The organism is Halobacteriovorax sp. DPLXC-1 (assembly GCF_036903125.1).
In the GTDB taxonomy this organism is placed as follows: domain Bacteria; phylum Bdellovibrionota; class Bacteriovoracia; order Bacteriovoracales; family Bacteriovoracaceae; genus Halobacteriovorax_A; species Halobacteriovorax_A vibrionivorans.
In genome coordinates, this window is sequence record NZ_JAYMCO010000003.1 from 346,029 (window position 1) to 576,714 (window position 230,686).

A 230,686-nucleotide genomic window follows, 5' to 3' on the forward strand; every position below is an offset into this window, starting at 1 on the left:
TAAATCTTCATATTTACACCTAAGTAACTGAAATCTTGAAATTCTTAGGCCATTTCAGAACCTCACCGAACAGCCACTTATAATAAGAGAAAGTTAAACTTAACTAGTGAGGGCTATTTTGAGGGGTAATAAGAAAAGGCCACATTCACATTTATATTTGTTGAAGACGTTGGTCTTTATACTTGGGATTTCATTTATCACATCTTCTTGTGTGCCAGAAAGTCTTGATGACTTAGTTGATGTGCCTGGGGCAGATCTACCAACTTTACCAAACCTAGATGTTGCCTGCTATCAGGATATTTATGCACCTAAAGAAGAGGATATAACGAGAAATATTGATATTCTTATCATTCCAGATACATCTGGTTCTATTATCGAAGAAAGGGCCGACATTGCTGAGGGATTCGATGCCTTCTTAGATGTAATACCTGCTGCTGCGGATATTAATATTGCAGTTATGCTAGGACACGGTTCAACCTCATCTCATTTTGGAAAACTTTATACAAAAGGTACTGAGCCAACGATTCTATCTAATCGTTCTTTAACAATTGAAGAGATCAAGACTCATTTAAAAACAAAGATGCAAAATCCAGCTGGAGATTATGCAACCGATGGTGGTGAAGCTGGTTTAGCTTCTCTTAATCGTGCTCTTGATGCCGACTATTTTGCAGCAATTCAGGAACAAGGATTCTTTAGGCCAGATGCCGCACTTGTTATTGCCTTTGTTGCTGATGAACAAGATATTTGTGCGATTTATCCAGATGGTGTAACTCCTGTCGCTGACCCACAAGGGGGAGAGGATCGTTCACGTTTAGTCGAATGTTTTGATGGTGAAACTCAAGTTGTAACGCCAAAGAGTGTTTATGATAAATTAAGTGCTCTTTATAATGACCGCCCACTTGTTACTGGTGGAGTAATTTATAATAATGCTTCAACAATGCCATTTGGTGGAGAAAACGAAATTGGTTATGGTTATAAAGAGTTTGTTGAATTCGGTGGTGGCTTCACTGTTGATATGGCAACAGGTGATTATGGTGATGGACTATCAAAGTTAGGTACACTTGCCATGACTCGTATTGATCCTATTAATGACTTTAATTTAAAAGTATCAAATATTGATACAAATACAATTCGTACATTTGTTGATGGTGGAGAGGTTCAGTATTCATATGATGCAGAAACTAATATTGTTTCTTTAAATGATGAGAGAGGACCTTTTTCTACAGCGGCAGTACAATATTGTGAAAAGCCTCTTGTAACAAAACAAGTAATTCAAATCGTGGCCGGTGGTAACCACTCTTGTGCATTATTAGCTTCTGGTGAAGTTAAATGCTGGGGAGATAATACTTATGGCCAATTAGGGCAAGGTAATACAGAAAGAATTGGTGATGATGAATCAATTGATTCGATTGCTCCAATTGATTTAAGTGGAGAAAAAGCTCTTCAGGTCATTGCTGGTAACCTTCACACTTGTGTCTTAACAGAGTCAAATAAAGTTAAGTGTTTTGGAGATAGTGCCTATGGGCAGCTAGGGATGAGCTCTACTGAAAAGTTAGGCGATGATGAGCCTCTATCTTCTTATGGTTATACTGATATTGGTGGAATTGTTAGAAAGCTATATGGTGGAACTTATCATAATTGTGCTCTTCTAACGACTGGTGACGTTCGTTGTTGGGGAATGAATACATTTGGCCAACTTGGGACAGGTGACACTGAAGCAATCGGAGATGATGAACCTGTATCTACAGGTAGTCTAGTCGACTTAGGTGGTAAGGCCATTCAAATGGATATTTCATCGATGAGTTTCCATGCATGTGCAATTCTATCTGGTGGAACATTAAAATGTTGGGGACGTAATTCTCACGGACAACTTGGTCTTGGCCATTTAAATAATGTCTTAACGCCAGTTGAGCCAACATATACTCCAAAAGGAGTTATCGCTGTAACAACGGGAGGGATTCACTCTTGTGCTCTACAGTCTGATTCAACAGTATTTTGTTTTGGTAATAATAACTTTGGACAACTTGGTTCAAATCCTGGTGAGTCAATTGGTGACGATGAGACAACAGAGTCTCATTCAGCTCTTGATTTAGGTTTTGAAGCCGCTTCAGTTGTTGCTTCAAATACATCAACATGTGCTATCTCTAAATCTGGAGAAGCTAAGTGTTGGGGTAGTGGTGCAATGGGGAAACTTGGACAACAAGACACTTCTAATATTGTAGATGGACTTGCCCAATTGCCGGCCATTGATCTAGGACTAAGTGTTTCTCAAGTATCTGGTGGTTTCCATCATCACTGTTTCTTATCAACAGATGAAGGTCTTGTGAAATGTATTGGTTATGGGGCCCATGGTCAGCTAGGTAATGCTAATACTGATGATATTGGGGATAATGAGTCTCCAGCTTCAATTAGCTTTCTTAGTCTCTTTGATATTTAATCCAATCATTAAGATTAAAAGTAATAAGGCACCGAGGATCGTTTGATTCTTCGGTGTCATGTCTTCTCTTACGGCACACCCTGGTTCAATTCCTGAAGAAAGTGTTTCTAAACTTGTTGCTCCGTGAGTAATGATTGTAGGACTTGGTGAATATGAGCCACCGACTCCCGTTATTGTTCCATCGAGATCATCGAGTCGAATAATTCCATCTCCACCATCTCCACCTGCTCCGGCAAGGGCACCTCCTGCGGCACCACCTGTTCCACCATTGGCAAGTAGGGCAGAGTTTAGTTCAATATTTAAAGATGATTGTAAGAAGATGACTCCACCTGCTCCTGCACCTGAGCCACCAGATTGGCCGTTTGCTGAACTTGTTCCTGGTTGACCATTTCCACCTCTTACATCAATTTGTGCATTGATATAAATATCACCGCCGGCAGCAAGATGAAGTGCACCACCTCCTGCACCACCCGGTGTTCCACCTGGTTCAGTAAAAGTACCACTACTTTCACAACCATCTCCACCGTTTCCTCCACCGGAGCCACCTCGAATCTGTGTCTCAAGTGAAAGGGCCGAGTCATAAGTTGTGGTTGTTGATCCAGGGGCACTCATTGTATCAAGCCCATCTGTTGGCCCTGATGCCTGACCTACGCCACCATTTCCACCGAGGTTAACGTGAGAGCCTCCGGCACCACCACTTCCTCCGATATCAGCAAAACTAAAACCACCACATACCGCATTTGTAGCATCGCCACCTTCAGCTCCAGCAACAACTCCGCCACCAGCGGCTGCACCACCAGCTGTACCTAAGAGAGTTATTGTATGATCAATGGTCGCATCACCTTGAACCTTAATAATTAGTGGGTTTCCATCAGAGACTGTAATAGCTCCAGTTGTTACTAGAGAGGTACAATTGAATGCTGTTCCCGATACAGTTGATGTAACACTAATTGCACCACCAAGGGAGCAAGCTCCATCAGAACCATCACCAATATCAATTGCGGCGTAAGTACTTGATGAAATTAGTAAGAATATAGGTAGAATAAATCTCTTCACTGAAGAAATTTTAACATATCTTAAGGATTGCTTTAACTGGGAAGGATTGTGTTAGTAATTGCCTTGATAGAAGTTAAAACGGATATTTTCTACTTGTTTACGGCCTTGGTCGTAAGAGAAGAAGCTCTGTTTTTTCACTTGAGAGCGAACTTCAATGCGCTTCTTTGCTCCATTGGCGATAAATTCAAGATGAACATTATCATTAGTAACTTTTAGGTATTCACTATTTCTTTCAATTTTAAAATCACCGATCTTACGGATAACTTTTTCAATAATATCCATATTTTCTTTAGCGCTGGCCCCTATCATTTTGAACGGCATAATATAATTTGGAGACGAGTCTTTTTCTAAAGAAGAGAGGCAATTTTCAATGGCCGGACAAGTGAAGTTGTCGATACTTGATGACTCTTGAATAATGAATTCTTTTGCACATGAAACTAATAGCAATAAAGTCATCAAGTATTTCATTAGACCAGTCCTTCTTTTTTTATCTTAACTAGAACATATGGTTGAACAATTAAATATTTAAACTCTGTATTATTCTTTTCCCAAAGTTCAATTTGCTCGTCAGTTGGGCGATACATTTGGCCATCTGCTAACCACTTTTTAATATACTCAACTTGATCAGATGCCATTGTGTATCCGACAGCTGGTAGTTCAAGTTCATCATTAATCATAAAGAGGGCCTCTCTTTCATGGTGAGGTTTTAAGATGTCCCATCTTGCGTCATCAATTTCACTTGTCAGTCTTTCTAATAAGTTTTGATTATTCTCATCGCTCATAATGATCTCATTGAATCCTTATCTTCTTTTATTATTGCTAGTAACTTTTCTTCAGTATCAATATAATTAGAAGTATGCACTTTCTTAGCAGCATCGATTAACTCATCTGAAATATCTTCTTGGTCGAGTTCCTTCTTAATTAAAGTAAAATATTCGCGCTCATTCTGATTCTTTCTTTCTTCTTTCTTACGATAGTAAGGTGTAAGTATGAATAAGAAGGCCAAAATGGCGATCATTGACCAAACAATATGATATATCTTCAACTTTTCTCCTCTAGTGTTTTGATGCAAAGTAGATGTACGCCCTTAAATATACTATGTTAGAATTGCCTTGTGAATGATTTAAAAAAACTCATTATATTGTCACAAAATGGTGATCAGGAGGCTTACCGCATCTTTCTTGAGGCCATTTCACATATTGTGAAAAAGATCGTCTCAGTGAAAGTTTTTAACGAGTCTCATCGAGATGATATATGCCAAGAAATATTAATGAGTATTCATCATTCACTACCGACGTACTCACCTGAACGACCGGTAACGCCATGGGTAAATTGTATCATTGAACGAAGAATTATTGACTACATCCGTAAGTACTCAAAATTAAAAGAAAGAGAAGAAGAGTTTCAGGAAGATGTCACAAATCCTCAAGATCTTACGAATACAGGAATAGATAGTATTGAAAAATTGATTATTAACGAACAATTATCAGTACTCATAAACAAGTATTTAACTGAGGAGTTGAAACGGCCATTGCTCATGGCCAAAATTGAGGGCCATCAAACAAAAGAGGTGGCCGAAACTTTAGGGATCACTGAGTCAGCTGCTAGAACGAGAATATCTCGCGCTATGGCAAAACTTAAGAAAGTCGTAAAGTAGAAGTGGGAATATTATGAATGATAATAAATTAATAAATTCATTAGTTGATGACTTGAAGCCAATTAAACCACTACCGGCTCCATGGATTCGCACTCTTGTTTGGATGGGATCACAAATTATTATTAGTGTCGTAGCGATTTATCTAAGTTCTCCAATTCAGCTAAAGTACATTTCAAATATACAATTTCTTTTGCAGGTCATCGTTGCCAATATTGCTCTACTTGTAGGGGGCTATCTCGTTTTTGCTAATTCGATACCTGGGCTATTAAGTGAAAAAAAGAACCTTATTTCATTTATCCCGTTCTTACTTTTATTTTTATTACTGGGGATAAATTACTTTTTTCCAACAAACTTTCCAGTAGAGGAACATCATCGTCCACATTGTTTACTGGAGCTTAGTATTTTAATGGTAATAGGATTTGCGCAGAATTATTATATGCTTAAGAAAGGCTTTATTGCTTTTGAGCGCTCAATGCTAACACTGAGCTTTCTAACAAGTGCTATGATTCCAATTATCATACTTTATTTTGCATGCTCATTTTCAACTGAACACCTCTTAGTATCACATTATCTACCGGTTGCAGTGATAACAGGAGTTGGAGTTTTATTTTTTAAATTTAAGAATAAAAAAATGTAACAAAACAATAAATAATTTCGAACAAGGAATAGAGAATATAATTTTATATTCTAATAAGGAGAAAAAAATGAATTCAAAAAAATCACTACTAATGGGTGCTGCTGTTGCTGGTCTTATGATTTCTTGTACTGGAACAGAAAAGAAGATGCCTGAGGTATCTGCTAACGAAGTAATGTGTTACGGGGTTAACTCTTGTAAAGGCCAAGGGGCTTGTCACGGAAAAGTTGATGCATGTAATGGGAAGAATGGATGTCAAGCTGAGACTAAGTGTGGTGGTCAAAACTCTTGTAAAGGTAAAGGTTTAATTAAACTGACTAAAGAAGAGTGTGAAGCTAAAGGTGGAAAAGTAGCTCAAAGATAAGCTAAGGTTATATTATGCATAAATATGGTGTCGGTCTTAGACATACTCATTTTCCATTCTTAGAAAAAGAAGAGAACTTGAACCACTCCGAAGTAGAGTGGTTCGAGGCCTTATTGGAAAATTATATGGAAACAAAAGGTCGCCCATATAAGATGCTTGAAAAAGTGAGAGCGGATTATCCCATTGCATTTCATGGGGTCTCTCTTTCAATTGCCGCAGATGAAGACTTAAACCTTGATTATATGAAAAAGGCCAAAGAGCTCTATGACCAATTTGAGCCCTTTGTCACAAGTGATCATATGTGCTGGACTGGGCATGCACATTCAAATCTTCATAACTTACTACCGTTTTCATATACTCAAGATAATCTCGATCGCATTGCCCATAAGGTGATGAAGGCCCAGGACTTCTATGGAAGAGAGATGACGTTTGAGAATCTTTCGGCGTATTTTACTCTTAAAAATTCAACGATGACTGAAGCCGAGTTTTTAAATAATCTTGCTAATAAGACAGGTTGTAAAATACTCTTAGACTTCAATAACGTTTACGTGAATGCCATTAACCAAAAGTTTGAAGCGCAAGATTTTTTCGAGACGATTGAATTGAAGAATGTTTCCCAAATTCATCTGGCCGGCTTTTCTGATTTAGGCACTCATCTCTTTGATACTCACTCTCATCCAGTACATCAAGATGTATGGAAGTTATTTAAAAAGTATTGTCATAAATTTAATGTACCAATCCTTTTGGAGTGGGATGAAGATATCCCTGATTTTCCAATTCTTGAAAAAGAGCTTTTAAAGTCAAAGGAGATTTATGAACAACAGTAAATTTCAAAATGACTTTTTAAAAGGTGTTATTACAAAGGATATTTCAAAAGATATTCTCGATGAGATGATACCAATAGGAGAGTTATCGAGTTCTCAAGTGATGGAAGTCTATCAAAATGATTATCGTGCTCGCTTACAGGAAGTCCTAGGTGATAATTACGAAGCTTGTTGGTTTGTTTTAGGTGACGAAGACTTTCTAAGTTATTCATATGAATACGTGGAGGCAAATCCTTCAAGTTTTACCAATCTTCTTCATTATGGGGATGACTTTCCTGAATTTCTCGCAAAGAAGGCCAATGATGTTAGTTTTATAAAGGATCTCGCTGAATTTGAACGTGCCTTTTGGCATCTCTTTCATCAAAGAGATTGCTTACTAAGTTTTGATCCTCAAAAATATGGAGAGGCCATCTTTGAACAAAAATTAAAGCTAGTTCCTAATTCATATTTCTTATTTGAAAGTGATGTTGAACTTTCACAGCTTTGGCAAATGCGAAAAGGTGACGTTGATAAATCATTCAATGAAATTCAAAATAAAGAATACACTCTTTTATATAAGAATCATGAGCGTGTCCAAATTCAAATTTTATCAGAAGGACTTTACTTATTACTTAGAAACCTTGAAAAGTCTCAAACAATATTAGAGGCAGTTGAAGGTATTGAAGAAGAGAAGTTAAGTGATCCAGCGATATGGTCAATTTTCTTTGGCTTCATTTCCTATATTAGTAAGATCGAATTGAAATAAATCATTAGCAATATTTATACAATCCTCAGTTACTGGAGATGAGATTATGACTTCTTCTTTTGTGAAGGGATGGATAAATCTTAGCTGATAAGAATGGAGAAATATTCGATAGAATTTATAATCCTTTCTGAAGATATTATTAATCGAAGAATGTCCGTATTTCGTATCACCTACAAGATTGTGCATTCTTCTTGAAAAATGTTTTCGAATCTGATGCTGGCGACCTGTGAATATCTCAATATCAACTAAGCTATACTCATCATTTGATGTAAGAGTTTTAAATGAAGTCTTGGCCTCTTGTAGTCCCTTGTCTGTTTTAATGGGGAAGTCATAGACACCTTCAGTCTCAGTAACTCCCTTTACCATTGCAATATAGTGTTTTGAAACATTCTCACTATTCCATTGTTCTTTCATCAGCCGAGTCGCTTCCTTACTCTTTGCAAAGAGAACGACTCCAGATACTGGCTTGTCGAGTCTGTGAATTGGAAAGAGGTAGAGATCGGTCTGCTTCTTGAGTGATCTAAGAAGGCTGCGACGATCCTGGCTTCTCGCCTTAAAAGGATGTACTAGCAGATCACTTGGTTTCGTGGCCGCAATATAGTGCTCATCTTCAAATAGAACTTGGATTTTCTTTTTCACCAAATGTTTATACCAGACTTTAACTAGCTAAGTATACGGATTTAAAAGGATATTATAAGAAATATAAGGTTTTGGCCAAGATGTGACCGATAAGTAAGTTATGAAAATTGTGTCTCTAACGTCATTCTTATTACTTTTTGGCCTGTCTACATTTGCGAATGAGTCTGGTGTTATTTATCGCCATGAAAAGATACAAATTGAATATGATCGAAATGAAGATAAGTTCATCTTTAAAAATGGAAATTTTTTAAAGGAATACCCACGTTTTCGCTATCGCGATATGATTTTGGAAAAATTCATTCAAGTTCCAAGTGAGGATCGCCAGAAGCTTGAAGAGCGACTTAAGCTGATTAAGAATACATATCGAATGGGGGATGCTGCTCCTGAGGAAGTTCTCTCGTCAGCTCTTTCGGATTTTGAAACCATTAATAATGCTAAAGATTACGATTGTGGAGATTCAAGAATCTCAATCAATGAAGAGAGTCCAGACTTTGTTGTTGATATGGAAATTCCAAAGATTGAATTAAAGAAAGATAGTTTTCTAGGTCTTGGAGAGCTTCAATCTGCAGAATTTGAGTTAAACACTAGTAATGATAATCCTCTGCATGGTGCACTAATGTTTGTTGGTGTAACTGAGTATGAAAAGAGGGATACGTTTGAAGGAGATGACCGAGGCTTAACCTTTGGAGCAAAACCTTCGGCCAGGTTCAAATATGAAAATGGAGAGTTGTCTATTAGTTACAGTTCTAAAGTCTATACAAAGCTAGTTTCTAAGCCTTGTGGAATAGTTGAAATTGGTGGACTGATGTATCAAAGACATTGTTATCAGAATGAGGACGGTACTTGGAATCAAGAAGCTTTGAATCGAGATGATTTAGATATCAAGGTTTATCGTCGCATTGGTGATGATAAATCTACTTTTGTTGAAGTTGGTGTTGGTATTACAACATTTGATGATAAAGGTCTTGCAGCATCGACTCAAAGAGGATGGCATGAGTTAACTCAAGAAAATGGGACTGTTCAATATGAGAATGTTGAGCATATGGAACGAGTGATGTCTCCTAAAGCAAATATAAGAATAGGTAAAATCATCGATCTAACAGACCCTGATAACAAAGTCTCCCTTTCTTCAGAGGTTTATACCGGAGGGCAAGTCTCTTATATCGGTGGAAATGAGAACTTCATTTCAATCGGTGGAGATTTAAAAATTAAAATCAACAATGATGACAAGTCGAAGTTTCCAATTGTTGAGACGCGCTTTTATTACGATGCTCAAATAACTCAATTGAATGAAGTTAATGAAAACTATGGAGTTGAAGCGAGAGCAAATCTCTATGAAAGAGATAAGTCGAGAGTGTTTTTAAAAGTTGGAATGGGTGTTGAAGATGATTATTATAATCGTTTATATGAACTTTATGGACAATCTTTTGTCGACGATCGTTTAGACCTTCAGCATTACTTGGGAATCGGCTTTGAACAAAGGTTCTAGGGATCTCTCCCTAAAACCTTGCTTATATTTTTACTTACTTTCTTGATATAAGTGAACATCTCTTTGAGGAAATGGTATTGAAATTCCTTCGCTATCAAAAGTTAATTTAACTTGTTCGTGTAGCTCAAAGTGAACAGTCCAATAATCAGCTGATTTAACCCAAGGTCTAACCGCAAAGTTAATAGAGCTATCTGCAAGTGCTAGGACAGCAACTACTGGTGCAGGATCATCTAGAGTTAGAGGGTGATCATTAACTAATTTATTAAGTATTTCCTTGGCCTTCTTAATGTCGTCATCATAGCCAATCCCAAAAACAAGATCCACTCTTCGCACATCTTCAGCAGAGTAGTTAACAATACTTCCTGATGATAGGCCACCATTTGGAAGGATTACTCGCTTATTATCTGGTGTGTTTAGGCTTGTGCAAAATAATCCAATCTCTCTAACTTTTCCCGAATAACCTTGGCCTTCGATAAAGTCACCAACTCTAAAAGGCTTAAAGAAAAGGATAAGAACGCCACCAGCAAGATTTCCTAGAGCATCTTTAAGAGACATACCAACTGCAAGACCAGCGGCACCGAGTAGAGCAACAAAGCTTGTCGTCTTAATACCAACCATACCTACGACTGAGATTAAAAGACCTACCTTTAAGGTAATGCTAATGATTGTTACGATAAACTTTCTAATTGAAACATCAACTTTCTTTTTAGTTAAAACCTTTTGGAAAAATTTCTCAATATAGCTTATAAGTTTTAAACCAACGACAAGTACAATGATGACCTTAACAAGGATAAACCCATATTCGGCCATTAGCTTTGTTACCTTTCCAATATTTGCTTCATTTAATAATTCGTTCATCATCTCTCCTAGAACTTTGCAATCAGACTAAGTGTTGTCTTATAGTCATGCTGATCGCGACCTTCTACTGGCTCATTCTCATATTCCCATAGTACAGCTGATTTTAATGTAAATGTTTTATTGATTAGTGTTAGTAGTGATGGTTCCATTTTTACAATATAGTTTTCACTATTTTCTAAACTTGGAATATATTCTACCCAGTACTTTGCTTCAATTCCTTTCGTGTAGATATAGCTAACTTCAGAATAGAAACGCAGTTTATGCTCATGATTATCTGGTTCGTCTTGAACAAAGTTTTCGCGAGTATAACGATAACCTGCTTCAATTAAGACCTTTAGTTTCTCTTCATCGACTAATTTATATTGAAGACCAATATCGATGTTATTTCTGGCCCAAAAACCTTTGAATTGATCAGACTCAAAAAAGTCTGCAACAAAGATATCAAGGCGAGAATTTAGGTCGTGATCAAATCTTAAAAGAGCGGTCCAATTATCATCATCTAAAACACCATCGGATTCTCCACGTGAGTATGATCCATTAAGTGTGAACTTATTCTTTGGCCATTTATAAGAATTTCGAGTGGCAAATTCATAAGTCTTATTATTTGTATTTCCACCTGAAGTGATAAATGTCAGCTCATCTTCCGAAGTGAATTGCGCAAATGCGCTCGAAGATAAGATTGTAGAAATTAGAAAAGCGTAAACTATTTTAAACATGTAAAATCCTTTATTTATGTAAGTATTCTATATTTATTTTTATAATCATTGGTCTTAAAACTGTCTAATATAATTAACTCAAATTTACTTTGACCTAAGCCTATACAATGTGATGCAGGGTAGTTAATGAGTTAACTTTGTTTTTAACTTCCAAAATACGATGAAAACTGCCAAGTATCTCTGTGTTTAGATAACCATTATTTGTCAGTGATAATTGCCTTGATGAAATATCAGATAGTTAAATAGTTAACTAAAAAAGTCTATTAAATGGATCAAACATGAGGGCAAAATGGGTCTTCATTTGTAGTAAATGCTTTAACCAATTAAAATCAAATTAGTTGATAAGACGGAGATAGTTTTAATGGAGTTGATCGAGCCATTTTTGAATGCCTTGCTAGAAGTATTTAAGAAGCAGTTAAATATTCCTCTACTAGCTGGAGAGGTAAATCCAAATATTGAGTTTTCTGAGGCATTGGAAATTGTAGGTCTTATTACGATAAAGAGCGAAAGGATAACAGGGGAATTAGCAATCTGCTTTCCTAAAAACAGCTACCTAGCAATTTATAACCATATGTTCTCTGAACAAAGAAGCGAGATTTCAGATGATATCTGTGATTCTGCTGGTGAGTTCGTAAATATGGTATTAGGACAAGCTAAGGCCGATATCAATAAGATCACAGGCTTAACAGTTGAAAGAGCAACTCCTGAAGTCATATGTGGTGAAAAGGTTGATGAAAGTCGAATTACAGGGCCTCGTACAGTGACGATTCCATTTCAATTACCTGGCGAAATGAATGAGAAGAAATTCTATATGAGTCTTACCATTGATGAGTAATTACTTTCTTTGAATTAAATAAAGTCCATCTCTTATTGGAAGCATTGTTTTAAAAAGATCATCTCGAGATTCAACGTAGTCATTGAACTCAGCGATTGCATTTACTGACTTGTCCTCACTTGGCATATCATCAGTTGCAACACGTCCTGCTCGTAAAACATTATCAACCACGATAACGCCCTTTGTAGAAAGTAGCTTAAGGGCAAATTCAAGATAATTCTTATAACTGCCTTTATCTGCATCGATAAAAACTAAATCAAAGCTTTGATCAGTTAAACTTTCTAGTACCTGGTTTGCATCACCAAATAAAGCTTCAATTTTTTTACCATGTGGACTTTTATCCCAATAAGATTTTGCAAAAGTATTTATTTTTTTATTCTTATCAATAGTTATCACTTTACCGTCTTCTGGTAAGAACTCGGCCATCGATAGAGCTGAATAACCAGTAAAAGTGCCAATATCAAGAATGTTCTTATATTCATTAAGGTTAATGAAGAAGCCCAAAAGTGAAGCAACTAATTCACCAGAGATCATGTGGCCAAGAGGATGCTTATCCTTTGTATAATCTCCAAGTTGAACACATAGCTCACTTGGAGTATTTGATTTTTTTAAGCAATATTCTTCAACTAATTCTAAATTTTCCATTGAAACTCGATTAATTTATTACCACTGATCTCATCGCACACGCTTGTTAATTCTTTTGAGAGAAATAACATTGAGATATAGGCATTGTATTTAATGATATATTTAAATCCAGGTGAAAGGTAGCGATCAAGACTCTCTTTGAGCTCCAAACACTTAGGTATTTGTGTCATATAAGACTTTTCAAACTTAAGTTGCTTTTGCCCTTTTTGTCTAGAGTAATCAGCACTATAAAAACACTCACCATCACTAGATTCAACATCAAGAATAATTCTTCTCGTTGAGTCTGATATACCTAATTTAGTAAATTGGACCTCTAAGTCCTGAACTTCATAAGGAGCCTCTACCTTATCTCGAAAACTCTTGCAGGCAAAAGTCGTAAAATCAGTAACAAACTTCATATCGTTTGCACTTGGGGCCAAATCTGAGGCACTGACAGAGCATAGAGTTATGGCCAGGAATAAAAAAGAGAGTAGGGATTTTAAAAGCGTCATTTTGTTTGCCTTATTGTTCAATTGTTTGTTAGTTCAAACAATTAATACGCCCTCAAAATCAATCGGTAAAGTGAGTGTGAAAATATTAATAATTAACAAAATAACCCGATGTTTTTACTAAAGTTTTATGCCAATAAACCGATAAGATGCTTTGATGGAGCAGTTTTTAAATAATTTCCTTTTGGGGTCTTCAATTCTTTTACTACTAAGCGTGGTTTTGAGTAAGTCCTCAAGTCGATTTGGTCTACCTGTTCTAATTCTCTTTCTTATTATCGGAATGCTTGCTGGTTCAGATGGAATCGGAGGCATCAACTTTAGCAATTTTGAACTAACTCATTCATTAAGTCTTGTTGCTCTTTGTTTAATAATTTTCACTGGTGGATTTGAAACTCCATTTAATAAAATAAAGCGCGACTTTGGTCGCGGTGTGGCCTTGTCGTCTCTTGGGGTTGTCTTTACAACACTCTTAGTTGGTGGCTTCACTCATCTTATCACTGATATTGGAATATTAGAGTCGCTTCTTATCGGTGCCATTCTATCAGCAACCGATGCAGCTGCAGTCTTTTCAGCTTTTAAAGATCCAAATACCCAAGTAGGTGATGTTAAAAATATTTTAAGATTTGAATCAGGAAGTAACGACCCGATGGCCTACTTTCTTGTTTCCGTTCTGCTGGGCTTTATTGAGCAGGGGATTGGAGATGTAAAGGATACCGCCTTTCTACTTATTTCAAATCCGGCCATTGGACTTGCTGGTGGATGGGTTATTGCTCGTGCATTTATTCTAATTAATAATGTAATAAAACTAGACTACAATGGCCTATACCCTCCATTAACAATAGCTGCTCTCTTCTTGGGTTATTCTGTAACCACAAAGCTAGGTGGAAATGGTTTCTTGGCCGTCTATGTATTTGGGATGATTATTGGAAACAAGAAGATCCTACATAAAAACTTGCTAACACTCTTCTTTGATGGAATGACTTGGCTGTCACAAATCGGACTATTTGTTATGCTTGGACTTCTCGTATTTCCAAGCCGACTACCAAGTATTGCTCCAACTGGTTTGTTAATTGCTGTCTTCCTAACTTTTGCGGCCAGGCCGATTAGTGTATTTCTTTGTCTTGTAAAAAGTCGCTTTAACTTAAATGAAAAGATCTTTGTTTCATGGGCAGGACTTAAGGGTGCAACGCCAATTGTTTTTGCAAGCTTTGCGGCAACTCACATGGGGGAGCGTGCTCACACTATTTTTGATATTGTTTTCTTCGTTGTTATTATTTCTGCCTTAATTCAAGGCTCAACGTTGAAGATAATGGCAAGAAAGCTTGGGCTTATCGTTGAGCAAGAAGATGAAGCGAATTTCCCTGTGGACTTAGAGCTACTTGAGCAAACAAAGCACGGTATCGTTCAACTTGAAATTAGAGAGACTGACTTTGCTGTTGATAATCGTGTTGTTGATCTTGGTCTACCAACTGGCTCTGTTGTGCTCTTCATTAAGAGGCATGGCGCTTTTATTATTCCAGATGGTGCCACTGTATTTGAAAAAGGGGATAAAATTCTTTTAGTAACTAAACTAAAAGAGGAATTAGAAAAAGCTCAAGAGTGTTTTATAAAAAAAAAGATTGAAGATTTGATTGAAGAAGTTGATGATACGGAGGAATTAAAAGTGGCCTAAACTTAGTTAAGTCACGAACTAAAGGATATTTGTGGAAGGAAGAGATCTTACACAAGGATCTGTCATCAAATCTTTATTTAAGTTGTCAGTTCCAATTGTTATGGCAAATTTTTTACAAACGGCCTATCAGTTGACTGATACATTTTGGGTGGGTCGCTTAGGGACAAATGCTATAGCCTCACTTTCACTTTCATTTCCAATTTTATTTCTATTAATTTCTATGGGAGCAGGCTTTGCTGTTAGTGGAACGATTTTAGTTGCTCAGTACACAGGCCAAAGAAATACACCGATGGTTTCTAAGGTATGTCTTCATACCTTAATTATAATACTCGCCACATCAGCTCTACTTGCTGGGATTGCTTATGCAGTTATCCCTTATGTTATTGAGGCAATGACACCAACGGTAGAGATTCAAAAGATTACAACATCATATCTTAGAATATCATTCATAGGTCTTATATTTAGTTATCTTTATATGATGTTCCAGTCTCTTTATCGTGGTGTTGGAGATGTGAAGACTCCTTTTTATATTGTTCTCTTCTCTGTCATCTTAAACTTTATAATCGATCCGATTTTAATTATGGGATGGGGCCCAGTTCCTGCATATGGTGTTGATGGAGCTGCTTTTGCAACTATTTGCACGCAGGGGCTTTCTGCTATTATCGCCTTATATCTTTTAGCAAAAGGAAAAGGTGGAATAAAAATTAATTTTAAAAAAATTGATTTTGATTTCACTCTTGCTAAGAAAATTATTAATCTAGGTTTCCCTGCTTCTGCTGAACAATCTTCACGTGCACTGGCCATGACAATTATGACTTTCCTTATCGCTACTTTTGGAGATGTCGTTCTCGCTGCATATGGAATTGGAATTCGTGTATTAACTTTAATGATTATTCCTAGTCTTGGCTTTGCCATGGCAACATCAACTTTAGTAGGACAAAATATTGGAGCAGGAAAGATAGAGAGAACAAAAGAAGTTACCAGTAAAGCATTATGGGTCATCTTTATTGTTCTAACCATTGCTGGAATTGGATTCTTTATCTTTGCAGAGCAAACATTGCAAATCTTTGTCCCTGGAGAATTTGCCGTCATTAAAGAAGGCGCAGTATTTATTCGCGTTATAGCTCTAACTTTTGGACTCATTGGTGTTCAACAAGTATGTTCCGGTGCCATGAGAGGTGGGGGAAGTCCAATGATCTCGATGATGGTGGCCATCATTTCATTATGGGTAATCAGATTTCCTGTTGCTTATCTTCTTTCAAAACATACTCAATTAGCTCAAGTTGGAATCTATTTCTCATTTGTCGTTGGAAATATTCTTGGTGCGGCAATGGCAATTACAATTATTAAGAAGAATAGATGGATAAAGAACCTAACAGATGTCTTTACACCTCAAGAAAATAAGGTGATGGAAGAGGTCATTAAAGACGATATAGGCTATGAGTAGTCCTTTAAACGTCAACATTCTTTATTAAGTTTCGATCATTTCCTCCGATAAGGAATCTAGGGGGAGATGTGAGGTTATTCTTATTTTCATTGTTATTCATGCAATTATCGATACTTGCAGAAGAGGTTATTCCAACTTCTTACGAGTCAGATCCAGAAATTAGCACTGAATGTGCCCCAAAAGATGTCTTACCAGAGATTCAAATTATTCTTGATGCAATTGATGATGTTTTTGAAGTCACAGATAATATTTATCGTGGAGAAGAATGTAATTTCTTTGAGGACTTTAGAGATCAAGGTGTTCCTGAAGATGCACTAAAGCAGGCTCTACTTTATTATCGAGATCATAAAAATACTTTTAAAAATAAGAATTATATTTCAATTGCAGACTATTCACAAAGCTCTACTCAAAAGCGCTTCTTTCTGTTGAATATGAAAACAGGAGAAGTGGAATATAAGAAAGTTTCTCATGGTAGTGGCTCACTTGGTGGCGTGAAGTATAGTGACGCTACAATCAAAGATGGAAAAGTCATAAAGTCTTCTAATCATAATGGGATGATGAGACGTTGTCGTATCCCTCAAAATTCGCGAACAAGACAAAAGCATGACCAATGGGCAATGACACGTCCAGGCTTCTTTAAAACTGCAAACTTCTATATGTCTGCTTCTCATGACGAAAGGGTTAAGGGTCAAAGAGGTTGGCCAACTTTTAGTGTGAATGGGCGAAACTATAATGGCATGAGAATGGAAGGACTTGTTGATGGAGTTAATGATAAGGCCATGTCACAAGGTGTTGTTATGCATGAAGCTTATTATAATCGAGGAAAGGTTATGGGGCGAAGCTTTGGATGTCCTGCCTTTGTTCCAGGTGAAGGTCGTGATGTAATGGAGAAAATTAGTAATGGCTCCCTCTATTACTCATACGTACCAATAGAGGGATGCCGTGAAGATCATAAGAAAGTTCTGGCCGAAGTTGAAGGCTGGCAACAGATGTGTAATTAGCCTTTATTAACGTCCAAAGAATTTCCAAACTCAAGTGTTCTAATAGGAAATGGGATGGTAATTCCATTTTCATCATAAAACTTCTTAATCGTTTTTACAGCTTCATGACGTGCCTGAAAATATGCATTTCCATTATTGTAGTGAACCCAAACTCTAGCACTTAAATTAATTGAACTATCGCCAAATTCTTCAAAGAAGACTTCAACCGGAATATCATCAATACGGCCATTGATTGAAGATAGGGCATCTTTTGTAACTCGCTCAACCTTATCTAAATCATCGCGATATGAAACACCAACAGCTAGATCAACTCGTCTTCTTGGTGTACTTGTGTAATTGATAAAAGGCTTGGTGAACATATCCTTATTAGGAATAAAAACCTCAAGGCCCTGGAAAGTTGTTACACATGTAATTCTAAATTCTATATTTGTAACTTGTCCGATAATAGTATCGATTTCAATGATATCTCCTAATTGGTAAGGTTCGCGGTAAGCGATAAGAAGACCTGCTACGAAGTTTGCAGCAATTTCTTGAAAGGCAAAACCAAGAGCAATACCAATAACCCCAGCACCGGCAAGAATTGAAGTAACAGTCTTTTCAAGCCCCATTATTTCAAGAGCTGTAAAGACACCAATTAAAATGACAACGATATTTACAATTGAACTTACTAAGTTATTTACTGACCTCTTATAAGAAATTTTTGGAAGTACTTTATTAACTCCCTTTCGAATCACTCCCCCTAGATAGAAGAAGAAAATAAGAACGACAAAGGCAACAACAAGATTGGGAATGTTTTTGATAACGGCTTCATACCAAAGAGAAAGCTTCTCTGTTAGAAGTGAAATCATTTTTTCGTGATTAAACAAATTAAACTCCATTTTAATTTATATCTTAATGATAACGATAAAATTATGAAAAATAAAAAATCATTCTCATAATTTAATTATTTAATAAAAATTTGAGAAAGTTTCTTTTTATAAATATTAGAAATAACGCGCGGTATCCTAAACGGTAGAAACTCAATGATCAGCTTTTTGAGAAACTCGAGATAATTAGCATTGCGATACCATGAAAGACTTGAAAGTGAGTCGATCATTGGCCTATAGCCTTCGTTAATGAGCTCTTCAATACACTTTGAGTTATTAAGACGATTATACTTACTAAGATCCAGAGATAGGATGATATCTGCATCTTGAATTTGTTCTCTTGTTCTTAAGTCAATTGCAATATCCATAGCATTGCTAATTATGGCAAATGTATCATCTGGTTCTTGGTATTTTTGTACACCATTTAAATCAACCGCAACGATAATTCCAGCACCCATTTTATAAAGAGGTGAGACGGGAACATTCTCCGTGATTCCTCCATCGACGAGGGTTCTTCCTTCTATTACTTGAGGAATGAAGGCCCCTGGCACACATACTGAAGCACAAATTGCATCGGCTAAATTTCCTCTGTGAAAGATGACTTGCTCTCCTGTTGAAATATCAGTTGTACAAATTGCAAGAGGGATCTGTGCATCTTCAATATTTACATCTCCCAGGTCCTTGATGATCATTTCCCTGATTGACTTTGTACTAAAGAAGCCTTTCTTTGGAATAGTCCAGCTTATTGAATCTTTATAATTTAGTTTCTTTGCAAGCTCTTGGAAGTCTTCATAATTCTTTCCAAACGCATAGTAGGAAGCGACAATTGCGCCAACACTTGTACCAGATACGTACGATATCTTGATATTTTTTTCTTCAAAAGCTTTAAGTACACCAATGTGGGCAATTCCTTTAGCAGCTCCACCGCCAAAGGCCACACCAATTTTAGTATTTAGAAAGTTCCATCTCATAGTCTAATCTTAACGGAATATGAGGAACATCTCTACATAAAATACCAATTCCTTTTTCTTGAAGAGAGCTAGCCTTTTTGTCGAGATATCTTGCAAAGCTTAATGCTGAGATATTCATCTTAAGATAATTCTTTAGAAGCTTTTGAGGTGACTTAAGGCCAAGGCTTTTGGCATGTTCTATATAGTAAGGAGTTAGATATGATGTACGCCCAAGAGATTCAAGGACGTGTTTAAAGAGGCAATTATATGGCCCATATTTGATCTCATTTGAGAGTTCTTCTTCGATAAAGTCAGTAATATGGTGAAATCTGTCTTCATTTAGCATCTCTTTTAGAGTCTTTTTAAGGTCTTTTGCTCCTATGCTATCAACTTCATTGTACATAAGAGTTGGAGGAGCTTGTTTACCTCGATAGGTTGGTGACTTACTCATTTCAATGAAATCAAGACAGAGAATTGGAATGCCTGCTTCACGATAGGGCCTAAGTTTCTTATTTAGGCTTTTTGAATAAAAGTGGGCGATTTTTTCAGCAAATATTAATTTATTTGAAATGGACTTACTTTTATTATTTGATATTGATGCATAGAGGCCTCTACGCTGGCGATTTTGTTCAATAGCTTCTTTTAAGTGTTCACTAAAACATTCTGATGCAAAAATTATTTGTCCTGAAATAATTGTGAAAAATAAGAGAATTTTACGCATCTTATACATGTATTATGTTTAGCATTGCTTAATGCTAGCGTCCATCAAGCCTAGAAGTTTTTCAGGGTGCAGTGCGGGGGGACTGGAGGCCCTTCTCATTGTATAATTTGTGTAAATTCAGGAGTTTAACATGAAATATATCAAGCAAGAGGAATGTTATTTAATTCGTTTATATAAAGACGAAGATTTATTTTCTGCTCTCGAAGAGTTTGCAGTGGCCGAAGAGCTGTCAGCGGGAATGCTCAAAGGTATTGGGGCATTAAAAGAAGTTGAGTTAGGTTTTTATCACCTTGAGACAAAAACGTACGACAGAAAAGAATTCAATGGAGACTTCGAATTATTAAGTTTGGATGGAAACTTATCATATCTTGATGGAAGGCCATTCTTTCATATTCACACAGTATTAGGTGATGAGGACTTCTCTTGTAAAGGTGGCCATTTATTTAGAGCAAAGGTTGCAGTTACTACTGAAATTTATTTCTTTCCAATAACACAAAGAATAGAAAGAAAAATGGATGAAGAGATAGGCTTAAATTTACTTTCTCTACCAGATGCATTTTCACGCTGTGGAATTAAGGGATAGAAATTAGGACTGAGAAGCTGTTATTTGAGCCACTTGGTAAAGCGGGCGTGATTACTTAGTTGTTTATTCTCTCTTTTAATTTTGAGTCTAACTCTTTGTTCAAGACTTAGTTCACTATAGATTGGCATATCAAGTATTCGACTTTTTGTGCCAATCTCTAAAGTTTCTAAGTCAATATACATAAGTTGATTATTCGTTACAAAAAAGTAATTTAATTCCCAGTTCCAATAATAGCCATATTGAAGAACAAATTCATTAAGACGTTGTTGTAGTTTTTTTGCCTGGCCCGAAATTTCCTTATCGATTTTTTCTTCAACAAGTCTTGTTAATTTTCCGTTTGGAATATCAAAGAGCATTAGAGATTGCGTTTCTTTTAGAAAGGTCGGGAGTTCAGGAAAATCACAGGAGAAATTTCTAAGCATTTCATGAGACTTTTTTTCAATTTCATTTTTTAAAAGAACCATGTAGTTCTCTTTCTTATGCTTCATAAAAAAGAAGTAATAACTACGATCATCAATGTATAAGGATACTTGATCAAAGCCTAGCTCTGATTTGATTAATTCTCTTTCGTTCACAGATATGTCCTCACTCTATAATAGAGTATAACACATATCTACTTTGTGGGATGGGCCTTTCTAGTAGAGAGACCAAGGATTTTATAAGCTGGGCATACTCCTAAAACCCCTGTTATGAGAGGAATTAGACCAATATAGCCCCAGTTACTCTTGGGACCGACAAAAACTAGCGATAATAAGACTAAACCAGCTACGATGCGAAGAATGCGATCTGCATTTCCTTCATTAGTTTTCATTTTAGGCTCCTTTGAAATATTTCTTATTATGAAATCTTTATTTCATATTAATATTAATAAGGTTTAAAATTTCTTGATCTTTCTATGCTCTCATCCACCCCGTTAGAGAAAGTCTTGGCATATGAGCAGTCAGAACTTCATGGGGTAAGTCTTCAGAGATAAAAATCAAAAGTCGACCTTCTTTTGGCCGAATTGTATCAAGAACATTTTCGTGATGATTAAAATCATAGAGAACAACCTCTCCACCATCTCCATCATTCATATCATTTAGATAGAGAATAACACTTAGACGCCTCAAACCTCTTCCTCGATGCTGATCAACATGCTTCTTATAGAAGGCACCAGTATCGTAGAAGGCAAAGTGGCCCTCATAATTTCTAATCCCGAGATAGAAGAGAGGGTTTAAATAATCTTTTAATTGGTTAAGAAAGCTAAAATATTCTTTCAAGGCATTAGTCTGCTCATTTGTATCAGAAGAGATCCATGAGATTTTATCTCTTCGGATATGCTGATCAAGTCGTTTTGTGAGTTGTCTGCCAACTCTTGCTTGATCAAATTCACCAACTTCAAAACGACTAAGTGCTTCATCTTTTAAAGCACGCACTAGTTCGTTATTAATGAGTGTATCACTCACATAGTATCGATTCTTTGCTAGAGAATCGACAAGCCTATCAAGCTCTTTCATTTTAAATGTTCTCACAAGGCGCTTTATCAAAAAAGGCACCGAAAAAAGTGGCAGGAAGGATGGCCACTAAAACTGGATCAGAAAACTGATAAGAAGATTTATGCTGGAAACCTATCTAAGTCAATAAAAATGTAATAGCATTAAATAAAATAGGATCGATTATGATAAAAGCACTTTCTCACTTAGTGATAACATCATCAGATGTTATTAATATTTCAAGGTTTTTTACGGCCGTCTTCGAAGTTGAGGCCCATTTTGCAAATGAAGACTTCGCTGACTTTGTTCTACCAGACAAGAGTCGCGTGGCCTTTTTTAGGCCAGTGGGCAAGGCCAAAGACTATTTTGAACTCATTGATAATCCCGCTCAAGTCTCTTACGGAGTTACGGTTGAGAATGTGGACCAATTCTATGAGCAGCTTATGAACTTAAAGTCTGAGTTTAGCTTTGAAGTAAGTGGGGAGCCAAAGGATCATCCTTGGGGAGAAAAGAGCTTCCTACTCATTGATCCGGACAAAAATCGCTGGGAAATTACCCAATCTCCTAGTAAAGACGGGCACTTAGTGAATCTGGACTAAAGAACTCAACCAATTGTGTCGATAAAGTAATTATGCTTAATATGAAATTTGCGACACCATTATTCTTGTTAATATTGTTCACTGCCTTTATTGGATCATTCATGCAATATGATGATGCCGATGAAGTAGCAACCTCCCGTGGGCCAGCTTCGACAACCTTGGGCCAAGAAGGGCCATTGATGTATGAGTGTGATATCTAATTATTATATGTCTTTCATATTTTTAATATAATTGTGATTTTGTTTAGTCTTGGATAAAAATGCCTCGAATTAAAAATTACGAGGTTGAAAATGTTGAAAGCGAAAAGTGTTGTTGTTCTATTATTAATGATTGTTTCAAGTGTCGCTGCTGGTCAGGTTGTGGCATGTCCTGAGTTAAATAATGTGGATCTGGCCTCAAGCTATGATCGTGATGAGTATATAGAAGTTCATTCTGAGAGTTTACCAAAATTAACAAAAGAAGAGTTCTCAAAGTATCCAGCATTTAAAGAATTTGATTATGAATATTGTGCAGATGCACTAGTTCTTAAGCAATTAGAGGCAACTCAAACAGGAAATATCTATACAATAGTTATCTCTATGGAAGACCATTGCGATGGTGGGAATTCATATGGAAATATTCTCGACGAAAGTGGAGAAATTGTTCTTGGAAGTATCGGAGACTCTTTTATCTCATGTTTCTAGCAGTTACGCTTCCAAGGCCTTAAGCTTTTGGGACTTTCACTATTAGGGTTGTATTTTTAGCGTGTGTATCGAGGGTTAATTCTCCTTGGTTTTTTTCTAGAATACTCTTTGATATTGATAGTCCCAATCCTGTTCCTTTACCAACTTCCTTAGTTGTATAAAAGGGATCAAATATCTTCTCATGATGTTCTTGTGAGATACCATTTCCAGAATCTGTTAATTTAATAACCAGCATTTTTCCTTCTTCAAAAGCTTCTATTCGAATCCATGAATCTTCCTGTCCTTCAATGGCATCATAGGAATTACTTAGTAAGTTTAGAAATACTTGTGATAGCTGAACTCGATCAACCTTTACAAGAGTATCAAATTTTTCATCATCAAGACTAAGCTTTAAATCAATGCCATGGGCCTTAAACCTTTCACTACAGATTGAAAGAGCATCTTGAAGAATATCTCGAATTGGCACTTCTATTAATTTTTCTCCATTAGAAGAGTCTCTTGAAACAACCCTCAAACTTGTGACAATTTGAGTAATTCTTTTCACTGTATCTGAGATTCGATCAAGATTCTTTTTTAATTCCTCATCACTTAAAGAATTACTTTGCATTTCTTTTTTTAGCTTAAAGACACTTCCGGAAATAATCGTAAGAGGATTGTTAATTTCATGGGCAATCCCACCGGCCATTTCACCAATTGCATTAAGTCTTGAGCTATAGATTAAGCTTTGTTGCGCATCTTCAAGATCTTTCAGGGTTTCAAATAGTTCCTGGGACTTATGTTGTTCTCGGCGATAACTTCGATCAACAAGTTTTAATATTTGATGAAGAAGAAAACTTAGCATTCCCATGACCCAAACATGAAGAGCTATTTCAGTTACTGGTTTATCAGGAATCAGAATAAGTGAAGCAATTACATAACTTAGGATGCCATAAATAGTCGTGTAAATACTGAATAGGTAGCCACGTGAAATTTCAAAGAAGATCGAGCTACTTGAAACAATCATGATTAAATATAGAAACCAAAATGGTGAAAAGGGCTCTTTTACCAAGACTAGACTTAAAGGACATAGAAAGGTTAGCGTCGTAAAGTGCCTAAAGACTTCTACTAATTGGGATTTACTCGTTCTTATACTGATTAGAGATAGAACAAGGTTGTAAATGAGAAAGAATAAGATGAATAGCGGACCGATTAGATCGAGACCATTAGTAAGATTATAGATAAAAATTGAAAATGATAAAATGGCCGTAAATGAACCTAGGCATAGGTCCATAATTCGAAGGACTTCTTTAATACTAGAAGTCGCAGTTTTTATATTATCGGCCATCTTGAGTCCTAATAGTAAGCTTTTCTTCATTTTATAATTATTGTTTTAGGTAAGACAAATTAATTAATATAACAAACTATAACTTTATCTTAGGCCATATGTTATTGACTTATTAAACTGATATTTATCACTAGCTTTTCTTTGGTCTTATATAATGAGATATGCGAAAATTTTTAGATATTAATCGGAGGATGTCTTGAAAAAGGTTTATATCGCATTAGTTATAATCGTTCTTATTGCAGTGGCCATCGGTGCTAGAGTCTTTTATTTCAAAAAAAACTTTGAATTAATTTCTCCTAAAAAGGGTGATGTGGTTGAGGCGATATATGGACTTGGTAGAGTGGAGTCAGATCAGGAATTTAACGTAAAGATTGGAGTGTTATCAATAGTTGAAAAGCTATACGTTAAAGAGGGGCAACGCGTAAAGAAGGGAGATCGCCTTATAAGCTTTGAAGGTCGGGTCCTTTTTAAAGCTCCTTTTGATGGAACAGTTACTCTTGTTGCAAATAAAGAAAGAGAAATTGTACTTCCTCAATTTACAGTTCTTACACTTAAAAATTTAAATCAAAAATACGTAGAAGTATCACTTGAGCAAGATGCTGCCTTAAGAGTTTTACCAAAACAAAGAGCAAGACTTGTTTTTGAAAGTCAGTCTCAGCTTAAGTATGAAGGCTATGTGAAAACAATCTATCCTAGAGAGGGAGAGTTTATAACACGTATTGAAGTTGAAGGCCTTGAAAAGAGTATTCTACCTGGGATGACAGCAGATGTTGTTATTGAAGTAGGAAAGAAAAAGGATGTACTCCTCATTCCAGTTAAGGCCATAAGCGATGGAAAAGTTCTTCGCATGAGAAATAAGAAACGAGAAAAAGTGGATGTCACAACTGGAAATAGTGATGGCATGTGGGTTGAGGTCGTCTCAGGTGATATCAATTTAGATGATCTTATTTTCATAAAGAGGTAGTGATGCTCTTTCTTGCGATGAAACAACTTTTTTCAAAGAAGAAGCAAACGTTTCTAATTCTATTAGGAATAAGTTTTGGAACCATGCTCTATGTTTCAATCTCTGGAATACAACTAGGGTTTCGCAAATATATTATTAATTCTCTACTAAATAATACGGCTCATATTCTCATCTCGGGAAGAGAGGATATTATCGATCGTAAACTTGTGGATGAATGGTTTTATGCTAATCAAACGGTGAGCTGGATTACTCCTCCTTATGGAAAACGAAGCGAAGCAAAATTAGAAAATTATCAAGGTTGGGCAAATCGTCTTTCAAACCATCCTGAAGTTTATGACTATTGCCCGCGATTAAATATCCAGGTCATGATTAAAAGAGGAGACCTTACTCATAATTTGGCCCTTGTTGGGACTGAGGCAAAACGTCAAATTAGAGTAAGTAAAATAGCTGATTATATGAGAGAGGGAGACTTCTCCTCTTTATCCAGTGGTGGGAATAAGATTATTCTTGGCGTAAAGGCCGCTGAAGAAATAGGTGTACGTGTCGGACAATTTGTAGAAGTGGTTACAGGATCTCTGGATCAGAGAAGTTCGTTTAAGGTTGTAGGGCTTCTTTCATTTGGAGATGAAAATGTTGATAAGTCTATTGCTTTTGCTCATATAGAAGATGTTCAAAAGTTAAATAAAACTCCTGGTCGTATCTCTGAGGTCGCAGTGGCCCTCTTTAATATGGATAAGTCTGGAGAGTTGGCCGATCAATGGTCTCTATTAAGTCATGATAAAGTTGAGGACTGGCGAGAAGCAAATCCCATGTTTATGGAGATGATCATGATGCAGGATATGGTTCGCTATTTTATTACGATAGCAGTACTTATCGTTGCTGCTTTTGGTGTTTATAACGTACTAACAATTATGATTAACCAAAAGAGAAAAGAGATCGCAATATTACGTTCTATCGGCTATGCACCTAAGAAAATTTTAGAGCTCATCATGTACCAAGGAATCTTCTTAGGAATAAGTGGTGGAATTTTGGGAATGATTTTAGGTTATGTTGTCAGTAGATTAGTTGAAAGTATTGAACTTAATATTGATATTGGTGGAAATAATCATTTATTAATTGATTATGCACCATCGACATATGCTATCTCATTTTTTGCGGCCCTTATCGCTTCTTTGATAGCAAGTTTTTTACCGGCCTTGTCCGCAAGCCGTATGACTCCAATTGATATCATTAGGGGAGAGTGATGATTCGAGCAGACAATATTGTTAAAGAGTTTGGTGAACCTCCACAACGCATCCTCCATGATATTAGCATGGAGATTAAAGATGGAGAGTTTGTTTCAATTGCAGGCCGTTCTGGAAGTGGAAAATCGACATTATTATATATTATAAGCTCACTAGATGACCCAACCTCAGGACATATTTATATTGATAATAAGAATGTAACTCATATGAGTGTTGATTCTGTTCATGAATTTAGAAGTCGACATATTGGTTTCATTTTTCAATTTCACTATCTATTGCCGGAGTTGACTGCTTTAGAAAATATCCTACTACCTCCCCGAAATTTAGGTTTATTAAAAGAGTATCAAAAACGAGCGAGGTTTCTTTTAGAGCAATTAAATATTGGCTATGTCGCAAAAAAATTGCCGAGTCAAATGTCTGGAGGGGAACAACAAAGGGTTGCAATCGCAAGGGCATTAATCATGGAGCCTCGCTATATCTTTGCAGATGAGCCTACTGGAAATCTCGATTCCACTAATGCAGAAGTGGTAATGAATATTTTAAAAGAAACTAATGAGCAAAAGGGAACAACTATTGCTTTGGTAACCCATGATCGCGGCTTTTCTAAAATGGCCGAACGAGAAATCTTTCTAGTTGATGGCCATGTCTCAGAAACTTATACTGGTGCATAATCAAGTTGTTATTCCAAGTGAGAAACTATCTTTTAAATTATCTAAGTAGCCAGAATTTCATGAGATAATTGGGTGTTTAAAGATTTTTCATGGCCTAAAGAAGTTACAGGATTGGATATAATTATTCATAATCTTGATAATATTAGGTCATGAAAAATCTATCCCCGAAACTAAAGAAAACTATTTTAACAGGAGTTCTACTCCTTTCACAAATCAACTATGCTGCGACTTTTATTAAGGCCGAAGAAACTGCTTTCAAGTATATCAAGGCCACTGAAATCGTAAACGATCGCTATATCTTTGAAGAATGTCATGGAAATAGGGAAGAGCTAAAATGTCGAAATCTATTTTCTGATTATCGTACCTTTGCAAGAAGTGACATTAAGAAAATGGCCGATATGAATGGCCGCCACGCTCTTTATGCTGCCGGTGCTGACGTCGCTATTTTAGCTGTTTCAGCTTATCTAGGGTTAATTATCGGAGCAAAAGCAACAGCTGCTTACTATATTGGAACAGGTGTTAGTCTTGATGGAGGTGTCGCTGCTGCTGGAGGATTCTTCTTTGGTGCGCCGACTGGAACAGCTGCTGGTTCTGCAATGGCCGCAGGCCTCGATGAATTAGATCCATTTGTTCATAGAGATATGTCTATTGCATTAGAACAAGTTATCGGAGTTGCTGATGAAGATGATCTTGATGATGTAGAAGCGCAAAGAAGAAAAGAAGGAATGATTGTTGAAATTGAAGATATTAATTTTGATCAATTAAAGAATAAAATAAAAGGTCAGCTAGAAGATCTTGATTAAAAAAAGGCCTCGTTTGAGGCCTTTTCTTTTATCTTTACTCAGTTTCAACTGCTGGAAAGTATACGTCTTGTTCCCCAATTTTATGATTTTCAGGGAATTCTTTTGCAAGCTCATCAATTGAATAAACACTTTCAGGAAGGTTTAGGGACTTTCTTAATTTCTCCATTGTCTCAGGTGCAAATGGTGAGAGCATAATAAGAATATTTCTTAGGATATAAAAGCTTGAATAAAGAGCATCAGTACGCTCTTTCTCATCAAAGCGATCATCGTGAGGTTTATACTGATTAAATAGTCCGTTAATAATACGAGCATAATTCTCTAGTGCACCAAGGGCCTTTGGGTATTCTCCCTTTGTCATAAACTTCGTATATTGTTGAACGATCTTAAGAGTCTCTTTTTCTGTCTTACCAATAAGCTCTCCCTTAGGAACCACGCCACCAAATTGCTTGTGACAAGCTGAGATTGGTTTTTCAAAAGAGGCATTCATTGGACCTGCAAGGAATGCATTCTTGGCATTGAAAACTTCAAAATCAAAGTTAGAAGCTTTCTCTGAAAGACTTAGAGTTGAAAGGAAGTAGCGAACTTGGTCTGCCGAGTATCCCATCTCATCAATTAATTGATCACCAGTATAGAAGTTTCCTTTCGACTTACTCATTTTTTCACCATTAATTTGTAGGTGAAAATTAGAGAAGATATCTGTTTGTTGAAATTCTCCTTTAATCGCTTGTCTCATTGGGTTTTCTTGAGCACCAAACCACATCGCTCCTTGCATGAGAACATAGAAGAAAACATTATCAGTTCCAAGGAATTGATAAATATTGGCATCAGGGTCTGTCCAAAAATCCTTATAAGTTTGCGGATCGAGTCCTTTTTTCTTAAGAGCTACTTTTGTAAAAGAAATCGGCGCAATTAAAGACTCTGGCCAAACGTAGAGAGTTTTTCCTTCCATCCCTTCATCAAGGTCAGTTGGAACAGGGATCCCCCATGAAACATCACGAGTAATCGCTCTATGTGCCCAAGCATCATTAAGTTCACACTCAATACCTTTATCAGTTAATTGTTTCTTACCTGTTTCAAGGTCAGCTAGGTTTTCAAATTGAACAACAACTTTCTTTCCTGGAGCGTAACGGCTCTTGTGCTTTGGAAGATCTCCCTTAATTTCTTTGTAATCTGCTTCTGATTTATTTGAAAAGATCACACTTGGATAAACTGTTCCAAATACTTCTTGAAGAACTGGTTTTCTCCATGTCTTTTGCTTTGTATCTAACCATTCAATAAGTTGGTCAGTCACTTTCCACATATTTAAATACCAGTGATCAGTTTCTTTAAGAACAGGAGTTGCATCACTTACTGTTGAAACAGGGTTCTTTAACTCATGTGGATCATAATTTTTACCACAAACATCACATTCGTCACTATATGCTTTTGTATTTGAACATTCACTATTTGGACATTCACCTTGGACGTAGCGATCAGGAAGGAACATATTTAATTCAGGATCAAACCATTGCTCACTTGTCTTCTTATCAAGCATCCCATTACCATGCATCTTTCTTAAAAAGTCTTGGCATAGTTCTTTATGGGCCTCGTAATTTTCTTCACGAGATGTTCCTGTATATGTATCAAGTCCAATAGAATAGCGCTCCATTGTTTTGGACTGCTTAGCATGAACTTCACCAATAAATTCTTGTGTTGTTTTTCCTAGCTTCTTTGCTGCTACTTCACTTGTTGATCCATGATCATCAGTACCGCAAACAAAGAGAACATTGTCTTGACCGATAAGAAGTTTTGTCCACCTTGCATAAATATCAGCTGGAACGTGTGCACCTGCTAAGTGACCAATATGAACTGGCCCGTTTGCGTATGGCATACCTGCAGTTACGACTGCCTTCTTAGGTCTTTCGACGCGAGATAAAATTGTCGGAATGTCCTGTTTTGGACGCATGTTTTTCTTTTGATTCTTGTCATTTGTCATGACAAATAATTTAACATTTGGAGCCTAGCATCGTCTATACAAAAGCTCCCTCGAGATTGAGGAGGGCCTCTTTCACTTGAGCTCCTCCAGCATAGCCTGAAAGTTCACCGGACTTATTTATGACGCGGTGACAAGGGATCAGGATGCATAGTGGATTTTTTCCGTTAGCACTTCCTACAGCTTGGACGGCATCGGGTGAGCCGACTTTTTGGGCAATATCTGAATAGGTCGTAGTCTTGCCATAGGGAATATTTAGAAGCTCGGACCAGACTTTCTTTTGAAAAGAAGTTCCTCTTGTTAGAGTTATTGGCAGCGTGAATCTCTTGCGGCTACCTGCAAGATACTCTTCAATTTCGCCTTCTGCATCGTGGAGATATTTGATAATTCGCTGATCATCATCTAGATGTGGAGGGTCGAGTTCTTGGTCTTCCCAGCCCATATAGGAAATTCCATTTGGATTTGCACAAATATAGATTGTTCCAAATTTCGAGTGATATTCTATTTGTCTTTCAGTGAAGCTTCCTATCATAGAGAAGATTATAGCATTCTTAAATCTTAAGAAGAACTTATGTTTTGCCAAGTTTGAGTGAAGAAGGAAGATGAATATTAGAAATAATTTAAATATGATCCAATTGTATTATTTTTGCGTATATAGTTTTATAGGTTAAAGTTTAATTATTATTTATACACTGGAGTTATAATGAAAAGATTTATTCAGATACCTTTACTAACCTTAATGATGTTCTTTAGCGCTCAGGCCAAGGATGTTGAGCTAGGTCAAAAAGTTCCTGACTTCACAGTTAAAAATCATAAAGGGAAAGACTTTACTATGGCCTCACGTAAAGGCAAGTGGACAGTTCTTTACTTTTATCCAAAAGCTGGAACACCTGGATGTACTAAACAGGCTTGTGCCTTTCGCGATAGTATTAAATCTATTCGAAAGCTAGGAGCCGAAGTCTACGGTATAAGCGTTGATTCGGTAAAGGATCAAGCGGAGTTTCATGAAGAGCATGCCCTTACTTTTGATTTACTTTCTGATGAAAGTGGAGAAGTAACTAAGAAGTTTGGTGCAAAGATGGCCGTCTTTAATATGTCAAAAAGATGGACCTTTATCATTGATCCTAATTTAAAAATTGTGGCACTTGATCGCGATGTTGATCCAATGCTAGATGCTGACAAGGTGAGTAAAAATCTTGCAAAATTACAAAGCCAAAGCGGAAAATAAATCCTCGATAAATCAAATACAGTAATTTAGAACTAGTTCTAAGTTACTGTATTTATAAGCTCTCTTCATATCAATTGAATAACTTAACTTTTCTTATAGTTAGAATCTATCATTAAATAGACAAAATAGAATGTATTTAAAAAGACCCGTTCGCAATAATAGTTTCAACGAAATTATGGTTTTTTATTTTTCAAAGGAGCTTTAAGCATGAAAAGAAAACTTCCTTTGCTGATTGCCACTTTCGCACTACTGAGTTGTGCATCAAACTCAGGGGACGGGATGCAACAGCAATTTGCAAAAGGTGAAGCAAAACCAAATTCATTTTGGTGGCCAAACCGAATCGATCTCTCTCCACTGAGACAACACTCACCAGAGTCTAGTCCTTTAGGAAGTAACTTCAACTATGCAAAAGAGTTTAAGAAATTAGATCTTTCTGCAGTAAAAAAAGACATCAGAAAAACATTAACGACATCACAAGATTGGTGGCCAGCTGATTATGGTCACTATGGGCCTTTCTTTATTCGTATGGCATGGCACAGTGTTGGTACATACAGAAGTCACGATGGTCGCGGTGGCGGCGGCGGTGGTCAACAACGTTTTGAACCACTTAATAGCTGGCCAGATAACGTATCTCTAGACAAGGCAAGAAGACTGCTTTGGCCAATTAAAAAGAAATATGGAAATAAAATCTCATGGGCCGATTTAATGGTTCTAGCAGGTAACGTTTCACTTGAAGATATGGGATTCAAAACAATTGGATTCGCCGGTGGACGTACTGATGATTGGGAAGCTGACCTTGTTTACTGGGGACCAGAGACTCAATGGCTTGCTGGAGACAAGAGATATAAAGGTGATCGCAAGTTAGAAAAACCACTTGCAGCAGTTCAAATGGGTCTAATCTATGTAAACCCTGAAGGACCAAATGGTAAGCCTGATCCACTACTTGCGGCAAAGGATATCCGTGAAACATTTGGAAGAATGGGAATGGATGATGAAGAAACAGTTGCTCTTATCGCCGGTGGACACACTTTTGGTAAGGCACACGGTGCTCATAAACCACAAGACTGCTTAGGGCCAGATCCAGCAGCAGCACCAATTGAAAACCAAGGTTTTGGTTGGAAGAATAAATGTGGAAAAGGACACTCTGAAGATACAATTACTTCGGGTCTTGAAGGTGCATGGAATGCAACTCCAACTCAGTGGACAACAGGTTATCTCGATAATCTATGGGCATTTGAGTGGAAGCTGACGAAATCTCCAGCAGGAGCACATCAGTGGATTCCAACTGATGAAGGTGCAGCAGATATGGTTCCAGATGCACATATCAAAGGTAAGCGTCATGCTCCAATTATGTTCACTACAGATATCGCACTTAAGAAAGATCCAGCTTATGCAAAAATTTCTAAAAGCTTCTTAGATGATCCAAAGAAGTTTGAGTTTGCATTTGCAAAGGCTTGGTTCAAACTTACTCACCGTGATATGGGGCCAAAGGCTCGCTATATTGGTAAGGAAGTTCCTAAGATGTCATTTCAGTGGCAAGATCCAACTCCAAAAGGAAAGAAGATCTCAAGTGCAACAGCTAATAGTATAAAGAAAGCTGCTCTAAAGTCGGGATTAAGTGTATCTGAGCTTGTAAAAGTTGCTTGGGCCTCAGCTTCAACTTTCCGCTCTACAGATATGCGAGGTGGTGCAAATGGTGCACGAATTGCTCTTGCTCCTCAAAAAAGTTGGGAAGTAAATAATCCTAAACTTCTTGAAAAAGCACTTCCTAAGCTTGAAAAGATTAGTAAAAGATATGGAGCTTCTCTGGCAGATACTATTGTGCTTGGTGGTGCAGCAGCTATTGAAAAAGCAGCTCGTGATGCTGGTGTAAAAGTAAAAGTTCCTTTCAAGTCTGGAAGAGGGGATGCGACTCAAGAACAGACTGATATTACATCTTTTAAATTCCTTGAGCCAAAAGCAGATGCTTTCCGTAACTACTACACTGAAGAGTCAGGAAGAACTCCAATATATATGTTAATCGATAAAGCAAATATGCTTGGTCTAACTGTTCCTGAGATGACAGTTCTAGTCGGCGGGATGAGGGTTCTGGATGCAAATACTGACGGTTCAAAGCATGGAGTTTTCACGAAACGTCCAGGAAGATTATCAAATGATTTCTTTGTAAATCTTCTAACAATGGATAATAAGTGGGTTAAGTCGAGTATGCCTGGAATTTATGAAGGTCGTGATCGTAAGACAAACGAACTTAAATACACAGCAACTCCTGTTGACTTAGTCTTTGGTTCTCATGCAGAGCTAAGAGCTGTTGCAGAAGTTTACGCTTCTAACGATGGTAAACGAAAGTTTGTAAAAGACTTCGTAAAGGCTTGGACAAAAGTCATGCAAGCAGACCGTTTCGATCTAAAATATAATTAAAATAAAATGGCCCAAGTTTAACTTGGGCCTTCTTTTTTATAATCCGTGATATTTACTCATCCAATATATTAATGTCATTGCATAGCCTGGATCTTCATCTCGGCCAGAGCCTTGATTAAAGTAGCCAATTTGGTTTGGGTCTCTTTGCCACATGAATGAACCTGTTAAGTGGCGATGGCGAACATCGAGAGGGTCTGCAGATACTTTCATAAATCCACTGCCACCAAATTCTGGATATTCTAAGATATCAATCTTATCAAGAGGAGGTCTTGTAATAATAATGTCGCGAGGAGATCGCTCTAAAAAGCGAAGAAGGTTCCCTTGAATTCTTTCGATATTTTCTTCAGAAACACCACTTGGGTTAAATGAGTATTCAATTAAATTAAAAAATGAATTGTCGTGGTTTCCAATACTATGCTTAATCGTTTTATAAGTCTCAAGCATGTCGTTTCTTCTTTCCGTGTCCTTTTCAAGTCTAAAGTAATTATAGAAGTGCATATGAAGAAGATTAAATTTGTAATACTTATTAATATTGTCTTTGGCCGTTAAATTATGAAAGAGATAAAGTGACTTCGTAATATCTTTGTATTTTTCAAGCTCATCTTTATAACGACCTGGAAACATATGCTCACCAATGAGTAGCATATTAATTTGTTGCTCGCCATTTCCAAACCATACTGTTGGCACTATTACTTCTTCAGGTGTTATGCTAATTTCACGATCTTCTGAAATCTTCCAATTGTTTTTGATAATATAATCAAGCATCATCTTATATAGATGAGCAGCTTTTTTCTTAATCTGTGGATCATCAATGACGTCATAAGTAATAGAGAGGCCAAAGATAACTCCCGTGTATTGATCTCGAGTGATGCCTTTCTTCTCGTGAAGACTAATCCACTTTTCACCTTTGTAATCGACGATATCATAGTCGTAAGGTTTTTTTTGCTTCAATAATGATTGACCAGCAGGACTATTGACGGGCTGGGCGGACCTTGAAAGAAGTCCGCTAAAGCCATTTACTCCAAGTAGGTTCTCAATTCCACCAAGTGATCGTTTAATATTATTCATTGCCTTGGGACTTTGATTGACGGCGAAGCGAAAAGCTTGAGAAGCAAGATAAGCACCATTCCAAATTGCACAATCTCCATAAGTACCAAAGCCTATGACTTTACCTCTCGTTCCAATTCCATTAGGGCCGTAAGCATCAAACCAAGATATTGGATCTTTAGTATCATAGATTAGATTTAAAACAGTTCCATTTTGAAAGTGGTATTTACTAATTTTATCTTCGATATTCTCAATTGTTGTAGCAAGGTCTTCATATGTGTAATTAGGAGAAAACTTTAAATGGGAAGGAGTCGCTCTTCGAAATCTTTCATCAAATTCGAATTGTTGTCTAAGTTGAATTGCTCCTTGTGCTAATAGCTCTTCAAAAGACCTTGTGATCTTATTTCTAAAGACGTCAGATGCAGCTTTAAGTAGACCACTTAAGATGATATTTGAGGCTTTGGCCTGAATGATAATCTTCTTATCAATTGCTTTAACTGAAGTTACATTAATAATATTGTTTTCATCAAGATAGTAATCAAGCTGATATTTAAAACTTAACTCTTTTAAGTTTAACTTGATAACTTTAGTCATTCTAAGAAGCTTTGTCTTATAACGAATTTTTGCCCTTAGATACAGATTCCATCTTTTCTTTGTTGGTATTCCGGCAATAATTCTATTAGGACTAAATTCAACAATTTCTAAAGGATGATTTAAGATATTTGTTGTAACAATTTTTGCATTAAGAATCTTAAAGTCACGATTAATTTCAAAATTACTAAAGCGTGACTCAATTTCACTGTTTAGGTTCTTAATTATCTGTCCTTGAAATCCTTGGAAAAGATTTTTTAAGTCTCTGTTTAAAGGATCTTTTGGAGCTGAGTAGGTATTAGTAATAGTACATACTAATAGAAGTGCCATAAGGATAAATTTCTTCATACTTTCCTTTTATGTAAGTTTGATTATTACATACTAAATATTAAAAAAATGATCCCTAAGTGGTTTAAAGCTTAGCGAAATTAAAACAAACTTCCAAATCTTTGCCCGACAAAAACTCTTATATATTGTTTAAACTTTATGAAATGTAAGAAATAAGGAAGAAATTAGTGAATGACCAATCGTGTAGAAAGGGGATTGGCCATTTTGACATCAGTTACATCACAGTTGATTAATCTTTTGAATAAGTTTCAACAAACTTCTTTATATGATCAATATTCTCAAGAATATACTTAGCTTTTGTTAGGCCAAAACTAACAACAGTACCATATTTCTCAAGTTCATTACCTTCTTCATCAACTTTGTAGATCTTTAAAATCTTATTTCCCTTAAATTCCTCAACAGTTACGTTATGTGGTGCTAATTCATCGCTCATATTTGTCTCCTTAAGAAAAAAATTATCTTTATCTATGTTAAAATAATTCGAAAAGAAAGAGAATGTGAAATTAGAAAAATAATTATTAACCTAAACGATTAGGAGTGATTAATGAATGAAGTAACAAAGTTACTTAAAGTTGCAGATGAAGAACTTAAGTATATTAGTCTTAAGGATCTATGTGAGAAGCACAATGTTGATTTAAATAAACTACCGCATACTGTAAAAATTCTTTTAGAAAATATTGCAAGAAGAGTTGATGGGAAAGATGTTAAGGACTCTGATGTTGAGGCCCTTGCTACATGGCCAAATGATAAGGATTCTTCGTTAGCATTTATGCCTGCAAGAGTTTTAATGCAAGACTTCACTGGTGTACCAGCTGTCGTTGACCTTGCTGCAATGAGAAGTGCAATGGCTAGAAATGGAGGAGATCCAAAGGCCGTTAATCCATATGTTGGAGTTGATCTTGTAATTGATCACTCAGTTCAAGTTGATAACTTTGGCCATGCTGATTCATATGAAAAAAACTTAGAATTAGAATATGAAAGAAATGCAGAACGCTACGCCCTTTTAAATTGGGCACAGCAGGCTTTCAAAGATTTTCGAGTTGTGCCTCCTGGAATGGGGATTTGTCACCAAGTTAACCTTGAGCACCTTGGTCATGTTGTTCAAAAGAAAAATGGATGGGCACTACCAGACACTCTTGTTGGTACAGACTCTCACACGCCAATGATTAATGGACTTGGTGTTCTTGGCTGGGGTGTTGGTGGAATCGAAGCTGAAGCAGCAATGCTTGGTCAGCCAATGTTCTTACCAAAGCCAATTGTTATTGGTGTTAGAACAATCGGTAGCTTACCAACAGGAGCAACAGCAACAGACCTTGTTCTAACTCTTACTGAAAAACTAAGAGCTCATGGTGTTGTTGGTAAGTTTGTTGAATTCTTTGGTGATGGGCTATCTAGTTTAAGTATTGCCGATCGCGCTACACTTTCAAATATGTCGCCAGAGTTTGGTGCTACAGCAACGCTTTTTCCAGTGGATCAAGTCACACTTGAATATCTTAGAATGACTGGGCGTGGAGAGAAGGTTGAGCTTGTTGAAAAGTACACAAAAGAGCAGGGACTATTTAGAGAAGATGGTGATGTGGAGCCAAAGTTTAGTGAAATCCTTGACCTTGATTTAAGTAAAGTTGTTCCAAGTCTTGCTGGCCCTAAGCTTCCTCAACAGCGAGTGAATCTTTCTGATGCTAGAAAATCATTTGATGATAATTTCAAAGTTAATAAAAACGAAGGCAAGACAATTAAGCACGGTGATGTTGCAATTGCTGCAATTACAAGTTGTACAAATACTTCTAACCCGTCTGTCATGTTGGCCGCAGGCCTTGTCGCAAAAAAGGCAGTTGAAGCAGGGTTAAAGACAAAGCCTTGGGTTAAGACTTCTCTTGCACCAGGTTCTCGAGTTGTTACAAATTATTTGAAGAAGTCAGGCCTTCTTCCTTATCTTGAAAAGCTGGGATTTAATCTTGTGGGTTATGGATGTACAACTTGTATTGGTAACTCTGGGCCACTTCCAGAAGATGTTTCAAAAGATATTAGCGATAATGATTTAGCAGTTGTATCTGTTTTATCAGGGAATCGAAACTTCGAAGGGCGAGTCCATAGTCAAATTAAGGCCAGCTACTTAGCTTCTCCACCTCTTTGTGTGGCATACGCTTTATCTGGTACTTTCTTATGCGATCTTTCTAAAGAAGCAATTGGACAAGATGAGAATGGAAAAGATATTTTTCTTAAAGATATTTGGCCAACACCTGAAGAAGTACATGAATTAATCTCTTCTTCTGTATCAACTGAGCAATATGAGTATGAATACGGCAGAATCTTTGCAGGAGATGATAAGTGGAAGAGTATGGCCTCTCCAAAAGGTGATCTCTTTGAATGGGATAAAGATTCAACTTATGTGCGTGAGCCTAGCTTCTTTGTTGACCTTCCAAAAGATCCTGCCCCTCTTAAAGATATTGAAGGAGCAAAGATCATGTGTCTTTTAGGGGATTCGATTACAACGGATCATATTTCACCAGCTGGCTCAATTGGAAAAGATTCGCCAGCAGGCCAATACTTAATTGAACAAGGTGTAAAACAGAAGGACTTTAATAGCTTTGGTTCTCGTCGTGGAAACCATGAAGTCATGGTTCGCGGAACTTTTGGAAATATTAGGCTTAAAAATCAAATGGCCCCTGGAACAGAAGGGCCTTGGACAACTCATCTTCCTAGTCGAAAGCAGATGAGTATTTATGATGCTTCACTTAAATATCAAAATGAAAACGTACCTCTTATCGTTGTGGCCGGCAGTGCATATGGTTCTGGAAGTTCAAGAGACTGGGCGGCCAAAGGAACTAATCTGCTAGGGATCAAGGCCGTTTTAGCTGAAAGTTATGAACGTATCCATCGTAGTAACCTTGTTTGTATGGGTGTTCTTCCTCTTCAATTTAAAGAAGGAGAGAGTATTGAATCCCATAAAATAACAGGTCTTGAAACTTTTAATATCATCGGTGTCGACGGTGGTGTAAAGCCAGGACAAGACTTAAATGTTGAGATGATACGCGAAGATGGAAGTGTTGTTGAGTTTGCAGTTACTTTAAGAATTGATGCTGCAGCAGAAGTAGACTACTACGAACACGGTGGAATCCTACAAATGGTTTTAAGAGAGATGCAAAGTTAAAAATCAGCGTAAAATGTGATGAAAAATCTACATTATAGATAAAGGATTTGTGAATCTTAACTATTTTAGTGATAATAATAGTTCATATGCGCAAAAACACTTTTTTATATACAGCAATCATATCAGCAGGTCTTCATGGCCTGCTGCTTTTTGCATCTTCTACTCAAAGTAAAGAAGATAGCGCAAATCTTCATTATTCAAAGAATCAATCTCAAAGAATTCAAGTTAAGCGTATAGTTAAAATAAAGAATAGTCTTGAACAAAAGGTAGAAGAGAAAGTTGTAAAGAAGGCCAAGAAAGTTGTTTCTAAAAAAAGGAAGGTTGTAAAAGAGCATAGTCTTGAAAATGCACCTAATCCAAAAAAAGTCGTTAACAGTGGACAAGAAACGCAAAAGGCAAGATATCTAAAGAGAGTCAGAGATGAAATTCTTGCAAGAAAGCGCTATCCTAAAATTGCAAAAATGCTTAAAAAACAAGGTGTTGTGGATATATACTTTGAAGTCTCATACCCAAAGAATCTTTCAAATATTCGAATTAAAAAAGGTAGCGGCCATGCCATCTTAGATAAGTCGGCCCTTGAAACCATAGAAGACTTAAACGAGCTGCCTGAAATGCCTGACTTTTTGAAGTCTGAAGTTCTTAAAATTGCGATCCCAATTAAATACGAATTATTGTAAAATCAATATATTGTAATATCTAGCAAGTGCTTGAAAACCATTCCAAAAATTGGTTCATTTATGGTAGTTTGCTTCCATGATAAAAAAGTTTGATGGCCAATACACTCCTGTATTTTCAATAGTTTTATTAGGCCTTCTCACAAATTCACCTATTCTTGCACAAGACGTAAATCGTCTTGAGTCGATTTATATTACCGATGAAATTGAAAGTGCCCAAGAAGTTCAATCTAAAACTCTAGGCTTACAAGATGAAGTGAGCTCTGATGATTTAGAAGAAGAGGTTGCACAAAGTTTAGATGATGTCTTAAAGAAAACAGCAAGTGCCACAACAAAAGGTGGACCGCGCTCAATCGGTGAGACTCCTCAAATTAGAGGGCTTGAAGCAAATAAGATATTTGTTAATGTGGACGGTGTCAGTCAAACCTTCTTCTTTTCAAACCACAATTATTCACATCTTGCTATTGATCCAGACAGTATTAAAAAAGTAGATATCTTCAAGTCGAATACAGATTATTCTCAAGGGATTAGCCTTGGTGGAGGAATGTCTTTTGTCACAAAGGATGGGCGAGACTATTTGGCCAGAGGGGAGAAAGCTGGAAGTATTTTAAAGTACTCATATGAAGAAGCCTCTAATTTAAATGGGCAGGCCATTAAGACATTTGGTCTTATTGATAAGGGAGACTATCTCTTAAGTGCCAATGTAAAAGATGCAAAAGATATCAAATTAAGTGATGGAACGACGCTTAGAAATTCAGAGTTTGAAAGTTTAAATTTCTTGTCTAAGTTTTCTTTTGATTTAGGAAAGGCAAGGAGATTAAAAGTATCTGGAGAGCTCTATGAGCTAGAGGATGATTCGCCTCTAAATGCAACTCTAGATCCACCAAGCTCCCTTACAAGTCTACAGGGTAAGACAAATATCAAAAGGCATGCTGCAACTCTAAATTATATATCTACTGATATAAATGGATTAGTTTATTATTCTGAGCAATTCAATAAACAAGAGCGTGATAGTGATAATCGCACTGAAGAAAGAAATATCGAAACGATTGGAGCAAGAGCAAAGAAGAAGTTTAAAATCAATGATGAACTTTCTTTCTTTATTGGCTCTGATGCAACGATTGATAATGTGACTGGTAAGAGCTCAAATGAGAATGTCTCAGATTATCCAGATGGACAAATAACAGAACTTGCTGCCTTTGGAGAAGTTAATTATAAAGTTGGTGGGGTGACAATTGCTCCTGGGATTCGTTTCAGTGACTATGAGCTAGAGTCTAAGAAATTTGATTATCGTGATGTTAAAGATAGTAATCTATCATCAAAAGTTTTAATTAATTATGAAGTAGGTGGATTGAATCTCTTTAGTAGTCTTTCTCAAGGTTTTAATAGTCCTGATGTTCAAGAGGTTTATGCTACAGGGCTTCATCGTCCAGGAGATGGTTTCTTTATCTCTGATAATTACTTTGTTTCCAATTTAAACCTAAAACCTGAAACATCTGAAACAATAGAGCTTGGTGTCGAATTTAAAAAACAATTATTTTCAGATTATGATTTACTCACTTTTAAGGCGAGTGGCTATAAATCTGTTGCGAAAGATTATATTGATCAAGAGATCACTGATTACGCAATTGTGGACGGTAAAAACGGAACAACGCAATTTGTAAATCGTGATCGAGTTTCATTGTATGGGCAAGAAGTGGAAATCGGTTATCTCTATGACCAATTAGAGGTTCGTGCAAATTACTCAAGAAATGTCGGTTGGGATGAGTCCAGAGAGATTTGGCTTTCAAATATGCCGGCCAATACATATTCATTTGGTATTAATTATCATCTTGATCAATATGGAATTAAAGTTGGATACGATGCTGTAATGGCAATGAGACAAGATCGAGTTAATCCAAATACTCTTGAGCGTACAACTGAGACAGCAGGCTATACACTTCATAATATCTTTGCCTCGAAAGAGTTTAGAAAAGGTGCCCTTGAAGGGATGACGCTAACAACAAGACTTGATAACTTAACTGATAAGTCATATCGTAGACATGGCTCTTATATTCCTGAAGTAGGACAAAATTTTAAATTAAGTATTCAATATAAGATAAAACATTTTTAACAATTCGGAGTTTTTATGAAAACACTTTTGGCCTTATTACTTACGGCATCTAGCTTTGCAATGATTCCACAGGGGACTTATCTTCTTGATCGTATTGAATGTACGACAGGTGAGACTCTTAAACTTGGAGGTGCATTCATGAGATACAATGTAACTCTTAAAGTTGAAGAAGAAAAAGCTGAAATGACTGCAATTGCTAAGAGTGCAAAGTGGGCACCATATCTTCTAAACTGTACTCAAATCAATTCAGGAGATTTTAAATATGTTGGGCCAGGTCAGTACCAAGGTGGACTTGAAATGTCTTACGTAGATTGTAACCTTGGAATATGGGAAGGAATACTTAAAAAGCAACACTTTGGTGTAGAATCTAATGGCTCAATCTTTGATTACGAGTACAACGATGGAAAGCTTGTTCTAAGTGTAAAAGACACTTTTACAAATTATAAGACATGTCGCGAAGCTGGTGGATCACCAATATACTACTACAATAAAAAATAAAAATTTTATATAAAGCGTGACTTTCGTCACGCTTTTCTTTTTCTAAATAACATCCTTAAAACGAGAGTCATTAGAGTCGATATCAGTATCCACTAACTCAAGCTTCTTCTTTGGTTGAGTATAGGCATATTGGTTATTACTTCTTCCATATTGCTGTTTCTGCGCTGTTTCCTTGGTGCTGTGCCCAAAAACGATGGTTTGGATTTCTTCTACAATACGAGAAAGGTCATTGGATTGACTTTTAAGTTCAGCAGCTTTTGAAGATGATGTATGTGCAATTGTAGTATTCTGTTGAGTTACAACATCGAGTTGCTGAATTGCTGTCGTAATCTCGTTTACACCGGCCGATTGCTCAGAAGAAGATGCTGCAATTTCTTCAACTGATTGGTTAACCATTGTAAAGCTTTCTAGAATTTCTGAAAGAACTTCATCACATACTTTTATCTCTTTAAGACTCTCATTAACAGAGTCTTTCCCTTTTTCTATCGAAGAGGCCATTTTCTCTTTTGAGCTTTCAACAGTAGAGTTTACTTGTTCAATACTCTTTGAGAGCATCTCTGTAATCTCAAGGGCCGCTTGCCCACTCATAGAGGCCAGTCCACCAATCTCTTCTGCTACAACAGCAAAGCCCTTTCCATGCTCACCTGCTCGAGCAGCCTCTACAGATGCATTAAAAGATAATAATTTTGTTTGGAAAACAATATCATTAATAACTTTTGTCTTCTCTGAGATTTCATCAATAATCTTAGTCATATTTTCGATCTCGACATTATTTTCTTCGACATTCTTTACTAATTCATCGTTATTTCTATGAATATCTTCGATCTTATCTCGAACGCTACTTACATAACGTTTCCCTTCTTCTGCTTTTGCCTTACTATCGTTTGATAGTTGTTGAGTTGAATTTGAATTATTTGAATTCTTTTCAATCATCGCCGAAATCTCAGTTACTGAGGCCGAAGTTTCTTGAAGACTTGCCGCTTGTTGCTCAGTAGCTGCAGAGAGACTTGTTGAACTCTGTGAGAGAGCATTTGCAGAACTTAGAACATTCTCAGAACCACTTCTAAGACTTTCTGAAAGTTGAATCAGTGTCGAAGCGATTCCTTTTGCAAATGTCAGTGCTAAGATGAAAATAAGTATCGTTGATATAATAATAAGTGAGAAGATAACTTTCTCTACCGCATATAGAGATGCGAGAGCTTCATCTTCATCCATTTCACTTAGAATGTACCATTCTAGAGATTCAATATTAAGTGGGCGGTATGCACTTAGAACACTGATGTCACGGTAGTCTTTAAATATATCAAAGCCACTTTTTCCTGCTACAACATCATTGGCCCCTTTTGAGTTAATTTCTACACCTAATGCTGAGGTTTTCTTAGACTTCATATAATTTATATTTTCTTCACTAACACCTAAATTTGTCATTAAGCTAAAGAATAAACTAGGTGACTCAACCATTGTGCGTGAGATACTTCTCATGACTTTGTCTTTGCCTATAATATAAGTCTCTCCTGAATCTCCTTGACCCTGTTGCTTCCACTTCTTCCTACTTGTGAGGATTGCATTTACTTTTTCAACAGGTACTTGAAAAATAAGAGCTGCAATAATTTCACCATTACTATAAATTGGTGCAGAAATGAATTGAGCAGGCGATTCATAGCTTGGATAATATTTTTGTATCTCAGTAAAATGAACTTCTTTATCTGATTTTGCATTAACGGCCTTTCTGTAAGCTTCACCAATACCTAGATTAGAAAAAGCACCATCTTTTAAGCTTGTTGCAAAGTCAATTTCCTTAAATACTGAATAAACAACATTTCCACTCTTAGCGTCGGCAATAAAGATATCGTAGTAACCAAACTTATTTAAATAAGTTTGAAAGGACTTATGATACTTTGCATGAGCTTTCGAATAAGATGTTCCATCATTTAATTTATGAAGTTGGTCTTTAGAACCTAGAGGATGTTTGTTACTGCTGATGAATGCATCTTGCATAAGAAGTTTGTTCTTATCTAATGAGTTAACAAAATCACTCGTACGATTAAAGCTTTTGCCTATATTTGTATCATTGAACTTCTTTCCAAAATCGTTTGTATAGAAGCTTGTAAGTTTTGATTTAGCTTGATTTAAATCTTTCTTACTTTCAATTTCATATGAAGAGAATGCTGAAACAAATCGGTTGGATGCTTCAATTGTCGAATTATTATGGGCAAGGGCCGAAACTTGATTGGCCATAGTTTTATACAACTCTTCTAGTTGAAAACCCTTAGATTCTCTAATTGCAAGTAGCTTCTTTTGTGCTTCTTCTGTGAGAGCATCTGTTACTTGACCAATTACAACAAAGGTAATGATAAGAGAAGGAAGTACACCAGCAGCTAAAAAGCCAATCACTAGTTTCTTCTTTAATGAAAAGTTTTTAAAGTTCATCGACATAGGCCTCTTTAAAATATGTATAAATTGTTAATGTGAAATTACCTATCGACAGTGATAACTATCTACTTAAAACTTTTTTGGGTTTTTCATTAACAAAGAAACTCATTTTATTTAAGAGCACCTAATTGAAACAATAGATTTAGTTTCGTTGGAAAATTTATTTAAGGATGAGTCATATCATGGGGCTTAACAAGCTTCTCAAACTCTTCACTTGAAAGAATTTCAAGCTCAATTGCAGACTCTTTTAAAGTAATTCCTTTATGATGAGCATTCTTAGCTATTTTGGCTGCGTTATCATAGCCAATATGTTGATTGAGTGCTGTAACGAGCATTAGAGAATTATTTAGATGTTTTTCTATATTGTCTTTATTTGGCTCGATTCCAATAATACAGTTATCGTTAAAAGATTCCATTGAATCAGCAAGAAGATTTAGGGAATGAAGAAAATTATGAATCATGACTGGTTTATAGACATTGAGTTCAAAGTTTCCTTGAGATCCAGCAAAGCCAATGGCCGCATCATTTCCTAGTACTTGGACACATACCATCGTTATTGCCTCGCATTGAGTAGGGTTCACTTTTCCTGGCATAATTGATGAGCCCGGCTCATTTGCAGGAATAGATATTTCTCCAATTCCACAGCGTGGTCCACTTGCAAGCCAACGTATATCATTGGCAATTTTCATAAGAGCTGTCGCAAGTCTTTTCATTGCACCAGATCCTGCAACAATTGCATCATGTGCTGCTAGTGATTCGAATTTATTAGCAGCCGTAATAAACTTCTTACCTGAAATTTCTGAAATCTTTTTAGCGACTAAGTCTGCATAGTCTGGGTGAGTGTTTAGACCTGTTCCTACAGCTGTTCCACCAAGAGCCAATTCTCTTAAGTTATTTAGAGTGTATAAAATGTCTTTCTTTGCACTTTTAAGTTGTGCTGTATAACCAGAGAACTCCTGACCTAAAGTTAGGGGAGTTGCATCCATTAGGTGAGTTCTTCCAATCTTAACAATATCTTGAAAGTCTTTTGTTTTCTCATCAAATGATGAAATAAGTCTTTCGAGACTAGGAATAAGCTTATCTTCAATTTGCTCAACAGCGGCAATATGCATAGCTGTTGGAAATGTGTCATTTGAAGACTGTGATTTATTAACGTCATCATTTGGGTGGATAGGTGATTTACTTCCCATCTCTCCACCTGCTAATTCAATTGCGCGGTTTGAAATAACTTCATTGGCGTTCATATTTGTTTGAGTTCCAGAGCCTGTTTGCCAAACGACAAGAGGGAAGTGCTCATCTAATTTGCCAGCAATTACTTCATCAGCGGCTTGAATGATTAGATCGACCTTATCTTTAGATATCTTCTTAAGCTCTAGATTGGCCAGGGCCGCACCTTTTTTTAGAATACCTAAGGCACGGATCATTTCTCGAGGGAAATGGTCTGAGCCAATTTTGAAATTTTGAAGTGAGCGTTGGGTTTGAGCACCCCAGTAGTGATTAGTTTGAACTTTAATTTCACCATTACTATCTGTCTCAATTCGATAATCCATAAGCATCCTTTTCGTCTTTTTTGGATTATCTCATGCTAAGAAATAGAAATCATCTTAAATATACTACTGTATTATAGTCGAGTTTAAGCACTTCGCTTCTTCTCATCTAAGATTCGATCAAGCCCATCAAAAACACCTTCACTTGCTCTTTCCATCTCATTAATGCCATCTGTAATATGCTCAATATTTTCTTTTACATTACTTAGATAGTCGAAGATATGCTTTGTGCCATTGTGGACGTGGGCATGGTCACTTTCGATGTGAGAAAAACAACTCAGGTGTGAGAAGCTCTCTTGACCTTCTCCTTGGTAATACCACTTACCAAGACGACAGTTATGGTGGTCAACAAAGTCGAATGTAGGCCTCTCTTCAATAATTGAAATATAAGTATTAATTTTCCAAATGACATGATCTAGTTTTGCTAAGCTCATAAAGATCTCATCATTAGTTGCACTAATATCATTAAGTGCATTTTTATTTTTCACCGTTGTATCTGCAATAGTAGTATTGAAATTATCAATTCGAGTATTAATATCTTTTGTTTTTCTCAAGGACTCTTGTGCTGACTCTTGAAGTGTTTTAGATATTGTTGTGAAGTAATCAGTTTTCTCTTTAATATGATTGAGTAAGTCTGTCGTAGAAGTTGCAAGTTTTTGGACTTCCTCTGCAACAACAGCAAATCCTTTTCCTGCTTCTCCTGCTCTGGCCGCTTCAACGGAAGCATTAAATGAGAGCATCTTTGATTGAAAAGCTATTGTAGAAATTCCTTCAATCGCTTCTAATATTGCATTTACCCCTTCTTCAATATTAGTTGAGGACTTTGAAGTATATTCCATATTACTTTCTAGGCTCATAATATCATCTAAGATCTCTTTAGAGTCTTGGCGGATTTCATCCATTGAAGAGTCAACCTCATTGAGCTTTTCTAGCGCTTGATAACTATTTTCAACAGAGTCACCCATATTCCCTTGAATGTTAGTTAGACCTTCTTTTAACTTGTAATTTTCATTTTCAAGAAGCGCTATCTTTCTCTTTAGAAAGTCATTTTCAACTTCTAATGTGTTTACACGTTCAAGGTTTTCTTGAAGGGTTCTCTCTTGAACAATTTGTTCCTGAATAAGAGTTTTAACCTTCTCATTTTCAACTTTCTTTGAGTGTTGCTTTCTAAATTTTAGTATTCCCATAAACCTCTTTTCGGCTACTGTTGGGTCTACATTAAGAAAAAAGATATGATTTTTATCAAGAAATAAAGGAATGCTATTTAACTAACATCCCTTCTAAATATATTTATTAGTCTTTAATACTGATGATACTGAAATTTATTAGTTCTTACTGATTGATTTTAGAATTCTTTTCTCAAGTGCTGGTTTTGTTAATCCAGTTCTTCGTGCAATTTTTGTTGCCTGATCAAGGCTTAGGCCTTCTTCTAAATGTAGGTGAGTGAGGTACCATGCAGAAACTCTATTTCCACTTGAGCAGTGAATATATATTTTCTTATTTGGATTATCCTTTATAAGCTTAGAAACCATTTTTAAGGATCTCATATTGATTTCTTTCTTATTATTAAAGAAAGGAACGTTGTAATATCTCAGGTTTAATTCTGAAACATACTTTGCTTCATTGTAGTCTTTAAACTCATTTGGGTTTCTTAAGTTTACAACTATTTCATATCCTTCTTTTTTTACATTATTAAGGTCTTCTTTTGTTGGCTGTGCTGCAATTGCAAGATTATCTACATAGACAGTATTTTGAATGACTTGGCTATCGCGAACTTCTTTTGATAACTGAGCTGAGCCTGAGTCAAAATTTGAGCAAGCTGTGAGAAATAGAGCAAATGTTAATATGATAATTCTTTTCATTGAAATCCACCTTTATATAATTCTAACTTAGATCATATTACGTATAATGCGGAAATAATTTGATAGAAATCAAATATTCTTTGATATTTCATCGTCTAAGGTATTAATAAAAGGATATTCTTTCTTATAATCTTCGGAAAAAGTTTCTGATTGCCACTCGTTGTATTTTATTTAAAAATTTATTATGAAAAGAAAAACACAGCCAATTCTAAACCCAAATGTCTTAAAATTAAAAGAATCCGCAACTCTTGCAATTAATATGCGTGCCAGAAAGGCCAAAGCAGATGGCCTTGATATTTGTCATCTTGGATTTGGCCAATCACCGTTTCATGTTCATGAAAAAATACAATCTGAACTCGCTAATAACTCACATCAAAAAGATTATCTACCAACCAGAGGTCTACCTAAGCTTTGTGAATCAATTGCAAATTACTATAACCAAAAATTTGAATACAACTTGGATGAAAATAGAATTTTAGTAGGGCCAGGGAGTAAGGAGCTAATCTTTCAAGCATTATATGTTTTAGAAGGTCCTGTAATCGTACCTGCCCCTTCATGGGTTAGCTATGGTCCACAATTAAATATCAAAGGTCGAGAAATTGACCCTGTGATTACGAGTGTCGATAATTCGTATAAATTAACGGCAAGTGAACTTGAAGAAGCATGTCAGAGACATATTGATGAAAAACAAAAAATTCTGATCTTTAATAGTCCTAGTAATCCAACTGGGGCCGTTTATAACAAAGAAGAGATTGAAGAGTTAACAAGAGTTTGTCGTAAGCATAATGTTATTGTTATTGCTGATGAAATCTATTCATTAATTAATTTCTCAGGAAGTAAGTTTGCAAGCTTTCATCAAATATATCCTGAAGGAACACTAATCTCTAGCGGATTATCTAAATCTCACGCTGCCGGTGGCTATCGACTAGGGTTCTTATATGCACCTGAGGGAATGGAAAGTGTAATTAAATGCTTAAGTGCAATGATTAGTGAAACATTTAGTGCCGTATCAGCTCCAATTCAGTATGCTGCTGTAAAGGCTTATTCAATAGATAATGATATTGATAATTATATAAGAACTTGTACTAGGGTTCATGAAGTTTGTGGAAACTACCTTCATGATCGTTTCAAAAATATGGGACTATCTTGTTCTCATCCAAAAGGTGCTTTTTACTTATTTCCAGACTTTGGAAGTTTTAAAGAGAAATTAAAAAGTAAGAATATCCACAACGATGTGGAATTATCAGAATTTATTTTTGAGAACTATAATGTTGCACTTTTGCCTGGTAGTGATTTTTACTTCCCTAAGGATGCGATGGCCGTAAGAGTCGCTAGCGTAGATTATGAAGGTGAGAATGTTTATAAAGAAGCAAGTCTTAAAGATTCAGATAGCCTAGATTATTCTTTTGTTGAAGCGAATTGTCCTCAACTTAAAAAAGCATGTGATCGACTAGAGGAATTTCTAAATACTCTATAAAGCTATGATAGAATGGTTAGTAGAGTTTAAATAATTCAGCATGGAGAGTAAAATTGAAAATTGTCGTTACAGGCGGACCAGGTGGTGGAAAAACTACGGCCTTAGATCTATTTAAAAGAGAGTTAGTCACTGCAAAACTTGCGATTGTTCCAGAGGCTGCTTCTTCGATTTTTCAATCTGGTGTTGAAAGAGATAAACGTCCTGAAGTTGTTAAAGATATTCAAAAAATGATTTACGATTATCAAGTCAACTTAGAGGCAATTTATGAAAAGCAAAAGAAAGACCATATTCTTTTGTGTGATAGGGGAACTCTTGATGGGCTCGCTTATTGGCCTGCTGGTGGAGACGAGTTCTTTGATAAAGTTAAATCAAATTATCATGACGAATTAGAACGATATGATGCTGTCATCTTTTTTGAAACAGGGGCATGTTCTGGTGGGGATATTACTTCAAATAATATTTACCGCAATGAAACGAATAATCAAGCTATCGAGTTAGACCGTAAATTAAAAGAAGTATGGTCAGCTCATCCTAATTTCTATGTTGTATCTAGTAGGGATTCATTTATGCAAAAGATAAATGAAGGGATTGAGATTCTAAAACACGTCGTAAAATAATAAGACTTTATTTATAAAATAGTCTCAACGTAATTTCAGTTGGTTATATTGTGTCCGGTAAAACTTTTGTCGTTTTGGTGCCGTAATTCGGTACTTTTGTATTGTTTCTTATTTAATGGTTCGGTATTGTGTATCTTACTTTTATCGGTTTAACAGATAGAGGAGATAACCATGAGAGATGAAATATTTATTGCTTTAAAAGAAGTTATTAAAAGTCGTGGAATGAATTATAAAGAACTTGCCCTTGAGCTTAATATGTCTGAGTCTGGACTAAAGAAGTTAATGGCATCAAAAGACTGTTCAATGAGTAAATTAGATCAAATCTGCGATATACTTGGGATGAGTTTTTCTGATCTCGTTGCTATTTCAAAAGATATTTCTGATGCAAATTTAGTCTTAAATAAGAAGCAAGAAGAGTTATTCTTAAAGCATCCAACACATTATCATTTTTTTACAGAGTTAATGGCAAATAATTATGAGTGGCAAAAGCTTATGAGCATATTTCAATTATCAGAGAAAGATTGTCATTCAATTCTAAGAGCTCTTGATAAAGTCGATTTAATTGAATTTGGATCAGGTAATAGGGTTAGGCCTTTATTTAAGGGAACTGATATTAGTATTTCGGCGCAACTTGGAGAAAAGGTTTCCTTCAGTATCGATCGTGCCTTCTTTGATCATGCACAAAGTGAATTTAAAGCAAAGAAGAGAACTTCTCACGGCGGGCGAGGAACACTTTATCTAAAGAAAGAAACTCTAAAAGAGATGCTTGATGCTTTCAATGAAGTGTCACACGAGTTTGCAAAAAGATCAAAAAGAGAAGAATTACTTTATGGGCGAGATGCTCTTGAGGAAGTGACACACTTAACATACGTTGCCTGTGGATTTAGGCCATTTGACCATACCTTTGATAGTAAATAATATATTGGTGAATCAAATACAGAAGAGAAGATAATGAATAGAGCATTAAAAAAAGCCTACTTTGTTGAAATAAATAAAGCAAAAGATCTTTATAATAAGAGGTTTTACGACCAATCTTTTAAAAACTTAGAAAGGGCCCATATATTGGGACAACAATCACTTCTTCCTCACCTTGAAACTCATTGGTGGATGTTTAAGATAGGGGTTAAGCAAAGTAATAATAAGGAAATATTTGGTCAAGCTTTAAGAATATTTGCATGTTTTCCTGGATATATTCTTGGATGGGTTCCAAAGGGCAATACTGGTGGCGCCAATATTAGTGCGGTTAAGCCGATGCCAATTCCAGAAGAGTTTTCTGATTTACTTAAAAGCTACTCTGTTTGGAGAGATGTCGCTATTAGGCTCACTATATTTATTAGTATTTTGAGCGCATACTTCTTAGTGAAATAATTTAGGCCCTATATTGAGTATTCAAAATTTTGACTTTCAATTGAATTAATACTTTTAAATGTCGTCTGAGCAATATTTGTTAGGGCCTCGTGAGTTAAAAAAGCTTGATGTGACGTAATAAGGGTATTTGGAAAAGTCATTAATCTTGCAAGATCATCATCTTGTAAAACATCCATTGAATGATCATCAAAGAATAGTTTTTCTTCTTCCTCGTAAACATCTAGGCCTGCGGCCAAGACCTTCTTTTCTTTTAAGGCCTTTATTAATGCTTTTGTATCAACCAATCCGCCTCGGCTTGTATTAATGAATACGACACCATTTTGCATCTTAGAGATACTAGAGTCATCGATAAGATGGTATGTATTATTGTTTAGAGGAATATGAAGTGAAATGATTTTTGAAGAAGCTAGAAGTGCATCGAATTCAACATAGCGAACTCCCAGTTCTTCTAATTCACTGTCTTTACTCAAGTCAAATGCTAAAACCTTACAGCCAAATCCTAGAGCAATCTTAGAAAATGCTTTTCCTATTTTTCCTGTTCCAATAACACCAATAGTTTTTTGATATAAGTCAAAACCAACTAGGCCATCGAGATTAAAGTTATTTTCCCTAACTCGATTATAGGCTTTATGAGTCTTTCTATTCAGAGTTAAAATCATGGCCATTGTATGTTCGGCGATGGCCTGTGGTGAATATTCCGGAACTCTCGTTACAGGAATTCCTTTTGACTTTGCGTGACTAAGATCAACATTATTAAAACCTGCACATCTTAGAGCGATAAGTTTAATTCCAAAATCACTTAGTTGATCGATTACATCTTTATTCACTTTATCATTTGTAAATACACTAACGACGTCATGACCTTTTACAAGAGTGACCGTATCAGAATTTAGTGGGCCACTAATAAAAGTAATAATGTGCTCATTTGCATAATGTAGTAAGTATTCTTTTTCAAAATTGTGGGCACTAAAAACAATTATTTTCATAATGATCTCATCGTTGGTGGTACTCTAAATACTATCATTTGAAATTAATATTGTGCAAACTCAAAGCTTTTCATATTCTTTAATACCTGAGTAATTAATAATCAATTTACTCAAAGCGACATTACTTAATAGAGAATATTTACATTATGTTTTTTTTAAATTGAGCATATAGCTGTTATAATCTTTAAATGACACATGTCTAAGTTAAATATGGTAGCGCTGCTTAAAAAGGAGTAAAAAATAAAAATAAGAAAACTAAAGCTAGGAAGTATGCGAAAAGACTTTTATTTTCATCTTCTCAACACAAGTTGGTTGAAGCTGGTTCTTATTGTTTTTATTCTTTATTTTATCGGAAACGTTTTCTTTGGACTGCTCTTTACCCTTATCCCAAACTCAATTGGTGGACAAACACCTAGTTTTGAAAAGGCTTTTCACTTCAGTGTTCAAACCATGTCCACAATTGGTTATGGGGCCTTAAGTCCTACTGGTACACTTGCAAATTTCCTCGTCTTAGTAGAGTCATTTATTGGAATAATTGCAGTTGCAGTTATGACTGGTATTGTCTTTGCAAAACTTAGTCGCCCAAAAGCGCGAATTCGCTTCTCAAAGAATGTTCTTATTACAAAGCATGATGGAATTAGATCTGTGTGTTTAAGAATTGGGAATACAAGAGGTAATGATATTGTTGAAGCAAAGGTTCACCTTTCTGCTCTCTTTAATGAAGTCACATCTGAAGGTGAGAAGGTTAGGCGTATCTACAATTTAGATCTTAAGCGTGATTATAGTCCTTTCTTTCGATTAAGCTGGCTCATTATTCATCCCATTAGTGAAACAAGCCCTTTATTTGATTACGAGAATTCAGAGCATAAGCTAGTTGGACTCATGCTAACAGTAACAGGACATGACGGAACATATTCAACCACTGTTTATGATCAGCATCTCTATAGTAGAGAGGATATCGTAAAAGATAAGTACTTTGTGGATATTATGAAAGAAGTGACGACAAATACTTACAGAATTGAATACGAAAAATTTGATACATTAAAAGATTGATCTCTTTGCTTATTTTAAATACGCCAATAATTAGAAGGAAGAATTGAAGTGGTTGGAATTGTTTTTGCCTTGGCCATCATAACGGCAATATGGGGGGATCAAATCCATCCTCCAAAAAAACTCATTGAAAGTGTTGAGTATTCACTTGATTTTGCATCACTTAATCACACACTAGAGGTTGCGGATGAAGTTATCGAATACCAACCAACAGGCCTTTCGTATTCTTCGATTCGTCTTTCTCATAAAGACTTCACAATCGGTGTTAGTTTACAAAATCCAATTAGCGAAGAAGATAAAACGAAGTCAAAAGGTGAATCAAATGCCACAGATATCCAATTATCTTCGACATGGGGAAGGGTTTACTATGAACTCTTCTATCAAGATTACAAAGGCTATAAGATAGAAGGCTCAGACGACGGTATAAGGTCAAATATTTCGAGCTTAAATTATGGTGTGACAGCAGTTTATTTCTTTAATAAGTCCTTTCGGCCTGCAACTCTATTTGGCCATACTGAGAAAAACCGCTCTCCTCAAAAGTCATCAATTATTGAAGTTAATATCTCTGATGTTAAATTTGAAAGTAATGAAAGTTTAATACCTACTGAGCTTCAACCCAAATTTAATGGTTTTGGGGAAGTAACAAGAGTCGACGCTACTCAGTACGCACTCTCTTATGGTTATACGAGACAATTTCAACTATCTAACTTCTATCTTCTATTGAAAGGAACAATTGGTTTAAATATCTCTGATCTGAAATTTAAAAACTCCAATCTAAAAGATGATGTCACAATTGGTACGGCCATTGGAATTGGTGGTGATATTGGTTATGAGTTCGATCAATCTCTTTTTGGAATTATGATAAATAGTAAAAGGTTATCTAATACGTCCGACTATAATACTTATTCCCAAATTAGATCCTTCGGTTCTTTGTATTATCGATTCTTCTTTTAATAAATATTTGACTTAAATCAAATATTTTTAATCCAGACTTTGTTATAATGAAAATAAGGAGTATGAAATGAAAAAGATAATTCTTTGTGATTCATGTGGTGCAATTAATCGAATTGATAATGACAAACTTCAATCATCTGGTGCCGTTTGTGGAAAGTGTTCAAAAGATTTAAATACCAGTGCAAAGGTTATAAGTATCTCCTTTGAAAAACTAGAAAAAATTATCAAACATGCACAACTACCTGTCTTTGTGGATGCCTATGCTGACTGGTGTGGCCCATGTAAAATGTATGGCCCAATTTTCTCTGAATTTGCTCAAAGCAATTGGCGCTCAGGGGAGTTCTATAAAATTGATACCGAAAAGAATCCAATGATTTCGGTTAAGTTTGGTATTCGAGGAATACCTACAACTCTTCTCTTTAAAAATGGAAAATTAGCTCACTCTCAAAGTGGAGTATTGCAGGCCCCTCACTTGAATCAAATGTTATCGATGTAGGTGTATTAGTTGCTTTCTGAAAATGTATTTGAGATTGCAGGGTTGGTTCTCCGGCCTTCCGTCGTGATGTGTACTTATTAATGTAGATTGGAGTTTTTGCGGGGAACCCTCTCTCCCTCGCATCGTGCTCGGTCGTCAGGGTTGCACGGCTTCAATTAGCATACTGCTTTTCTTTGAAGAAAATTATCAATTCAGGAAATGTTTGTGAGATTGCAGAGTTGGTTCTCCTGACCTCCCGTCGTGGTCGGTCATGAGTTGTTCAGCATCAAATTGCCATACTGGCATTTGCTGCTTCCAAAAAAAAGCCGAGTGGGTTAACTCGGCTTTAATATCTTAGACTCCGAAGAGTTTAAAACTTGAATGTTACGAAATGAAAAAAATGGCGGGAGCGAAAAGACACGATACCAATACCGAATATCAGTAAGTTATATACTTATATTCTATTTGTGAATGCGAAAAGGATTTGAGAAAATTTATTTGTTAAATATTATTAAGGAGTAAGAGATTTGAAGAGACAAGATAGTATATCTCATAATTGGCAGAGCTACTTAAAGGAAACTCTTGATTCTGTTGATATGCCTCATAATATTTTTTGGGATTTAGTATCTGAAATTACAGACGATTGGTCCTTTATTATTAAGTTAGGTTCAGTGATAGAAGTTATCTTACAAAAATATCTCTCTAAAAGTCTACCAGAAGGAATGGAGAAAACTATTGATGACTTTGGATTTGCTAAAAAATTGGAGGTTGCCAAGGACTTAAAAATGATTAGTAATGATCAATACCATCTTTTTAGATGGATTAAAAACCAAAGAAATTCTGCTGCTCATAATTTTTCATATAGCTTTGAAAATTATTTGGCTCAAGAAAGTAATAAAGGTTATAAGAATAATCAAGAAACATTTTACAAACTTTTTAGAAATACATTTTCTAAAGAATGGCTTAAGAATATTGGAGTACCATTTGTTGATGAAAAGAAGTTCCTTTTAGAAAATCCACGAATTACAGTTTTCTTTTCAGTATTGCAACCAATTGCACTTATTCATGTTGAATTTGAGCATAAGAAAATTGTTGAAGATCATATCAGCTTAAAAGAAAAGTATGACTACTTATTAAGTACTTTAAAAGAGATGTTTTCAAATTGATTTATTTTAAACATTATTTATTTGTGACTATCAATTTTGCTCGTCTTTTCTCATCATAAATTCTAAATATACGACTTAGAAAACGATATATTTGTTCTTCTCTTTTCCCAAATTTATAGACAATTTTAGTACTATTATTCCAGGATACAGTTTCAAGCATATTACTAGCTAAGTGGCTGAGAATTATATTATTTTCTTTTATAGATAGATCGATTTTAGTATCGATTAGATTTAGATTGTCTTCTGAGTTTATTTTTATTCTAGAAATCGGTACATTCAAAATTCCTTTATCATCTAGCGATGTAACTAAAAATTCGTCATCTATGTGATTTGCTGGAGCTATTTCTGGTAGTGTATAGCCACAAGCCCAAATCCAATCTAGAGGGCAATCAATATTTAAAGAAATGTCTCTTTGAAATGGTGATGGTATGCAATTAAAGCACTGGATTGTTTGAAAGAAGTATGGAACATTTTGAATATCTAGCTCCTTATGAGCATTAAGATAGCTATATATGACATTGGCCTCAATATCTGATATTCCTCTTCTAAGCTTAATTACGGTCGTTTCATTATTGATAATTCTTAGTTGTTCTTGTGTAAAATTGTAGATTCTTTTTATTTCATTCGTTGCTTCTTTGATCTCGAGAGTCGTAAATCTTTCAAAAAATTGTGGGATAATTACTAGGTCATTATACCCCGGTAGTCTATGTATATTTAATGCTTTTTTTATAAGGTAACTTAATATATGCCTCTCTTCACTTTCTCTTCCATGGCCATTGTTTATAAAACCATCAAATCTATGTTCATTATATGAACCACCACAAATGAGAGCTTTGAGTAAGTCGTTTCTTATGTTAGTACTTTTTAAATTTTTAAATTCTTCTAAACTTGGCATAATATACACTCCTTTCTGTAGTATCGGATAAATTACAAAAAACTGGGCCTTTTTCCCAAGGTCTGGTCATATTTTAAATACGAATATCGTATGGAGGAAATATGGCCGAAAAGAAATTAGACCTCGTAGACAAGCTACTCATAGGCTTGGATGATTCAATTAAAGCTTCAGATGATTTAATCGGTTTATATGACATAGACCTGAAGAAGGTAGAAGACTGTGGGATGAGATGGTCGACAAAGGGATAACTCTACTAGGTGGAACACCTTCGTGCCGTATCAGAATGATTAAACCTTGGAGCTGGGAATTTATCGTAGACCCACTTGTTGACGATGATTTTAATCCATTATGGGTCGAAGCCAAGGAGGACATAGAGCTTATATATGGAGGTGATAAGCTAATGATGGTTCTACTTGTCTTTGCTGCTGAGAATGGTGATCAAACTGAAATCTTCGAAGTCATATGTTCAATATCATGTATAATTAAGCTATCATAAGAATATAAAGAGGATAAATGGTAAAGAAGTGGATTAATGGCTTATTCGGTCTTTGTTTTATTTTTATTGGTCTGACCAATTTGAATCAATTTTTGACATATGGATGGATTGATTCATATCGAGACGCCAGAATTAGTGGAAATTCTGCATACGTGATTATCATAATTCATATTTGGCTTGGCATACTCTCTCTAATGTCTGTCTTTAGAGATTATAATGCTATTAGAAGACTTGGCTTTAAGCCAATAAACTCAGAGGATAGATTAAATCCAAATGAATCATTTAGGCGTGACTTTGAAAAGTTTACTCTAACTTTTTATTCATGGAGAGATGTTAAATTTGTCGGCCACAGTGTGGATTATGGATACCGTGGTTTATATATGGCCATGGATTATATTGGTGAAAAGCCTTCTGAGTTTGAATTGATCAATGATCTCTTCGATAAGTATGATGAAGAGGAAAATGCAATTATCTTTTTTAAGGAAGGATGGAATATTGATGAAAAAGACCTTCCTCGATTGATTCGAAAAATATATAAGCGTTTAGGAATTCATTCCTCTACGTTCGGTTTAAAGTTTTTTAGAAGTTCGGATACACCGCAAAGACATTATAGAAACACTAAATTAGATTATGGAAAACATTTAAAAAATAATAAGATCACAAACTTTGCCGAGTCTTTATTTAAAGTGGCTCCTCAAGTGGTCCTTGTTGCTTTTATTAACCTGTTTTTTGAAAATGAATTTGGCCGTATGGTAGGTATACCTTCAAGTGGAGTTAATGACTTAATTGCTACAATATTGACTTTCATTATAGCTGGTAATCAGTTCTCAAAAGCAAAGTATTGGTCTTTAGACAAGGGGATTTCTAAAAAGAAGCTCTTTCATATATTCCAAGAAGAAAAAGTATATGCGATTTTGGGAGTGGTATTCATTCTTATAGGGATAAGTAAGCTTGTTCTTTTAGCTAAGTCTAGTTAGTTGATATAAAAATGTGCTTGAGATTGCAGGGTTGGTTCACCTGACCTCCCTTCCGGGTCGGTCATGCGTTGTTCGTCGTCATTTTGCCATCGTGGCAAATGACGCCTCCAAAAAAAAAGCCGAGTGGGTTAACTCGGCTTTAATATCTTAGACTCCGAAGAGTTTAAAACTTGAATGTTACGAAATGAAAATGGCGGGAGCGAAGGGACTCGAACCCTCGGCCTTCTGCGTGACAGGCAGACGTTATAACCAACTTAACTACGCCCCCGCATTTCGTAAGAATTAATATAGGGATTTGGATCACATTCGTCAATAGAAAAAATAAAAAATTGTTCATCTTTTTTCGTCTCATCTATAAAATTTGTCTATCAACTGCCCAAAATTACGCAACTACGCAGGACGAACAGTGTTTGCTCTGCTATGATATGCTCAATAAAAGAAGGTAATTATGGGTTTTTTAACATCACTTTGGAATTATATATTAGTATCAGCGCCATTTCTTATGTTTGGGCTTCTGGCCGCTGGAATCATTAAGGCCTTTATTTCTGTTGATCGCATCAAGAAGGCCATGGGTGGAAAAGGAATATGGGGAGCTTTTAAGGCCTCTGTACTAGGAATCCCGCTTCCTCTATGTAGTTGTGCCGTAATCCCTACCGCTGCTACTTTAAAGAAGCAGGGAGCATCAAATTCTGCGACATCTGCCTTTCTTATTTCAACTCCTGAATCAGGTGTCGATTCAATTGCCATGACTTATGGAATGATGGATCTTCCAATGACAATAATTAGGCCCGTTGCCGCATTCTTTTCTGCAATGGTGGCCGGTGTTCTTCAACTTGTCTTTAAAACAGATAAATTCGTTAAAAATGAAGAGCCTGAAGTTAAGAGCTGTTGCGGAAGTAAGAAGAAGGAAGTGGCCAGTGAGAGCTTTTCAAAGAAATTAAAGGACTCTTTTAAATTTGGTTACTTTGAGCTTGTTGACGATATGGCCGTCTGGCTTGCATTTGGAATCTTGGCCGGAGCCTTTATCGACTTCGCGCTTCCTGCAAACTTCTTTGATGGACTTCACGGTTGGGCCGGAAGAGGTGCAATTCTATTAGTTGGTATTCCTCTTTATATTTGTGCATCTGCAACGACTCCAATTGCCGCATCACTTGTGATGAAGGGAATGAGTCCTGGAATGGCATTACTTTTCCTACTTGTAGGACCTGCAACTAATATCTCAAATATTCTTGTCATAGGTAAGTATATTGGAAAAAGAGGAGTGGTAATCAATGTTGTAGCAATTGCTGTTGTCGCATTAGTATTTTCATTTCTAACAGATTATCTATATCAAGCCTTCACTTGGCCATTAGACTTCAAAGTTGCTCATCATGACCACGAAGTATCAAGTTGGTGGGAGATTTCTCTTGCTGTCGTTTTTACTTTGTTGATTTTGAGATCTTTATTATTAGTAGAATTACCAAGAAGATATAAGCTTTATAAAGCTAATAAGAAACAATCAAGTAGCTGTTGTGGATAAGCAGCTACTTGATTAGATAAGATTATTTGTGTCTCTTTTCAATTCCATCTTTTGATTTGTAAACCATACTTCCAACTGCATTGATAATCGCAGAAGAGCGTTTACCAAAAGCAACACCTTGGATATTAGCTTCAAAATTTTCTATATCAAAGATTTCCATCTTTTCTGAATCGTTCCAATCTCTTTTAAAGCGCTTTTCAAAACTTAGTACTTCACCTTTATCAAAGATTTGAGCACCAAACTCTCTAAAAGATCCTTGAAGAGTATCTGGATTAATATTTGAAGATCCACCTAGAACTGTAATCCCGTCGACTGAAGTGATCTTACGATGGTTTTCTTGGTGATATTCTTTTGTTGTACCATCTGGGAAATTTGCTGTAATACCATATGTTTTACGAGCACGAACTTCAATACCTGCATCAACAAGCCTCTTAACAAAGAGAGTATTTGGTAGCCCATTCATTCCAAAGTTTCCATTGTGGTCAATTACAAGTTTGATATCAAGTAGTGGATTCTGTCTTTTTGCCTTTATCAGTGCATCGATAACATATGAATCATACAGAAATAGCTGCTCCATGAAGATATTCTTTTCTGCTTTTGAAATCATATCAATTAAGATATTTCGAACATTTTTGATTGTTCCATCGACATCGGCTTCAGCTAGGCGAATAACAGAGTCTCCTTTCACTTCGTATTTGTCTTTTGTGATACTCATATCCTTTAGAATCTGGTCTTTTTTTGCAAGATAAGCGCGATTATCAAAGCCTTGTTCTTTATAATAAAAGCCAAGTAATTCCTTCGGGTCTTCAGTTAAGGCCGCTTCTAGATCTCGATAATATGATGCTTGAACTAGTCCGGCGGCTGCACCTGTGACATAAATGGCATCATCGTAGTAATAACCACCACTGTGGTCAGTCCAGTTCTTTGAACCAAAGTATGCTTGTGCATTTTCAGTATTTCCATCAACCACAATTACTTTTGAGTGGTCAATTTTTGATTCAAAATACGTACTACCTGACTCAAAGTATTGAATCGCTTCCTTTGTTTTTGGAATTAATTTCGTAATCCCAAAAGGAATCCCTGGAGGGTGACGTTGAATATTTGCCTGAAGAAGTGAAACATTATTTTTTAGCTCATCCTCTGTTTCAATACGCTTTTTAATATATTCAAATATAGGCATCATCTCATCAAGCATATTGTAATTTGTTGCATAGTCGTGGAGAAGAACAACCTTAAAGTTAGGATTCTTCTTAAGCTTCTCTTTTGTCTGGTCAAGAAGATACTCTGAAAGAGTCGCACCTAGTGTTCCACCAAATAAGAAGATATCGATAAATACTGAATGCTCAGCACTATCAATCATATCGCGAATCTTAATATAAATTGGATCTTCTTGAAAAATGATATTTCCTGTTGGATCCTCTCCTGTTGGCATCTTGATATAATCAGAATCAAAATCTAGCTTTCCACCAGCAAAGATAACTCGTTGATTTAGCCAGTCAATTCTTTCTAGAGATCGATCATTTTCTGAAACAATTTCAGTTTTATTAGAAGGAACAAATCCCAGGGCCGAAAGCGAGTATGTATTGATATCCTTAAAATGTTCATTGAAGTCAATATTGATAATTTCATTATTAGAAAGTTCTTCAATGACATCTTTTGATGTGGCAATTTTTAAAGAGTGTATTTTTAAAGTTGAAAAATAATTAGAAATAGAATTTGATGTAATACCATCTCTTGTTATTTTCTCTAATAGCTTCGCTGCTTGGGCCTTATCTTTTTCACTTGTTAGTGGATTATCAATATAATCTCTAAGAATAAAGAGCTTGTAGGCCATATAGTAGTGAATAACTTCTGCAAGGTTCTTCTCATTAGGATTGACTTTAGCCCAATAAGTAACTGGCATCGCAATCTTATTTGGAAGAATCTCATCGGCTTTTTTCATGAACTTTACCGCCGATTTCTCTTTTAGCCCCTTGAGGTCTTTGAGCGCATCAAAGAAGCTTGGTGGATGAGAGTATTCTCTTTGTCCATAGAGAGAATCGTAGCTTTCAAGCATTAGCTTTTGAGATTCAATGCGATCTTTAATATTGAATTGACCAGCAAATGATTGCATCGCAAGAGCTGAAAGAATTGTACTCGTTAGAATCTTTTTCATATTCACAACCTAGTTATTGATAAATTTGCTTAAATTTAAATTCTTAATAATAAATTCTGTATTATCCTCAAGGAACGTCTTTTTAATCGCATGACGTAGCTTCATTCGTTGATCAAAATCACGAGGGTTTGCTGTTACACGACTCTTACTTGTGAATTTCTTCTCTTGATGATCGTAAACAAGTTTTTTGATCTGTCCCTTGAAGTTGGTTTTAATAGGGCCACTTGAGAAATCACCTTTGAAATTGAATTCTGATGTTTTAATATCGTTCTTCTTTTTAAAGAAGGTGAATAGTCTCTTAAAGAAGCTATCGTATTTCTTATCAAGAGAGACAATCTCACCAAAGTGAATAATTGTTTTCGTTTTCTTTGGGATAATATTTTTCAAATTGTATTCGTAAATCGTGTCAACTGTGACAACTTGAGGCATATCATTTTTTGCGTTGAAGTCTTGTTCCGTAATATTTAGGTACTTCGACTTGAATGAATCCACTTTTAAATCTGTTGGAGAATTAACTCGAAAGTACTTTCTTAAACGAAGAAATCCTTTTACACCATTCTTCTTAGGATTTGGGATTGGTTGTGAAATCTTCCAATCTGTATCAATAACTTCAGCTGCAAGGGTAATTGCACCACCTAGGTATTGATAATCTTCATTAGATACTGGAATAGGTGTTTCAATAATAGCGTTTGAAAAGTTTGCATTATATTTCTTATATTCTTTATAAAGGCTTCCAGTGGAGTCAATATTTACTAGTTGGTTTGTTTGTAATTCGTCTTTATAAGTAGCGGAGTCTTTTTCATAAGGAGTAAACATAATATCAAATTCAAAGTTTGAATCGATAAGCTTCACTACTTTTATAGTATAAACAAATGTATTTAAAAACTCTTTTGTCAGCTCAGGAAGAACTTCTGTTTTAAGTGTCTTTCCTTCATCATTTCCTTTTTTAATGAGTCTCTCAAAGCCCTTTGTTAAACCTTCTGAAATGGCCTCTTTCCCATTTTCAGTAAAGTATTTAGCACCTTTATCAGACCAGAAGTCTACGCTCATCTTATAATCAACGGTTCCATTAAAGTCATCGTATATAACATAGTCTTCTAATGGATAGAGTACTTCGTATTCTTTATAGTCACCGGGAGCCTTTTGTGAGGCTGGTGTTCGAGGTTGATGAATTTTCTCTTTTGAATAGACGCTATCAAATTGCGACGTTGATAAGAATTGATAGGCGACAAATGCATTAACACTGAGTACACCCACTAGTGCAATAATATTTTGCTTCTTACTTTGACTCATATTTATCTCTCTTAGTTTTATATAACCCTGCTTTCTTGTCGGTTATTAAGAAAAATAACTTTAGCCAGCAATGCTAAACACTTAAAAATACTTGTTTGACTTAGAAGCGCAGTAGAAACCGAGTTTTTAGCTTCTAAAAAATGGCCAACGAATTTTACTGAATCAGCAGAAAACAAATTACCTTTAATTAAGTTTAGATTTTTTACAGAAATAGCTATCGTTATTTACAACCAAAAAAACATGGAGGAAAAAATGAAAAAGATTATTCTAAGTTTACTTTTAGCTTCTGGTCTAACTTTTAATGCATCTGCAGCTGTAGGGATGTTAACAGGGAATGCTTATTTAGCATATACTGGTTTAGTTGCAATGAAAGTTAGTACAGGTTACTCAATTAAAGCAATCTTCTCAGGTGATACAAAAGATTGGGCTAAAGCAGCTAAAATTGGACTTGCTGGATTAATCGTTCTTGATGATGAAGGACTTGCAGAATTTGGTCCAGTTAATGGAACACTAAAAGGTGTGACAGCTGACCAAATCGCTATCTACAACTCTGAAGTTGAAGAGGCGAACCTAATTCTTGAAGAAGTCGTGACTCAAATTGATCGTGAAACTTCAGTTTCTGAAGCAAAAGCAATCTGGGCACGTTATGAAGATTCAGTATCTCCAGAAACACTAGATGTTATGAGAGCGATTGTTTCTGAATAATTAAGCAATCAAAAAATGAGGGCCCGGTTTCGGGCCCTTTTACTTATAAATTCTCTTCAAAAACTAATTGTTTTATATCTTTGATTTGATCAACGTAGAGTTTTCCAAATAAATGATCGATCTCGTGTTGAAAGACTGTGGCCAAAAATCCTTGTGCTTCAATCACAACTTCTTTGGCATTTTCATCAAGAAAAGATACGCGAATATGATTTGGTCTTTCTACAAAACCCCTAAGACCTGGCACAGATAGACAACCTTCCCAATATCCATCTTCTTCTTGAGTTAAAAATTCAATTTTTGGATTAAAGATTATCATTCGTTGACTAGCTTGGGCCTCTTCATAGCGAGACTCCTCCGGGACATCAATAATTGTAACTCTTTTTGAGACTCCAATTTGAGGTGCCGCAATTCCAATTCCACCAGCAGCTTTCATTGAATCTTGCATATCTTGAATGAGCTCTTTTGTTTCAGGAGCTAAAATTTCTTCTTTTGTGAACTCTTGTGTGATCTCTCTTAATACTGGATCACCCATTGTTCTAATCTTTTGTACTGTCATGAAAAATCCTTCGATTTACTTTCACCAATGATTCTATCATAATTCTATTATGAAAATCTTATTTGTTTGTCTTGGAAATATCTGTCGATCACCTGCTGCCGATGGTGTGCTTGTTCATAAAGTACGAGAACAGGGGCTTGAGTCTGTAATTGAAGTGGATTCAGCAGGAACAAGTGCCTATCACGCAGGAGAAGCAGCCGATAAAAGAATGCGAGAGCATGCTTTTCGTCGCGGTTATTTACTTACGAGTACTGCCCGTGGATTTAATAAGGATGATTTTGAAAAATTTGATTTGATCCTTGCGATGGATAAGTCAAATTATCGCAATATTTTAGAGTTAAATCCAAATCAAGAGCAAAAGAAGAAAGTTGAGTTATTCTGTGATTATTGCACGGGAGAGTATGCCTCTTATGAAGAGGTTCCAGATCCGTACTATGGTGGAGCACGAGGTTTCGAAGAAGTTTTAAACTTAGTGGAAAATGGAGTCGAGGAGATCCTTAGACGCTATGGCAATTAAGAAAGATAATTACATTACACCTAAAGGTTTGAAGAAACTTGAGGATGAGCATGAGCATTTAACAAAGGTAGAACGTCCTGAAGTGACGGCCACTGTAAAATGGGCCGCTTCACTTGGTGATCGATCTGAGAATGCAGATTATCAATATGGAAAAAAAAGACTTCGTGAGATTGATCGAAGACTTCGTTTTCTCAATACGAGAATTAATGCGGCCAATGTCGTTGATCCAACTGAAATAAAAGCTGAAAAAGTACAATTTGGTGCGACCGTGACCTTAGAGGATGAGCAGGGGAGCGAGCGAAATTATTCAATCGTTGGAGTCGATGAAGTTGATACAACTCGTGGACTTGTGAGTTGGAAGTCTCCAATTGCAAGAGCAATGCTTGGAAAAGAAGAAGGGGATGATGTCATTGTTCAGGCTCCTGAAGAAGATTTTGAATACACAATTATGGAAATTAAATATATTGATATCGAGGTGTAATATGATTATTGAATGTCCAGTATCGCTAGGTGAGCTTGTGGATAAGATGACAATCCTAAAGATTAAAACAGAAAGAATTGAAGATCCGGAGCGTGTGAAACTAGCACAACATGAATATGATCAATTGGCCAAACGATTAAATGAGCTCAACTTAGAAGGTCTCGATAAGTATATGAGTGAGCTTAAAGAGATAAATGAAAAGCTTTGGGTGATTGAAGATGATATCCGAATTAAAGAAAAAGAGGGTGATTTTGGTGAAGGCTTTATTTCTCTGGCACGTAGTGTCTATGTGACAAATGATTTGAGATTTAAGGTTAAAAATTCAATCAATATGAGTTACAATTCTGGCATTAAAGAAGTAAAGTCTTACAAGTAATTTTTAAAATAAAAAAGAGAAGAGAGAATGAGTAAAATTCCAACGAATTTAAAGTACGAATTGTATGAAAAGTCAGTTCAGAATCATGAAGCTGATATTGAATTTATTAACAAAGAATATAAGAAAGTTTTTGGTCGCGAGCCAAAGACACTTCGTGAAGACTTTGGTGGAACAGCTGCAATGGCCTGTGACTGGGTTAAAGAAGGTAAGGATCGTCAAGCTTGGGGAATTGATCTTGATGAAGAACCACAAGCCTATGGTATCGAAAATCATTACTCTCGATTAACTGAAGAAGAAAAAACACGTATGCACTATATTCGTGGAAATGTTCTTGATGATTATGACTTTACTGCAGATGTTACTGTTGCATTTAACTTCTCATATTTCATTTTTAAAGAAAGAAATGTTCTTTTAAATTATTTTAAGCAAGTAAAAAAGAATATGGGTCCTGAGAGTATCTTTATGGTTGATATCTTCGGTGGAGAAGAATGTCGCCAAGAACTAGAAGAAGAGACTGAACACGAAGACCATACTTACTTCTGGGATTGCGATAGCTACAATCCTCTTACAGAAGAAGTACAATATTATATTCATTTTAAAACTCATCACGATAATAAGCTTTACCGTGAAGCTTTCTCTTATAATTGGAGACATTGGTCAGTTGGTGAAATTAAAGACATTATGAAGGATGCTGGTTTCGAGAACGTTGTAACTTACTGGGAAGGTGAGGACGACGACGGAACAGGGGACGGAAACTTCTACCAATCAAATGATGAAGAAAATTGTGAGTCTTGGGTGACTTATATCATGGCCTACTAAGTATTTTTAAGTACTTAGGTCATGTAAATTCGATCATTTATTCAAAAAACCTAATTTATTCACATACTTAATGTTAGAAGCTACTGTTTATTATTTTATTAAATAAGGCAGTAGCTTGTGAAAAAACTCGTATCATACTTCGTTGATAATAGCTTCTTAGTAAATCTTTTAAGTGTCATGATGATTCTATTTGGAATTATTTCATTAAGTCATATGAAAAGAGATCTTATTTCTAATTGGGCATCCAAGAGGATTCAAATTACTGCAACTCTTGTTGGAGCAGGGCCATCTCAAGTTGAAAAGTTTCTCACTTATCCAATTGAGCGTGCCATTAAAGGTAGTGCTGGAATCGATAAGATCTGGTCGAATTCACAACAAGGCTACATGAGAATAAACGTTAATGTAAAAGATGATTACGAAGATATCTCAGAGTTAGAATCAAGAATCAAAGATGCAATCGAAAATATACGTGGAGATCTTCCAAGTGAGACGGAAGATATTGTTGTACGCCACCTTAAACAGACTGAATCTTGGTTTAATTATTATGCAATTGAAAACTTTGATGAACAAAATGATACTCACCAAAAATGGATGCTTAAAATTAAGGAGCAGCTTGAAAGAGTAAATGGAGTCTCAAGAGTTGATAATTACAACGCTGAAAAGAATTTATATATTCAATTAAATGAAGAAAAACTTGCTCGTTATCGTCTTTCTCCTGCTGATATCTATAGAAAGATCAATGATACTTTTAGAATTTATCCACTTGGTTCAATTACTAAGGGAAGTGACACATATTCTGTAGAGATCGAAAATAATGAATATGATCTAGAGGCCCTAAATAATATTATTATTCGATCAAATAATTCTAGCCACACCCTTAGGCTAAAAGATATTGCTTCTCTTGAGTACAGACTACCAAAGAAGACGAGAGAGTATTATACAAATGGAAAGCGTTCAAGCAGCTTTAATATCTTCAAAGATACTGAAGCAGACTCTATTACACTTAAGAATGTATTAGAAAAAGAAGTTGCTCAAATTAATGAAAATGCTCCAGAAGGGTTACATGTCATTAGTGTAGAGGATGGCCCTGCATTTATTGAGAGACAAATTAATGCTCTTCAATCAAATGCATTTTTAGGAATTATCCTCGTTGTTATCACTCTCTTTTTATTCCTAGGATTAAAAACGTCTCTAATGACTTCTTTAGGAATGCCTTTGGCGTATTTCTTCACTTTTACAGTTCTTGATACTTTTGGAATTTCAATTGATCTAATTTCTGTTGTTGGTCTACTTCTTGTTATCGGAATTATTGTTGATGATGCAATTATTATTGCTGAACAATATATGCAAAACTTAGAAAAGGGCGCCTCTTCACGAGATGCTGCTATTGGAGCAGTACTTTCTACTTGGAAGCCTATTTGTGGAACAGTTGCAACGACACTCATCGCATTTACTCCTATCCTTGTAGGAAAAGATTCGATGTCAAATATCTTACTGGCCATTCCTGTCGTTGTGTTTGCAGCACTTCTTTTAAGTTTATTTGAAAGTTTCTTTATTCTTCCAAATCACTTACATCACTTTGTTTCAAAGGCCAATATTCATCATGAGTCTAGCGTTTTTCAACGCTTTAAAAGAGGATATGTGAAGCTACTGGAGTTCTCTTTAAAGTGGCGCTATATCGTTCTGGCTTCATTTGTGGTTATCATGATCGCTTCGATGATTTTTGCTAGTAAGAATATCAACTTTAACTTCAACCTAAGTATCTCTTCAGAGTCTGTTGAGTTTATTGGAGAGTTAAAAGAGACGAAGGGGCTTAAGGATACTTATAAGCAACTAGCTCCAGTCGAGAAGATCATGGAAGGTATTGATAAGGATAAATATAAGAATTATCAAATTACAGTAGGTCAGAATTATACAAATGGTAAAAAACAAGTTGGCCCGCAATACTTTAGCTACCGTTTATCTTTTTCTCAGCTAGATGATAATGTGGAAGCTAATAAGAAGGATGTCGAAGCCTATTTAAAAGATAAGCTTGATAAGCTTCAAAAGACAGGTGTCTTTAGCCGATTAGAAGTGAAGATAGCTAAGGGTGGAAATGATGAAAGTCGTGAAAACCTAGTTGAGGTAACAATTCGTTCACAAACTCCATTTAACGTGGAGAAAGTAACTACTGATACAAAGAAGACAATTGAAGATCTAAAAATTGAGGGGATAAAGTCAGTCGATCTAGACGACTCTCTATTTAAAGATGCATGGATATTTACACCAAAGAAGAATGAAATCCAATCAAGGGGCCTAACTCTAGCTCAGGTTTCAAATCAACTAGTGCAATTCATTAATAAGAATGAGGTCTATGAGTATGCAGTAGGTAATCGTAAGATTAAATTCTACACATATGTAAAAGACGGTGATGAATTGAATTTTGAAGACCTTGGAAAACTACCGGTTGTTCTTTCTAATGGAAATATCATTAGAGCTTCTCAGCTTGGATCTTGGAAGAAGGAGAAGAGGCAGTCAGTGATTAAGCACTCAAATCTTATGAGAAGAGTTGTTGTTGATCTTCCTTTTGACAAAGAAGTGATTAAAAAAGAAGTCTTAATTAACAAAGTGAAGCTTGTTACAGATGAGCTTTCAAAGAAATATCCTGATTTAACATTTAACGCTCAGGATGCTGATGAGCAGTCTCGTAAGAATAAGGCATCCATGGCCAAAAAGTTTGCTTTTGCACTACTTGGTATCTTCTTCATTTTAGCAATTGTTCTTAGAAGTATTATGCAACCGATCCTAATCTGTACTGCAATTCCATTTGGTGTAATTGGTGTTATCTGGGCATTCTACCTACAGGGATTAGATATTAGCTTAATGGCCATTATTGGAATTATCGGTATGGCCGGTGTTGTTGTAAACGATAGTCTTCTTCTTGTGGTAACGATAAATGAGAATCGTAAGGACTGGTTTAGCTTTCACCGCCCTGAAATTATTGATGGGGCAGCAAGCCGTCTAAGACCTATTATTCTAACTAGTATTACAACTCTAGGTGGTGTTTTTCCAATGGCCTATGCAATTGGTGGAGATGCTGGCTTCACTAAGAGTCTGGCCATGAGTATGGGATGGGGTCTACTCTTTGCGACGGTTCTAACTCTTGTCGTTTTACCGTGTATGCTTCTAGTGCAGAGAGACTTTATGGTTTTCTTTAGCCGTAAGATTCTAAGAAGAAGAGATTCTTATATGGATGATACGATTGAAGTTGAAGAGGATATTGTTCTTGTAAATCAAAACTTAGAGGAAGAAAGCGTTATTCATTAGAATAACTCTTTCTCCGCCTCGCGGGCCTTTTGTTCTTCGATACCTTTGATCATCTTCTCTCTTTTTAGGATACGATCAATTCGGTAGAGAATCGTCTTTTCAAGGATTCCATCAGATCTTACAACCCTCCAACCTTGAAGAAAGTCTTTTTCAATCATTTGGCGACGATAGATTGAGACTTTAGAAACCTCACTCTTTCCTCGATATCCCTTAATGACATTGATAACGAGTTTAAATTGAGCGGCCTTAACCATCTCTTTTGATCCAAATGCATCCGAGAAATTAACCTGACTCGTGTTATTTATCCAACGTGTCTTAATTGTCCCAGCTTCTTGGTTTTTTACTGAAATATCATATTGTTGCATAATTTCTAAGACGGCCTGCCAAGTCTGATTGAAATTGGCCTTATAGGTCTTAGCTGGCATTTCTGATTCTTCAACTAATTGTTCAAATTGTTCATATGAACTACAACTAAAAAGTAGGGTAAAGATGACGATTAATTTTAACATTTTCATATATTTATAATAACATAGTCATACACTCGATCGAGAATGAAAATTTGGTACACAATGAGGTTATAATGGACCATTTTAGTCAAATGAAGGAAGTATTGAAACTTGAAGCAGACTCAATAAACCGAGTTATCGGCTTATTAGATGAGCAAATGTGCAACAAGTTAACAAATGTTTTTGAGTTCCTTCACGCTAAAGGGGGCCAAATGGTTCTTTGTGGTGTTGGGAAGTCTGGCCTAATTGGTGAAAAGCTTTCTTCAACATTTAGCTCTCTGGGGCTGCGTTCAATTTTCCTTCACCCAACTGAGGCCCTTCACGGGGATCTTGGAAGAACAAGTGAGAATGATGCCATTATTTTCTTATCAAAGTCGGGAACAACTAGTGAGATCATGAAGCTTATGCCTTTTCTTCGTATTCACAAAGACCATAGAATTGCTCTTGTTGGAGACTTATCAAAAGCAATTGCAAAGGAATGTGGAATTGCATTTGATTGCTCTGTTGAAAGGGAAGCTTGTATAAATGACCTTGCTCCAACCACTTCTTCAACTGTTGCTCTTGCTATGGGAGATGCTATTGCAGTTGCCTATGAGAAATTTGTAGGGCTTTCAAAGGAAGGCTTTGCAATTAATCACCCTGGTGGAAAACTAGGTAAGTCATTAACGATGAAAGTTCGCGATCTCATGTGGCCATTGAAAGAAAGTCCTATTCTAACTTCAGATAAGCTATTAAAAGATGCTGTTCTAGAGATGACTAATAAGCCTCTAGGTGCTCTTGCAGTAATGGATAATAATAAATTCAGTGGAATACTTGTTGAAGGTGATATTCGCCGATCTATTGCAAAAGAAGAGAATGCTCTTGAAAAACCACTTTCTGAAATCATGACAAAAGAGCCAAAGTATATCACTTCTAATGAGCTTGCGATGGATGCTTTAAAACTTATGGAGCAAAATAAAATTTACGTTCTACCAGTTATTACTGATGGTAAATTTGAAGGCTTCATCCGCATGCACGATCTTTTAAAAGAAGGCTTTTAGAATTTAAAGTCCATATTTCTTTGTTCGAAATTCTTTGTGCGAATTAACTCACTTCCGTCCTGGAGAATTACTGATGAGATTCCAGTATTCGTTGCGCGAATGATTGGAAGTCCAAATTCCACCGCACGCCACTTTGCAAGAAATAGGTGTTGTTCCTGTTCTGAGTAAGGCCCGTACCATGAGTCATTGGTTACATTAACAATGAAGTCGACTTTTTCTCCGCGCTCTTTTACTGCGTTTAAATACTTTGAGACATAACGAGGAAAGAGTACTTCATAGCAGATTAGAGAAATGAATCCCTTATCTTTCACTTTAAAATTTGTAAAAGATTTACCTTTAGCAAAAAGTGAAACATTAGTGAGGTATGGTGCCACATACTTATTTAATGGGCCAAATGGAAGACCTTCACCAAATGGAATAAGAACCTGTTTGTGGTAGGCTTGCTCAATATCGCCATCTTTTGATGCCAAGATTGTAGCATTGTATGTATTTTCTAAAACATCTGGCTTTGTGGATGCGAGATCATAAGTCCCAATAAAGTACTTTGAATTTGAATTTATAAAGAGCTCACTTAGTTCAGCATTCACTTTCTTATTTAATTTTGTAAAAACAAATCTTGGATATGAAGTCTCAGGCCAAATGACTAAGTCCATTTTATCAATGCCATCATTTAAACTCATCGACTTATAGATATTAACTACCTCTGAAGCGGCAAGACGAACTCCTTGCTCTGACTTAAGTTTTAGATCATTTCCTATATTTCCTTGAACAACACGAATATTAAGTTCATTGTTAAGCTCATTTTTAATCGGCCCCATTAGAAAATTGGCCGATAAGAGAACAAGGATGGCCACGGCCGCAAAGGATGGAAGACGCCTCTTTTTTGAAAAACTAAAAATAAGATGTCCGATATAAAGAGTCAGAAAGCTATAAAAAGGCTGACCTAAATACTTTGCTGGTTTTAAATAAGGTGAAATCTTAAGCCAAGGATGCCCAAAGAGCGCAGGGAATTGCTGTGGTGTAAATATCTCAAGTATCACAAATACTAGGCAGTAGAAGATGCCACCGATTAAACTTTCCAGCTTAATACGATCTCTTAAAAAGTAGAAGATGATTAAGAAGAGATAGAATTGTGGTGCAATCACTAAAGAGAAGAGCTGCCATACTAGAAAGTTAAATGGGAAAAATAGTCCACCAAATTCATTTAAAGTGAACATTAACCAATAGTAGCCTGCTAAATTATAACCCCAACAAAATAAGAAGATATTGAGGAGATTGAATTTGAAGCGTCTTTCTTTATCTAGGCCATAGAAGATGATGGCCGCACTAATGAATATGGTTGGAAAAATTGTGAATTCACCAATAAAGGGAAAGTTTAAAGCATAAATAATTCCTGCAAGAACATGCAGTACGGGCAGAGCAAATTTGTGCTTAAGAATTCCAATCATACTCTATTGTTATATATGATTTAACATTTGCCAATACTAACCTTATGAAATTACAATATTCTTATGGATACAGAATTTCTAAACGACGTACAAAAACATCAACATCTCTTCAAGGACGAAGTACTTGCACAGGAAGTGCATCTTATAACTTGCCCTAAGTGCAATAGCGATAATATTAAAAATGATCGCTGCCAAATGTGTGATTATGATTTATCTTTTAATCCCCTTGGCTCACCTTTAGGGGAGAAGAGCTTTTACACTTTTCGTGAAAAGTACTGGCAAACTCTTAGTCCTCTAGAAATGGAGAACCCACAAATCTTTAAAGGTGATGTGAAGTTCAAGAAGTTTTTAGTAAAAGTACGTCGTCGCTATAATAATCTCTTAGACTATTTCTACAGTGAAGCATCAAAATCAGATGAGCTGCGCCCTCTTTATCTTCAAGAGCTCGCAGATATTGTCATTGAGATGATGAACTCTGGAGTTAGTGAGCAAGAGATTTGGCATCCATACGCTCAAAGAGGTATTGAAGAATTCTCTTTATACGAGCGAATTAAGGCCGCAATAGGAGAGTCTAAAGACCAAAGTACTAAGGAACAATACGAGAACTTCTTTAATCATAAAATGATGGGAGTTTTTAAGGTTTCTTATGTGCTTTATGGAATGCTTGTGGCGGTATTTGTGATAAGTATGACCCTTGCGCTTACGTCCTATTTTAGGGCCATCTAGTATTTGAAAATTATTTTCTGATAATTACTTTTGGAGTGTTTGCAACATCTCTTCTACTTGCTCTTGTTTTTGCAAGCTGACCGTTTGTTTTATCATTAAGCTTTGTTGCTAAATCAATTGCAGCTGTCGCATCTAGACGTCCTGAAGACTTAACCTTTCCATTAAAAGTAATCTCTTTCTTAGCAGTGATTGAGATGATCTTCTTAATTTGCTTAGCAGTAAGTCCTGGGTAGCCAGCTTTAAGCATTGCTGCAACACCTGAAACAAATGCAGTCGCTTGAGATGTTCCTGTTAGTAGACCATTTCTCTGAGTTGGAATAGCAGAGTTGATCTTATAACCTGGAGCCGATACATCAACAGTCTCAACACCCCAGTTAGAAGAGTTAAGGATTTGCATTGATTGGTTATGTGCAGTTACAGTAATAATATTTGAAAGCTTATAACTTGCTGGGTAGTAAGCAGACTTTGAGTTATCAATATTCTCTTGCTCATTACCAGCAGCAGCTACTACGATAATACCTTTTCTTTCTGCCTTTTTAAGAATTTCTAATTCTTCTAAATCTGGCTCTGGTCCACCACCTGAGTAGTTAATAATATCAACACCAAGATCTACAGCATAACGAAGGGCCTTGATCGTTGAATTTAAGTTGTCTTTCCCAGAAGCATTTCTGTTGTAATACTTAAGAGGAAGAATCTTAACGTTTGGAAAAACAGACTTGATAATACCTGAAACGTGAGTTCCGTGACGGTTCTTATCATATGGAGTCTTTACATTCTTTGCACCTTTAGAAAAGTCTAATCCAAAGTTTGAAAGACCTGCTTGTCCTTTTGGTACATATAAGTTGTCTTTAAGGAATGGGTGAGTTGGATCAATTCCTGTATCGATAACAGCAACAACAACATCTTGTTTTGCTTGTAACTTCTTCAGTGCACCTGGAAGATTAATAGAACCTTTATCAAAAGAGTTCTTTACACCCCAGCTTGAAAAACGTGAGTGAAGTACATCAGTTTTTGTCGTTGTGCTTTGATATTCTTTTTTGAAAACACGTGCTCTTAACTGATCAAGAGTTAGCTTCTTTCCAGAATCTTGTGCAAAAGTTGAAGATGCAACTAATGTTGAAATAAGTAGGAATGATTTTAGGTTTAATTTAAGTTTCAAGAGTGCTCCTTATGTCTAAACTCAAACTCACTATATATAATGCAGGCTTGATGCCAACACTAATATAGTGATTCTACCTACTTAAGTTGTTCACCTATAGTCAGTATGGATAGTTTATAGATAGGTGTCAAAATCTTATACACTTTTGTTTTAGTGGTGTCCTAAAAGAAGGCCAAAAAGCCACCGTGTTCATCGCTCTACTATAGTAAGTCACCGAAATTATTATACCAAAATTTGGCATCTCATGTGCTTATTTATGAACGTAGAAGAAGTTACCATGGAGGGTAGTTTAGTGAAAACAATATGGACATTATCAATTAGCATTTTCTTATTTGCTTACATTATGATTGTCGCGCCAATTAACAACACAGTCTCATCTCCCACTAGTCCAAAAGTGAATGAGATCATTAAAACCAATCAGAAAATCAAAAAGATATTGAGGAAGGATATTTCTAAATTTGTCTATATCAAGAAAGAGAAGTTTCATGTAGATGAAAGTATTGCTTTCTAAGAGTAGGAGACAGGAAAAACAAAAGCCTGCGTATGCAGGCTTTTATTACTAACATTTGGAATATGTAAAAAGTCTTAACCGACTCTTCGCATGTGTTGTTCTTCACGCTCTCTTTCTTCAGCGTGAGTGATACATAATTCGGCCCATGGCTGGTTCTCAAGCCTTTTAGCACCGATTGGCTCATCACAGTCTTCACAGTGACCATAAGTCCCGTCTTCCACGCGATGAAGGGCCTCTTCAATTAAACGAAGCTTGTGCATAGCACGGGCTCTCATATTGAATGTAACCTGTTGATTAATAACTGCGTTGGCAACGTCTCCCTCATCAGGTAGGTCATCCGTTGACATCTTTAAATCTTCTGTACTCGTCAGAATACCACCGTTAAGAATTTCCGCCTTAGCCGCTAGTAGTTTCTTTTTGAAATGTTCCAATTTTTCAGCTTCCATTTAGTCCTCCTCCTTAACGAAGTAAAACAAGCAAAGATTTTCTAATTGCCTTCCTATTAATTTTACCCTTGATTTTATTTAGCTCAAAAGTAATTTTTATTATGGGCAATAGTTGCTTTTAATTTATATTAAATAGTTGCCTCAAAACCTCTGTCTTTTTCCGATAAAATCTAGTGAGACAAAAGCTTTGGCTGTCTATTGTAGGCTTACATCGTCATGCGGTGGGAATTATTTAGTAAATTTTCCTTAAGCTAATGAAATCGGTAAGTTCTGCCGGATAAAAAAAGAGGACGCTGAACGCGTCCTCGCTATTTCTGCCAATTAATTTTGTCATTATAATTTTAACGATCCTTAATATCTTCTGCTATAAGTGCTCTATTGAGTGAAATGGTTCCTGCCGTCTGATTCACATTGAAATACTTGTCATATGAAAATGTAAAGATATCACTTAGGTTATAGGCTCCGCTATTACTTAAAATCGCATTATTAATACTTGCGGTATTCGTGTAGCCAGCTGATTCGATAAATAGATAGTTATTTTTGATAAATGATGATGTGCCACCAGCTTCCTTATGAATAGCTGACGGATTTAGTGTCACATCAGTTGGCCCAATATAGAGCACATTTTCATAAATTAAATTAAATGAATTCACCCCTCCATTACTTGCAATAAAGCCGTATGTGTTGGAACCCGGGGTTTGAAAGCTGTTATTAATTAACTGAAGGTTTTTGAAGTTAAAGTTTAAACTTGCAGCTGAATTGTTGTACATTACACCAATTAGATTACCTGATACAGGTGCATTTGAAGTGTCTATTGTATTATTTGTAATACTAATGTTTTCGAAGGCATTGAACTCAGACAGCGTCGTGTAGTTACCTATAAACATCGTACCTGTATCACATTGAGTACCATTTGTGATCGTATTTGAATCTATTGATATATTATGAATCATTGGACGATCATTTCCTCCATTACTATTCATATTTGAAACATCGAGTGTTCCAATTAAAAGACCTGCAAAACCGAATCCATCACAAGCGAAGTTCATACTTCCTTGTTTAATATTCAGGTTTCTAATCTCACCTGAAGTCACCTTAGAAAAGATTCCCAAGTTTGAAGCAAAATAACTAGCATAATTATTTGTAAAGTTACTAATTGTGTATCCATTGCCATCAAATGATCCTCTAAACTCTTGATCAAGAGGTGAGAGTTGTAAATGTTGAGAATTCATGTTGATATCACTAATCATTTTCCAACTTAGGTTTGGTGCCACTGGGTTATTTGCAAGTAATTCTAGGTTACTTGATTGAGAAAGCTTAAATGGCTTACTTCTTGTTCCAATTGCTATACCTTCCGAATAGAAGTTATCCATTAATTGTTTTAAAATAAGATCACCACTGGCATTGAAGAAATCATTTGTTGAAAAGTCTGTAATGTAGCTATTGTCTATTTCAGCATTGGAATTATCTAGTGTTTGTAGGGGTGAAGTCGTTAAGATATTTGTAAGGACAGTGGAGTCATTACAATGTGGACAAACAATATTGTTAAAGTGGTAGACTGAAGCATCTGCAGACTGAGTAATCGAATTATCGATATATTCAATTGCACTATCAGCTTGTAAAAATGTCTCACTTCCTGATGTTGAATCTGTGTCAATAAATGACTTAAAAATATACTGTGAATCAGTTATCTCATAACTTGCTTCTGCTGGAGTTAGGTCTTCAGTGTGGAATGCAATACCAATAAAAGGACTTGCTCCTGCTTTCTCACTTGCTGACTCTAAGTAGGTTTTTGACGTTCCTAAGTTTAAAAAATTGTGAATACGTATCTTTCCGACTTCATTTGAAGTACATCCTACACAGCCTATACTTCCTCCTGAGGCCACTAAATTAACTCCTGAAACTTTTCCTAATGACTTAATATAGCCTTTGTTGACACTGCTTTCTAGCGTAAGGCTTTGGCGTTGACTTGGTGTCGCAAAATTAGAGTCAGTGGCCCCTATTATTCCGCCAACAAATTGTCCTCCAGTTACATCCGTTGAGTTGATTGAGTTCCTGATACTTAATTCAAAGTATTGTGAAGCATTATCGTATTCATAGTTTCCTGCATAGCCAATGAGGCCTCCAGCATTTTTATGTTTTGATATAATGGCACCATCAGCGTGAACATTATGGAGTTCTAGAGAAGCAGAATTATAGGCCCATCCTATAAGAGAGCCAACCCCTTCTTGAGCAGCGATGGCCTTTGTTGAGTTAATACTTACATTTGCACTAGAATCATTTAATCTAAAATAACCATATTCGTTATTTGTTCCATTTGCTATTTTTCCTATAAAGCCACCGATATTTTTTGTGTTATTTCCAGTGTAATTGAAGTTAATATCACTTCCATGTAGTTTGAAGTTTACACCTTTTGATACAAGGCCAATAAACCCACTCAAAGAATTAGCAGGTTCTAAATTATTGGCAATGGTTATGTCTCCATTTATTCTTTCTATTCTTATTTCAACTAGATCAGTATCAGCTGTATTTTCACTATGGATACTTCCAATTAGTCCTCCAATTGAAAGATCGTAATTTGGGGTTATTCCTTCGCAATTTAATTTGAAGTTTTCAAATTTTAAATTTTCAAACTCAAGTCTTTGTCCTGTTGTTCCTGGATTATAAGTATTAAAGAAGCCACCACAACCAGAGGAATATGTAAGAGAAGCTACAAGGGTTAAGTCGTTTGAGGTATTATTTGTCATTTCACCAACTACTTTAATTTGCTCTATTCCTATATTTCCAAATGCCTCTTTTGCTAAAATTGGTCCATTAATGATTGAACTTACATTTATGTTTACATCTCTAATTGATGCATCAACACCTGCAGCACCAAAACCTGAGAATAGACTTGCAGTCATCCCTTTAAAGTGAGGAAGATTGTTCATCTTGATAGTATAGTCACCAATTATTTTACCTTTAAACGTTACACCACTATCAAATGGGGTAGGATTGGCTCCAAGAAAATCAATCGTTCGCCCAATCACTATTGTACTTGTATCATTGTTTGGAATTGTATTGAATTGTGCTGTTGTACATATAACATTTTGTCCTGAAGCATCCCAAGTCCCTATTACATTAGGTCCAATTGAAGCAATTGGAACGGCACAAGAATCAGCACCAACTAAGAGGTTACTTCCTGTTACTGGAAAATCAACATCTTGAGGAGCATCTTTATAGAAGGTTGCAAAATTACTCGTAGAATGAGCTAATGATTTAGGAAAGACCACTGAATAACTATTATCAATATCCGTACAACCTGTTCCTACATATGAACGAATTCTTGTTGGGCTATTAAATTTCAATGTTTGGTAATTTATGAATGGTTTTCTGTTTGCAGTTGAAAAAGCATCTTGGTAGGAAGCATTGTCAATACAAGCTGACTTTAGTGTCAGTCCAGGAATCGGTAATCCATCAGCATCTAATGATAGGTATTCAATTTCATAAGAGTTTGCTACTCCGACGCTCTCTTTACAATCTTTTCTTCTTCCTTCATTAGGATGTTGAACAATACCGTGACAAAACTCAATATTTAACCGACTCGAAGGAGAGTCAGAGTATATTGAACTTAAAAAAGGCTCGTTAGCGCACTTGGTACCACTTAATGATAATGTAACAGCTGTACTATCAGATCCTATTTGTGTATGAACCAAATCACAATATGTTGTTCCTTCCATACCTGGTCCAGCAACTCCGGGAGTAAGAGCACCATTATGCCAGCCAATGGCCATGATTTCATAATCCCCAAAAGGAAGCTCAGTTGTAATTTCTTGAGTATTGTCTGGTGAGATTGCAAGTTGAAACTTCTCTGGACCTAATTTGTTTCTACCAATAATTAGTGCACCACCATTAAAGTTTTCACTTAAGGCCGTGATATTGAACGCACCATTTACAAATTTAAAAGTTGTATTCGATGTCTTTGATCCACAAGATGTAAAAAGAAGAGTCGAAAGAAAAACTAATCCTAAAGCTTTAATGAATTTACGGTGCATACGTTCCCCAAAACAATATTATCCATTAACCTTATCGGTTCTCTTTATCTTAAAGTTTATTTTCTCAATAACTAAATCGAACATGATTTCAGTTGCTTAGCTTGAGCTAGGGATTGAAAGTGGCAATAATCTGTGTAGAATAATTTATTATGGAGTGGATGTGTATGGATAAATCATAGTAAACCCAAAAACATCGTATATTTCAAAATCTCCATCAACCATGATATTAGATCCAGTCACTTCTACATTACATAGACTTTGATTAGGGCAGCCTGCACCGTTACTGATTACAATTCCCGCACCACTATTGATATAAAATGTTCTATCGATATCAGAGTTATTATATATAGATAGATTATTTGAGCTTGCTCCAGAATTTAAAAATGAGACACCTGAAACATCAATAGCAGAAGTTATTTGATTTGCAATATCGAAAGTTGTGGAGAACCTAACTTCTGGAGTTGTATATGTTGTCCCATCTGTATAAGATGCATCAATGACAAACTCAAGATTTTGATTGAAGGTATATAGGTTAACCGTTCCATCGAAGTACAGAGTTCCATTAGAGGCCGAAAATGTTAAACTTGCTCCTGCTAAATAAGAGCTATCTGTACATGGAATGAGGTTCGAATCATCATCTCCAGCATTCTTATACTGACAATTATAAGTTAATCCAAAGCCTTGGTATGTGTCATTACCACTACTGTAAGGGCCATCGATATTAATAGAATGAACATTATTCCTTTCAATCATTGTGTTTGAAAGCGGAGCATTCGTTAGCTCAAATGGTGTTGGTGGCATTCTATAAATAAAAGAAGTTCCATCATTCCAATGCTTCGTTTGTGCTCCGGTCGCATCGAGTTCACCGATACTATTAATTGTTGTTACTGAATTATTAAATCCTGCTGTACAATTCATTGTAGGGTCTTCATATCCTTCAAAACGTATCGGTAAGTAAAATCCACCGGTAAGCCTTAAAGGTAATGTGATCCCTGTTGTTGAATCAATTTCCAGTTTTGCGTAGTTCGATCCGTCTAGTAAGTTTCCAATAGTAGAACTGTAGCAAGTATTCATTTCATTCGTGAATCTTGCTTGTGAAAGAATAGATTGCTTGTTGATTGGTCCTTCATAGAAAGGAATTCCAAATTTTAATGATAGGCTTGTATTATTATAATTTAAGTATTCACCAGCATTACAACTTTGTGTTTCACAAATTGAGGCATACTTAACTGTTTGAAGACCATCAATAAACTCTTCACAAGGATGACCTGAGTCAACAACGAGATCCGTGTTGACGTCGACACGGCTAAGGCTGAACTCTAATTTATCTTGATCAGGAAATGAAACATTTTTATTAACTGAACAGTAGAGGTTACCTTCCATCATCTCGCCTGCAACAGGAGCACCATCCCAACCAAGAATCATAATTTTCCAAATACCGTTATCAAATGTGTGATCAAAAGATGCTGAATTAAGTGGAACAGTATAGAGAAGAGGTGGCTTGTCGCTTGGTCCACCAACTGCGATCATTACAGCACCATTTTCAAATAGTCCTGCCACTTGTGAGAATGAGCCTTGTAGTTTTACTGCTACATTTGAAGTTTTAGCTCCACATGAAGTGAAGGCCAAAAGTAAGATCAAAATTAAAAAATTTAGATACTTTTTCATAGCTATGTCCCACAAATTAATACTAATATTCATCGTCTTAACTAATAATAAACTTTAGTTAGTCTATTTTAAAAAGTTACGTGATTTCAGTTCTTTATGTACTTGGGGAAGTCTAGTTATGCCAACATTTAGACGTATTTCACAAAAGACTTAGGACTTAGGACAAATGAGCCATCTTTTTCTTTTTCACGAATGAATTTTCGAAGCTCATCTTGGGCCTTATTAATTGCCGAGGCCGGCTTTGGTTGGTCGTACTTTTCAAGGAATTCTTCACGAACACCATCTGTTACTTCAGATAATAATTCGTTAATAAGCTCTTTTGAAGACATGCGAAGGGCACATGCCATTAGATCTAAACTAAATTCTAAGAAGAACTCGCGTTTCATATCAATTGTCATATAGCGAAGACGATCGATGTCTTCAACGGATTCATTGATATTGGCCGCAAGCTGTGGATTTTTACTGTAAATAACAGCAAGTTGCTTTTCATAGTCGTCTGGATTTAATCCGTTAAAAAACTTGGTATCAAATCCTTTAAGCTTATTTTGTCTCTTCTTAACTAGAGATCCAATAGAGTCATAGGTTACAGACTCAAGTGTTTGAGTAAATTCAAGTCCAATGCGTAAGAGGTGATTTTGTAATCCTTCTCCCTTTACATGGTAGCGATTAACAGAGGCGACTTTGGCCTCATGCTTTGTTGGAAGTTCTTGGTCTGTGATTGATCGAATATAAATCTTTGTCCCAAGTTGGTACTTATCTTTCTTTTTAGCATCAATGACAAAGGCCAGTCCTCTAAGAGAGATATCGATAATAATATCATTAATAATCTCTTCACTATCTTCAAGAGTGTAAGAGATATTCTTATAGTCAGGGTACTTGTAATTGAAGCGCTCGACACTTCGACGATCGCGACAACGTATTTCACTTGGCGTTTTAAATGAGATACCACCATTTTCTAATTTAAAAATATCTTTTTTAAAAATTAAGTCACCAGCTGGATAGTGGAAGAAGATTGGTGATAAAGGCGCAATACGAGTGTAGAGAGGAGCTGTTTCAGCAGTAAGCTTAATTGAGCACTTCTCACTTGTTACACCAGTGAACTTTGCTTGATAATCTTCTCTGACATCGTCATTGCTTTGCCAGAAGTTGATTGTAACACCTTCTTCGTAAAGGGAAGTAAGCCTCTTTAAAATATAATCTTGATCAAATGATGACCATAACTTCATCTATACTTCCTTACTATTGTTTCTTATTTAAATCACGCCAGCTTCGCCCTTTTCTATTTGCGCGATTCTTTTGCCAGAAGTTTACGGCCTCTCGATGTTGCTTATACGTCTCAGAAAAAACGTGAGTTCCATCATTTTTAGAAACAAAGTATAGATAGCGATGAGTCTTTGGATTAAGTGCCGCTTTTAAGGCCGCATAACCTGGATTAGCAATTGGGCCAACAGGAAGGCCTGAGATTTTATAAGTATTATAAGGAGTTTTCTGTCTTAAGTGTTTCTTTCTAATATTTCCGTTATAGCTTTCCCAGATTCCATAAATTGTTGTTGGATCTGATTGAAGACGCATTCTCTTTTTTAGACGATTGTGGAAAACACCAGAAATTGTAGGTCTCTCAAACTTAGCACCAGTTTCTTTTTCTACCATCGATGCAAGAGTTACAATTTGATGCTTCGTTAAATTAACTTTTGAAAAGTCTAAGTCTTTAATCTTATCTTTAAAGTTACTATACATACTTTCAATAATTGCCTTTGGCTCCATCTTCTCATGAAATTGATAAGTATCAGGATATAGATAACCTTCCATACGATTTGCAGGAATCCCAAATGCTTGTGTTAATTTCTTATCTTTTGCGGCCTTAATAAAAGCCTTTTCATCAACGATTTTTTCATCTGCTAAAACTTTGGCAATCTGAAAAAGGTTATATCCTTCAGGAATCGTGACTTTTACAGTTAAGCTTTTACCACTTATTAAAAGTTTTAGAAGTTCACTCATTGTAATCCCTTCTGGGATGACGTAGCGACCTGCTTTAAAGTCTGTTAGATGCCCTTCAAATTTCACGTAACGGTGAAATAGGCGAGGAGAATAGATCAATTTATCTTGGGCCAAACGGTAATTGATTGTACCAAATGTATCACCGCTATTTATTTGAAATTCTGTCTGTGGGCCAGAATATCCCCAATGATAAATATTGTAATAAGTGTGTGCCACTAAAAGTGTAATTGCGAACGCTGGTGCCAGCACCAAAAATATAAATAAATGTTTCTTTGTCATAACAATAGGATATCTCATTTTTGGACTTTGTGAAATTATCTTCTTTGAATTTTAACTACGGATAAAATCTTCAAGAATGATAACAGCACTTAGCTCATCAATTTTTGTTGGATCGTATTGAAAATTGAACTCTGGAGAATTTTCCATGCGCTCTTTGGCGGACTTAGTCGTGAGAGTTTCGTCTTGCTGATAGAATTTTATCGTAGGAAATTTCTCAACTAATGCGTTAAATAATGCCTTGTGCTCTTTTGTCTTGTCACTTTCGTTACCATCGACGTAGTAGGGAATTCCCATGACAATAACTTCAACCACTAGGTCTTCAATGATAGCTTCAAGCTCTTTATAAAAGTGGGCCAAACCCTTGTTAATGATACGACCTGCTCCAATTGGAAATGGCTCTCGTCCGGGACAAAAGAAGCCAAGGCCAATAACTTTTTCTCCATAATCGATGGAAAGAATATTGAGGCCTTTTAGTTCATTAAATTTTGGATAGCTTGAAAATTCATTCATATTAGGTATTTATGCGCTTTTTGCTGCTTAAAGTCAACGCCAATGTTAGCTTGACTAGCAAGGGGTGACAGTTTATGATGAATTTATCTACTAAAATCATTACCAATGAAATTAATCTACATCGTCCATGTCTAAATGGGCCGACTTACTAGAGGCAATTCTAACTAATATTCAGATATTCAAATTCATATATTTTCAGGAGTAAAACTTTTTATGCATTTAAGTGAATTGAGAGAAAAGAAAATTGAGGACTTAAACAAGCTTGCCGAAAAAGCTAAAATTGAAAACTCGGCAGGTATGAAGAAGCATGAGCTAATCTTTGCTATTCTTAAGGCCCACGCAAAAGATAAACAAGAGATTTTCGGAAACGGTGTTTTAGAAATTCTTCCAGACGGATTCGGATTCTTAAGGTCTCCTGGATATAACTACCTACCAGGTGCCGATGATATTTACGTATCTCCAAGCCAGATTAGAAAATTCTCTCTTAAAAAAGGTGACTCTGTTGAGGGACAAATTCGTCCACCAAAAGATAATGAAAGATACTTTGCACTTCTTAAAGTAAGTACGATTAACGATCAAGATCCAAAAGCTCACAAGAAGACAGTTCTTTTCGATAACTTAACGCCTCTTTATCCTGAAAAGAAAATTAACCTTGAATATAATCCAACAAATTATTCAACTCGTATGATTGATATGTTTGTTCCTCAAGGTTTTGGACAACGTTGTCTAATCGTTGCTCCACCAAAAGCAGGTAAGACTCACTTACTTCAAGATGTTGCCAATGCAATTACTGAAAATCATCCGGAAGCCGTACTAATCGTTCTTCTAATTGATGAAAGACCAGAAGAAGTAACAGATATGAAGAGAAACGTTGATGCTGAGGTTGTATCAAGTACATTTGATGAACCAGCAAATCGTCACGTACAAGTTGCAGAGATGGTTCTTGAGAAATCAAAGCGTCTAACAGAAGCTGGAAAAGACGTTGTTATTCTACTCGATTCAATTACTCGTCTTGCCCGTGCATATAATACTGTTGTTCCACCATCTGGAAAGATTCTTTCTGGTGGGGTTGACTCAAATGCCCTACACAGACCAAAGAGATTCTTCGGTGCTGCTAGAAATATTGAAAACGGTGGATCACTTACAATCATCGCTACTGCACTTGTTGATACAGGTTCAAGAATGGATGAAGTTATCTTTGAGGAATTCAAAGGTACTGGTAACTCTGAAATTCAACTTGATAGAAAGCTACTTGAAAAGCGTATCTTCCCAGCTCTTGATATCAATAGATCATCGACTCGTAAGGAAGACCTTCTTATGGAGCCACTAGATCTTCAAAGAACATATGTTCTAAGAAAAGTACTTCACCCAATGAGTACAATTGATGCAATGGAGTTCATGCTTCAGAGACTGACGAAGACTAAGACAAATAACGAATTCATGGAGTCTATGAATAGTTAATTGAAGTAAAAAGGATTTTAAATGAGTATGTTTGATAAGCTTGATTCAGTAGTACAACGTTTCGAAGTACTAACTGAAAAAATGGCAGACCCTACATTATATGAAAGACAAACTGAATTTAAGCAAATCTCTGAAGAGAGATCAAACTTAGAGGACGTTGTTGTTGCTTATAAGAAATATAAGCAAATAAAAGAGGATATTGCCGAAGCAAAAGAGATGCTTAAGGAAAGTGATCCTGATATGAAAGAGATGGCAAAAGAAGTTCTCGATGAGAACGAGCCATTGATTCCAGATTTAGAGGAGGAGTTAAAACTTCTTCTACTTCCAAAAGATCCTTTAGATAATAAAAACTGTATGGTTGAGATTCGTGCCGGTGCCGGAGGGGACGAGGCCTCGATTTTCTCAGCTGACGTTTTAAGAATGTACCAAAACTATGCTCGTGCACTTGGATGGAAAGTTGAAATCGAATCACTTTCTGAAAATGACGAAGGGATTAAAGAAGTTATCTTCTCAATCTCAGGAGAGAAAGTTTACTCAAAAATGAAATATGAATCAGGGGTTCACAGAGTTCAACGTGTTCCAAAGACTGAATCACAAGGTCGCGTTCACACATCAACTATCACAGTTGCAGTAATGCCTGAAACAGATGATCTTGAGTGGGAACTTGATATGAATGATGTTCGTGTTGAAGTTATGCGTGCATCTGGTTCAGGTGGACAGCACGTTAACACAACAGATTCAGCGGTTCGTATGACTCACATTCCGACGGGAATTGCGGTTTATAACCAAGATCAAAAGTCACAACTTAAGAATAAAGAGAAGGCAAAGAAGATTCTTGCCGCTCGTATCTTCGATAAGATGCTTCAAGAGAAGAATGCTGAAGAAGCTGCGGAAAGAAAGGGACTAATTGGAACGGGAGATCGTTCTGAGAGAATTAGAACTTATAACTTTCCACAAGGGCGTCTAACAGATCACCGTATTGGTCTAACACTTTATTCTCTTGATAAGATTATTGAAGGAGATCTTGCTCCTGTTATTGATGCACTTATTGCTCATAATCAAGCAGAACTTCTTAAAGGCCAAGAGGAATAAAGGAGAGTTGTGTGAGCTTCACCACTCTCGGCGACTACATCAGCTCTTTCTATAATGAGAATAAGCAATTCTTAGAGGCGAACTACCCTGGAATAAGCTTAGGAAGATTAAAGCTAGAGCTGAAAAACTTTTGTCGTATTCTCGATTCACAATTTGATGACATCTACATTTCTGAAAATAAGGGTGTCATTGAAGAATTTCTAAAAAAAGTTAAGCAGGGAATCCCCCTCGAATATATTAGCAATCGATCATTCTTCTATCGCTCCTCATTCTACATAAATGAAAATGTTCTCATTCCACGCAGTGAAACTGAGATCATGGTGGAGTGGACGGCCGAATACATTAGAAAGAATAGATTAGATCATATAAAGATTGCGGATATTGGTACCGGAAGTGGTGCCATCGCGCTAAGTCTTGCAGGGGAGATTGGTGAAATTGATGCCGAGATCATTGCAAGTGATATTAGTGAGAAGGCTTTGGATGTTGCTCGTGCAAATAAATTCTTTCATCGCTACCGTTATCCAAAAACAGTAAAATTAAAATTTCAACAATCAGATCGTATGGAAAATATTCCAGGAGATCTGGATATCATTATTACGAACCCTCCTTATATCAAAGAAAATGCTGACTTAAGTGAAGTACATGGACAAGTTCATTCATTTGAACCTCACTTGGCCCTTTACTTAAAAGATCAGGATTACGATAATTGGTTTAAAACTTTCTTTGATCAGGCACAGAAAAAGCTTAAAAATGGCGGGCTGTTCATTATGGAAGGTAGTGAATTGCATCTGGAAAGATTAAAAGATATCTTAGGGGAATATAACTTTGGCGAACTTGAGTTAATCAAGGACTATACTGATCGCTATCGTTTTTTAAAAGGAAGAAAGAATGGATAAAATCATAGTTAAAGGCCCAGCGAGACTGTCTGGAGAGGTTGAGATATCTCCTGCTAAGAATGCATACCTACCAATTTTAGCGGCAATTCTTTTAACGGATAAGAAAGTGACTCTCACAAATCTTCCAAAGCTTCGTGACATTAATACAATGCTTAAGCTTCTTGAGATGATGGGAGTTGAATGTAATAGAGATGGTAAGAATGTTACTTTTGATGCTTCTTCACTAAGCTCACATGAGGCCACTTATGAGCTCGTAAAAACAATGCGTGCTTCTATCTTTGTTCTAGGTCCTCTTCTTTCACGCCTTGGAAAGGCAAAGGTTTCTCTTCCAGGTGGTTGTGCTATTGGGACACGTCCTATTGATATTCACTTAGACAATCTTGAGAAGATGAATGTGAAGATCGAAATGAAAAATGGTTTTGTCTTTGCTGAAACTGATCATCTAACAGGTGCACTTGTTAAGTTAAAATTCCCATCAGTAGGTGCCACTGAGAATCTTATGATGGCCGGTGTTTTTGCTGACGGACAAACTATTATTGAAAACGCAGCAATGGAGCCAGAGATTGATGATCTGGCAAATTTCCTAAACTCTCTAGGTGCAAAAGTCTCTGGGATTGGAACGTCTCGCCTTGTTATTGATGGAGTGAAGGAATTAAACGGCGGAACTTATCAAGCAATAGGTGACCGTATTGAAGCGGCAACTTATATTATTGGTGGATTAATGACTAAGTCTGAGATGACTGTAAAAAACTTTAATCCAAAACACCTTTTTAATGTTCTTGAAAACCTTCAGGGGATGGGAGCTAAGCTAGAAATTGGTGACAACTACGTTAAGACATATCCTTCATCTCTTAAAGGATCAAAAGTTATAACTGAGCCATTTCCAGGTTTCCCAACAGATGTACAAGCACAGATGGTTGCTCTTCTAACTGTTGTTGAAGGGAACTCTCTTGTGACTGAAAATATTTTTGAAAACCGTTTCATGCACGTACCTGAGTTAACACGTCTTGGTGCAAGTATTGAGCAATTGGGAAGTTCGGTCTTTATTGAAGGTGGACGTCCTCTAACGGCAGCTCCTGTGATGTGTACCGATCTAAGAGCATCAGCTGCTCTTGTTCTTGCTGCTCTTTGTGCTTATGGTGAAACGAAGATTGATCGCGTCTACCACTTACAACGTGGTTATGAAGATTTACCAGAGAAGCTTCAAAAACTTGGGGCCCATGTCGAATTAGTAAACGAATAGGGAGATAGTTATGGATGATTGCTTATTTTGTAAAATTCTAAAAGGTGAAATACCTTCTGATAAAGTATTTGAAAATGATCAGGTTATTGGATTTAAAGATATTCAACCTCTTGCAAAAGAGCATTATCTCTTCATTCATCGCAACCACTCTAAGAATGTAAATGAGATGAATCGCGATGATATGGCCCAGGTATTTGATGCTATTAAAGAGTTTACTCAATCAAATGAGCTCGAAAACAATGGCTTCCGAGTCGTTTCAAATATTAATCAACACGGTTGCCAGAGTGTTTTTCATACACACTTTCATGTACTTGGCGGGGAACAGCTTAAAGGCTTTGGTTCATAGTATTTCAAGTTTAAAAAATATCATTTCAATTTAGAAAAAAAGACTCCTTTGAGAAAAATGTCGCTAAAACGGCCATAAATCAAAGGAGTTTTATATGCGTCTACTATTATTAATAGCACTTATTTCACTAGTATCTTGTGGTAATGAAAATCAAACAAAAGAAGAGAAGTTAACTTATCAGCGTCAAAGTCTTGCTGAGTCGAGTATTCAATGCGTGGGTATTAAGACTGATATTATTGAAGAAAAAATCACATGTCCTACATCTCTAATTAATGAAGAAGCACAATTTCTATTTTCTATTGATGAAGAATTAATTGAGCAAGATAAGTTAAAAAGACATGCTGTTGTCGAGCTAGAAGTTGTTACTCAAAGGCCAATTCAAGCGTATTTTTATCTCGTTTCTAAGTATGGCAAGAGGCTTTCTGAAGATATGCTTTACAATGGTTTCAATTCTATTAAATTTAAGGAACTTAGAATTGGAGACTTTAGTGCACACGACGTTTACCTAAAGATCTCAAACTATCACACAGGAGGAACTCCTGTGGCCGTTGCAAGAATTGAAGATAAGGGATGTGACACCGGACTCTTTAACGTAGAAGATATTAACCTTGATGATCTTCGTGGCCAATGCCCAAATCTAAAATTTATTCCAAACTTTAAAGCAGAAGTTGAATCTCCAAAATTCTATGAAGGTACTAAGAAGTTTCCTAAGATGAAGCGAGTAGATTACAAAGTATATCAAATAACATCAAAGTATCGTTTGTTTGATCACATGACGACTCAACAGGTTCCTGTTGAAAAGCTGTACGAACTTAAAAAAACAGAGTTTGGATTTGAGCTTGAGCAAATAGAAGATCGTCTATGTTTCACTGAAGGATTTTATGATCATAAAGTTTATGAAGAAAAGGGAATCTATCTTCCTTTTGGAACGGTTTATGAGAAGGTAAATCGAGGCCTTGAAAATAGTGAAGCAAGTAAACTTTGTAAAAACTGTGGCCTAGGAGTAAATGATCGATCTTTTAGCATGTCTGAAAACCTTGGTGTGAAGAAGTGTTATCCCGTTGAACCAAAATTAGTAGGAACAATCCTAATTAAGGAATAAGGAGAGAGTAATGAAAAAGTTATTAGTATTGGCAACAGTTTTATTTGTATCTTGTAACTCATCAGACAAGGAGAAAATAAATAAAAGTGTTAAATTAGCTTCAAATGAAATGCGACCAACATTCTCGATTGAATGTGAGAGTTTCAGAACTAACTTGGTCTCTAGTGAGAATAAAGTAACTTGTGAAGAAAGTGGCTCAACTAATAGACCAATGTATTTAAGAAATATTAACTCTCAAAAGAGTCTTTCTCTTTATGATCTTACAAATGAAAATGAGATTGAACTAGAAGTTTCATTAGATGAGAAAGTAGTTGAAGCGACTTTTATTCTTGTCTCAAAAAATGGTAAAGAGTTATCAAATCAAGCTTACTATCATCAAAATGACAGAAAAATCTTCTTCTATGAAGTAGAAGAAGATGCATTCATTAATCATAAAGTACATCTTAAGACGTTAAGATTAAGGCTTAAGAATGACGAGATAGTAACTTATAATAATGAAGTTGATAATGGATGTGTAACTGGGAAAATTAGTTTAGATGAATTTAAAAGCCTTGTACAACCAGAGCAATGCAAGGGGCTTAAATCACAGACTATTTATACTGGTGCAGTTGTTAAAAGGCCCATTTTTCACGATATAAAAGTATCCGACGTTGGATACCGAAAAGTACCTCAGATAATTATCTCTAAGCCTGTACCTCGAAATTGGAAACCATATCGTGTAATCGAAGTACAACATCAATATACAGTAAGATATTTTGACTACTTTGAGGAGTCAGTTGAGAAATTTAACGATTTTTTTAGGCGTGACGATTTTGGAAATTTAGAAATTACAAAGTCTAAGGAGTGCTTAGTTAGAGGAGTCGTTGAGTATAGAGACTGGAATCTTAGAACTCGAAGATGGGATGTATTAAATGATGAAACTGTTTACAAACATGTATATGGTGAAATCGAAATTCAGGGAGAAGTCTTAGATGCTGTTGAGGATTATAAGAGACAAGAGTGTTTTGATTTAAAACCAAAACCTGTCGGTTATGTGTTAATTCAGGAATAAAAAAAAGCCTCCATTTCGGAGGCTTTTTTATTATGCTTTTGTAATTGTCATTTTTAGATTCTCATCATCAACTTTAAACTCATGTTCAAGAGCATCGCTACTAGCATTAAGGCTATTTGCTAGTGTTTCTTTTGTGATGTAGTCAGTGTGAGTTTCAATTGCTTTTGCTAGTAGATCTGTTGCATTAAAGTTTACTTCAATACGATCTTCAACATTAAATCCAGAGTCTTTTCTTGTTCTTTGAATTCTATTGATAACTTCACGAGCAAGACCTTCTAGAATTAATTCTTCATTTAGGTTTGTGTCGATATCAATTGAAATATAACGATTAGATAGGGCCTGTGTTCCTTCTTTGGCCTCTCTAAAAATTAGGATGTCTGAAGGAGCAAATGTTTCACCTGCAAGCTCAAGGCTTCCTTTTTCTTCAAGCTCATTAAGTTCTGCTGCGCCAAGTTTTGAAATCATTCCCATAAACTTACCAAATTCTTTTCCTAGGCGTTTACCTAGAACTGGAGAGTTTGGTTTTGCGTATAGCTTGATATAATTATCTTCATCAGTTGTGTACTCAACGCTCTTAACATTAAGTTCTGATTGAATATATCCTTCAAGTTTCTTGATCTCATCTAGAAGAGCTTGGTCTTTGTGAATAACACTTAGACGAGCAAGTGGCGTCTTAACCTTAATTTGAACTTGGTTACGCTTTTGACGTCCAAGAAGGATAATCTGTTGCATTCTATCAACGGCATCTTCAAGAACTGAGTTCTTAAGCTCAGTATTTGCAACAGGGTAGTCGCATAAGTGAACTGATAAGTTCTTCTCACTTGAATCAAATTTCTTAAGCTCACTAAAGATATGCTCAGATAAGAATGGTGCAAATGGTGCCATAGCAATCGTAACTTCTTTTAGTGTTGTAAAAAGAGTTGTGTAAGCTTGCTTCTTATCACTTGTTAAGCCTTCTCCCCAGAAACGAGAACGATTCAGGCGGATATACCAATTTGTTAAATCTTCAATGAAGTTAAAAAGCGCAGGAACAACATTGTAAAGTTGGTACTGTGCCATCTCTGCTTCAATATTTTCTTTAAGAGTTTGTAGTTTTGAGATAACCCAATTATCAGTAATATTCTCACCACTTTCAGCGTGCTCATTAAAATTCCATCCATCAATTGATGCGTATGTTTGGAAGAATTTAAAAGAGTTTAACCAAGGTAGTAGGGCACGGCGAACCATGTCTTTTACACCAGCGTCAGTGAAGCGTTGTTCTTCACCTTTAACAAGACCAGAGTTAATTAGGTATAGTCTTAGAGCGTCTGATCCGAATTCTTCCATTAGCTCATCAGGAGCTGTGAAGTTTCTTAGAGACTTACTCATCTTCTTACCATCTTCAGCAAGAACTAAGCCGTTAACGATAACGTTCTTAAAAGCTGGTTTATCAAATAGGGCAGTTGAAAGGATTGTTAGTGTATAGAACCAACCACGTGTTTGGTCTAAACCTTCAGCAATAAATTCTGCTGGGAATCCGTTTTCAAAGATTTCCTTATTTTCAAATGGGTAGTGAAGTTGCGCGTATGGCATTGAACCAGATTCAAACCAACAGTCAAAGACATCTGGGATACGCTTATACGTTCCTTCTTCTCCTTCGATTTTAAAAGTTACTTCATCTGTGTACTCACGGTGAAGATCTGTAAGTTCAACCCCTGAAAGCTCTTTTAGTTCTTCAATTGAACCAAGACATTTCATATTTCCAGTTTCATCATTGATCCAAACTGGAAGTGGAGTTCCCCAAACACGTGTACGAGAAACGGCCCAGTCTCGAGCATTCTCAAGCCACTTACCAAAACGACCTGCTTTGATATGACCTGGTACCCAGTGAATTTCTTTGTTATTAGCAACAAGCTTATCAACGATTTCTTCTACTTTTACATACCACTGAGGGATTGTACGATAGATTAGTGGCGTTCCTGAGCGGTAGCAGAATGGGTAAGGGTGCACGAGGTTTCCGTGATCGTATAATTTTGTATTTTCTTTAAGGTCTTTAATGATTTGTTTATCAGCATCTTTTACGTATTGACCTGCATAAGCAGAAACTTCTTTTGTAAATTGACCAGCATCATCGATAGGACAAACTTCGGCCTTCATTCCAGCTTCTTTACAGACTCTATTATCATCTTCACCAAATGCTGGTGCTTGGTGAACAATACCTGTACCACTATCTGTCGTTACATAGTCATCGTTAAAGATTGTAAAAGCGCCTTCTTCTTTTAGATCAGCAAAGAAATCAAAGAGTGGCTCATAACGAAGTCCAAGAAGTTCACTTCCCTTAAATGATTCACCGATTACTTCAAGGTTGCGCTTCTTTGTATATGCTTCAAGTCTTGCTTCAGCAAAGATGATTGTTACACCACGATCATTATCTTTTACGCGAACATAATCGATATCAGGACCCACACAAAGAGCAAGGTTTGATGGAAGTGTCCATGGAGTTGTTGTCCATGCGGCCACGTAATCAGCACCAGCTTTTTTTGGATCGTCTAATTTGAAAAGAACAGTGATGGCCGGATCTTGAACGTCACGGTAATCAAGACCTGCTTCAAAGTTTGAAAGCCCTGTTCCAAGACCAGTTGAGTAAGGAACTACTTTTGTTCCCTTGTAAACCATGTCCTTATCCCAAAGAGATTTAAATACCCACCAACATGATTCCATGAAAGTTGGGTCCATTGTCTTATAGTCATTGTCGAAGTCGACCCAACGTCCAAGGCGAGTAACAGTTTTACGCCATTCAGTTGTGTAGCGATCAACAATTGAGCGACACTCTTGGTTATAACCAGCAACACCAAGTTTCTCTAATGCTTCGTGTGCAGTCATTTCTAATTTCTTATTAATTTCTTGCTCAATTGGAAGGCCGTGCGTATCCCATCCAAATCTTCTTTGAACGTAGCGACCTTTCATTGTCCAATATCTTGGAACGATATCTTTTAGTGTTCCAGCAAGTAGGTGACCGTGGTGAGGAAGACCTGTGGCAAATGGAGGGCCATCGTAGAAAATATATGGCTCTTTTTCCTTTGTTTGCTCAAGTGATTTTTGGAAAATATCGTTTTCTTCCCAAAATTTTAAGACTTCATGTTCTGTGTTAACAAAAGAAAATTGTCCGTTATCCTGACTCATCGTATCAACCTTGTCTGTTAAAGTTTCTGTGTAAATTAATATTTGGCCCAAAATTTAGCACGAAACCTATGATTTTGACAGTTTAGATCGGGCATAAAGTGCCGAAAAAGTCTCAATTTCTTCTTCATTTATGGCCAGGACCAGCTTTTGTCGATGAAGTTTATGATGCTACGTGTTTTATTACTACTCACAATTTACTTTGCGGCCTTCGCAAACCCTGAACTTAAGTTTAAGGATGATCGAAAATCTCTAATTAAATGGGATAAGTTAGAGGCCAAAGACTGGCTCAGTTATGAAAGCTGGAAGGAAGATTTACGCTTTAAAGAAAGCTATCCTCTTTGGCGTGATCTGGCCAAGATGTCTGGTCTAAGAGAAGAGATGGGAAGAGTTATTAAATGTGTAGGCCAATGTACATTATTTCGCGATCTCGGTGAGAATAAAGTTGGTTACCGCTCACTCATTAAAGAAAACGATGATATTGAAACTGGTGTGGATAGTTATCTTTGGTTAATGCTCTTTGATGGAACCCTGATTCGTATGGCGCCAGAGAGCTCGGTTTCTTTTAAAGAAATTAATGTCTTAGAAAAAGAGGTCTTCTTTTACCTAAGAGCAAATGTTGGAAATATGCTTCTAATCTCTCGCTCAGAAGAAGAATTGAAAATGAGTAAAAAGAGAGACACTGATGCTGTCTTTCATCCTCTTCCAATTAATCGAACAAATCCAATTGTTTTTGATAAGAATGTATCTCTAAATGAGTACCTATTTGAAGATGATATTCGTTATCGATCTCGTACAAAATTTATAAATGATTTAATTAAAAAAAATAATAAGAAGGTAATGAGAAAGAGTCGATTCTTTATTCAATCGCCTCTCTTTTCATTTGAAGCATATTCTCCTTCTTTTGAAACCTATGTCTCAATTGGTAATGATAGCTATCTTAAGTTTCGAGATGAAGAGCAATTAGGTTATTCTTATAAGAATGAGACAAATCCAAAAGTTAACTTAAGAGGATATGCAAACGAAGAATTTGAGCAATTAAGTAAAGGGACGTGGTATCGTTTTTCTTTTATAAATCGAAACTACTTTATTGTGGAACCAAATGATGTTCTCTTACAAAATGAATTAATGACGAAGAGAATTAATGGTATTTACTATACTCGAGAGATCTTCTTAGAGAGATACGGACAAGTTCTATTTGAGAAATTAGATGAAGTTGGTTATGCAAGGGCCTACGGCATGAGACTGTGGGAAGAGGGTGAACTTGATAATCGTATAAAGTTTCTCTGGAAACATTCAAGACAAATTGAAACCACAAACTTGGCCATTGCTGATCGCTATCGAAAGCAAGTTCTTGCACGAGTTGGCCGACGAGATAAAGATGTCCTTAGGAAAGACTTTTACACTAAGGCACAGGAAAGTTATTATAGAGCAGGGGCAATGGAGAACTCTCGAAGTTATTTTCCAGAGCTTAATTCTGAAAAACTTGATTTATGGAAAAAACTAAATGGCATCAACACTAAAATTTATCCTGGCATCAGGGAGTCCTCGCAGAAAGGAACTTCTATCTTGGATGAAAGTACCAATTGAAATAAAACCTTCTGACGTCGAAGAAATTACTACGAGACAACATCCTAGAGAAATCGTTGAAGAGCTGGCCGAGCTTAAAGGAAGAGATATCGTTTCTCTTACGAAAGACTCGACTCCAAACCACTTTATTGTGGCCTCTGATACTTTGGTTGCAATTGGGGATAAGGTCTTAGGAAAGCCAAAAGATAAGGCCGATGCAAGGGCCATGTTAAATGAGCTTTCCGGTAAAGAGCACGAAGTATACACGGCCGTTTATATGGCATGCGGTGGTAAAGAGAGAACTTTTTCAAAAGTATCTGAAGTTAAGTTCACAGATATTTCTCCTGAAATTTTAGACCTCTATCTGGAAGGTGAAGAGGCGATGGATAAGGCCGGTGCCTATGGAATTCAAGGCCAGGGTCTTTTATTTGTGGAAAACTTAAGTGGCTCATATTCTAACGTTGTGGGATTTCCACTTTCTGATTTTATTGATGAAATGAAGAGCTTTCTGTCTGATCTAGGCTACGACAGCTCTAAGTGGAGAGAAGTATTTCAATAAGTGACTATCTAACACAGTTAGGAATTCATCATCAGGTATTGCGCGATGCAGTTGATCTCATTATTGAGATTGATATTTGGGCCAAGCCTGGAGCAAAAGTAGAAAAGCTCGCTATTGCTGATACTGGACATCTCATCGTTAGCACTCAGTCGCCACCTGAAGATGGTAAGGCCAATGCAGGAATTATGAAATTAGTTGCTAAGAAATTTGGTGTCTCTAAAGGAAGCATAGAATTAACGAGTGGCCAACAATCTAAGTTTAAAAAAATGGCCATAACCTTTGTCTTTGCGCATAATAAAGATAGTAATTATTTTTTGGAAAAAATTAAAAAGGCATTAGCTTGAAGTATATAACTTACGCTTTAACATTTATTCTTATTTCAAAGATGGCCGTTGCTCAGCCTCAAGCAAAGACTGACAAAGAGGTTAGTAAAGAGATGTATGATAAGTTGGAAAAGGTTAAAAGTTTTCCACCAGATGACTACGTAACTAAGACGCAGGAATTGAGAAAAGAAATCGATCGCTACATTGAGCTTAAAAAAGGTGTTTGTACTGGGGATTTTTCAACGTTTGTTCTAACGCAAAAAGATCTTGAAGAAAGTCGTAGGAAGCTTACCAGAGTGGAAAAGGACTTGTGCTTCCGCGAGTTGAGAGCATTTCAGGTTACCTACTTAAACAACCTCTTTATTGCAAAGAAGAACTACCTCAACTTTCTTCACGACCAAAGACTTAAGAAACTGGATGAAATTCGCGACGAGTCTTTGCGTAGCTTGAAATCTACTTACGACAAGCAACTTATTTCACCTAAATCAAAGAAGAGATAGACTTTCTATCCTTCTGATTCTTCAGTTTTCTTGCTTCCACCTAAAACAGCACGTGTAGGTCTAAGACTCTTTACTCTTAAAAGAGACTTTCTAGGCTTTAGACTAGCAGACTTACGAATAGTTCTTAGTCTGTTTAGACCAGTTGGGTTTAGGTTTGGCGTCAATTTTTCGTTAGATGTTCCTTGTGATGACATCTCCATCTCCTTGTTAATAGTTACCGAAAAAGGTTTTCAAAATACTTACCTTAATCGATACCTAAGTGGAGAGAAAAAGCTCACTAACTCAGAATCGGATTAGGTAAGTAGTTCATCTACTCGTAGAAAAACTACTCTCAATGGTCACTCCGTGACAAAGTTTAAATCCTTAAATATATACTCGGAATAACTGCAAAAAACATTTAGTCCGAATGATATTTTCTAATCATATCATGGGCTTACAAATGGTGCAATACGGCCAGTAGTGGATGACTCGAGCGTCAAGAAAAAGGTAATAACTGCTTGTAATTACTAATTATATAAGGCAAATTACTACTATAGTTTTTATAAGGATGGCCAAAAATGTGCAAAGAAAAATTGGCATTGCTAATTCTACTTTTTACTGTAGTTTCTTGTTCAACTATTAAGAAGGCAGCGACTTCGCAAATGGGGGAGATGATTTTTGAATCTTCAGATGCTGTTTTAGTGGAAAATGACTGGAATTTGTTTGAAGAAACAATCAGTGGAAATATCAAAGTTCTAGAAACGCTCTATGCTACAGATCGCTCAAATGTCGACTTCATTGTTACTCTGATTAAAGGCTACACTGGCAAGGCCTTTGCTATTGATGAAACATACTATCTTAAAGATCAGCTACAAGAAAAGATGAATTCTGTTCATCGTTCTCGTGCGCTATCAAATTATACTCGTGCCCTTAGTTATTCAGCTCTATTTTTTAAAGAAAGAGATTTTGAAAACTTTGACTTCACAAAATATATCTCAAGCCCTGATGAATTTTATAAATTACTTGAAGATAAATTAAGTGATAGTGCTTCTGATGTTGAAGGTGTCTTCTACACAGCTCAGGCCTTGGCCTCAATTATTAATCTTCAAAGAGATAATATGAGAACTGTTGCTTATCTTCCACTGGCCAAGGTGATGTATGACTGGTCTTGTGAGAAGAATCCAAAACTTGGTTACGGTGCTTGTGATATCTTTTCAGCTTCTTATGTTGCATCTAGGCCACGTGGACTTGGTGGTAATCCAATGGAAGGGAAGGCCTTATTTGAGAAAGCAATTGCAAAGTGGCCAGATAATATGATGGTACGTTTAGCATTTATTCAATTCTATGCAGTTCCTATGTATGAGAAGAATGTTTATCTCAATCAGAAATTAGAAATAGAAAAATATACACGTGAAAATTTAGAATCAAAGTATTGGAGCGGTGGAAAACTAGAAGCTCCTGAAATTAATTATAATAATCTATTTAATCTCATCGCTAATAAAAGACTTGAGATTATTGAAAGTTTAGAAAAAGAAATTTTTTAATAGGTAAGATCATATGAAAAATATTTTAAAAATTGCACTTACACTACTTGTTACATTTAACCTTTATGCACTAACTCTAAAAGTTGGTGTCTTAACACCTGAGGGAACTAATTGGGCCAAGAATCTAAAAAAGATGGCCAAGGCTATTAAGAAAGAAACTGGTGGAAAGGTAAAAGTTAAATTCTACTTTGGTGGTTCTCAAGGTGATGAGCCAGATGTTTTAAGAAAGATTCGCGTTGGACAATTACATGGTGGAGTTTTTACTGCAAAGACTCTAGGGGATATTAACGGTGATATCCGTGTCTTAGAATTACCATTTACTTTCTATCACGATAGAGACCGCGTATTAAAAGCAATTGATGACTTAACTCCATATCTAAATAAAAGCGTTGAAGCTAAGAACTTTGTTAACTTAGGCTTTTTCGATATCGGTATGGTGTACTTTGTTTCTAAAAATAAAATTGCTTCTCTTGATAATCTTCAAGGAGTAAAGATTTGGTCTTGGGAAGGAGATCCTCTTGTTGAAACGATCTTAGAAGAAATGAAATTAGTTTCAGTACCACTTCCTCTTCCTGATGTATTATCTTCACTTTCAACTGGAATCATTGAAGCGGCTTATGCTCCACCTCTAGCGATTCTTTCGATGCAGTGGAATACAAAGGTTCAGTATTTAATTGATTTTCCTCTTTCAACTTCTGTGGGGGCTTTTTTAATTAGTAACAAAGCATTTAAAAGAATTTCTCCTGAGAATCAAAAGATTGTGAAGGAAGTTTCAAAGAGATATATCGATCAAGTTAAAGCAACAAATGAAAAAGATAATCAGGACTCACTTGATCTTATGAAGCAGTCTGGTGTTGAATTTGTTAAGCTAAGTGATAAGGATATTGATCTCGCTGTAAAGGTTAGAGAAGCTACAATTAAAAAATTAAAAGGAAAGCTGTTTTCTGCAAAGGCCTATGAGCTGCTAGAAAAGAGTTTAGAAAAGAGTAAAAAGAAGAATTAAGTTGTGATTAGAAAAGTCGAAAAACTCACCGATGATTTTATCAGTACTGGCCTTGTTATTGTCGTCGTAACAATCTTAGGCTTTAGTGTCGCCTCAATTATTTTGAGATGGTTCAATCTTTCTTTTTCTTGGATTGATCCATTAGTTCGACACCTCGTTTTTGTCTTGGCATTCTTTGGTGCTGCTATGGCAAGTGGAAAGTCTCGCCATATCGCTATTGAGATTCTTCCTAAGTTCTTAGAAAACTCAGGATATAAAAAATCACTCTTTGTTTTAAATAAATTTATCAGTCTCTGTACAATTGTTGGGGCCACTTGGCTTTTTGCTTCAGGTGTACAATTTTATAATGTTGAAAAAGAATATGGACGCCTTTCATCACTGGGAGTTCATACATCTGTTTTAGTCGGTATTATTCCAGCAGGGTTTGCGCTAATCTTTTGGCGCTCACTTCTAGCATTCTTAGACTTTAGGGAAGAAGAGCATGAGCTTAATAACAATTAGTATAGCCGCATTAATTTTGGCGCTAATTGGTGTGCCTCTTTTTATCGTCTTAGGATGTGTCGCCTTAGCGGCCTTCTTTCATAATGGGATTGATCCATCGGCAGTTTCTGTTGAGATCTATCGACTTGCTTCTGCTCCAACTATTTTAACAATTCCATTATTTACATTTGCAGGATACTTACTTGCAGAATCAAATGCACCAAAGAGATTATTTCGCTTTACCAATGCCATGCTTTCTTGGATGCCTGGTGGAGTTGCCATTGTTGGCCTTTGTCTTTGTGCCTTCTTTACTGCATTTACAGGAGCTAGTGGTGTAACGATCGTTGCTCTTGGTGGCCTAATCTATCCAATTCTTATGGGCCGTGGACATAGTGACAAGTTCACAATGGGCTTTATTACGACCTCAGGCTCTCTTGGTTTACTCTTTCCTCCTTCACTGCCAATTATTCTCTACGGAATTGTTGCTGGTGTTGATATTGATCAACTCTTTAAAGCGGGAATTGTTCCTGGTGTCCTATTGATTGTGGGCCTTGCCATTTATTCAATTCTTAAGTCTGGGAAAAATAATGAAAGAGGTAAGTTTGAGTTAAGTGAGGCCATTGCAAGTTTTAAAGGGGCCTTCTTTGAGTTGTTACTACCTATTGCAGTTCTTGTGGGAATTTATGGTGGCTTTGTTACTGTAACAGAAGCTGCTGCATTTACGGCCTTCTATATTCTAATCATTGAATGCTTTGTTTATAAGGATTTAAGTCTTACTAAGGATGTTCCTGGTATTATCAAAGACTCCATGACTATGGTTGGGGCCATTCTTATTATTCTTTGTTGCGCTCTTGGACTAACAAACTTTCTCGTTGATGAAGAAGTTCCAAATCAATTATTTACGGCCTTTAGTGGAGTTCTAACTAATAAATACGCCTTTCTTTTATTCTTGAACGTTTTCTTACTTATTGTAGGAAGTTTAATGGATATTTTTAGTGCGATAATTGTGGTTGTTCCACTAATTCTTCCATTGGCCCAGCAATTTGATATACATCCAATTCATTTGGCCATTGTCTTTCTCACTAATTTAGAAATCGGTTATATAACGCCTCCAGTGGGAATTAATCTCTTTATTAGCTCCATTCGCTTTAAGAGACCAATTACTGAACTATATCGCTCGGCCTTGCCGTTTCTCTTTATTCTACTAATTTGTTTGGCCATTATTACCTATGTGCCGGCCATCAGTCTTCTTTGGGTACAATAAAGAGGATGTTTATTTTTAAATACTTACAACTATTTTTACTCATCCTTATTCTTCATCCCACAAGTGCGCTTTCACTTGTACAGGAAGATGGAGTTAAAGGTGAGTGGGACTTTGAGCATTATGATGGGCCACTTGATCCAAGATTGATTATCGATCATCAAAATGAAAAACAAGAGTTCTATGATGAATACACTGGACGTAATTACTTTGATGTACTTCTCGTTCCAGAATTAACGGATCTCTCACAAGACTTTAATCGCTATATCTATCCAAACTTCTCTTGCTCTAAGTATGAACTTAAAGAGAATTTGGCCTATATGCGCTACTTAATTCGCTTAACTTCAATTGCTAGTCTTTACGAGTTTTATCGACAAACAAGTATCGCCCTATATCAATATGGTGATGAGAAGAGCTGCCAGATTGATTACGAAACAATTTTTAAGCAGTGTAAGCCTAAGTCAAAAGATATGAAGCTCTTTATTGGGCGTGTTTCAGACTTCTTTCCAGATATCGTAGACTGGGGGAAATATCCAATCAAGCTTAAGACTGATCGAAGATTTAGTCTTGAAACTTACCATCCTGATCTTGTAAAGATTCTTAGATTAGATTTCGGTGGAGATGAGAAGAGTCATCTTATAAAAGCATGTCAATTTGCCAAAAATGAAATTCAAAGTCTTTGTAGTGAAAATGATGAATACATGGCAGCTGCACAGATTAAAGAGATTCGAAATGAGATTCTTAAGTCATCAGCCTTTAAAATTCTTAATCGCAGTGGGAAGGGGCAAGCCTGTTTCACTCGCTATGAAGAAATGGCCAAAGACATGGAAGAGATTGATGATAAGAGTAAGAGGATTATTAAGACGGCCCTTACTTCAAAGGGTGAGCTTAAGGTCTTTTGGTTTGGTGCTTTAAAAGAATTTGATGATCAGGGAATAACTCTTGTTGAACAAAAGAAGCCTGAGCCAGTTAAGAAGGTAAAAAAGGTCGAAGAGAAAAAGCCTGAGCCGGTTAAAACAGTTGATATTAAAAGCATTAAAATTATCAGAAAGCCAAAGCCTCAACCAAAGAAGCCAGAGCCTAAGCCAGTGGAGAAGGTCTCTGCTTTTGAAAAGGCCCTTAGAAACTTTGAGAAATCAAAAGAAAAAACAGTTGTTGATATGACGAGCTTTAAAACTGATTATAAGTTCTCAAAGAAGACGCTTGAAAAGTTCAATGGGTCTTTAAGAAGCTTTCAAACTCGCAAGCAGCTATCAAAGATGAAAAGGGTTGATAACCTTGGTTCAGTAGCGGCGCCAATGAGTTTAACTTTTATTAAGTATCTTATTGATTATAATCTTCATCAGGGTCTATACAATATGACGGGAATTCTTAGTAATGACTTCTATGTTATTAATGATCTAGAGAATAAGAGTCGTCCAGTGAAGATTAAATTAGATAATAATAAGGATACTGGGTTTAAGTGGAAGATCTGGGTTACTGATTTAGAGTAGTCGCTTAATTTTACTTCGTAAAATTGTCGCTTAGGCTTTCCCTGTGCTCCTGAGTCGAACCGTCGTGCATAAATGCACTCCTCTCGAAAAATTTTCTAGCTAAAGTGTAGGGGAGCTAACACCGCTTCATATCTTAGCTTCGCTAAGATGCCGCGGATGTTTGGAAGATCTGGGTTACTGATTCAGAATAAGGTACGTCGTTACTTTTGGCATTTTCAATAGTTTACACATCAAAATATCCCCAATAATAGATTTATGATCACCTAAGATACTGCATATTTAGTTCATCCTAATAAGGTCGTTTATTATCAATTAGCAGATGCTAATATAGTTTGTTTAAATCAATGTTTTGAAGAGAGTAATGGAACCTAACTTATTGGAAGTGCCAAAAGTAACGACGTACCTTAATTGCTTAATTTTACTTCGTAAAATTGTCGCTTGGGCTTTCCCATTGGCCTTGAGACAACAGTCCACTCTCGGCTCCTGCCTTCGTGGACATACCGTTCATCCTGAACATAAAAGCCGGGCTTGAACCCGGCTTGTTGAAATAATTTTTTAGCTAAAGTCTAGTGGCCTAGCACCGCGTCCCATAGATTGCCTTTGGGCAATCAATGCCGCGGCTAGTGCTTTCTAGAAAGTCTTTTTAGTCTCTTCTCGTATGCAGACTTAACTGATAGAGCTAGGAAGAAACCAGCATTTTCACCGTTTTCATCTTGTCCAAATAGAGAGATATTTCCAACTCTTTTGTCACCAGCTTTAAAAGACTTAGTCCAAGCAAATCCGTATAGGTTGAAGTTATGTAGTGGTACCCAAATACCAAAAACTTTTGGCCCAACGTAGAATGCCATATTCTTAATTTTTTCTACAGTGAATGCTACTGCTGGAAGAGCACCAGCTGCTACACCAGGAATCATACGTCCACCAGGAAGAGTCTTTGGATCAAGACGCTTTACATCTGATGAGAAAATATCATCTAGTGATACTGTAAAAGTTAGAACTGAACCTGGACCTTCTAGGTTAGGGTTAAGTCCGATAAATGATTTCTTGTATTTTGGAACTTTGTAAGTTGCTCCAGCAACAATAGATACATCTTCTAAAACCATTGAAACAATAACATTGTCTTCTAGTAGGTTAACGTTTGGCCCATCAACTCCTGGGATTTCAACGTTTCCTTCTCCACATGAAACAGAGAAGAAAGAGAAGCTTAGTAGTGCTAAGACTGTCAGTAGTCTTTTTCTTAATGTGATTTCCATATCGATACCTCACTTTTGGAAAATTTCTCTCATATGCCTTTCTATCGACAAAAGTGAAGTAGTTCTTAATTTTTTTTGGGAAAAAAATAACCCCCAGTTACCTGGGGGCATTTTTTACTATGTGAATCGTTTTGGTCGACTATTAGTAACGATCGGCCATTCTTTCTAGGTATCTTTCCTCTGAACGAGAAACTGTTAGTGCTAGGAAGAAACCACCGTTTTCTCCGTTTGCATCTTCACCAACAAGTGAAAGGTTACCAACTCTCTTACTATCCGTGTAGAAACGAGTTGTAAGCATTGCACCTGACATATTAAGACCATTTACTGGAACCCAAACACCAAAGATTTGTGGCCCAATGTAGAAAGCGATGTTCTTAATACTTGGTACTGAGAAAGCTACTGCTGGAAGAGCACCACCAGAAACACCTGGGATAGCACGTCCACCTGGTAGAGTAAGTGGATCTAGACGATCAGCTTTTCCACCAAAAATATCATCAAGTGAAACAGAGAATGCTAGAAGCGTTCCGTTTGACTGAAGATCTGGAGCGATCTCAACGTAAGAGTTTGTGTAGTTAGGGATGTTGAATCTTGCACCACCCTCAACTTGCACATTTTCTAAAACGATATCAATTAGGATATCATCCTGAAGTAAAACTACTGTCGGTCCATCAACACCTGGAATGTCCAAGTTCTTTGAACTGTCCCCTGAACCACATGACGTCGTTAGTAGCGACAGGGTAACAAGTGCAGAAGTGATTAAAAGTTTTGACTGCTTAAATACTAGTGAATTTTTCATAATTACCTCAAATGACTTTCTATTAGATTTTGATTTCCCTTTTTTAATAGAAGTCTCTTTGAAGGCTTGTGCTCTTTTACAACTTATTGAACTCAACTGACGTACGACAAAGACCACAAATCGTTCTCTCTTCGATTTATTTCGATAAAAGCCATTATGAAGAATTCAAGAATTTAAACAACATGATGTGTACCTCGATTAACGAAATTCAAAAAAAATGTAAATTTTTTGAAAAATGTTTCAGTAATTTCAGTTACTTAGTGAGGACTCGTTGAATTTTTTTTGGCCTTATTCACTATGGAGCTTGTTGAGGTGGAGCAAGGCGAATTTTGCCGACAAATTTAGGCACCGGCATTATAAGTTACTGAAAGTACATCTAAAAACAGAGTCGTGCTTTTTTCCACCTAAAAAAGAGTTAAGGACTTCTGTACAATGAAATTGTGAGATTATTAGCAGATCGACCACATTTACCAGCTAACCAAGCTAAGAAAGCAAGAAGAGACTATGCAACAGATAGTTCGACTTCTTCATTTTCACCGATGCCTAATTCTAATGGGGCAAAGATTGTTAGAAGACCTAAGCCAAATGATCTTAGTCGTAGTCAGATACACGCAAAAATTAAGAATCATAAATTAGAAAAAGAGCAGGCCTTCCAAACTAAGCTTGATGCAGCTTCAGCAAAGAAGAAAGCGGAAGCTTTAAAAGAGGCGACAACTGCAAAAGTTGAAGTTACTCCTGAAGGGGAGCCTTTTGGTGATGTAAAAAAGAATGATCCAAAAGATCCTGGTACTAAGGAAAAATTAAAAGATGCTTTAACTGCCGGTGCATTTAACTTTTCTGCAAAAGAAAGAGAAGTTCTGGGAAAAATCCTTAAAGATCAATAAGCACTAAACACTTAGTCTTCTGATTCAATCATTAAATCAATTTTTTGAATTACTTCTGGAATCGTCTTCTCTAGTGTTCCATCAATAATCGTTGCTGCTGAGTGATTGTGACCGCCGCCACCAAGTGCTTGAGCAATGATTCCAACATCAACAGTTTGATTTACACTTCGAAATGAGATTTTAACTTTGTCGTCAATTTCACGAAACATACAGGCCACTTCAATCCCTTCAAGAATTAGAAGGTGATTAATGAAACCATGTGTATCTTCTGCTTCACAATTATGATTTTCAATATCATTTTCAGTCATAGAAATCCATGCAACAAGTCCGCTCTTACTTAGTTGGCAAGAAGAGAGTACTTGGCCTAAAAGCTTAATATACTCAACTTGTTTAATCCCGTTGATTTGATTAAAAGCTTGTGGAGGAGAAATACCTGTATCTAATAATTTTGAAGCAATCTTGTGTGTATTGGCCGTTACTGTTGGGTAACGAAATGAGCTGGTATCGATAATAATTGAAGTATAAAGGGCCAAGGCCATCTTCTCATCAAATTTAACACCAAGGGCCTCAATTAATTCACCTACTAATTCACCTGTTGCTGCTTTGGTTGAGTCCACACAGTGAATTGCTGCAAGCTCTTTTGGGCAAGGGTGGTGATCAATAAAGAGTAGCTCACTTGATTTTAAAACTAGCTCTTGAACATTCTTACCAATACGAGGAAGTGCATTGGTATCAGTTACAATGAATAAATCTATTTTTTTAAAATGATCTTTTGAATCTTCGTAATTTGAAATAACCCCATCTGGATCAAGGTAGCGATAGCGATCAAATAACTTTTCCTCGTTAATACATATGGCATTCTTCCCGAGTTTTCTAAGGGCCATACATAAGGCAATCTCACTTCCAATACCATCGGCATCTGGAAAGATGTGAGTTGTGATAACAATATTATTTGCTTTTTCAACTAAGTTTTTGAAACGCTCTACATTCTTGGTCATATATTTCCTAATCGGAAGATTCGCAAACCTTCTCAAAGGTTTGATGATTAAATTTTAAGACTTTTCTTATTGTTTCATTTTTTGTTAGGATTTTAAAGAAGCTTTTAAAAAATGAAGGTTTAAAGAAGGATTTTTACTGTGGATCAAGGAATGGATAATAGCCTGGTGAAATTGTCGGCCATTAGAAAGACATTTCCTGGCAAGGAAGTCCTTAAAGGCGTGGACCTAACTATCGGTCGCCAAGGGGTTTTAGGCTTTTTAGGACCAAATGGTGCAGGAAAGTCGACCCTGATGAAGATAATCTTAGAAGAGCAAGAATATACAGCAGGTGAGTTAATAAAAAGTGAAGACCTAACAATTGGTTATTTACCTGAGGAACCATCGCTGTATCGTCACATGACAGTTGCTCCGTTTTTAAAGTTTGTTCAAGAGATTTACGCAACATCTCAGAATGCTTATTCAATTCAAGAGATTATCGAAAAATGTGGACTCTCTGATGTTTCTCACCAGCGTATTGAAAATCTATCAAAGGGATATAAACAAAAAGTAGGGATTGCAGCAGCAATCTGTCATAACCCAAAACTTCTTGTTTTAGATGAGCCATTAGTTGGCCTTGATCCAAATGCGATTATTCAAATTAAAGAAGTGATTAAAGATCTCTCAAAAGATCACACAATATTTATTTCTTCTCACCAATTAAGTGATCTGGCTTCAATTTGTGATGATATCGCCATCTTAAATGAGGGACATATTATTGCTCATGGACCAATTGATGAAATTGAAAAAACTCTTGAGATTAAACAAGAGGTAGAAGTTGAATTTGAAAATATTGATACAAGTAAGCTTAATGGGCTAAAAGAGCTTGGTGTTAATTTCACAATATCTGGTGATATTTATACTTTTTCTAAAGAGAGTTCTAAAGAAAAGTCAGATGGGGACTTACGAGTCATTCTTTCGAAATACTTTGCACAAAATGATCTATCTATTCTTTCACAGCAGAATAAGAAAGTTGGCCTTGAGGATATCTTTAAGAAGCTAACGGCAAAGCCAGGAGGGAAGGCATGAGTTTGAAAAAAACAATACCGCTCCTAAGAGGAATTTCAATTGTCTATAAGAAAGAAGTTGTGGAGAGTTTTTCATCTCCAATTATTTATATCTTTGCGGCCATCTCAAACTTTATAATGTCTGCAATTTTCTATAATAATTTACAAATGGCACCACAGTTAACAAATAAGACTGTCGTGGACTTTGTTATTGCACCAACATTTTCGGCGCTAAATTTTATTCTACTTTTCTTTGCTCCTATGATTACAATGGGTGCCTTTGTTAAAGAAAAGAGAGAGAATACTTTCTCTCTTTTAAAGCTTTCAAACTTAAGTGATGAGTCGATCTTTTTTGCAAAGTACTTAAGTGCCCTTACTAAGCTTGTTTTCATTACTTTGCCAATCTTCATAATCCCGCTATTTTTAGCACCAAAGGGGTTTGATGACTTTGCAATATTATTTACAAATATGATTGGAATCTATGGGCTGGGGATGTGCTACTTGGCCATCGGTCTTAATGCTTCATTATTAAGTCGCTCATATATTGCTTCAATTGTTCTATCTTTTGGGGCGCTATTTTCATTTCTTATTGTCTATGCCAGCTCAAATGTTATTCAAAATGAGATGGTTCAGGCCATTATGAGATACTTCAGTTTTAGTTCTCATATTTTCTATTTCTCACGTGGGGCAATAACAAGCTTTGATCTACTTTACTTAGCTTCATTTATTGGCTTCTTTAGTTTTGTGGGCATTCGCAATATGGGGGTTAGAAAATGAAAAAAATTACTCTTAGCCTTTGCGCCGTTTTCTATTTAATTGCATGCTTTCTCTTCTTAGTTATTCCTGAGCATGCTTTCTTAGTGGGAGCTACTTTTATCATTGCTCTTGCAATGACGATTCTAACTTTTTACTTTTATTTAACTGAGATAAGAAATTTTGTTAAGAGTACTTTTGGAAGAAATTTACTTTCTAACTTTACCGCCTTTTTCTTACTCTTTTGCACCCTTGCTGTTTTAAATTTTATCGTTTTTAAAAAAGGTGGAATTTGGGACTTAAGTCAAAGAAAGCTTAATACGTTATCAGACTTAACGGTCAAAACAGTTGATAAATTTGATGAAAAAGTTGAGATGGTTGTTTTCTCAAATAAAGAATCAAAGAACGCTATTCTTTCACTCTTAGAATTATATAAGAATGAAAATACTTCACTTGTTACAAGCTATTATGATCCTGAGTTAAGGCCAGATATGATTGCTCAATACGGGGTGACGGTTTCGCCTTCTATTGTTCTTGTAAAAGGGGAGAAGAAGGTTATTGTAACTCGTATTCTTGAGCTTGGAATTACTAATGGGTTAATTCGTCTGCAACGAGAAGAAGATCCGACAATTTGTTTTAATTATCATCCTAAGTTTCAAGATAGTACTGATAATGGCTTTACAGGACTTATTCATGTTCTTAAGCAATCAGCTTATAAATTAAATGTAATTGACCTTTTACAGGCCAAGGCCATACCTGAAACTTGTAATGTCTTTTCTATTCTTGAGCCAACTAATGATTTCTCAAAAGAGCAAGTTGAAAAGCTTAGTTCATATTATGAAAATGGTGGACGCATCTTTGGTGCCTTTATGCCAAACTTTCGCGGAGAAAAACTTACAAATCTTAAAAAGTTTTTTGAGGATAATGGCCTAATTATTCATAACGATGTGGTTATTGATCCGGCCAATTCTCTTGAATCCTCAAAGGGGACAGCACCCATTATTACAAGCTTTGATAAATTACATATAAATCAAGATTTTAGAGAGCGCGTCTTTCTTCCTCTTGCTAGCTCTGTTAGTGCTGCAAAAGACTTTGTTAAAAACTTTCACTCTCTTGCAAGTTCTTCTCCTAAGAGTTGGGCCGAACAAAAGTTAATCTCAGTTATTGCAGGTGATGTTAAAAAAGATAGTGCCGATATTGCAGGCCCAATTGATATGGCCGCAGCTATTACACGTGAAGATGCGCCAGCTCTAATGGCCATTGGAAATACATCTTTTATTTCAAATAAGTTCTTTAGTTATCAATCAAATTTTAAATTTATATCAAATCTCTATCATTGGATGACGGGACAAGGACAACTTGCTTCCATGAATTCAGTGGTCTTTAAAGAGAAGCCACTTCTAGTATCAGTCATAGAGAAGCAAATGATTTTTTATTTTTCAATTGTGATCCTTCCACTGATCTTTTTGATTGTGGCCCTCGTTCTTTATCAACGTAGGAAGTTTGCTGCATAATGAAAAATGTCTATCTACTAATCATTTTGATTCTTACAATAACGGCCGCTTATTTTACGGTTGAAAGAGATGAGCAGGATCAGGCACAAGAGATTAAGCAAAAACGAGAGATACTTGCCTTATCAAGTTACGGGCAAGTGACAGGAATTAAAATTTCTGGTGCAAGTATTGATCTTAAGAAAACGAAAGATGAGAATCTAAAATTATTCTATGAGGAATTGCAAAAGCTTAAGGTTGATCGAATCTTAAATAATGAAGAAGTAAAAGAGGAACTTCTTTCTTTGGAGAATCCTCCAAAATTAAAATTTATTTTTGAAAATGGTAAAGAGGTCTCATTTATCCTTGGGCAAAAGATAGCCATTAGTCAGCAATTTTATATGTTAGTTGAATCAGATAAGAAGAAGCATTGGCTTATTGCTCGCTTTGAGACTGCCTTTCCAGCTGATATGAAGGATAAGGATCGACTTCGCTCAAGCATTCCGTATCAAAAATTTCGTGAAGTTCTCCAAACGCCAGAATCATTCTTTTATAGTGAACTAAAAGAGTAGGTCATTGTTCTATTTTCATTTATTTGGAATTCAATTAAAATAAAAACGTGATTAGCATTTATCAGCAATATATTAAGTACCTCCTTTATCCAAAACTTGTTAATTCAAATATAGCAAGCCACAGGGAAGAGCTCGAAAAGATTCGCGAAGCGCGTCTCTTTGAAATCGTAAAAGATGAGAGTCGACGAGGAGTACAATTAAAGTTTACTGATTTTACATTGGCCTCTTGGCCATTTGTTCTAATCTATGGCCTCTATTCACTGGTACAAATTCATATCGGTATTCTCTTATCTGCGCAAATGGCAAAGGAAGGCTTTCTTCCTGCAATTTTCTCATCAAGTGAATTTCAACAAAAGGCTTTCTTATTTTCGACACTATTTAAAGTTGTCTTCTTCCCACTTTCTGCCTGGGTTTTTGTTAAATTCTGGCGAGTGGTGATTTCTCTTTTTGCGGGACTCTTTGATAAGGATCTTGAGGGAGTTAATCTTGAAGATACGATTGCTGCGTCGCTCGTAGGGAATTTCTTTTTAATCATTCCAATCTTTGGGGACTTTTTAAAATTTGTTTCTCAAGTGGTCTACTTGTATTTTGGACTGCGTTATAATCTGAGGTTTTCTTTTGTGCAAAGCTTCTTTATTCTCTTATCCCCATTAATACTGATCGTAGGGCTTTTCCTCGTGATGCTAATGTACATCAGTCTCATCATAAGCTTTATTTAGGCTCACTGCACTCGTTGCGTTGCTTTCAATTTTTGATAGAAGATGTAAGTGGCCTAAAAACCCTTAGGCCGTCATAATAAATCCTAGAGACACAACACAAAAAAATCTGACATTAATAGGAGTTTAAGTCAATGTACGCAAGCCACGCACACCAAACCGGCGGCATTGAGGTCGTATGCGGACCAATGTTTTCTGGGAAGACGGAAGAGTTAATCCGTCGAGTAACTCGAGCACAAATTGCTCGTCAAAAAGTTCAAATTTTCAAACCTGTTATTGATGACCGTTATCACAAGACAAATGTCGTAAGTCATTCTTCACGTCATGTGGAAGCAGAACCGGTTAAGGATGCAGTTGAAATCTTACAGAAGGTTTATGATTCAACTCGTATCGTGGCAATTGATGAGGTTCAATTCTTCGATAACACAATTATCAAAGTCGTTTCTAAACTTGCTCGTCGCGGAATTCGCGTTATTTGTGCAGGCCTAGATCAAGACTTTAAATCAAAAGCTTTTGGTCCAATGCCAGAGCTTCTATGTATCGCAGACGATGTCATGAAGATTCAGGCCATCTGTACTGTTTGTGGTGCACCAGCTTCGAAAACATATCGACTACCAAGTGAGAATAAGAAAACTGTTCTTGTGGGAGAGGCCGATTTATATGAAGCAAGATGTCGTGCTCACTATGATTATTTAGATGAAGATCAAGATGTTAAGGCATTTTCAATTTCACTTGGAGGCTTAAAAGAGGTAAACTCTAAGAGCGAGGTGAAATTGGAAAATGAAAACACAATCTAAAATATCAAAACTTAAAGACGTACACTACGAATCTAACGATTTTAAAATAAGTCAAATCGAACACAAATATGGAGAGAATGTTTACATTCTCTCCAATCCTTTGGCAGAAAGCTTATTAGCGCGCTTTTCAAATGAAGGCGTCATTCAGCCAGAACTCAATCACTTAATACAAAAGCTATACTTTATTCTTCTTGAAGCAGTACTTGGAAATTCATTTCCTAAGGAAGTTATTGAAGTTCGCTCTCGTATGGCAGGGCTTACAGATAAGGCCGTTTTTGATCAAGAGGTCATAAAGAAAGAGCAACCTGTTGTTTGTGTGGATCTTGCGCGCGCAGGAACTTTCCCAAGTCACGTTTGCTTTGAAAATCTAAACTATTTCTTAAACTCTTCTTTAATCCGTCAGGATCATTTCTATGTTAATCGTAAGGTAGATGAAAATGAACAAGTGATTGGAGTGGATGTTAGTGGATCAAAGATTGGTGGCGGCCAAGAGGGTGCTATTGTCATTCTTCCTGATCCAATGGGGGCAACTGGTGGTTCCATGTCTTTTGCGGTTGGACACTACAAAGATCAAGTTAAGGGCAAGGCCTTAAAATATATTTCGATTAATCTCATTGTAACGCCTGAGTATATTAAGCGTATGCAAAAGGATCATCCTGATGTGGAGATCTATGCGCTAAGGCTTGATCGAGGACTTTCTCCGGAGCACGTTTTAAAAACAGTTCCTGGAACTCTTTGGGATGAGGAAGTTGGTTTAACTGGAAAACAATACATCGTACCAGGAGCAGGTGGTGTCGGTGAAATCTTAAATAACTCATTTGTATAGTAAGGAAAGTTTATGGCCATTGAAACTTATATTTCTCAAGAGAAAATTGAATCACGTATTAAAGAATTAGCTAGGCAAATTGATCAAGACTTCGGTGGAGAAGAGGTTGTGGTCGTTGGTGTGTTAAATGGTGCATTTATTTTCGTGGCCGATCTTATTCGTCAGATGAAGTCTCCTGTTTATTTCGACTTTATTGGAGCTAGCTCTTATAAGGGAACAGAAAGTACAGGAAAGATTACAATCACTAAAGATATTAAAGTTGATATTAAAGGCAAGAACGTTGTTCTTGTTGAAGATATTGTGGATACAGGACTTACAATTAGTGAGTTAAACGTTCTACTAAAAGAAAGAGAACCAAAATCAATTAAACTTGCAACATTACTGCATAAGCCTGCAAAGACTGCACATCCAGTTTCGATTGATTATCTTGGTTTTGAAATTGAAGATAAATTTGTTATTGGCTACGGCCTAGACTTTGACGGACGCTATAGAGAGCTGCCGTATATTGGAATTTATAATGGTTAAAAGTGCTTCAAATGAAGGATCTGTAAGAGTTGATCTCTTAGGGGGAACTCTCGATATTGTTCCTATCAATCAGGTTCTTAGAAATACAATTACACTAAACTTGGCAACATCACTTAAGGCCAAGGTTATTATTGAAGAAATTGACTATGAAGGTGTTGAGTTTGTTTCAATTGATTATGAATCAACAACTCGCCATTCTAGTGTCGATTTCACAAATGAAGATTTTGAAGGTGAGACCTTTGGGCCACTTTCATTTCTTGCTCAAATTCTTCACCACTTTCAGCTAACGAGTGGAATACGTCTTACGACTGAATCCGGATCGCCTCCTGGTGCTGGCCTTGGTGGCTCTTCATCAATGGGTGTGACTGTCTATAAAGCGCTATGTGATTTTACTGATCGCGAATTTGATCGCCAAACGGCCATCAATACTGTTCAAAATATTGAATCGAAGATCTTAAATAAGGGCCCTTGTGGTTACCAAGATTATTATCCCGCTCTTTACGGAGGGGTTCTTGCTCTAAAGGCAACTGATAGTGCTATTGCAGTTGAACAACTTTATAGTGACTCTTTTAAAAATTTCTTAGAGTCTCATTTAACTTTAGTTTATTCTGGAAAGCTGAGGCTTTCAGCAATTAATAATTGGCAAGTTTACAAAGACTTCTTTGATCATGAAAATGGTGTAAGAGAAGGGCTTGCAACAATTCGTGACTTAACATTCTCTGCTTATCGCGCAATTAAAGATGGGCAATTTGATGACTTTCTTGGACTTCTTTGTCGTGAAGGTGCACAAAGAGAAAAGTTATTTTCAGGAATTGTTACTGATGACATGAGAGCTCTCTATTCAAAACTTAGAGAAAGTGGGCATGTTATTGGTATGAAGGTTTGTGGAGCTGGTGGAGGCGGATGTTTCATTCTTGCTCACGGCCCACAACATAAAGAAGCTGTATTAAAGGAGATTACACGCTCAAAGATGAAGGTCTTAGAGTTTAGTGTTGAAGCGCCACTATGAACTTAACTTTTAATCGCGTCGCCGGACTTTCAATGAAGGGAGGAAGAAGAGATAATTTCTTTTTCTGCCTACTTGATCACCATAAAGAAAGCGGACGTTGGTTTCTTAAGTCTATTCTGGATGTAAAAGATGAAGATGAATACTCTGATGGAGATGATATTCTCAATCAGTGGATTGATAAATACGATTTGAAACACGTCATTGTGGATTTCCCTCTTTCTCGCCCGGCCTGTCATGAGTGTAATCTAAAGTGCCCAGGTGTTGCCAAGTGTCCAGTGGGGCATGTGGAGAAGGTCAGAGAAGATATTACGGCCATCTTAGAAATTGATCGAAAGATGGAAGAAGAAAATCCAAAAGAGTATGAGAGAAGAAGAAATTTTGAAGATCTCACTCATTTTGATCGCGATACTTTTTCTAAAGAGTCTCAGGACTTTATGTTATCAAAGTCATTTAAGAGAAGATTGAAAAAAGGTTTTGTTCCTTATTGGAATCGCTCACTTGATTTTTGGATTTGGTGCTCATATCACGATCAACTCTTAGAACTCTTTAATACAACTTTTGATTCATTTGGAAATACATCACTCATGATGCTTTCGCGCTTTTCTTATATGAAAAGACATTTCCCTCAGGAGTGTTTCTTCTATGAAGGGCATGTAAACCTCATTCTCTTAGAATTATTAAAGAGTCGTATCATTCTAAAAAAGAATATCTTAAATCTCACAGATCTTGATCTTGGAATTGAGGCCCGTCTTGATATTGTGAAAAAGATAGAAAATAAGCTAGGGATCTTTATCTATGATAATGATTTAGAGATCATTGTAAAAAATGTTCGTGCCTTTGATTCATTCTTACTTGCTGTATGTGGACTTCAAAAGGCCAAAGGCCAGGCACGCAGTATGCCTGATTGGACTCTTCCTCATTTAACAAATTTTATTCTTCCTTCATTTGTCTCTGGTACTTAAAGCCAAATGCATTAAAGAGAAGAATGATTCCAGGAATCATAAACATCAATACTAGGGGATTTGAAAAATCCCATAAGGCCACAATTGGCATCAGCACACCTGCCGTCCAACAATAGAATTTTAGGTAGCCGTCAGCAAATTTCTTATCATAGAAACGAAAGAGGTATATGAAGAGATGAATGATGAGATAGATACAAATAAGAGTTATGGCCGATTGAATCATCAGATCCACAATTTGTTTTTGAAAGACAGGGTCTTTCATCATTGATGCACTGGCCTTATCTACTTGTTCCATCATTTTTGCTGTGGTGCTTAAATAATCCTCATACAGCTTAGGATCTGTATAGAGAATATAGATATAGGCAGCAACAAAGATGTCGGCAATAAAGCACGACGAAATATTTAGGAATTTGAAATTCTTTTTGCTAAACTGAAGATAAATGCGTTTTAAATCTAACATATGTTAATTATTGGAAATAATTTATGGTTTTACAAGTTGTGTTATTAGTTCTTGCTATTGTTATGCTTTATTATGGGGCCGAGTTTGCTCTTGAGTCTGCAGAGAAAATTGGTCTTGCTCTAGGACTATCTCCTTTAGTTATTGGACTTTTAATCGTAGGATTTGGAACATCGCTTCCAGAATTCTTCGTCTCTCAGCTAGCAAGCTATCGCGGTGATCCAGGGATTGCTCTGGGAAATATTGTGGGCTCAAATATTGCCAACCTCTTTTTGATCCTAGGGGTCTCGGGACTTCTTGGAAGACTCTTTTTGACGTCAGCAGATATTAAGAGACAATTAATTCTTCATTTAATCCTTACTGCAATCTTAGGTGTTGTACTCTTACAAGAGCAAATCTACTGGTGGGGAAGTGCTCTTCTTCTTGGCTTCATGGCCTTCTACCTCTTTGACACATTTAGAGAGATGAAAAAAGAGCGCGCCCATATGGCCGACCCTGAAAAACCAAGTCATAAAGAAGATGAAATTAAAATGAAAGAGATTCTTCACCTTCTTGCTGGCTTTGCCCTTTTATATGGTGGGGGAGAGTTACTAGTTAAGAGTGGAACTGGACTTGCCTTGGCATTTGGCATTTCAAGTTATGTTATCTCTGCTATTTTTGTGGCCTTTGGAACTTCATTTCCTGAACTTGTTACGGCAATCATGACAGTAAAGAAGGGAAAGAACTCCGATATCATCACAGGAAATATCATCGGTTCAAATATTTTCAACGTGGCCTTCGTTCTTGGAAGTTTGGTCTTTTATAAAATTAAAATTTCAGAAAATTTCATGCCCGAGGTTTGTGCTCTAGTATTTGCAGCACTTTTCTTAATTGCAATCTCTTATATGAAGAGAGCATTTTATCGTATTGCGGGGAGTATTTTCTTGGCCTGCTATATTGGAATGGTGCTTTACTGGGTGAGATAAAAGCATAAAGTTCCATCTAGGGAAAAAATTGGGCAAGTGTTAAAATATCTTCTATGAGTTTTAACGTCTTAATTGCGGAACCAGATTTTGAATTAAGTGATATATACGTCTTAGGTATCGAGAACACGTTCCAAGATTCCAATATCACGCGAGTTGCTAGTTTTAAGGATCTTAAGGCCAAGCTCAATGCGTCTGGTAATTATCATCTTATTATTTCAGAGTACTTTCGCGATGGGGACGAGGATATTTTCTCTTTTCTCGATAGTAAGTCGTTAAATATTCCAACTCTAACGATTACATCATTCACTGAAGCAGAGTTTATAAACTTTGAACGTGATATTACTTATCACTTAAAAAGAGCGCATCTTCCAAAACCATTTTCTTATGTCTCATTTGAAAATATCGTCACGGAATTGAGTGGACCTTCAAGTTTTGTTCAATCTCGAACAGCTTATAAGAAAATCAATACAGAGTACTTCCTTAGAGGAACCATTGCTCTTTGCGATACCTATGTAAAACTTAGTGATTCAAAATTTGTTAAGGTCATCAAAAGGGGAGATACTTTTACAATCTCTCAAATTGAAAGTTATCTTGATCGCGATATTAATTATCTCTATATCAATAAAGATGATCTGGATGAATTTGTCGTTAATGCAGGTGAAGTTTCATTTCTAAAATACGATCCATCAACGCCAGCTGAACATCTGGATATTGCTCAAAAGTCGATTATGACTCTAAAGAGACTCGTTGGAAATTATGGAATTAGTGAAGGTTCCATGGCCGTGGTGGATAGTTATGTTTCAAATCTTAAAAAACTATCCCAAGGTAGTGTGAAGCTAAAGAATCTCTTGGCAGAAAGAGAGCAGATGACAAATTACCTCTATGACCACTGCTACCTAACAAGTATCTTAGGTGTTGAAATTCTAAAGCAGCTGGCCTGGGGAAAGAAAGATAATATTGAAACGATTATTCTGACTTCTGTTTACCACGATCTTCTCTTAGAAGATGAGTCACTTGCTCGCATCTCTTCTCAAGGAGAGCTTCTTAAGGCCGAGCTAAGTGATTATGATAAGAATATTGTTCTAAGTCACGGGCGTCTGATATCTGAAACTCTTGAAAAAGAGGGGATAAATGACCAGAATCTTTACGAAATCCTCGTCAATCACCACGAAAAACCTGATGGAAATGGCTTTCCCCGTGGGCTATATGCTAAACAAATTAAGCCCTTAACAGCAGTTTTTATTGTGGCCCATGAGCTAGCTAAGAAGATGGAAGAGTATCACTACGATCTTGAGTATAGTGAAGACATCGCAAAGCATATGCAGGCCAACTTTTCCAAAGATCACTTTGAAAAAATTGTCAAAATTGTCGATAAAATTCTCAAATAGTGATAGGGTGCACCTAAATAAATCAATAACTTAAAAAACGGTAATAAGCTGTGAGTCAAAAGTATATTTTAGGCATTGAAACAAGTTGTGACGACACATCAGTGGCGGTTCTTAAAGGTGATCCAACTTCTGGGCAGGCCCCTGAAGTTTTGGCATTTGAGTTATTTTCACAAGAGCAAATGCTTGCCCAATGGGGTGGAGTTGTTCCTGAAATTGCTTCTCGAAATCACCTCGATAAATTGGCCCCGCTCTTAGATGTAACCATTAAAAAAGCAGGTGTGACACTTTCAGATATTGATCTTGTTGGTGTGACGACTTTCCCAGGACTCCTTGGTCCACTTTTAACGGGACTAAATGCGGCCAAGACGATTTCTCTTTTAAAGAAAGTGGATATCTTTGCGGTAAACCACCTCTTTGCTCATCTTGAAGCAGTTCATCTCACTCATGAAGTGACTTATCCATATATCGGACTTCTTGTAAGTGGAGGCCACAGTCTCTACACTCTTGTTCGCGCAAGTGATGATGTGGAAGTTCTTGGCTCAACAATTGATGATGCCGCAGGTGAGGCCTATGACAAAGGCGGAAAGCTAATGGGACTTGGTTATCCTGCTGGCCGAATTATTGATGATCTAGCAAAAGAAGGTGATATCAATCGTTTTGAATTCCCTGTGGGGCTTAAGACTTCAAAAGATTGTAACCTAAGTTTTTCAGGTGTGAAGACGGCCCTGAGAACCTTTCTAGAGAAGAACCCAGATTATTATGTGAAGTCTCCTGAAGATATTAATCAGGATACAAAAGATATTTGTGCTTCTTATCAGCACGCTATTGTGTCGGCCCTAAAGCTTAAGCTTCGCTATGCAATTGAGAAAGCTGGAGAGTTGGGACATAAGAATCTCCCTGTTGTTGTGGGAGGCGGTGTCGCTTGTAATAGCTATCTAAGAAAAGTTTTAAAAGAGAAGTATAAGAACGTATTCTTTGTTGAACCTAAATATTGTACAGATAATGGTGCCATGATTGCTAATTATGCCCTAAGAAATTATGAGAGTCGTATTAAGTATCCTGCTACACTTAGCATTGATGCACGTTCTCGATTTATTAATAAGAAAGAACATAGGAAGACTTAGTGGAAGATAGCAAGAAACTACCTTGGGCCAATAAAGATCTAGGACAACACTTCTTAAATAATCAGAATATTATTTCTAAGATAACAGATGACTTTGCTGAAGTTGCCGAAAGTATTATTGAAGTAGGACCAGGCCCTGGAATTCTTACTAAGAACCTTGCTGCTCATAACCAAGATATTCACGTTGTTGAAAAAGATGAGCGCATGATTGAATACCTTGCACCAATTGTAAAAGCTGATCATATCAACTTTACGGATGCATTGGCCTTTGATTTTGAGGCCTTCATTAATGAGAAGGGACTTGGTGATAAGACATGGCTTGTTTCAAACTTGCCTTATAATATTTCAACGCCGCTACTTCTTAAATTTCTTCAAACACCATCAATTAAATATATGACATTGATGTTTCAACGAGAAGTTGCCGATAAGGTCTTTGCCTTTGCTTCAAAGAAGAATTTCATGGGCTCTCTAATGGCCTTATCACAAACATATTTTAAAACATCGCTTCTAGTTAAGGCGCCTCCGGGAGCTTTCACGCCACCACCAAAAGTGGACTCGGCCGTTATTAGCTTTGAGAGAATAGACAATCCTGTGATTGCTCTGGACGAATTTACAAAATTTGAGAAATTCTTAAGAGCAGTGTTTCAATTTAAGAGAAAGCAGCTAGGAAAGGTTCTAAAGAGCTATACTTCTGTTGAAAAAATTCAAGCGGGCCTAGCACATATCAATCAACCTTTGACAGTTAGGGCAGAAGCGCTAAAATTAGAAGACCTGCAAAATCTATATAAATTTTTAAATGAGTAAATATGGGAAAGAAAATAATAGCCAAAAATAAGAGAGCAAAGTTCGATTATCAATTACTTGAACTTTACGAAGCTGGAATGGTTCTCGCTGGAACAGAGGTGAAGTCATTGCGTGCTGGAAAAGTCTCAATTGGTGAGGCCCATATTACAATTGATAAAAATGGCGAAGTTTGGGCCAATAATATCAAGATTCCTGAATATGAATTTGGAAATCAATTCAATCATGAAGAGGCGAGAAAGAGAAAGCTTCTTCTCCATGAAAAAGAGATCGCTGAAATCGCTCACCGTGCAAAGGCCGAGCGCTTAACGATTGTTCCAACGATTATCTATTTTAAGGGTTCTCGCGTGAAGTTAGAAATTGCCTTAGCTAAAGGTAAGAAGCTCCACGACAAGCGATCTGATCAGCAGAAAAAAGATGTTGAAAGAAAGTTAAGAAGAGGTGACTACAACTAAGCTCTTAGTGCACCATCTTCTTGTACATTTTTTCAAAGTAATCTTCATCAACACCTGAATAAACTCCATCGCGATCTTTCTTATACCACTCTGGTGATTGGTCACTTGTGTGACACTCAAGGCATTTATTCTTTATTGAAGCTTTTGTGTGGGCCAATTTTTGCTCATCATTTTCAATAGCAAATGGGTGATCAGTAACAACCTCATGACAATTTAAACACTGAACATTGGCATAGCTATGCTCAACCTTATGCTTCTCATCAAGCTTATCCCATTCAACACGAAGAGCTGATACTTTCTTATCAGAGAGCTTACGAATTGATTTAACATCCTTGAAGGCCTTTGAAACATCTTGCCAATACTTATTCTTATGGCCGCTAAAGCCTTTATCTGTTGTCTTTAAGTCTTTGAAGTGAACAATATCGTTGTGATTGATATAACCACCTTCTTCATTCATTCCAACAGAGTGGCACTTCATACAAGAGGTCTTATTTTCTTCTCCTGCAATCATAAGCGTTGCAAAAGAAACTGAGTGAGGAGTCTTTGCCCAGTGTTCTCCTTGGGCCTCGTGACATTCAAGACAGCTCTTAGCATCTGGAATCTTTTTGATTTCATTACCGCCTGAGTACATCATCTTTTGTTCCTCATCACGAATCTGATCTAATTTCTTCTTTGATTCATTGATATAGGCCGTAAATGGGTTATTTGGAATTTTCTCTCCTAATTGCTCACGCATTTCGTGGTATGAAAATTCTTTTTCTAGCTTCTCTTTTCCACTTGAGATGGCAATCTCTCCTATGTAGTGGTTCTTTGAGAGAACTTGAACGATTTGAGTATCACCAACATCAATTGAATAATTAGTAAAACTTTGTGAGTGAGAACCAATAATCCAATCGATCATAGGAAATTTCTTAGCAAAGCCTTTATCGTAATCAAGTCCTGCGTGAGACATAACCACAAGCTGTGTTAGTGGGTTTTTCTCGTCGTATCCAGCTTCTTTAAGCTTCTTTAGGGTTTCAGGAAAACTTGCTTCAGGTCTTTTAAAATAACCTTGTAATGGGCCTTGAATAGTACTTGGTTCAACAATTCCTGTTAAATAGACTGTCTTCTTTCCAAATACAATCTTAGTAAACTCTTGATGAGGGAAGTCCTTCTTTTTTTCATCACTTAAGTTTGAAACAAGGGGAGTGAAGCTAACTTCACTTAGAACTTCTTTATAAAATCCAACACCAGCAGCAAGATCCTGATCTCCAGGAAGAGTGTATTTTAGGCCAAGTTTATCGAGTCCTTTAGCAACATCCTTTGCTGCTTGCATTTGTGATTTTGCAATATGAGTTGGAACGATTGAAGAAGGAAAGAGCATATCTCCTGTATCAACATAGAGAAATTGTTTTTCTTTTTTTAGCTCGTGCATAAAGCCTGCTACTTGTGGAAGTCCTCCCAGAGGGAATTGACGGCATCCACAAGGATGTGTTTCACCTGAGATTGAATGAGAGAAGAGGATGGAAAACTTAGGGCCTTCAATCTTTAGCTCTGAGTTTGCTTTATCCATGTCGATAATACTTTGGCACGAAAGTGCTAAAGTTAAAGTAAGTAATCCAAATATTCTCTTCATTGAGTGACCTTTCTTATTTTAATCTTGCTAGTAATTTCTTTGCTGCAGGAACGTGGCGACTTTTAGGAAATGACTTAAGCATCTCTTGAAGAATCGCTATGGCCTGATCTTTTTGTCCTTTCTTTTCAAAAGAGCGGGCAAGGTAAACTAATCCATTAGCGTTATAAGGTGATTTTGGTTTTTTCGTATATAAAGACGAGAAGTAAGTGATGGCATCATCATATCTCTTTTGAATATAAGCTACCATTCCAAGGTTGTGGTTGATACGATCTCTGCTTTTGCCTTTGATCTTTCCGGCTTTATAAAGCTCTTCTAGGATAGGGCGTGCTTGAGAATACTTACCCTTTCCATAGAGATACATGGCCTCGTTATAAGGAGAGCGCTTCTTTGCAGCTGCTTTTGCTCTTCTTTGCTTATCTTTTTTTTTTAGCAGAGCAATAACTTCTTTAATATACTTATCTTGCTCTTCAATTTTTGCAGAAAGCTTTGTTACTTCATCAGTTAGGGAAGTGTTTTGTTCTTCGAGCTTATTAATTTTATTTTGTAGCTCTTCAACCTTTTGGTCTTTACCATTGGTATACTCTTCCATTTGTCCTTGGAAAGCGGCGATAGAAGACTCTAGCTCTTGCATCTTAGAGATGGCATCTGCATTAAGTCTTTGACTCTGCTGCATTTGAACCGACATTGTATTGATTTTCTTTTCGCGCTCAATTTGTTCCTGTGTCTTACAAGAAGTCATTGATCCCATTAAAGTTATTAATGTGATAGTCGATAGTAGGGAAGTTTTCTTCATGAGAAATTCTCCAGAATATGATTAGATGCTATCGAGAGTTTTTTTACGATAGGCTTTGAATTCGGCCTTTTCAGAAAATTGTTTTGATAAAATGGCGTATTTCTTAGCTTTATTAAAAAACTTTCTCTTGTAGCTTGATTTAGCTTTTAAGTAGTAGAATTCGGCTTTTCGATAGAGGTTAGGGGCGAGTGTTTGGCCACCAGCTTCCTTTGCCGCAAGGAAAGCAACCTGTGCATAAGTCATTTCTAACTTAGGGCGTACGGTCGTTAGACCGCAACTACCCAGAGTTAGAAGTAAAAGTAAAAATGTAATTTTAGACTTTAATACTTTCATTTATTCTTCAAATTACTTAGAAACAACAACGAAGTTTCCTCTTCTGTTTTGTGACCAAGACTCTTCAGAGTGACCAAAAGCGATTGGTCTTTCTTTTCCGTAAGAAGTCGTAGAGATTCTTGAAGCATCAACACCAAGAGCTACTAGGTAGTTCTTAATTGCACGTGCACGGTTTTCACCAAGTGCCATGTTGTACTCACGTCCACCTCTTTCATCACAGTGACCTTCAACTTGTACTTCAACATCAGTGTTCTCTTTTAAAAATTCAGCGTTAGCTTCAAGAGTCGACTTAGTAGACGAGTTTAGGTTTGAAGAATTAAATGCAAAATAAACAGTTCTTAGAGCACCTGCTTTACCAGAGTCTGAATCACCGTTTAACTCAAGTGATGAGTTTGCGTACTCTACTGATTCAACAGAAGATGAATCATTTTTCTTAGCGTCTGAACCACATGAAGTCATAACTAGTGCAGAACCTAAAAGTAATAACGTAAAAAGTTTTTTCATTTGTTCCCCCTTTCCATATATAGAGATTATTCTTGTTAATGAAAAAATTAGATATACCCATAAAGTATATAATAAATTTAGGTGTTTAGATACCGGCAGAAAAGGAATTAAATCCTGATAAAAGTGCTCAGCTTCATGAAAACCTATAGTTGATATGATTATTTATCGGGATTTCACTATTTATCTAAACACGTTTTTTCGCAACTTTTTGCCAAAATTTTATGGGTTAACAGTTAAAAAAAAGTAAAGTTTCTCAATCTCTATTTACAATGTGAAACGATCAAAATAATGTTTATTTGAGGTTATTGAAAAGTCCTTATCTTGTGTGTAAAAGCCTGGCCGCCGTCTTTTCCTGTCTCTGCTTAAGTTGCGGCCAGGCATTTTCTCTAAACTCAATTCTTAATATTCCACTAACATTGCAAATAGTTCTTCAATAATCCTTCATAGTTACAGGGCCTATTTTTAATAACTTGTAGGACCACTTTGTCCCTTCTGACACCAGAATCCATGAAGTCTTTACAAGGTTAGGTGTTATATTCTGAAACTTTCTTACATTTAAGGTATTTTCACAATGTTTTCTATGGGCCGTCTCCACAAAGGAAAATCAGGGTTATAGAACTAATTTAACGAAACATGATCTAAAGGAGAGGGATTCATGAAGAGATCGACTAAAAGTTTAGTTTTATTATCGCTATTGGCATTAAGCGCCAACGTTCACGCACAGTTACCTGATGAAATCGATTATCCGACGTACCTATCAAAGTACTCTCAAGCAAAGTCCGATTCTGATAGTGCTCGTATGAGTGCCAATCAGCTTAAGAGCATGCTTCAGCAAATCGCTGCAGACTTAGAAGCAAATGGTTCTGCAATAGCAATCTCTAAATCAGAAATTGATGAGGCCGTAGCTATCATCAGTCAATTGAGTACAGAGAATATGGATCTCGACAATACAATTGCCATGCTAACGGAAGAAAACCTTGGCCTTGGTGATGAACTACAAAGACTTGCTCGCGCTATCTCTGAATTATCAAGTGAGCAAAGAGAAATCCAAGATGATCTAGTCGGTCCTCAAAGAAATGCACATAATCTTCGTTCTGCCCTTGATTCAGTAACAAAGAATCTTCACCAAAATGGTGATCGTCTACAAAAGGCGCAAAAGAAGTTAGATCGTAATCGTGATAAAATTAAAAATCTTGAAGGAAATATCAAAACGGCAATCGATGAGAGTGATCGCCTAAATCTTAAGCTTCCTAAGATTCAAAATAATATCAAACAAAAGAAAGAAGACCTTGATAAGGCCACATCAAAAATTTCTCAATTAGAGAATCAAGTGACTAAGTTTCAGGCCGAGCTTGTCAGTGCAAACCAAGAGGTTAGTGCGGCCAAGGCAAAGGTTGATCAATTAGAAAGTAAAATCTCAAAGCAAGAGGCCAAGGTAGCTCCTCTTGTTGAAAAGAAGAATAGACTAAACGCTCTGGCCATTAAGGCGCAATCAACAGTATCTTCTAAGAAGAGTGAATTAAATAAGGCAAAGAATGAGCTTTCATCAGCTAAATCAAAGCTTTCTTCTCTTAAAAGTGAAAAGCAACAACTTGCAGCTCAAAAGAATGCATTAGAAGAGAAGAAAACTAAGTTTGAAGAAAAGCTTGCCCAAGTTGAAGCAACTCTTAAAGAGCTAATGGCAAATCGTGATCGTGGAAATGCTAATAAGATTAAAAACCTTAGAGAGCAAAGAAAACTTCTAAGACAAAAAATTGCAGAAGTAACACCACGTCTTAATAAAGTTGAAGCAGATTTAAATAAAACTTCAGCTGAACTAGCTCAAGCAAAGAAGGTTATTGCTGGTGGAGATACAAAAGTTTCTAATCTCGAGCAAGAAGTCGCAGCTGCTGAACTTCAAGTTAAGAAGCTCTTAGCTGATATCTCAGCGGTAGAAAATGAAATCGCACAGGCCGTTCCTCAACTTGCAAGACTTAAGAATCGCCTAGCGAGTGCTAAGACTGAATTAAGAAGTGCTCAAAGTGCACAAGCAAGTGCAAAGTCTAAGCTTGATCAGAAGCAGACGGCCCTTGCTCAAGTGAAAAAAGATATCAAGAGAATCGAAGGAGATATCGCTTCACTTAAAGATCAAAAACAAAAAGCGCAAGAGAGAATCACTATCATTGCAAGTGATCTAAAGCGTATGAGACGTGAACTAAACCAAGAAAAGAATGACTTCGATGCAAATCGCCGTGTGGTTGGAACACTTCGAAATACACAAAATGCTCTTAAGTCAGAGCGCGATTCATATCAAAGAAGACTTTCAATTGTTGAAGATGAAATCCGCCACCTACGTGGAGAGCTTGATAAGGTTCAAGCACAGCTTCTAACTCTTGAAGATGAGCACAAGCAAAGAGATCAGCAATACGTTTCAAACGTACAAACGATCCAAAGCTCACAAGATCGTATGCAGAGTAACTCTTATACAATCTCTTCTAAGCAATCTCAGATTGCACAAAATGAAAATCGCATCCAAGAGCTTGAGTCTCAAAGAAGCGCACTTTTAGAAGATCAACTTGTAAAAGAAGGTCAATTTGCACAAGCTGATGCTGTGGCAAGTGATTTAGAATCAATCACTCAAGAAACTTATGAGGAGTATGAAGATCGTAAAGAATTATATGCTGATTACAAGAGTGAGGCACAGCAAATGGGTGCTTCTCAAGGTCAAGCGGCCGGTGCAACTGCTGGTGAATACGCTGGATCTGCTGATGTAAAAGAAGATGCTTCTTTATACGGATCTAAGAATGGAACAACTCTTGGTGAGTTAAGAGGATATCTAGCTGGACTTGTTGACGGTAAAGAGCAAGGACTTGAGGCTGGTTATGACGAAGGTGTTAACTCTCAGGCCAGTTATGATGAAGGTTACGCAAAAGGTTATGAGCAAGGACTACAAACAGCTGTCGCTCTAGCTAAGAAAGAAAATTTCCCACAAGGGTATGCACAAGTTAAAGAAGAGAAATTTTCAACACTACCAACTAATAAAGTTGTTCTTGAAAATAGTGTAAACGGAAGCTTATTTATGGAGAAGGCATTTGCCTTTGCCTCAACTGCGGCCCAAACACTTACAGAGAGCTTTGGAATTGAGACACCTGATTATGTTTCAACTGAAGCCTTTGCACCAGTAAGAATCAAGTCAAAGGTTGATGTTGAAATCGCTCGCGTTGAAAAAGAGATTGCTCGTCATGAAGATAATGATCAAGTTTCTAAGGCCAAGCCTCAATATGTTTACACTGCGCCAACTCGTATCGACGTTGATGAGGATTTCAAAAATTGTTTTGATGTCTACAAAGGTGTTTCTGATTTTAAAGAAGCTTGTGGTGATTCTTATGAGTCTGCTTATAAGTCTCAATTTGTTAGAGATCACAAAGACACTTTCTTTGCTGCTTATGAAGCATTATTTGAAGAAGCAAGTGTTGAAGCTGCAAGCGGTGACTTCTCAGGTGAGACAAGAAAAGCTTTTGATAAAGCATATAAGACGGCCTTTGCTGAAGCTCGCTTAGAAGGTGAGGGAGTTGCTTACCAAAATGGTGCAACTGATGGTGAAGAAGCTGGATTTGATGAGAATATTGCAGCTAAGCGTTCTGAGCAACTTGCCAAAGGTAAGAGTGAAGCAGCTAACTTATTTGCAAGTAGCGGTGTTGTTCGCCTTAATAAGTACGCACAAACAAGTGTAAAAACTGAAGATCCAAAAGGTCTTACTCAGGATGGAAAATTCTCAGTAGGTCTTGGACTAGTAAACTTTGGTAAGCTTGCAACAAACCGAGGAGCAGTGTCGGCAAAGGTTATCGCAGCATCATCAAATGTTTCGGTTTCAAATACTCGTGCTAACTTAAGAGTTCTACCGGCATCATCTCAAATTGACTTAAGTGATGTTATCCAAGCGAAGGTTACAAATAACGCTCGCCCAGGATCTGAAGTTAAGATGCAAATTGAGCTGACTTACCCAGGTGACGCTTTACGTGGAAGCTATACTGAAGTTGCAACATTTGTTTCAAATGTCATGGTTAATCCTGAGGTACAAGTTGGATTAGAATTTGATGATAAAGTAAAAGATCGCAAGTGTTTCCTAGGTTTATTTAACTGTAAGTTTAGAAGCCACGATGTGAAAGTTAAGCTAACTGGTCTACGTGACTTTGTTCCTGGAAGCTATGATGTTGCAATCAGTGTTTTAGAGGGTGGAAAGTTCATCAATCTTAAGAAAGCTCAAACTCAAGTTGCTGCTCCAGGTAAAGGAGTTGTGGCCACAGGAGCTCTAACTTATAAGTTTAAGAAGAAAACAAAAGACGATAAACTCAAGTTTAAAGTCGATGTTTCTTACAAAGGCGAATTACTTCAGTCCAAAGTATTCGATGTAAGAGCAAAATAGAAAAAAAGCCTCCGCAAGGGGGCTTTTTTTTTGCTAGTATGCCACTATGAAAAATCTATTCTTAGGGACACTTACATTATTGAGCCTTGCGGCAAATGCTAACCAATGTGCAAATCTTGAAGAGATTGCCAACACTTTCAAAAAAGATCTAAAGGCAGAACTTGCAAATACAATTTATCCACAGGATAAGGCCGGGCAAGAAGAGTTTCGCGCAAAAGTTGGAGCAAAACTCAACTATCTTAAAGGCTTAAAACACTCAATTGAAGTTTGCTATGAAGACTATGGCAAGCCAAAGTTTTATAGCTGTCAGATGTCATCCGATCTTTTAAAAGAAGAACACCATGATAATCTGAGAACGTCTTATTCATCATCAATTTCGATTGATTACGAATGTAAGGCGGAACTTTTTCTTGGCCTAACCATTACAAGAAATACGAATAGTGGAAAAATCGTTTATATGGAAGCGGCGGATAATTATGTTTTAAACACGCTTTATAAGTGCTCTGGAAGTTATACAAATGATGAATACTCTTTTAGAAAAGTACTTGTCTCTCCCGATAGTGTTTTCATCATGGATCAGTATTTAATTTATCGCACTGATGTAAAGGTCATTGCTAAGAAGTATCACAATAAGAATGACTTTAGAGTTGAGTATACAGATTCTGAAGTGATCTTTCACTATGGGGATGCTTTTGTTGCTATCTCAAAAGCAAATGGTGAGGCCACGCGTTCTAACTTCATCTCAATGGATGAGTTAACGGAAGGCACTTGTCAGACTCGCTTTGATGCTGAAAAGAATATTATCTATCCGCGCACAAATATTGATGAGAAGCGTTGGGGCTTTGAATTAGAATATGTCACGCACTAAAAAAGTTCTCATCACAGGCTTTGAACCATTTGATGGAGGGGAGATAAACCCCTCTGAAATTCTCGTTGAAAAATTCGATAGTGAAATTCCAGGACTTGAGATCCACAAGCTTATCCTGCCTGTGGTTTTTAAGAAGTCCCTTGCAATCCTAAAGAAAGAGGCCTTCTTTTTAAATCCAGACTTTATTATTTGCTTAGGATTAAATGCGAAGGTGAGTGAGATTAATTTGGAGGCGATCGCTCATAATCTTGATGATGCTCGCACTGATGATAATGAGGGCAATCGCCCACAAGAAGAAGTCATCTTTGAAGATGGCCCTGAGACTTTAGATTCCACGCTACCTCTTAGGGAGATGGAAGATGCCATCCTAGCAGCGCAGATTCCTGTTGCCATCTCTCGCGACTGTGGCCGCTTTGTTTGCAATCACGTCTTCTATGGAATTCGCCGTATCATTGATATGAAGAAGATGCGGGCCAAGGCCGGCTTTGTGCACCTTCCGCCATTTGAAAAGCTGAACGTCGCCCAGCAGAGCAGTGCGCTTGAAGTAATGCTTTCTGCGCTAAAATAGAAGGGCGCAACTTTCGCTGCGCCCCCGAACTTAGAGTTTACCTAGTAAAATCAAGACTTTAATAAGTAAAACAGCTAGTTCTAAAATTGGTAAAATCTCTTCCATGAAACCTCCGTTGGAGTCCTCTTCATTGAGGAAGAGAAATGGAAGATCTCACCAAAATATGCTAAAATAAATTTGATCTTGTGCCTCCGAGCCCAAGTTCTAAAATTGGTAAAAAGAAGCACCCCGTTTTATACGGGGTCTTTTTATATGGGGCCATGCAAGTCATCTTCTGAACCGATTTCTTTCCACTTTTGAAATGCTGTGCTATACTGCCGCTTACGAATATTTGTTCCAATATCCGTGTCAAAATCTAATGGGGGTGCCCTGGTTTCGACGGGATGGCTGACAGGTATCCGGGCGTGTCCAGGCTGGTGTCCATGGTCCTGGTAAAAAGGAGACCGACGTTTAATTGCAGACGATTATGCAATGCCAATGGCTGCCTAATTATTTTTAGGATCTAGTCTTGTGAGGCGCTACTGCCAAGAAACAGAATGTAGCGACCCAGTTGAATCTGCTGGCTAACTAGGTTCCGAGGCTGCCGGGGCATCTCGTTAATCTGTCACCGGGGTTCGCCGAGGTCACCTATCTCGGACAGTCTTGTCTTCTGACGATAAATGAAGACTACGCACGTAGGCCGCTATCAAGACGTCATTTCGGACGTGGGTTCGATTCCCACCACCTCCACCACGATCTTCTAACTATTTAATATTATTCAGCTTTTCGTGGTGGTTGCCTTGTCGTGTGGCAACGGTTATTTAAGGTATGTCTTGATTAAATGTAATCCAAATCCTGATATCAATAGAACGAACACGGCTCTAATTGATATCGAAATCATGGCTTTTACGAAGTCGTCATAGTTCAAACCATTATCTGAAATACTTTTAAAATGCTTTTTTACATATAGAACTTCCTTTAAGTACTTAGGAAGCTTTGGAATATCTGTAAGAAAGAAGGGTTTTAATTCTCCATGAAGCAAAGCGAAAGGTAGTGTAAAGAATAAACATATAAATGAGATGCCTATAATTAAGGCAGAAGTAACTGTGGGGATTAAGAATGTTATTTCTAGTATTAAAGTTAATTCTTTCACTTTTCAAACTTTGGGTACTTATGTCCTTATTATTCATTAAAGAAAATATTAATTATTAAATTATACAACCGACTTATAGATAAGAGTAGAGCAATCGTTTTAGTAAGTATATGCTGATTAATTAATTCGAAAATAGTGTTATGTGAGAAGTCATAAACTCGAAACACTGAACTATCAACTTTCAGTTTATTTATTTCAACTTTGACTGAGAGGAAGCTCGATGCTTCTTCGATACTTAATAATGCTTTTACTTGTAATTGTGACATTTAAGTCCTCCTTTATATCGTGGCCAACATCATTGTTGGCTCGTTTATAAAGGTATGACTTAATTAATTGTTCTATAACGGGAGAAACGTGTAAGAGTTTTTTTACACGATTCCTGTGGCCCTTTCTTTAATAATTTCGGTAAGTTGCTTGATGCAGGTTTTTTTGTAGTGATTAAGCTTATTTTCTAAATTTGCTTTATTATCGTAGCTCCATTCGAGCTTTTTTTGGAATAATTGGTCAAAGAAGTACTCATGTGTAATGGCCATATAATCAATATAAGTCGCCCAATAGTTTCTATATTGTTCTTTGAATCGGTCTTTTAAAAACAAATAGAATCTATATTCGAATACGTGTTTGTGCTTATAATTGATTAAATAGAAATGTGATTGCTCTACACCATCTTTGATTCCATCATAGTCATAGCCTGTAGGTGTGCCTGAAATAAGTTGTTCAATAATAGCTTCTTCAATATTTACAGCTCTCATTCGTTCTACCGCATCTTGCGATAGATACTCTTTCATATCTCTTGTCGAAGGATTCTTCATCATTGGTCTACGAAACTTTTGTTTTGAATATAACTTGTTGCTGTATAGTAAGAATATTGATGACCTAAAATATCTTTGAACGTTCTCTGAGAACTTTTTGTCTTTACCAATTAGCCTTTCAACTTTTTCTTCGTACTCCTCTAATTTCTCAAGATTAGGGAGAAATGTTTGAAGGTAGTCATACAGTTCTTGAGAGTTAATAAGAGTGACTATTTCTTCTTGTGTAAAGCCGTCAGAAAATAAGTTTCTAATAGAGCTTGGTGGAATATATAGATTCCCTTTTTTATTAATAAAATCATTAAAAATCATACTATTATTATCGATATTCATTTTTTAACCTTTCGTTTCGTCTAACTTAAAATACAGGAATAAGAACCACAATAATGTTCTCCTAATTGAGTATTATTTACTTTAGCTCATAAGTTGCTGTAATAACATATCTCTGTGTGAGATAATTATTATCTCTGTTGGAGATATACTCCTTGACTTAGATATCTCTGTGTGAGATAATTGTTTTGTAGAAATGAAAGGGACTGTGCCATGATGTAGTTTGGACACAAGACTTTTATAGCCTTTGTGTTCGGAACGTATTTTCGCGTTCGTATTCTTTTCTCCGCGGGTAAAGCATCCCGTCACCTAGTGACACTTATATAATACTTACCTGCACGAGAAGGGCGCAGTACTTGTCCTTGGCTGACAAGTACTGCTTATTAGAGAGCATTACGAAAAGCCTGTTTTATCCCTACTCCTTAAGCTTGGCATGTCACTCGTGCAATTACGCCAATGTGACAATTTAAGGAGAATTTGATGAATTCGAATGAAGTAAATCAGAACGAAAGTTCTACAAAACAGGTTGGGCTAAAAAGCTTTAAGTCAAAATTAGGAAATGGAATTGCAGTTTTAAAATTGCTTTTAAGATTCCTGTCTTTAGTACACAAGTTTTTTAAGTGTATAAAGGTCTTAATTAGTATTTTAAGCGACTGGTTCTAGTAATGCTCTCTTTATATAAAAAAGGAGAACAATTATGATTGGGCAAATTTTACGTTACATAAGAAACTTTCATAAAGTATCACTAACTGAACTTTCTGAGGAATTTGAAATTTCTCAAGGTTATTTATCTGATATTGAAAGAGGAGTAAAAAAACCTTCTCTTGAAATAATCGATCTATACTCAACGAAATTTAATATTCCATCTTCTGGTATATTATTTTTCAGTGAGAATTCTGATGATCCAAAACAGTTAAAAAAACTTCGTACTTTTATCGGTAAAAGGGCTTTAGATATTTTAGACTATGTAAATCATCATAGGTAAGTGAGATAGTTGATCGTGTTTCGAGACATCAAAAGTTCAAAGCTATATGGCTTAAAAAGTAAACGAAGACTATGTGAGTTTATTTTAGGTATTGAATATTCATTAAATGACTTAAGAGTATTGATGTCAGATAGCTCTTATATTGTTAGAGATCAAATTGTAAATGGAAAGCCTAGAGAAATTCAAGAGCCCAATAAGCGTTTGAAGCCAATTCATAACAAAGTGAAGAAGCTTCTTGCACAAGTCCTTACTCCCAGCTATTTATATTCAAGTAAACGATTTTGCAGTTATAAAGATAATGCAACATCTCATAATGCAAATGATAATTGCCTTACTGTAGATATCTTCTCTTTTTATCAAAATACCCAACAGTGTTATCTAAAATCATCTTTAATTCACTTCTTTAAAATGTCTGGTGATGTTGCTGACGTTTTGGCTAATATTTTATGCTATAATGGCCATATTCCGACAGGGAGTCCTTCTAGTCAAATAGCTGCATATTGGGCATATAAACATACTTTTGATAAAATTAATTCATTAAGTGTCGCTAGAAATATTACATTTTCTCTATATGTAGATGATATGACTTTTTCAAGCTCTGAAAAGATAGATGATGACTTCTATCGAAAGGTTAGTGGTTTACTAAAGACTGTCGGACTAAGTATTAAAAATACAAAGACTAAAGCTTTTGGAAAGTATGAAGATAAACATATCACAGGAATTGTTTTACCTAGTGGAAGCAATATACCAAGGGTTGCTAATTGTAAGAGAAAATCTCTATTTGAACAATTGAACTCTGATGTATTATTTCTAAAGGATATGAGAAGTATTGCTGGACGAGTTAATCAAATTAACTATGTTGAAAATGACTTATTTTGTCCAAACTTAAAGTCTAAAGTAAAGAAGCATTTGAAAAGAACAGAGCTCTTTACATTGCTCTTTTTTATCATGTGTAGAAAGAACCCGTTATTAACGATTAATTCTTTTGATTTATGGTTTAAAAACTATTTAAAGTAGGTGATGTATAAGATTATGAAATTTACACTTGAACAAACAATTGAGATTTTAGGCTTAAATCAAATTGAAAATGCTATATTTTCTTCATTGTTTATTCAACAATTATACAATGGTATTAATACATATAATGTGGACTCTGGTGCTGTTGTAAGAGCTATTAGAGGTATTGGTTCATCAACTCAGAAAAAAATTTCAAAAGAAAGACAGTTTTATGGAGAAGAGCTTAAAGGTTTGCACTATATTCATTGGTTTGAAGCACGCTTTATTGTTAAGAATTTGTCTAATCATTGGAAACTAGATTGTGAAAACTCTATGAAGTTTCACTCTCAAACTAAGCAATCGTTCTCTAAACAAGGAATTAGAATAGGTGATTACATTAGTGAAGAAGCCATAAATCAGTTTACACATGACTTTGTTCAGGGATTTCATGATAGAGCATTAAGTAATAAATTGACTGGAGAAAGGGTGATTTACCTGAATCACAATGACGAGAGATATTTTTTGACTCTTGCCTTTCATTCAGAGTCTGATGAAGAGGTAAGGCAAAGAATTGAAAAATTTTGTTTTAGTGAATGGCCGTTTATTAAAGATTACTTAAATACTTCTAATAATCAAAATCATCACTAATCCCGTCGTTATCATCATCGTTATCAAATTGATTATAAATTCCGTCATTATCATCGTCTCTAGTTACTGCTTCATTATATGTACCGTAACTACTATCATTATACCTACCACGACCTAAGTTGTTAGTTTTAGTGTTATCCGGAGTACTTCTATAATGGCCTCTAACATAGGTACCATCTTTACGGGTGTATCCATTAACCCAAGTTGTTCCTGCAATAATTGTATTCCCAATAAGTATTAGAATTAGAAGTTTCATCATGTTTTATCCCCCTCAAGATGATTGAATCTTAACATTGGATCACTAATTTTATTTTTTTTATGAGTTTCTGATAGGTTATCTGTATTTATGCTAGCTAATTAAGGTGTTATTAGTTGGCAGTATTGAATGAATATCTTGGATTAAGTTGGTAGGGACCGAAACCTTAGTATATTGAATATGTGGCAAATCGTGTGGCAAGATTCACTAATTTTTGAGTCAAAAATTTTTGAAAAATAACAAAAAAAGATAAGTCATTAATTCTTGATTGGTGAGATATTTCTAGAACCGTCGCCATTGGCGGTTTTTCGTGTGGCAGATATGTGGCAAAGTAGAATATTGCCCTCCACACTAGAATAATGAAGGAGACAGTAAGCCCAAATCCTTATGCGATTTTGGTTAGTTATTTGATTGTGGTCTAGTTTTGCCACACGTGCTCTGTTGTAATCGTCGATTATTAGCTATGCTTGGCCGTTTTTGGCAATCCCACCACCTCCACCAAGCGCATGCGCGTTAAAGCTCCAAAGGAGTTTTAACGAGCCGCTACCTCCCCAACATTTGGAAATTTGAGTTACGCCGAGAGGAGTGCATTTATGCACGACGGTTCGGTAATGGAGGTATGGGAAAGGCTTTCGGCTGTTCGCTAGGATGGAGTTTCGCCGTTTTGAATTCGCGACGTTGCAACGTCGGCGATGCATAGGCGGAGACTAGCTTTCTTAATGACTCAATTCAAATGTGCAAAATTGTGGCAGGATATCTTTTTTACTCTATAATAGACTAATTGTTTTCTGGCTTTATATATTTATTTTTTAACAGTAGCAGGAAGGCTATTGCTAAGGTTTCGGAAAGTATTGTGTAGGTAGTTTGCTCTAACGTGGTAAATGAAGTTTCATAATTTAGTTGAAACATTGGAAAGTATAGATATGGAATATAGATCATTATAAAAACAACTAAGAACACAGAAATTTTTCTAATAATCTCTACTTTAAAAATATTACCCAAGCCTATTGCTGTAATAAATATGTGTGCAGGGTTTATTTCATTGGTTAAAGAAAAAATGTAAGTAGTAATACCAAGAAATATAATAGATATACCTATAATATAATGCCTATATCTTTCTAGTAATTTCGAAAAAAACTTCATGGTATAACTTTATCATATATTTGTTTAGCTTTATCTTTGTTACATTGAAAACTATTAGTCAGTGATTTTAACGACTTCGAAGCCAAAATATATTGTTTTATTAAGTTGTTGATTTTGTTCATTTTTTTTGTTTATTGTCCGACAAATTGTTAAGTGAAAAATAACTTATTAACAGAGGGAGCTTAAATTGCTTTTTAGTATGGATAACCCATTTTCCATGAGATATTTACGAGAATATTCATCATTTCCTGCTACTTTTCAAAAACACTTTAGAGATTCTTTTTGTATTAATATTGCAATTGGTTACGTTTCGAGCTCTTCTATCGAGTGGTTGATTGCAAATACAAAAAAACAAAAGATCAATTTATTTATCGGTCAACATTTTTATGAGGGGCTAACTCCCTTGCATGTGAAACTCTTAAAGAAGCTATGTCTCATGTTAAATGAGGAAAATGGTGATGTCAGAGTTATTAGGGGGTTACGATATCATGGAAAAGTATATCAATTTAATCTTGATAATCAGAGTAGATGTTATGTGGGTTCTTCAAATTTAAATGATATTACTGAAGGGCATGAGTCATTTGAAGTGAATGCAGAAGTCAACGATATAGAAGGTTGTAATAAGCTTTTTCAAATGCTTCAATCGCATAGTAAGTCATTTAATGATGTAAAAGAAGATGAGTTCAAGCTAGTTTCTAAAAATATCTTAATGAGTCAGCATCGTGATGTGATGAAAGTCGATATTAACTATATAGATGATATTAAAAATAAAACTACGGACAATGTATTTGAAATTGAACTTAAAACTTCTGAGAAAAGCAATCTTAATATTTTCAATGGTACAGGTAGAAAAAGAAAGGATGGAAGTTTTCAGCCACGTTCATGGTATGAAGCTGAAATTATTGTAAGTCGAACAATTACGGGGAATGAGGCTTATCCAAAAGGAGTAGAGTTCTACGTTGTTACAGATGATGGATATAAATTTATATGTACTACATCTGGCTCAAATAATAAAAACTTTAGATCAGTTGGAAAATTAGGAGTACTAGGCTACTGGATAAAAGGAAAGCTTGTATCGTATGGCGTACTTGAGGAGGGCCAATTGTTAACTAATGAAGTACTTGAAGAATATGGTAATAAGTTTATTCGATTAATTGAAACAAGTGAATCATATGGGGGGCTACCTGTTTGGTATTTAGAATATAAATTTAAAGGAGATTTTTAATGAAGAATTTGGATATGTATATTGAGCATGTAGCGGCTGATGATAAGAGTAGGGAAGAGGCTCTTAGGGATAATGTTAAAGAGTTTAAAAAGAATGTTTTGGATAAATTTACTCTTAATGGTGTTGAGACTGCGCTATTTTTAGGTCATGTACAATCAGGGAAGACATCAGAAGTTATCTCTGCTTTAAGCCTTTGTGCTGATGAGGGGTATAAGAGCTTTATTGTTCTAACTTCAGGTAATGTGATGTTACAAAAACAAACTTATACTAGGTTTAAAGAAAGCCTTATTGATATTGATGTGTATGATGAACACGAAATTTCAGATTTTCAAAGAAACGGTTTGCGTTCAGCTTCTGTTATAGTTTTGAAAAAGAATAGTAAAAAGCTCGAGTCTTGGATAGATACATTAAAATCAGTTGAGGCATTTGCCACCAGTCCTCTTGTCCTTTTTGATGATGAAGCAGATGCTGAAAGTTTAAATACTAAAGTGAATGAAGAAGACACGAGTACAATTAATCGACTTTTACTAGAAATTGTAAAAATCCCCTCTTCTACATTATTTGTACAGGTTACAGCAACACCATATGCAAATCTTTTGCAATCAGATGATAGTCTTAGTAAGCCTACTCTTTTTCACTTGTTTGAACCCGGGGAAAGTTATTTAGGTGGAGACTACTTTTATGATCCAAATAGTGGAACTAATATAAATTTAAATGACGGTGAATTAGATGAATTTCTAGAGGAAACGAATTGCCCTCGAGGACTTGCAAAGTCGATTTTTTATTATATTCACTGTTGTATGTATATAGACAAGTTTAAATCAAAACGAGTAAATAACTTCTTAATACACCCTGGGATTAGTAAAGATTCACATAAGCTTGCTAAGAAGTATGTTCAAGAGGTCTTTGATTTATCTGAAAAAAATATGAATTTGTGGGCTGATTATTTTAAAGAGGAATTTGAAGAGGTTCAAAATATATTTTCACAATACTTTACAATGACTATGGAAGAGTTTGGGTATTACTGTTGGAAAACTCGTGTTCGTATAAAGAATAGTGATGAGGATATAGATGCAAACGATCTTAAAAGAGGTTTTAATGTAGTAATTGGTGGGAACTCTCTTGGTAGAGGAATTACAATCCCTGCTTTAAATACAGTATATTACATTAGGAATTCAAATACTCCTCAGCATGATACAGTTTGGCAACATTCACGTATTTTTGGCTATGATAGAGATAAAGATATTTGTAAAACCTTTATTCCAGATAGTTTATTTACTATTTTTTCTGAATTAAGTCAGGCTCATTATTCATTGTTTAGAACAGTTAGAAACAATGGACTTGAGGGTTTAACAATAATGTCTCCAACGGGTACAAGGCCAACGAGAAGAAACGTTTTGGATAATGAAGCGATAAACTTTATAATTGGAGGAGTTCAATACTTTTTAAAGGATGTTAATGATATAAGAACAGCTGAAATAGATTCAAAAATCTTGGAACTTTCAAAAGATGATGAATTTACTATTGATATTACTAAATTAAATGAGTTACTTAAGCTATTTGAAATTAACAGAAGTAACTTTCAGTTGCTTCAAAGGTGGATGTTTTCTTTAAAACTACTAAAAGAAAAAATGGGTGATACTGAAGTAAAAGTGTATATTAGGAAAGATCGTGATATAAAGTCAGATTATCGTTCTGTTTTATCTGCTAATGATAATAAACTAATTAGAAAGAATACAGAAAGTATTTCAATATTTCTTTATCGACTAAAATGCACAAAGAGTAAAGGTTGGTCAGGGGGCCCGAGATGGGTACCAGTAATTCAGTTTCCAGAAAGAGACATTTTTTATACTAACTTAAATCAAGGTTAAAATAATATGAGCACGATTAATTTGTGCTCATATTATTAATTTAATATTTTTCGCATACTTATTGTTATTTTTATTTTTTCTGCAATTCTATGAATTACAGGAACACTTACAGAGTTACCAAACTGTTTATATAAGTGTGAATTAGCCATAAAATTAGGAATATAGAAGTCTTTTGGAAAACCTTGGAATGATGCACATTCTCTTGGGCTTAGTTTCCTTATTCTTCCTGTTCCTTTTTCTCTAATTAGAGGAACATTATGGCCACCAGTTCCCATATTTGCTGTTAGGGTAGGGCAAGCTTTACTTTTGTTCTCTCTTACATAAACTCTTCGCCATTGATAGATTGTATCTGTTTTAGTTATTGCTTTGTCGATTTGTTTATGAAGATCAAATCTCTCGTAATATAATGATTCGTCTTTTTGTTTTGTCTCTAAGATATTTGAAATTTTGTTTGTAAGATTAATCTTTTCTGGAAAGTCAAAATCAATATCTTTTCCTAGTGACTTCGTATCAAAACCAACAATATATATTCTTTCTCTTGTCTGAGGAATATTACCGTATTCCATTGTATTAAGTACTTTATAGAATACTTTGTATTTTAGTTTCTTTTCTAAGGTATCAAGAATTACTCTAAATGTATTACCTTTGTCATGGTTCATAAGACCTTTTACATTTTCAAGCAAGAAGGCTTTTGGTCTTTTGGCTTTCAAGATTCTTTCAATATCAAAAAATAAAGTACCTCTTGTATCTTCAAATCCTTTTCTTTCACCTGCAACAGAGAATGCTTGGCAAGGAAAGCCTCCAAGTAGTACGTCAAAGTTTGGAATTTGTTTTTCATTAATTTTTGTAACATCTTCAAAGTTTTCATCATGCATTTCACCAAAGTTACAAAAGTATGTAGCTTGAGCCTTCTTATCGACTTCACTGGTCATTACACATTCACCACCAGCCGCTTCAAAACCTAGTCTTACTCCACCAACGCCGGCAAAAAGATCAATGAATTTAAAATTTGCTTCTTTAGTTCCTTGATCTAGACTTCTCTTCATTAAGTGATTCGCTATTAATGGAGCTTCTTCTCGAATCTCACTAGGCTTACCAGCTTTTATTGAAATTAGGTAATTTGTAATCAGTGTTGCCAGTTCTTGTTTCTTTGTGTCTGTTGTAATTTCGAGGTTGTTCAAGTCTCTTCCTTTGCTAGTAAATGTCGTCCATAGAACTAGCTTTTAATATCTTTTCTTTGTTTCCGTACCTTGGATTTTGAGGGACATTTTTTCTATTTTCACCCATTTCAATAGGGATGATCTTTTTAGGGGTTCCCTTAAAAATTATTTTATATTTCTTGTTGTCGGGCATTTTAACTATCTTTTTAACTTCCGCTATATGAGTAAGAGATGAAATAGGCGCTTTTTGATAGGAAATAACATATTTTATAATTTTAACTTTTTCATCTTTAATTAAAATTGGGTACCAAGACTTTTCATTAATGAAAACACTCTCAAAATTCTCTTTTTTACATGCAACAATAAGAGTATCAAGCTTCATTCAATACCTCTTTACGTATTGTTTGCAAAACCAGCCTTTATTTATTTCATCACTGGCATTCTTTAGTTCTAACCTTCTTTTACTTGGAACTCCTCGCTTCCCCTTTGTGTATGTGAGGTCAAAAATTTCAGCACTACTTTTCCCTAAATGGTATTGTTCGATTAGATAGTCTATGGCCTTGCCTTGAGTAGAAGCTGTAAGGTAGTAAAACCCATTCCACACTGTTCCATTTATTTCTTTTTGGAATTCAAACCCATTATAATCAGATTCAATAAAGTCATTTATTTCAAAAAATATATGTTGTGCAGGGTTAGCTGGACCAATGGAATGATGTCCATCAATACGAAAAATCTCAGAGTTTTTCTTTCTCCACCTTTCTAAATATTCAACTAATGATTTAAGACCATCTAATTTATTGGATAAGTTAATTTTATCTATCGTGTGTTTGTTGTGTGCAATTTTCCCCATACTTAAATTTAAACTTTAAAATAAAGATCGAAAAGCTGCTAAGCGTAAAGGATTTAGTTTTTTCTATGTGAATTTAGCTATTTATATTTCAATAATTAAAATAATCTAAAAAAAATAAAGATTTCAAATATTTTTTTACGCTGGGTGTTGCTGGGTTTTTGTAATCTATTTATAAAAAATATATTTTTAAATCATATAAGTTTCTTACGTTTACTTTATTGATAATTCACTTTGCGTATTACTTATATTTGAGGAGGTGAAATGGGACGAAGAAAAACGCTAAAGTCTAATAAATACCCATATCATATTATGGCAAGGTCACATAATAAAACTTAGCTTTCTTTTCCACTAAAGGAGAGCTAGGTAATTAATTTGAGTTTGATCTATTTAAGACTAATGAAACTCTTGAATGGTTAAATAATAGCTTTAATGTCGATGAAGATAAAAGTATCTCTCAAGGTCTTCTTCGTCCAGACTTTCGTTATGGCAAGGAATCTCGAAATAGAATAGTTGAGCCAGACGTAATTCATCCAAGGTACATTAAATATGATAGTCTTTGGGAAAAGATTATTCCTATCGATAAATCGGATTCAAATCAAATTTCTCTCTTTTAGTTATAATAAACCATCTCAGTAAAAACTAGCACTTATTCCCAGAAACTTATGTCTATCTCAAGTTGATGATTTTGTTCAACTTTTCCACTCAATTGTCGATTAATGATTAATACAATTTTAAATTTGGTTACGCGGTGTCAATGAAAAAGCACCTGGAACGAGATCTAAAAAAGCACCTGGAACGAGATCTATGGGGGATGAAATATGAGAGTGTTATCAATAGTAACAATATTAATACTAATGACAAGTTGTGCGAACTTAACAGAAAAGGCCAAGAATCTTAGGAAGATTTCTTCTTTATCTCAGGCAAAAGGTTGCGTTAAAGTTGGACAAGTAAACACTTCTTCAGAGAGTAATTCTATTGGTGGGAATCCTTTCTATAATCATAGTGCAGAGGTCAAAATGTATAATATGGCCGCTGAATATGGTGATACTATTTATATTGCTAAGGATCAGCAAAACTTTACAGGTGTTGAGTACCAGGCGATTGTTTTTAGATGTATCTAAAATAAAATGGAAACATCAGTTTTATGTTTGATTTTTTTGTTCTCTCTATTCTTTGTTTTTTTGCAAAGTCTCAGAGGGGAGCTCAAAACAAGGTTTCAACTATATTTATTTTTAGATCGGTATCAATATCCTCGCTTCCATGATCTGATTATTCCTTCTAGTAATGGAACAACTCAACTTGATCATGTCGTTATTTCAAAATACGGTGTTTTTATTGTTGAGACAAAAAGCCATAAGGGTTGGATCTTTGGTAATGAAAACCAGAAAAACTGGACTCAGGTATTATTTAAAAAGAAGTTTTCTTTTCAAAACCCATTGAGACAAGTTTATAGACAAAAAAAGATATTGGCTGAGTTCCTAGGTATAGTGGAAAGTAAGATTTTTTCAATTATATATTTTAACGGTAAAAGTCATTTAAAAACTGATCTACCAAATAATGTCATGACCTCTTGTCTTGATACGTACATTCGAAGCCATACTGACCAGTTATTCAATGATGAAGAGGTTTTAGATCTTGTTAATAGAATAGAGTCTTTTAAAAAGAATTCTAATTTGAAACTAGCTGATCACTTAGAGTCTTTACAAAGTAGGCATAATTCAATGGTGACTTGTCCAAGGTGTGGAGGGAAATTGTTGAAGAAAGTTGCTCGACGTGGAAAGAATGCGGGTGGGGAGTTTCTTGGGTGTATGAATTATCCAAGGTGTCGCTTTACCCGAGATTTGTAATCATTGAAATTTAAAACCATGTTAGAATACAGATATGAGAGAACCCAAAAAACTACTTATTCAATTAAAGAAGTACTCAAAGTTTGAGTGGTTGTTAGTAGTTCTTCTTATCGTTTTTGTTTCATATATAAAATTTAGTCAGGCTGAGTCTAAGACTCGCTATCCGGCAGGTTATCCTAGTCAGTTATTAATACAGCATGATTCTAACGGTGAGGTTTTCATATTAAATTAGAGGTCATTTTAAAGAAGTTAAAATACTGGCTTTGGGACGATGCTGAATACCCGCCAGAGCTCTTCATTCCCTTAGGAATGATTCTTATTCCTTTGTTATTTTTCTTAATCGTACTATTTATAAAGTTCATCTTTTAATAAGTTTCAATTAGTTATCGTTCATATCTTGTTTTATTCATAAGTTCCTGATTTTGTTTATCTTTGTGGCATAATATGACGAGAAGAAGTTATAGAAAAATTAGAGGTGGTTTAATGAAGTTAGTATCAGTACTTACGATAATGCTTTTAGCTATAAGTTGTGCGTCTGTTAAGAAAGATTATGGCTATATGGGAGATTCATCTTATAAGAATAAGCCTGTATTGAAAAAATCATTAATTGATCCAGCTAAAGAACTTAGTGAAAAAGATATACAGCGACTTCTTTCCAGTAGGGTTAAGATTAATAAGAAGGTTAATATTGCTGTGACAAGATTGAATTCTAATAATGATTTTCAACGAATTGATGAGGAAGTTGCCCAGCGTTTATATAAACGAAGAAACTGGGGTGCGAAAGCTCAGTCGATTATTCCAATGCCACAACTTTTAATCGAGAGTCCTATTAGTCTCTCAAACTTAAGACGTTCAGCCGTTTTATTACAAGCTGATTTACTTGTTGTGATTGCACCAAGATCTGTTGTGGACTGGGATTTTAACTTCTTTGAAGATAATACGGCTAAGGCCACTACATCTCTCGAAGTTATTCTTCTTGATATACGTACAGGCGTTGTACCCTTTACATCTATCATTACAGAGACTGTTGAACTTAAGAAGATAAATAATGATTATTCGAACGAAGAAATGCTCGAAAGAGCGAGAATTGAGAGTGAGAAGAAGGCCTTGTTTCAAGTTTCAGGTCAAGTCGCTGGTTTTTTGAAAATGTGAAGCTTAAGTTTGATGGTTATTACGAATGATAAATGAAAAAAAGAAAATTATTATATTATATATAGTTGGCTATATTGCTTCATTTCCTGTGATCTTAATTTCTTTCCCAACAAATTATGTGTTGCAGATAGTTTATACTTTGGGTTTTCTTATTGGTTTGATTTTAGTTTTGTGGTTTTCAAATGAGTAACACGCTTAAACAACTTATATATTCAACTCCTTTTTTTGTTTCAATTATCTATATTGTGATTATAGTTGGGATAAATAATCAGTATATTGGAAAATATGGACTAGATATTAATTTGCAATTTGATTGGCTTATATATTCTTTTGCTCTTTCAATTTTAATCGTAGGCTATATTGATAAGATAATGAGGAAATATCATCCCAATCTTATTAATAGGTTTCTCTTGTGCGTTTGTACGTTAGCATCTTTTACGTATTCTTTATATGGAACTACTGAGCTTCTAAATTATAAATTTGCCAAAGGTCACCCTGAACACACCTTATATATCTTGGGCCCTGGATTCATTAATAATAATGGTGGGGAATGTTTTTATCTTTATAATAAAGTAGATGGTGACAGAGTTTCAAATCAAGCGATATGTAGAAAAAGGTACCCAAATATAAATAAAGGGGACTCTGTTGAGGTCGTTGTTATGGAAGGAGGATTATCTCGTTCTTGGGTCATTAGATATAAAATTTAACTTTAGGTTAATAAGTCGATGATAGGGGATACTAGTGTTACCATTTTTTATGCAGTCATATAAAATAGATGGAATAGAAGTTAATAATGATAGTTTTAATGTCTTAATCTCTAATCGAGAGTTATCTTCATTTAGTATTAACTATGATGATGTTTTATTTTTTATGTTTGATAGTAATGGTGGTCGGTTAAAAGCATCTTTTCTAACAAAGAAGGGATGGCTATTTAAGTATGGAACTCCTTTAAAAAAATATGAAATTGAGCCATTCATCAACAATGTTGGGATAGAGAGGATTGTTTTGATTAGAAGATTGGCTTCTATTATTATTTTGAGTCTTTCTTTTTTATGTTTTCTTGTATCGTATCTTTCTAATAATGTATTTAGAGTCGCTTTTATGATTTCGGGCTTTTCATATATCTATGGTTTTTACATTTGTTATCATAAGTTGTCTTGTTATAAGAATGTTGCAGGGAAAGGTGAATGATATGAAGTATATAATTGCAATTATTGTTATCTCAATACATATCGCTGGCTTTCTTTATTTAGATAATGAAATGAGAAGGGATAAGAAGGTTGAAGAATCTAAAGTTGTTCAAAAGAAAGAAGTAAAAAAGAAGAAGGTCGTTGATCTCTCTCGCTGGGGAGATAACTCGGAGACTACCCGCAAGATTAAGCACAGGAGAAAGAAAAAGTCTTTTGCTAGTAAGTACAGTTACTGTCTGCCATTTCGTGGTGGAAATACATTCTTAGTTACACAAATGGAAGGAGTCACTCATAAAGGGATGGCCAAGCATGCAATTGACTTTGGCTTAGAAGAGGGCGCAGAGATTACCGCATCACGAGGTGGAGTCGTTGTTGCTGCAGTAAATAGGTTTTCAGCAAGAGGGCAAACGGAAGATTTTTACGATAAGGCTAATCATATTATTATCGATCATGGTGACGGGACCTTTGGGATGTATGCTCACTTGATGCCAGATGGTCTTAAAGTTGACGTCGGTGATAACGTTAAGACTGGTCAGAGTATAGGTTATTCAGGAGAGACAGGCTATGTTTCTGGAGCACATCTTCATTTCGTTATTGGGTATTATAACTCAGATGGGTATTTAGAAGCACTTCCTGTTATGTTTGAAACCTTGGATCGAGGACGTATTCTATTAAATGCAGGACAAAGGTATCGTTCTTTCAGTAACTGTAGAAATCGTAAAATCTAATTTCAATTAGTTATCGCTGATCCCTTGTTTTATTCATAAGTTCCTGATTTTGTTCATCTTTATGACATAATATGACGAGAAGTAGTTACTCAAAAGTAAAAGAGGATTTTGGATGAATACGAAGAATATTTTAATTGTATTTGGTGCGTGTATATTAATTATTGTTGCCGGGGCCATAGGATACGGACAATATAAGGAATACGTTGATTCAAAGCTACTCTCAAAAGAAATTTTTATCGATAAAGATGGTAACGGTCTAGCCGATTACTCAGAAGCTCCACTTAAAGAATTATTAAGTGTTTCAGAAAAGATGGAGATTGGGGATGATGCTAAGAAGATTATTAGAACGGGCTTAAATAAAGTAATTCCTGCAATTGAAGATCTCTATACTAGTGATGAGCTAGAGACGAATGCAAAGTCCGTAAAGACCATGAGGTGTTTCTATCGTGAGCTAAGCTACTATCATAAGGAATATCAGCTCGATATGTATCAACTTATGCCATTAGTGAAGTACTGGGATCAAATTCAGTATCCTAATGGTGCTTCAAAAACATTCTTGCAAAAGAAAATTGGAAGAATTGGTGTTAAGTCAAAGATTAATAATAAGTACTGCTTTAATAATGGACTTGCTACTACTGTGAGACCTGAGCCGAAAGGCTTTGGTTTTGGCATTTTGAAAAAGGGTGCAGCGGCCGTTGGTGGTGCTTTAATGATCTTTGGTGGGGATCAGTAAGAATGGTGAAGATTACAAAAGAGGATCTTCATAATGCCGTTGAAAGCGGAATCTTAAAAGATGAGCAAGTCGATGCATTGTGGGACTCATTTACCAATACAACTAAAGTAAATTCAAAGTTTAATTTAACTAATGTCATATATTATTTCGGGGCCCTTCTCATTATTTTTGGTATGGGATGGAGAATGAATCAGGCATGGGAATTATTAGGAAGTCGAGTTATATTTAAGTATGGCCTTTCTTATACAATCTTTTTTGCAGGAACTGGCTACTTTTTATATCATAAAAAGAAGTTAGAGGTTGCAGGAGGGCTCTTAGTCACAGCAGCTGTTTGTATGGTTCCTCTTACAACATACGGCTTCATTAAGCTTCAAGGTATGTGGCCGGAAGGAAGCAGTTCCGCTTATAACGATTATCATATCTGGGTTAAACAATCCTGGCTTTATCTGGAGATAGCCACCATCGTATTCGCTGGCATTATGCTTCGTTTTATTCGTTTTCCATTTCTTACTGCGCCAATATTCTTTTCATTGTGGTATATGTCGATGGATTTAACTCCTCTGTTATTTGGTAAGAATGAATTTACAATGGATGAAAGAAAGCTTGTTTCAATTATCTTTGGTGCCTGTGTTTTAGTTCTTTCGTATTTAATTGATAAAAGAACAAAGAAAGACTTTGCATTCTGGGGTTATCTCTTTGGAATGTTCGCTTTTTGGGGCGGACTTAGTTATTCAAATAGTGATAGCGAACTTAGTAAGTTTGTTTATTTTGTCATTAATGTCTTATTTATCTTTATATCAGTCTTATTTAACAGAAAGATCTTCATTATATGTGGTGGGATTGGAAGTTTTGGATATCTTGGTCATCTTACACTTAAGATCTTTGCCAACTTTATTTCTTTTCCAATTGGTGTGAGTATTATTGGCTTAGCGATTATTTTTGTTGGAATAAAGTATCAAAAGAATAAAGAGAAAGTTGATGAGCGAGTTAAGAGTTTGATTCCTGAGTTTATCTTAAAATTAGCTCCGGCCCGAAGGGTAGATTAGTGAGAAAAATTAATTTCTTATAAACAAGAAACGCAATGAAAAAGCATCAACTCAAGCATTTTGTAAAAATAGGTATCAGGGTATTTATGAAGTCTTATCTATAGAGGTGAAAGTTCCAGAAGGTTGGCTGTCACGTTCTTGGATTGCTCGATAAAGAATAAATTTGGATGATTAAAGCTTAAAGAACGAAAAATTATCCACGATTTAGGTTTGCTCGGAGCTTTTAATTATTTATGAAAAAGAGAATAGGATTTACATTGATTGTAGTTGCCACTGTTTTTTGGTTTGAGTACTACACGCTTGGTGGGCTGGGGATCGCTTTTCTCTTAATTGATATTTGTACTACTTGCTATCAATTATCAAATGAAAAAGATTAGGTATGACTTATAATGAAAAATAAAAAAGTATGCTCAAATTGCAAACAAGAGATGAAACTGCCTTATTTCTTAAATAAGATTGAATTTAATTGTGAGAACTGTGGGCAAGAGTATATCTTTAAAATTGTACATTCAAAAAAGAAGTGGGGATATTTCTTTATTCTTTCTATATGTTATATCTCTCTTCAATTCATATTCAAAAATGAAAATATTAATAGCATCCTCTTCTTCATATATTTCTTCATTATTTTGTTGATTAATAGTTTTATGAAAGAAATCGTACAGATTGAAAAGAATGTTTAAATTATGGATATTGATAAAACAACAAAACATGCACAAGCTCGTTTCTTTTCTCGCTATGGCCGTGAGATTACGGTTGAGGAGTTAAGGTACATTCAAAATATGCTAAGGCATGAGTTAGATGATACGCAATATATTGGTCGAATTAAGCGTGGAGAAGAGGACTCATATCTTAGCTGTTATCATGGAACCTATGAAGGCATTGAGTTCTTTGCCTTATGTGATCCGGAGACTCTAGTTATTGTAACTTTCTTAAAAGAAGATCAGATCAGCCATTTTGAAGAGATCGAACTCTGAGCTTGTTGCGCAGTGTTTACGTAAAAGTCTGCTGGAACACTTTGGCTAGAACCTATTAATAAATTAAGTTTTTATCCTAGTACCAATCGTTTAAAATCGTATTACCATGAAAAAAGCACTCATCATCTATGCAACACGCGAAGGTCAAACCGAAAAAGTTGCACATAAAATTCGTGATCACTTTATTGAAGCTAAGCTCGAAACCTCTCTTCATGATGCAAGGACAATAGGGAATGTGAATTTAGAGGATTTTGACTTATTAGTCTTTGGTGGCTCCATGCATATTGGTGGGATCGAAAAAGAGTTGGTTAGCTTTATCAATGATCACAAGGAACAAATCGAATCAAAGCCGAATGCCTTCTTTCTCGTTCTATTAAGTGCGGCGACAAAAGATCCTGTGTTAAGAAAAGAGTGGTTAAACGATGCCCGCAAGAGAGTCGACAAGCAACTTATAACAAAGTTTAATCGGATTGAAATGGTGGCCGGGGCACTAAAGTATTCCAAGTATTCATGGCCGATGAAATGGATTATGAGAATGATTGCCAAGAGGGCCGGTGAAGGAACAGACTTTGGCCGTGATTATGAATACACTGATTGGAAGAAAGTTAAGGAATTTGCGTATAGTCTAATATAGGGTATAAATAAACCATGGAAGGAAATGTAAGAGACCACATTGAAATAGGCGAGCGAGTTCAAATCGTCTTAAAGAAAGATCAGCGCACAGGTGAGTTAACAGAAGGTATTGTAAAAGATATCCTGACAAAATCAGATTATCATCCACATGGGATTAAGGTTCGTCTTGAAAGTGGTGATGTTGGACGAGTTAAGGAAATCCTTGATTGATAAAGCTGGGACGCATATCGAAAAGTATGCAGGAACTTTTATATGAAAGAAAATTATAATTTAGACTTTTCAAAAAACTTAGCTATTAATACTTCCGAGATGGATTGGGTAAAATCTCCTTCACCAAATGTATTAAGAAAACCTTTAGAAAGAGAAGCTAAAGAATCTGGCCATACCACCTCAGTCGTACAATATTTACCGAATTCAAAATTCAGTGAACATTCACATCCGCTAGGGGAAGAGATCTTTGTTTTAGAAGGGGTGTTTTCTGACGAACATGGTGATTATCCGGCCGGTACTTATATTCGAAACCCTCCTGGATCATCTCATTCACCTTTTAGTCGTGAAGGCTGTATTATATTTGTAAAGTTGAATCAATTTTCTTCAGAAGATAAGAAAAGAATCGTAGTGGATACTAAAACAACAAAATGGCATCCAGGTCACGGAAATTTAGAAGTGATGCCTCTTCACCGATTTGGAACTGAAAGTGTCGCTTTGGTTAAATGGCCACAGGGTGAGAGATTTATTTCCCATACCCACTTTGGAGGAGAGGAGATATTTGTCTTAAGTGGTGAATTTCGAGATGAACATGGCGTTTACCCAAAAGGAACTTGGCTTAGAAGTTGCCATCTCTCCAATCACCACCCTTGGGTTGAGAAGGAAACGATAATCTTTGTAAAAACAGGGCATTTAATTTAAATCGAAAAACACCCAAAAGTTCCACACTAACTAAAAAGTCTTAATTACCCTTTCGCGAGCTTCTGCGTCGAGACTACCGACACTTCCGATACGATGTACCTTTTTAACTTTAATGCCGCAGAAGCCGAGTATGTCTCGTTTAAGAATTGTTGCAGCCGGGTCTTTTAGTAAGTAGCGTCTGTACCAGACCGGCGCATCACTTAATAAGACAAGCTCTGCTGTTTTACCTGTGAGAAGCTTTTCTTGAACCATTTTTCCTTTGTGGAATTTGAAGGCAAAGCCAGGAAGAAGCGTTCTATCAAAGAAGCCCTTTAGGATTGCAGGATATGTTGACCACCAGATGGGAGTGGTGATGATAATATGATCACTTTTCTTGATTTGCTTTTGAGCGGATTCAAGGTCTGCTTCAAGGGTGTCGATTTTCTCTCGATCATAATATCCCTTAAAGCTTAAATCAAAGTCTATCGATGCAAGGTTTAATAGAGTTACATCGTGGCCTTTAGCAAGGTGAGTCTCATAGATTTTATTAGAGATACTTGTCGTAAAGCTTTCTAGGTCTGGATGTGCGTTAATAATTAATACTTTCATATGATTCTCCATTGAAATTTACTGTATTTTACAATTGGTAAGTATATAAATAAAATGAATGTTTGTAATTGTAGGTATTAATCATATGAATATTAGAAATTTTGATCTCAATTTATTAGTTATCTTTAAAGACTTATTTAATACGTTAAGTGTAAGTCAGACGGCAACAAATCTTGGCCTATCTCAGCCTGCTGTCAGCCATGCCCTTAGTCGTTTACGTGATAGTCTTAATGATGAGCTTTTTATTAGAACAGCTCGAACTTTTATTCCAACTGATAAGGCCATTCAACTTGGCTCATTTCTGGAAACTTATTTAAATGAGCTTGAGAGTAATCTCTTTGAGCAAGAGGGGTGGGATTCTCATAATTCTAGCAAGGAGTTTAGGGTTTCTGGGACAGCTTTTGATTCATTTATGTGGGTTCCTAAGTTGATGGAGTCATTAGTAGAGAGCGCGCCTAAGCTTAAGGTTACGATGAAAGGGATTGTTCTTGAAGATTTTTTGGATCGAATGATAAGAGGTGAGATTGATTTAAGTTTTGCTGGAAACCTTGAAGAAATTAATAATTTTAGTGTCGAGACTCTTGGTACCCACGACTTTTGTATTATTGCGAGTAAATCCAATTCTCAATATAAAAAGAAGATCTCGCTGAAGCAGTATTTAAAGGCTAGCCATGTTCTCTATACTCCAACAGAGAAGCCTGGTAGTGATATTGATAATTACCTCAGTAGTATTGGCGAAAGCCGAAATATATTGGTTAAGACTTCATACCTTAATTCAATTCCAAGGCTAGTAGAAAAGAGAAATATGTTATCGATGGTTCCTCTTGCATATGGGAAAACTGTGGCAAAGTATTTTGATCTCAAGCTATATGATGTCCCTTTTGAAGTGAGTCCATTTAAGCATCAGATGGTTTGGCACAAGAGCCGCCAAAACTCTTCTTCTCATAAATGGCTAAGGGATTATATCCGCGATAGTTATTGGGACTTTATTCAAGAAGTCAGTTAAGGTTTTTTACAAATTACAACCATTCAGGATAGGGGCTTTATGGAGTATAGTCTTCTTACTTTTGGCATTATTCTCGTAATTAAGGCCAAAGCTGTTCAAAGCCCTGAATATAGCTGCCTTCTCCCTTATCTTTGATAAATTGAGAAATACCTTCAAAGCTTGCTTGATCAATTGCGCTAAAGAGATTGCGCTTTTTTGCGATACCAGAGATAACACCTGATATATATTGGCCTTGTCTTTCATCTACAGGGTAGTAAGAATAATAATTACCTTTATCGCTATCTGAAAATATGACGGGACCACCACTTTGTCCTGGACGAATATCACAAAGACTTCCAAGAATATTTTTGACTACATGAAATGTCTTACAACCAATTGATGCAAGAAGTATGGTTTCATCTTTATACCCAAGTGTTGTTATATTTCTATCTCCACTATATTGAGGAGTCACAGCTATGGGGAGCCAACTGAAGCGTTCATCAGCATTTCTATTCAAGCGGACAATTGCTAAGTCCCTTGAAATTGCTTGATTAGTGAGCGGGTTATAGTCTCTATATCCTTCTTTTATCCAAACTTGGTCAATCTCATAGGCATACTTACTTTCATCCACAAATATTCTCGTGTACCAGCGCCTTTTCTTTGTTCTTCCTAAATAAAATCTTGCTTTAACGGCTTCTTTTCCATGATTAAGAACACAGTGAGCAGCAGTTAATACAAGATTTTGACTAATTAATGTTCCAGAGCATGCACTATAACCACTATAGCTTTGACGAGAAAACGAGACTTTTAATAGTCCAGCACTCTTGCCGACTTCTTTGTATGTCGTAGAGTTTTTACGAATACGGATCCTATTGTCCTTACCTATAATTCCAGGGGTGGCATAGGCAGCACAAGATAGAAAAGATGCTATAAGTAGGACGAGACGTATATACATAACTCCTTTATATCGCAATAAGGTATTGAAGGGGCCACAGTGAGGAGTTTTTTACTTTTTTACATGAACTGTATACATTTTAGACTATCAAAAAATTCAATAAGTTAGATAAGGCTTTCTTTAGATATATGCTATGATTGAAAAAATCATATTTAAGGAACTCAATGAGCAAGCCACAATTTATCTTCGTATGTACCAATCCTGGAAATGAAATACTTTTAAAAGAAGAAATAAAGATATTTTATCCTGAGTTAGTCTTTAGCTTTTCAAAGAAAGGCTTTGTGACATTTAAAAATACAGGTATTGAGTATGACCTAAAAACAATTTCTCAGCTGCAGCTAACGTTTGCTACTCGTAGTGGAATCTTCTTTGGGAAGTCGACGCCTGAGACTATCGCGCAAGATGTGAAGGCATCCGGACTTGATAGTGAAAACTATATGATTCATAGCTTTGAAATTGGTTGTGAAACTGATTTTGATGCAGCTAAGACTTTTGGCCGTGAGGTGAATGAGTATAGCGCCGAAGGTAAGATTGTCATCGATTTAATTAGCTTAGGACCAAATGAAATATGGTTTGGGGCCCATAGTGTGGCCAACGGATGTACGCGCTATCCAAATTCAATTGTTGAGATAGAGACGCCTAAGGATGCTATTTCAAAGGGCCATTTAAAACTTGCTCAAATCGTTAAGTTATATGCTGTGAAATTATTTAAAGGTGATCGCTGGCTTGATTTTGGTTGTGCTCCAGGTGGAGCGGCCCAATATCTTTTGGATAATGGTTGTAAGGTTGTGGGGATTGATCCCGCTGAAGTGAGTCCAGTAGCAGGTAAGCACAAGAATTTTACTCATATGAAAAGGTCTGTACAAGATCTCTCTCATGAAGATTTACCGGAAGAGGTGCGTTGGATTCATGCCGATATAAATATAAATCCAAAACAATCTATTAAAGAGGTCTTAAGGCTTGCTAAGAAGTATAATCGCACACTTAAGGGAATCATTTTTACAGTTCAGGTTGTAAAGATGGAGTATATTGAAAATATCGAAGAGTTCGAAGATCAGTTTTACGATTGGGGATTTAATAATATCATTAGTCGCCAGGTTCCTGCGCATAAGAAAGAGTATGTGATTTTGGCCACTCGCTAGGAGTTGGTGAAATGTTTAAACTTGTAATTATTTTGATAAATCTAAGATTTTGAGACTTCTATTTTTTATTATTTAAGAAATGGAGGAATTATGAAGTTTGGAATAAGAAAGTTTTCAATAAATAAGAGATTTTCAGCACGTACATCTATAAGAAGAAAGGCAGTTCATGGCCTAGGTATTAAAATGCCAAGAGGTTGGGGCTGGCTTAGGTCACCTAAGAGGTTTATATATAATAAGATCTATCGTATCCTTACAGTTGACCTTGCTAAGTTATTGAAATTTTGATGAAAGTTAAAGCTTCACTAAATAATTTCCGAAGAGTTTATAATCGGCGAGGGAATTTAAGTTGTGAAGTTAAAGGTCATATTTTCTAAAAATTTAATTCAAAATATGAGTCATAAAGGGGTGTATGAAGACATCCCAAGTATCAGAGATCATTTTTTAAATTTATCTAAAATTGAAATCTATCACCTTGGTACGGACACGTTTAATGGAGAGGTTGAAGACAACTTCTCTTTTTTCTTAGAAGAGATAGAATTGTGGCTATTTTTTAAAATCTCATCTAACAACTATTCTATTAGAATTCATCGTGGATTAACTGAGTTTGCTATTCCAGTTAATGCAAAAAAGATTTTAACCCTGTCTAATATTGAAATTGTAGATCAACGCTCAAAGATAAATGATAACGAGATACTCTTTAATAAAATCTATAAAGAGATTAGTGATAATATTTGTGAAAATGATGAGATAACTGAGGGACATATTGTTTCTACTTGGCAAAAGTTAATCGATATTGAAGAAAAGATATTAAAGAAACAAGAAGGTGACGCTCTTAAACTAACTATTAGCAACGTACTTTCAAAAGGAAGTAAACGCGCTATCGTCGATATTGAAGGTGAAATCTCGAGTTTAAAAAAGTATTTAGATGAAGATTATATCCTTAAGGGGATAGGGGAAGATCACAAGAATTCGACTCGTATTCAGATTGTAAGACTCCTTGGCAATAAGACTGTCGAAATTGGATATGATGGCCATGGAGAGCTTGAGGTCAAAGTAGGACAAAGTCTAAATTTAGATATCACTGGAAAAAAAATACAATTTGTAAGAAAGAAGAATGCTGTAAATAGGCTTCTAAGAGGCGATACAGTAAATAAAGAGCTTAAGAACTTGCTAGTTAAACCACAGTTTATTACTTCCAGTCTAAATATAGAAAGTATTAATAAATGGTATAGTCGTCTTTCAGAGTCAAGTCAAAAAGTTGTTGAGTCTGCCATTTCTCAAGATGACTTTTATATTATTCAAGGGCCACCTGGGACAGGTAAAACGACAATTATTTCAGAACTTACTCAGCAATTAGTTGCTAGAGGTGAAAAGGTTCTTGTTACTTCACAGGCCAATCTGGCAGTTGATAACGTTATCGATAAGATAGGTGAAATTTCACGAAATAGTGAGCTGAATATTCTACGATATGGACATTCGTCTAAAATAGAAAGTGAAGCTGCTTTGTCAAAACATCTTAATTGTCTAACTGAAGAAATTAGGAAGGATTCAAGGGTACGCTCAAAGGAGCTAATTGATTCGATTAAGGACTTTTCACCAAGTCAATATACAGAAGATGATATTAACAATTTAGAGACTTTTTATTATTTAAGAAAAGATTTTGTCACTGCTCAAAACAATGTAAATAAAACTGAGAAGACGTTGATTAATTTAAATCGTGAATATGAATTACTCCAAGATGAACTATCATCTCTTCAACCAAAGTGGGACGATATCTCTGGTCTTACAGTTACAAACGAATGGAAGGATATCTTTGAGCTTTTTAAAAAGACTAGAATCAAAAAGGATTACTTAGAAGATCTATATAGAAAGACAGATGAAAGTCAGACCCTAAAACTAAAGTCAGATAAGATAAATGAAGATATTATTGAGATGAAGAATGATATCTCGAGGCTTATGGCCGGCGAAAGTGAAATCGATGAACTCAGAAGAAGAGCGAAAGCAAAAGCAAGTCGCGGTTTTTTTGGTGAAATCTTTGATGTTATCACTTCAGATACTCCAAGTGACATTAATAGGCGTTTAAATGATATTCATCAAAATATTGCAAAAGCTAAGGAATTAAAATTAAAGATCCCTGACCTTGAAAATGAATTAACCGATATAAATGAGAGAGTAACAAAACTTAAGGACCGTTTGTTTAAGATTTCAAATGGTGCAAGTTATATTGATCTACTTTTAATAAATAGGCTTAAGTCATTATATGAGTCTATGTATGAACTATCGGAAGAAACTTTAAGCTTCAATGCTAATGATATTGCTGAAGTAATTAGTAAAGTAGAGACTTTATCTTCAAAGAAGTCTTTTGTTGAAGAGAGCTTGAAAAATAATAGAGCTATACTTACTGAGAAAAAATCTCACTTAAAAGAGATCAATTCTGATTTCAAAATGTGCTATGAAAATATAAAAGGTTTTTTTAATGAATCAACTTTAAAAGATCTTAGTTTGGATACTATTAATGATTTGAAGAAAGAAGTAATTGAATCAACTCAAAACGCCAAGCTCGGTAAATGTCGAGATATCATTGAGAATTATATTAAGGAAAATACGTTTAATTCACGAGATGATGAGATTTTTGAAAACTATATAAAGTCAAAGGCAAATGTAGTTATGACAACTTGTAGTCAGACGGCAAGTAGAAACTTCGAAGATGACTTTCCTGAATTCGACACTGTGATACTAGATGAAGCATCAAAGTCTTTGCCTACTGAACTATTTATACCTCTTTTAAAGGGAAAAAGAATTATTCTAGTTGGTGATCATAAACAATTAGGTCCTTATATAGAAAAGGAGATGATCCAAGAGTTTCATGGGGTTGAGAAGACAATTGTAGAAAAAACAATGTTTGAATATCTCTATCAAAATGTTCCAGAAGAAAATAAAGTAATGTTAAATACTCAATATAGAATGCCTCTAGAAATTTCTGCCCTTGTTGGAAAAGCATTTTATAATGATCTGCTGGTAAATGGTAAGCATAAATGTCGATTTGATATAGATCGTATCTTAATAATTCCAAATAATTCTGCTGAGGAAAAATACAAGAATAGCTATGTTAACCATGCTGAAGTTTTTCAAATAGAACAAGTTGTAAAGCAGTATATTTCGAAATTAGACGGGCAGGATTTCACAATTGGTATAATTTCAATGTATCGAGCACAAAAAGAAATTCTCTCAAAAAGCTTTGAAAGCTTTCATAATGTTGAAGTCGGTACTGTCGACTCCTTTCAAGGTAAGGAGAAAGATATTATTATACTTTCAACTGTGCGAACAAATGGGAACCCTGGTCATATGAAAGATATTAGAAGAGTTAACGTGGCGCTTTCAAGAGCTAAAGAGGGGCTTGTAATAGTCGGTGATAAAAATACTCTCATTAAGTCCCCTGGATTTGAGAAAGTTTTTCAAATATTGGCCGAAAAGCTGAAGGCGGTGGCGTAGTGAAGTTTGTTTTTGGTCACCCGATGCTTACAGTGAAGGTTTCTATTGAGTTACAAAGTTATGAAAAACTTTCTGCTACAGAACGTCTTATCTTTAGTTTTGTCGAGAGAGTTAATTATACGAAGTCACAACTTGTGGAAGTACTACCATTTAATAATGATTTCGCATCTTATCTTGTTGATGAATATTTATTTAATAATTATATCGACTACGACGGGAAGATTCTTGTCCCAACAGAATATGCTAAAGATGCACTTTCTCATGATCGAATGCTTTGTGCTCGCTATATTGATGTTGAAGTTGTCTTTGATCCGGCAACAGGGAAGATATATTCACCGAAGTCTCTTTCGAGAAAGAATCGTTACGAATCACTTGCTCGTCCAGTTAATTACTACGATGAAAGTGTCGTTAATGACCGCTTAAATATTGTGCATTTAAACGATTTTTTTAATCAGTGTGAAGATATCCCTTATGAAAAACAGAATGAGATGATTGTAGACTTTGAAATAATTGAAAAGCCCACTTATGTTACTTACCCCATAAAGTTCAATCTCGATTATAAAGAAGGTGTTAAATACCATTATCAATTTTCAAATTCTCAGACCGATTTGACTATGGAACTTTCAGAAATATACATGAATGAGTCAAAGCTAGTGGAGGCTTTTCATTTGGATAATGAATTAAAGCAAAGCTTGTTTAGCGCTCTTAACTTGAGAGACAGTTTTTCACACAGTGTAGTTGTGAAGAATGCAATTGATAATTCATATAAAGAGATTGAAAATCTAGTTGCAGACAAAGAGGAACTATACTTTGATACTATTCTTAATCAAGAGCATCCTCGATGTTTAAGAGAAATGCTTAATAACGCAAAAGATGAAATATTCATTGCAAGTGGTTGGATTAGAACTGGAGCCTTGAATCAAATAGACCGTCTTTTACAAAAGAAATTAAATGAAGGGGTTAAGGTTAACCTACTCTATGGTTATAAGAAGAATGATAATGCATCAAATCCTCACGCTATTGGACATATTGAAATGTTAAAAGGTCAATATCCAAATTTAAAAACTTACGAGGTTCATCATGAGTTTCATATGAAATGTATTCTTGTCGATGATAAAACAGTTGTTATAGGTTCATTTAATTGGTTAAGTAATACTGGCTCAACTTCTGTTGAGGCTTCTCTATTGATTCGTGAGAAGAAAATTGTTGAATCAATACGACAAAAGCTTTTTAAAAGTTGTATTGAAATGAGTAAAAATAAGAGTGCTGCTTAATTAACATCTTATAATTTGAAGCCCTGTGGCACTTTGTATTTCTCTTGCCATTGGTTAAGATGTTCTTTCTTTATATTTAGCCCACGAGCAACATTAAGGTTCTTTGCTGCTATCGACTTCTTCATTCCAGGGATTCTTAATCTTCCTTCCTCGTCTAGCTTTATCAATTCTTCTTTTGGGACCCACATCTTATAAGTAATTGGCTCATTTTGCGGATTACTAATATCAACAACGATAAGAAGGTAAAATTTAACTTTCTTTTCCCAAAGCCTCAGGCCTGTTAAGGATACACTGGAACCTTTTAGAGGTGTGATAAAAGAGGTCTTCAGTTCAACTCCATTTTCTCTTTCGGTGTCTAGCCAAAAGTCACCCTCTTCATTCATGACAGATTTAATAAAGTCATTATTTTTAATGATACGCTTTTCAATTTTCATACCACGTGATTTTATATTCATAGTACTGACGATTTTCACAAAGTCATTCCAGGGAAGTCTGCTCATGTCGTATTGTTGATAATCTATTTGCAGTCGCCAGTAATTTAAATACGTTTCTTGTAGTTGATTTACTTCATTAATTTCTTCTTTCTCATAGTCTATGTTTGAAAGGTTAACTTCATCATAGTTTTCTTTTCCGATGAATTCTTGAATTGTATTAATACATTCATCTACCGTTATATTGTTATTTTTTTGGAAAATATCTTTAACTTGTTGTGAGGGTTTAGAAGAAGTATCTTTAGAGTTTTTAGACAGTGAGTTGAAATGTTGCATTCTGTTGTCAAAGGAGCTTAGTTTTATCCCAAGCTTCTCTGCAATTAGTGCCCTGTTTTCAATTGATTCATCAATTTTATAACAACAAAAAGCCAAGAAATTTGATTCTTCATTCCATTTGTAGTTAGGACCAAAGGTTTCTCTTTTTTTTCTATTCATTTATTTCTCCTAGGCTTCATTATACATGATTCTATAGTGAAGATTATTCAAAATAATAAAAAAAATGAAAAGTCTCATTATCTTAGACGATTGGTTTGTAGAATTATGTTGAGGGAGATTAATATGGGACTATTATTAGATCATAGGCAACTTATTCAAGTTAAGAATACGTTACAATCAGAGTCGCTTACATTTGAGAAGCTATTACGTCGCATTTTTTCAGGACAATTTGATATTCAGAGATTACGTTTGAAAAGCCCTAATTCTACTTTCTATGTGACAGGTGAGGATCTTTTAACTATCTATCAAGGTTATTTAAAGAGGGAGCTGGTTCTACCAAAGACTTTAACAATTTATAAGCATTATTGCAGGAAAGATCTTCATCCAAGATGCGGTGAAACTGTATTCCTAAGGCCTTATCATTATAAGGGGATGATTATAAAACCATTCTCTACTACGGGAAGTCCAATTGAAGAGATTATAAAAAATGCTACGTTAAACTCTCATCAGATAGCTTACAATATATTTAATCATGAATTTTTTTCAACAACAGAATTCTCAGACTTTGAAAAGAAGAGACAAGTGTATGCAACTCCGCAAAAGAAGGAACATATAGATAAGTCTTTAGTTAATATATTAAAAGTTGCCAAAATGAAGGATGCAAGTTGTTATGTGAATGTAATGCATGAGATAAATTCCTTGGCCTATATGGCCTCATTTGAAGGAGCTCACGGTTCATGCTTTATGGGTATGATTGTAAGCAGTGAGGAGCGGATAATTGGTTACAATGAGCTTATTTGTGAAGTTAATGCGGCCATGCCATTAGGACAAATTCACCCTTTAATTAAGGAGGATAAAAGACTTATGCATTTTTGTATGCAAATCTATAAATCAAAACCAAAGGCACTAATTAATAGGATGGCCCAGCTATTGTCATATCCTGATATTTTTTCATTTCTTGTTGAAAAATCTAATTATAGTGTAGATAGCTTTCAAGAAAGTCTAACTCACTCAATTTCAAAAGATAGGCTAAATTTTGTGAGTTTATATTTGAATCGGTATGAGTTCTCAAGTTATTTATATCGAAACGATGTTTCATTTCATGATTTAATTAATGATCTCTTTGTCTTTAAGAAACAGATAAAGATGTACGGGGATGTTTTCTTTGTTACATTAAAGCATGTATGTGAACAATATCCTTCTCAACGTATAAATCCCTATTTGATGTATAATGTATTAGCATCACTCATTCAGTCAGAGGAGTTTAAAGGACGTTATCGTCAGCTAAATTCTCCGCTAGACTTATCGGCAGTTGAAACTTATGACAAGATCGAAGTAAGAGAGCTTTTAACTCAATTTGACCTTGAACAAGAGACGAAAGAATTAGGTCATTGTGTAGGAACTCATGGTTATGACCATCGAATCGAAACAGGACAATCGCGAATATTGTCTCTAAAAGTAATGGGGGAGAGATCAACCGTTGAAATAAGAAAAGAATTTTATAAGTCAGATTTTGAAGTTATCCAACATAAGGGGAAGAGTAATTGTAAACCGAGTAAAGTATCAAGACGAGTTGCTAAAAAGCTTGTTAAGCAGCTTTCTTCAGCTTCTTAGAGCGGTTTAGAGATATGGCAGCCTCTAACTTTTGTATAAAGTGATCTTTCAAAGAAACCGGTGCAAGAATTTCAAATGAATCGGCCCAAGTCATGAACTTTCCTAGGAATTCTGTTTCGTCAGAATATTTAAACTCATAAGTGTCATAGTCCTTATATTTACTAACTAGAGAAGAATTAATGATGTCTTTTTCCTCTAATAACTTTCTTAATACTCCATAGACATTTGCTGTAGCGGTCTTTATTTCTCCTTTATATAGTCCACTTGCATATTCATACTCTTTAGTCGGATTCCACTTGTTTATACTTGGATATTTAAATGTGTTATTTGAAAGTTCTAAAGACTTTATTCTACTGAGTTTAAAATTACGATCAACCCATTTAGCGTCTCCGTTCTCTATCTTCTCTTCATAGGCAAGTAGGTAGAGATCATCAAGATGGTAGCAGATTGTTAGAGGTCTAATTCTTCTTAGGTTTTCACCTGTTAAGTCATTTGAAGATGGATAGTGTAAATAGACTTCTTTATTCTGTAAAAGAGATGTTGTTAAGTTCTCATATATTTCTTTTTGTTCCTTAGTAGATGTTTTTGCATGATTTTTAGAAAGGTAGAAGAACTTGCGAGACAGTTCATTTATGTCTTTTGTTGAAACTGTTTGGGAACTATGAAATTTGATAGCATCAAAGTTTGCATCAAGAAGGAAACCTAAGTGTTTATAGGCTTCCATAATATAGAGCTCTCTCTTCTCTAAATAATTATACTGATTATTAAATGGTTTAAGGGTGAAATAGGACTGGCCATCGGGAGATTTAAACTCATCAATTAACCCATAATTTTCATTAATAAGCTCTTTCTTCTGCTTAAACCAAGTTGATCTTGGAGGATTTCCTAATAGGGATTTAAGCTCTTCTTCACTGACTTGACCCTTGTTATGACTAAGTATCGCTTCAATAACATTAAAGAATTTTTGTGTAGTAGATCCCATGAGTTACTTATCGGATTATAGGGGTCAGTTATTAGGGAAATATTAAATACATCAATAATATTAGTATCTTATATTCGTTTGTTTGATTGTTAAAGTCTCAAAATATAAGACTGCGTGTTTATATGATGTATCTACAGGAGGAAGTTATGAGAAACTATATTATTTTATTTTCATTATTTATCATCTGGTCTTGTTCATCATTTACAGAGAGAATTATTTCTCACAGTTCAAATTATGAGACTAAGCCAAAATGGGCCGACATCACAAAGCCTATGTTTAAAAAAGAAGGAAAGGTATATAGTGTTGGTGTAGCCGAAGCATCTATTAATGCCAAAGTTTCTACACTTGCTAGAGTTGCCGACAATAATGCCCGACATGAAATTTCAAGAACTATAGTTAATGAGATGAGCTTTATCTTCCAAAATGCGGAGGAAGGTGTCACGAACTCAGGAGAACTTGCCAGGTTTTATGGTAATGAATTCTCAAAGCATATTAGCTCAGGAATATATCAAGAAGAACGTTACTGGGAAAAAGTGAAGACTTTTGATGAAGATGGCGCACCTAAGTATGTTCTAAAAATCTATAGTCTTATATCGCTTAAAGAGTCGAAGCTAAAAAAAGCTATGAAGTATGCCTTAAATCATGAGAAAGGACTTTCTAAAGAATTTAAGGCCGCTGTTGATAATCATCTTCAAGGACAGATCACTAAACTTGGCCAGGAGTAGGTCATGAAAATCAAATGGCTTTATGTTTTTTTCATCCTCCAGTCATCACTGCTAGCCAGTGGTGATTGGACTTCCAAAGTTTATAGTGAAGATAAAGATTTTCAATATTATGTTGGAATATCAGAAGGGAAGAAGAAACTAAATGAGGCGTACCGTGAAGCTTATTACAATGCTCTTAATGAGGCCGTTATTCATAACTATGGAGTTAATCTTGAATACTCAAGCTCAATCTTATCAGATCTAGATGAAACTCAAATTCAAGAAAGTTCTGTATTGAGAAATAAGAATATTAATATTGAAGGTCTTACTCCATTTAAAGAAGCAGTTAAAAACAAAGATGACTCTTATATTGTATATCGCCAGATACGTTATTCTAAGTCATCCATTGAGAAAGAGAAAAAACGTCGTAGTCGTAAGCAAGAGCATTTAAATCAATATGGTGATAGTAGCTTACGAAGTGTTTTAAAGTTAACGACATCTCCAACTGATGCCAATGTGGAAATTATCAGTCTTGAAAGAAATTCTAAAAGATATGCGACGACTAATTGTAGTGTATCTCTAGAGCATGGAAAGTACTTACTTGTCATAAATAAAAAAGGATATCAACAAGTAACTCGAAATGTTTTGATTCAGGGGAAGGTAACACAAAATATTATTTTAAAAGAAGCGACAGGGAGAATTAATTTAAAGGTAAGTCCGCGAAATGCGATTGTTAAAGTTAATGGGAAAAGTATTGAAGATAGTAACTTAAAATTAAAAGCTTCCTTTGAACATCAAATTATCCTTTCTCACCCCGATTATTACTCATTGTTATATCCTGTTTCTATTGGTGAGGGAGAAGTTTTGAACTTAGACTTGAAAATGCGACCAAGAGAAAGTCGAGTGATGATACGCTCGAAACCAACTGGTGCAGGAGTCTATATTGATGATGAATACAGGGGAGTGACCCCTATACTTATTCGTTATGATAGAGAATCTAAACTTAGAATAGTAAAAGAAAAATTTGTTTCTTTTGAAGGCAAGCTGAACTTTGTTCCTAATCGTTTCATGCCCGAAAAGTCGATTACTCTTTATAAAACTCCTCCGTATGAAGAAGGAAATTGGATTTTTAACTATAATCCAATTGTAATTAGAGAGGGGAAGGGGGAGTTTGCTCATCTCCCATTGCGTTTAGATTATAAGCTATTTTCATATCTTTGGCTTTACAGTGAAATTGAATATACATCTAACGAGAATGATGATGGCACAACAGAAGATGCAACACGTACTGAATCTGGAGTAAATCTTGTCATCTATAAAAGCCAAAATGGATACGCTAATTTAGGTTATGGGTTCTTAAAGGAACAAAAGTCTCATTATTATAGTGATTATCAATATGATAATGAAATCTCTTCGTCACAAAGAAGTGCTCAGTCATATAACTTCAATATGGGAATGACTATGTTTCAATATGGAAAACGTAATAAAAATGCTTACTTGAATATTTATATCAAAAGAAATGAATTTAGAGATTTCAATGAAGAAGAAGTCAAAATTGGTATTGGTTTTGAATTCTAAGTAAAAAGCTCATTTTTACCGAAAGGAGATTTATGAGATATCTAATTTTATTTTTTTCATTTTCATTAATATTATCTACCCATGCTGCTAGAGAATGTTCTCACGACGCCAGTAACTTTCGTTGTGTAAAATTTGTTAAGAATTATGATGCCGACACAGTTACATTTGATATTCCAAATGTACATCCACTAATCGGGAGTCGCATAAATATTCGTGTTAGTGGAGTCGATACGCCAGAGATTCGAACGAAAAACACGTGTGAGAAGAGAAAAGGTTACAATGCGAAGAAGATAGTGAGAAGTCTTTTAAAAAACGCCAAGCGTATTGATCTCGAGAATGTGCAAAGAGGAAAGTATTTTCGTGTGGTGGCCGATGTTAAAATTGATGGCCAATCTCTGTCGTTTTATCTTCTTAAAAATGGACTTGCCTATGCTTATGATGGTGGAACAAAGAAGAAGGTTGATTGGTGTAAATCAAATCGTGAGATTGCGTCTGAAAATTAGGTTTATCAGTATCGTTAATTTATTCCTACTGATTATTATCAATTAGTTATAGCTGATAACTTCTTTTATTCTCAAATTCGAGGTTTTGTTCATTTTTATGTCATAATAAGACGAAAAGAATCACTAAAGGAGTAATGTTTTGAAGTTATTTGTTTTTATCTTTATTACCTTTGTGTCTTTAAACTTATCTGCTCAGAATAATGTACCTAAGGAAATTTTTATTACTTCAAATTTCTACACTGGTGAAGCTGTTCTCACGATGCTTGATGAAAAAGTCATAGATAAAAAGTTGGAAAATGAGATTGTAAATTATCTAGTGAAAGAGCAAGGCTTAAACTCTGATAAATTACATGAGCCTTATGTATTATCAGAGGACTTAACAAGTAAAGTATTAAAAAGTTATGGGATTGATAGTAAAGAAGATTCTCTTTTTATTTATCACACAAATGATGGACATACTTCTTCACATAGAGTTAGTGAATTAGGGAAGTTGAAAATACAATTTTTCCATGAAATGAAGTTTATCATTTCAAATATTGGCTTTTCTTTAAAAGGGATTGTTAAAAAAGGCGAAACTCCTCATATTGCATATTTTGGGAAAGAAAATATCTTTTTAGAAAAAGAATTAAATTCAGTTGTTTGGGATGAGGGGACTGAAGATATGCTTGATCTTGTGGAGCTATCGAATAAGAAGCATCTAGATAAAGATGTGAAGATAAAGAAGTTTGTAACAAAGGATCTACGTTTAGATATGACAGATATTTCTTACAAAGATTTAGATCAATTCAAGTATAGATTAAGAGTTTCTCGAAATAGTATTGATTTTTACGACTTTGATGCTGGCTCTGATTATTCATCACGTCCTTTTTATATTTATGTAGGAAAACTTTTTAAGAATATTTCAGCTGTTGCTTTTATTGCTTCAAATGGCCTAGGTAAGTGTACAAGCCTTTTATATGTAGATGAAATGGATGAGTTAAATAAAGTTGAGCTAAGGTGTCCGGCACAAGAGTGTTAATGTGGATCTCTATATCCTACTTTTCTCAGTAACACATCCCGAAAAGGTTTCTCGAATCTTTAGTTATTGATTTTGTGTTTTTCGTGATATACCCTAGGGGGGTATGTTGATAGCGTACGTTTCCATAGGAGAAATCATGAAATTATTTATAGCTTTTATATTATCTTTTAACGTTTTTTGTCATGAGTTAGAGTATCAAAATTATCTAAAGCTTCAGAGTTCATTAGTTGAAGGCAATCTTAGTAATGCCTTAAAGTCTTGGAAAACAATGTGTGAGAAAGAACTTGGCCACTATGCTAAGGACTATAAGTATAATGACTGTGGGAAGAATATTGAAAGTGTTAGTGCTCTAAGAGACTCATTTAAACTTCTTTCAGAAATCTATATCAAGAATGGAAAGTCTCTTGAAAATAGCGAGCTAAAGATCGTTAAATGTCCAATGGCAAAGGCCCGTTGGATTCAAAAAGGTTCTTCTATTAAGAATCCATATTACGGAAAGAAGATGCTTACTTGTGGTGAAATAGAGTCGTAAGAAGAATCTCTATAAGAAATCCTTTAGCATTTCTTTAAGTAACTATTGTATCCTACTGTTTTTTGATGTTAACTTATTTTGTTTATGAAATGGGCTTTTATGACGATAAGTTTCCTATAAAATCAAACAGATAGGGGACAAAATGCAAAACGTTAAATTAAGAAGAGAGCTTTCTGAATATCTTAGGATTCTAATTTATTTCTTTCTTACTTACTCCATAGGAAAGTTTACTCTATTTACATTCATACATTCTTACTCGCTTTTAAACGCTTTCGATATCGTTGAATTTAGTCGAGTTGTGTTTAGCTATATACCACTTTCTTTGGCCGTCCTTAGTTTTATCTTTCTCTATAAAAAACATGAGTTCTTTTATAAATCATTTATGCTCTTTCTTGTATCATTACTTTCTCTTAAGTCTTTGTCTTATGGTATTGTCTATTTTGCTAATGATAGCTTTCGTTTACCAGCAAATTCATCGATGCACTATCCTTTGATGTTACCAGTTATATATTTACTTTCGTGGAAGTTCTTAAGTCTTAGAAAGTGGAACACTGGAATTATTGAGAAAGTTAATAGAAAGAATAGAGAAGAATTAGATGACTTTAAACTAGGTTGGGTAAAGTTACTTATTACTTTCTATCTTCTTCTTGGAGCTCTATTTTTAATTGTTGAAAGTATTGTAAATGTTTATAGAGTATTTATTTTAAGAGGAGCATATCTTAATGGGGCAATTGAACCCGTATTTGCATCAATTATCATAATTTTAAGTTTATTTTCTATTTTTCAATTATATACACGCCGTAGACAATTTATTTTTACTTTTAAGTTAATACTACTATCAAAAATATTTCTTCCAATCTTATCTATAGTCTTGGTCTCTTTCTTTGGAGTCAATGTAAATCAGAATGGTTGGAATGCAATTTTTTATGAATTGGCCATAGGTGTTCTTATATCAGCTTCTTGGATGATATATATTTATCGATCAAAGAAACTTGAAAAATACTGCGCTTATTAACTTAATTTCTAAAGATATTAATTAACAGATTGTTGGTCTTTCGGCATTTGTTCTCTTTTTATTTGATTTCCAAGCTTCTAAGAGGATTAAGCCGAAAGGCACCCACCAAATAAGATCATTAAAGATGATATTCCATCCAAACTTTAGAGGAAATACATCTTGCATGATTGAATGGATAAAACCGATAGGACCAAAGATCTTTCCAAGGAAGCCTACTAGAATAATTGGCCAATGCCTTATAGGGTTTGCTGCAGCAATGATATAGCCAAGGCCATAGACTGCGACGATCATTCCCACACATTGCCAAATTTGAGGGTAGGTTGGAATCTTTGCACCTGAAAGCTCAAAGGCCATGGTTGGAAAGAAGATCACCCAAGCTCCCCATAGGATATTATAAAGGCCTGCTGCTATTAAAGTATATTTCATCCACTTCTTTTTCATTTTACTTTTTTCCCTTTACTCCATTTTAGAGATTATGATGACAAAAAGCAGAATACTTCTTGCTGTCCAAAAAACTGTACGGGCCCAATTTGAAAGAATGAGTTTGTCGATGCTTTGATCATCTCTTTTACTTCCTAGCTTCTTATGAAGAGGCATGCTTATAAAGAAAGTTATCATCCAGATAAAAATGAGAAGAACGAGATTGATGATAAAGGCCATGTCTGGTTGCTTGATTGTAAGAAGTGTTGCTGTTGCTAATTCACATAGCATAAGGGGCAATACGATGAAGCTTATGGACTTAACATGAAATGCACTAAATGAATGAAAGCTCTTTTCATCGATAAATTTGAAAGAGGGGTAGTGAACAATTTGCACCATCCAGATGACACCACTCATGAGTAAGCATAGGGAAAAGTGAATAAGTGTTAACTCTTGCATTTCTAAGCTCCACGAAACTAAGGATAAGTTTAAGTTGTCTTAAGTTCTTAATCAAGACTATGTGTATAGGCTTCCGCCGTCCTTTTTTTAACCTATACAGTTAAGACTTTGCGAAATCGTTTAGTAAGCTTTAAATGATTTGTGATATGGTATGAAGAAAACGGAATAACTTTATGAAAGAGTATGATGTTGTCGTTCTTGGTGCTGGTATGGGCGGGCTTGCCGCCGCTGCCTTATTGGCCCAAAAAGGTGAGCGAGTATTGCTTGTGGAGTCTCACTATGCTGGAGGAGGTTGTGCAGGATACTTTAAGCGAAAACAAGGATATTACGATGTCGGTGCAACGACACTAAGTGGCCTTGCCGATGGCCGCCCAGTAAATAAGATCTTAAAAAAACTAAATTTAGATTTAAAAACTTATCACTGCAATCCAGGGATAAAAGTTAATACAGAAGATGAAGTATTTAACTTCTACGCTAGTTTAGATGAACTTAACGATGAGTTAATAAGAGTCTTTAATCTTGATTGCTTAAAGACGCTAAAAAAATGGCAGGCCCTAGAGGATCTTCTTTGGGAGAGTCTTGATTATGTACAGGACTTTCCAAATATTGGTCCTTCAACAATTAAGAAGTTCTTTATGAATCCAACAAGAAAACTTCTTAAACACCCTAAGCTTTTCACATCATCTTTTTATAATTACCTTCCTAAAGAGATGAAAAAAAATAAGAGATTTATTCGTGTCTTAGATCAACTACTTCTCATTAGTACTCAACAAACTTCTAAGACATGTCCTGCATTTATGGGAATACTTGGCTTCTTCTATCCGCTTGATACCCACGCTATTGAAGGTGGAATGTGGGGATTAGTGAAATCCTTAGAGAGTAAGATTCAGTCATTTGGTGGTGAGATTAAATATCGCTCTACTTGTGAGAAAATTGAAAAAGAGGGCGGGGCGTATCTTATCTCAACAAATAAAGAGCAGATTAAATGCTCAAAGCTAATCTCAAATATTTCTCCAGAAGTTTTTGATTCATTATTTATGGATAAAGAGTTAAAGCAAGACAAGGGAAAGATTTGGGGTGCAATGACGGCCTATTTTAGCTTCTCAAGTAAAATACCTATCACTGAATTATATCAGCAAGTTCATTACCGAGATGGATCACTCTTCTTTTCATTCTCACATCCTGATGATCAGCACCGCTCTGAAGGTATGCAAATGGTAACAGTGTCTACCCATGTTGATTGCGATGGTTTTGATCAAAGAGATGATGCTTATAAAAATAAAAAAGAGAAGTTTAAAACAGACGTTCTTGATGCTTTTAATAAATGCTTTAAAGAGCATGAAATTGATGAGGTGGCCTTTGATAGTGTCGGCACTCCATTAACATTTAAGCACTATACACAAAGGCCTAATGGAGAAGTAGGTGGTCTGATTCATAATTCAGCACTTTCTCTACTTCGCTTAATTCCTAATAAAATGAAAAACGAAAATATATACTTTGTTGGAGACTATACATTTCCAGGACAAGGAATTGTCTCTGTCTTTCAGTCTGCGCTAAATACCATTAAGGAGTAAGAAATGAATAAAACACAAATACAAGAGTTACTACATCATCGAGATCCATACTTAATGGTTTCTGAGGTTACGAAATCAAATGAGAATGAAATCGAGTCATTAAAAACCTTCTCTGGGGATGAATTCTTTGTTAAGGGCCACTTTCCAAATGCACCAGTCGTTCCAGGGGCAATGATTCAGGAGTTTTGCACTCAAAGTGCAGGAGTTCTAATTACAAAATATCACTCACCAGTTAAAGATTATAACTCTAATAAAACCAAGGGCTGGGCCTTGGGTGTTTTAAATAAAGTTCAAGGGGCTAAGTATTTTAGTATCGTGAAGCCTCAAGGTGACTTAAAGGCAAAGGTTAAACTCATTGATAAGATGGATAATCTTTTTAAATTTTCAGCAGAGGTTTATCAAGAAGATGAGCTTAAAGCTAAGTTGAAATTTAGCCTTGTGAATATCAGTGATGACTACCTAACAGGAGAATAATTATGTTTGGCCTTGGAAGTAAGAAGAAAAAGCTAGAAAAGAAGTACCAGAAAAAATTAGTAGAGGCACTTGAGGCCCAAAGAAATGGGAATATCGCACTTTATAGTGAGCTATCTTCTGAGGCCGACAAAATACTCAAAGAGATTGAAGAGCTAGAGAGACAAGGTAAGTAGTAAAAGTATTAAAGATTGATACAATCGTAAGTATCAAAAGTCTTTGATTCGATATCGTAAAGGTAGAGCGCCTCATAATACTTCTTTGTGTAAGCAGCATATAGGCCTCCTGATTGTGGGTTTCCACAATAGTAGCGCGTATCATGCTCTAGTCGATAAAGCGCAGTTGAGCCGCTACTGAATTTTTCAACATTTTTTTGTGCTTTAAGATATGCGCTTTGAACTTCATCGTAGAATGGAAGCTCTGGTGTGAACTCCACACACTCGTATTCTTTTAGATCTCTTAAATCAGTATTATCAATATAGTAGTAAAGCTTAGAATCTTGTTTGAAATAGATTTTAATATGAGACTCATGCTTTCCGCAGTAAAGAGCGCCATTTCTTGGACGGGCCGAAACCTGGAACGAAATAGTGATTAACAGAATTAAGCTAAGTAACTTCATATATTTGCCTTTGAATAAATTTTCTTATTTTTATACAGCAAATTAAATATCTTGAGTTAAATGATGTATTTTTGACAATGTTTAGTTGATAGCAAATAAAGTCATCACAAATTATTCTTGTATAATCTATAACTTAGCAAGCAAATCTCTTTTGTGTCTTAAGTCGTTGATTTTGTTCATATTTTGTCTCCCTAAAGCCGATTAATTAGAAAAGATAATGATTTAAGAGGAGAGGTTATGTCCAAAGGTCTAGCGATACTTAGTTTAATGTTTTTATGCTCTTGTGCCTTCACTGATGTGAATATTCAAAGAGAGTATTATTCTAAATCCACTGAAAAGAGCAGAAGTAATACCAGAGTTTATGTCCATGTTGATAATAAAGAGGACCGAGTTGTCGGTGTAAAGAAGAATGGTTATGGAATCGATACTGCTCAGGTATATTTACCAACGTCGCAATCACGCTGGTTAAAAGATGCCATCGAAAGTGAATTGCGTATCCAAGGATTTATCGTTTCTAAATTTCGTAAACAAAGTGATGTTGTACTTGATGTAAAAATTAATCAATTATTTGTTGAACCAGATGTTGGATTTTGGGCAGCAAGCCTGATTGGTATCGCAGATTTAAATGTAAGGGCTAAAATTAAAAAGGGACACGAATACGAAAGAAACTTTGTAGAAGTTGAAAGATCAACTGAGATGGTATGGACAGACACTGATATCAAAGAAAGATTCAATGGTGCTGTATCAACGTGTTTAAGTGATATCGCCGTAAGACTAAGAGAATTATTAAGATCAAAAAATACAAAAGTAGCAAAGAGGTAATCAATGAGAAATTTAATATCAATTCTAATGCTTTTATCACTAGTAAGTTGTGCTTACGGATTAAAGCATATCGATGCATCTAAAAAGAGTGATTCTCAGTGGAAGAAGGTGAGTAAAAAGAAAAGTAATTAAGATAAACTCAGATCGCTAATACGTGATTTTTTAATTTAGAATTCATGCTACAATCGCAATATGAGTAATTGCTGTTCAAATAATAATGATGAAAAGAGTAAGGAAGTTGATCTTGAGAATCTCGACGGATTGATTTGTTATTGTTTTAAAAAATCAAAGAAAGAATTATTTGAAGCTGTAAGATGTAATAATCAAACATTAATTGTGGATGAGATTAAAGCTAAAATGAAAGATCCAGGCTGTTTTTGTGAAAGAGCAAACCCATCAGGGAAGTGCTGTTTGGCAGATGTTATGGCCTTTATAAAAGCCGCGTCTAAGAATTAATATCTTAAGGGCCTTCTCGTGCTCGCATAAGTAGAAGTAAATACCTGTTTTTACTTGTTCCTCTTTGGTCTAGCCAATAAATTTTGCCGGTTTCAATTTATTTTGTTTGCAGTGTTCAGAAAATACTAAACATAAATAGATATAATTACGATGAGATAAAGGATTATTGTTTGTGGGGAGGCATAGTCGCTTACAATCATCTATGTGTTTTCCTCAAAATAATTTTTCTTTAATTAACGGTGGAAATGAACAAAATATTGCTAAATTTTATTCTTATAATGTTAGCGTTCACAATGGTGTCCTGTGATGACTCACTTGAAGCTGAAGGGAGTCTTACTGTCACTCCTGGCGCTTTTGAAATCACTATTCTAAGACCTAGCTCAGATGGAAGTTCAATTTCTGGTTATAGTGTAATTTCTGGCCATTGTGGTAAGCCAGGTTATCCAATTGAGGTAACAGGTGCTGTTAATTTATACTCGATCTGTCAGAGTGATTATCATTGGGCAGCACCAGTTTCAGCACTAGAGTCAGCAGTGGGAGCTGTTACAGTTAACGTTCAATTAAAAGATAAAAATATGAGTGGAGGCTCTTCTGTAGCTTCAAGAATCTTTACTAAACAAGACAATATCTGTGAGGATTCTGCAAATTTAACTAAATTATATGCCAACTCAGAAAGTGCAGATGGATCTTTGATTCCATATAAAATTTGTACTTCTCAGCAATTTTTAAATATCGCTCTTAACCCAAACTCAAGATTTCAACTCGCAACCGATATCGATTTTGCTGGTCAAAATATTGTTCCTATTGCTGCTGTCTTCTCAGGTGAACTTAATGGTCGAGGATATGCTCTTAAAAATTATATTATCAATCGTGCCGCTGATAATAGTGTTGGGATTTTCAAATATATCTCGGATGCAAATATTAGTGAATTACATATTCACAACGCACAGGTGACGGGGAATAGTCGTGTTGGTTTACTCGCAGGAGACTGGAGAGGAGCTGGAACGATTAATAGCATCAGAGTTTCAGGGAAAGTAAATGCAATTACTATGGCCGGTGGTTTAATCGGTTTGGGTAATAGCTCAAGCTCACTTAATATTTCTGACTCTCAAATACAAGTTGATGTTAATGCCAATAACTACACAGGTGGAGTGATTGGTTATATCAATACTAACGACGGCCTTTTAAATGTTAGCAATACAGACATCTATTCAAATGTAGCAGGCCATGACTATGTTGGTGGTTTTGCCGGTTTAATTTTAGAGCCAAATCAAACTTTTACAAATGTTCACCACAAAGGAAGTATTACAAGTACTGGTGTTGTGGTTGGTGGTCTTATTGGAGAGAGTGCTGGGGGAAGCTTTGATAATGTTTCTCATATTGGCTCTGTTGGAACTTCAAAAGATGCTGTTGATGTAAATGTTGGTGGTCTAATTGGACACGCCAAAGGTACGCATTCCATAAGTAACTCTAAAGTCGTCTCTAATATTACCTCTGGTGGTAGCTACACCGGTGGACTAATCGGACGATTACTATCTGGATCGATAACAAACTCTTATACGAGAGGAAGTATCGTTGTTAATGAAGATTATTATAATAGTGTTGTGAAATTTGTTGGAGGTCTAGTTGGTAATATTAACTTAGACTCATCAATCTCAGGTTCACACTCTCATGTCGATATAAACTCTACTGCTTACTATGTTGGGGGCCTTGTCGGATTCCTTGGTGGAGGCAATACAACGATTGATAGCTCTTATTCTGTAGGAGCGATAGAGGCAATGACTTCAAATGTTGGAGGCCTAGTTGGTTTCATGACTGGGAAGTCTATTACAAACTCATTCTCTCATTCAAATATCACGATTACGAACCCAACTCCAAAGGCATATATTGGTGGTATCGCAGGTTATACTAAAAAGAGTGATGTTATTTTTGATAAATTATACAACTCTGGAAGTATTCACTTTAATAATGGTATTGCAGATAATGTTGGTGGACTCTTTGGTTATGTTGAGGCCCAAAGTATTAGCAATGTTTTCAATACTGGAAATATTACTGGGGCAAGATCTTTAATCGGAGGAATTGCTGGTTATCTAAAAACACCAATACACAATGCCTATGCTGGTGGAAATATAAGTGGGTCACTTCGTTATATTGGAGGTATCGCAGGACTTGCTTTTCAAAATAATATCAATGATGTTTTTGTTAAGGCCAACTTAGAAGGTGATGGAAATATTGGTGGTATTACCGGCTGGTATATCGATGATTCAACAACCATTACGAATGCCTATATGGTAGGTAGTATTAATAAGTCTTCAGACTCAACGTTAGGGGAAAGTATCTTTGGGCCGGTTTTTGGAACGAGCTCAAACGTTAACTTAGCTAATAACACATTTTTCTTGGACTCGATTACATTTACAGATATGGCCTCTGCAGCACCTTTTAATGGTTTCAACAGGTTCGGGAATCAACTTACTGCTGAGGAAATGGCATCTGAATTAAGTTATGCAGGATTTAACTTTGCTGGTGCAAATGATTGGTCCATGCCAAGTGTCGGATTCAAACTTCCAGGTGAAACTCTTGATTATAACTACGCTATTTTTGATTTTATGAATGAGGCCAATTATGGTTTTAATTCGATTCAAACTTTTAGTGATGACCCAATTAATGAGGGGACACCAAATTTATTTGGGATTGGATCAGAAAAGACATTAAGCGCTATTGCAGCAAATACTGAACAATTGGACATTATAACTTCTACAGATCCCGTCGCGAATGTGAGTGTGGGAACCTACTCAATTTCATTTACATATCCAGATTCCAATGGAGCTCCAATTGCAACGACTAAGTTAATTCACGGAGAGTGTGGAGTTGTTGGAGAAGAGATTAGTATCACAGGCTCAGTAACATTATCGACGATATGCCAGAGCAATAATCGTTGGGTAGCACTAATTGATGCCACAGAACTTACGTCGGGTACTATTACAATCAATGCTCAACTAAAAGATGATACAGGTGCCATCGTATCTCCACTTATTACTAGAACACTTAATAAGTCTATTAGTAGTAACTCATGTAGTGACAGTGGTGCTAGTGGTTCTTTATATGCAAATTATAATAGCGGCGGTAATGGTGACACCATCCCATATATTATTTGTAATCCTAATCACTTTAAAAATATTGAAGTTAATCCTAGTGCAAAATTTGAACTTGCTAATGATATTGATTTCGCAGGTAGTACAATTAATCCGCTAAATGGGAATTTTACTGGAGTCTTAGACGGTAAAGGTTTCACTGTTAAAAACTTCGTCATTAATAGGCCATCTGCTAGTAACGTTGGAATTTTTAAAACCATGAGCGGTGCGACTGTTAAGAATATTGATTTCTTAAATTTTTCAGTTAATGGATATACAAAAGTTGGCTCAATTGTTGGAAATGCTAATGGAGTAAATACTTTTGATAATATTACGCTTGAAGGTAGTGTAACAGGTATTTTAAATACTGGTGGCATGATCGGTGTGGCCAGCTCTAGCGCTGCTTTAACTATGAACAATATTTCTAGTACAGTTAATGTACAAGGGAATAATTATACCGGTGGCCTCATCGGTATCGTCACTTCAAGTGATGGAAGCTTTACCCTTGATAATATTGACTTAAATAATACTGTTAATGGTCTTGGATATGTTGGGGGATTAGTGGCCCAAATTCAAGAACCAAATATGACTATCACTAATGTTACTTCTAATTCAAATGTTGCTGCTATTAATAATTATGTAGGTGGTCTAGCTGGAGAAATTGCTGGCGGAAGTATTTCATTTGTCACAATAACGGGAGATATTTCTTCGCCAAAAGATGCAAGTGATGGCCATGTTGCAGGAGTTGTTGGACGCTCTGTTGGCAGCGTTAACCTTGATAATTGTAGCTTTACTGGAAATATCAGTGCTGGCTCTTCTCATGTTGGAGGGATACTTGGGTCGGGAAGTAGTGCGACAATAACTAATTCAACTAGTTCCGGAACAATCACTGTTGCGGATGATCGTTATAATTCTGTTACTTCATATATTGGAGGAATTGTTGGTCTGCTTAGTGAAGACTCGACAATTCATGACTCTAATTCATCAATGAATATCAATGCGCAATCTAATTTTGTCGGTGGTATCGCTGGCCGCTTTCATGGTGAAAACTCTATCATGTATAATGTTTTCTCTACTGGAACAATTGATGCAAGAACTTCATTTGTTGGTGGAGTCGCTGGATATTTCTTTGGTGAAGAATTTAGAGACTCATACTCAACTTCAACTGTTAATATTACCAATCCAACACCAAGATCTTATATTGGTGGCCTATTAGGATATGCCAATTCATGGACCTCTCGTTTTGAAAGACTTTATGCGACTGGTGACGTCAACATCAATAATGGTACTGCTGATTATGTAGGTGGATTGATTGGATATTTTAGAGGCGGCTACCTTGAAAATTCTTATGCAAGCGGGAATGTCTCTGGCGTAAGAAACTCTTCAGGAGCGCTGGTCGGTCTACATCGAGGTGATACAAGAGGCTGCTTTGCTACTGGTAATATCACTGCAAGCGGTCGCAATATTTCTGCATTGATTGGTTATCAATTAGAAGGAAGTATTACCGATTCCTTCAGTACTGGAAATGTTGAAGCCGACGGAAGTGCCGGAGGTATTGTCGGATATTTAAATTCAACAATTGTGGACTCCGTTACTGATGTCTATGCTCACGGTATCGTTACTCAAAATACAGGCTCAAGTTTCGACTCTTTAACTATGGGGGCCATTCTTGGTGAGGAATTTTCAGCAGGTTCTTTATCGGTCACTCAATCATTTTATATCCAAGAAAATAGAGATGCCTCTTTTAACACTCTTGGAAGTGCTGTTGCACAGGCCAGTGCAAGTTCGGCAGGAAGTTATACGAGTTTCGACTTTGTCTCATCTCCTGGTTGGCGTGTACCAAACGAAGGCTATAATTTAGAAGGGCATGGTGCCTTCACTGCTCCAATCCTATCTTGGATGGGGGGCTCAATACCAAATTCAAGAAAGATTAGTGGCCCTATTACTAACCTTAATCATAGTGGGATTACTCTGAATCTAAATGGAGTAGAGAATCTATACATCCCAGCAGGGGCAAGTAGTTATCAATTTGCTACTGAGCTTTTTGATACCGATTCTTATAGCATTACAATTGCTACTCCTACACAAAACCCTACAATCAACTGTAGTCTCGCTAATGCCTCTGGAGTTATCTCTGGTTCAGATATCACTAATGTAAGTTTAACTTGTCCAACTTTTACTTCAATTAGTTTATCGGCAAGTCAAACAGTCTTAGAGGTTTCAGGAAGTGCTCAGTTATCTGCAATATTAAATTTAAGTGATTTATCGACAATCGATATAACAAACTTTGCTAACTATGCAGTTTCTCCTTCTGGTGTTGTAACTGTCGATTCTACAGGGCAGGTTGTGGCCACCAGTGCTGGTACAACAAGCGTTTCTGCGAGTTTAAATGGGCTGACTTCTAACGGAGTAAGTTTTACGAGTACTATTACTGGTGGTGTAAGTAACTTATCAAGTGCTGCGGTTTGGATTAGAGGAACGCCAATTAATAGTCCTGTGATTAGTTGGACAAACCCTGCAGAAAGTTTTGACTCTATTGAGGTCGGACTTGGTTCATCTGCTGGAACTGATAGTATCGCAAGCTTTACAAATGTTGGAACGAATCAAAGTCACAGCTTTTCAAATCTTACTGGAATTGTGGAATGTTCCATTATTTATCCAAGTGCTAGAGTGAAGTCCTTAGGTGGGACATATGGAAGTGTCGTAACTGATACGCTTGGTTTCCGTTATGATAATACGAGTCCCGTATTCTCATCAAATATTTCTGTTTCAGGTGAGGCATCTCAATCGGTTGCAACAACTACTTCTTGGTCTAGTGCTACTGATAACTGTGCCATGAGATATTATGAGTTAGCAATTGGAACGGCCCCTGGCGCTAGTGATATCACGTCAGGTTTTAAGTATATTGGTAATGTGACTTCTTATCAGGCCCAAAACGGCCTTAATGGGATGAATGTAAATTTAAGTACTGGTGTGGATTATTATACATCTGTAAGGGCCGTTGATTATGCCGGTAACGTATCTACTGTTATGACTTCAGCTGCATGGCAAATTACACCTGTTGAAGATTCACTTCCAAATATGTTGGTATGGCTTGATAGTGCCGACTTATTAACTGTAAAAGATAATCTTGCAATTTCAGCAGATAGTCCTTCTTTTAATGGCAATGTTTATACATGGGAAGATAAGTCAGCTAGTGTCAATGTTCATAATGCTATCGCTGATGCTACTTCAGACCCGGACTTTATAAGTGGAAATATAAAGTTTAATGGATCAACTACTTATTTAAAAATTCCAGAGCATGCTGACTTAAATCTAAGTACCGATATTGAGAAAAACTTAACTATTTCTGTTAAGACTGAAAATGATATCACTACAAGACAAGTTATTTATGAAGAAGGTGATGCTAATCGCGGAATGAATATTTATATCGACAGTGGAAATCTCTATTGTGGATTCTGGAATAACTCAAATGACGGTGACGGAGTTCAGCCTTTTGTGTCTGTTTCTTCACCAATTTCTACTGACTCAACTTACCATATAACTTGGTCTCTGGATTATCGAAATTATGCTGGTGCTGCCGGCCCTGATGGTTCAGTTGAGTGTTATATTAATAACTCTTCAGTTGGAAGTGTTGTGACTACTTCACGTTTATTTTCTCACGCTGGAGATATTGGACTTGGTGCTTTATTGAATAGTTCTCATTTTCATGATGGTGTGATTTATAGTACTCAGGATTACTTCTTTAAAGGAAAAATATTAGAATTTATTATTGCCGCTTCAACTCCTGACGCTACTGGAGTTAATGCTATCCATGATTATTTAAGAGGGAAGTGGTCTGGTAGTGAGCTAAGTTCACCAAATAATTTGGCCTTAACTAATAACTCAACTCAAACAAGTAGTGCTACTTTAAGCTGGTCTCCAATTCAGTCATCATACTTTATTCTTGACCATTATGAATTTGCTATTGGTACCACTGCTGGTGGTGATGATATCTTAGGATGGACCAATATTGGTACTGTTGAAAGTTATCAGGCCATTGATGGCGTGGCAGGTATATCTTTATTATTAAATGAAGGTGTCGATTACTATATTTCAGTTAAGGGAGTTGATACGAGTAATAATGACTCTCAAATTGCCACATCTAATGTGTGGCAAGTTTACGATATTGCTAGTGGTGGACTACCTTCTACGATTCTACACTACGATGGCCAAGACTTAGCTAGTATCTTAGACCCTTCTGGTTATGACGCAAGTGATCCGCTCTTTTCTGGTACTGCAAATACTCTTCTCGATATTTCTGGAAGTGCAACAGTATATGACTGGAGTATTCAGTCGGGGGCAGGAGCAAATTATAATGTATCAACGAATGCTCTGGAGTTTGCAGGGGATACAACTTATCGACTTTCAACTCAAGCTGGAATTAATGATACGGTTACGACTTCTAAAAATATCACGATCTCATTAAAGACTGGGGCCAATATCAGTACGACTCAAGTTGTTTATGAAGAAGGTGGATCGACAAGAGGGATGAATATTTATATTGATCAAGGGAAATTATATTGCGCATTTTGGAATACTGTTGATGATGGAGATGGAGCGCAACCATTTATTCAAATTAACACACCTATTAATGCTGATTCTGTTTATCATGTGTCTTGGCTCTATGATTACACAAACTACACAGGGCCTGACGGGGCAAATGGATCTTTAGAATGTGTTGTTAACTCAAATAGTATTGGTACAGCATCAACCACAACAAGAGTCTTTCCTTCAAATGGTAAAACAGGAGCAATTGGACTTGGTGGCCGCTCAGGTAAAACAAATCTTTTAAGTGGAACGACTGGTGGTGGTAGTGGTGATTACTTCAATGGAGAAATTAATGAAGTTATCATAACGACTGAAACTCCAGATGTTAGTATGATTCAGTCCGTACATACTTATCTCAATAGTAAGTGGTAAGTGCCATGGCGATTACCATGGCACTTTAAGAATTAGTTTTTCTCGATTGCAGAAGTTTTCGCGTAGTTGATTGCTGTTGTAAGTAGTAGACCAACAAAGAAAAGTACGCTTAAGCTTGTTTGATAGTTAAACCCTTCTACTCCAGCAATTTCCATTCCTGCAATGGCAAGAATTCCAAAAAGAAGTGCAAAGAGAGCATCTCCTGTAATAAGTCCTGCTGCTGTTAGGATTCCTCGGTGAGTGATTTTAGTCACTGACTTTGTTCCTGATAGTCTTGCAAGAGAACCAAGTAGGATTCCCGTTCCAATATATGAAGGAAGATAGATCCCAACGGCAAAGGCAAGTGAGCTTAGAATGATTCCTTTGCGCTTTCCAATTATTTCAACAGTTACTGCAACAAGACCAAGTCCTGTTCCAGCTAAAACTGGCATAAGAGGAATATCACTTTGAATAAATAGTGATTTTAAAACTGTTGCAAAGAAGGCTGCCTGTGGTGCTGGTAGGGCCTCACTTCCAAGAGTTCCTGTCTCATGTGCAACGTAAACTGCAAGGGGAACTGAAATAGCTCCACCAAGAAGACCTACGATTTGCCCAACAAATGAGCTTGAAACCTTTAGGCCATTAAATTGCATTGTCTTATAATCTTGTGATGAATCGTTAGATGCACAAATGGCAACACAAGCTGCAACAATAATTGGAACTAAGAAGTAAACACCTTGAATTCCTTCTAGTCCAATAGCAAGACCCACAAGACTTAGAACAAGCATTCCCATAAATACTGTTCCTGAAACAGGTGAAGCGGATGAACCAACTTGAAGGGATAAAAGAGCACCTAGACCACTTAGGAAAAAGATTAGTAGTAGGGCAACTATACCAAGGGCCACAAGACCTACAATTGTTGCACCTGAATAGATCATCATGGCAAGAAGTAGGATGGCACCAAATGCGATTGATCCTAGAAGCTGCTTTCTTCTATCGTCTGGGATTTCTAATTGTTCAGCATTATAATCTGCTTCTTTATCAGCAAGGGCATTACGAGTTTTACGACCTTCAATAATATAAGCGATTAGTGAATAAACAACGGCCACAACCATAGCTGCACCACCAACCCAACGAAAAGTTGTGCCTGGCATTCCTTGGGCCGCAGACATTCCTTTAACAACTGCGTTTAGAAGTCCTCCAAAGAAAATTAAGACTGCTGTTGGAACCGTAAGAAGTGCACCAATTCCAAAATAGAGTGGGTTAATTGGCAGTGGAAGTTTTGTTTCAACGCCACTAAGAGTGAACTTAAGGTCATAGATACTTGCTTTTAATACTTTGATTTGGCTTAAAAACGCCATCACAAAACCAAATAATAAACCAGGTACAAGTGAAAGCATTAGTGGTGGACGTGCCTGAGGATTATCAGCTGCTGTTTGAATTAAGCGATCACAAGCAACAGCTTCGGGAGCCGGTAGCTTTGGATCAGTTAAGAATCTCTCTGTTGCAAGTCCTACAAAACCCCAACCGAGAAAACAACCGGCCGCAGAAGATAGAATAAGAGATAGAATATCAACTGGCGGAACAGGTTCACCAAGTTCAGCTGCTAAAATTTGAATAATTGGTGCGACAAAAGCGACACCAGCTGTTACTGCAACTCCGGCAGATCCAGTTACTTGGGCCATAGCTAGAAAGCCCTTCATGTCCTTCTTAAAGAAGGCACCCATGGCAACCCAACCAAATAAAACAACAAGGGGGCTAATTCCTGGGGTTATTCCTGCTTTTAGTGCAGAGAAGACAAATGCTGCACCGAGAACAAAGGAAATGACGAATCCGAAGGCGATTCCGGCCTTCTTCGATTTTAAAGATGGTTCTAATACATTACTCATACTCTTCCTCTAGTTATAAAAAAGTTATAATTATAGAATTACTTTACTAGATTGATTTAGCAAGTATTATGTATATATGACGAAAATTGATAAAGAAAAGCTTACTGAAGAGATGAATGCTAAGAATCGTGATTGGTTAATCGAATCAGGTGGGATTTCATCACTCTTTATTCATAATTTAGAAAACTTTGCATATCGTTATCTTGAAACATCCGCAGATAAGGGGATTAAGTGTTTCATTGACGGCGATCTTTATCGTGTTAGCTCTACTGAGCCATCAATCATTGAGGCCCTCAAGTGGGAGAATCCCCAGCTTAAGAAGTCTCTCATTGATCTATGCAAGAAGTTTCCAGGAAAAGCCTCTCAAGAACTTAGAGTTAAGCTAAATATTGAAACTAAAATGATAGGTGAGCATAAGAATGAATGCTCAGCTTCTATTAAGTGCTTGCTTCCAAGCGGTGAAAGCTCAACACTTTCTGAAAAGACAGCATCCATGACTTTTGAGGATCCAATTGAGCTTCGCAATAAACACGCAGCTTTATTAGAAGACGTTTGTACAATTTTTTAATTACGCACTTGTTTCTAAACTATTGAGTAAAATTGTCGATAATCTATTATGCGACTTAAGTTTCTCCTTTCATCAATAGTATTTATTACAATACTTTCATTCGTAAGCCTTTATTCTTCGATTGATGAAAGTGGGATTAATAGATCCACAAGCTCTTTTAATTCCTCAAGATCTGTTGCCGATATTAGCTGTCGACAGGCAATGTCTGAATATCTCTCTGCTTCAGTTAATGAAGAGAATATTATGCTTTGGCATCTCTTTAAAGATGATATGGCACAAGTCAATGCGAGATATTTAGACCATGAAGACTTTGATTCACTATCAGCAGATCCTGATCACAACTTTAAGCAAACAAAGACAAGTCTTCTTGAGGCCGTAAGTGGCCTTTATGCTCAGGAGAGTGGAATTCTTGCTGCTGGAATTTCTCGTGGCCCAGAAGGGACAGAATTTGTTGATGGACAGGGTGTTTTCTGGGATGTGAAAACTCCTATTGCTCCTTTATTTGATCAAAATTGGCGTTTTAATATCGAGCAGTCTGGAAATAGTATTAAGCATAAACTTGAAGCAGTGGATGGGATTCATATCCTAATTGATCTTTCATATATCCGCCCACAAAATGCCGTGAACTTAAAAGAGTGGATCAATAATAATATTTCTAAAGAGCATAGAAGTCGAATTCGCTATGTCGTTGTTCCCGATGGAATAGTTGATTACTAAGTTTTAGGGGCGCGGGTACCAATGGAAGTTTCAATGACTTACGCCGTATTTAAAGTCATTAAGTCTTTTCTTGTAAAGTACAGATATCTTTTGCTTTGGCTTAAAGTAGCTTCGTTTTAGACTATTACGAATACAGTTATCAAACTCAGAGCCGAATCTTTTTTCTATTAGATGCTTTGAATCGGAGTAGTTAAGATGTGGCCTATAGTTGAATAACTCTGCTTCAAAGTTAGAAAAGTGTAATGAACTATATGGGTAGTCCTTGCACTCATCACAAATTCCTGCACGAATTGGATTTTGATAAATATAACGATAGACATTAAAAAGATAACTTTGCTTTGATACAATTGACCACTTATAACGATTACTAAACTTATGATTAATTACATTTATTCTATTGGAAATCATAAAACTAATACGCCAATTAAAATGCATCATGAATCGATCAATATTCTCATGTGGTGTCGTTAGAAGAAGATGATAGTGGTTTGACATAAGAACAAAGCAATTGATCTCTACTTTTTCACGCTCTAATGCATAAATAAGAGATTCTTTGCAAATATCCCACACTTCATATATTGGAATATTAAACCAGTCGCGGTTGTTGTTTCTTGTAATGACGTGATATGGGTACACGTTTTGTCTGATTAACTTTTTCTTGGGCATAGTTATCTCGCAAAGAAATAGCGCCGAAGCGCTTTGGGTTATTTAAGTTTCTTGTATAGACTGTAGTTAACACATGCTAAAAATGGTGTACTGATGAAAAGTCCAAGACCTAGAGGAAGTAGTGCTAGAATTGAAATAAGAAAGTATGAAGACATCATGACGAGAATCAAGTTCGAATTGCTATGAAAAACTCCACGACTTTTCTCTAAAATTTCCCATGCTGTTAGATTTTTATTATTCGCATCAAGAACCAGAGGTGTTGTGAATGCATATGAGCAAAATGCATATGCACCGGGAATAATAAATGCAATAAATCCAATCAATGTTAATAGTGAAGTTAGTGCACCTACTTTAAAAATTGCTCCAAAGTTTACTTTTTCAATATTTAAAAAGTCTGTAAGAGTTAGTATCTCTTTTTCTTCTGACGACTTAATCGCTGTGTAGAGACCGGCCATGTAAAGAGGGAAGACTAGGCTTGAAGCGAATGGGATTGAAGATAGTGCCCACATTAAGCCTGAAGACAGGAGGGTGTAGAGACTGTAGGGAAGTGCGTTTCTACGATAAGTTTCCCAGCCTTGTTTGAATAAGAAAGAGACTTCTTGAATTGTTTTTGAGTTGTTTAAGTTTAGTACTAAAGTTTTCATTTTTACCTCACATTTGTTAGCGAAGTAATAATGCTCTTGCTGCATTAATGCATAACTTTTTCAATTTGATATTAAATTTTTTCAATTAGGGGCGCGGGTACCAATGGAAATTTTAACTACTTAGCGTAAAAAGTTCGTCAAAATTTAGGATGAGCGGCGCGTAATTTAGTGATTTATCTTAAAATTAGAGCTGATTAACTGAGTCTCTGCTCATTTAGGCACATTCATAACTATTTTACGCGCAAAATGAATTCTAAGTTATTGAAAGTTCCATTGGTACCCGCGCCCCTAGCGCTCTAAAAATCTTTAATTGCATCAACAAATTCAGGATTTAAGATAAATGGATTAATATTACCCTGTAGAGTTTGAATAATCTCATTTCTTTCTAACTCGCGATTATCAACAGGATCAATTATATTCCATTTTCTAAGAGTTGCTTCTTGATCTTTATCAATGGAAAAATCATAGCGAATAGCAAAGTAGAACATCGCTCTAGCGACATTTCCTTTGTGATGATCTTGAGGTTCAAAACAGTCTTGAGAGTATTCATCAAAGCCTTGAATGCTTCCATCCATTTGCCAGTAGTCATAAACTGCATCACAAAAAGGAAGATTCGCTCTTTTGCTATTGGACTCTTTACTCGTCACAAATAGGTGATGCATATCACTATTTGCTGGCAGCTCATCAGCACCTTTTGATTGAGGCCAAGTGTGTTCAATATTAAGTTTGAAGTTTCGTTTATAGCGACGCTGGTATCTTTCTTGACACTGACTAGGTGTATAGGCACTACAGACAACACCATTTATATTATCAACTGTTGAAAACATTAGTTTCTTAACTTCACTATATTCTAGGGCCAAATGATTTCTCTTTGCCATTTTGGCAATTGATTGGCGATTGATGACTTGGGCCGTAGCACTAAAGCAAAGTAGTAGAATTAAGATTTTCATATGTGTGTCATATGATAGTTAAGATATTATTACAAGAGCTAAAACTTTGACCTCATGGGAATTCAATTAGATAATATAAAAAAGTAATGGCGTTGAACCATAAGGAGCATATATGAAGAAAATATTTGTAATGGTATTATTAGGTATGACTTTTGTTTCTTGTTCTAAGAAAACACAATGTACAACTGAAGACAAAAGCAAGTGGCAAGATCAAGAGACTTTTAAATCAAATCTCGTATCACAAGGATATAAGATTAATGAATTTAAAGTAACTGAAGGCAATTGCTACGAAATCTATGGATGGGACAAAGATAAGAATAAAGTCGAAATCTATTTCAATCCAGTTGATGGTTCTATTGTAAAGAAAGAGAATCACTAGTGAATGATTTGAAACTACCTTTAAAGTTTAGGCTACTCCATTGGGGAGTGGCCTTTATTATCATTTTAAATCTTTTTATTCTTGAAGAAGGCAAGCAAATTCATCGCTACCTTGGCTATGCCTGTGTTGCCTTTGTTTTCATTCGCTTATTAATTAGTAAAGGTCGTAAAGTGTCTCACTATAATGAGAAAGCAAAGTATGTCTATTGGTTGATTTGGACTGCAATTGGTGGACTTGGGATTACTGGTTTTCTCATGGGACTGGATCGCTTCTTTGGTAATCAATTATTAGAAGATATTCACGAGATCATTTCAAACTCTTTAATTGCATTGATTGTTGCACATCTTGGTGGCGTATTCTTTGATGCTTATAAGAATAAGAGAAAGACATGGCTTCTAATGTTTACTGGTGAGAAGTTTAAGTAGACTTCAAGTGGTTTTAGCTCTTTGCCCACGTTGTTAAAAACCTTTCGACCTCATTTATAACGACTTGTGCATGAGCGCTAATATTTTTCTTACTATAAAATAATGAAATATTGTGCTCGCTTTCTTGAATTAAGACTTTCTTATGAGGAATAAGCTTTCCTTGAAGGACCCCTTCTCGTGCAACTCGATGAGGAAGTAGTCCGACACCTAGTCCTTGCTCTGTAAGAGATTTCACTGTTTCTAAATTATCGCAAGATAAAATATGTTTAAAGCCTAGTTTAGTTGCATCAAAGTGGATTGATTCTGGAAACTTTATTATATGATCTAGAAAAGAGCTTTCAATTTGCTGAGAATGATAAAGTCCAAAGGAGTCTGAGTATATGATCTTTTCACTAAGAGAGCGACTTTTGACACCACTTGATACAATAATGGCGATATCGAGTTCACCTTTCTTTAATTCTTTCAACTTCTGTGAACTTCGCCCAGTTGAAAGTATAATATTAAGAGAGGGGGCAAGCTTTCTTAAGTACTTGATAAAGTCAGGAAAGAAATATCTCGAAATACTATCGTATGTTCCAATATAGACATTACCGCTCGCTTGCACATTATCTCTTATTAAGAGTTGCATTTGATTTGCTTGATCAATCGTCTCTCTTGCATAGGAATAGAGTTTGTCGCCAGCTGGAGTTGGAATAACGCCATCTGAGCGTCTTATCAATAGCTGTGTATCAAGCTCTTCTTCTAATTGTCGTAGAACCTTGGACAGTTGTGGCTGGCTTACATATGCCTTTTGACTTGCCTTTTGCAAAGAACCTGTTTCAACAATATTACAAAAATATTCAAGTTTACCTAAGTGATCTTTAAGCATAATTCACCTATATCTAAAAGTTATACCACCATATCAATAAAGAATTATTCTTACAATGAGAATAATGTCATAAATGAACCTACAAAATCACAAAAAGGAGATGAATATGAAAATACTTTTACTAACAGCTTTCTTCATTACATCAAGTCTTACATTTGCTTCAAATGATATCGATAATATAACTTGTGCTTTAGAAACAAAAAGAGTCGGTGGAAATATGAGTAAGGGGAGAGCTCAGCAGGTTTTCCAATTAACAATTGTAGGTGAAAATGTTTTTCGTCTCAAAAGTTATAGAGGACACTTTTTTGACAAAGGCTATAGGGCAACAAGTGGTGGAAGAGGTTCTGTTGTTGAGCTAGTTGCAAATGCAGATAAGGGCTATCAGATTCGCTCAAGAACTTATCTGTCTTTAGACTTTTCAGAGTTACAAGACGATGTCACAACTGGTGGCTACCCTGGTGCTGGTAGTCCACCTACAAGAATTAATAATTATTCATGCATGATCAATTATCCAAAAGAACTAATTGATGTAACTAGACAAGAAGTTGTTTACGACTTCAATCTCTAATATTAAAACTTATATGCCATGCTTCTTTGTTAGGATTCTAAGAAGGGAGTATGGCCTAGCTAATTTTGGGCGCATTCAATACAGCTAGTTGCATAGGGAAGTGCTTTTAATCTCTTGTCTTCAATCTCTGAACCACATTTCTCACAGACTCCAAAGTTTCCATTTCTAATTCTTTCTAGAGCGTGATCGATACTCTTTAGTTCTATTCTTGCTAACTCATCTAAGTCTTCAATCACTTCATCGTTTTCCACTGCAATAGACTGGTCGTCGTGATCTTTGGTCAATGGGTTATCTTGGTGTGTTTTATCTCGTGTTAACGTGTTGATTCTATCAGTAATTTCTTGTCGCATTATGATGAGCTTGTTTTCGATTGCATGCAGATCCGTTCTGTCCGAATCTTGAATATCTTCATCTCTTTTTATATTTTTTTTCCAGTTTCGAGTATCAGTACCTTTTTCGAATGTATCATCGACATAGTGTTTAGTATGAGCTCTATGTTTATACTTACTTTGGTCACTTAAAGCTTGTCTTCCCATTTGAATCTCCTTTGAGAATTGGTATCAAATAGTGTTTGATGCTCTCTTAAGATTAATATGGAAAGTCGTAACTTAGTACTTAAGATAATCTTATTTTCAACTATTCTAGGCCATCTAAATTAAGTAAATATAATAACGTTTTAATTTGAAAATTAAGCTATAAATGATGGAGGTATATAAGAACACTAAAAACCTCTGCTGTGATTATGGAAAAGAAAGCACAACTCCAAAACCTAAGAGACATTCAGATCACATCTTGCGGCCTAAGTGATAGTGAAATTTCAAAGCAACGATTAATCTTTGGTGAAAACATAATTGTTGAACGTGTTGGAAACCCTTGGCTAGAGTTGGTTTTTGATACTTTGAAAGATCCAATGGTTTGGTTTCTTATTACCATTGCAAGTGTCTTCTATTTTGTTGGTGATATCTATGAATCAATAATCTTATATACAGCAACTATTCCTCTTGTTTTTATGGATGCTTTTTTACATTGGCGTACTCAGGCCTCAACTTCTAGTTTAAGAAGTCAACTTAGTTCATCCGTGATTGTTATAAGAGAGAATAGAAAGGTTTCGATTGATTCTAATGATATCGTTCCAGGTGACCTTGTCATACTTTCTACTAAAAACCACTTCTTACCTGCTGATGGTATTTGGGAAGAATGTGATTCTTTACAAGTTGATGAATCAGTACTGACTGGCGAAGCATTTCCTGTGAATAAATCTTCAATAGGAAAAGATACTCTTTTAAAACAAAAAGAGAGTCTAGTTGATTCAACGTTTTTAGGGTTTGCCGGAACGAGAGTTCTTACTGGAAATGGTCATTTAAGAGTCTTAGCAATAGGGAAGAAGACTTCTTATGGTGAGATTATACATTCTGTAACAGATATTACTCATGAAAGAACTCCACTACAACAAGCTATCTTAGAACTTACTCGTAATTTAGTATATCTCGCTCTATTATTTTGTTTCGTTCTTGCTGGGGTTAGACTTTATCAAGGACATGGATGGTTAGATGCGTTGTTAAGCGCTGGCGTTTTGGCCGTCGCGGCCATCCCTGAAGAATTTCCAATTGTATTTACATTCTTTCTTGGGGTTGGAGTCTATCGTTTAGCAAAACATCATGTACTTGTACGTCGTGCCGTTTCTGTGGAAAATATTGGTCGAGTGACCCAAATTTGCACCGATAAAACTGGAACAATTACGATTGGGAAATTGACACTGACTCATCTTGAAACTACTGAAGAGACCTCTGAGCAAGATCTATTGCGATTTTCAATGGCCGCATCAAATGCAGATGGAAATGATCCTGTTGATATTGCCATATTTGATATGTCAAAAAAACGTAGTGTGAAAATGCCTTTGAAGCTAAAGTCTATTCCGTTTACTGAAGATAGAAAGCGGGAGGTGGCGTTTTTAGAAGGAAATGATAAGTCCCAGCTTTGTGTGATTAAGGGAGCACCTGAAGTTATCTTGTCAAAATCAAATCTCTCTTCTGTTGATTTGGATTTATGGACAAAGGAGGTAAGCACACTCGCTAAAGGAGGTCACAAGGTTTTAGCGGTTGCTGTTAAGGAAATAATTGAAACAACTTCATTTATAGAACCAGATAGTGATTTTCGATTCATTGGACTTCTTGCTTTTGAGGATCCTGCGCGACCTGAAGTTAAAGATTCAATTATTTATTGTCAGGAGAATGGAATAAAGGTTTTAATGATTACTGGAGATCATCCTGATACAGCATCCGCTATCGCTAAAGATATTGGTCTCAAAAAAGAATCTCCTCTTGTTATCACCGCACATAATTTGGATTGGTCCCAGGAAGAAATAAGATCATTAAAAAACATTGATGTTGTTGCAAGATGCAGTCCTCTTGAAAAACTCAAGATAGTTAAATCATTAAAGAAATCTGGAGAGTTGGTTGTTGTTACCGGGGATGGTGTTAATGATGTTCCAGCTTTAAAGGCTGCAGATATTGGCATTGCAATGGGACTTCGTGGTAGTCGAAGTGCAAAAGAAGTTGCTTCAATTATATTAAGTGATGATAACTTTAGTACAATAGTGAATGCTATCCGTGAAGGAAGACAGTTATTTGAAAATCTAAGAATGAGTTTTAAATACCTATTGCTTATCCATATTCCATTTATTCTATCTGCTGCAATTATTCCTCTAATCGGCTATCCTCTTCTTTTTTTACCTATTCATGTCGTTTGGTTAGAACTAATTATTCATCCAAGTGCACTTTTTGCATTTCAACTTAAATCAAATGGAAAACCTATCAAGATAAAAGGAGCGAGGAACTCATTTTTTAGTAAAAGGGAGTCTGCAACTATTCTGATTATTGGAATCATATTTACATTAGTTTTGATATATTCATACAGAAATGGTTTTTTTGAGAATCAAAATATTCAACACGCAAGATCAAAAGCAATGGCCCTACTTTCTTTTTGGAGTGCTGGAGTAGTCTTATTTTTAACTAAGGGAAGAACGGTAGCAGCAAGAATAATAGTATTTATGACAATGGCCTTCTCTATTGTCTTAATTCAAAATACTTGGTTTGCAGAAATATTACATCTGTCTCCATTACACTTATCTGATTGGGGAGGAGTAATAGGTAGTTTAAGTGCCATGCTCCTTTTATTTCTTTTTTTGAACAAAAGGAGCATGGTGAGGTAATTTATAAAGTATCTTTGATTTTCTTGTAGCCTTCTTTAAGTTCTGTTAGAAGGAGTTTGTTGGCCTCTGAGATATTGTCGATTGCTTCTTTCGTGGCCTCTTTAGTAGGAGCAACTTCATTGTTGATCTTCTCCCATTTACTCTCAAGTCCATCCCATTTTTCCTTCACTTCGGATTTTAATAAATGTGATTGAACTTTTAATTCATCTCTAGTTGTTTCTAATTCATTTAAAAAATCTTTAACTGTTTTCATCGATAAACCTCCTTTCGTTGTTTATGCTTTCGGTGGATTTTCGTTCGGCTTTTCAGGCTCCTTTATTGGCGGCTCTTTTGGCACATCTGGCGGAACTTCTATTGGCGTCCTATCAGGTGCATTTGGCGGCTCTGGAACTTCTCTTGGTATCTTCGGCGTTTGCGGCTTAGGCGAAGGCGTCGGATGCTTTGGTTTATTTGGTGGAACTTCTGGTTTATCACTCATAAATTACCTCCATCTATTATTAATTTTTTAAAGCCCTTTTTCTAAATATCCAACAAGATCATCAGCATGATGTTCTTCTTCTTTTAAAATATCCTCTAACATACGACGTGTGGTTGGATCTGAGTCTCCAATCCATCTAATGATTTCAGAGTACGTTTCAACTGCGACTCTTTCTGCCACAAGGTTTTCTTCAATCATTTTTCTAAGATCAGCTCCTTGATAATAGTCAGCGTGTGAGCGTGTAAGTAGTCCTTCAGGATTCATGTTAGGAATTCCTCCTAGCTGACATATTCTTTCGCAAAGCCAGTCTGCGTGTTGTTGTTCTTCATTTGCATGAACGAGAAACTCTGCAGCGATTGGATCGGCATTCATTCCTTCTGCCATGAAGTGATTATTCTTATAACGGAGAATACAAACGATTTCAGTTGCTAAGGCCTCGTTTAAAACTTCAATTACTTCTTGAGCATTAGCTTTGTAAGACTCAGTCATTGCTCCGTCCATCATCTTTTCACGAGCACGGCTTTTAATCTTTTCAAGGTCAATTTTAAATTTATTCAATTGTAACTCCTTCTTAACGTTTGATTTTCATCATAGGATATCTTTTGAAATAAATCCAATTTGCTAAGTTCCCAGAATTATTCTTAAGTTGAGTTCTTTACTGCTCCATTCGATTCTTGAAAATAGATATGTTATGATGTTTCGAATGAAGACAAAGAATTTCAAAGATCAAAACCGTACAGTAGGCTTTGAAATCGAATTTCAAGGCTTAACACCTGAAAAAACGGCAAACTTAATCGTTGATTGCCTCGATGGTGACGTCGAGAAAATTAGTGATGCATGTTTTAAAGTTGATTCACAATACGGTGAATTTAAAGTCGAAACAGATGCAAAACTTTTAAAAGAATTAGCACAGTCTTCAGAAAAAAATATCAAAGTGAAGAAGTTTGACTTTGAAGGTGTGATAAAAGATATCTTAGAACCTATCACACAAGAACTCGTTCCAACTGAGATCGTTTCTCCTCCTTTAGAAGAAGAAAATTTTAATATTATTAAGAAAATTGAAGAAAGCCTTCATGACGCTGGGGCCAGAGGGACTAATGAGTCTGCATATTTTGCTTTTGCTATGCAATTCAATCCAGAGATAACATCTAAGGAAAGCTCTTATATATTAAGCGTACTTCGCTCTTATATTTTACTTAGTTCTTGGTTGCAATCACAAATTGATATTGGGCTTACTAGGGAGTTAACTGGCTACGTTGATGATTTCCCAAATGACTATGCAGAGCTTGTTCTTGATCAAGACTATCATCCAGATCTTTCAAAGCTTATTGATGATTATCTCGAATACAATCCTACTCGTAATAGGGGACTGGACTTCTTGCCACTCTTTCTCTATCTCGATGAAGAGCGAGTCCGTAATGTTGTTACTGATGAGCGAGTTAAGGCAAGACCTACGTTTCATTATCGCCTTCCTAGTTGTCAATTGGGGTTAGAGTCCTGGAATATTTTTGTTGAATGGAAGCGTTGGTGTTTATTAGAAAGAATTGCCAATGATAAAGAGATCATTAGCAAGATGTCTAAGTCATTTATCGACCTTTATCACGATAGCAATCTCTCGTTTGAAAAGAAGTGGTTAAGGCTTTGTAACCACTATGTTGAGGGCTTCCGTTAATGAAGCCACTTATTGGTGTTACGAAATCATATGGATTAACTGGCATAATTCAAAACTTGGCAATTAGGGTTTGTTTATATTTTTCTAATGCAAGATCAGTAAATCTCTCAACAAAACATCCTCAATTAGATCTTGATATTGATGGCCTAATCATTTCAGGAGGAACTGACTTATATCCGGGAATTTATAATAACAAGGACATTAAAGAGAATTATAAATATGATCATAAACGTGATGAGCTCGAACTTAATTGGCTTAGGGTTGCAAAAAAGAGGAGGCTTCCCATTTTTTGTATTTGTCGTGGAGCTCAACTTCTAAATGTGTTTAAGGGGGGGACCCTTCATACAGATGTCTCAAAAGTGTTTGAAGGGGCACACTATCCAAGTAGCTTGTGGGGTAAAGTTTTTTATCGAAAAAAGATAAAGATTAAACCTAATACTCGTTTAAATGAAATTTTTAAAAAGGATGAAACTGAAGTTAATAGCTTACATAGTCAATCTATTGACAAACTCGGCACAGGCCTTGATGTGAGTGCCGTTGAGGATAATGGCGTTATTCAAGCTGTGGAAAATGAAGGCCCTCGATTTATCATGGGATTACAATTTCATCCCGAGTTTCTCTTTTATCGAAAAGATATAAGGAATTTGTTTCGAGAATTTGTTACGGCCTCTAAAGATTATTCTCGTCAGTGATTTGTACACAATATATTGGCCGTTAAGGGTGAACTAGTTTGTGAACTTAACTGTTTTGCGTGCTGTTGGCCGTTATTCTTCTCATAATATCCATTCATATGTCAGTTTTATGTCAACTGAATTGAACTTGTAAGTAAAGCTTAATAAAATTCTTTAACTTATTATTAAAAAGGTTACGATTTGAGTAATTTAGGCTTGTCGTAAAAGTTCAGGAGATAAAACTTTGAGTCGAATTTATTTATTCACTTCACTATGCCTACTGTCACATTTTACAATAGTTGCCTCTGTCGAGGACCTCTATATAAAGTCTCTTAAAAAATCAAAGCAAGTTGAGGTCTTTGAATTAACAGAAGATAAGTCAATTTCAGATCTCAATACAATTGAGTCATCACTATATCCAAGTCTTGATATTGTTAATGAGAATACTTATGAAAACAGGTATCCAAATTTTTCCTCAACGAATAAGGAATTGGATTCTGAGGTTTATCTTTCGATGAAACAAAAGCTCTTCCAGGGTGGAGCTGAGTTTGCACTTTATGATTATAAGAAAGTTGTTCCTAAACAGGCCCGTGCTCTAAAAGAGAAGAATCTAGCAGCTTACTATAGTCAATTTGCTACTTTATATTTTCAAGTCTCTTCTGCTATTGAAGAATATGAAAGAATTGATGGACTACTTAGCAATCTAAGAAAAAGAGTTAGTATTGTTAAAAAAAGAACGAAGATTGGCCGTGATAGAAAGGCCGATCTTTTTGCCCTTGAGTCCCAACTTCATCGACTTGAAGCTAATCTCGTTGCAACTAAAGCATTAGTTAGAAGTTCGATAACAGACTTTAGAAATTTTTCTGGGCTTGATAAGATTGAAGGCTTAAAAAATCGTATTGATCCGCTAGGACTTAAGCTTTCAAAGAATGTTGATCTTGAGAATATTCCAGAACTTAAAAGTCTTAAGTTCGATTATGAAAGCTCAGTCCTTGAAAGTAAGATTGAAAAGGCTAACTTATATCCACAAATTGATTTAAGTGCTAGTTACAACCTCGATAAGAATGAGGGGGGAGATCGTGACTGGGGTGTAAGCTTAAATGTTACCCTTAATCTATTAGACTTTGGAGAGAGATCTTCAAAAGTTACTAGCAAGAAAATAGTGGAACGTATTAATAGTGCACAGGTTGATTTCACCAGACGTAATTCTATCAATCGATGGAATACTTTCGTTCGAAATTTTGAAGCCAAGAAGAATGAATTAATTACTCTTCGAAGAGCGCTGGATCGAAGTCGAGCAGCCTATCAAGAACAACTCAAAGATTTAGATAAAGGTCTAGTCACTCAAATTGAAGTCATCAGATCTCTTGATGATGTTATTGATCTTGAAAAATTAGCGATTAGATCATCACTTGAAGTTAAGTCAATCTTCTATCAGGCCAATGCTTATCTTGGAAATATTCCTAAGGGTTAAAAAAGGTTCAATATGAAATTATCATCAATATCGATTAAGAATCCTGTTTTCGCATGGATGCTAATGTTCTCACTAATCTTATTTGGGGCCCTCGGTTTTACGAAACTAGGGATAAATGAAAACCCTGATGTTGATTATCCATCGATTTCTATCTCTTATGAATATGAAGGTGCAACACCTGAAGTAGTTGAAAAAGATGTATTAGAGCCTGCTGAATCTATACTTGTTTCTATGCAAGGGATTAAAGATATGACCTCGACTGCTGGCCGTGGTCAAGGACGTATTGAATTAGAATTCTCTCTTGATAAGAATATCGACTTTGCATTACAAGAAGTGCAAACACTTCTAGGAAGGGCCCAGAGACTTCTTCCTGATACTGTTGAAACACCAACCGTGACAAAATCAAATGCAGCAGATGATCCTGTTATGTATCTAGCGTTAGTTTCAACAACATTAAATGAGCGAGAGCTAAATATTTTATTCAAAGATGGAATTATTGATCAATTAACAACAATCGAGGGTGTCTCTGAGGTAAGAGCATTTGGTGCCCGTGACCCAATGATGAGAGTTGATGTTAAAGCTGAAAAGCTTGAACAATATCAATTAACTCTTTCAGATATCGTAGAAACTCTCAAACGAGAAAGTGTTGAGTTACCTGCTGGGAAATTTGAAACACCTGAGACCGAAACGAGTCTTCGTGTTCTAGGTGAAGGTCGAACAGTTGAAGACTTTAATAACATGATCATTAATCGTAGGGGAGGAAGGGCGAATTACGTACCAATAAGACTCTCAGACGTTGCCCATATATATGCTGGGGTTGAGAATCGAACTCGTATCTCTCGTGTTAATCGAACACCTTCTCTTTCTATGCCTATTTATAAGCAAAGAGGTGTAAATGCCGTAGAAGTTGCAGATAGAGTAAAAGAGCGTGTAAAGGAGATATCAAATAATCTTCCAGAGGGAACAAATCTCTCTGTTAACTTTGATCGTACATCTTTTATTCGTTTATCTATAAATGAATTATTACAAAACCTATTATTATCAGTTTTATTAACATCTCTTGTTTGCTGGCTCTTTTTAAACTCAATGTCAGCAACAATTAATATACTCCTAGCAATTCCAACGGCAATTATAGGAACATTCGCATTCATGTATTTAATGGGATTCTCTTTAAATACGTTCTCACTTTTAGGACTGACTTTAGCAATTGGAATCGTCGTTGATGATGCCATTGTAATGCTTGAAAATATTGTCCGCTACGCCAAGAAAGGCCACGATAAAGTCCAAGCTTCTTTTAAGGGGAGTAGCGAGATCGCCTTTGCCGTTCTTGCAACGACAGCTGTCCTTGTTGCTATCTTTGCACCAATTACAATGATGCCTGGGATAGAAGGGCGCTTCTTTAGAGAGTTTGCTTTAACAATTTGTATTGCCGTAAGTTTATCTTCTCTTGAGGCCTTAACTTTAGCTCCAATGAGATGTTCTCAATTTTTAAATGTTGCTTCTGAAGGGATCTTCATTCATCACTGGGTTGATAGTGCTGTTGATTTTGGAAAAAGAACTTATGTAAAATGTCTAAACTTTGCTCTAGGTCATCGAATAAAAATTCTCTTAACTTCTTTAGTCGTTATCTTTGTTTCATTTACGTCTTTAAACTTTATCGATAAGGAATTTGCACCAGAGTCTGATCGAGGCTTTATGTTTGTGATCTTTATTGCTCCAGATGGAAAAAGTCTAGATTATACAAACGCAAAGGTGAAGGAATATGAGGCCATCGTTGAAAAGAATGAAAATGTTCGAAGAATGATTGTTGCCGTTGGTGGAGGACGTGGGGCCACGACTGGAAATCGTGGCTTCGGTGTACTGATCTTAAAGGATCGCAACGAGAGAACCAAGACCCAATTTGAAATTGCCTCAGACCTTAGAAAAGAATTAGCGGGGATTGAAGGGATCAAGATTATTATTCGAGACCGCATGGGATCTGCAATTGGTGGCCGAAGAGGTAGTCCAATTGAATTTACCATTACTGGCCCAGATGCTGAGATTCAAGCTCAACTTTATAAGCAGTTAGAAAAAGAGATGCGCGAATCAAAACTTATGGTTGGTGTCCGTTCTGATGATATTGGTGAGCTTCCTGAAGTTCATATAATTCCAGATCGAATTAAAGCACAGCAAAGGGGAGTTGAAGTTAGAACAATTGCTGAGGCTCTAAACGTTGGTGTAGGTGGAGTTAGTGCAACAAAGTATACAGAGCGCGGACGACGCTATGATGTATTTGTTCAATTAAAAGAAGAAGATCGCACACGTGAGAATATTTCTTCACTTCTATTACAAAATAATCGCGGAGAATTTGTAACTCTAAATGATGTTGTAAAGATTGAGGATGCATTCGGTCCACAATCAATTTACCGAGAAAATAGAGCAAGAGGTATACGAGTTGATGCAAATTTAAATACTGATGTTGCTCAAAGTAAGGCAATCGCTTTTATAAAAGAAGTCAGTAAGAAGGTATTACCAAAGGGATACTATATTAAGTTTTCTAAGGACCTAAATGAATCTCTCTTTAGTGTTCTTATGATCATGGTCCTAGGTCTAGTAATTGCTTATATGGTTCTTGCCAGTCAATTTAATTCATTCTCAGATCCAATTACTGTTTTCTTGGCCATCCCATTTGGCTTGGCGGGATCTTTTATTGCACTATGGTTATCTGGAAGTACGCTAAATATTTATTCAATGATTGGTATTCTCTTAACGATGGGGATTGTTAAAAAGACATCAATTCTAATTGTAGAGTTCTCAAATCAGCTTAGAGATGAAGGTAAAGAATTAACTGATGCAATTCTGGTTGCTTGTGAAACTCGATTTAGACCAATTATTATGACAACCTTCACAACTCTTGCATCGGCTTTACCTGCCGCTATTATTGTGGGAGCAGGCTCTGAAACGAGAAGGCCAATGGCCCTGGTTATTATTGGTGGTGTTTTCCTATCGACAATTTTTACACTAATTGTCGTTCCTTGTTTCTATTCACTTATAGCAAGGCCAAGAAGAAAGATTCTAGAAGAGGTGTAATGCTGAATTATTAGCTATTTTTAGTTTTAGTAATCAGATCGATGAGATCTTGTAGTTGAACATTTGATTCAAGTGAGTGTCTTAAGGTTTTCTTGGGAACAATCTTGTAGCGATTTGAGCGACCAACTTTCTCCTTCATTATGTACCCTGCGTCATAAAGGTCTTGAATAATTCCTAGAACAGAGCGTTCGGTGATGCCAACTCTAGAAGCGATTTCTCTTACAATAATGTCCTCATTTGCAGCTATCAGCAGGTATACGTGCCCGTGATTACTAAAAAATGTCCACTTTGCTTCATTCTGGTTCATCGCCCCTCCACAAGCTTATAAGATACCGTATTTGCATGAAAAGATATACATGAAAATTATTACATGATATGCAATGCATGATAAAAAATACATGAAAAAAATTGCATGTATAGTGTTCTCCTGTTAGGCTTGCCTTGTTAAGGAGAATTTATGAACTCATTACAATACTTACTTCCCGTGCTACTTCTGTTGCCGATAATAATTTATAAGTTATCTGGGAGCTCAAAGAAGCTAAGCCTAGGCCTTGCTCAATTCCTAGGCCCGTTTGTATTTATTAGTTTTTCAATACTAAGTTATATTGATAAAAGTCCAATCCAGCTGACCATTTGGAACTTTTCTAAATACTTCTCAGTCGGATTAAAGCTTGATGTCTTATCTGGACTTATCGCTGCGACAGTTTCAACTATCGGTATAGTCGTTGCACGTTACTCAATTAGATTCTTAGAAGATGACCCTAAGAGTGAACAATTTAAAAAGAATCTGGCCTTTACGCTAAGTTTTGTATTCTCAATGCTTTTGGCACCAAATCTCGTCTTATTTTCTATCTCTTGGGCCGGAGCTTCATACTTTCTGCATAAACTGCTTACTCATTTTTCAAATAGGCAAGGGGCCATCAAAGCAGCAAGACAGAAGTTTTGGATAAATCGTCTAGGTGATATTTTTATAGTTATTGCAGGGGGAATTCTCTTAAATGTATTTAAAACTCTTGAGTTTAATACTATTTTTGCAATGGCCGAAAATACTTTCTTGATAAAAGATAATTACATATTACTAAATACTGCTTCAATCTTTCTTGTTCTTGGTGCAATGACAAAGTCAGCACAATTTCCTTTCCATCACTGGCTTCCAAATACGATGGAGACACCAACTCCAGTATCTGCAATTATGCATGCTGGAATAATAAATGCTGGTGGTTATTTAATAATTAGAATGGCCCCATTTTTATCGAGCACTCCATTAGCGCTTTCATTACTTGCAATCATTGGTAGCTTCACTGCATTTTGGGCAACTATTGTTATGTTTACTCAGGTGAATGTGAAAAAGAATTTAGCCTATTCAACAATTGCTCAAATGGGATTTATGATGCTTCAATGTGGATTAGGTGCCTTTTCCATCGCAACAGTTCATATAATAGGTCATGCTTTTTACAAGGCCTATGCATTTTTAAGTTCAGGTACAGCAACAGATTTTGGTAGGCTCAATCGTTATTTTCCAAAACAACAAATTACTAATAAATTTAGGAACTCTTTTCTTCTAGGTGCAACTTCTATCGTTTTAGTCGTTGGAAGCCTAATGTATACAGGCGTAAATGTCTTAGAAAACCCAGGGGTCTTCATTCTCTTAATTGTTTTGGCCTTAGCTGCATCTCAAATGATTTTAAATTCAAAAGATAAATTCCAAGCGGTGCTTTTTGCAAGCTCTATTGTTTTAATCTATCTCGGTTTAACAAAATTCATGACAATCTTATTAGAGGGAATTGTTCCGGCCAATGTATCAATGCCTGGAATCGTTGGAGTTGTAACAGTTCTTATATCTGCTGGCTTTTTCATAGCATTATATTTGATTCAAAATAGTTTAGACAAAATTTCTCAAACAGAAGTCGGTAAACAGATCTATGTGAAGGCACTAAGAGGAGGCTTCTAATGAACGAAATCGTAAAATTAGATAAAGAAAAAATTAGAAAAGAAGCTTTTACGTCTTTAAAGATTAGACAAGAAAAGTCTGTCATTGAGACTTTTCTTGAAGTAAGCAAGAGATTAACTCCTCTTTGGGATATACGTGACTATGTTGCTGTAAATCCTTTCTTTGGCTTTAAAGATAAGAACTTTCTCGAATTGGCCAAGTATATGCGACATATTTCAGGAAAAGATACTTTGCCTAAGAAAGAGTTCTTTCTAAAGAAATATCAATCTGGTGAAATTACAGAGTATGATCTAGAAGTTGCAAAAAAACTTTATCTAAAAGAAATTCATAACAATTCACTAAGTGATATTACGATAAAAGAGTTGATGGACTTTATAAGATCATCTAAAAGAAAAGTTTGTGACTTAAAGTTTAGAGCAGTTAGTGATTTTTATGATTTAGAAAATAATGAAAAGACTACTGAGTTAATAACTAAAGAAATCTCAAGATGGGCCTCCGCGTATTTTGATGAAGGTCAGGCCCTATGGAAAATAGAGACAAAGGATACAAGACTTTATACTTGGTGGAAGTCCCTCGTAAAATATGACAGGCCATTTGATGGAAAAACAAATCGATTCAATGAAATTGTTGAACTTCTTCCTGAAAGTCCCAAAAAAGCACTTGAATCTCTAACAGATATACTTTTAGAAAAGATATCCTTAGAACAAGATGATCTTTCAAATTATTATTATCGTCTCATTTATACGACGTTAGGTTGGAGTTCATACATCCAAAAATTTGAATTTGAGGCCAATCGCTCAGGAGAGAGTTCAAAGCTTAAGGAGATAGGAGGATTAATTGATATCGTTGTCATGAGAATGGCCTATGATATCGCTCTACTTGATGAGATCTCTGTTGTAAGCCTAGATGGCCAACATTGTTCAAATAAAGATGATCGTGATTTAGATCTCATTTATATTTGGTTAAATGCCGTTGAATGTGCCTACCGAAGGAGAGTTGAAGAGACAATTAAAAGCTCTGTTAATAGTAAGGATCTTTACTCTAGGCCCGATGTACAAATGGCATTTTGTATTGATGTTCGTAGTGAGGTTCTAAGAAGACACCTCGAAAATAGCTCACATAAAATACAAACAATTGGCTTTGCAGGATTTTTTGGAGTGCCAATTTCAGTGAAGGGGCTTGGGCATAAAGGGAGTGATCAAAATTGTCCCATTCTATTAAACTCTGCCTATGAAATTAGTGAAGTGGAGACAAAAGATGAGACTTCACTTAAAAATAAAAAACAAGCATTTGCACAGACTCAGTATTTCAAAAAGAGTGTTCAAGCTTCTGCTAATTCAGGCTTTTCTTTTGTTGAAACACTTGGATTTTCTTATATCGGAAAGATATTAAAGTCTGGCATCTTTCAAAAGAAGCCTAATCTCGATATCTCTTCAATGGGGCTATCTGAAAAAGACAAAGAGAATATTCAATTTGATTTTGAGAAAATTAAAATCGAAGAGAAAGTAAACTTGGCCTTTAATGCTTTAAAGAATATGGGGCTAACTAAGAATTTTGCAAAGTTTGTTTTCTTCATTGGGCATGGAAGTGAATCTTCAAATAACCCATATGCATCTGCTTTAGAATGCGGTGCATGTGCAGGACATAATGGACAAAGTAATGCCATATTCCTGGCCACAATTTTAAATGATTTAGAAGTTCAAGCTAAGTTAAAAAGTAAAGGAATTGAGATACCTAGAGATACGTTATTTATGTCAGGTTGGCACAATACTGTAAAAGATGAACTACATATTGATAAGTTTGAGGGATTAAGCCTAAAGCAAGGCCAAGAGCTAAGTTTGTATGAAAAGAAGTTTAGAGAAGCCTCTAAGAATTGTCAGAAAGAAAGAGCAAGAAATTTACCAAATTGTTCAAAGCTTAAGGGTAGTGAATTAAGCGGTGAGCTTTTTCAAAAGGCAAATGACTGGTCTGAGATTCGTCCAGAATGGGGACTTGCTAGAAATGCATCATTTGTAGTTGGTCGCAGAGAATTAACAAGAAGTTTAGAGCTTGATGGAAGGGCCTTCCTTCATGACTATGATTTTGAACAAGATAAAGATCTTTCGATTTTAGAGCTTATTATGACTGCACCAATGATTGTAACGAATTGGATTAATATGCAGTATTACGCAAGTACAGTAAATCCCCAAAAATTTGGTGCAGGTAACAAGGTTCTAAATAATGTTGTTGGTGGAATTGGCTGTATTCAAGGTAATGAAAGTGATCTGCTTGGAGGATTAACGGAACAATCTGTTTTATATAAAGGTGACTACTTTCATGAGCCTTTAAGACTTCAAGTCTTTATTGAGGCCGAGACATCAGCAATTGACGAAATTATCAGTAAACATCAAATGGTTAGAGAGCTGATTTCTAACAATTGGTTAAAAATTATATCGATTAATCCTAAAAATTTAAAATTTAAAATATTTCAATCAGACTCTTGGATTGAACCAAAGGAGGACTTGTGGAACTAAATATCGGAGCAGTTTCAAATCAAAAATTTGATTTTATTTGGGGTAGTCCAATGAATTCAACTGATGTTGAGGTAACATTACCCGATCTTTCTAAACTAGTATATTCTGTTTGGGGGGACTGGGGACCAATGTATAAATTTAATCTTACAGATCAGGCCGTTGTTAAGATAAAGTATAATGAAGATGAGTATAATAGCACTCAAAAGCAGCTAAAGATTGAATCTCCAATGCTTGCTAGAGAAAGGGATGAGCTGCCTTTTTATATTATTGTTGAAGATCAGTCGAAAAATCTAAAATTTAAGCTTTATATTGATACTGATTACAATTTAGCTAAAGTGACGGAACATAGGATTAGAAATAATGTATATACCTATGAAGAGGTCAGTGAGAATAGTCAGATAACAACTCTTTAAGAATTAGGTGAGTGATTGATAAAATGACTTTCTTTGTTGATCAAGGATTTCATTTTGGTATGTTTTTGCGACTTCAATATTTCTCTTTGATTTTTCTTTGAGCATTTTATCGTTAGAGCAAAACTCAAGAATCTTCTCACTTAATTCTTCCACACTTTGTGGATCAACTAAGTCATCTGACTCAAGTAACTCTTTTATGCCACCAATTGTACTTCCAATACACGGAAGTCCTCTTGCCATTGCTTCCACCATACTTCGTGGTAGGCCCTCTGAAATTGATGTGAGGATATAAATATCGTGCTCATCAAGAACAGCTCTTACCTCTTCTCCGCCGTTTAAAAAGCCAAGAAATGTAATCTTATCACTTAATCCTAAGCTTTTCACTAAGCTCTCAAGCCCATCTCTTTCCTTGCCATCTCCAACCATTGTTAGGCTAATATTTTTATTTCTTTGTACGGCCTTGTAGAATGCCTTAATTAGTGTATCAGGTGATTTTACTAAGTACTCAAGAGAACCAATAAATAGAAGCTTCTTATTTTTATTAAAAGATTCTTTTTCTGCAACAATATGCTCTGGAAGTAGAGAAATGGATGAATAGCTAAATTGCTTATCTCTATTTTGATTTGGGTAAAGTTCCTGAAGAAAAGTCTTCGTTACGTATGAGCTACTCTTTGCATGAAAGATTTGCGTTTTCACATTCTTTGTTAGCCAGTACTGGAAAAAAAGTCTTAGCGGATGTTTGTAAGAGCCTTTTTTAAAAGTATCGTACGGGTTTCCTACTAACTCAATTCCATACTCGATATTATTTTTCATCAGAAGTGGTTGAAGAATATCTGCTATCGTGGATGGAACTCTCATAATATAAGCTTCATTAGGTGAGATAATCTCTTTTAATTTCTTTCTTATTGCTCCTCTTTTAAAGAAGTAATCTTTTGGCCCAAGAAAGTAGGGGATCTCTGTAAACGATACACCTTCTCCTGTTACTGGTTTTAGGCCTACTTGTGAGTCAGTGTCTTCTACACGTGCAATTATATTTACGTGCTGAAATGTCATAAGGTATCTTTGCCAGAACTTATAATCGAACGATGACTTGGTCCAAACTTGGCCATTATATCTAACGAATCTAAAATCCAGCGTGATATTTACTCTTTTCACTTTATATATTCTCTTTTTTTGAAAGATAATATTGAACAGTTCTTTTAATTCCTTCCTCGATATAAACCTCTGGTTGATATCCTAGTTTTTCAATGCTTTTAGAAATATTGGCTTGGGAATTCTTTATATCTCCCTTTCTGAAATCCTTGTAAGTGATTTCACTTACTAACTCTTTTCCTGAGTATTCTTTTATATTGTCTAGGATGAGTTTTGATAGTGTATTAAGAGATGTTGTTTTGCTAAGGGCGCAATTATAAATTTGTCCAAAGTTATTCGTATCTGTATTTAGAGATGCTTTAATATTTAGTTGAATAACATTATCGATATAGCAGAAGTCACGACTTGTTTCTCCATCTCCATAAATCTCTAGTTCTTTACCGGTTAGAGCCCGCTCTATCCATTTTGGTATAACTGCTGCATAAGCTCCGTTTGGATCTTGTCTTTTCCCAAATACGTTGAAATATCTAATTCCGATTGTAGGGAGTCCATAAGTTAAATTAAAAACTCTTCCATAGAGCTCACATACATGCTTTGTTACTGCATAAGGAGATAATTGTGTTCCTATTGAATCTTCTATTTTGAAATCTTTTTCATTGTCACCATAAACTGAACTACTTGAAGCAAAGACAAATGATTTTACATTTGCTTGTCTTGCTGCGTTTAGCATATTGAAGGTACCATCAACATTTGATTGATGACTTAAGTAAGGGGAGTTAATTGATCTAGGGACAGAACCAAGAGCAGCTTGATGAAGAATGTGGTCAACATCTTTTGAGACTTTCACACATGTCTCAAAGTCTCTAATATCACCCTCATGGAAGTGAAAGTTATCAATATGTTTATTACAGACCATTTTTACTTCTTCAATATTTTCTCTTCTTCCATTTGAAAAATTATCAAGACCAACTACTATCTGATTATTATTTAATAAAAACTCACAAAGATTAGACCCTATAAATCCAGCGGCACCAGTAACAAGCCATTTTCTAGGCTTCTCTCTTAGTTGCTCTGATAGAAGTTGTAAGGATTCATCCATTAAAGACTCCAATATGTGTATTCGGTATTTGTTTTAATTGTATTTGGGCAAATATTTTTAACATCAACTATAATGGGAGGTTTTCCCGAAAAGACTTTTACTAAATCTTCTTCTGATAGGTTCAAGAACTCTCGATGAGCTACATTTATTAAGAGTAAATCAATATCTCTTAATTTATTAAACTCTTGAATCTCTTTGTCATATTTTATTAGGACTTCTTCTTGATTACAATGTGGGTCCACTAAAATTGTATTTGTAGCATACTCATTGAGTTCTCTAATTATATCTTCAACTTTTGAATTTCTTAAGTCGGGACAGTTTTCTTTAAAAGTTAAGCCTAAAACTGCTATATTTGCACCTTTTACATTAACATTATTCTGAATAAGGAGCTTTATTGCCTTTTGTGATACATGTGTAGCAATGCTATCGTTAACCCTTCTTCCTGCATTAATAATTTGTGGAATAATTCCTAGTTGTTTTGATTTGTATGAAAGGTAGTAGGGATCTACGCCAATACAGTGGCCACCAACTAAACCTGGTTTGAAATTTAAGAAGTTCCACTTTGTTCCTGATGCTTCTAATACTTCGCTAGTATTAATATCCATTTTATCAAATATCAAAGCGAGCTCATTGATTAAACCGATATTTACATCACGTTGAATATTTTCAATGACTTTTGAGGCTTCTGCGACTTTAATTGAAGTCGCTTTAAAAACATCTGCTTCAATTACGCTTGCATACATTGAAGCAATCTCTTTTAGACTATCGCTACAGCATCCAGACACTACTTTTGTTATTTTTGTAAATGTGTGTTCCTTATCTCCAGGATTAATTCTTTCTGGAGAATATCCTAAGAAGAAATCAATTCCAAACTTAAGCCCTGTTTTTTCTTCTAGTATCTTTGCGCAGATATCTTCTGTAACACCTGGATAGACTGTTGACTCATAAACGACTGTGTCTCCCTTTTTTAAAACTTTTGCAACTGCTTGAGTTGCACTTATTACAGGAGTTAAATCTGGTGTTTTAAAACTGTCGATTGGTGTTGGGACAGTGACGATGAAAAAGTTGTAATCAGACGCATCTTCGATATTTGTTGAAAAGTTCATTTCAAGCGCTTTTAATTCGTCTGTCGTAACTTCTCGTGTACTATCTTGATGATTTCTTAGTTCTTCAACTCGTTTTTTTGATATGTCGATGCCAATTGTACGATACTTCTTAGCAAAGTTATATGCTACCGGAAGACCTACGTAGCCAAGACCAATTACACACACGCTCTTTTCCATGAATACCTCAGACTTATAGACTTACGTCTTTTATCTCTTTCTTTTTCTTATTATACTTTTCTTTATACTTCTCTTCGATTCTCTGAGTGGAGTGAACTAAACTTTTCCATAGGTTGAAGTTGTAGTAGTCATTAAACTTTATTTTGAAACCAATAAGTTTATGATCACCATCACTTTGGATCCATACTTGGTTTAATTCCATTTTGATTTGCTTATCAGCAAGGTGGAGATATAGATTATCAATATTTTCACTTAGATTAGTTTTAATGAGACAGCCACCTAGGCTTATATTCATTAGTTTTACTTGAACTCTCTTATCGTCTTTAATCGTATATGCGACAATTTTATATGATTCAAATGGGTAGCGTTGAAAATCTCTACTGTGCTTTTTCACTTAAACTCACTTGTATATAGTATGCGGTGATAATATTTACTAACGTCTTCTTTAAAACTCTTTGTTTTTAAATATTCTAATTCTTCGTCAAGAAGCATATGAACATCGTCTATTGTTATTGTGACGACTTTTCTCAAGTGGGGCTGCCAGTCAAGAATGATGGCCATTGAAAGACTTGAACCATTTTCAACAATTCTATTATCTACGTCTAAATCAATGATTTCGTTTGTAATAGCAAGAGTATTTGTAAGGGCAGTGATCTCATAGATTGAATAGGTATTGCCCTTGTGAAACTCAGGCTTTGATGATCTTTTATGGGCGCTAAATATACACTTTATAAAGTCTGAAGAGTCTTTTGAGATGAATAGGCCCAGGCTAGAAGTGAATCTAGTAAAGTCTATATTATTATGTTTTGTAGTAGGACTTGTTTCAACCATCCACTCATTATATGCACAATAAAATTTATATTCTGCTATGTGGTAGAAAATGCCCTAGTCATGCACTATGTCTTTTAGAGAGTGGAATATAGTACCTCCTTAAGGAAGTGTTAATAAATATTATGTATAATTAAGGCGAATTTGATTTTAAATAAGTCCTGAGGTCATATGACAAGTAGCTTGAAAAATAAAATCTTAGTTTTTGAAAATATGCATAATCAAAATGATTATCCTAATATCATTAATGAGAATGTAGTCGATATTTCTGAGGGCAAGAAAGATTTAAGTTCTATTTACTATCGTATCAAAAATAGAAAGGACCTTCATAGTATGTCTCGCGTAATTAGTGAGACATCAGAAGAAAGTAAAGTTTCAACTATCGTAGGGATGATCGATAAGCAAAGGCTTGAGGATATCATTGTATCAATATCAAGTTGTATTGATGTATGTTTTAAAAAGAAAGTTCTAATTATATCGTATCAAGATATAGGTAAAAATATTAAAGACATAACACTCAACGAGGCAAGTATAGATCTTAAAGGCCCTACTAAAAGGTCTCTAAATACAAAAAAACTATCAGAAAATATTTCAGTTTTAAATTATAGCTATTTTCTTTCTTTATTTGTTGGAAACTCACATGCCCTTGCTGGAGCAATGAATCATCTTACTTCAACATTTGATAAGGTCATCTTCTTACTTGATGATAAAGAACTCACTGATCTTGGTGTTGATGATAGAGCTCCTATTTTACTTTCTTCACATTGTGACTTCATTGTAAGAGAGCGTAAAACTAGACTTAGTACAGTGAAAAAGAGTACTGAATATCTAAAGTCTTTAGGTGTTAAATTAGGGGGAGTGATTTACGCTAAAGAGGAAATGCTATGAGAAAACTGACGCTACTTTTAAATAAAGATTCAGTAATAAACTTCTCTCTTTTGTTTACTCTATTGAGACGTTATTGGATTGTAAATTCAATATGTGTTTTAGTAAGTGTTGGTGCATTGGTTAGTTTTTATGTTAATCAAGATAAGAACTATGTTAGAGAGATTCATTTCAATTCAAAGCTAGATAATGTAAATCAAGAATCTAAAATCTCTCAAATAATTGGTATTAATAAGATTGATGAAATAAAGAGTTATCGTTCTTTAGTGGAAAGATGGGACTTCAAAGTCAGTATCGCTCAAGATATTATGGCCGTTGAAGATATTAATGAGTTCTATATAGAAGATGATAATGGCGATAAGAAAAACTTGCGTTCAGTTTACGAGTACTGCTCGTATAACAAAGAGTGTATTAGTCGATATATTGCAGAAAATATTCAAAATAATTATAGCATTAAGCAAAGTCCTCGCTATGGTGGCTATGTTCTTTATTCAAGAGGTAAGAACAAGTTTACGACTCTAATTATTCAAGATTCTATTGTTAAAAATTTAAAAAGCATTAAATTCAATTCTAATTACATCTTAGCAAAAGAAAAAATCCAGACGCTTGAAAATGAATTAGAGAAGAATGAAAAGCAACTTCTAGATAATCACAATATTATTAATGTCGGAGCTGATTCAAGAATCTCTGACCTTGATGAAGTTATAAGAGAGCAGGAAAAGAGCCTTGCAAAGAATAAAGAGCTTCTCTTTTCTGTCGACTCAGACTTAAAGTTTTACAAAAAAATGAAAAAGGTATCCTTTTCTGGAAAAGATCGTTCTTTAATTAGAAAGAAAGCTGAAATAGAACAACAGATTGTAGATGTGTCTAAGAATATTGATTTACTAAAGTCTGGCTCATTGGCCGGTAATTCAGAGATCATTGTAAGCTTAAAAAAGCAGCGAAGTGACTTGGCCAATGAGCTTAAGAAACTTAAGGTAAGTGATGCCTCTATAACTGATGATAAGAAGAATAAAACTATTGAACTTGAAAAAATACCAGAATTAATTCAAAAAAAGAAAACGCTTAGTATTCTAATTAGTAAATTAACAGAGCAGATTAGTGAGAATAAGATAAAAAGGGATAAGCTATTAAAGGATAGAAATCTTAATACTATTACTAATGATCAACTCAATCCTCTTAAGAGTACTATTGTCGATATTAGAAATAAGATTAGAGAAACGCGCAATAGCCTAAACTCAATACAGAATTATTTAACTTTTAATATTTTAAATCCAAAGATTGAGGATCAAAAGAAATTTACACTTAAGCTGTTGATTTTATTGAGTATAATCCTATCTGTTTTCACGGCCCTCGTATCTTGTTTCATTTGTTACTTCGTCGATGATCGAGTCTATTCACATGAAGAGATACAAGTCTTTTATCATGACGCAAAAGATCTGGGGATAGCACCTGAAATAACAAAAGTTTCTTGCTAAGGTTTATTTGTTTGATTAATATATTTCTATGAAATTGATCACTATTAGCTTAATCATCTTGAACTTTTGTTTCACTCCAGTCGTGCAAGCGGCCAATAATATTGACTTAAATTCACTCGTCTTACCAACTGAAGTAAAAGGACTTGAGAAGAAGTCTGGTTCACTTTATTTTTCAAAGTCAGTTAAGAATGAAGTACTCATTCCGACTAACTTTTGGGGGGAAGTAAAATCAGCAGGTCTACACTTTGTTCCAAAGGGAACAAGCCTAATAAACGGTCTCTCTCTTGCTGGGGGAGCAACAGGTGATGCTAACTTAAATGAAGTTAAAATAACTCGTAAGAGTGGAAAAGAGCTTAAGACAATTGAATTTGATCTTAGTAGCGGTGGTGATTTCAATAGCCACAACTTTCAACTACAGCCAGGTGACGTTGTCTATTTAAGAAAAGAGCGATTCTACGAAAATAGAATTTGGTATACATCAATTCTTTCAATTCTTGCGACAACACTAGGTTCATACCTAATCTATAAGAAAATCGACTAATTGATTAGATTATTCACTACTTTTATATTCTTATTCTTCTTGTTATAGAGAATCGTTTCCTTGTGATTTGAACTTATTATATTACTGCTAATAACGGCCTTACTCGATTTATCCTTTTGATCGGTAATTGCAATGGCAACCTTTTGAAGTCCATTTTTATTTTCGATATTATTAGCACTTATAATACAATTTTCTACACCTGAGCTTAGAATTGCATATCCTTCATCCTTATTGCCATTATCAACGAGATTATTGGCCGAAATCGTGACATTCTTTATGGCACCTTGATCCTTTTCAAGGTTCGCTAAGAAGATTCCTCTAGAATTATTCTCACTAATAATATTGGAGCTAATAACTAGACTCTCAACTCCATGTCTTATGAAAATTGCAGCATTTCCTCTCTTGGCACCAACCGTACCTGCTTTTTTGATAATGTTATTGGCAATGACAAAGTCTTTTACCTTTGTTGTTTTGCTCGCTCCTGAAGATATGTGAATAGCGCTATAAGCGGTGTTTAAAATCTCATTTCCTGAAATCACCACCTTTCCAGTAGCACCAGTGCTATCCGGAGAGACACCCTTAACCTCGATAGCATTCTTAGAGCAATTCTTAATGATATTATCACTTATAATCAGCTCCTCTCCACTCCAGTAAGTATCAATTGCATCTTGTGAGTCTTGATGTTTCTTTATTCCGATATCATTAAATAAGTTTTTTGAAATAATACATTTCTTAATTCTCTGCCTTAACCTAATACCATCATATAAAGTCTCCTTAATGATATTGTCGATAATCTGGAGATCCTCAACACTGTGTAGATATAAGGCCCTTGAATATTTACCGCTGAATATATTTTTAGAGATGACAATTGATTTTACGGGGGACTTATAAGTTAATTTAAGATCTGAATCAGAATTTTTGTCTGCTGAGATAGAACAGTAATGACTACTTTCAAATTTACAATTATGAATTCTAATACTTTTGCTACTTTCTCCAATAATAATGTCAGATACTCCATTGGTGTACTTTGTACCTTGTGATTTAAAAACAATCCCATTAACTTCACAATTGCTCCCCTTGGTTAGGAGAGTATAACTTGATTTATTTTTGCGAATAAGTGTTCCATTACCGTGTAGTTTCGATTGATCCACAACGATATCACCGGCGATAAAACCGTGTTTCGTCATAGGTATGTAGGCACTTGAGTTTGCTTTTAAACATTCCTTGATAGCACTTGAGGCATCTGTTTTTCCATCACTTAGTGCTCCATAATTTGTTATGTCATCGGCGCGTTTATCACGACTTGTGTTTATCTTAGAGTTTTTCTTCTTACTTGTTTGGCCAAATACTGGTGCAGCTATACTTAGTCCAATAAGTTTTAAAAAGTGTGATCTTTTCATTATGGGTTGACCCTTTTAAGATATTTCTTTGAAGAGTATTCTTCATATGAATTTTGTATACTCATAATCTTCTTATATATTTCTAAAATCTCTTTGGCAGTCCTTTCAACATTAAACATATCGAGAACAAGATTTTTTCCATTTAATGTATATTCAATCGCATTCTTCTTGTCTTTAATTACTTCTAGGATTTTATTAGCAACTTCTTGTGGATTATCTCGTGACGTAATAAAGCCTGTATACCCTTCAATAATGATCTCTGGGATACCTCCTGTTTTACAGCTTATAACAGGTCTTTGTGCAAGAAGAGGTTCTATAACACCACCACAGCTTTCTGAAAGGGGGAGGTGAATAGCGTAGTCGAGGTTTTGCCAACCTTTTGCCGCTTCACTTGGAGGGATCTTTCCAGTGATAACGATATTCTCTCTTTCATCGACCGAAATTGATCGTCTTAGCAATTGTTCATATGAAGTTGAATCTCCCCACTGTCCACCAATAAAGAGCCCTTTTATTCTTGGCTCTTGTTGCCTGGCAATTTCAATGGCCTTAATCATGACTTCATGATTTTTAAGGCCTACTTTTTGTCCGAGAAACTTCTTAGGTGGATACATATAACATACATTTCCGATAACAATGTCACTATCCTTGAATCCGTATTTATTTCGTAAATGATGATCTCTTTTTAAGAGATCACTATCAGAAGAGTTAAATTGACTATAGTCATTACCGTAGTAGCTGAGATCGACACGCTCTTCATTTATTCCGCTTTTGATATAGAGACTTTTGATATGTTTAGAAGAGGCAATCCAGCGGTCATTCTTTCTTGCTGAAAATAGATCGATATATTTAAAGATAGCGTGTTCAAGATGAAGAGGCCCTGGAACTTGAAATATTCGAGTAGGTTTCAACCTAAAAGATGCCATTCTCATATGAATAGTGTTGATAAAGAAGTGACTGTGAATGATATCAGGATTAACTTCTCTAATTAATCTTCTTAAAGAGAAGATAGACTTTAGAGTTTTAAAAGGGTGGAGAGGATTTATTACTGACTCTAGGGTATATATAGTTGCACCACTTTCTTTCCATTCATTATAGAATTTGCCAGTATTATTATTTAAGACAACATGTACATCAATGCCACAACGAACAAGAGACTTTACTTGATGAAGTGCCCAACTAGCACCTTCAGTTGTTTTTATAATTTGCATAACTCTTATGTCTTTATTCATGAGTCGCTACTTTTCCTTGTCCTTTCGTAATGAAATTATTGGCCTGAATGATTATAAAATAAATGATGATTGCGTATAAATTCCCTTTAAAAAAGGCCAAGGAATCATTTCGAAAGCAATACATCGTAAATCCGTGAAAGAATACACTATAGTATTTAAAGAACTTTCCACGATTAATATTATAGTTACAATATCTTTGTATTAGAACGATAATGGCAAATGTTATAATAACGCCAATATATCCAAAATTCATATATCCTTCAGCATCTAGGCCAAACCCATATCCTGAGTCTCCACCAGGGGCATAATTATCTTTTAGCCAGGCGAGATTATTATAAGAAGATTTATAGATAAAGCTTGGAAGTAGACTTAAGAAGCTGTGTAGATAGGTCTCTCCGTAAAAGAAGTTATATTTTATATCAACCATTTTTGCCGTAAACGCGTTTACGAATAAAAGTGATCCCTGATTAAGAAATGATTCAATGTAGTTCGTTGTTTTCTGAGTAGCATCTCTTAGTAAGAATATCAAAGTACCACCAATCCCAAGAAGAGATAGTGATGAGGTCAGAATTAGCTTCTTTTTAAAACTTGTTCGATGGTGAATTAGGAGATGTCCTACGATTGAAAATAACGGGAAAATGAAGTCTCTTTCTCCTGTAACCAAGCAGTATGCAATATAAGTAAAGAAGTTTAAAAAATAGAATCTTCTTGTTTTATTCTTTCTACACAAATAATAAAATGACGTAAGAAATAGTTGTAGTAAGAGATAGATATAGTGTATCGAATTACCAATTAATGAGATCTTTGTAACTTTGTCTATATTGAGACCAATCGTTACAATTTTTGTAATATTAAAAACTGCTAAGAAAATAAAAGCGATAAAGATCCAGTTTAGAAGAGGGAAGTTTTCTCTAACTTCTTCAATTTCTGTGTTTCTTGGCCTTATTAGCACTGATAAAGTCGACATCGTTGCAATGGCGCATAGGAAGTTCGTACTTGCTATATGGATGTAGTCCTTAGGTGTTCCAAAGTAGATTCCATTTCCGAGGATAAGGTTTAAAATCGGGCCCATTGAAAAGAAAAAATAGAAAAGGATAAAGTATGTTAAATGATCCTTCCAACCATTGATGAAAAACTTTATAACGAGAATTATTAGACATAGATAAAAATGATATTCGATTAATTCAAAATTCATGTCGTAATTCTCTTACTTTCTTTGTGATAAAAACTATATTAATTATAATATAAAATGCCTGAGCAATAATGAATGCATCAAAACTACCTTCTATTTCACTACCTTTAATTAAAACCATGGCCACCGCAAAGTGAACGATTAAGGTTAAAGAAGTGAAGAGAAAGCTCGTCTTATAAGATCTTAAAGCAATCACAAAGTAGTTTATCATGATAATAGCAATTGCTTGAGGAATGATTATATTCAAATAATGTAGGTAATGGGCATACTCAGTGTATTTTGTACCAAAGATCAAATTGTAGATGAATTGACCAATGAGTTCATTAAATAGAATGAATGATAAAGAAGTCATAAAAGCAAAGATAATATATGACTTAATCATTTTTCGTGTCTCTACCTGACTATTAAGTGATAGTGATAATTTATTAAGTGAAACTTGAATGAACGAGTTTGTAATTATAATTATTGAAGAATAGAAAAAGAAAAATGTTGAAAAGATGGCAACACTTTTTTTGTCATAGTAGAAGTCCAGAAGGTATCGTGGAATATTTGCATTTACAGAGTTAACAAGAGAGGCCAAGGCAAGGGGAGTGGTTAAGATTGTGATTCTCTTTATATAATCAGTTTTAAATGAAAAACTTGGTATAGAGGCCTTTAGATCAATTGCAAAGAAGATTGTTGTTATTAACAGTATTCCTATTAAGAAATAATCAATGGCCATATTGGCTTGAATATTGGCCACAAGACAAATGATGATTATGAAAAGACTTTTCAAGGAAAGACTTAGACCAATATAGCGTATATCCTTTTGTCTTTGTTTAACTGTATAGGCCAAGTCAGAGAGTAGGTCACCACCCCTTATTAGCATTAATAGGATAAATACACTGTTATCAACGTTTGGAACGAACAATTTCAATATTAATAAAGAACAAAGAAAGTAAATTATCGTTGACACTATTCTATGAGTAAAAATATCCGAGACATTTACTTCTTCATTATGACTGTTAAAAAAATTTCTTAGTGAGAAACAGAAGAAGAGAGTGAGTGGTGCAAGGTAAGATAGTGAAAGTGCATAGTCCCCGAGAGTCTCCGTCGGATAATTATTACTAATTATCTTAATTATTACCCACTGACATAGTGAATATGAAACGATTCCTATTGTATTAAAAATAGGCAAACTTTTATTTTTTAAGATGCTCTTCATTCCTATTAATAATAACTTAACGGAGATTTATTTACATTAAGGATAAATTTACCTTGTTGATGTTTATATCGCAGCTGGCTAAAATTTATTTAACTTTTTGTGTGGGGTATTTGTGAGTTTTTCCTATGTCGTAAATATATTCTTTAGACCAGTTTTGGATCTGCTAATTATTAATACATATTTAGTAGTTTTAGGATTGGTGAGGCAAGAGTCTTTCTTCGACAATTATCTTGAATTCACTTCACTTTTTATCTTCTTCAGTGTTGTAACACAGAGTAATTTAGACTCTTGGAGGCATACGACTCCATTTAGTATCTTAAGAGCAGCTACTGCTCTAACAGCAACTTGCTTTTCATTACACTTTGTTTTTAATGTTGATCAGCAGTTTCTATTCAGTCTCTATTCTGTATCACTTGTGACTATGCTTATCTCGAGAATTGTTCGTAAATTAATTTTTGAAAACGCAAATATTCACAACTTTCAAAGAACACTTATTGTGGGAAGCGATAAGAAAGCAGTCTCTTTAGCAAATCATGTTAATAAAGAAACACATAATATCGTTGGGTTCGTTGATGATTTTGATGTCAATCTCGTTAAAGGAAAGTTTAAGGTTCTTGGAAAGATTGAGAACTTAAAAGAAGTAATCCAAGAATTTAAAATCAAAGAAGTTATCATTATTGATTGCAACTATTTTAATAAGTCTAAGCTTATTAAAGATGTATGTAATGAGCTATCAGTTACGATTTCAGAAGCAAACCTATTTTCGGGTCAAAACTTTAAAATTAATAAATTAGAGCTTAATTCACTTCTTGGGAGAGAGCCTAAGGAAGTGGATCTCTCTGACCTGGCCGTTTCAATTGGATCTGCAAAAGTATGTGTAACTGGAGCAGGTGGAAGTATCGGTTCAGAATTAGTTAGACAATTAACATTAATGCAGCCTGAAGAAATTGTTCTAATTGAAAATTGTGAGTACAACTTATTTAAAATTACAAATGAGGTTAAAGCATTAAACCTTGAAGATACAAAGATTATTCCACGCATGATTGATATCACAAACATGGAAGCCTTACGAAGCTGCTTTCAAACTTCATGTCCTGATTATATTTTTCATGCAGCAGCCTATAAGCATGTGGCACTAGTGGAGAGTAATCCAAAAGAAGCAATTGTAAATAATGTTTTAGGTACTAAGAACTTACTAGATCTTTCAAAAGAATTTCCTATAAAGAGCTTTATTCTAATCTCAACAGATAAGGCCGTTAATCCAACTTCTGTAATGGGTGCCACTAAAAGGTTATGTGAAATCCTTTTAGCTTGTTATGCAAAGGAGAGTAGTTGTGAGTATCGTGCAGTACGCTTTGGAAACGTTCTTGGCTCAAGTGGATCTCTAATTCCAATTGTAATGGATCAAATCTTAAATAATGAAAAAGTAACTATTACTGATATTCGAATGAAGCGCTATTTTATGACTATTCCTGAAGCTGTGGGACTTGTTTTAAATAGCTTAACTGTGTCTGAGAATGCTTCGTTATGTGTTTTAAAGATGGGTGATCCTATTCGTATCATTGATATTGTCGAAAGACTTGCAAAAACAATGGGTAAGACTCTTGATAGTCTAAATATCGTTTTTACTGGAATGAAAAAAGGTGAAAAGCTTTTTGAAGAACTTTATTTAACTGGTGAAGAGTATCAGACCTCTCATGATGATATTGTCACACTTCCAAATTGTGACTGTGGTAGCAACGTTGATGATGAGATTTCTCGTAAAATGCTAATGAAGCGTATTAATGAAATTATTCTGGCCGCAATTGAGAATGACCCGAATTGTATTTTGGAGATGTCACAATTAATAAACGAAACAAATAATACGATCAATAATAAGTCTGGCTTTATTGTTCAGCTTGGTGAGGCCGGGTAGTGAAAAGAGCCTTTGATATTGCTTTTTCAATTTTTGCAATTGCAATTACTTCTCCTATTTTAGTCCTCGTATCATTTCTAAGTTTACTTATTCAAGGGCGACCAATTTTCTTTATACAAGAGCGCGTTGGTTACAAGAATAAAATTTTTAAAATGATTAAGTTTAGAACGATGAGTCTTGATACTTCACTTGATGAGTCACAAAGAATTGGCTTTTACGGGAAAATGCTAAGAAAGTTTAGCATCGATGAACTCCCTGAGTTCTTTAATATTCTCTTTGGTGACTTAAGTGTTGTAGGCCCAAGACCACTTCTTAAAGAATATTTACCATTCTATACAAAAGAGCAGGCGAGAAGACACGATGTAAAACCTGGTCTAACTGGTCTTGCTCAAGTATCAGGTCGAAACTCTCTTTCTTGGAATGAAAAGTTTAAATTTGATATCTCTTACATTGAAAAACAGTCCTTCTTCTTTGATATTAAAATAATTTTAATGACAATAAAGCAGATGGTTAAGCCTGTCGGTATTAATTCTAGTAAAACAAAGAGTATGGAACGATTCGATCATCCTTTTTATTTATTTGGGGGTGGTGGCCATTCGCTTTCAGTACAATTTGCGGCCGAGGAAAGTGGCCAAGATATATACGCAATCTATGATAAAAACTTAGATAATATTCAAGCTCTTCATTTTTATAAAGATGCAATTTTAACAGATTCTCTGCCTGTGAATATCGCAGGAGTTCGTGGAGTTCTAGCAATTGGAAGTAATTCAATTAGAAAGAAGCTTTCACAAGACTTATCAGCTAAATGGGAAACGATTATACATCCTAGTGCTACGATTCATGAAAGTGCTGTCATTGGCCATGGAACTGTTGTTCTAAGTGGTGCATATATTGGCCCTAACGCTGTCGTTGGTAATCATGTCATTATCAACACTGGATCTATTGTTGAGCATGATTGTGTCGTTGAGGACTTCTCACATATTTGTCCTAATACAACTCTTTGCGGAGGAGTTCATATTGGTGAGTTGACTATGGTTGGAGCAGGCTCTGTCGTAAAACCTCTTGTAAAAATATGTTCTGAAGTTGTTATTGGACTTAATTCTAGTGTTATTAAAAATATTGATAAGCCGGGGACTTATATAGGTCAGCCAGTAAGGAGATTACCTGTGAATAAAGAAGTTGAAAAAGCAGATATTAGATTATCAATGGCAAAGCCTGTTATTGAAAAAGATGATATTGACGGCGTTGTTTCAGTTCTAGAAAGTGGTATTCTTTCTCTTGGACCAAAGGTTGAAGAGTTTGAAAAAAATATTCAGGATTATATTGGAGTTAAAGAAGCAGTCGCTGTAAGCTCTGGTACTTCTGCTCTTTATTTAGCTCTTCTTGCCCTTGGCGTAGGAGAGGGAGATGAAGTAATAGTACCTTCTTATACTTTTGTTTCATCTGTTTCAGTTATTCTTCATGCAGGTGCAACTCCTGTCTTTGCTGATATTGAAGACGTTACTCATTGTGTATGTCCAAGAGATATTGAAGCAAAGATAACGGATAAAACTAAGGTTATTCTTGGTGTTGATATCTTTGGTCATCCTGCAAATTGGAAAGAGATTTGTAAAATTGCTAAGAAACACAACCTCAAAACGATAGATGATTCTTGTGAAGCACTAGGTGCAAAAATAGATGGAAAAATGGTTGGTACATTTGCAGATGTTTCTACATTTGCGTTTTATCCAAATAAGCAAATCACAACAGGTGAGGGGGGAATACTTGTTACTGATGACGAAGAAGTGGCAATGCATGTAAGGGCCTTAAGAAACCAAGGAAGAAGTAGCATGGGGGGATGGCTCAAGCACGACTTTCTAGGGTTTAATTGCCGAATGAGTGAGCTAAGTGCTTCACTTGGTGTTACTCAACTTAATAAAATTGATAAAATTCTTGATGATAGAGAGCGCGTTGCTCATATGTATAATGACGCCCTAAAGGGACATGAGAATCTTACTCTTCAAGTAATTGATGAGGGTGTCACGATGAGCTGGTTTGTCTATGTGGTCAAACTTGGACGTGGTATAAGTCGTGATGCTGTTATTGAAGAGCTTGGAAAAAGAGAGATTCCTGCTCGAGCATACTTTGATGCAATACATGAGCAACCATTTATGAAAAACTTTAAAGTGGACACCTCTGGGCTAGAAAATACAATTGATATTAGTACACGAACACTAGCTCTTCCTTTTCATGGAATGATGACAAAAGAAGAAGTTGATTTTGTATCGAAAAACCTTATCGAGGTTATCGATTTACTAAAGCCTCAACTTGCTGTTGCATAGAATAGGTCGTTGATGTTTAAAGAGTATAAAGTCGAAACAATTTCAGAGGGCGGCCTAGGAACGGTATTCTTAGGCGCCTCTAATATTCCTGTAAAAAAACTAGAAGCTAGAATTAATTTCTTGGCCACACAAGGTTGGCAGGTGGTTTTTCAAGTTATCGAAAAAAAGCGATTTCTCTTATTTTGGCAAAGAGAGACAGTTATTCTCACTGTAGGAAGATAAAACGAGTATTCTATAAATCCTTCTTTTATAAAATATCATCATCTAAGGCTGTGTAATCATAGATCAAAAGCATTTGTTTGTTATTAAAGACATTGTAGTGTATACTAAGAGAGTCCGAAGACGTCTTTATAGCTCATGTAGCTCATCATCACTGTTTTATAAACTTCTCTAGACCAAAATATTTTAAATATAACTCGTAACCTTTTACGAGAGAGACATCATAGTCTCATCACTTACCTTGGAGGTAAAAATGAAATCAAACATCTACGTAGGAAACCTTTCATATAATATTGAAGATTCTGAATTAAAAACACTTTTTTCTAATGTTGGAGAAGTTGTAAGTATCAACCTAATTAGAGATCGTGACTCTGGCCGTGGTAGAGGCTTTGGATTTATTGAAATGGAAAATGGAGAAGATGCTAAAAAAGCTATAACAGAACTTCATGACCAAGAATTTATGGGAAGACCATTAATTGTTAATCTAGCAAAAACACGAGTTAAAGAAAGAACTAATCGTTACTAGTCTTTTATTTGAACAACTGGGCGTCATTTATGGCGCCATTACAAAAAAGTTCTAATCAAAGGGGAAAGTATGATTATCGATTTAAATGACTATATTAAAAATAAAACTAAGGTTTATTCTTTAGAAAGCGGTGTTGGTGAAATTACTAATATCTTCAAAATGTATGATGGTATTAGTGACTTTTTTGAAATTAGATTCGAAAAAGAGGGGATTACAAAATTTATCTCAATTTCTCATTTAGAAGATATTCGTATCGCTACTTGTGAAAATAAGCTGCAGCAAGCTTTGATCAATTTAGAAAAGAAGATCAATTGTAATGAATTTGATTTCAATCTTGATTATCATAACCATGAAGTTACAAGACTTGATTTAATTTACATTATCAATACGATTGCTAAGTTAACAAATCAAGAAGTTTTAAGTTTACAAGATAAGGACATGCTTGAGTGCTGTGTTGATAGTCTTGTTCATGAAGTTTCTCATACATATGAAACATCAATGAAAAATGCACAGGGTATCGTAAACGGTCATATGTGCTAATGATAATTGCCATCTTATCTAAGGTGGTAGTAGCTTAAGTCCGGAGCTAGGCAATTTTCTCATATCTATTATTACATCGTTAGAGCCAGCAAGTTCAGTAATAATAGCACCGAATTCTTTTGGACTTTTAGGTCTTCTAAACTTAACAGCTTCTTCAACAGCGTAAAAAAACTTTTCAAAATGTCCTGGTGCGATAAATAGTGCTAGTGTTGTTGGACTTGATGTTGGGTTCCAAAAACCATGATAGTAGCCTCTTGGTAACGATGCAATTGTTCCTTTCTTGGCAACAATTTCTTTATCACCATTTAAAAAATGTGCAGTTCCTTCAAGGACAATAAAGATTTCATCTTCATTCTTATGAATATGTGGTGGTGCTCCCATCGACATTGGAGCGAGTTGAATTTCTACAAGTGTTACTTTAGCAGGCAAGTCTTCTGCACCGACATGAACGATCATATTATGACCTGGAGAAAATGGTATTTCTTTACCAATACCAAGCTCAGATATGGACGGTAGATATGTTTTAATTGGACTTGTGCACGAGGCCATTATAAAGGGGAAGAGTAGTAATACGTTTTTCATAATTACATTCTAGAAAATAGCCTAAGTATGAAAAGAATATTTAAATTTAAATAAGCTTATTTTTATTTAATTATTAGAAATCAGCATAGGGGGCTTTACTTCTTTACTATATATTAAGAATTCAATTAAAATAGCTAGGTGGTGAAGCTTTATTTAAATATATTTATACTGATAATTTGTCTGTGTGTTCAGGCAAAGGCACTTGCTTCTATCTATGATGGGCTTAGTACGGTTGATCAACATCTAATTAAATATCAAAATATTAACCAAACTCATCATGATAATATTGATGATGAACCCCATACTCATTCACATAAACACTCTGAAGATGGTGAAGAGCACGAGCATCACCATGGTACGAGAAAAATCTCTAACTCAGAATTTCAAATATATAACCTTTCTAAGATAAGCTTTACGACTCCATTTCTCGAAGTCAATAAAAGTACATTCTTGGAAAAAAGCCTCGTTTCAAAATTCTTACCTAATAACTTGTTTAAGCCTCCTATTTGTTAAAAAAATAACGATTCATTTTTATATTTTTTTACTAGGAGAATTTATGTCTAAGTTAATACGCGGATTTGTGCCTCTTCTTTTTTCTGCAAATCTATTTGCACACGGAATTAGTGAAGAAGCAAAACAGGCAATGATAGATGGTGGCCTTTTAAGATATGTTTGGCTTGGTTCTGAGCATATGATTACAGGATATGACCACTTACTTTTCTTATTTGGGGTTATCTTCTTTTTAAAAACATTTAAAGATATTGTGCGATTTATAAGTATTTTTACACTCGGTCACAGTATTACTTTAATCTTTGCAACCTTTATGGGGATTACAGCTAATTATTGGTTAGTTGATGCTGTTATTGCTATTTCTGTTATTTACAAGGGATTTGATAATAATAAAGGTTTTCAAGAGTACTTTGGAATGAATAAGTCGCCAAGCTTATTGTGGATGGTCTTTATCTTCGGTCTAATACACGGATTTGGCCTTTCTACTCGTTTACAACAACTTCCTCTGGGAGAAAAGGGAAGTGGTATGCTAATGCGAATTATTTCTTTTAATGTTGGGGTTGAACTTGGGCAGATCGTGGCCCTTGCGATTATGCTTTTGATTATCACACAATTACGTCGTCATCATATGTTTAAAAGGCTCTCACGAGTATTTAATGATGGGATAATGCTAGCAGGTTTCATGCTTCTTCTAATGCAATTACATGGCTATCTTCATACCTCTGGGCCAGATGAGTTTGGCTTTAGTGAAGACAATCATATACACCACCATATGAAATTAGAAAATGAGCAAGAATATCAACATGATAATTTATAAGGAGAAAATATGAAAAAACTATCACTTTTAATTCTACTTTGTGTAAGTAGTCTGACATTTGCAGGAACTGGTCATTCACATGGTCATGGACATTCTCATGGCCATAGTCACTCTCATAAAAAGGTTTCAATCTCTAAAGAAAAGAGTAAAGAAGTTGGGAAGTATCATATGCTAAGACTTATTAGTTCTGGCAAGATTGATAAGTCATGGAAGGCTGCAAATTATGATACATCAGTAAAGAAAGAATTTGGTAAGAAGACTGAATGGGTTGTTACATTTAATAATGAAAAAGGTGTAAAAGGTAAGAAGCTTTATATCTTTTTAAAACTAACAGGTGAGTTTGTTGCAGCAAACTTTACGGGGAAGTAATATGTGGTTAGCAATAGGAAAGACAGTAGTTGCGGCTGTTTTAATTAGTTTTGTTTCGTGGTTATCAGGTAAGAAAACTGGATTGGCCGGCTTTATTACGGCCCTTCCCTTAACGACATTACTTGCATTAGCGTTTTCTCATTTAGAGTGGGGAGATTCAAGTCAGTCTGTTGAATATGCAAAAAGTGTATTCGTTGCAATTCCTGTCTCTCTATTATTCTTTGTTCCATTTCTTTTGGCACAAAAGTTTAATCTAGGGTTTTGGAGTTGTTATTCAAGCGGTATTGTTCTCTTGGGTGTAGGCTACTTTGTTCACACTTACGTTGTAAAATTCTTCTAAAGACATATCACAGAGGGAGATTAACATTCTCCCTCTTTTTTCTTGCTCAAATCACTCCAGTAATGAATGAATCCTTTATACAATCATAATATTTTCTAACAGTTTGTGTTAAGAGCCTGTTATTATTCATAAGTAAATTAAAGTTGAAAAAATTACTATTGAATAAATTAATACATCCTATTGGCAATATATATTTTATTGAAGTGACTTGTTCCTGTATATTAAGACAAGGTATAAACAAAGGAGCATTTAATGAGTGCCAACGAAATCATTTTCTTACTTTCGTGCTTAGCTGTGATCGGAGTGTATATTTCGATACAAAAATTTATTAAAGTAAGATCATCGAAACGAGACTATCGTATTAATGCCGGAAAAATGAATAAAAGAGAAGATAAGAACAAAGGCGTTACGGCCGATCATTTAGTGGCAAAAAAGAAAAACGAACAATTGTCTAATGCAGACAAGTACAAAAAGACTTAACAGTTAAAAATATGAGGCTATGATTTTAATTAACGTAGCCTCATTCTCTCAAAGTTCTGCTTAAGAATGAAGTCCAATGCAGGATTCTCAATAATTCTCTTACTATATATCAAATAATAACTTGTCGTTACACCTTTCAGGTTCCCAATTTTTACAAGCTTCTTATCGTTTACGAGATCTTTTGTAATGAAACTAGGTAAGAAGATTAGACCATCGCCTCGTGTTGCTAAGATTCTTTGAAGTGAAGTATCTTGAGTTTCTGCAATAATCTTTGGCCTAACACCTTTTTCATGCATGAAATATTCCACATCGCTTCTAATTTTTGAATGGGAAGTAGGAACAATGCAAGGTGCACCATCAAGTGATTTAGGAAATCCTTTCTTTAAATGTTCATATTCAGCTGAAGCGTAGACACTAATTTGTTTTGTTAATATCTTTTTGGAAAAGATATTATGTCTTTCTAGCTTGTTAATTTCTTGATCCGATATCATGACTTCGATTTGATGTGTCTTTAACTGCCTTAACAGTTCATCAGGAGATCCTTCGTAAATTGAAAGGAAGCATCCAGTCTTACGATGGGCCAAGTCAACAATGTCACATATTAAGTGTTTAGGTATACTATCAAGCGCACCAATACTTAGGTGAATCTCATTAGTAAACACCTTGTCATCAATTAACTCTATTAACTCTTGACCTAGTGAATTTATCTTAGAGGCGTACTCAAGTACAACTTTTCCAGGCCCCGTTAATACCATTTTTCTTCTTTTACGTTCAAAGAGCTGTACACCCAAGTATTCCTCTAGGTTTTTTAGTTGAGTACTTAAGGCGGGCTGTCCAACCTTTAAAACCTCTGAAGCTTTAGATATACTGCCTTGTCTGGCGATTTCTCTGAAGTATATAAGATGATGATAATTAATCCATTTCATACTTAACCTTTTATTAATTTTTTCAATACTAAAGATTATTTTTATATATTTTATTAATATCTTATAATGCTGTTAAAATCAAATTCGTAAGTTTGTACGAAGGAACACATTGAAAATACTAATGGATAATTTATTTTCAGCTACAAGTATAGATAACTTATTTGGCACTCTTGTTGCCATAATAGGGGTGGGGGTTTTTCTATATAGTTACTTTTACATGAAGAGCTATTCTTCTCGAGTTAAAACTGTTTTTTATACATCCCTTACTCTTTTTACTATTTCAATGTTTGGAATTATATATTCCGCAAACCTATTACTACTTTATTTATTTTGGGAAATGACAAGTGTTACTTCGTTCTTCTTGATTGGACTTAAGAATGAAGATTCACAAGTTAAGGAGAAGGCAAAGTGGGCCCTCTATACTACTGTTGGAGGTGGACTCTTTCTTCTGGCCGGAATAATGATGACTTCTCAAATAGGGATGGAATCCGGTTTAACATTTTTTGAATCTCTTCACTTACCAACGTTATTTAAGGTTACAAACTTTCATCAACATGAATATTTTAACTTATCACTTTTTGCAATATTTATAGGAATTGCTTCAAAATCTGCTCTCTTCCCATTCTCTTATTGGCTACCACTGGCCATGGCCGGGCCGACTCCTGTAAGTAGTTTTCTACACTCAGCGACTATGGTAAAAGCCGGATTGCTATTAGGTGTTAAAATATTTCCATTATTTTCTCAAAGTATTCTATGGCAAGACCTATTTGTTTATTCAGGTGTCATTACTGTTTTATATGGTGGATTTCAATGCCTTTTACAGGGTAATTTCAAGACCATGTTGGCATACTCAACTATTTGTATCCTCGGTATGCTAGCTATTCTACTTGGACTTGCTAGTGATTACTCTATGATAAGTTTTGTATTACTCGTTGTAGCGCATGCTTTTTATAAAGCTGGCCTATTCCAATTTGTCGGCTATTTTGCAAAAGCTTACAATACGATGGAGCGTGAAGATCTTATTAATAGTGAGAATAAAAGTATCCTACCATTCATTATTGCTCTTTTATGTGCCATGAGTATGGTTGGGTTTCCTTTGAGTATCGGTTTTTATGCTAAAGAGTTTATTTATACAACGAGTATTAAATCTGAACTTTTATGGATTGTTACTCCGACTTTCTTTCTAGGTAATCTCTTTATGGGAATTCAAGCAATTAATCTTTTGCGAGTTACTTGGCCTAGAAAGCGTGTCGACAAAGAAAGATCAATTCATGCTAAAGGTTATAAGAGCTTACTGATCTCACCATTATTATATTCATTGATGGCCTTACTAGTTGCGATCGCTCCTAATTTATTTGGTTTAGGTAGTATTTCAGATGGTGTTTTAATTGATACTGGCCTTTTCAACGACAATACACATATTAAGTTATGGCATGGGTTTGAATATCCTTACAATATTGTTCTTATTTTAAGTCTTATAACAATTCTAGGAAGTATTTCAGGAAGCTTTATCCTCGATAAGTACTTTGTAAGTTTTGATGGCCTATCTCGAAAGTATTCTGAATTTAGTCCATGGCCAAAGCTTGTAAAAGCTCTTCATTTTACACTTGATATATTCAAAAAGATGAACTCTCTTATGGTAAATGGAGACTTTGCTCACTATATAAGATGTACGGTTGGATTCCTTGCAATACTTACTATAAGTACTCAATTTGGAATATCAAAAATAAGTATCCCTGAGATAGACCTTACACTTTCTAAGGCCTTATGTTTAGCTGGTGTTCTAGGTGGTCTTATTTTTGCATACTTAAGTCGTTCTGATATTAAAGCAATCCTTTACTTTGTTATATCAGGTTTCTTCCTAGTCGTATTCTTTGGTTATCATAGTGCCGCTGATGTGAGTATGACACAACTAATGGTTGAAACACTTTCTCTCTTCTTTGTTTTCTTTTTGATAAAGGCTGTACCGATTAATGGAGATAATTATAGGCGAAATATAAAACTCAACAATTTCATCGTAGCATTACTTTTTGGTTTATCTCTATGGTTATTTGCAATAGCAAATCGTATGAAGTTTGATTTGAGTGCTAGTCGATACTTTTTTGAAAACTCAAAGATTCTTGCAAAAGGGGAGAATGTCGTAAACGTTATCTTAGTGGATTATCGAGCGATGGATACTTTTGGAGAAGTTCTAGTTGTTGCTATCGCAATCATTGGTGTTTTAGCGATCTTCTCAAAGCGAGGTAAACGTGAATGAATCTTTAATTCGAGGAAGTTTTAAAGTCGTTTGTCCGCTTTTAGGAATACTATCGTTTATCTTTCTTTTAAGAGGACATGATCTTCCTGGTGGAGGTTTTATTGGTGGGCTACTTATGTCTTTAGCTTTGATTCTTCACATCATTGCCCGAAGTGAATCAAGAACTAAGATGTGGTTGAACGATAATTATTCTTCAATCGTTGCCATTTGTATTCTATTGCTAGTACTTGTCTTCATCACACCAATGTTTATTGGTAAGTCCGGTTTAAGTGCTATATGGACTAAGATACCTTTTCCTATCGCTGGAAAAGTAAGTTCGGTTCTACTATTTGATTCAATTGTTTTTGCAATTGTTTCTACTAGTACAACAATGGCCTATGTGAAATTTGTCGACTTTTCAAAGAGGAATAAACAATAAGATGACATTTATAGTTGGTTGTATATTCATTGTAGTAGGTTTGCTTTTCTTGTTAAAGAATACATGGGTAAATTGTATCTTTGCTATTATTACTTTAGGAAATGGTGCAAACCTTATTATATTTTCTATCGGTAATGTTTTGGCCCATGGCTATCCTTTTAATGGTGAAGGGGAGGCATTCTCTACTGTACGTTTTGCTGATCCATTGACTCAAGCACTCGTCTTAACAGCAATCGTTATTTCATTTGCAACTCTTTGTTTTGTGATTTCTGTAGTAAAGAAAATTAATGATGTTCGCAAAGAAGAGGAGGCACAATAATGATAGATAATATTTTTATTATATTATTAATGCTACCAATGATCTCGGCATCATTATCTCTTTTATTTAAAAGATCAGATAAATTACGAACTATATTTACAAATATATTCTCATTAATTTATTTCGCATTAGCAGGATACTTTCTCTTCTCTTTTCAAGAGTCTTCTACATTTGTTGCTGGTAGTTGGGAGAGTGGAATAGGTATCAGTCTTAGTTATGATCTCTTTTCTGGAGTGATGATTTTTGTAATTGGGGCGATTTACTTCACTGGTGCATTATATGCTTATCCTGGTGTGACAGTAGAAAGAAATAAGGTCTATCACTTTCTTTATAATACTCTTTTTTTAGGATTAACTGGTGCATTTCTTACTAGAGATCTTTTTAACTTATTTGTATGGTTTGAAATTACTTTAATGAGTAGTTATGTTCTCGTCGTTCTTGATGGGAATACGAAGCGACTTAAAAGTGGTTTTAAGTATATTGTTCTTAATTTCTTAAGTGGTCTGATCTTTCTTATATCTATCGCTTTCATCTATAAGTTTACTAAAACTTTAGACTTTCAGGTTCTAAATGAAAGACTATCACTTTTATATACTAATGATCCTGGCTTAGTACGATCTCTTGCGATCTCCCTATTTGGAGCATTTGCTATTAAATCTGCTTTTTTCCCTCTGTTTTTTTGGTTACCGGAAAGTTACCCGAAGTTATCACCTGGTTTAAGTGGCGTGTTGGCAGGTCTGCTTACTAAGCTTGGGCTATATGCAATGATGAGAATCTTTGGACAGGTCTTTCCAGCAGATTTACAATTATTTTGGATCATTCTTATTTTATCAATTTTCACTCTTTTAATAGGGGTATGGTGCGCAGTTGTTCAAAATAAACTAAGAGAAATTCTAAGTTATCATATTATCAGCCAGGTCGGTTTTATAGGTGTAGGTGTCAGTTTCAGTATTCATCCTGATATTGCAATTAAGAATCTCGCATTGGCCTGTGCTCTTTTTTATATTTTTCACCATATTATAGTTAAGACAAATCTCTTTTTTGTTTCTGGATTGGTAAAGAATTTTGCTGCATCAGAGAAAATATCAAAACTAGGAGGGCTCTTTAAAGCATCTCCATTGATATCAATTCTCTTTATGATTCCAGCGGCGAGTCTAATTGGAATCCCACCATTTTCAGGTTTCTGGGCAAAGTTAGGACTATTTAAGATTGCTGTGGAAAGCAGACTCA

231 protein-coding genes, 1 tRNA gene and 1 other RNA gene (1 of these 233 running past the window's edge) are annotated in these 230,686 nt (G+C 35.7%); 150 read left to right on the top strand and 83 right to left on the bottom strand.

Annotated elements, in window-relative coordinates; all coding sequences use genetic code 11:
* Positions 1 to 160 precede the first annotated feature (160 nt).
* Entirely contained in the window at positions 161 to 2,437 is a 2,277-nt protein-coding gene (locus tag VCM44_RS11615; protein ID WP_334678857.1) for an RCC1 domain-containing protein, read from the top strand.
* Here VCM44_RS11615 and VCM44_RS11620 read toward each other — a convergent pair.
* Genes VCM44_RS11620 through VCM44_RS11635 form a run of 4 tightly spaced genes read right to left on the bottom strand, consistent with a single transcriptional unit; the run spans position 2,405 to position 4,538 of the window.
* The gene (locus VCM44_RS11620) at positions 2,405 to 3,493 is read right to left on the bottom strand and encodes a hypothetical protein (RefSeq protein WP_334678858.1); all 1,089 of its coding nucleotides are present in this window, start codon (positions 3,491 to 3,493) and stop codon (positions 2,405 to 2,407) included. The two genes, VCM44_RS11615 and VCM44_RS11620, sit on opposite strands and share 33 nt — an antisense overlap.
* Positions 3,494 to 3,544: 51 nt before the next feature.
* On the bottom strand, positions 3,545 to 3,961 hold the full coding sequence (locus VCM44_RS11625) for a DUF1499 domain-containing protein (protein WP_115361670.1): 417 nt from the start codon (positions 3,959 to 3,961) through the stop codon (positions 3,545 to 3,547).
* The gene (locus VCM44_RS11630; RefSeq protein ID WP_115361668.1) at positions 3,961 to 4,275 is read right to left on the bottom strand and encodes a DUF2288 domain-containing protein; all 315 of its coding nucleotides are present in this window, start codon (positions 4,273 to 4,275) and stop codon (positions 3,961 to 3,963) included. Before VCM44_RS11630 ends, VCM44_RS11625 begins: the two co-directional genes overlap by 1 nt.
* Positions 4,272 to 4,538, bottom strand: coding sequence for a hypothetical protein (locus tag VCM44_RS11635; RefSeq protein WP_115361666.1), 267 nt, complete (start codon positions 4,536 to 4,538; stop codon positions 4,272 to 4,274). The genes VCM44_RS11630 and VCM44_RS11635 overlap by 4 nt, the downstream gene beginning before the upstream one ends.
* Before the next feature lie 69 nt (positions 4,539 to 4,607).
* Between VCM44_RS11635 and VCM44_RS11640 the strand changes: the two genes are divergently transcribed.
* The 5 genes from VCM44_RS11640 (at position 4,608) to VCM44_RS11660 (ending at position 7,717) form a co-directional block, all read left to right on the top strand.
* Entirely contained in the window at positions 4,608 to 5,150 is a 543-nt protein-coding gene (locus VCM44_RS11640; protein WP_115361664.1) for an RNA polymerase sigma factor, read from the top strand.
* 13 nt (positions 5,151 to 5,163) lie between these two features.
* Positions 5,164 to 5,787 (top strand): NrsF family protein, encoded by a 624-nt coding sequence (locus VCM44_RS11645; RefSeq protein ID WP_334678859.1) that lies wholly within the window; start codon positions 5,164 to 5,166, stop codon positions 5,785 to 5,787.
* A 67-nt stretch (positions 5,788 to 5,854) separates the two neighbouring features.
* Positions 5,855 to 6,148, top strand: coding sequence for a hypothetical protein (locus VCM44_RS11650; protein ID WP_115361659.1), 294 nt, complete (start codon positions 5,855 to 5,857; stop codon positions 6,146 to 6,148).
* Positions 6,149 to 6,162: 14 nt separating this feature from the next.
* On the top strand, positions 6,163 to 6,975 hold the full coding sequence (locus tag VCM44_RS11655; protein ID WP_334678860.1) for a DUF692 domain-containing protein: 813 nt from the start codon (positions 6,163 to 6,165) through the stop codon (positions 6,973 to 6,975).
* A complete protein-coding gene (locus VCM44_RS11660; protein ID WP_334678861.1) occupies positions 6,962 to 7,717 on the top strand; it encodes a DNA-binding domain-containing protein in 756 nt (251 codons plus the stop codon). The genes VCM44_RS11655 and VCM44_RS11660 overlap by 14 nt, the downstream gene beginning before the upstream one ends.
* On the opposite strand, the gene VCM44_RS11665 is transcribed toward VCM44_RS11660, so the two are convergent.
* Positions 7,667 to 8,356 carry an RluA family pseudouridine synthase gene (locus VCM44_RS11665; protein WP_334678862.1) on the bottom strand — a complete coding sequence of 230 codons (690 nt, stop codon included), beginning with the start codon at positions 8,354 to 8,356 and terminating at the stop codon, positions 7,667 to 7,669. The genes VCM44_RS11660 and VCM44_RS11665 overlap by 51 nt on opposite strands.
* Positions 8,357 to 8,456: 100 nt before the next feature.
* On the opposite strand from VCM44_RS11665, the gene VCM44_RS11670 reads away from it, so the two are divergent.
* Positions 8,457 to 9,845 carry a hypothetical protein gene (locus VCM44_RS11670; RefSeq protein ID WP_334678863.1) on the top strand — a complete coding sequence of 463 codons (1,389 nt, stop codon included), beginning with the start codon at positions 8,457 to 8,459 and terminating at the stop codon, positions 9,843 to 9,845.
* 30 nt (positions 9,846 to 9,875) lie between these two features.
* On the opposite strand, the gene VCM44_RS11675 is transcribed toward VCM44_RS11670, so the two are convergent.
* The gene (locus tag VCM44_RS11675; RefSeq protein ID WP_334678864.1) at positions 9,876 to 10,703 is read right to left on the bottom strand and encodes a mechanosensitive ion channel family protein; all 828 of its coding nucleotides are present in this window, start codon (positions 10,701 to 10,703) and stop codon (positions 9,876 to 9,878) included.
* 8 nt (positions 10,704 to 10,711) lie between these two features.
* Entirely contained in the window at positions 10,712 to 11,419 is a 708-nt protein-coding gene (locus VCM44_RS11680) for a DUF481 domain-containing protein (protein ID WP_334678865.1), read from the bottom strand.
* Between the two features lie 361 nt (positions 11,420 to 11,780).
* Here VCM44_RS11680 and VCM44_RS11685 point away from each other — a divergent pair, with 361 nt between their 5' ends.
* Entirely contained in the window at positions 11,781 to 12,254 is a 474-nt protein-coding gene (locus VCM44_RS11685) for a chemotaxis protein CheX (protein WP_115361645.1), read from the top strand.
* Here VCM44_RS11685 and VCM44_RS11690 read toward each other — a convergent pair whose 3' ends face one another.
* Both VCM44_RS11690 and VCM44_RS11695 read right to left on the bottom strand, forming a co-directional pair.
* On the bottom strand, positions 12,255 to 12,899 hold the full coding sequence (locus VCM44_RS11690) for an O-methyltransferase (RefSeq protein WP_115361643.1): 645 nt from the start codon (positions 12,897 to 12,899) through the stop codon (positions 12,255 to 12,257).
* The gene (locus VCM44_RS11695; RefSeq protein ID WP_334678866.1) at positions 12,887 to 13,390 is read right to left on the bottom strand and encodes a hypothetical protein; all 504 of its coding nucleotides are present in this window, start codon (positions 13,388 to 13,390) and stop codon (positions 12,887 to 12,889) included. Before VCM44_RS11695 ends, VCM44_RS11690 begins: the two co-directional genes overlap by 13 nt.
* 154 nt (positions 13,391 to 13,544) lie before the next feature.
* Here VCM44_RS11695 and VCM44_RS11700 point away from each other — a divergent pair, with 154 nt between their 5' ends.
* From VCM44_RS11700 to VCM44_RS11710, 3 genes are all read left to right on the top strand, one after another.
* On the top strand, positions 13,545 to 15,059 hold the full coding sequence (locus VCM44_RS11700; protein WP_334678867.1) for a potassium/proton antiporter: 1,515 nt from the start codon (positions 13,545 to 13,547) through the stop codon (positions 15,057 to 15,059).
* Positions 15,060 to 15,090: 31 nt separating this feature from the next.
* Entirely contained in the window at positions 15,091 to 16,506 is a 1,416-nt protein-coding gene (locus VCM44_RS11705) for an MATE family efflux transporter (RefSeq protein WP_115361637.1), read from the top strand.
* A 68-nt stretch (positions 16,507 to 16,574) separates the two neighbouring features.
* Complete coding sequence (locus tag VCM44_RS11710) at positions 16,575 to 17,507, top strand: murein L,D-transpeptidase catalytic domain-containing protein (RefSeq protein WP_334678868.1); 933 nt, start codon at positions 16,575 to 16,577, stop codon at positions 17,505 to 17,507.
* On the opposite strand, the gene VCM44_RS11715 is transcribed toward VCM44_RS11710, so the two are convergent.
* From VCM44_RS11715 to VCM44_RS11725, 3 genes are all read right to left on the bottom strand, one after another.
* Complete coding sequence (locus VCM44_RS11715; protein ID WP_334678869.1) at positions 17,504 to 18,373, bottom strand: mechanosensitive ion channel family protein; 870 nt, start codon at positions 18,371 to 18,373, stop codon at positions 17,504 to 17,506. The genes VCM44_RS11710 and VCM44_RS11715 overlap by 4 nt on opposite strands.
* 77 nt (positions 18,374 to 18,450) lie before the next feature.
* Positions 18,451 to 19,344, bottom strand: a complete 894-nt coding sequence (locus VCM44_RS11720; protein ID WP_120404213.1) for a patatin-like phospholipase family protein — start codon at positions 19,342 to 19,344, stop codon at positions 18,451 to 18,453.
* Positions 19,319 to 20,053, bottom strand: a complete 735-nt coding sequence (locus tag VCM44_RS11725) for a hypothetical protein (protein ID WP_334678870.1) — start codon at positions 20,051 to 20,053, stop codon at positions 19,319 to 19,321. The genes VCM44_RS11720 and VCM44_RS11725 overlap by 26 nt, the downstream gene beginning before the upstream one ends.
* A gap of 121 nt (positions 20,054 to 20,174) precedes the next feature.
* On the opposite strand from VCM44_RS11725, the gene VCM44_RS11730 reads away from it, so the two are divergent.
* Positions 20,175 to 20,627 (top strand): PPC domain-containing DNA-binding protein, encoded by a 453-nt coding sequence (locus VCM44_RS11730; protein WP_334678871.1) that lies wholly within the window; start codon positions 20,175 to 20,177, stop codon positions 20,625 to 20,627.
* A gap of 20 nt (positions 20,628 to 20,647) precedes the next feature.
* On the opposite strand, the gene VCM44_RS11735 is transcribed toward VCM44_RS11730, so the two are convergent.
* From VCM44_RS11735 to VCM44_RS11745, 3 genes are all read right to left on the bottom strand, one after another.
* Positions 20,648 to 21,202, bottom strand: coding sequence for a hypothetical protein (locus VCM44_RS11735; protein WP_334678872.1), 555 nt, complete (start codon positions 21,200 to 21,202; stop codon positions 20,648 to 20,650).
* Positions 21,203 to 21,240: 38 nt separating this feature from the next.
* A complete protein-coding gene (locus tag VCM44_RS11740) occupies positions 21,241 to 21,438 on the bottom strand; it encodes a YgaP family membrane protein (RefSeq protein WP_120404215.1) in 198 nt (65 codons plus the stop codon).
* Positions 21,439 to 21,520: 82 nt separating this feature from the next.
* On the bottom strand, positions 21,521 to 22,138 hold the full coding sequence (locus tag VCM44_RS11745) for a 2OG-Fe(II) oxygenase (protein ID WP_115361621.1): 618 nt from the start codon (positions 22,136 to 22,138) through the stop codon (positions 21,521 to 21,523).
* Positions 22,139 to 22,284: 146 nt separating this feature from the next.
* Here VCM44_RS11745 and VCM44_RS11750 point away from each other — a divergent pair, with 146 nt between their 5' ends.
* The 3 genes from VCM44_RS11750 to VCM44_RS11760 all read left to right on the top strand — a co-directional run bounded on the left by VCM44_RS11750 (position 22,285) and on the right by VCM44_RS11760 (position 23,381).
* On the top strand, positions 22,285 to 22,698 hold the full coding sequence (locus VCM44_RS11750; protein ID WP_115361619.1) for a VOC family protein: 414 nt from the start codon (positions 22,285 to 22,287) through the stop codon (positions 22,696 to 22,698).
* 32 nt (positions 22,699 to 22,730) lie between these two features.
* On the top strand, positions 22,731 to 22,898 hold the full coding sequence (locus VCM44_RS11755) for a hypothetical protein (RefSeq protein ID WP_334678873.1): 168 nt from the start codon (positions 22,731 to 22,733) through the stop codon (positions 22,896 to 22,898).
* 90 nt (positions 22,899 to 22,988) lie between these two features.
* Complete coding sequence (locus VCM44_RS11760; protein WP_115361617.1) at positions 22,989 to 23,381, top strand: hypothetical protein; 393 nt, start codon at positions 22,989 to 22,991, stop codon at positions 23,379 to 23,381.
* 19 nt (positions 23,382 to 23,400) lie between these two features.
* On the opposite strand, the gene VCM44_RS11765 is transcribed toward VCM44_RS11760, so the two are convergent.
* Positions 23,401 to 24,735, bottom strand: coding sequence for a sensor histidine kinase (locus tag VCM44_RS11765; RefSeq protein ID WP_334678874.1), 1,335 nt, complete (start codon positions 24,733 to 24,735; stop codon positions 23,401 to 23,403).
* Positions 24,736 to 24,901: 166 nt separating this feature from the next.
* Between VCM44_RS11765 and VCM44_RS11770 the strand changes: the two genes are divergently transcribed.
* The 4 genes from VCM44_RS11770 to VCM44_RS11785 all read left to right on the top strand — a co-directional run bounded on the left by VCM44_RS11770 (position 24,902) and on the right by VCM44_RS11785 (position 28,387).
* Positions 24,902 to 25,669 carry an efflux RND transporter periplasmic adaptor subunit gene (locus VCM44_RS11770; RefSeq protein WP_334678875.1) on the top strand — a complete coding sequence of 256 codons (768 nt, stop codon included), beginning with the start codon at positions 24,902 to 24,904 and terminating at the stop codon, positions 25,667 to 25,669.
* A gap of 2 nt (positions 25,670 to 25,671) precedes the next feature.
* On the top strand, positions 25,672 to 26,913 hold the full coding sequence (locus VCM44_RS11775) for an ABC transporter permease (protein WP_115361610.1): 1,242 nt from the start codon (positions 25,672 to 25,674) through the stop codon (positions 26,911 to 26,913).
* A complete protein-coding gene (locus VCM44_RS11780; RefSeq protein WP_334678876.1) occupies positions 26,913 to 27,584 on the top strand; it encodes an ABC transporter ATP-binding protein in 672 nt (223 codons plus the stop codon). The genes VCM44_RS11775 and VCM44_RS11780 overlap by 1 nt, the downstream gene beginning before the upstream one ends.
* Before the next feature lie 149 nt (positions 27,585 to 27,733).
* A complete protein-coding gene (locus VCM44_RS11785; RefSeq protein ID WP_115361606.1) occupies positions 27,734 to 28,387 on the top strand; it encodes a hypothetical protein in 654 nt (217 codons plus the stop codon).
* 34 nt (positions 28,388 to 28,421) lie between these two features.
* On the opposite strand, the gene VCM44_RS11790 is transcribed toward VCM44_RS11785, so the two are convergent.
* Both VCM44_RS11790 and VCM44_RS11795 read right to left on the bottom strand, forming a co-directional pair.
* The gene (locus tag VCM44_RS11790) at positions 28,422 to 30,362 is read right to left on the bottom strand and encodes a methionine--tRNA ligase (RefSeq protein ID WP_334678877.1); all 1,941 of its coding nucleotides are present in this window, start codon (positions 30,360 to 30,362) and stop codon (positions 28,422 to 28,424) included.
* A gap of 34 nt (positions 30,363 to 30,396) precedes the next feature.
* Complete coding sequence (locus VCM44_RS11795) at positions 30,397 to 30,891, bottom strand: methylated-DNA--[protein]-cysteine S-methyltransferase (protein WP_334678878.1); 495 nt, start codon at positions 30,889 to 30,891, stop codon at positions 30,397 to 30,399.
* Positions 30,892 to 31,062: 171 nt separating this feature from the next.
* On the opposite strand from VCM44_RS11795, the gene VCM44_RS11800 reads away from it, so the two are divergent.
* The gene (locus VCM44_RS11800) at positions 31,063 to 31,587 is read left to right on the top strand and encodes a peroxiredoxin (protein ID WP_334678879.1); all 525 of its coding nucleotides are present in this window, start codon (positions 31,063 to 31,065) and stop codon (positions 31,585 to 31,587) included.
* A 279-nt stretch (positions 31,588 to 31,866) separates the two neighbouring features.
* Complete coding sequence (gene katG, locus VCM44_RS11805) at positions 31,867 to 34,005, top strand: catalase/peroxidase HPI (protein WP_442905009.1); 2,139 nt, start codon at positions 31,867 to 31,869, stop codon at positions 34,003 to 34,005.
* Between the two features lie 36 nt (positions 34,006 to 34,041).
* Here the strand turns inward: katG and VCM44_RS11810 are convergent, their stop codons facing one another.
* Positions 34,042 to 35,991: a hypothetical protein gene (locus tag VCM44_RS11810; protein ID WP_334678881.1), complete on the bottom strand. Its 1,950-nt coding sequence runs from the start codon at positions 35,989 to 35,991 to the stop codon at positions 34,042 to 34,044.
* Positions 35,992 to 36,220: 229 nt separating this feature from the next.
* Positions 36,221 to 36,424, bottom strand: a complete 204-nt coding sequence (locus VCM44_RS11815) for a hypothetical protein (protein WP_115361594.1) — start codon at positions 36,422 to 36,424, stop codon at positions 36,221 to 36,223.
* Between the two features lie 111 nt (positions 36,425 to 36,535).
* Between VCM44_RS11815 and acnA the strand changes: the two genes are divergently transcribed.
* The 4 genes from acnA (at position 36,536) to VCM44_RS11835 (ending at position 42,427) form a co-directional block, all read left to right on the top strand.
* Positions 36,536 to 39,142, top strand: a complete 2,607-nt coding sequence (gene acnA / locus VCM44_RS11820) for an aconitate hydratase AcnA (protein ID WP_334678883.1) — start codon at positions 36,536 to 36,538, stop codon at positions 39,140 to 39,142.
* 86 nt (positions 39,143 to 39,228) lie between these two features.
* Complete coding sequence (locus VCM44_RS11825) at positions 39,229 to 39,819, top strand: energy transducer TonB (protein WP_115361590.1); 591 nt, start codon at positions 39,229 to 39,231, stop codon at positions 39,817 to 39,819.
* A 76-nt stretch (positions 39,820 to 39,895) separates the two neighbouring features.
* Positions 39,896 to 41,929 carry a TonB-dependent receptor domain-containing protein gene (locus tag VCM44_RS11830; protein WP_334678884.1) on the top strand — a complete coding sequence of 678 codons (2,034 nt, stop codon included), beginning with the start codon at positions 39,896 to 39,898 and terminating at the stop codon, positions 41,927 to 41,929.
* Between the two features lie 15 nt (positions 41,930 to 41,944).
* Positions 41,945 to 42,427, top strand: a complete 483-nt coding sequence (locus VCM44_RS11835) for a hypothetical protein (protein WP_115361586.1) — start codon at positions 41,945 to 41,947, stop codon at positions 42,425 to 42,427.
* Between the two features lie 42 nt (positions 42,428 to 42,469).
* Here the strand turns inward: VCM44_RS11835 and VCM44_RS11840 are convergent, their stop codons facing one another.
* The 4 genes from VCM44_RS11840 to VCM44_RS11855 form a co-directional block, all read right to left on the bottom strand.
* Positions 42,470 to 44,863: a methyl-accepting chemotaxis protein gene (locus tag VCM44_RS11840; RefSeq protein ID WP_334678886.1), complete on the bottom strand. Its 2,394-nt coding sequence runs from the start codon at positions 44,861 to 44,863 to the stop codon at positions 42,470 to 42,472.
* 161 nt (positions 44,864 to 45,024) lie between these two features.
* On the bottom strand, positions 45,025 to 46,410 hold the full coding sequence (gene fumC, locus VCM44_RS11845) for a class II fumarate hydratase (RefSeq protein WP_334678887.1): 1,386 nt from the start codon (positions 46,408 to 46,410) through the stop codon (positions 45,025 to 45,027).
* An 83-nt stretch (positions 46,411 to 46,493) separates the two neighbouring features.
* On the bottom strand, positions 46,494 to 47,594 hold the full coding sequence (locus VCM44_RS11850) for a methyl-accepting chemotaxis protein (RefSeq protein ID WP_334678888.1): 1,101 nt from the start codon (positions 47,592 to 47,594) through the stop codon (positions 46,494 to 46,496).
* A 138-nt stretch (positions 47,595 to 47,732) separates the two neighbouring features.
* Positions 47,733 to 48,269: a hypothetical protein gene (locus VCM44_RS11855; protein ID WP_334678889.1), complete on the bottom strand. Its 537-nt coding sequence runs from the start codon at positions 48,267 to 48,269 to the stop codon at positions 47,733 to 47,735.
* Positions 48,270 to 48,453: 184 nt separating this feature from the next.
* Between VCM44_RS11855 and VCM44_RS11860 the strand changes: the two genes are divergently transcribed.
* The 4 genes from VCM44_RS11860 to VCM44_RS11875 all read left to right on the top strand — a co-directional run bounded on the left by VCM44_RS11860 (position 48,454) and on the right by VCM44_RS11875 (position 51,731).
* On the top strand, positions 48,454 to 49,746 hold the full coding sequence (locus tag VCM44_RS11860; protein ID WP_115361580.1) for a pyridoxal phosphate-dependent aminotransferase: 1,293 nt from the start codon (positions 48,454 to 48,456) through the stop codon (positions 49,744 to 49,746).
* Between the two features lie 53 nt (positions 49,747 to 49,799).
* Positions 49,800 to 50,363 (top strand): AAA family ATPase, encoded by a 564-nt coding sequence (locus VCM44_RS11865; protein ID WP_334678890.1) that lies wholly within the window; start codon positions 49,800 to 49,802, stop codon positions 50,361 to 50,363.
* A gap of 171 nt (positions 50,364 to 50,534) precedes the next feature.
* Positions 50,535 to 51,281 carry a helix-turn-helix domain-containing protein gene (locus tag VCM44_RS11870; protein ID WP_334678891.1) on the top strand — a complete coding sequence of 249 codons (747 nt, stop codon included), beginning with the start codon at positions 50,535 to 50,537 and terminating at the stop codon, positions 51,279 to 51,281.
* Between the two features lie 33 nt (positions 51,282 to 51,314).
* The gene (locus tag VCM44_RS11875) at positions 51,315 to 51,731 is read left to right on the top strand and encodes a DUF3703 domain-containing protein (RefSeq protein ID WP_334678892.1); all 417 of its coding nucleotides are present in this window, start codon (positions 51,315 to 51,317) and stop codon (positions 51,729 to 51,731) included.
* Between the two features lie 8 nt (positions 51,732 to 51,739).
* Here VCM44_RS11875 and VCM44_RS11880 read toward each other — a convergent pair whose 3' ends face one another.
* On the bottom strand, positions 51,740 to 52,717 hold the full coding sequence (locus VCM44_RS11880; protein ID WP_334678893.1) for a 2-hydroxyacid dehydrogenase: 978 nt from the start codon (positions 52,715 to 52,717) through the stop codon (positions 51,740 to 51,742).
* Between the two features lie 270 nt (positions 52,718 to 52,987).
* On the opposite strand from VCM44_RS11880, the gene VCM44_RS11885 reads away from it, so the two are divergent.
* From VCM44_RS11885 to VCM44_RS11900, 4 genes are all read left to right on the top strand, one after another.
* Complete coding sequence (locus VCM44_RS11885; protein ID WP_334678894.1) at positions 52,988 to 53,770, top strand: ion channel; 783 nt, start codon at positions 52,988 to 52,990, stop codon at positions 53,768 to 53,770.
* A gap of 48 nt (positions 53,771 to 53,818) precedes the next feature.
* Positions 53,819 to 54,721 carry a DUF4421 family protein gene (locus VCM44_RS11890; protein ID WP_334678895.1) on the top strand — a complete coding sequence of 301 codons (903 nt, stop codon included), beginning with the start codon at positions 53,819 to 53,821 and terminating at the stop codon, positions 54,719 to 54,721.
* A 67-nt stretch (positions 54,722 to 54,788) separates the two neighbouring features.
* Positions 54,789 to 55,217 (top strand): thioredoxin domain-containing protein, encoded by a 429-nt coding sequence (locus VCM44_RS11895; RefSeq protein ID WP_334678896.1) that lies wholly within the window; start codon positions 54,789 to 54,791, stop codon positions 55,215 to 55,217.
* 506 nt (positions 55,218 to 55,723) lie between these two features.
* Positions 55,724 to 56,362, top strand: coding sequence for a hypothetical protein (locus VCM44_RS11900; RefSeq protein WP_334678897.1), 639 nt, complete (start codon positions 55,724 to 55,726; stop codon positions 56,360 to 56,362).
* Between the two features lie 13 nt (positions 56,363 to 56,375).
* On the opposite strand, the gene VCM44_RS11905 is transcribed toward VCM44_RS11900, so the two are convergent.
* A complete protein-coding gene (locus tag VCM44_RS11905; protein ID WP_334678898.1) occupies positions 56,376 to 57,257 on the bottom strand; it encodes a hypothetical protein in 882 nt (293 codons plus the stop codon).
* Positions 57,258 to 57,358: 101 nt separating this feature from the next.
* On the opposite strand from VCM44_RS11905, the gene VCM44_RS11910 reads away from it, so the two are divergent.
* The 3 genes from VCM44_RS11910 (at position 57,359) to VCM44_RS11920 (ending at position 58,730) form a co-directional block, all read left to right on the top strand.
* Positions 57,359 to 57,505 carry a hypothetical protein gene (locus VCM44_RS11910; protein ID WP_334678899.1) on the top strand — a complete coding sequence of 49 codons (147 nt, stop codon included), beginning with the start codon at positions 57,359 to 57,361 and terminating at the stop codon, positions 57,503 to 57,505.
* The gene (locus tag VCM44_RS11915) at positions 57,487 to 57,753 is read left to right on the top strand and encodes a hypothetical protein (RefSeq protein WP_334678900.1); all 267 of its coding nucleotides are present in this window, start codon (positions 57,487 to 57,489) and stop codon (positions 57,751 to 57,753) included. The genes VCM44_RS11910 and VCM44_RS11915 overlap by 19 nt, the downstream gene beginning before the upstream one ends.
* Before the next feature lie 194 nt (positions 57,754 to 57,947).
* Positions 57,948 to 58,730 carry a hypothetical protein gene (locus VCM44_RS11920; protein WP_334678901.1) on the top strand — a complete coding sequence of 261 codons (783 nt, stop codon included), beginning with the start codon at positions 57,948 to 57,950 and terminating at the stop codon, positions 58,728 to 58,730.
* A gap of 191 nt (positions 58,731 to 58,921) precedes the next feature.
* Here the strand turns inward: VCM44_RS11920 and VCM44_RS11925 are convergent.
* A tRNA-Asp gene (locus VCM44_RS11925) sits at positions 58,922 to 58,998 on the bottom strand.
* A gap of 180 nt (positions 58,999 to 59,178) precedes the next feature.
* Here VCM44_RS11925 and VCM44_RS11930 point away from each other — a divergent pair.
* Positions 59,179 to 60,249: an SO_0444 family Cu/Zn efflux transporter gene (locus VCM44_RS11930; protein WP_334678902.1), complete on the top strand. Its 1,071-nt coding sequence runs from the start codon at positions 59,179 to 59,181 to the stop codon at positions 60,247 to 60,249.
* Positions 60,250 to 60,271: 22 nt separating this feature from the next.
* Here the strand turns inward: VCM44_RS11930 and VCM44_RS11935 are convergent, their stop codons facing one another.
* Both VCM44_RS11935 and VCM44_RS11940 read right to left on the bottom strand, forming a co-directional pair.
* Positions 60,272 to 62,404 (bottom strand): phospholipase D-like domain-containing protein, encoded by a 2,133-nt coding sequence (locus VCM44_RS11935; protein ID WP_120404229.1) that lies wholly within the window; start codon positions 62,402 to 62,404, stop codon positions 60,272 to 60,274.
* A gap of 9 nt (positions 62,405 to 62,413) precedes the next feature.
* Positions 62,414 to 63,697: a hypothetical protein gene (locus VCM44_RS11940; protein WP_115361559.1), complete on the bottom strand. Its 1,284-nt coding sequence runs from the start codon at positions 63,695 to 63,697 to the stop codon at positions 62,414 to 62,416.
* A 252-nt stretch (positions 63,698 to 63,949) separates the two neighbouring features.
* On the opposite strand from VCM44_RS11940, the gene VCM44_RS11945 reads away from it, so the two are divergent.
* On the top strand, positions 63,950 to 64,402 hold the full coding sequence (locus VCM44_RS11945; RefSeq protein WP_334678903.1) for a hypothetical protein: 453 nt from the start codon (positions 63,950 to 63,952) through the stop codon (positions 64,400 to 64,402).
* Positions 64,403 to 64,445: 43 nt separating this feature from the next.
* Here VCM44_RS11945 and def read toward each other — a convergent pair whose 3' ends face one another.
* A complete protein-coding gene (def, locus tag VCM44_RS11950; RefSeq protein WP_120404231.1) occupies positions 64,446 to 64,958 on the bottom strand; it encodes a peptide deformylase in 513 nt (170 codons plus the stop codon).
* A gap of 49 nt (positions 64,959 to 65,007) precedes the next feature.
* Between def and VCM44_RS11955 the strand changes: the two genes are divergently transcribed.
* From VCM44_RS11955 to VCM44_RS11975, 5 genes are all read left to right on the top strand, one after another.
* On the top strand, positions 65,008 to 65,475 hold the full coding sequence (locus VCM44_RS11955) for a low molecular weight protein-tyrosine-phosphatase (protein ID WP_115361553.1): 468 nt from the start codon (positions 65,008 to 65,010) through the stop codon (positions 65,473 to 65,475).
* Positions 65,465 to 65,956 (top strand): transcription elongation factor GreB, encoded by a 492-nt coding sequence (gene greB / locus VCM44_RS11960; protein ID WP_334678904.1) that lies wholly within the window; start codon positions 65,465 to 65,467, stop codon positions 65,954 to 65,956. Before VCM44_RS11955 ends, greB begins: the two co-directional genes overlap by 11 nt.
* 1 nt (position 65,957) lies before the next feature.
* Positions 65,958 to 66,332, top strand: coding sequence for a DUF6165 family protein (locus VCM44_RS11965; RefSeq protein ID WP_334678905.1), 375 nt, complete (start codon positions 65,958 to 65,960; stop codon positions 66,330 to 66,332).
* A gap of 27 nt (positions 66,333 to 66,359) precedes the next feature.
* A complete protein-coding gene (locus VCM44_RS11970) occupies positions 66,360 to 67,151 on the top strand; it encodes a class I SAM-dependent methyltransferase (RefSeq protein ID WP_115361547.1) in 792 nt (263 codons plus the stop codon).
* 117 nt (positions 67,152 to 67,268) lie between these two features.
* Entirely contained in the window at positions 67,269 to 70,457 is a 3,189-nt protein-coding gene (locus VCM44_RS11975) for an efflux RND transporter permease subunit (RefSeq protein WP_334678906.1), read from the top strand.
* On the opposite strand, the gene VCM44_RS11980 is transcribed toward VCM44_RS11975, so the two are convergent.
* A complete protein-coding gene (locus tag VCM44_RS11980; protein WP_133296929.1) occupies positions 70,454 to 70,972 on the bottom strand; it encodes a hypothetical protein in 519 nt (172 codons plus the stop codon). The genes VCM44_RS11975 and VCM44_RS11980 overlap by 4 nt on opposite strands.
* Before the next feature lie 65 nt (positions 70,973 to 71,037).
* Between VCM44_RS11980 and VCM44_RS11985 the strand changes: the two genes are divergently transcribed.
* Positions 71,038 to 72,003, top strand: a complete 966-nt coding sequence (locus VCM44_RS11985; protein ID WP_334678907.1) for a KpsF/GutQ family sugar-phosphate isomerase — start codon at positions 71,038 to 71,040, stop codon at positions 72,001 to 72,003.
* On the opposite strand, the gene lnt is transcribed toward VCM44_RS11985, so the two are convergent.
* Positions 72,000 to 73,451 (bottom strand): apolipoprotein N-acyltransferase, encoded by a 1,452-nt coding sequence (lnt, locus tag VCM44_RS11990; protein ID WP_334678908.1) that lies wholly within the window; start codon positions 73,449 to 73,451, stop codon positions 72,000 to 72,002. The genes VCM44_RS11985 and lnt overlap by 4 nt on opposite strands.
* 63 nt (positions 73,452 to 73,514) lie before the next feature.
* Here lnt and VCM44_RS11995 point away from each other — a divergent pair, with 63 nt between their 5' ends.
* Complete coding sequence (locus VCM44_RS11995; protein ID WP_334678909.1) at positions 73,515 to 74,177, top strand: hypothetical protein; 663 nt, start codon at positions 73,515 to 73,517, stop codon at positions 74,175 to 74,177.
* A gap of 10 nt (positions 74,178 to 74,187) precedes the next feature.
* On the opposite strand, the gene VCM44_RS12000 is transcribed toward VCM44_RS11995, so the two are convergent.
* Complete coding sequence (locus tag VCM44_RS12000) at positions 74,188 to 75,336, bottom strand: S8 family serine peptidase (protein WP_115361534.1); 1,149 nt, start codon at positions 75,334 to 75,336, stop codon at positions 74,188 to 74,190.
* A gap of 292 nt (positions 75,337 to 75,628) precedes the next feature.
* Between VCM44_RS12000 and VCM44_RS12005 the strand changes: the two genes are divergently transcribed.
* Positions 75,629 to 75,847 (top strand): hypothetical protein, encoded by a 219-nt coding sequence (locus VCM44_RS12005; RefSeq protein ID WP_133296928.1) that lies wholly within the window; start codon positions 75,629 to 75,631, stop codon positions 75,845 to 75,847.
* Positions 75,848 to 75,921: 74 nt separating this feature from the next.
* On the opposite strand, the gene VCM44_RS12010 is transcribed toward VCM44_RS12005, so the two are convergent.
* The 6 genes from VCM44_RS12010 to ruvX all read right to left on the bottom strand — a co-directional run bounded on the left by VCM44_RS12010 (position 75,922) and on the right by ruvX (position 84,782).
* On the bottom strand, positions 75,922 to 76,293 hold the full coding sequence (locus VCM44_RS12010; protein ID WP_115361530.1) for a TraR/DksA family transcriptional regulator: 372 nt from the start codon (positions 76,291 to 76,293) through the stop codon (positions 75,922 to 75,924).
* 341 nt (positions 76,294 to 76,634) lie between these two features.
* Positions 76,635 to 80,327, bottom strand: a complete 3,693-nt coding sequence (locus VCM44_RS12015) for a hypothetical protein (RefSeq protein ID WP_334678910.1) — start codon at positions 80,325 to 80,327, stop codon at positions 76,635 to 76,637.
* 147 nt (positions 80,328 to 80,474) lie between these two features.
* Entirely contained in the window at positions 80,475 to 81,995 is a 1,521-nt protein-coding gene (locus VCM44_RS12020; protein WP_334678911.1) for a hypothetical protein, read from the bottom strand.
* 128 nt (positions 81,996 to 82,123) lie between these two features.
* Entirely contained in the window at positions 82,124 to 83,221 is a 1,098-nt protein-coding gene (locus VCM44_RS12025) for a FliG C-terminal domain-containing protein (RefSeq protein ID WP_115361524.1), read from the bottom strand.
* Positions 83,222 to 83,234: 13 nt separating this feature from the next.
* The gene (mltG, locus tag VCM44_RS12030; protein WP_115361521.1) at positions 83,235 to 84,290 is read right to left on the bottom strand and encodes an endolytic transglycosylase MltG; all 1,056 of its coding nucleotides are present in this window, start codon (positions 84,288 to 84,290) and stop codon (positions 83,235 to 83,237) included.
* 33 nt (positions 84,291 to 84,323) lie between these two features.
* Positions 84,324 to 84,782 (bottom strand): Holliday junction resolvase RuvX, encoded by a 459-nt coding sequence (gene ruvX, locus VCM44_RS12035; RefSeq protein WP_115361519.1) that lies wholly within the window; start codon positions 84,780 to 84,782, stop codon positions 84,324 to 84,326.
* A gap of 213 nt (positions 84,783 to 84,995) precedes the next feature.
* Here ruvX and rho point away from each other — a divergent pair, with 213 nt between their 5' ends.
* The 7 genes from rho (at position 84,996) to VCM44_RS12070 (ending at position 91,973) form a co-directional block, all read left to right on the top strand.
* On the top strand, positions 84,996 to 86,243 hold the full coding sequence (rho, locus tag VCM44_RS12040) for a transcription termination factor Rho (RefSeq protein ID WP_115361517.1): 1,248 nt from the start codon (positions 84,996 to 84,998) through the stop codon (positions 86,241 to 86,243).
* Between the two features lie 27 nt (positions 86,244 to 86,270).
* A complete protein-coding gene (prfA, locus tag VCM44_RS12045; protein WP_115362293.1) occupies positions 86,271 to 87,335 on the top strand; it encodes a peptide chain release factor 1 in 1,065 nt (354 codons plus the stop codon).
* Positions 87,336 to 87,346: 11 nt separating this feature from the next.
* Positions 87,347 to 88,231 (top strand): N5-glutamine methyltransferase family protein, encoded by an 885-nt coding sequence (locus VCM44_RS12050; protein WP_334678912.1) that lies wholly within the window; start codon positions 87,347 to 87,349, stop codon positions 88,229 to 88,231.
* A complete protein-coding gene (gene murA / locus VCM44_RS12055; protein WP_115361513.1) occupies positions 88,224 to 89,474 on the top strand; it encodes a UDP-N-acetylglucosamine 1-carboxyvinyltransferase in 1,251 nt (416 codons plus the stop codon). Before VCM44_RS12050 ends, murA begins: the two co-directional genes overlap by 8 nt.
* A gap of 10 nt (positions 89,475 to 89,484) precedes the next feature.
* Entirely contained in the window at positions 89,485 to 89,820 is a 336-nt protein-coding gene (locus VCM44_RS12060) for an HIT domain-containing protein (RefSeq protein WP_334678913.1), read from the top strand.
* Between the two features lie 94 nt (positions 89,821 to 89,914).
* The gene (locus VCM44_RS12065; RefSeq protein ID WP_334678914.1) at positions 89,915 to 90,922 is read left to right on the top strand and encodes a hypothetical protein; all 1,008 of its coding nucleotides are present in this window, start codon (positions 89,915 to 89,917) and stop codon (positions 90,920 to 90,922) included.
* Between the two features lie 10 nt (positions 90,923 to 90,932).
* On the top strand, positions 90,933 to 91,973 hold the full coding sequence (locus tag VCM44_RS12070) for a hypothetical protein (protein WP_334678915.1): 1,041 nt from the start codon (positions 90,933 to 90,935) through the stop codon (positions 91,971 to 91,973).
* Positions 91,974 to 92,003: 30 nt separating this feature from the next.
* Here the strand turns inward: VCM44_RS12070 and ileS are convergent, their stop codons facing one another.
* Positions 92,004 to 95,135 (bottom strand): isoleucine--tRNA ligase, encoded by a 3,132-nt coding sequence (gene ileS, locus VCM44_RS12075; RefSeq protein ID WP_334678916.1) that lies wholly within the window; start codon positions 95,133 to 95,135, stop codon positions 92,004 to 92,006.
* A gap of 147 nt (positions 95,136 to 95,282) precedes the next feature.
* On the opposite strand from ileS, the gene VCM44_RS12080 reads away from it, so the two are divergent.
* The 4 genes from VCM44_RS12080 to VCM44_RS12095 are packed head-to-tail and all read left to right on the top strand — an operon-like array spanning position 95,283 to position 98,083.
* Positions 95,283 to 96,722 carry a hypothetical protein gene (locus VCM44_RS12080; RefSeq protein ID WP_133296927.1) on the top strand — a complete coding sequence of 480 codons (1,440 nt, stop codon included), beginning with the start codon at positions 95,283 to 95,285 and terminating at the stop codon, positions 96,720 to 96,722.
* On the top strand, positions 96,706 to 97,260 hold the full coding sequence (locus tag VCM44_RS12085) for a Maf family protein (RefSeq protein ID WP_240406488.1): 555 nt from the start codon (positions 96,706 to 96,708) through the stop codon (positions 97,258 to 97,260). Before VCM44_RS12080 ends, VCM44_RS12085 begins: the two co-directional genes overlap by 17 nt.
* Positions 97,239 to 97,604 (top strand): DUF167 domain-containing protein, encoded by a 366-nt coding sequence (locus VCM44_RS12090; protein WP_115361497.1) that lies wholly within the window; start codon positions 97,239 to 97,241, stop codon positions 97,602 to 97,604. The genes VCM44_RS12085 and VCM44_RS12090 overlap by 22 nt, the downstream gene beginning before the upstream one ends.
* Positions 97,601 to 98,083: a hypothetical protein gene (locus tag VCM44_RS12095; protein ID WP_115361495.1), complete on the top strand. Its 483-nt coding sequence runs from the start codon at positions 97,601 to 97,603 to the stop codon at positions 98,081 to 98,083. Before VCM44_RS12090 ends, VCM44_RS12095 begins: the two co-directional genes overlap by 4 nt.
* A 5-nt stretch (positions 98,084 to 98,088) precedes the next feature.
* Here the strand turns inward: VCM44_RS12095 and VCM44_RS12100 are convergent, their stop codons facing one another.
* Complete coding sequence (locus VCM44_RS12100) at positions 98,089 to 98,277, bottom strand: hypothetical protein (protein ID WP_115361493.1); 189 nt, start codon at positions 98,275 to 98,277, stop codon at positions 98,089 to 98,091.
* A gap of 363 nt (positions 98,278 to 98,640) precedes the next feature.
* Here VCM44_RS12100 and VCM44_RS12105 point away from each other — a divergent pair, with 363 nt between their 5' ends.
* From VCM44_RS12105 to VCM44_RS12125, 5 genes are read left to right on the top strand one after another with little or no spacing between them, the layout of a single operon-like run.
* Complete coding sequence (locus VCM44_RS12105; protein WP_115361491.1) at positions 98,641 to 99,606, top strand: TRAP transporter TatT component family protein; 966 nt, start codon at positions 98,641 to 98,643, stop codon at positions 99,604 to 99,606.
* Between the two features lie 13 nt (positions 99,607 to 99,619).
* The gene (locus VCM44_RS12110) at positions 99,620 to 100,609 is read left to right on the top strand and encodes a TRAP transporter substrate-binding protein (RefSeq protein WP_115361489.1); all 990 of its coding nucleotides are present in this window, start codon (positions 99,620 to 99,622) and stop codon (positions 100,607 to 100,609) included.
* 3 nt (positions 100,610 to 100,612) lie between these two features.
* Positions 100,613 to 101,110 (top strand): TRAP transporter small permease, encoded by a 498-nt coding sequence (locus VCM44_RS12115; protein WP_115361487.1) that lies wholly within the window; start codon positions 100,613 to 100,615, stop codon positions 101,108 to 101,110.
* Positions 101,091 to 102,353: a TRAP transporter large permease gene (locus VCM44_RS12120; RefSeq protein WP_115361485.1), complete on the top strand. Its 1,263-nt coding sequence runs from the start codon at positions 101,091 to 101,093 to the stop codon at positions 102,351 to 102,353. The genes VCM44_RS12115 and VCM44_RS12120 overlap by 20 nt, the downstream gene beginning before the upstream one ends.
* A gap of 5 nt (positions 102,354 to 102,358) precedes the next feature.
* Positions 102,359 to 103,843: a hypothetical protein gene (locus tag VCM44_RS12125; RefSeq protein WP_115361483.1), complete on the top strand. Its 1,485-nt coding sequence runs from the start codon at positions 102,359 to 102,361 to the stop codon at positions 103,841 to 103,843.
* 620 nt (positions 103,844 to 104,463) lie between these two features.
* On the opposite strand, the gene VCM44_RS12130 is transcribed toward VCM44_RS12125, so the two are convergent.
* Together VCM44_RS12130 and VCM44_RS12135 are read right to left on the bottom strand one after the other, a co-directional pair.
* Positions 104,464 to 105,096: a hypothetical protein gene (locus VCM44_RS12130; RefSeq protein ID WP_115361481.1), complete on the bottom strand. Its 633-nt coding sequence runs from the start codon at positions 105,094 to 105,096 to the stop codon at positions 104,464 to 104,466.
* Between the two features lie 142 nt (positions 105,097 to 105,238).
* A complete protein-coding gene (locus VCM44_RS12135; RefSeq protein ID WP_115361478.1) occupies positions 105,239 to 105,892 on the bottom strand; it encodes a hypothetical protein in 654 nt (217 codons plus the stop codon).
* A gap of 440 nt (positions 105,893 to 106,332) precedes the next feature.
* On the opposite strand from VCM44_RS12135, the gene VCM44_RS12140 reads away from it, so the two are divergent.
* Positions 106,333 to 106,776 carry a hypothetical protein gene (locus tag VCM44_RS12140; protein WP_334678917.1) on the top strand — a complete coding sequence of 148 codons (444 nt, stop codon included), beginning with the start codon at positions 106,333 to 106,335 and terminating at the stop codon, positions 106,774 to 106,776.
* Positions 106,777 to 106,787: 11 nt separating this feature from the next.
* On the opposite strand, the gene VCM44_RS12145 is transcribed toward VCM44_RS12140, so the two are convergent.
* Positions 106,788 to 107,774, bottom strand: coding sequence for a DHH family phosphoesterase (locus VCM44_RS12145; RefSeq protein WP_115361474.1), 987 nt, complete (start codon positions 107,772 to 107,774; stop codon positions 106,788 to 106,790).
* A 138-nt stretch (positions 107,775 to 107,912) separates the two neighbouring features.
* On the opposite strand from VCM44_RS12145, the gene VCM44_RS12150 reads away from it, so the two are divergent.
* The 10 genes from VCM44_RS12150 (at position 107,913) to VCM44_RS12195 (ending at position 116,467) form a co-directional block, all read left to right on the top strand.
* Complete coding sequence (locus VCM44_RS12150) at positions 107,913 to 108,839, top strand: ABC transporter ATP-binding protein (protein ID WP_120404246.1); 927 nt, start codon at positions 107,913 to 107,915, stop codon at positions 108,837 to 108,839.
* On the top strand, positions 108,836 to 109,594 hold the full coding sequence (locus VCM44_RS12155) for an ABC transporter permease (protein ID WP_115361470.1): 759 nt from the start codon (positions 108,836 to 108,838) through the stop codon (positions 109,592 to 109,594). The genes VCM44_RS12150 and VCM44_RS12155 overlap by 4 nt, the downstream gene beginning before the upstream one ends.
* Entirely contained in the window at positions 109,591 to 111,084 is a 1,494-nt protein-coding gene (locus tag VCM44_RS12160; RefSeq protein ID WP_334678918.1) for a Gldg family protein, read from the top strand. Before VCM44_RS12155 ends, VCM44_RS12160 begins: the two co-directional genes overlap by 4 nt.
* A complete protein-coding gene (locus VCM44_RS12165) occupies positions 111,084 to 111,632 on the top strand; it encodes a hypothetical protein (RefSeq protein ID WP_115361466.1) in 549 nt (182 codons plus the stop codon). Before VCM44_RS12160 ends, VCM44_RS12165 begins: the two co-directional genes overlap by 1 nt.
* A 47-nt stretch (positions 111,633 to 111,679) precedes the next feature.
* Positions 111,680 to 112,351, top strand: a complete 672-nt coding sequence (locus VCM44_RS12170; protein ID WP_115361464.1) for a hypothetical protein — start codon at positions 111,680 to 111,682, stop codon at positions 112,349 to 112,351.
* Between the two features lie 131 nt (positions 112,352 to 112,482).
* Positions 112,483 to 113,145 carry a thymidine kinase gene (locus VCM44_RS12175; protein WP_115361462.1) on the top strand — a complete coding sequence of 221 codons (663 nt, stop codon included), beginning with the start codon at positions 112,483 to 112,485 and terminating at the stop codon, positions 113,143 to 113,145.
* Complete coding sequence (locus tag VCM44_RS12180; protein ID WP_115361460.1) at positions 113,129 to 113,971, top strand: uracil phosphoribosyltransferase; 843 nt, start codon at positions 113,129 to 113,131, stop codon at positions 113,969 to 113,971. The genes VCM44_RS12175 and VCM44_RS12180 overlap by 17 nt, the downstream gene beginning before the upstream one ends.
* A gap of 12 nt (positions 113,972 to 113,983) precedes the next feature.
* Positions 113,984 to 114,496, top strand: a complete 513-nt coding sequence (gene hpt / locus VCM44_RS12185; RefSeq protein ID WP_115361458.1) for a hypoxanthine phosphoribosyltransferase — start codon at positions 113,984 to 113,986, stop codon at positions 114,494 to 114,496.
* Positions 114,489 to 115,505: a GHMP family kinase ATP-binding protein gene (locus VCM44_RS12190; protein WP_334678920.1), complete on the top strand. Its 1,017-nt coding sequence runs from the start codon at positions 114,489 to 114,491 to the stop codon at positions 115,503 to 115,505. The genes hpt and VCM44_RS12190 overlap by 8 nt, the downstream gene beginning before the upstream one ends.
* Positions 115,502 to 116,467 (top strand): hypothetical protein, encoded by a 966-nt coding sequence (locus VCM44_RS12195; RefSeq protein WP_115361454.1) that lies wholly within the window; start codon positions 115,502 to 115,504, stop codon positions 116,465 to 116,467. The genes VCM44_RS12190 and VCM44_RS12195 overlap by 4 nt, the downstream gene beginning before the upstream one ends.
* Here the strand turns inward: VCM44_RS12195 and VCM44_RS12200 are convergent.
* Positions 116,436 to 116,927, bottom strand: a complete 492-nt coding sequence (locus VCM44_RS12200) for a hypothetical protein (RefSeq protein WP_334678921.1) — start codon at positions 116,925 to 116,927, stop codon at positions 116,436 to 116,438. The genes VCM44_RS12195 and VCM44_RS12200 overlap by 32 nt on opposite strands.
* 23 nt (positions 116,928 to 116,950) lie before the next feature.
* On the opposite strand from VCM44_RS12200, the gene VCM44_RS12205 reads away from it, so the two are divergent.
* The 5 genes from VCM44_RS12205 to smpB are packed head-to-tail and all read left to right on the top strand — an operon-like array spanning position 116,951 to position 121,656.
* The gene (locus VCM44_RS12205; protein ID WP_334678922.1) at positions 116,951 to 117,889 is read left to right on the top strand and encodes a calcium/sodium antiporter; all 939 of its coding nucleotides are present in this window, start codon (positions 116,951 to 116,953) and stop codon (positions 117,887 to 117,889) included.
* Positions 117,890 to 117,942: 53 nt separating this feature from the next.
* Positions 117,943 to 119,277, top strand: coding sequence for a hypothetical protein (locus VCM44_RS12210; protein WP_334678923.1), 1,335 nt, complete (start codon positions 117,943 to 117,945; stop codon positions 119,275 to 119,277).
* 50 nt (positions 119,278 to 119,327) lie between these two features.
* Complete coding sequence (gene tsaD / locus VCM44_RS12215; protein ID WP_115361446.1) at positions 119,328 to 120,401, top strand: tRNA (adenosine(37)-N6)-threonylcarbamoyltransferase complex transferase subunit TsaD; 1,074 nt, start codon at positions 119,328 to 119,330, stop codon at positions 120,399 to 120,401.
* Positions 120,401 to 121,204: a 16S rRNA (adenine(1518)-N(6)/adenine(1519)-N(6))-dimethyltransferase RsmA gene (rsmA, locus tag VCM44_RS12220; RefSeq protein ID WP_115361444.1), complete on the top strand. Its 804-nt coding sequence runs from the start codon at positions 120,401 to 120,403 to the stop codon at positions 121,202 to 121,204. Before tsaD ends, rsmA begins: the two co-directional genes overlap by 1 nt.
* A gap of 2 nt (positions 121,205 to 121,206) precedes the next feature.
* A complete protein-coding gene (gene smpB / locus VCM44_RS12225) occupies positions 121,207 to 121,656 on the top strand; it encodes an SsrA-binding protein SmpB (RefSeq protein WP_115361442.1) in 450 nt (149 codons plus the stop codon).
* Between the two features lie 4 nt (positions 121,657 to 121,660).
* Here the strand turns inward: smpB and VCM44_RS12230 are convergent, their stop codons facing one another.
* Genes VCM44_RS12230 through pal form a run of 4 tightly spaced genes read right to left on the bottom strand, consistent with a single transcriptional unit; the run spans position 121,661 to position 124,901 of the window.
* A complete protein-coding gene (locus VCM44_RS12230; RefSeq protein WP_115361440.1) occupies positions 121,661 to 123,271 on the bottom strand; it encodes a multiheme c-type cytochrome in 1,611 nt (536 codons plus the stop codon).
* Between the two features lie 13 nt (positions 123,272 to 123,284).
* Positions 123,285 to 124,064: a tetratricopeptide repeat protein gene (locus tag VCM44_RS12235; protein WP_115361438.1), complete on the bottom strand. Its 780-nt coding sequence runs from the start codon at positions 124,062 to 124,064 to the stop codon at positions 123,285 to 123,287.
* 21 nt (positions 124,065 to 124,085) lie between these two features.
* Positions 124,086 to 124,397, bottom strand: coding sequence for a DUF4398 domain-containing protein (locus tag VCM44_RS12240; protein WP_115361435.1), 312 nt, complete (start codon positions 124,395 to 124,397; stop codon positions 124,086 to 124,088).
* Positions 124,398 to 124,409: 12 nt separating this feature from the next.
* Positions 124,410 to 124,901: a peptidoglycan-associated lipoprotein Pal gene (gene pal / locus VCM44_RS12245; protein WP_115361433.1), complete on the bottom strand. Its 492-nt coding sequence runs from the start codon at positions 124,899 to 124,901 to the stop codon at positions 124,410 to 124,412.
* 655 nt (positions 124,902 to 125,556) lie between these two features.
* Between pal and VCM44_RS12250 the strand changes: the two genes are divergently transcribed.
* From VCM44_RS12250 to ssrA, 4 genes are all read left to right on the top strand, one after another.
* Positions 125,557 to 129,306, top strand: coding sequence for a hypothetical protein (locus tag VCM44_RS12250; protein ID WP_334678924.1), 3,750 nt, complete (start codon positions 125,557 to 125,559; stop codon positions 129,304 to 129,306).
* Positions 129,307 to 129,352: 46 nt separating this feature from the next.
* Positions 129,353 to 130,174: a hypothetical protein gene (locus VCM44_RS12255; RefSeq protein WP_334678925.1), complete on the top strand. Its 822-nt coding sequence runs from the start codon at positions 129,353 to 129,355 to the stop codon at positions 130,172 to 130,174.
* Positions 130,161 to 130,742, top strand: coding sequence for a pyroglutamyl-peptidase I (locus VCM44_RS12260; protein WP_334678927.1), 582 nt, complete (start codon positions 130,161 to 130,163; stop codon positions 130,740 to 130,742). Before VCM44_RS12255 ends, VCM44_RS12260 begins: the two co-directional genes overlap by 14 nt.
* A 360-nt stretch (positions 130,743 to 131,102) precedes the next feature.
* Positions 131,103 to 131,474: a transfer-messenger RNA gene (ssrA, locus tag VCM44_RS12265) on the top strand.
* A 429-nt stretch (positions 131,475 to 131,903) separates the two neighbouring features.
* Here ssrA and VCM44_RS12270 read toward each other — a convergent pair.
* Together VCM44_RS12270 and VCM44_RS12275 are read right to left on the bottom strand one after the other, a co-directional pair.
* The gene (locus VCM44_RS12270; protein WP_334678928.1) at positions 131,904 to 132,140 is read right to left on the bottom strand and encodes a hypothetical protein; all 237 of its coding nucleotides are present in this window, start codon (positions 132,138 to 132,140) and stop codon (positions 131,904 to 131,906) included.
* Positions 132,141 to 132,242: 102 nt separating this feature from the next.
* The gene (locus VCM44_RS12275; RefSeq protein WP_334678929.1) at positions 132,243 to 132,995 is read right to left on the bottom strand and encodes a hypothetical protein; all 753 of its coding nucleotides are present in this window, start codon (positions 132,993 to 132,995) and stop codon (positions 132,243 to 132,245) included.
* A gap of 715 nt (positions 132,996 to 133,710) precedes the next feature.
* On the opposite strand from VCM44_RS12275, the gene VCM44_RS12280 reads away from it, so the two are divergent.
* The 3 genes from VCM44_RS12280 (at position 133,711) to VCM44_RS12290 (ending at position 135,642) form a co-directional block, all read left to right on the top strand.
* Entirely contained in the window at positions 133,711 to 133,998 is a 288-nt protein-coding gene (locus tag VCM44_RS12280) for a helix-turn-helix domain-containing protein (RefSeq protein WP_334678930.1), read from the top strand.
* A 123-nt stretch (positions 133,999 to 134,121) separates the two neighbouring features.
* Entirely contained in the window at positions 134,122 to 135,015 is an 894-nt protein-coding gene (locus tag VCM44_RS12285) for a reverse transcriptase family protein (protein WP_334678931.1), read from the top strand.
* 15 nt (positions 135,016 to 135,030) lie between these two features.
* On the top strand, positions 135,031 to 135,642 hold the full coding sequence (locus tag VCM44_RS12290) for a hypothetical protein (RefSeq protein ID WP_334678933.1): 612 nt from the start codon (positions 135,031 to 135,033) through the stop codon (positions 135,640 to 135,642).
* On the opposite strand, the gene VCM44_RS12295 is transcribed toward VCM44_RS12290, so the two are convergent.
* The gene (locus VCM44_RS12295) at positions 135,620 to 135,901 is read right to left on the bottom strand and encodes a hypothetical protein (RefSeq protein WP_334678934.1); all 282 of its coding nucleotides are present in this window, start codon (positions 135,899 to 135,901) and stop codon (positions 135,620 to 135,622) included. The two genes, VCM44_RS12290 and VCM44_RS12295, sit on opposite strands and share 23 nt — an antisense overlap.
* A 1,327-nt stretch (positions 135,902 to 137,228) precedes the next feature.
* Between VCM44_RS12295 and VCM44_RS12300 the strand changes: the two genes are divergently transcribed.
* The gene (locus tag VCM44_RS12300) at positions 137,229 to 138,266 is read left to right on the top strand and encodes a restriction endonuclease PLD domain-containing protein (protein ID WP_334678935.1); all 1,038 of its coding nucleotides are present in this window, start codon (positions 137,229 to 137,231) and stop codon (positions 138,264 to 138,266) included.
* Complete coding sequence (locus tag VCM44_RS12305; RefSeq protein WP_334678936.1) at positions 138,266 to 140,137, top strand: Z1 domain-containing protein; 1,872 nt, start codon at positions 138,266 to 138,268, stop codon at positions 140,135 to 140,137. The genes VCM44_RS12300 and VCM44_RS12305 overlap by 1 nt, the downstream gene beginning before the upstream one ends.
* A gap of 35 nt (positions 140,138 to 140,172) precedes the next feature.
* Here the strand turns inward: VCM44_RS12305 and VCM44_RS12310 are convergent, their stop codons facing one another.
* From VCM44_RS12310 to VCM44_RS12320, 3 genes are all read right to left on the bottom strand, one after another.
* Positions 140,173 to 141,183, bottom strand: coding sequence for a DNA cytosine methyltransferase (locus tag VCM44_RS12310; RefSeq protein WP_442905010.1), 1,011 nt, complete (start codon positions 141,181 to 141,183; stop codon positions 140,173 to 140,175).
* A 148-nt stretch (positions 141,184 to 141,331) separates the two neighbouring features.
* A complete protein-coding gene (locus VCM44_RS12315) occupies positions 141,332 to 141,679 on the bottom strand; it encodes a hypothetical protein (protein ID WP_334678938.1) in 348 nt (115 codons plus the stop codon).
* Positions 141,680 to 142,147, bottom strand: a complete 468-nt coding sequence (locus tag VCM44_RS12320; protein ID WP_334678939.1) for a hypothetical protein — start codon at positions 142,145 to 142,147, stop codon at positions 141,680 to 141,682. It abuts the gene before it with no gap.
* A gap of 818 nt (positions 142,148 to 142,965) precedes the next feature.
* On the opposite strand from VCM44_RS12320, the gene VCM44_RS12325 reads away from it, so the two are divergent.
* The 14 genes from VCM44_RS12325 (at position 142,966) to VCM44_RS12390 (ending at position 151,359) form a co-directional block, all read left to right on the top strand.
* Complete coding sequence (locus VCM44_RS12325) at positions 142,966 to 143,268, top strand: hypothetical protein (RefSeq protein WP_162929525.1); 303 nt, start codon at positions 142,966 to 142,968, stop codon at positions 143,266 to 143,268.
* Positions 143,269 to 143,328: 60 nt separating this feature from the next.
* Positions 143,329 to 143,994 (top strand): NERD domain-containing protein, encoded by a 666-nt coding sequence (locus VCM44_RS12330; protein WP_334678940.1) that lies wholly within the window; start codon positions 143,329 to 143,331, stop codon positions 143,992 to 143,994.
* A 34-nt stretch (positions 143,995 to 144,028) separates the two neighbouring features.
* The gene (locus VCM44_RS12335) at positions 144,029 to 144,226 is read left to right on the top strand and encodes a hypothetical protein (protein ID WP_120404316.1); all 198 of its coding nucleotides are present in this window, start codon (positions 144,029 to 144,031) and stop codon (positions 144,224 to 144,226) included.
* A 251-nt stretch (positions 144,227 to 144,477) separates the two neighbouring features.
* Positions 144,478 to 145,146, top strand: coding sequence for a hypothetical protein (locus VCM44_RS12340; protein ID WP_162929526.1), 669 nt, complete (start codon positions 144,478 to 144,480; stop codon positions 145,144 to 145,146).
* Positions 145,147 to 145,328: 182 nt separating this feature from the next.
* Positions 145,329 to 145,853: a hypothetical protein gene (locus tag VCM44_RS12345; protein ID WP_334678941.1), complete on the top strand. Its 525-nt coding sequence runs from the start codon at positions 145,329 to 145,331 to the stop codon at positions 145,851 to 145,853.
* Positions 145,854 to 145,887: 34 nt separating this feature from the next.
* On the top strand, positions 145,888 to 146,337 hold the full coding sequence (locus tag VCM44_RS12350; RefSeq protein ID WP_334678942.1) for a hypothetical protein: 450 nt from the start codon (positions 145,888 to 145,890) through the stop codon (positions 146,335 to 146,337).
* A gap of 1 nt (position 146,338) precedes the next feature.
* The gene (locus tag VCM44_RS12355; RefSeq protein ID WP_162929528.1) at positions 146,339 to 147,064 is read left to right on the top strand and encodes a M23 family metallopeptidase; all 726 of its coding nucleotides are present in this window, start codon (positions 146,339 to 146,341) and stop codon (positions 147,062 to 147,064) included.
* Positions 147,065 to 147,176: 112 nt separating this feature from the next.
* A complete protein-coding gene (locus VCM44_RS12360) occupies positions 147,177 to 147,797 on the top strand; it encodes a hypothetical protein (RefSeq protein ID WP_334678943.1) in 621 nt (206 codons plus the stop codon).
* A 2-nt stretch (positions 147,798 to 147,799) separates the two neighbouring features.
* Complete coding sequence (locus VCM44_RS12365) at positions 147,800 to 148,843, top strand: DUF2157 domain-containing protein (RefSeq protein ID WP_334678944.1); 1,044 nt, start codon at positions 147,800 to 147,802, stop codon at positions 148,841 to 148,843.
* 233 nt (positions 148,844 to 149,076) lie between these two features.
* Positions 149,077 to 149,220: a hypothetical protein gene (locus tag VCM44_RS12370; protein ID WP_334678945.1), complete on the top strand. Its 144-nt coding sequence runs from the start codon at positions 149,077 to 149,079 to the stop codon at positions 149,218 to 149,220.
* Positions 149,221 to 149,526: 306 nt separating this feature from the next.
* Positions 149,527 to 149,817 carry a hypothetical protein gene (locus tag VCM44_RS12375; RefSeq protein ID WP_334678946.1) on the top strand — a complete coding sequence of 97 codons (291 nt, stop codon included), beginning with the start codon at positions 149,527 to 149,529 and terminating at the stop codon, positions 149,815 to 149,817.
* A 106-nt stretch (positions 149,818 to 149,923) separates the two neighbouring features.
* On the top strand, positions 149,924 to 150,451 hold the full coding sequence (locus VCM44_RS12380; RefSeq protein WP_334678947.1) for a flavodoxin domain-containing protein: 528 nt from the start codon (positions 149,924 to 149,926) through the stop codon (positions 150,449 to 150,451).
* Between the two features lie 14 nt (positions 150,452 to 150,465).
* Positions 150,466 to 150,660 carry a YwbE family protein gene (locus VCM44_RS12385; protein WP_334678948.1) on the top strand — a complete coding sequence of 65 codons (195 nt, stop codon included), beginning with the start codon at positions 150,466 to 150,468 and terminating at the stop codon, positions 150,658 to 150,660.
* Between the two features lie 42 nt (positions 150,661 to 150,702).
* Entirely contained in the window at positions 150,703 to 151,359 is a 657-nt protein-coding gene (locus VCM44_RS12390; protein ID WP_334678949.1) for a cupin domain-containing protein, read from the top strand.
* 30 nt (positions 151,360 to 151,389) lie between these two features.
* On the opposite strand, the gene VCM44_RS12395 is transcribed toward VCM44_RS12390, so the two are convergent.
* Positions 151,390 to 151,947, bottom strand: coding sequence for an NAD(P)H-dependent oxidoreductase (locus VCM44_RS12395; RefSeq protein ID WP_334678950.1), 558 nt, complete (start codon positions 151,945 to 151,947; stop codon positions 151,390 to 151,392).
* Positions 151,948 to 152,005: 58 nt separating this feature from the next.
* Here VCM44_RS12395 and VCM44_RS12400 point away from each other — a divergent pair, with 58 nt between their 5' ends.
* Positions 152,006 to 152,953 carry a LysR family transcriptional regulator gene (locus VCM44_RS12400; protein WP_334678951.1) on the top strand — a complete coding sequence of 316 codons (948 nt, stop codon included), beginning with the start codon at positions 152,006 to 152,008 and terminating at the stop codon, positions 152,951 to 152,953.
* Between the two features lie 79 nt (positions 152,954 to 153,032).
* On the opposite strand, the gene VCM44_RS12405 is transcribed toward VCM44_RS12400, so the two are convergent.
* Positions 153,033 to 153,887 carry a trypsin-like serine peptidase gene (locus tag VCM44_RS12405; protein WP_334678952.1) on the bottom strand — a complete coding sequence of 285 codons (855 nt, stop codon included), beginning with the start codon at positions 153,885 to 153,887 and terminating at the stop codon, positions 153,033 to 153,035.
* A gap of 164 nt (positions 153,888 to 154,051) precedes the next feature.
* On the opposite strand from VCM44_RS12405, the gene VCM44_RS12410 reads away from it, so the two are divergent.
* The 4 genes from VCM44_RS12410 to VCM44_RS12425 all read left to right on the top strand — a co-directional run bounded on the left by VCM44_RS12410 (position 154,052) and on the right by VCM44_RS12425 (position 159,795).
* Positions 154,052 to 155,029, top strand: a complete 978-nt coding sequence (locus VCM44_RS12410; protein WP_334678953.1) for an SAM-dependent methyltransferase — start codon at positions 154,052 to 154,054, stop codon at positions 155,027 to 155,029.
* Positions 155,030 to 155,119: 90 nt separating this feature from the next.
* Positions 155,120 to 155,314 carry a hypothetical protein gene (locus VCM44_RS12415; RefSeq protein WP_334678954.1) on the top strand — a complete coding sequence of 65 codons (195 nt, stop codon included), beginning with the start codon at positions 155,120 to 155,122 and terminating at the stop codon, positions 155,312 to 155,314.
* Between the two features lie 105 nt (positions 155,315 to 155,419).
* Complete coding sequence (locus tag VCM44_RS12420; RefSeq protein WP_334678955.1) at positions 155,420 to 158,521, top strand: DEAD/DEAH box helicase; 3,102 nt, start codon at positions 155,420 to 155,422, stop codon at positions 158,519 to 158,521.
* Positions 158,521 to 159,795, top strand: coding sequence for a phospholipase D-like domain-containing protein (locus VCM44_RS12425; protein WP_334678956.1), 1,275 nt, complete (start codon positions 158,521 to 158,523; stop codon positions 159,793 to 159,795). Before VCM44_RS12420 ends, VCM44_RS12425 begins: the two co-directional genes overlap by 1 nt.
* Before the next feature lie 8 nt (positions 159,796 to 159,803).
* Here the strand turns inward: VCM44_RS12425 and VCM44_RS12430 are convergent, their stop codons facing one another.
* The gene (locus tag VCM44_RS12430) at positions 159,804 to 160,721 is read right to left on the bottom strand and encodes a hypothetical protein (protein ID WP_334678957.1); all 918 of its coding nucleotides are present in this window, start codon (positions 160,719 to 160,721) and stop codon (positions 159,804 to 159,806) included.
* A 123-nt stretch (positions 160,722 to 160,844) separates the two neighbouring features.
* Here VCM44_RS12430 and VCM44_RS12435 point away from each other — a divergent pair, with 123 nt between their 5' ends.
* Positions 160,845 to 162,335 (top strand): PcfJ domain-containing protein, encoded by a 1,491-nt coding sequence (locus VCM44_RS12435; RefSeq protein WP_334678958.1) that lies wholly within the window; start codon positions 160,845 to 160,847, stop codon positions 162,333 to 162,335.
* Here VCM44_RS12435 and VCM44_RS12440 read toward each other — a convergent pair.
* On the bottom strand, positions 162,310 to 163,317 hold the full coding sequence (locus VCM44_RS12440; protein WP_334678959.1) for a WYL domain-containing protein: 1,008 nt from the start codon (positions 163,315 to 163,317) through the stop codon (positions 162,310 to 162,312). The genes VCM44_RS12435 and VCM44_RS12440 overlap by 26 nt on opposite strands.
* A 146-nt stretch (positions 163,318 to 163,463) precedes the next feature.
* Here VCM44_RS12440 and VCM44_RS12445 point away from each other — a divergent pair, with 146 nt between their 5' ends.
* The 6 genes from VCM44_RS12445 to VCM44_RS12470 all read left to right on the top strand — a co-directional run bounded on the left by VCM44_RS12445 (position 163,464) and on the right by VCM44_RS12470 (position 168,667).
* Positions 163,464 to 164,042: a hypothetical protein gene (locus tag VCM44_RS12445; protein ID WP_334678960.1), complete on the top strand. Its 579-nt coding sequence runs from the start codon at positions 163,464 to 163,466 to the stop codon at positions 164,040 to 164,042.
* Positions 164,043 to 164,045: 3 nt separating this feature from the next.
* Positions 164,046 to 165,599 carry a PEGA domain-containing protein gene (locus VCM44_RS12450; protein WP_334678961.1) on the top strand — a complete coding sequence of 518 codons (1,554 nt, stop codon included), beginning with the start codon at positions 164,046 to 164,048 and terminating at the stop codon, positions 165,597 to 165,599.
* Positions 165,600 to 165,631: 32 nt separating this feature from the next.
* A complete protein-coding gene (locus VCM44_RS12455) occupies positions 165,632 to 166,102 on the top strand; it encodes a thermonuclease family protein (protein WP_334678962.1) in 471 nt (156 codons plus the stop codon).
* A gap of 139 nt (positions 166,103 to 166,241) precedes the next feature.
* Positions 166,242 to 167,120 carry a hypothetical protein gene (locus VCM44_RS12460; RefSeq protein WP_334678963.1) on the top strand — a complete coding sequence of 293 codons (879 nt, stop codon included), beginning with the start codon at positions 166,242 to 166,244 and terminating at the stop codon, positions 167,118 to 167,120.
* A 136-nt stretch (positions 167,121 to 167,256) separates the two neighbouring features.
* Positions 167,257 to 167,652 carry a DUF3347 domain-containing protein gene (locus tag VCM44_RS12465; RefSeq protein ID WP_162929531.1) on the top strand — a complete coding sequence of 132 codons (396 nt, stop codon included), beginning with the start codon at positions 167,257 to 167,259 and terminating at the stop codon, positions 167,650 to 167,652.
* A gap of 142 nt (positions 167,653 to 167,794) precedes the next feature.
* A complete protein-coding gene (locus VCM44_RS12470) occupies positions 167,795 to 168,667 on the top strand; it encodes a hypothetical protein (RefSeq protein ID WP_334678964.1) in 873 nt (290 codons plus the stop codon).
* A gap of 21 nt (positions 168,668 to 168,688) precedes the next feature.
* Here the strand turns inward: VCM44_RS12470 and VCM44_RS12475 are convergent, their stop codons facing one another.
* Complete coding sequence (locus VCM44_RS12475; RefSeq protein WP_334678965.1) at positions 168,689 to 169,108, bottom strand: hypothetical protein; 420 nt, start codon at positions 169,106 to 169,108, stop codon at positions 168,689 to 168,691.
* Positions 169,109 to 169,123: 15 nt separating this feature from the next.
* Positions 169,124 to 169,546 (bottom strand): hypothetical protein, encoded by a 423-nt coding sequence (locus VCM44_RS12480; RefSeq protein WP_334678967.1) that lies wholly within the window; start codon positions 169,544 to 169,546, stop codon positions 169,124 to 169,126.
* 173 nt (positions 169,547 to 169,719) lie between these two features.
* Between VCM44_RS12480 and VCM44_RS12485 the strand changes: the two genes are divergently transcribed.
* From VCM44_RS12485 to VCM44_RS12495, 3 genes are read left to right on the top strand one after another with little or no spacing between them, the layout of a single operon-like run.
* Positions 169,720 to 171,120 carry a phytoene desaturase family protein gene (locus VCM44_RS12485; protein WP_334678968.1) on the top strand — a complete coding sequence of 467 codons (1,401 nt, stop codon included), beginning with the start codon at positions 169,720 to 169,722 and terminating at the stop codon, positions 171,118 to 171,120.
* A gap of 3 nt (positions 171,121 to 171,123) precedes the next feature.
* Positions 171,124 to 171,594 (top strand): 3-hydroxyacyl-ACP dehydratase FabZ family protein, encoded by a 471-nt coding sequence (locus VCM44_RS12490; RefSeq protein ID WP_334678969.1) that lies wholly within the window; start codon positions 171,124 to 171,126, stop codon positions 171,592 to 171,594.
* Between the two features lie 2 nt (positions 171,595 to 171,596).
* Complete coding sequence (locus VCM44_RS12495; protein WP_334678970.1) at positions 171,597 to 171,767, top strand: DUF6435 family protein; 171 nt, start codon at positions 171,597 to 171,599, stop codon at positions 171,765 to 171,767.
* 8 nt (positions 171,768 to 171,775) lie between these two features.
* Here VCM44_RS12495 and VCM44_RS12500 read toward each other — a convergent pair whose 3' ends face one another.
* Positions 171,776 to 172,210, bottom strand: a complete 435-nt coding sequence (locus VCM44_RS12500; RefSeq protein WP_334678971.1) for a hypothetical protein — start codon at positions 172,208 to 172,210, stop codon at positions 171,776 to 171,778.
* Positions 172,211 to 172,447: 237 nt separating this feature from the next.
* Between VCM44_RS12500 and VCM44_RS12505 the strand changes: the two genes are divergently transcribed.
* The 4 genes from VCM44_RS12505 to VCM44_RS12520 all read left to right on the top strand — a co-directional run bounded on the left by VCM44_RS12505 (position 172,448) and on the right by VCM44_RS12520 (position 181,581).
* Entirely contained in the window at positions 172,448 to 173,032 is a 585-nt protein-coding gene (locus VCM44_RS12505; protein WP_334678972.1) for a YajG family lipoprotein, read from the top strand.
* A 3-nt stretch (positions 173,033 to 173,035) separates the two neighbouring features.
* A complete protein-coding gene (locus VCM44_RS12510) occupies positions 173,036 to 173,164 on the top strand; it encodes a hypothetical protein (RefSeq protein WP_255509241.1) in 129 nt (42 codons plus the stop codon).
* Between the two features lie 60 nt (positions 173,165 to 173,224).
* Positions 173,225 to 173,488: a hypothetical protein gene (locus tag VCM44_RS12515; RefSeq protein ID WP_115361312.1), complete on the top strand. Its 264-nt coding sequence runs from the start codon at positions 173,225 to 173,227 to the stop codon at positions 173,486 to 173,488.
* 278 nt (positions 173,489 to 173,766) lie between these two features.
* Positions 173,767 to 181,581: a hypothetical protein gene (locus VCM44_RS12520; RefSeq protein WP_334678973.1), complete on the top strand. Its 7,815-nt coding sequence runs from the start codon at positions 173,767 to 173,769 to the stop codon at positions 181,579 to 181,581.
* A 32-nt stretch (positions 181,582 to 181,613) separates the two neighbouring features.
* On the opposite strand, the gene VCM44_RS12525 is transcribed toward VCM44_RS12520, so the two are convergent.
* On the bottom strand, positions 181,614 to 183,449 hold the full coding sequence (locus VCM44_RS12525) for a hypothetical protein (RefSeq protein ID WP_334678974.1): 1,836 nt from the start codon (positions 183,447 to 183,449) through the stop codon (positions 181,614 to 181,616).
* A gap of 76 nt (positions 183,450 to 183,525) precedes the next feature.
* Between VCM44_RS12525 and VCM44_RS12530 the strand changes: the two genes are divergently transcribed.
* Both VCM44_RS12530 and VCM44_RS12535 read left to right on the top strand, forming a co-directional pair.
* Complete coding sequence (locus VCM44_RS12530; protein ID WP_115361306.1) at positions 183,526 to 184,017, top strand: hypothetical protein; 492 nt, start codon at positions 183,526 to 183,528, stop codon at positions 184,015 to 184,017.
* A gap of 48 nt (positions 184,018 to 184,065) precedes the next feature.
* Positions 184,066 to 184,734 (top strand): hypothetical protein, encoded by a 669-nt coding sequence (locus tag VCM44_RS12535; RefSeq protein ID WP_334678976.1) that lies wholly within the window; start codon positions 184,066 to 184,068, stop codon positions 184,732 to 184,734.
* 30 nt (positions 184,735 to 184,764) lie between these two features.
* Here VCM44_RS12535 and VCM44_RS12540 read toward each other — a convergent pair whose 3' ends face one another.
* The 3 genes from VCM44_RS12540 to VCM44_RS12550 all read right to left on the bottom strand — a co-directional run bounded on the left by VCM44_RS12540 (position 184,765) and on the right by VCM44_RS12550 (position 186,994).
* Positions 184,765 to 185,400 carry a transposase gene (locus VCM44_RS12540; RefSeq protein ID WP_115361299.1) on the bottom strand — a complete coding sequence of 212 codons (636 nt, stop codon included), beginning with the start codon at positions 185,398 to 185,400 and terminating at the stop codon, positions 184,765 to 184,767.
* Positions 185,401 to 185,438: 38 nt separating this feature from the next.
* Positions 185,439 to 186,044 carry a hypothetical protein gene (locus VCM44_RS12545; protein WP_334678977.1) on the bottom strand — a complete coding sequence of 202 codons (606 nt, stop codon included), beginning with the start codon at positions 186,042 to 186,044 and terminating at the stop codon, positions 185,439 to 185,441.
* A 296-nt stretch (positions 186,045 to 186,340) separates the two neighbouring features.
* Positions 186,341 to 186,994 (bottom strand): endonuclease I family protein, encoded by a 654-nt coding sequence (locus tag VCM44_RS12550; RefSeq protein ID WP_334678979.1) that lies wholly within the window; start codon positions 186,992 to 186,994, stop codon positions 186,341 to 186,343.
* 112 nt (positions 186,995 to 187,106) lie between these two features.
* Between VCM44_RS12550 and VCM44_RS12555 the strand changes: the two genes are divergently transcribed.
* Positions 187,107 to 187,373, top strand: a complete 267-nt coding sequence (locus VCM44_RS12555; protein WP_115361293.1) for a PepSY domain-containing protein — start codon at positions 187,107 to 187,109, stop codon at positions 187,371 to 187,373.
* Positions 187,373 to 187,798 carry a cytochrome b/b6 domain-containing protein gene (locus VCM44_RS12560; protein WP_334678980.1) on the top strand — a complete coding sequence of 142 codons (426 nt, stop codon included), beginning with the start codon at positions 187,373 to 187,375 and terminating at the stop codon, positions 187,796 to 187,798. Before VCM44_RS12555 ends, VCM44_RS12560 begins: the two co-directional genes overlap by 1 nt.
* A 13-nt stretch (positions 187,799 to 187,811) precedes the next feature.
* Here VCM44_RS12560 and VCM44_RS12565 read toward each other — a convergent pair whose 3' ends face one another.
* Positions 187,812 to 188,666, bottom strand: coding sequence for a LysR family transcriptional regulator (locus VCM44_RS12565; protein ID WP_334678982.1), 855 nt, complete (start codon positions 188,664 to 188,666; stop codon positions 187,812 to 187,814).
* A 106-nt stretch (positions 188,667 to 188,772) separates the two neighbouring features.
* Here VCM44_RS12565 and VCM44_RS12570 point away from each other — a divergent pair, with 106 nt between their 5' ends.
* Positions 188,773 to 189,234 (top strand): hypothetical protein, encoded by a 462-nt coding sequence (locus tag VCM44_RS12570; protein ID WP_334678983.1) that lies wholly within the window; start codon positions 188,773 to 188,775, stop codon positions 189,232 to 189,234.
* 59 nt (positions 189,235 to 189,293) lie between these two features.
* Here VCM44_RS12570 and VCM44_RS12575 read toward each other — a convergent pair whose 3' ends face one another.
* The gene (locus tag VCM44_RS12575; RefSeq protein WP_120404345.1) at positions 189,294 to 189,770 is read right to left on the bottom strand and encodes a TraR/DksA family transcriptional regulator; all 477 of its coding nucleotides are present in this window, start codon (positions 189,768 to 189,770) and stop codon (positions 189,294 to 189,296) included.
* A gap of 206 nt (positions 189,771 to 189,976) precedes the next feature.
* On the opposite strand from VCM44_RS12575, the gene VCM44_RS12580 reads away from it, so the two are divergent.
* Positions 189,977 to 192,445, top strand: a complete 2,469-nt coding sequence (locus VCM44_RS12580) for a cation-translocating P-type ATPase (protein WP_334678984.1) — start codon at positions 189,977 to 189,979, stop codon at positions 192,443 to 192,445.
* A gap of 1 nt (position 192,446) precedes the next feature.
* Here VCM44_RS12580 and VCM44_RS12585 read toward each other — a convergent pair whose 3' ends face one another.
* From VCM44_RS12585 to VCM44_RS12595, 3 genes are read right to left on the bottom strand one after another with little or no spacing between them, the layout of a single operon-like run.
* Entirely contained in the window at positions 192,447 to 192,698 is a 252-nt protein-coding gene (locus VCM44_RS12585) for a hypothetical protein (protein WP_115361281.1), read from the bottom strand.
* 21 nt (positions 192,699 to 192,719) lie between these two features.
* The gene (locus tag VCM44_RS12590; protein WP_115361279.1) at positions 192,720 to 192,923 is read right to left on the bottom strand and encodes a hypothetical protein; all 204 of its coding nucleotides are present in this window, start codon (positions 192,921 to 192,923) and stop codon (positions 192,720 to 192,722) included.
* Between the two features lie 27 nt (positions 192,924 to 192,950).
* Complete coding sequence (locus VCM44_RS12595) at positions 192,951 to 193,427, bottom strand: ferritin-like domain-containing protein (RefSeq protein ID WP_115362289.1); 477 nt, start codon at positions 193,425 to 193,427, stop codon at positions 192,951 to 192,953.
* 199 nt (positions 193,428 to 193,626) lie between these two features.
* On the opposite strand from VCM44_RS12595, the gene VCM44_RS12600 reads away from it, so the two are divergent.
* The 4 genes from VCM44_RS12600 (at position 193,627) to VCM44_RS12615 (ending at position 199,809) form a co-directional block, all read left to right on the top strand.
* Positions 193,627 to 194,595: an amidoligase family protein gene (locus VCM44_RS12600; RefSeq protein WP_334678985.1), complete on the top strand. Its 969-nt coding sequence runs from the start codon at positions 193,627 to 193,629 to the stop codon at positions 194,593 to 194,595.
* Positions 194,595 to 195,287, top strand: a complete 693-nt coding sequence (locus tag VCM44_RS12605; protein WP_334678986.1) for a gamma-glutamyl-gamma-aminobutyrate hydrolase family protein — start codon at positions 194,595 to 194,597, stop codon at positions 195,285 to 195,287. The genes VCM44_RS12600 and VCM44_RS12605 overlap by 1 nt, the downstream gene beginning before the upstream one ends.
* A gap of 223 nt (positions 195,288 to 195,510) precedes the next feature.
* A complete protein-coding gene (locus tag VCM44_RS12610; RefSeq protein ID WP_334678987.1) occupies positions 195,511 to 196,740 on the top strand; it encodes a TolC family protein in 1,230 nt (409 codons plus the stop codon).
* Between the two features lie 12 nt (positions 196,741 to 196,752).
* Positions 196,753 to 199,809, top strand: a complete 3,057-nt coding sequence (locus VCM44_RS12615) for an efflux RND transporter permease subunit (RefSeq protein ID WP_334678988.1) — start codon at positions 196,753 to 196,755, stop codon at positions 199,807 to 199,809.
* Between the two features lie 10 nt (positions 199,810 to 199,819).
* On the opposite strand, the gene VCM44_RS12620 is transcribed toward VCM44_RS12615, so the two are convergent.
* Entirely contained in the window at positions 199,820 to 200,116 is a 297-nt protein-coding gene (locus tag VCM44_RS12620) for a helix-turn-helix transcriptional regulator (protein WP_115361269.1), read from the bottom strand.
* 150 nt (positions 200,117 to 200,266) lie between these two features.
* Here VCM44_RS12620 and VCM44_RS12625 point away from each other — a divergent pair, with 150 nt between their 5' ends.
* From VCM44_RS12625 to VCM44_RS12635, 3 genes are read left to right on the top strand one after another with little or no spacing between them, the layout of a single operon-like run.
* Positions 200,267 to 201,760 carry a proton-conducting transporter transmembrane domain-containing protein gene (locus tag VCM44_RS12625; RefSeq protein ID WP_334678989.1) on the top strand — a complete coding sequence of 498 codons (1,494 nt, stop codon included), beginning with the start codon at positions 200,267 to 200,269 and terminating at the stop codon, positions 201,758 to 201,760.
* Entirely contained in the window at positions 201,760 to 204,273 is a 2,514-nt protein-coding gene (locus tag VCM44_RS12630; protein ID WP_334678990.1) for a DUF2309 domain-containing protein, read from the top strand. The genes VCM44_RS12625 and VCM44_RS12630 overlap by 1 nt, the downstream gene beginning before the upstream one ends.
* Entirely contained in the window at positions 204,264 to 204,686 is a 423-nt protein-coding gene (locus VCM44_RS12635; protein ID WP_334678991.1) for a hypothetical protein, read from the top strand. Before VCM44_RS12630 ends, VCM44_RS12635 begins: the two co-directional genes overlap by 10 nt.
* Before the next feature lie 3 nt (positions 204,687 to 204,689).
* Here VCM44_RS12635 and VCM44_RS12640 read toward each other — a convergent pair whose 3' ends face one another.
* From VCM44_RS12640 to VCM44_RS12660, 5 genes are all read right to left on the bottom strand, one after another.
* Complete coding sequence (locus VCM44_RS12640; RefSeq protein WP_334678992.1) at positions 204,690 to 205,739, bottom strand: glycosyltransferase family 4 protein; 1,050 nt, start codon at positions 205,737 to 205,739, stop codon at positions 204,690 to 204,692.
* 103 nt (positions 205,740 to 205,842) lie between these two features.
* Positions 205,843 to 206,877, bottom strand: coding sequence for an NAD-dependent epimerase/dehydratase family protein (locus VCM44_RS12645; RefSeq protein ID WP_334678993.1), 1,035 nt, complete (start codon positions 206,875 to 206,877; stop codon positions 205,843 to 205,845).
* Positions 206,877 to 208,160 carry a nucleotide sugar dehydrogenase gene (locus tag VCM44_RS12650; RefSeq protein WP_334678995.1) on the bottom strand — a complete coding sequence of 428 codons (1,284 nt, stop codon included), beginning with the start codon at positions 208,158 to 208,160 and terminating at the stop codon, positions 206,877 to 206,879. Before VCM44_RS12650 ends, VCM44_RS12645 begins: the two co-directional genes overlap by 1 nt.
* A gap of 13 nt (positions 208,161 to 208,173) precedes the next feature.
* Entirely contained in the window at positions 208,174 to 208,554 is a 381-nt protein-coding gene (locus tag VCM44_RS12655) for a PilZ domain-containing protein (RefSeq protein ID WP_334678997.1), read from the bottom strand.
* A complete protein-coding gene (locus tag VCM44_RS12660; RefSeq protein WP_334678998.1) occupies positions 208,551 to 208,991 on the bottom strand; it encodes a hypothetical protein in 441 nt (146 codons plus the stop codon). Before VCM44_RS12660 ends, VCM44_RS12655 begins: the two co-directional genes overlap by 4 nt.
* A gap of 168 nt (positions 208,992 to 209,159) precedes the next feature.
* Here VCM44_RS12660 and VCM44_RS12665 point away from each other — a divergent pair, with 168 nt between their 5' ends.
* Genes VCM44_RS12665 through VCM44_RS12675 form a run of 3 tightly spaced genes read left to right on the top strand, consistent with a single transcriptional unit; the run spans position 209,160 to position 211,892 of the window.
* The gene (locus VCM44_RS12665) at positions 209,160 to 209,876 is read left to right on the top strand and encodes a hypothetical protein (RefSeq protein WP_334678999.1); all 717 of its coding nucleotides are present in this window, start codon (positions 209,160 to 209,162) and stop codon (positions 209,874 to 209,876) included.
* Positions 209,873 to 211,351 carry a hypothetical protein gene (locus VCM44_RS12670; protein WP_334679001.1) on the top strand — a complete coding sequence of 493 codons (1,479 nt, stop codon included), beginning with the start codon at positions 209,873 to 209,875 and terminating at the stop codon, positions 211,349 to 211,351. The genes VCM44_RS12665 and VCM44_RS12670 overlap by 4 nt, the downstream gene beginning before the upstream one ends.
* A 28-nt stretch (positions 211,352 to 211,379) precedes the next feature.
* Complete coding sequence (locus VCM44_RS12675; protein WP_115361251.1) at positions 211,380 to 211,892, top strand: polysaccharide biosynthesis/export family protein; 513 nt, start codon at positions 211,380 to 211,382, stop codon at positions 211,890 to 211,892.
* On the opposite strand, the gene VCM44_RS12680 is transcribed toward VCM44_RS12675, so the two are convergent.
* From VCM44_RS12680 to VCM44_RS12695, 4 genes are read right to left on the bottom strand one after another with little or no spacing between them, the layout of a single operon-like run.
* A complete protein-coding gene (locus VCM44_RS12680; RefSeq protein WP_334679003.1) occupies positions 211,889 to 213,292 on the bottom strand; it encodes a right-handed parallel beta-helix repeat-containing protein in 1,404 nt (467 codons plus the stop codon). The genes VCM44_RS12675 and VCM44_RS12680 overlap by 4 nt on opposite strands.
* Entirely contained in the window at positions 213,292 to 214,521 is a 1,230-nt protein-coding gene (locus VCM44_RS12685) for a glycosyltransferase family 4 protein (protein ID WP_334679004.1), read from the bottom strand. Before VCM44_RS12685 ends, VCM44_RS12680 begins: the two co-directional genes overlap by 1 nt.
* Complete coding sequence (locus VCM44_RS12690; protein WP_334679005.1) at positions 214,514 to 215,716, bottom strand: O-antigen polymerase; 1,203 nt, start codon at positions 215,714 to 215,716, stop codon at positions 214,514 to 214,516. Before VCM44_RS12690 ends, VCM44_RS12685 begins: the two co-directional genes overlap by 8 nt.
* Positions 215,706 to 216,581, bottom strand: a complete 876-nt coding sequence (locus tag VCM44_RS12695) for a hypothetical protein (protein WP_334679006.1) — start codon at positions 216,579 to 216,581, stop codon at positions 215,706 to 215,708. The genes VCM44_RS12690 and VCM44_RS12695 overlap by 11 nt, the downstream gene beginning before the upstream one ends.
* Before the next feature lie 448 nt (positions 216,582 to 217,029).
* Here VCM44_RS12695 and VCM44_RS12700 point away from each other — a divergent pair, with 448 nt between their 5' ends.
* The 5 genes from VCM44_RS12700 (at position 217,030) to VCM44_RS12720 (ending at position 222,438) form a co-directional block, all read left to right on the top strand.
* On the top strand, positions 217,030 to 218,832 hold the full coding sequence (locus VCM44_RS12700; protein WP_334679007.1) for a polysaccharide biosynthesis protein: 1,803 nt from the start codon (positions 217,030 to 217,032) through the stop codon (positions 218,830 to 218,832).
* Entirely contained in the window at positions 218,832 to 221,153 is a 2,322-nt protein-coding gene (locus VCM44_RS12705; protein WP_334679009.1) for a NeuD/PglB/VioB family sugar acetyltransferase, read from the top strand. Before VCM44_RS12700 ends, VCM44_RS12705 begins: the two co-directional genes overlap by 1 nt.
* Before the next feature lie 12 nt (positions 221,154 to 221,165).
* Positions 221,166 to 221,375, top strand: a complete 210-nt coding sequence (locus tag VCM44_RS12710; RefSeq protein ID WP_115361237.1) for a DUF4177 domain-containing protein — start codon at positions 221,166 to 221,168, stop codon at positions 221,373 to 221,375.
* A gap of 250 nt (positions 221,376 to 221,625) precedes the next feature.
* Positions 221,626 to 221,898 carry an RNA recognition motif domain-containing protein gene (locus VCM44_RS12715; protein WP_115361235.1) on the top strand — a complete coding sequence of 91 codons (273 nt, stop codon included), beginning with the start codon at positions 221,626 to 221,628 and terminating at the stop codon, positions 221,896 to 221,898.
* Between the two features lie 69 nt (positions 221,899 to 221,967).
* A complete protein-coding gene (locus tag VCM44_RS12720; RefSeq protein ID WP_334679012.1) occupies positions 221,968 to 222,438 on the top strand; it encodes a hypothetical protein in 471 nt (156 codons plus the stop codon).
* 18 nt (positions 222,439 to 222,456) lie between these two features.
* Here VCM44_RS12720 and VCM44_RS12725 read toward each other — a convergent pair whose 3' ends face one another.
* Positions 222,457 to 223,020: a cupin domain-containing protein gene (locus VCM44_RS12725; protein ID WP_334679013.1), complete on the bottom strand. Its 564-nt coding sequence runs from the start codon at positions 223,018 to 223,020 to the stop codon at positions 222,457 to 222,459.
* Between the two features lie 138 nt (positions 223,021 to 223,158).
* Between VCM44_RS12725 and VCM44_RS12730 the strand changes: the two genes are divergently transcribed.
* From VCM44_RS12730 to VCM44_RS12750, 5 genes are all read left to right on the top strand, one after another.
* Positions 223,159 to 223,533 carry a hypothetical protein gene (locus VCM44_RS12730; RefSeq protein ID WP_334679014.1) on the top strand — a complete coding sequence of 125 codons (375 nt, stop codon included), beginning with the start codon at positions 223,159 to 223,161 and terminating at the stop codon, positions 223,531 to 223,533.
* Between the two features lie 43 nt (positions 223,534 to 223,576).
* Positions 223,577 to 224,347, top strand: a complete 771-nt coding sequence (locus VCM44_RS12735; RefSeq protein ID WP_334679015.1) for a HupE/UreJ family protein — start codon at positions 223,577 to 223,579, stop codon at positions 224,345 to 224,347.
* A 9-nt stretch (positions 224,348 to 224,356) separates the two neighbouring features.
* Positions 224,357 to 224,716, top strand: a complete 360-nt coding sequence (locus tag VCM44_RS12740) for a DUF6488 family protein (RefSeq protein ID WP_334679016.1) — start codon at positions 224,357 to 224,359, stop codon at positions 224,714 to 224,716.
* 1 nt (position 224,717) lies between these two features.
* Positions 224,718 to 225,056: a hypothetical protein gene (locus VCM44_RS12745; protein WP_334679017.1), complete on the top strand. Its 339-nt coding sequence runs from the start codon at positions 224,718 to 224,720 to the stop codon at positions 225,054 to 225,056.
* Between the two features lie 252 nt (positions 225,057 to 225,308).
* Entirely contained in the window at positions 225,309 to 225,536 is a 228-nt protein-coding gene (locus tag VCM44_RS12750; protein ID WP_115361221.1) for a hypothetical protein, read from the top strand.
* Positions 225,537 to 225,565: 29 nt separating this feature from the next.
* Here VCM44_RS12750 and VCM44_RS12755 read toward each other — a convergent pair whose 3' ends face one another.
* Positions 225,566 to 226,462, bottom strand: coding sequence for a LysR substrate-binding domain-containing protein (locus VCM44_RS12755; RefSeq protein WP_115361219.1), 897 nt, complete (start codon positions 226,460 to 226,462; stop codon positions 225,566 to 225,568).
* Between the two features lie 283 nt (positions 226,463 to 226,745).
* On the opposite strand from VCM44_RS12755, the gene mbhE reads away from it, so the two are divergent.
* The 4 genes in view from mbhE to VCM44_RS12775 are tightly spaced (at most 1 nt apart) and all read left to right on the top strand, a layout consistent with a single transcriptional unit that may run on beyond the window.
* Positions 226,746 to 228,719, top strand: coding sequence for a hydrogen gas-evolving membrane-bound hydrogenase subunit E (gene mbhE, locus VCM44_RS12760; RefSeq protein ID WP_334679018.1), 1,974 nt, complete (start codon positions 226,746 to 226,748; stop codon positions 228,717 to 228,719).
* Positions 228,712 to 229,137, top strand: a complete 426-nt coding sequence (locus tag VCM44_RS12765) for an MnhB domain-containing protein (RefSeq protein WP_334679019.1) — start codon at positions 228,712 to 228,714, stop codon at positions 229,135 to 229,137. The genes mbhE and VCM44_RS12765 overlap by 8 nt, the downstream gene beginning before the upstream one ends.
* 1 nt (position 229,138) lies before the next feature.
* The gene (locus tag VCM44_RS12770; RefSeq protein ID WP_115361212.1) at positions 229,139 to 229,456 is read left to right on the top strand and encodes an NADH-quinone oxidoreductase subunit K; all 318 of its coding nucleotides are present in this window, start codon (positions 229,139 to 229,141) and stop codon (positions 229,454 to 229,456) included.
* Positions 229,456 to 230,686: the 5' portion of a complex I subunit 5 family protein gene (locus tag VCM44_RS12775; RefSeq protein WP_334679020.1), read on the top strand. Its footprint extends 242 nt past the window's final position; only the first 1,231 of its 1,473 coding nucleotides appear in the window; the start codon lies at positions 229,456 to 229,458; its stop codon lies off the right edge, out of view. The genes VCM44_RS12770 and VCM44_RS12775 overlap by 1 nt, the downstream gene beginning before the upstream one ends.

Bases quoted from the DNA above. Each gene is read 5' to 3' on its own strand.
- VCM44_RS12515 (WP_115361312.1), top strand. From the start codon at position 173,225: ATGAGTAATTGCTGTTCAAATAATAATGATGAAAAGAGTAAGGAAGTT.
- VCM44_RS12340 (WP_162929526.1), top strand. From the start codon at position 144,478: ATGAAGTTAGTATCAGTACTTACGATAATGCTTTTAGCTATAAGTTGT.
- VCM44_RS12450 (WP_334678961.1), top strand. From the start codon at position 164,046: ATGAAAATCAAATGGCTTTATGTTTTTTTCATCCTCCAGTCATCACTG.
- VCM44_RS12735 (WP_334679015.1), top strand. From the start codon at position 223,577: ATGTCTAAGTTAATACGCGGATTTGTGCCTCTTCTTTTTTCTGCAAAT.
- VCM44_RS11645 (WP_334678859.1), top strand. From the start codon at position 5,164: ATGAATGATAATAAATTAATAAATTCATTAGTTGATGACTTGAAGCCA.
- ileS (WP_334678916.1), bottom strand. From the start codon at position 95,135: ATGAGTCAGGATAACGGACAATTTTCTTTTGTTAACACAGAACATGAA.
- VCM44_RS12375 (WP_334678946.1), top strand. From the start codon at position 149,527: ATGGATATTGATAAAACAACAAAACATGCACAAGCTCGTTTCTTTTCT.
- VCM44_RS12675 (WP_115361251.1), top strand. From the start codon at position 211,380: ATGAAATTGATCACTATTAGCTTAATCATCTTGAACTTTTGTTTCACT.
- VCM44_RS12235 (WP_115361438.1), bottom strand. From the start codon at position 124,064: ATGAAGAAAACTTCCCTACTATCGACTATCACATTAATAACTTTAATG.
- fumC (WP_334678887.1), bottom strand. From the start codon at position 46,410: ATGGATTATCGAATTGAGACAGATAGTAATGGTGAAATTAAAGTTCAA.
- VCM44_RS12405 (WP_334678952.1), bottom strand. From the start codon at position 153,887: ATGTATATACGTCTCGTCCTACTTATAGCATCTTTTCTATCTTGTGCT.
- VCM44_RS11835 (WP_115361586.1), top strand. From the start codon at position 41,945: ATGAAAACACTTTTGGCCTTATTACTTACGGCATCTAGCTTTGCAATG.
- VCM44_RS11830 (WP_334678884.1), top strand. From the start codon at position 39,896: ATGATAAAAAAGTTTGATGGCCAATACACTCCTGTATTTTCAATAGTT.
- VCM44_RS12695 (WP_334679006.1), bottom strand. From the start codon at position 216,581: ATGCTAATAAGGGGTGGTGACCTACTCTCTGACTTGGCCTATACAGTT.
- VCM44_RS12070 (WP_334678915.1), top strand. From the start codon at position 90,933: ATGAAAAAGTTATTAGTATTGGCAACAGTTTTATTTGTATCTTGTAAC.
- VCM44_RS12615 (WP_334678988.1), top strand. From the start codon at position 196,753: ATGAAATTATCATCAATATCGATTAAGAATCCTGTTTTCGCATGGATG.
- VCM44_RS11825 (WP_115361590.1), top strand. From the start codon at position 39,229: ATGCGCAAAAACACTTTTTTATATACAGCAATCATATCAGCAGGTCTT.
- VCM44_RS11730 (WP_334678871.1), top strand. From the start codon at position 20,175: ATGAAATATATCAAGCAAGAGGAATGTTATTTAATTCGTTTATATAAA.
- VCM44_RS12445 (WP_334678960.1), top strand. From the start codon at position 163,464: ATGAGAAACTATATTATTTTATTTTCATTATTTATCATCTGGTCTTGT.
- VCM44_RS12725 (WP_334679013.1), bottom strand. From the start codon at position 223,020: ATGAAAAACGTATTACTACTCTTCCCCTTTATAATGGCCTCGTGCACA.
- VCM44_RS11755 (WP_334678873.1), top strand. From the start codon at position 22,731: ATGCTTAATATGAAATTTGCGACACCATTATTCTTGTTAATATTGTTC.
- VCM44_RS11955 (WP_115361553.1), top strand. From the start codon at position 65,008: ATGAAAATCTTATTTGTTTGTCTTGGAAATATCTGTCGATCACCTGCT.
- VCM44_RS12630 (WP_334678990.1), top strand. From the start codon at position 201,760: ATGAACGAAATCGTAAAATTAGATAAAGAAAAAATTAGAAAAGAAGCT.
- VCM44_RS12510 (WP_255509241.1), top strand. From the start codon at position 173,036: ATGAGAAATTTAATATCAATTCTAATGCTTTTATCACTAGTAAGTTGT.
- VCM44_RS12485 (WP_334678968.1), top strand. From the start codon at position 169,720: ATGAAAGAGTATGATGTTGTCGTTCTTGGTGCTGGTATGGGCGGGCTT.
- VCM44_RS12490 (WP_334678969.1), top strand. From the start codon at position 171,124: ATGAATAAAACACAAATACAAGAGTTACTACATCATCGAGATCCATAC.
- VCM44_RS12120 (WP_115361485.1), top strand. From the start codon at position 101,091: ATGAGCTTAATAACAATTAGTATAGCCGCATTAATTTTGGCGCTAATT.
- VCM44_RS11985 (WP_334678907.1), top strand. From the start codon at position 71,038: ATGGACCATTTTAGTCAAATGAAGGAAGTATTGAAACTTGAAGCAGAC.
- VCM44_RS12660 (WP_334678998.1), bottom strand. From the start codon at position 208,991: ATGGTTGAAACAAGTCCTACTACAAAACATAATAATATAGACTTTACT.
- VCM44_RS11685 (WP_115361645.1), top strand. From the start codon at position 11,781: ATGGAGTTGATCGAGCCATTTTTGAATGCCTTGCTAGAAGTATTTAAG.
- mltG (WP_115361521.1), bottom strand. From the start codon at position 84,290: ATGAGATATCCTATTGTTATGACAAAGAAACATTTATTTATATTTTTG.
- VCM44_RS12360 (WP_334678943.1), top strand. From the start codon at position 147,177: ATGAATACGAAGAATATTTTAATTGTATTTGGTGCGTGTATATTAATT.
- VCM44_RS12505 (WP_334678972.1), top strand. From the start codon at position 172,448: ATGTCCAAAGGTCTAGCGATACTTAGTTTAATGTTTTTATGCTCTTGT.
- VCM44_RS12750 (WP_115361221.1), top strand. From the start codon at position 225,309: ATGAGTGCCAACGAAATCATTTTCTTACTTTCGTGCTTAGCTGTGATC.
- VCM44_RS12715 (WP_115361235.1), top strand. From the start codon at position 221,626: ATGAAATCAAACATCTACGTAGGAAACCTTTCATATAATATTGAAGAT.
- VCM44_RS11965 (WP_334678905.1), top strand. From the start codon at position 65,958: ATGATTATTGAATGTCCAGTATCGCTAGGTGAGCTTGTGGATAAGATG.
- VCM44_RS11650 (WP_115361659.1), top strand. From the start codon at position 5,855: ATGAATTCAAAAAAATCACTACTAATGGGTGCTGCTGTTGCTGGTCTT.
- VCM44_RS12665 (WP_334678999.1), top strand. From the start codon at position 209,160: ATGACAAGTAGCTTGAAAAATAAAATCTTAGTTTTTGAAAATATGCAT.
- prfA (WP_115362293.1), top strand. From the start codon at position 86,271: ATGTTTGATAAGCTTGATTCAGTAGTACAACGTTTCGAAGTACTAACT.
- lnt (WP_334678908.1), bottom strand. From the start codon at position 73,451: ATGATTGGAATTCTTAAGCACAAATTTGCTCTGCCCGTACTGCATGTT.
- VCM44_RS12395 (WP_334678950.1), bottom strand. From the start codon at position 151,947: ATGAAAGTATTAATTATTAACGCACATCCAGACCTAGAAAGCTTTACG.
- VCM44_RS12435 (WP_334678958.1), top strand. From the start codon at position 160,845: ATGGGACTATTATTAGATCATAGGCAACTTATTCAAGTTAAGAATACG.
- VCM44_RS12475 (WP_334678965.1), bottom strand. From the start codon at position 169,108: ATGAAAAAGAAGTGGATGAAATATACTTTAATAGCAGCAGGCCTTTAT.
- VCM44_RS12530 (WP_115361306.1), top strand. From the start codon at position 183,526: ATGACGAAAATTGATAAAGAAAAGCTTACTGAAGAGATGAATGCTAAG.
- VCM44_RS11800 (WP_334678879.1), top strand. From the start codon at position 31,063: ATGAAAAGATTTATTCAGATACCTTTACTAACCTTAATGATGTTCTTT.
- VCM44_RS12180 (WP_115361460.1), top strand. From the start codon at position 113,129: ATGAAAACACAATCTAAAATATCAAAACTTAAAGACGTACACTACGAA.
- VCM44_RS12540 (WP_115361299.1), bottom strand. From the start codon at position 185,400: ATGCCCAAGAAAAAGTTAATCAGACAAAACGTGTACCCATATCACGTC.
- VCM44_RS11760 (WP_115361617.1), top strand. From the start codon at position 22,989: ATGTTGAAAGCGAAAAGTGTTGTTGTTCTATTATTAATGATTGTTTCA.
- VCM44_RS11935 (WP_120404229.1), bottom strand. From the start codon at position 62,404: ATGAAAAAGATTCTAACGAGTACAATTCTTTCAGCTCTTGCGATGCAA.
- VCM44_RS12480 (WP_334678967.1), bottom strand. From the start codon at position 169,546: ATGCAAGAGTTAACACTTATTCACTTTTCCCTATGCTTACTCATGAGT.
- VCM44_RS11840 (WP_334678886.1), bottom strand. From the start codon at position 44,863: ATGTCGATGAACTTTAAAAACTTTTCATTAAAGAAGAAACTAGTGATT.
- VCM44_RS12710 (WP_115361237.1), top strand. From the start codon at position 221,166: ATGTTTAAAGAGTATAAAGTCGAAACAATTTCAGAGGGCGGCCTAGGA.
- VCM44_RS12670 (WP_334679001.1), top strand. From the start codon at position 209,873: ATGAGAAAACTGACGCTACTTTTAAATAAAGATTCAGTAATAAACTTC.
- VCM44_RS12690 (WP_334679005.1), bottom strand. From the start codon at position 215,716: ATGAATTTTGAATTAATCGAATATCATTTTTATCTATGTCTAATAATT.
- VCM44_RS12240 (WP_115361435.1), bottom strand. From the start codon at position 124,397: ATGAAAGTATTAAAGTCTAAAATTACATTTTTACTTTTACTTCTAACT.
- VCM44_RS11855 (WP_334678889.1), bottom strand. From the start codon at position 48,269: ATGAAAAGAATTATCATATTAACATTTGCTCTATTTCTCACAGCTTGC.
- VCM44_RS12585 (WP_115361281.1), bottom strand. From the start codon at position 192,698: ATGAAAACAGTTAAAGATTTTTTAAATGAATTAGAAACAACTAGAGAT.
- VCM44_RS11880 (WP_334678893.1), bottom strand. From the start codon at position 52,717: ATGAAAATAATTGTTTTTAGTGCCCACAATTTTGAAAAAGAATACTTA.
- VCM44_RS11670 (WP_334678863.1), top strand. From the start codon at position 8,457: ATGAAAATTGTGTCTCTAACGTCATTCTTATTACTTTTTGGCCTGTCT.
- VCM44_RS12285 (WP_334678931.1), top strand. From the start codon at position 134,122: ATGTCAGATAGCTCTTATATTGTTAGAGATCAAATTGTAAATGGAAAG.
- VCM44_RS11750 (WP_115361619.1), top strand. From the start codon at position 22,285: ATGATAAAAGCACTTTCTCACTTAGTGATAACATCATCAGATGTTATT.
- VCM44_RS12125 (WP_115361483.1), top strand. From the start codon at position 102,359: ATGTTTATTTTTAAATACTTACAACTATTTTTACTCATCCTTATTCTT.
- VCM44_RS12190 (WP_334678920.1), top strand. From the start codon at position 114,489: ATGGTTAAAAGTGCTTCAAATGAAGGATCTGTAAGAGTTGATCTCTTA.
- VCM44_RS12105 (WP_115361491.1), top strand. From the start codon at position 98,641: ATGTGCAAAGAAAAATTGGCATTGCTAATTCTACTTTTTACTGTAGTT.
- VCM44_RS12575 (WP_120404345.1), bottom strand. From the start codon at position 189,770: ATGGGAAGACAAGCTTTAAGTGACCAAAGTAAGTATAAACATAGAGCT.
- VCM44_RS11700 (WP_334678867.1), top strand. From the start codon at position 13,545: ATGGAGCAGTTTTTAAATAATTTCCTTTTGGGGTCTTCAATTCTTTTA.
- VCM44_RS12605 (WP_334678986.1), top strand. From the start codon at position 194,595: ATGAAGCCACTTATTGGTGTTACGAAATCATATGGATTAACTGGCATA.
- VCM44_RS12110 (WP_115361489.1), top strand. From the start codon at position 99,620: ATGAAAAATATTTTAAAAATTGCACTTACACTACTTGTTACATTTAAC.
- murA (WP_115361513.1), top strand. From the start codon at position 88,224: ATGGATAAAATCATAGTTAAAGGCCCAGCGAGACTGTCTGGAGAGGTT.
- VCM44_RS12175 (WP_115361462.1), top strand. From the start codon at position 112,483: ATGTACGCAAGCCACGCACACCAAACCGGCGGCATTGAGGTCGTATGC.
- VCM44_RS11995 (WP_334678909.1), top strand. From the start codon at position 73,515: ATGGATACAGAATTTCTAAACGACGTACAAAAACATCAACATCTCTTC.
- VCM44_RS12260 (WP_334678927.1), top strand. From the start codon at position 130,161: ATGTCACGCACTAAAAAAGTTCTCATCACAGGCTTTGAACCATTTGAT.
- VCM44_RS12020 (WP_334678911.1), bottom strand. From the start codon at position 81,995: ATGAAAAAGTATCTAAATTTTTTAATTTTGATCTTACTTTTGGCCTTC.
- VCM44_RS12015 (WP_334678910.1), bottom strand. From the start codon at position 80,327: ATGCACCGTAAATTCATTAAAGCTTTAGGATTAGTTTTTCTTTCGACT.
- pal (WP_115361433.1), bottom strand. From the start codon at position 124,901: ATGAAAAAACTTTTTACGTTATTACTTTTAGGTTCTGCACTAGTTATG.
- VCM44_RS11630 (WP_115361668.1), bottom strand. From the start codon at position 4,275: ATGAGCGATGAGAATAATCAAAACTTATTAGAAAGACTGACAAGTGAA.
- VCM44_RS12720 (WP_334679012.1), top strand. From the start codon at position 221,968: ATGATTATCGATTTAAATGACTATATTAAAAATAAAACTAAGGTTTAT.
- VCM44_RS12565 (WP_334678982.1), bottom strand. From the start codon at position 188,666: ATGCTTAAAGATCACTTAGGTAAACTTGAATATTTTTGTAATATTGTT.
- VCM44_RS12310 (WP_442905010.1), bottom strand. From the start codon at position 141,183: ATGAAGAGAAGTCTAGATCAAGGAACTAAAGAAGCAAATTTTAAATTC.
- VCM44_RS12600 (WP_334678985.1), top strand. From the start codon at position 193,627: ATGAAGACAAAGAATTTCAAAGATCAAAACCGTACAGTAGGCTTTGAA.
- VCM44_RS12320 (WP_334678939.1), bottom strand. From the start codon at position 142,147: ATGGGGAAAATTGCACACAACAAACACACGATAGATAAAATTAACTTA.
- VCM44_RS12365 (WP_334678944.1), top strand. From the start codon at position 147,800: ATGGTGAAGATTACAAAAGAGGATCTTCATAATGCCGTTGAAAGCGGA.
- VCM44_RS12755 (WP_115361219.1), bottom strand. From the start codon at position 226,462: ATGAAATGGATTAATTATCATCATCTTATATACTTCAGAGAAATCGCC.
- VCM44_RS11910 (WP_334678899.1), top strand. From the start codon at position 57,359: ATGGCCGAAAAGAAATTAGACCTCGTAGACAAGCTACTCATAGGCTTG.
- VCM44_RS11765 (WP_334678874.1), bottom strand. From the start codon at position 24,735: ATGAAGAAAAGCTTACTATTAGGACTCAAGATGGCCGATAATATAAAA.
- VCM44_RS12470 (WP_334678964.1), top strand. From the start codon at position 167,795: ATGCAAAACGTTAAATTAAGAAGAGAGCTTTCTGAATATCTTAGGATT.
- VCM44_RS12415 (WP_334678954.1), top strand. From the start codon at position 155,120: ATGAAGTTTGGAATAAGAAAGTTTTCAATAAATAAGAGATTTTCAGCA.
- VCM44_RS11980 (WP_133296929.1), bottom strand. From the start codon at position 70,972: ATGAAAATGTTAAAATTAATCGTCATCTTTACCCTACTTTTTAGTTGT.
- VCM44_RS12465 (WP_162929531.1), top strand. From the start codon at position 167,257: ATGAAATTATTTATAGCTTTTATATTATCTTTTAACGTTTTTTGTCAT.
- VCM44_RS12740 (WP_334679016.1), top strand. From the start codon at position 224,357: ATGAAAAAACTATCACTTTTAATTCTACTTTGTGTAAGTAGTCTGACA.
- VCM44_RS12400 (WP_334678951.1), top strand. From the start codon at position 152,006: ATGTTTGTAATTGTAGGTATTAATCATATGAATATTAGAAATTTTGAT.
- VCM44_RS11775 (WP_115361610.1), top strand. From the start codon at position 25,672: ATGCTCTTTCTTGCGATGAAACAACTTTTTTCAAAGAAGAAGCAAACG.
- VCM44_RS12155 (WP_115361470.1), top strand. From the start codon at position 108,836: ATGAGTTTGAAAAAAACAATACCGCTCCTAAGAGGAATTTCAATTGTC.
- VCM44_RS11725 (WP_334678870.1), bottom strand. From the start codon at position 20,053: ATGTATAAGATGCGTAAAATTCTCTTATTTTTCACAATTATTTCAGGA.
- VCM44_RS12545 (WP_334678977.1), bottom strand. From the start codon at position 186,044: ATGAAAACTTTAGTACTAAACTTAAACAACTCAAAAACAATTCAAGAA.
- VCM44_RS11695 (WP_334678866.1), bottom strand. From the start codon at position 13,390: ATGACGCTTTTAAAATCCCTACTCTCTTTTTTATTCCTGGCCATAACT.
- VCM44_RS12255 (WP_334678925.1), top strand. From the start codon at position 129,353: ATGAAAAATCTATTCTTAGGGACACTTACATTATTGAGCCTTGCGGCA.
- VCM44_RS12420 (WP_334678955.1), top strand. From the start codon at position 155,420: ATGAGTCATAAAGGGGTGTATGAAGACATCCCAAGTATCAGAGATCAT.
- rho (WP_115361517.1), top strand. From the start codon at position 84,996: ATGCATTTAAGTGAATTGAGAGAAAAGAAAATTGAGGACTTAAACAAG.
- VCM44_RS11940 (WP_115361559.1), bottom strand. From the start codon at position 63,697: ATGAGTCAAAGTAAGAAGCAAAATATTATTGCACTAGTGGGTGTACTC.
- VCM44_RS12250 (WP_334678924.1), top strand. From the start codon at position 125,557: ATGAAGAGATCGACTAAAAGTTTAGTTTTATTATCGCTATTGGCATTA.
- ruvX (WP_115361519.1), bottom strand. From the start codon at position 84,782: ATGAATGAATTTTCAAGCTATCCAAAATTTAATGAACTAAAAGGCCTC.
- VCM44_RS11790 (WP_334678877.1), bottom strand. From the start codon at position 30,362: ATGACAAATGACAAGAATCAAAAGAAAAACATGCGTCCAAAACAGGAC.
- VCM44_RS12645 (WP_334678993.1), bottom strand. From the start codon at position 206,877: ATGGATGAATCCTTACAACTTCTATCAGAGCAACTAAGAGAGAAGCCT.
- VCM44_RS12335 (WP_120404316.1), top strand. From the start codon at position 144,029: ATGAGAGAACCCAAAAAACTACTTATTCAATTAAAGAAGTACTCAAAG.
- VCM44_RS12595 (WP_115362289.1), bottom strand. From the start codon at position 193,427: ATGATGGACGGAGCAATGACTGAGTCTTACAAAGCTAATGCTCAAGAA.
- VCM44_RS12520 (WP_334678973.1), top strand. From the start codon at position 173,767: ATGTTAGCGTTCACAATGGTGTCCTGTGATGACTCACTTGAAGCTGAA.
- VCM44_RS12290 (WP_334678933.1), top strand. From the start codon at position 135,031: ATGAAATTTACACTTGAACAAACAATTGAGATTTTAGGCTTAAATCAA.
- VCM44_RS12495 (WP_334678970.1), top strand. From the start codon at position 171,597: ATGTTTGGCCTTGGAAGTAAGAAGAAAAAGCTAGAAAAGAAGTACCAG.
- VCM44_RS12500 (WP_334678971.1), bottom strand. From the start codon at position 172,210: ATGAAGTTACTTAGCTTAATTCTGTTAATCACTATTTCGTTCCAGGTT.
- acnA (WP_334678883.1), top strand. From the start codon at position 36,536: ATGAATGAAGTAACAAAGTTACTTAAAGTTGCAGATGAAGAACTTAAG.
- VCM44_RS12685 (WP_334679004.1), bottom strand. From the start codon at position 214,521: ATGAATAAAGACATAAGAGTTATGCAAATTATAAAAACAACTGAAGGT.
- VCM44_RS12355 (WP_162929528.1), top strand. From the start codon at position 146,339: ATGAAGTATATAATTGCAATTATTGTTATCTCAATACATATCGCTGGC.
- VCM44_RS12625 (WP_334678989.1), top strand. From the start codon at position 200,267: ATGAACTCATTACAATACTTACTTCCCGTGCTACTTCTGTTGCCGATA.
- VCM44_RS12165 (WP_115361466.1), top strand. From the start codon at position 111,084: ATGAAAAATGTCTATCTACTAATCATTTTGATTCTTACAATAACGGCC.
- VCM44_RS11905 (WP_334678898.1), bottom strand. From the start codon at position 57,257: ATGCCAAGTTTAGAAGAATTTAAAAATTTAAAAAGTACTAACATAAGA.
- VCM44_RS12440 (WP_334678959.1), bottom strand. From the start codon at position 163,317: ATGGGATCTACTACACAAAAATTCTTTAATGTTATTGAAGCGATACTT.
- VCM44_RS11810 (WP_334678881.1), bottom strand. From the start codon at position 35,991: ATGAAGAAATTTATCCTTATGGCACTTCTATTAGTATGTACTATTACT.
- VCM44_RS12380 (WP_334678947.1), top strand. From the start codon at position 149,924: ATGAAAAAAGCACTCATCATCTATGCAACACGCGAAGGTCAAACCGAA.
- smpB (WP_115361442.1), top strand. From the start codon at position 121,207: ATGGGAAAGAAAATAATAGCCAAAAATAAGAGAGCAAAGTTCGATTAT.
- VCM44_RS12280 (WP_334678930.1), top strand. From the start codon at position 133,711: ATGATTGGGCAAATTTTACGTTACATAAGAAACTTTCATAAAGTATCA.
- VCM44_RS12315 (WP_334678938.1), bottom strand. From the start codon at position 141,679: ATGAAGCTTGATACTCTTATTGTTGCATGTAAAAAAGAGAATTTTGAG.
- VCM44_RS12325 (WP_162929525.1), top strand. From the start codon at position 142,966: ATGAGAGTGTTATCAATAGTAACAATATTAATACTAATGACAAGTTGT.
- def (WP_120404231.1), bottom strand. From the start codon at position 64,958: ATGACAGTACAAAAGATTAGAACAATGGGTGATCCAGTATTAAGAGAG.
- VCM44_RS11860 (WP_115361580.1), top strand. From the start codon at position 48,454: ATGAAAAGAAAAACACAGCCAATTCTAAACCCAAATGTCTTAAAATTA.
- VCM44_RS12410 (WP_334678953.1), top strand. From the start codon at position 154,052: ATGAGCAAGCCACAATTTATCTTCGTATGTACCAATCCTGGAAATGAA.
- VCM44_RS11920 (WP_334678901.1), top strand. From the start codon at position 57,948: ATGTCTGTCTTTAGAGATTATAATGCTATTAGAAGACTTGGCTTTAAG.
- VCM44_RS12135 (WP_115361478.1), bottom strand. From the start codon at position 105,892: ATGAAAAATTCACTAGTATTTAAGCAGTCAAAACTTTTAATCACTTCT.
- VCM44_RS11795 (WP_334678878.1), bottom strand. From the start codon at position 30,891: ATGATAGGAAGCTTCACTGAAAGACAAATAGAATATCACTCGAAATTT.
- VCM44_RS11690 (WP_115361643.1), bottom strand. From the start codon at position 12,899: ATGGAAAATTTAGAATTAGTTGAAGAATATTGCTTAAAAAAATCAAAT.
- VCM44_RS12430 (WP_334678957.1), bottom strand. From the start codon at position 160,721: ATGAATAGAAAAAAAAGAGAAACCTTTGGTCCTAACTACAAATGGAAT.
- VCM44_RS12100 (WP_115361493.1), bottom strand. From the start codon at position 98,277: ATGTCATCACAAGGAACATCTAACGAAAAATTGACGCCAAACCTAAAC.
- VCM44_RS12770 (WP_115361212.1), top strand. From the start codon at position 229,139: ATGACATTTATAGTTGGTTGTATATTCATTGTAGTAGGTTTGCTTTTC.
- VCM44_RS11915 (WP_334678900.1), top strand. From the start codon at position 57,487: ATGGTCGACAAAGGGATAACTCTACTAGGTGGAACACCTTCGTGCCGT.
- VCM44_RS12065 (WP_334678914.1), top strand. From the start codon at position 89,915: ATGCGTCTACTATTATTAATAGCACTTATTTCACTAGTATCTTGTGGT.
- katG (WP_442905009.1), top strand. From the start codon at position 31,867: ATGCAACAGCAATTTGCAAAAGGTGAAGCAAAACCAAATTCATTTTGG.
- VCM44_RS11815 (WP_115361594.1), bottom strand. From the start codon at position 36,424: ATGAGCGATGAATTAGCACCACATAACGTAACTGTTGAGGAATTTAAG.
- VCM44_RS12085 (WP_240406488.1), top strand. From the start codon at position 96,706: ATGAAAGTACCAATTGAAATAAAACCTTCTGACGTCGAAGAAATTACT.
- VCM44_RS12370 (WP_334678945.1), top strand. From the start codon at position 149,077: ATGAAAAAGAGAATAGGATTTACATTGATTGTAGTTGCCACTGTTTTT.
- VCM44_RS11970 (WP_115361547.1), top strand. From the start codon at position 66,360: ATGAGTAAAATTCCAACGAATTTAAAGTACGAATTGTATGAAAAGTCA.
- VCM44_RS11720 (WP_120404213.1), bottom strand. From the start codon at position 19,344: ATGAGATGGAACTTTCTAAATACTAAAATTGGTGTGGCCTTTGGCGGT.
- VCM44_RS12640 (WP_334678992.1), bottom strand. From the start codon at position 205,739: ATGACATTTCAGCACGTAAATATAATTGCACGTGTAGAAGACACTGAC.
- VCM44_RS12525 (WP_334678974.1), bottom strand. From the start codon at position 183,449: ATGAGTAATGTATTAGAACCATCTTTAAAATCGAAGAAGGCCGGAATC.
- VCM44_RS12590 (WP_115361279.1), bottom strand. From the start codon at position 192,923: ATGAGTGATAAACCAGAAGTTCCACCAAATAAACCAAAGCATCCGACG.
- VCM44_RS11655 (WP_334678860.1), top strand. From the start codon at position 6,163: ATGCATAAATATGGTGTCGGTCTTAGACATACTCATTTTCCATTCTTA.
- VCM44_RS12455 (WP_334678962.1), top strand. From the start codon at position 165,632: ATGAGATATCTAATTTTATTTTTTTCATTTTCATTAATATTATCTACC.
- VCM44_RS12270 (WP_334678928.1), bottom strand. From the start codon at position 132,140: ATGTCACAATTACAAGTAAAAGCATTATTAAGTATCGAAGAAGCATCG.
- VCM44_RS11660 (WP_334678861.1), top strand. From the start codon at position 6,962: ATGAACAACAGTAAATTTCAAAATGACTTTTTAAAAGGTGTTATTACA.
- VCM44_RS12275 (WP_334678929.1), bottom strand. From the start codon at position 132,995: ATGATTTTTAATGATTTTATTAATAAAAAAGGGAATCTATATATTCCA.
- VCM44_RS12305 (WP_334678936.1), top strand. From the start codon at position 138,266: ATGAAGAATTTGGATATGTATATTGAGCATGTAGCGGCTGATGATAAG.
- VCM44_RS12060 (WP_334678913.1), top strand. From the start codon at position 89,485: ATGGATGATTGCTTATTTTGTAAAATTCTAAAAGGTGAAATACCTTCT.
- VCM44_RS11870 (WP_334678891.1), top strand. From the start codon at position 50,535: ATGAGAGATGAAATATTTATTGCTTTAAAAGAAGTTATTAAAAGTCGT.
- VCM44_RS11850 (WP_334678888.1), bottom strand. From the start codon at position 47,594: ATGGGAATACTAAAATTTAGAAAGCAACACTCAAAGAAAGTTGAAAAT.
- hpt (WP_115361458.1), top strand. From the start codon at position 113,984: ATGGCCATTGAAACTTATATTTCTCAAGAGAAAATTGAATCACGTATT.
- VCM44_RS12205 (WP_334678922.1), top strand. From the start codon at position 116,951: ATGGTTTTACAAGTTGTGTTATTAGTTCTTGCTATTGTTATGCTTTAT.
- VCM44_RS11675 (WP_334678864.1), bottom strand. From the start codon at position 10,703: ATGAACGAATTATTAAATGAAGCAAATATTGGAAAGGTAACAAAGCTA.
- VCM44_RS11680 (WP_334678865.1), bottom strand. From the start codon at position 11,419: ATGTTTAAAATAGTTTACGCTTTTCTAATTTCTACAATCTTATCTTCG.
- VCM44_RS11780 (WP_334678876.1), top strand. From the start codon at position 26,913: ATGATTCGAGCAGACAATATTGTTAAAGAGTTTGGTGAACCTCCACAA.
- VCM44_RS12025 (WP_115361524.1), bottom strand. From the start codon at position 83,221: ATGAAGTTATGGTCATCATTTGATCAAGATTATATTTTAAAGAGGCTT.
- VCM44_RS12145 (WP_115361474.1), bottom strand. From the start codon at position 107,774: ATGACCAAGAATGTAGAGCGTTTCAAAAACTTAGTTGAAAAAGCAAAT.
- VCM44_RS12535 (WP_334678976.1), top strand. From the start codon at position 184,066: ATGCGACTTAAGTTTCTCCTTTCATCAATAGTATTTATTACAATACTT.
- VCM44_RS11930 (WP_334678902.1), top strand. From the start codon at position 59,179: ATGGGTTTTTTAACATCACTTTGGAATTATATATTAGTATCAGCGCCA.
- VCM44_RS12550 (WP_334678979.1), bottom strand. From the start codon at position 186,994: ATGAAAATCTTAATTCTACTACTTTGCTTTAGTGCTACGGCCCAAGTC.
- VCM44_RS11895 (WP_334678896.1), top strand. From the start codon at position 54,789: ATGAAAAAGATAATTCTTTGTGATTCATGTGGTGCAATTAATCGAATT.
- VCM44_RS12195 (WP_115361454.1), top strand. From the start codon at position 115,502: ATGAACTTAACTTTTAATCGCGTCGCCGGACTTTCAATGAAGGGAGGA.
- VCM44_RS12385 (WP_334678948.1), top strand. From the start codon at position 150,466: ATGGAAGGAAATGTAAGAGACCACATTGAAATAGGCGAGCGAGTTCAA.
- greB (WP_334678904.1), top strand. From the start codon at position 65,465: ATGGCAATTAAGAAAGATAATTACATTACACCTAAAGGTTTGAAGAAA.
- VCM44_RS12570 (WP_334678983.1), top strand. From the start codon at position 188,773: ATGAAAATACTTTTACTAACAGCTTTCTTCATTACATCAAGTCTTACA.
- VCM44_RS12210 (WP_334678923.1), top strand. From the start codon at position 117,943: ATGAGTTTTAACGTCTTAATTGCGGAACCAGATTTTGAATTAAGTGAT.
- VCM44_RS11885 (WP_334678894.1), top strand. From the start codon at position 52,988: ATGCGAAAAGACTTTTATTTTCATCTTCTCAACACAAGTTGGTTGAAG.
- mbhE (WP_334679018.1), top strand. From the start codon at position 226,746: ATGTTTGGAATTATATATTCCGCAAACCTATTACTACTTTATTTATTT.
- VCM44_RS12390 (WP_334678949.1), top strand. From the start codon at position 150,703: ATGAAAGAAAATTATAATTTAGACTTTTCAAAAAACTTAGCTATTAAT.
- VCM44_RS12555 (WP_115361293.1), top strand. From the start codon at position 187,107: ATGAAGAAAATATTTGTAATGGTATTATTAGGTATGACTTTTGTTTCT.
- VCM44_RS12295 (WP_334678934.1), bottom strand. From the start codon at position 135,901: ATGATGAAACTTCTAATTCTAATACTTATTGGGAATACAATTATTGCA.
- VCM44_RS12345 (WP_334678941.1), top strand. From the start codon at position 145,329: ATGAGTAACACGCTTAAACAACTTATATATTCAACTCCTTTTTTTGTT.
- VCM44_RS11945 (WP_334678903.1), top strand. From the start codon at position 63,950: ATGAAAAAGATTATTCTAAGTTTACTTTTAGCTTCTGGTCTAACTTTT.
- VCM44_RS11625 (WP_115361670.1), bottom strand. From the start codon at position 3,961: ATGAAATACTTGATGACTTTATTGCTATTAGTTTCATGTGCAAAAGAA.
- VCM44_RS12650 (WP_334678995.1), bottom strand. From the start codon at position 208,160: ATGGAAAAGAGCGTGTGTGTAATTGGTCTTGGCTACGTAGGTCTTCCG.
- VCM44_RS12160 (WP_334678918.1), top strand. From the start codon at position 109,591: ATGAAAAAAATTACTCTTAGCCTTTGCGCCGTTTTCTATTTAATTGCA.
- VCM44_RS12745 (WP_334679017.1), top strand. From the start codon at position 224,718: ATGTGGTTAGCAATAGGAAAGACAGTAGTTGCGGCTGTTTTAATTAGT.
- VCM44_RS12130 (WP_115361481.1), bottom strand. From the start codon at position 105,096: ATGGAAATCACATTAAGAAAAAGACTACTGACAGTCTTAGCACTACTA.
- VCM44_RS12680 (WP_334679003.1), bottom strand. From the start codon at position 213,292: ATGAAAAGATCACACTTTTTAAAACTTATTGGACTAAGTATAGCTGCA.
- VCM44_RS12580 (WP_334678984.1), top strand. From the start codon at position 189,977: ATGGAAAAGAAAGCACAACTCCAAAACCTAAGAGACATTCAGATCACA.
- VCM44_RS12230 (WP_115361440.1), bottom strand. From the start codon at position 123,271: ATGAAGAGAATATTTGGATTACTTACTTTAACTTTAGCACTTTCGTGC.
- VCM44_RS11740 (WP_120404215.1), bottom strand. From the start codon at position 21,438: ATGAAAACTAATGAAGGAAATGCAGATCGCATTCTTCGCATCGTAGCT.
- VCM44_RS12010 (WP_115361530.1), bottom strand. From the start codon at position 76,293: ATGGAAGCTGAAAAATTGGAACATTTCAAAAAGAAACTACTAGCGGCT.
- VCM44_RS12620 (WP_115361269.1), bottom strand. From the start codon at position 200,116: ATGAACCAGAATGAAGCAAAGTGGACATTTTTTAGTAATCACGGGCAC.
- VCM44_RS11875 (WP_334678892.1), top strand. From the start codon at position 51,315: ATGAATAGAGCATTAAAAAAAGCCTACTTTGTTGAAATAAATAAAGCA.
- VCM44_RS11785 (WP_115361606.1), top strand. From the start codon at position 27,734: ATGAAAAATCTATCCCCGAAACTAAAGAAAACTATTTTAACAGGAGTT.
- VCM44_RS12200 (WP_334678921.1), bottom strand. From the start codon at position 116,927: ATGTTAGATTTAAAACGCATTTATCTTCAGTTTAGCAAAAAGAATTTC.